We start from the raw sequence: 224,836 nt of genomic DNA, 5'->3' as shown, positions 1-224,836 counted from the left end.
ATGAAGATCGCCTTGGAGTTATGGATATCGTTGTAGCTGTTGGTCATGGCGCCGTAGCCCCATGTGTTTGCAACACCCGCAACGGTGGTGGAGTGACAGATCCGTGCCTGGTGATCGACGTTGTTCGTGCCCCAATAGGCGGCGAACTTGCGGAACAGGTAGGCCTGTTCGTTGTTGTGCTTGGCCGAGCCGAGCCAGTAGACGCTGTCAGGTCCGCTTTCTTCGCGGATCTGCATCATGCCGTCGCCGATCTCGTTGATGGCCTGATCCCAGCTGATGCGCTTCCACTCGCCGTTCTCTTTCTTCATCGGGTACTTGAGACGGCGTTCGCCATGGGCGTGCTCGCGCACCGATGCACCCTTGGCGCAATGGGCGCCGAGGTTGAACGGGCTGTCCCAGCCGGGTTCCTGCCCGACCCAGACACCGTTCTGAACTTCTGCCACGACGGTACAGCCGACCGAGCAGTGGGTGCAGACGGATTTTACGGTTTCAACAGCGCCCGCCGCAGCGGTGGCCGCATTGGCCTGGGTCACCGACCCGCCGGTGGCACTGATGGCAGCCAGGCCGCCGATGGCCAAGCCGGAGCCGCGCAGAAAGGCGCGGCGGTCGACGGATGTTTCCGCGACGTTGGACAGGATACTGGTCCGCTGGGGGCGTCTCGCAACCCCGTTGGTCTTTTTCCTAAGCATTTAGAACCTCCCTTGCTTGCTTCCTCCTCAGAAAGCGCGCTGGGTTAACGAAAAACCTCTGGCGGTCGGGCGTCACGCAACCAGTTGCCGTCGGTCATGGGATGCATTCGGCGCGTTAGAACCGGACGCTTTCGTAATAGGCGCGGGTATGCGCGGTATCCTGCATCGTCTCCTTTGCAAGATCGGGTGCAGCGGCCTCGGCCTCGCCCCCGGTCGTCGCAACCGCCACCGCTGCCAGCGGCGCCGTGGTTGCGGCGATCTTCAGAAAGTCGCGGCGGCTCGATGCTGCCTCTGCTTTCTTGGTCATGTGAGTCTCTCCTCCTTGGTGATCGCTCACGGTTGTGGAGCGGACATTGCCGCCCCGGCTCATGCGGATTTCTCCGCGCTCATCCGGAACCCTTCGGCCTCGATCTCCATGAACACCCGGCCGACAGCGCCGACCGAGGCATAGAGAACCGAGTTCTTTGCCTTCTCGAGATCCGAAAAGAAGTGACCGGCCCAGGGGCCGATATGGGTGTTGAAGAAGGTCTTCTGATCCGCCAGCGAGGCAGGTTCGCCAAAGCGGCCCGCGATCAGCGCCCCCATCATTTCCATCAGCGAGGCGATATTGTCCTCGGGTTCATAAACGTTCTGTGCCCGGGTCATGCCCCGCGCCGCCATGTCCCGGCGCAGCTGCGCCAGCGGTTTTTCATTCAGGAACCCGGTCAGGTAGTAGCTGGCATAGGGCAGCAGTTCACCCCGGCCGAGGCCGATGAACAGCTTGTTGAACTCTCGCTCCACCGCGGGCGGCTTCGACAGTTTGGCGATCTTGGCCAGCGCGTTGATCGCCACGCCCAGATCGGTGTCATCCCCCTGCAGACCAGCGGTCTGCCCCAGCAGGAACTCATCCGGCGGCGACGCCAGGATGAGACCCAGGAAATTATACAGATCCGCGCGCAGGCGGTCCTCTTCGCTTACCAACGGCGCTGCGGCATCAGCGGTGGCTGTCATGTCTTGCTCCTTGTTCATGCCGTGCCCCGGATTTGGCTCTGGCTTCCATCAAAGGAAAAGCGCATCCGGCGCGGCATCATGTTCCCGGGGGCAGTATCACCGGAATCCCCGCTCGGGTCAGCCTCGGTCTGCTGCTCTTGCCGGGTGGCGTTCCAGTCGTCGGCGGTCTGTGCAGGCCCGGCAGCGACGACCTCAGAGGTCTCTGCGGCGATGTCTGTGCCCTGCTCTTCGCTTTCTGCGCCCTCTTCGGGTGCGCCTTCGGCGGGTGCAGCGGCGACTGCCGCTTCGGCCTCGGCCTTTTCTGCTGCCTGACGGGCCAGTTCCTCGACGTGTTTGGTCATGCCCTTGCCCACCTGATAGGCGGTCTGCATGCCCTCCACGACCATGGCGCTGTCGGTGAAATCCTCACCGTAATCGACCAGCCCGTCGATATTGGCCAGCACCGGGTTCAGACGCCACAGGCGGCGCAGGGCGCGGGTGCGAATGCGGGCCGGAACCACGTCACGCAGGAAGACCTTGAAATCGTCGCCTTCCTCCAGCGTGTCGGGATCGGGCAATTCCAGCTCAGCCAGTATCTCGGCGTCGCTCTTTTCCTCCAGCGCCGCGTCGCGTTCTGCTGCCTCAACAGCAGCCTCTGCGCGGGCTTCGGCTGCGGCTTCGGCCTCTACGGCGGCCTTGCGGCGGGACCAGAAATCGCGGCTCATTGCAGGCGCCCCTTCTTGACCAGGGCGGGCGAGCGGTACACGTCGGTCAGCTGCGCGATGCGCGGATCGCCAATGCCATCCTCGGCCTCCCCCACGGTGCGCTTGTCACGGCGGCGTTTCTTGAATTCCTCTTCCTTGAAATGCGCCAGCGCGAATTCCCGCACCCAGGCCACAAGACCAGAGGGCATCGGCACCTTCTCCACAAGTTCCTCGCCGCTGTCGGCATAGTCCTGCGCCTCGTAAGGAGAGGCGGTGACCAGCGTCATTTCCAGCGGGCGGTCGGCATCATCGCTTTCACGCATCACAACGTAGACACAGGGCGGTTCGGCGGTCAGCCCGTGCATATAGGCTTCGGCATCGGCGCGGTGCAGTTCCAGCGGCAGTGTCGCGGCGTGGAATTCGCTGGCGCCGTCTTCCTCGCGCAGCAATTGCCAGTCTGCGGACCGGGCTGCGGGCAAGACGCCTGCCACCTTCCAAGACCATCGTGCCCAGCGGGTCACCCCCGGGGTCCGGCGAAGTACGATGCCAAGCGGCATCACGTCGGTCTTGTCCAAACTACGGCTCACTGGTTGCGCACCCTACATCTCCCTGCGTCGGACAAGTGTGCCGCAAGGTCACGCCTTCGTGAAAGCCTGCTCTGCGCCCCATCTGCAAATTTCCCGCAACCCGGACAAATTGGGGCAGACGCAGGGGGGCAGAGTTCCGCCTTGGTCGAATTGTCTATGTCGACAAAAATAATCGGAATACCGCTGTACACAAAACCACGCGAATCACCCCGGTATTTTGCGCCCCATCCGGGGCCTGCTGCGGGGTGCAAACCGGTTTACGTGGCTTCAGAATCATGCCTAATCTGTGGCCCGGATGGCGGTTATCCGCCCGTCACGCCAGCCCTGATGCAAGCGAGGAAAGAATGGCCAAGCAGTTGATTCTATGCGATTGTTCCGGATCCCAGGAGATCGATTCGGAGCGACTTTCCGACGTCACGGGATTGTCATGTTCAAAGATGCATTCGGCCCTTTGCACCAGCCAGACCGACAGCGCTGCCGCTGCAATCGGTGCCGGAGACGCGGTCATTTGCTGCACTCAGGAACAGCGCCTTTTCGAGGAGATCGCGGGCGAAATCGGTGCCCCCTCTCCGGCCTTCCTTGACCTCAGGGACAGGGCCGGATGGACCGCTGATGAGGGCGATTTGCTACCCAAAATGTCCGCCCTCGTGGCCGAGGCGGCGCTAGATACCTCGGCGGCTAAGACCGTCGATGTGGTGTCCGAGGGCCTGTGCCTGATCGTCGGTTCGGGCGATGTGGCGCTGGCCGCCGCCAAACGGTTGCAGGACAGTCTGGCCGTGACGGTGCTGCTGACAGGTGAAGACGAACCGCCGATGAGCCGCGACTTCGACGTGGTGCGGGGACAGCTGCGGCAGGCCTCTGGCGCGCTTGGCCAGTTTCAGGTCACCATCGACGCCTTGCAGCAGCTCGACACCACCGGCCGCAGCTGGAGCTGGACAGCCCCCCGCGATGGTGGTCACTCGGAATGCGATATCATTCTGGACCTGACCGGCGGCACGCCGCTGTTCCCGGCCCATGAAAAACGCGAAGGATACCTGCGCGCCGACCCCAAGGGCGTGCAGGCGGTGGCCGATGCGGTGCTGGAGGCCAGCCAACTGGTCGGCACCTTCGAAAAACCGCTCTACGTGCGCAGCGAACCGCTGCTCTGCGCCCATTCACGTGCCAGCCAGACCGGCTGCACCAATTGTCTTGATGTCTGCCCTACCGGCGCCATCAGCCCCAATGGCGATCACGTCAGCATCGACCCGATGATCTGCGCCGGCTGCGGCGCCTGTGCCTCGCTTTGTCCCTCTGGCTCGATCACCTATGACGCGCCGCCCACCGATACGCTGATGCGCCGCATTCAGGTGCTGGCAAAGGCCTATCTCGATGCCGGGGGCAGCGCCCCGCGCCTCTTGGTGGTGAACGAACACGGCGCCGAGATGATCCGCCTTGCGGCCCGGTTCGGTCGCGGGCTGCCTGCCGATGTGCTGCCGCTGGAGTTGGAAGCGATGAATACCTTTGGTCATGCCGAAATCCTCGCGGCACTGGCCGCCGGATTTGCCCATGTGTCGCTGCTGATGTCGCCCAAGGTGGACCGCGCAGTGCAGGAGCGTGAGCTGACCCTGGCCCAGGCCATCGCGGGCGACAAGGCCACGCTGCTGGACCTGAACGACCCTGACGCGCTGAGCGATGCGCTGTTTGGCGCCGAAGTGCCCGCGCCGATAAATGAGCCGTTGCGCCCCATGGGCACCCGCCGCCAGATCACCCGTCAGGCCGCTCGCGCGCTGGCGCCTGAGGCCGACATGCTGCCCCTGCCGGATGATGCGCCCTATGGCGCGGTGCTGGTCGATACCGACAGCTGCACCCTGTGCCTGTCCTGCGTCTCCCTTTGCCCCTCCGGCGCGCTGGGGGACAATCCCGACCTGCCACAGCTGCGGTTCCAAGAGGACGCCTGCCTGCAATGCGGCCTCTGCGCCAATGTCTGCCCTGAACAGGCGATCAGCTATGAACCGCGCCTGAACCTCCAGCCCGAAGCGCTAAGCCAGGTGGTGGTGCACGAAGAGGAACCTTTTGCCTGCGTCGAGTGCGGCACGCTGTTCGGGGTGAAATCCACCATCGAACGGATCACCGAAAAACTGGCCGGAAAACACGCGATGTTCGCCACCTCGGATGCGGCACGGATGATCCAGATGTGCGACGATTGCCGGGTCAACGCGCAGTTCCATCAGGAAAACAATCCCTTCGAAGGCAAGGAACGCCCGCGCGTGCGCACCACGGCGGATTACCTCAGCAAGCGACGCGATCACTGATGTTGCAAGGGAGCTCCCAGATCTGCCGGGGTGAGGCTGGACACATAGGCCAGGATCGCCTCCAGCTCGTCCAGCGTCATTGCCACGGGCACGATAGGAGACGGGCGGTCCGCGGGGAAGGGCTCGGTCACATCGGCGACCTGGGTGAAGGAGGGGTGCGGGTTCAGCGCATAAAAGGCCTGGAACCTGTAGTCCCAATCCGGCAGCGCCCGCAGCACGAAAAAGGACGGCGTCGATCCGATATCGGTCATGCGCATGTCCTCGGCCACCGCGTGGCAACGCCCGCATTTGCTGCGCGACAGGTTCTGTCCTTTCATCGCGTCGCCTTCGAAGACGATTTCTTCCTCCACCTCGGCGGTGATCTGCGGCAGGGTGAACATCTGCACCCCATCCGGCGCATAGGCGGTGATCGTGCGCGCGCCCACGTCCGAGCCGAGCCAGTCGACAAACCGCGCCGTGCCCGGATGGGCGCCATCCAGCACCTGCATGTGCCAGAGCGCGGCCGCATCCTGAAACACCGGCGTTCCCTTGGGCACGTCGGAAAACGCGGCCTCGGCAGCTGCGCCGGGCGTGACGAGTTCGATACGCACCTGCGTTTTCAGGGAAAACCGCGGCAGCAGATGTTTCAGAAATCCGGTTTCGACCAGCGCCTGCGGCACCGCCAGCCGGACCAACCGATCCTCGGCCTGAACGGGACTGCCGACCGTCAGCAGCCAGAGCACAAGCACCGGGATCAACGCAGCCCGGCCCGCCGCCGCAGTCCTGATCCAGTGCAGCAATGCAGGCACTCCTGCAAAACTGAGCGCTGCACGCACCCCGGTAAAATTGAGCGCTGCACGCTCTGGCCGGATCGGATAGAGAAAAGACAAACGGACCATTCGAAATGCTAGGGATCAACCTACATTTCAGTCAAGTGTTCCGTACACAGACGCAAACGAACCCACCAAAGGAGTAGACCGGCGTGTCCCTCACCCGTGAAACTGTCCTCGAGGCACTGAAGACCATCACCGACCCCGTCAGCGGCAGCGACATCGTCGCCGCCGGAATCGTGCGGGCTCTGAATATCGAAGACGGCGCCGTGCGTTTCGTGCTGGAAGTCGATCCGGCCCGCGCCGAGGCCTACGCCCCCGTGCGCGACGCGGCAGAGGCCAAGGTCACCGCCCTTGCCGGGGTCGAGAAGGTCTCGGCCCTGCTGACCGCCCATTCCACCAAGGCGCCGCCGCCGGATCTGAAACCGAAGAAAGCCGCCCAGCCGCAGGGACCGCAGAAGATCCCCGGCGTAGATCGCATCATCGCGGTCGCTTCGGGCAAGGGCGGCGTTGGCAAATCCACCGTCTCCGCGAACCTCGCCTGCGCGCTGGCTGCCGAAGGCCGCCGCGTGGGCTTGCTGGATGCGGATGTCTATGGCCCCTCGCAGCCGCGCATGCTGGGCGTGTCCGGCCGTCCCGCAAGCCCCGATGGCAAGACCATCCTGCCGATGCGCAACCACGGCGTCACCATGATGTCCATCGGCCTGATGACAAACGAGGATCAGGCCGTGGTCTGGCGCGGTCCGATGCTGATGGGCGCGCTGCAGCAGATGATGATGCAGGTGCAATGGGGCGCGCTGGATGTGCTGATCGTGGACCTGCCGCCGGGCACCGGCGATGTGCAGATGACTCTGGCGCAGAAGGCCCATGTGGATGGCGCCATCGTGGTCTCCACCCCGCAGGACGTTGCCCTGATCGACGCGCGCAAGGGCATCGACATGTTCAAACAGCTACACGTGCCGATCGTCGGGCTGATCGAAAACATGTCCACCCATATCTGCTCCAACTGCGGCCATGAGGAACATATTTTTGGCCATGGGGGCGTCGCCGCCGAAGCCAAGAAGCTGAACGTGCCGCTCTTGGCCGAAATCCCGCTGCATCTGGACGTGCGCCTTGCCGCTGATGGCGGCGCGCCGGTGGTGGTCAGCAAACCTGACAGCCCGCAGGCCAAGGCATTCCAGGAGGTGGCACTCGGTCTTATCCAACGGGGCGCCGCATGAGCGAGGCCGCCCCTGCCCTGTCCTTTCCACCGCTGATGTCCGGCGAGGCGGTGACCGGCCCTGAGGACCCGTTCGAGACCGCCTGCAAACGGGCGGTCCTGGGCTGTGATGCCGGTCTGGTGGTCTATAATCTGGCGCATGACACCCTGCGTGCAGCACTGGTCTTTGCCCCCGAGGTACCTCTGTCGCACGCGATGGCGATGCTGCCCACCTGCGGCGTCGGTTTTCAGAACGCCTTGGGCGCCCTTGCCCCGCCTGAGGTCGCGGTGCATCTGGACTGGGGCGGCGCGATCCGTATCAACGGCGCCCGCTGCGGTCGCTTGCGCGCCGCCGCCAGCACAGTCGTCCCCAACGATGAACCCGACTGGCTGGTGATCGGGCTGGAGCTGCCGCTCTGGCCCAAGGACGAGGACGGCGGCGCCGCGCCCGAGGACACCGCGCTTTATGCCGAAGGCTGCGCCGATGTGGAGGCGCCTGCGCTGGTCGAAAGCTGGGCCCGCCACTGCCTGCACTGGATCACCCGCTGGGAAGAGGACGGCAGCAAACCGCTGCACGAAGAATGGCGTGGCCTCGCCCATGGTATCGGCGAAGAAACCCGGCAGAATGACCTCAGCGGCACCTTCCTTGGCATTGACGAGGATTTCGGCATGCTGCTGCGCGACGGCGACACCACCCATCTGATCCCCCTGACAACGCTTCTGGAGACCCCGTGATGCAACTGGCCCGCGCCATCCATTTCGACGAGAGCGATCAAAACGTCTTTGCCAGCCCGGCCCGCACCGGCGAATGGTGCATCTCGGGCGGTTTCGAATTTTCCAACTGGGGCGAGGCGGATCTGACCGGCAAGCAGCGCCAGGCCTTTTCCAATGGCTGGATGGGGCTGGAAACCGGCGGGCGGGTGACCTTCGTCGCGGTGACCAAGATCGAAGAGGCTGAGCTGGAAACCCTGACCGATCTTCTGGCGCATCATTTCGTCAGCTACTACGGCGCGCCGGATGTGGCCGCCGCCCGCCCCGTCGCGGCCGAGGAGATCGCCCACATGGCCGACCTCTGCGCCGATCACGCGCCCAACACCCTGCTGACCGTGATGCGAGAGCTGACCGATGCGGGCGTGCGCGAAAGCTACCGGATGATCGAGGCGCAATCGGCGGGTCTGGAGCAATTCGCCATCCACGGCGACATCGAGGGCTGAGGCGGGGCACTCCCGCCCGTCGCCGGATCATGGGTATGATCCGCTCCCGTTGGGCCTGGCGCCGCTGACGCGGCGCGGGTGAACGCGTGTACCTACGTGATCGCAACCCAGAGCACATGGCACGCCATGTAAATGACGATTAGGGACCCGACGGTGTAAAATGTCGCCCGGACTTCATGGGATTGCTTCGTCGTATAGGCCCAGAAGTGCGCCAGCCGCGCCGCAACAAAACCATACATCAGGACATGCGCCAGCCAGACAGAAGGGCCGATTGCCACAAACAGAAGGCCTGCCGCCCAGAAGGCCGGTATGTTTTCCAGGTCATTCCGGTGCATCCGACGGGACCGGTCAACGTATTCATTGACGTCCAGTTGCGACGGATCGGGAGCTGTATTGAGGAGCCCTTATTGAAGGTCTTCGGGACTCGCCCAGCCCGCCCTGACTTTCATCATTCGGTGAACTGTCATCCAACCCTGGGCCATAACCTTGAGCACCAGGAGCGCAGCGGCAATCACATAGGTGACGAAGACCGGATTTTCCAAAGTGAGTGCGGTCATCTTTCGGCTCCCCGTGTGGCGCCTTTGGTTGGCAAAGGTTCTCACCCTTCCTTACCATTGGTAAACAAAGTATCTTACCATTGGTAAGCAGTCAAGGATCGTGTCGATGCCGCACAAGAATACAAGTGATCAGATTTTGGAAACCGCTCGCGACCTGTTGGCATCCGAAGGTCTGGCGGCGGTATCGTTCGATGCGATAGCCCGTCGTCTGGGGTGCACGAAACAAGCGGTGCTCTACTGGTATCCAAGCAAGCATGACCTGCTCGCCGCGATGTTTCTTCCGTGGCTTGAGGCTGAAGCGGAGACCGCAATACAGTCGGTGTCCGGGACCACGAAGCGCGATGAGGCCGTCGATGCATTCGTCAGAGCCATCGCCGGATTTCATTTTGAGGACCTCGACCGATTTCGGATGATGTACCTGTTGCCGCAGACCATCAAGCAAAGCGTCAAAGCCTCTCACGATGCTGCGCTGCTAGACAGGATTCACCCTGTGACCGACAGGATGTATGGCGCCCTTGCGGATAGGCTGGACAGCGATGCAAAAGGCGTGCGTCAGGAAGCCCTGGCGATACACTCGGCGGTACTGGGATTGCTGCTCATGTTCGGACTTGCCGACAGTGTGAAAGATCCTTTGAAACACAACGCATCCGAGATGGTCAGCGCGTTGATCGCGTCTCTTCGGTCCACATGAAAAGCGGTGCCGCATGCATCGTGATCTCCGCCGTGCTCAAACCCGCCCAACACACTTTGCAAACGTCTACAACGCCACCCTAATAGCCCCGGCGCCGCGCAAGCGGCGCCCGGCCCAACCGGGCCGGCCCTTCTCACAGAAGGGCCAGACACGGGCGGGAGCACCCCCGCGCATCTGAAATCAGGCGTATTTCTCAAGGAACTCTTCGGCCCGCAGTGCGCGGAAATCGGGCAAAGCGGCCCTCAGGGTGGTATTGTCCCAGTCCCACCAGGCAAGATCCATCATCGCTTCGGCCACTGGTTCAGGGTAGCGGCGGCGGATCAGGCGGGCAGTGTTACCGCCGACGATGGTGTAGGGCGCGACATCCTTGGTTACGACCGAACCTGACGCCACAACTGCGCCGTGGCCGATGGTGACCTCGGGCTTGATCATCGCGCCGTGGCCGATCCAGGTGTCGTGGCCGATATGGGCCATGCGGCTGGCGCGGAGGGTGAACCAGTCGGCATCCGCCTCTGCGTCGTCCCAATAGTCGGCTGACCGATACAGGAAGTGATGCAATGACGCCTTCTCCATCGGGTGATCCGTCGCCCCGATGCGGGTGAAGCTGGCGATATTGGCGAACTTCCCCACCTCCGCATTGGCGATATCGCAGGTGCGGTCACAATAGCTGTAATCGCCAAAGCGGCTGTTCGCGATGCGGCTGCCGGCGCCGATCTCTACATAGGCGCCAAAGGCACTGCCGGTGATCTGGCAATCGGGATGAATGAACGGCTGATCTGCCTGAAGGCGTGCCATGGTCTTTATTCCTGTTCCGGTTTCTTGCGCGTTCAGGGCAGCACGAAGGGCATGTTCTTCTTCTCGCCCTTCTTCGCCTTGCCCCGGCGCGGCTTGCCGGGATCGCCCTGGATCAGGCGGCGGCGCAACATGCCCGAGAACCAGTCCATCAGCATCACCATCACGATGATCAGCACGATGTAATAGGCCACCTCTTCCCAGTCCTTCTGGGTGATGATCGCCTGGGTCAGCAAAAGGCCGATACCGCCGCCAGTGATGGCGCCGATGATCGTGGCGCTGCGAGTGTTGGATTCAAGAAAGTAGAGCAGCTGCGACAGCAGAACCGGGGTTACCTGCGGGATTACCCCGAACCGATAGCGCTGCACCGGCTTGGCACCGGTCGAGGCCACGCCTTCGATCTGCTTTTCATCGACATTCTCCAGCGCCTCCGAGAAGATCTTGCCGAAGGTGCCGGTATCGGTCACCAGGATCGCCAGGGCACCTGTCAGGGGGCCGGGTCCGAATGCGCGCGCCAGCACAACCGTCCAGATCAGGCTGTCCACCCCGCGCACGAAATCGAACAGGCGGCGGGTGGCAAAGCGCAGGGTGCGGATCGGCATAAAGTTGCGGGTTGCAAGGAAGGCCAGTGGCAGCGCCACGATGCCCGCACCGATGGTGCCGAGGAAGGCCATAAGCAGCGTTTCCCCAATGGCCCAGGCCACATCCTGATGGCGCCACATCTTGTTGGTCCAGAAATCGTTGAAGATCGCGCCTGCCTCACCCGAGGCCGCCCGCCCCAACAGCGCAGAGGCGCTCATCCCGTGATAGGGGCTGTCGAGGGTGAAGAAGAACAGCTCCCAGCCGGTGAAATAGCGGAACACTTCGGAGCGGTTGCGGGTCACTGTCAGACGGCCTGCGTCGGTCTTGATCGCCAGACGGTTCTTCGAGGAGCTGATCCAGTCCGGTACATCGCCCGCGGGAAACTCGGCCTGCACCCCGGCGCTTCGGCTGGGGGTGGCGCGCACGGTGCCGTAGCCGGGAATGTCATATTCCACAGTTTCAGGTCCAAAGCGCACGGTATGGCCGTTTTCCAGATCGATTACCGTGGTTTCGCCAAGGCTCACCCAATCCGGCGCCTCGCCTGCTGGGTAGCTGCCCTTACGCTCACCTTCGATAGCGACCGAGACAGAGGCATCGCGGTTGTCGCGGGTCACATGTGTCTTGTAGCTGTAGCTGTCGCTGACAAGAGTGCGGGCGTTTTCAAGACTGGCACGCTCCCACAGGCCCGGCACGTCGAAGGCGAAAAAGACGTAGGCCATATAGACCAGCACCACCAGCGGCACGGCAAAGGCCATCAGTTTCTTGGTGCGGAACAGCCCCGCCATCTCCTGCTTCAGCGCGGCGGCATCGCGGCGCGCGCCTGCACCCGGGTTCACATCCAGAGTCGTCATTGTTTGGCTCCATTGATCAGCCGGTCACGCAGCTTGCCAGAGATCTGATCGACCACGACGATGGTGACGAACAGGAGGATAAAGATGGCTGCGGCCTCGTCGTAGCGGCCCTTGCCCCAGGACATGGCGTTCTTCAGCTCGTAGCCGATGCCGCCCGCGCCGACGAAGCCAAGGATCGCCGAGGCGCGAATGTTGATTTCAAACCGCAGCAGCGCATAGCTGACGTAATTCGGCCCCACCTGCGGGATGACGCCAAGCCACATGCGCTGCGCCCAGGTCGCCCCGACCGAGGACAGGCCTTCGACCGGCTTCAGCGAGGCGTTCTCGTTCACCTCGGAAAACAGCTTGCCCAATGCCCCCGCCGTGTGGATGGCAATGGCGATCATGGCAGGCACCGGGCCACCGCCCAAAAGGAAGATCAGCACCAGCGCGATGACGATTTCCGGGATCGCCCGGCAGATATCCATCACCCGACGAAAAACCGGGATCAGCGACGGCCAAAGCGCCATGCCCCGCGTCGCCAGGAGCGACAGAAGCGTGCCGAAGATGGCACCGATCAGGGTAGAGGCCGCCGCGATATTCAGCGTCTCCACCAGTGCCGGGAAAAAATGCACCACCTGGCCGGGCAGCTCTGTCACCTTCTCGGCAGCTTCGCTCAGCACCTCGGCCGGGTAGTCGAAAATTCGGGTAAACCCATCGGCAAATGACCCGGCATTGCGGTCATCTGCGGTGCGGAACCCGGCCACCATCATGGCAACAAAGACGATCAGGAGGATCGTCCCGTAAAGACGCTTGCGCCGGGTGAGGTCGACATATTCGGCGCGGATGGCCTCGGTCGAGGAGGCACCGGAAGGCGGGGCCGCTGTCAGATCTGCCATGGGGTTTCCTGGGGGTATATTGGTGTTCGGATGAGCCTCTGATCGCAGGGACGCCCCTGCAAGGGCGCGCGTCAGAGGAATACGGGGCCCGGCACAAAGACCGGACCCCGCCGCGTTGGTCCTAAAATCAGTTGGACTTCAATTTGCGTGCTTCGATGATCACTTCGTAGGCGTCGTGGGTGATCGGCATGAAGCCTTTGGCTTCACCTGCGGCCACACCATAGAAGCAATCTGCATCCATGGATTTGAGGCTTGCCATCAGGCCGGTCATCTTGACCTTGACGTTTTCAGGCAGGTCCTTGCGCAGAACAACGGGGCCTTCCGGGATCGGCTTGGACTGCCAGATTTTGACCAGGTCGTTCATGTCGACGAGACCGGCATCAACCGCCTTGCGCAGGGCGCCGGAGTTGTAGCCGTCTTCCCAGTTGCCCAGGCCGTCGGCCCAGGTCACACCGGCGTCGATATCGCCGTTGTTGACCGCAACGATGGTCTGCTCGTGACCGCCGGTAAACTTCACTTCACCAAAGTAGTCGCCCGAGGTCATGCTGGCGCCGGTGGCCTGCGGGATCTCGATCGAGGGGATCAGGAAGCCGGAGGTGGAGTTCGGGTCACCAAAGCCGAAGACCTTGCCCTTGACGTCTTCCAGAGCCGCGATGCCGCTGTCCTTGCGGGCAAAGCCAACCGAGTAGTAGCCGTAGCCGCCATCGGTGTTCACTTTCACCAGGATCGGCTCAACCGCTTCGGGGTCGGACAGGAAGGTCTTGGCATAGCCCGAGGCGCCCAGCCAGGCCATGTCGATGGTGCCGCCCAGCAGACCCTGGATCACGCCGTTGTAGTCGGCGGGGGCGAACAGCTTGGTTTCAACACCCAGCAGCTCTTCGGTCTTGGCACGCAGGCACTCGTTGTTGTTCATGCGATCCTGGGCGTTTTCACCGCCAAGGATGCCGATACGGAATTCCTGAATGTCCTCGGCCATGACCGGGGTGGTCAGGGCAGTTGTCATCAGGGCGGCAGCAATCAGTTTTTTCATCTCTAGGTCACTCCGGTTTGGTTTGGGCCCAAAGCCTCGTGACTTTGGGATGATGAAAGGGGTGGGTTTCAGAGCGCGGCGGCCTCGGCCTCGCGGATGGGGCCTTCGGTACGCGTCAGCGTTTCGATCTCGGTGGATGTGGCGGCTTCAGAAAAATCGGCGCCGGCGCCGTAGATCTCGCGGGCAACGCCGGTGGTCAGCTGCTCGGGTAGCCCGTCAAAGACGATGCGCCCGTCCCGCATCCCCACCACCCGGTCGCAATAGCGGCGCGCGGTATCCAGCGTGTGGAGGTTGGCGATGACGGTGCGCCCGTCTTCTTCGTGGATGCGGCGCAGCGCCTCCATCACGGTCTGGGCATTCATCGGATCGAGTGAGGCAATGGGCTCATCCGCCAGGATGATCTTCGGGTCCTGCATCAGGGCGCGGGCGATGGCGACGCGCTGCTGCTGCCCGCCCGACAAGGCCTCGGCCCGCTTGGCCGCGTGTTCGGCAATGCCCAGACGGTCCAGAATATCGATCGCCCGGTGGATGTCTTCCATCGGATAAAGGTTGAACATGGTCGCCAGCGCCGAGCGGCGGTTGAGCGTGCCATGCAGCACGTTCGACACCACATCCATGCGCGGCACCAGGTTGAACTGCTGAAAGATCATCGCGCAGTCCGACTGCCAGGCGCGCTTCTCGCGCCCTTTCAGCCGGGTCACATCGCGCCCTTCGAACAGGATCTGCCCTTCACTGGCATCGCCCAGACGGTTGATCATGCGCAGCAGGGTCGATTTTCCCGCACCGGAGCGGCCGATAATGCCGATCATGCAGGGCTTGTCGATGTCGAGAGTCGCGGTATCCACCGCGGTCTTGTCGCCAAAGCGTTTGGTGAGTTTTTCTATGCGCAGCACAATCGGCCCCCGTTCGTTTCCGGGACTGCCTAACGGTGCTCCTCAAATCATTTGTGTAATCGCGGTGAATTATTTGTAACGCGGACCGCCCCGCAGCGCCAAAACCGTCATGCCTGCGTCACAGAACGCACCGGGGGTCACGGGCCACAGGGCAACGGGGGGAAATAGCGGGCAAGGACAAACTGCCCCCTGTAAACCGCGCCCGCGCCGGTCTATATGCGCAGAAGACCCTCCACCAGCGCCCCAGTATGCAGGAACCCCTCCCATGTCCTTTGACCGCAGTGTTAAGATCGCCCCCTCCATCCTCTCCGCCGATTTCGCCAACTTCGGCCAGGAAATCCAGGCCATCGAGGCCGAAGGCGCCGACTGGGTCCATGTGGACGTGATGGACGGGCATTTCGTGCCGAACCTCACCTTTGGCCCCGCAGCGGTCAAAGCCTTCCGCCCGCATGTGAAAACGGTGATGGATGTGCATTTGATGATCGCGCCGGTGGATCCCTATATCGACGCCTATGCCGATGCGGGCGCCGATGTTCTGACCGCCCATGTCGAGGCAGGCCCGCATATTCACCGCACCCTGCAAGCCATTCGCGCGGCAGGCATGAAGGCAGGCGTTGCACTCAATCCCGCCACCCCGGCCGAGGCTGTGGCGCATCTTCTCGACCTCACCGACCTAATCTGCGTGATGACGGTAAATCCGGGCTTTGGGGGGCAGAAATTCATCGACATGACCGGCAAGATCGCAACCCTGCGCCAGATGATCGGCGACCGTCCTGTGCATATTGAAATCGACGGCGGTGTTGATCCCAGCACCGCACCGCTGGTGACCAAGGCCGGCGCCGATGTGCTGGTGGCCGGCTCTGCGGTCTTCCGCGGTGGCTCGGTCGATAACCCGGGCGTCTATGGCGAAAACATCCGCGCCATCCGCGCCGCCGCCGAAGGCACCTGGACCTGAGGGAACCTCCCCTCCTGCCGCCGTCTCCACCGGAGACGGCATCTGAGGGAGAGCGGCGGGTCAAGGGCTGCCTCTGCAGCCGCGCCACAGGCGCGGTTTACCCTTGAGGCGGCGCTCTCCCGGCCAACAATGTGCGTCGCGCTTTCAGGGCAGACCTGCCCCTGAAACGCCTCTCAGCAGACCTTTCCCTGCGCCGCGGAGCGGCGCCACGCCCAACCCCGCACAAGGCCTGCCCTGCAGGCCGCCCGTCCGGGGACGGGAGCACCCCACTCATGCTTTTTCCAGACGGTCCGCAAAAGTCTCCAGCAATTTGTGCTTCAGGATCTTGCCCGTCGGCGCCGCAGGCAATGCTTCGACCGGGACGATCAGCGCCGGACATTTGTATCCGGCCAGCTGACCGCGCACGAAAGCCATCAGCTCTGCCGGATCCGGCGCATCCCCCGGCACCACCTGCACAAAGGCCAGAACCTCTTCATCGCTGCTGACCCTGCGCCCGACAACGGCGGATTGCACCACCTGCGGATGGGCATTCAGCGCCGCCTCCACCTCGGGCGGGAAGACATTGAAACCACCGTGGATGATCAACTCCTTCGAGCGCCCCTCGATATGCAGGAACCCGCGGGCGTCCAGACGGCCCATGTCACCGGTGTGCATCCAGCCTTCTGCGTCCAGCACCTTAGCGGTTTCCTCGGGGTTGCGATAATAGCCCAGCATGATGTTCGGCCCACGCGCCAGAACCTCTCCCAGCCCATCGCCACCGCCCGGAACGCTCTCATCGATGCGCACCTCGACCCCGGGCATCGGCGGACCGGTGGAAATGTCGGGATCCCCCAGCTGGCTGTTCTTGGTGGCGCAGACCCCGGCAGTGGTCTCGGTCATGCCATAGCCATTCTGCAGGGCCACCCCGTAAAACCCTTCGGCCTTGCGCTTCCATTCAGGATCCAGCGGCGCCGCGCCGGAGGAAACGTATTGCAGGACCTCGCTGCCAAGCCGCTCCAGCCCCTGTTCCTTGGCGTATTGCATCACCAGCGCGTGCATCTGCGGCACCGCCGCCAGTCGGGTCACCCCCCGGCGCAGCGCCTCATAGAGTTTCGCCGCCGAGAAACGCGCCTCCAGCCAGACCTCGGCCCCGGACAGGATCGCCGCCGTCATCACTGAAGCTAGGCCAAAGACATGGGTCATCGGCAGAACGCCATAGATCACATCGCCCGGCCCCATATCGCGCAGCTCGGCCGAGGATTTGCCACCAAACAAAAGGTTCGCATGGGTCAGCATCACCCCCTTTGGCGCGCCCGTGGTGCCAGTGGTGTAAAGCAGAACCGCCACCTCTTCCGGTGCATCGGGATTTGAGGCATAGGGGCAGGCCAGATGCAGAGTGCCAAAGGCGCCACGGATCTCGCGCGCCTCAATCCGCGCGGCATGGGCTTCGGCCTCGGGGGAAATCGCGGAGGTGCACAGCACCGCCGCCGGGCGCGCGTGGGACAGGATCCGGTCCACTTCCGCCGCGCTCATCCTTGCATTGACCGGCACCGCGATGGCCCCGATCCGCGAGGCGCCCAGCATCGCCGCCACCGCCGCGCAGCAGTTTTCCGACAAGACCATGACCCGGTCACGGGGCTGCACGCCAACCCTGCGCAGATTGTCTGCCACCGCCTCTACGGCTGTCGAAAGCGCGGCATAGCTCCAGGCCGTGCCGCCGCTGTCGGAAAAGGCCGCAGCCTCAGGCCGCTCGGCCACCTGCGCGGCCAGTAAATCATGCCATCGTTCCATCGCCCTCTCCTCCCAAATCCGGCGCCGGTTATGTCGTGGGTAGAGGCCCTGTCCGGGCCGGACCCTAGCCGCTGAACTGCGGCGCGCGTTTTTCCAGGAAGGCCGCGATACCCTCGCCTGCCTCCTCGCCGCCAGCCGCACGGGCCATGGCGGCGCATTCCGCATCAAGCTGCGCGGTTTCCGCCGCCTCATAAGCGCTGGAGACCAGATGCCGGATGGTGCCCTGCGCCGCGCGCGGGCCCTGGGCCAGCGCATCGGCCAGACTGTGCGCCGCGCCGAGAACGCGCTGCGGCGCCACCACCTGATTGACCGCGCCGAGCGCAGCCATCTGCCCGGCTGTCACCGGCCGCCCCAAAAGGCACATTTCCATCGCCAGCGGACGCGGCAGCATCCGCGCCAGCGAGGCGGTCAGCCCGCCATCCGGCACCAGCCCCGCCTTGACGTAGGCGGCGGTGAATTTCGCCCCATAAGAAGCCACGATCAGATCTGCCGCCAGCGCCAGCGACAAACCCGCCCCGGCCGCGCCGCCCTCGACGGCGGCAATCACGGGCACCGGGCAATCGCGGATACCGCGGATCAGATCGTGCAGGTTGTTCACCTTGGCGCGGCGCTCATCCTCGCTGAGGCCGCGCCGTTCGATCAGCACGTTGAGATCGCCCCCGGCGCAGAAAAACCCGCCTTCCGAGGTCAGCAGCACGGCCCGGATGCGCGGCTCCTTAGCCAGTTCCAGCGCCGCCTGAATGGCATCGTAAAGATCCTGAGACAGGGCGCCCCGGCGCTCCGGGTTCATGTTCACGACAACCGCGCGGTCGCCAAGATCGTCCATCCGTGCACGTCGGGTCATTTCCGTATCCTCTTGAAAATTCCGTTTGCCGTGGCCAGCAGGCGGCCGGTGTCATCAAACAGCTCGCCATAGACATAGGCGATGCTTTTGCCGCCCCCCGTAGGCCGGGCGCGGGCCGTAATGGCCCCGGTCCGCGTCGCTGCCACATAGGAAAGGTTCAGCGAAACAGTGACCAGATCGGCATTCCCGTCCGGATCGAAGAACTGCAGCGCAGTATTGCCGCAGACCACATCCAGAAGCGTGGCCACCATGCCGCCATGGACAATGCCATGGCGGTTCATATGCCGGGGCTCCAGTTCCAGCGTCACGGTGCAGGAGCCATCCCGGGTATCGATCTCGGTTCGGTAGCCAACCATTTGCTGGCAACCGGGTTCCTCGATCAGGCGGATCTCGCCGGTATCACGCGGCGCTGAGGTCAAGAAAACGCTCCAGCTGCGTGTCCGCATCGCCAAAGCGGTGCTCCGCCATGACGATCCGTTTGGCGATATGGGCCAGTTCGTATTCCTGCGTCATGGCGATACCGCCGTGCAGCTGGATCGAATCCTCGGCCACCAGACGACCTGCACGGCCAATCAGGTTGCGCGCCGCCGCCACGTTGAGATCGCGCATCCGCGCGTCGCCTTCCAGATGGCCGGCCGCGTTGATCACGGCCGAGCGCGCCTGCTCGATCTCGATCAGCAGATCCGCCACCCGGTGCTGCAGCGCCTGGAAGGAGCCGATCGGGCGACCAAATTGGCTGCGGGTCAGCAGGTACTGACGGGTAAGCTCGGTCGCGGTTTCCATCGCGCCCAGGGTTTCGGCAGCCAGCGCCACCTCGGCGCGGGCAAAGACCCCGGCCATGGCAGACCATGCGGCGCCAGCATCGCCCAGACGGGCAGAGGCAGGCAGGCGCAGGTTATCCAGCTCGACCTCGGCAGCGCGACCGCCAGCCAGCAGCGCATAGCCTCGCAGCGACAGGCCCTCGGCATCGCGGGGCACCAGGAACAACGAGATCCCATCGGTCGCATCCGCTGCGCCGCTTTCGCGCGCAGAGATCACCAGGTGATCGGCAGCCTCGGCGTTGACGACAACAGCCTTGCGCCCGTTCAGAACGATCTGATCACCCTCGGCCTGAGCCGTGGTTTCCACGCGCGACAGCTCATAGCGGCTGTTCGGCTCGCCATGCGCAAAGGCCAGCTGCACGGCGCCGCCGATCACCTCTTCCACGAGGGCCTTCTGTTCGTCATTGCCCAGTGCCGCGATCAGACCACCACCCAGCAGCGCGGTGTCCAGCAGCGGCTCAACCACGCCGGCGCGGCCCAGTTCCTCGAACACGGTGGAGATATCGAAACCAGCGCCGCCAAACCCGCCGTCCTCCTCGGAAAACAGCGCACCGATAACACCCAGTTCGGCCAGCTGGCCCCAGATATCGGCGGAAAACCCGGTCTCGCTTTCTAGGATGTCGTTGCGCACGGATGTCGTGTAGCGGTCCGACAGGAAGCGACGCAGGCTGTCCTGCAGCATCTGCCGCTCTTCGGTCAGGTCGAAGTTCATGCCCGGCCTCCCATTTTCACTTTTGCGATGATGTTCTTCTGGATTTCGTTGGAACCGCCAAAGATCGACAGTTTGCGGTTGTTGAAATACTGCGCGGCAACGGCAGCCGTGCCTTCGGGGCCGACCGGCGGTTCATTGCCGCCTTCCACCGCTTCGGAGGCAAAGGGCATCGCGTAAACGCCCGCGGCCCGGCGCGCCATATCGTTGATTTCCTGACGGATTTCGGTGCCCTTCACCTTCAGCATCGAGCTTTCGACACCCGGCGCCTGCCCCGAGGCCGCAGCCGAGATGATGCGCAGGTTGGTGGTAGACATGGCCATCAGATCGATCTCCGCCTGCGCCATGCGGGCCGCGAAATAGGGGTTTTCGATCAGCGGGCGGCCCTTGTGCATCTGCACCCGCGCCAGACGTTTCACCGCATCCAGACCGGCCTGGCTGAAGCCGACACCGGCGATATTGGTACGTTCATGGGTCAGGAGGTACTTGGCGTAGGTCCAGCCCTTGTTTTCCTCGCCCACCAGGTTTTCCACCGGCACTTTCACATCAGTGAACCAGACTTCATTCACCTCGTGAGTGCCGTCCAGCAGGATGATCGGGCGCACTTCGATGCCCGGCGTCTCCATATCGATCAGAAGGAAGGAGATGCCTTCCTGCTGCTTGGCATCGGGGTCGGTACGCACCAGGCAGAAGATCCAGTTGGCGTGCTGGCCCAGCGTGGTCCAGGTCTTCTGGCCGTTGACGATATAGTGGTCGCCCTCGCGCACCGCCTTGGTTTTCAGGCTGGCAAGGTCAGAGCCCGCGCCCGGTTCGGAATAGCCCTGGCACCACCAGTGTTCGCCGCTCAGGATCTTGGGCAGGTAGTAATCCTGCTGTTCCTTGGATCCGAATTTCTGCAACACCGGCGCCAGCATGGTCAGGCCAAAGGGCACGATGCGCGGCGCATGGGCACGGCAGCATTCCTCTTCGAAGATATGCCGCTGCACGGCATTCCATTCGCAGCCGCCAAATTCGCGCGGCCAGTTCGGCGCCAGCCAGCCCTGTTCATTCAGGATGGCATGCCAGCGTTCGTGGCCTTCCTTGCCGAGGCTGCGTCCCTCGCGGACCGCATCCGACATTTCCTTGGGCAGTTTCTCGTCCAGAAAACGCTGCACCTCCTCGCGGAAGGCCTGTTCTTCGGGGGTGTAACTCAGATCCATTTCATTCTCCTCATGGCCCTTTGGCACGATCCAACCGGGCCGGGCGACATCCGGCGGGCGATGACTGCCCTCCGGGTGCCGCGTGGTCTTTGATTGCGGTTCAGTAGATTTCGAACAGGCCCGCTGCGCCCATGCCGCCGCCGACACACATGGTGACGACGCCCAGCTTGGCGCCCCGGCGCTTGCCTTCGCGCAGGATGTGGCCGGTCATACGGGCGCCGGTCATGCCAAAGGGATGGCCGATGGCGATCGAGCCGCCGTTGACGTTGCATTTCTCGTCATCGATGCCCAAACGGTCCCGGCAGTAGAGCGCCTGGCTCGCGAAGGCTTCGTTCAGCTCCCAAATATCGATGTCATCCACCGTCAGCCCGTGGCGCTCCAGCAGGCGCGGCACGGCAAAGACCGGGCCGATGCCCATCTCGTCCGGCTCGCAGCCTGCAACGCAGAAGCCTTTGAAGGCGCCCATAGCCTCAAGCCCACGCTTCTCGGCCTCCTTGGCTTCCATCAGCACCACGGCAGCGGCGCCATCGGACAATTGGCTGGCGTTGCCTGCGGTGATGAAGTTGCCGTCGCCGCGCACCGGCGCCAGTCCGGCCAAACCGTCGAGCGTGGTGGAAGGACGGTTGCATTCGTCGCGGTCCACGACAACGTCCTTCATCGAGATCTCGCCGGTTTCCTTGTCCTTCACCGCCATGGTGGTGGAGACGGGAATGATCTCATCCTTGAACAGGCCGGCTTCCTGCGCTGCAGCGATACGCTGCTGGCTGCGCAGACCATAGGCGTCCTGATCCTCACGGCTGATGCCATAGCGATCGGCAACGATATCGGCGGTTTCGATCATGGTCATATAGACGGCAGGCTTATGCTCTTTCAGCCAGGCTTCCTGCACGGGGCGCAGTTTCGGCTGCACCATCGAGATGCTTTCCACCCCGCCTGCCACCATCGGGCCTGCGCCTTCGCAGATGATCTGCTGCGCCGCCAGCGCGATGGTCTGCAGACCGGAGGAGCAGAAGCGGTTCACGGTCATGCCCGATGCGGTGACCGGCAGCCCGGCGCGCAGGGCGATCTGGCGGGCGATATTGGCGCCGGTTTCCCCTTCGGGAGCGCCGCAGCCCATGATGCAATCCTCGATCTCGGCGCCTTCGATCCCGGCGCGGGCCATCGCGGCCTCGACCGCGGCACCGCCCATGGTGGCGCCGTGGGTCATGTTGAAGGATCCCCTAAAGGATTTGGCCAGCCCGGTACGGGCGGCAGAGACGATAACGACTTCTTTCATATCAGCTGTTTTCCTTGTTCAGATCGTCGAATGTGCGCCCCTCGGCAACCAACTGCTCCAGCAGCGGCGCGGGCTGCCAGAAATAATCGTCTTCTTCGGCGTAGGATTTGATGTTCGCCAGAAGCGTATCCAGCCCCTGCATGTCGGCCCATTTCAGCGGCCCGCCACGATAACGCGGGAAGCCGTAGCCGAAGAGCAGCGTCATATCGACGTCCAGCGGACGGCGCGCGATACCTTCGCCCACCACCTTGGCGGCCTCATTGACCATGGCCGCCATGTAGCGGGTCACGATCTCCTCATCGGTGAACTCTTTCGGGGTGATGCCCTTCTCGGCACGCTCGGCCTCGATCAACTCGGTCACCTCGGGGTTCGGGGTGCCGCCGCGCTTGCCTGCCTCGTAGACGTAATAGCCCTTGCCGGTCTTCTGGCCAAAGTTGCCCGCCTCACAGATCTTGTCCATGTAGCTGCTGTCACGCTCGCGCGGGTCCATGCCCTCGGCGCGCTTGCGCTTGCGCACGGCCCAACCGATGTCGAGCCCCGCCAGATCCGCCACCGCGAAGGGTCCCATCGCGAAACCGAAATCGGTCAGCGCCTTGTCAATCTGGTACGGAGAGGCACCGTCCAGCACCATGTGATCGGCCGCCTTGCGATAGGTCGCCAGGATCCTGTTGCCGATGAAACCATCGCAGACACCTGCGCGGACCGAGATTTTCTTGAGCCGCTTGCCCAGTTCGAAACCCGTGGCAACCACATCCAGCGCCGTCTTGTCGGCAACGACGATCTCCAAGAGCTTCATCACATGCGCCGGAGAGAAGAAGTGCAGACCGATCACGTCCTCGGGACGCGAGGTGCTGGCGGCGATCTCGTTCACATCAAGGTAGGAGGTGTTGGAGGCCAGGATCGCGCCCTTCTTGCAGACGGCATCCAGCTTGCCAAAGACCTCTTTCTTGACGCCCATTTCTTCGAAGACGGCCTCGATCACCAGATCGACATCGCTCAGCGCGTCATAATCGGTGGCCAGCGTCAGCGCCTCACCGGTCAGGTGGTCGAATTTCTCCTGGCTGATCTTGCCGCGCTTCAGCGCGCCCTGAAGGTTGCCCGAAATGCGGCCTTTGGCGGCTTCGGCGGCCTCGGCGGTCATCTCCAGCATCACAACCGGCAGACCGGCCAGCAGCGCTGCCGTGGCGATGCCTGCCCCCATGGTGCCGCCGCCGATAACGCCGAGGCTGTTCAGCGCGCGCGGCTCAACGCCCTTCAGTTCCGGCAGCTTGCTGACTGCGCGTTCCGAGAAGAAGGCGTGGATCATGCCCTGCCGCTGATCGGTGCTCATTAGCTCCATGAAGAGTTCCCGCTCACGCTTCATGCCCTCATCAAAGGGCAGTTCGCAGCAGGCCTGAATGCCGCGGATCGCAACCGCAGGCGCCAGCAGGCCGCGGCCCTTTTTCAGCACGGAGTCATAAAGCGCATCGAAATCGACCGCCTCAGGCGCGGGCATTTCGCTGATGGCGCGGCGCGGGGCGCCTTGATCCAGCAGTTCCTGCGCATAGGCAAGGCCGATCTCGCGTGGCTCGCCCTCTTCGACGCGGTCCAGAATGCCGAGGCTCAAAGCTTCCTTGGCGCCGACCTGACGACCCGAAGTGATCACGTCAACCGAGGCGTCAATACCAATCAGACGCGGCAGACGCTGGGTGCCACCGGCGCCCGGCATCACGCCGATCAGCACTTCCGGCAGACCGATACGCGCGGAAGGCACGGCGATGCGATAGTGCGAGCCAAGCGCGATTTCCAGACCGCCGCCCAGTGCGGTGCCATGCAGCGCCGAAATCACCAAGAGCGGCGACGATTCGATGCGGGTGCAAACATCGGGCAGAAACGGCCCCTGCGGCGGCTTGCCGAATTCGCGGATATCGGCGCCGGCGAAATAGGTGCGGCCGTCACCGTAGATCAGCACCGCCTTGGCGCCTTCCGATTCGGCCCGCTCGATCCCGTCCACCAGGCCCTGGCGCACGTCCAGGCCCAGCGCATTTACCGGCGGGTTCTGCGCCTTGAGGACCGCAATATCCCCAACGCGTTCATATCCAATGGCATCCGTCATCCGTATTTTCCTCTCCTTGGCGGGGCTGCGGGCCTCTGGCCTTTTGCACACGCCCCCTGTTCCTGTCGGGATCTAGCCACGCCCTCCTCCGCGCGCCAAGGCCGGTCTTTGCCGCCCTTGCCAGAACCCGGCGTCATCTGCGGAGCCGCAGAATTCAGGCCAGCGGTCTGACTGTCAATCCCTATTCCACTATGTAGAACATTGTTCCACTAATTTGACAGCACCCTAGGCCGCGCCCCTTCGTCTGGCAAGTAATATCATTGCGCGCAGGGAGGATTTTCGGCAGCAAAACACCGTAAACCCATTCCATTCACCCAACACGCAACAAGGGCGCCCACTGTCGCGGGCGCCCTGTAACGCTTTCAAGATTTGGTGATCCGGCAGGCGCGCAGACGTCTATCCCTGCGGAATCAGTCCCTCAGCCACCCAGCCGTCGAAGATCTCAAGCGCCTTCTCAGCGAAGGCTGCGTCGTTGATATGGCAGTCCAGCGCGTGCAATGTCGCATTGCCCGGGCAGGCCGCGCGCATTTCATCGCAAAAGGCCGACAACCCCTCGGCATCGTGCAGATCGCCGCCGGGGCGGTCCCATTCGTTGCAGCCCTGCTCGGGCAGCAGCACCGCGACCGGGGCGGTGGCGCCTTGCAGCTTGTCACTGATGGTGCGGGCGACAAGGCGGCGCTCGTCGGCGTCCAGAACCGCCGAGGTCAGCAGCCGGTTGTGGGCATGGCTGGGTCGCCCCTGCAGCTGCGGCGGGGTCTCTTGCCAGCCGACAAAATCCACCAGATCATAACAGCCCGGCGCCACCAGCTGCGGGGTGCCCGAAGCGCCTGCATTGGTCATCCGGTCCGCTCCTGCCGACAGACCGCCGAACAGGTGGTTGGTCACCTCCTGCGGGGCGAAATCCATCACCGCGGCAAAGGCGCCTTCGCTGGCGAGGCTTTCAAACGCCCGCCCGCCCATGCCAGTGGCGTGGAAGACGGCCACCTCATAGCCGCGGTCCTCCAGCGCCGGTTTCAGCGTCACCATATAGCGCAGCACCGTCTTACCAAAAGAGGTCATGCCGATCAGTGGCCGCTCCCGCTTTGGCGGCTCCACCGCACGGGCCGCGCCCAGAACCGCGCCCGCTGCCTGGCTCAGCGAAGCTTTGCAAACCGAGTTCAGACCATAAAGCCCCCCGGCCCAGAGGATCATCTGGACATCGGCCGGGATACGCTCCGGCGGCATCAAGGGTGAAAAGGACACGGTGGAGACGATATATTTCGGCACCCCCAGCGGCAGCGCCGCACAGAGGTCCAGCGCCAGATCGGTGCCCATGGTGCCGCCCAGCACGATCACCCCGTCGATGGAACCGGCACGATAGAGCTCTAGCGCCCTGGCTGCCGATCCTTTCGCCATGATCTGCATGGCGGTGTTTTCATCGCCGCTGTCGATGGCGGCCTGGATTGAACTGCCGCCTGCCTCGGCCACCTGATGCTTGCTGATGTCGGTGGGCTGGCTCGGATCCCCCAAGACGCTGACATCCATGGTCAGGACGCCGCCGCCCTGCCCCCGGATCACATCCGCCAGGTAGGCCAGCTCGGCATCCTTGGTGTCATAGGTCCCGGCGATCAGAATGGTTTTATCGGGCATCTTGTCATTGCCTCCGGTTAAAGCTGGATCCAGGCGGTTTTCAGATCGACGTATTTGTCGAGTGCGTGCAGCGATTTGTCGTGGCCATTGCCGGACTGCCCGACCCCGCCCAGCGGCACCGTATTATCTGCGCCGCCATAGGTGTTCACATGGACCACCCCCGCGCGGATGCCCGCGACCATGCGATGGGCACGGGACAGGTTCGCGGTCCAAACCCCGGCGGCAAGGCCGAAATCGGTGCCATTCGCCAGCGCCAGCGCCTGTTCCTCGGTTTCGAACTTGGTCACCGACAGCACCGGTCCGAAGACCTCGCGCTGGAACAGGGCATGGTCCCGTGCAACGTGGGTCACGATGGTGGGCGCCATATAGGTGCCGCCGCTCTCCTGCAGGATCCGGTTGCCGCCGGTCACCACCTGACCACCTTCGGCGCGGGCCATATCCATGAAAGACAGGTTGCGCCGCAGCTGGTCCTCGGAATTGACCGCACCGATATGATTGCCCAGATCCAGCGGGTCGCCCACCCGCAGCGCCTCGGCCTCGTTGATCAGCATGGCGACGAATTCATCATGCACCGAGGCTTCGACCAGAAGGCGTGACCCAGCCACGCAGACCTGCCCTGAATTGCGGAAGATTCCCGCCGCCGAAACCTTGGCCGCGTGACGCAGATCGGGGGCATCGGCAAAGACGATATTGGGGGATTTGCCGCCCAACTCCAGATAGCAGCGTTTGAGGTTGGAGCGCGCCGAGGCCTCCAGCAGCTTGCGTCCGGTGCCGCCCGATCCGGTAAAGGCCAGCACATCGACGCCCATGGATTCGGCCAGCGCCGCGCCGGTCTCTGCGCCCGCGCCGGTGACCACGTTCAGCACCCCATCCGGCAGACCGCATTCGGCGCAGATCTCGGCCAAACGCAACAGCGACAGCGAGGCGGTCTCGGCGGGTTTCAAGACCACCGAATTGCCCATCGCCAGTGCAGGCGCCAGTTTCCAGGCGCCAATCATCAGCGGGAAATTCCACGGCACGATGGCGCCGACGACGCCCACCGGCGCGCGCTGCACCAGCCCCAGCACATCGGGGGCGGTGGGAGCGACCTCTCCCGCGACCTTGTCCAGCGCCTCCGCATAATAGCGGAAGGTGCCCGCCGCCGATCCCGGCTCGGCCTTCAGCGCCATGCCCATTTCGGTGCCATTGTCGCGCACGCCCAGAACGGCCAGCGACAGTGCCTCCGCCTCGATCCGATCGGCGATCTTATGCAGCACTTTTTTCCGCGCAGCGGGCGCAAGGCGCGACCAGCGGCCATCCTCAAACGCGGCGCGGGCAGCAGCCACCGCACGCTCCACATCCGCCGCTGACGCGCCTTCAAGCGTGGTCAGAACAGATCCGTCAATCGGCGAAGTAACTTCGCATGGCGTGCCCGAACCTGCTTGCCACGATCCTTCAAGAAAGAGTTTTTGCGGCGCCACATCAGCCCGCCGAAGTTCGTTGATGAGGTTTTGGTCTGCCATTCGGCCTCCTTCAGCTCCTTGCGGTCGCGCAAAATGCGCAGGGTATGCATCACAAGGACCAGTATGATGATGGAAAACAGGATGAACGCCACCGGGCGGTCGATGAAATCAAAGGGGGTTTTGACCCGCGCCATGGCCGCGCGCAGCTTCACCTCCATGATGCCGCCCAGGACCATGCCAAGGATGATCGGCACCGCAGGCAGCGACAGGCGTTTCAGCACATAGCCCACCAGACCAAATGCCGCCGCCATCACGCAGTCGGTGGCAGAGTTGCGCAGGGAATAGACCCCGACGAAGCTGAGCGTCAGGATGCAGACGCCAAGGAACCGGTTGGGGATCCTGACCACCTGAATAAGACTGCGCGTCGCAAACAACAGGAAGATCAGAACCAGCACGTTGAGGATCAAGAGCGCCAGATAGAGCGCCACCACAAAATCCATGTCGTTCTGGAACAGCCCCGGCCCCGGAACCACGTTATGGACGTAAAAGACGCTCAGCATCATCGCCGTCAGTGCCTCACCCGGAATACCCAGCGCCAAGAGCGGCACCATGGCGGCGGCGGGCACGGCGTTATTGGCGGTCTCGGCGGCGATCAGCCCTTCGGACGATCCGCGCCCGAAGTCCTGCGGCCGTTTGGAAGTCTTCTGCGCATAGGTGTAGGACATGAACTGCGCAGTGAATTCGCCGACGCCGGGGATCATCCCCATCAAGACGCCAAACCCGGCTGAGACTGACGCCACACGGGGATGGCGCGACAGCTCTCGCAACCCCTGGAACATGCCGCCGCGCAAGCGGGTGAGGCGGATCTTCTCGTCCTCATCCGTCAGCAGCACAAAAGCCTGAGAGATCGCAAACAGCCCAAGAACCACGACGATCAGGTTGATCCCACCGCCCAGGAAATCCTGCCCGAAGGTGTATCGCTGGGTGTATTTCACCGGCTCCATGCCGATGGTGTTGAGGAAAATGCCAAAGCAAGCGAACGCCCCTGCGATTAGCGCCTGCCCGCGATGGGCCACCACCACCAGCAAGAGGCCCAGCAGCGCGGCGAGGAAGATCTCGCGACTGCCGAACATGGGTGCCACCTTGGCCAGCACCGGCGCAAAAAGGATCAGACAGATGACCGAGAAAACGCCGCCAAAGAAACTGGCGGAATAGGCAAGGCTTAGGGCGCGGCGCGGCTCTCCCCGCGCGGTCATCGGGTAGCCGTCATAGGTGGTCAGCGCGTTGACCGCCGTGCCGGGTGTGTTGATCAGGATCGCCGGGATCGCGCCACCGTACATGGAGGAGCCGTAGATGCCGAGCAGCACGGTCAGCCCCACGATGGGATCCATCGAGAATGTCGCGGGCAGCAGGATGGCAATCGCAACCGCCGGACCGACGCCGGGGATGGCACCGATCAGCACGCCGCCCACCGACCCGGCCAGCAGCGCCAGCGCCACGTCCCAGCGCATCAGGATCTCGATTGCAGAAAGAATAAGGTCCATCGGGGATCCCGTTAAACTGAAGGCTTAGAGGTAGAGGATGGCAAAACTGCGCAGGGACCCCGGCAGATATTCATAGAGCAGCGCGCCGGGGATCTTCACCGATAGCAGCCCCTTGAACACCAGCACCACGGCAAGGGCGAAACCAGCGCTGGTCCACAGCATCAGGCGACTGCGATAGCCCATGCGCCAGGTCAGCAGCGGCACGAAGACCAGCGTCACCGGCAGATAGCCCACAAGCGGCACCAGCAGCACGTAGGCCATGAACCAGGCGACGTATTCCACCGCCTGCCCCCAGCGCCGGGCCTCGTTCAGGTCGAAACGCGTCGTGCGCCGCCAGGGCAGCCGGTAGAGATGCAAGCCCCCCATCAGAACCATGCCGCCCAGGGCCACGCCGGGCCAGAACCGGGGCTGGGCAAAGAGTTTGGTCTTTTTCACCCAAGCGGTCTGATCACCAATCAGCACCAGCAGCAGCACGGAGAGCCCAAGAAACCCAAGGGCAAAAACCAGCTGTCCGCGCCGGGGTCCGGGGAAACGGCGTTCGCGTTCTGTCGTCATGGAGGGGAACTTCTGTCGCGCAGGAAACAAGGGTCCGGGGCGCCCGCGAGGCGCCCCGATCCGGGAGGATGGGTTATTCGAGGATCGAACCGATCCGCGCCATTGTGTCGATGTCAGCGGCAACACGGGCAGCGCTGTCCTCGGCGTTCTGCCAGTAGATCAGCGCGCCGGTTTCCTTGGCCACGTTCTGGGCGCGTTCGCTCATCACGGTTTTCTCGGCCACCGCGATGATCTTGTCGCGCACGTCCTGCGGTGTGTCCTTGGTCACGAAGAGACCATTCCACAGCGCGATATTGAGGCTGTCGTCCAGCTCGCCGATCGCAGGCGCATCGGGCACCAGCGGAATGCGTTCATCGGTGATCGAGACCAGCACCTTCACATCATCAAGGCAGGGCAGGATCAGCTGCAGCGTGGTGTTGATCACATCCGCATCGCCCGAGGCCAGGGTGTTGCAATCCAGCGCGTCAAAGGCCGCGTCAGAGCCCCATTCGAAACCGGCGTTCTTGGCAAAGGCCTTGGTCACTTGGGTCGGGGTCAGCACGTCGCCGAAATGGCCCAGCGCCACGTCGTTTTCCTTGGCGTATGCTGCCAGTTCCTCCATCGAGGAATAGGGCGCATCACCCGAGGTCGCGATGACAAAGGGATAGGTCAGGAAGATGCCCAGCGGGTCGAACTTGGCCGGGGTCAGCGGCGGGATGTCGATCTGGTGGCCAACAACCGGCACGCCGATCACGAAGGAGCCGATGGTGTAACCATCAGCGGGCGCATTGGCGACCTCGATCGCACCGGGGAAGGGTCCACCACCGCCACCGGGCTTGTTCACCACCGCCGCCGCGACGCCGTATTCGTTCTGGAAATCCTCGGCAATCATCCGGGTCAGCACGTCTTCCAGATCGCCCGGAGGCCAAGGCACGATGAAGTTCACCGGCTTTTCCGGATACTCGGCCTGCGCCGCAACGGCGCTGAGGCCAAGGGCGGTGGCCGCCGCTGCGCCTTTGACGATGGTGGTCAGTTTCATTGCAAGTCTCCCGGTTGCTGTCAGTTGGACTCTGTTGGGTCATGTTGGTTCATTATTCGAACCGTTGGTTTGAATTTAGATTGACAGCCTCCCCGGTTATCTGTCAACAAATTTGAAAGGCAGAGGCGGAAATTCCTGGACTTTGCCTGATCACACAGCACTTACGGGATCGCCGAACCACATGGGTACAGTCTCCAAAGCCTTGTCATTGCTGACATATTTCAATCATGGCCGCACCGAGATCGGGCTCAGCGATCTCACGCGCCTGTCAGGCATGAACAAGGCGACTGTTTATCGGCTGATGGGTGAAATGCAGGAATCAGGCTTTGTCGAACAGGCCGATGGCGACCGGTCCTACCGGCTGGGTCCGCAGGTCCTGCGCCTCGCCGCCCTACGCGAAGCCGCGGTTCCGATCCTGTCCGTCTCGCGCCGGGTGCTGAAGGATCTGAGCGAGGAAACCGGGGAAACCACCCATCTGTCGCTGGTGCAGGGCACCCAGCTCAACTCACTTAGCCACGCCTATTCGCCGCGCCACGCCGCCCGGGTGATGATGGAGGATGCCGAGGTTCTGACCTATCACGGCACCGCCTCCGGCCTGGCCGTTCTGGCCTATGCCGATCCCGAGTTCGTCGATGCGGTTCTGTCCGGGCCGCTGCACAGCCACACCGCCGCCACCGTAACCGATCCGGAAGAGATTCGCCGCCAGCTGGAAGAGGTCCGTTGCAGCGGCATGGCGCAATCCATCGGCGGCTTCGAAGCCGAGGTGCATTCCCATGCGGTGCCGGTCTTTGGCGCCGACCGGCAGGTGATCGGCGCCCTTGCCGTGGCCGCGCCGGTGTCCCGCATGACGCCGGAACAATCCGTTCTGATCCCCGCCGCCCTGCACCGCGCCGGTCAGACCCTGACCCATCGTATCGGCGGCGCCGCCCCGGCCGACTACCCCCAAGAGGCCGCCGCATGATGCCGCATATGATCCCGTTTTTCCGCCTTTCCCCCACCGGCGCCGCCGGATGGCCCCGCAATCAGGAGCTCGTTCCATGAAAGATTCCAATTTCCTCAAAGAACATAACGCCAAATCGCTCTGGCATCCGATGGCGCATCCGGCCGACAGCCTTGCCAATCCGCCCACCATCGTGACCGGCGCCCGGGGCGTTTCGATCACCGATGTTGACGGGCACGAGGTCGTGGATGCGGTCGGGGGCCTCTGGAACGTGAACCTCGGGTTCTCCTGCCAGCCGGTGAAGGATGCCATCGCCGCGCAGCTGGATGTCCTGCCCTATTATTCCACCTTCCGGGGCACCACCAATGATCAGGTGATCCAGCTGGCCGGAGAGCTGAAGGATTTCTTTGCCCCCGACGGCCTAAGCCGCGCGTTCTTCACCTCGGGCGGCTCGGATTCGGTGGAAACCGCCCTGCGGCTGGCGCGCCAGTACCACAAGATCCGCGGTCAGGAGGGGCGCACCAAGTTCCTCAGCCTCAAGAAGGGTTATCACGGCACCCATATGGGCGGCGCCTCGGTCAACGGGAACGCCAATTTCCGTACCCAGTACGAGCCGCTTCTGCCCGGCTGCCACCATATTCCGGCGCCCTATACCTATCGCAACCCCTTCAATGAGAGTGATCCCGAGCGTCTGGCCCAGCTTTGTCTGCAGGCGCTAGAGGATGAGATCGCCTTTCAGGGCGCAGGTACAATCGCCGCCTTCATCATGGAGCCGATCCTCGGTGCAGGCGGTGTCATCCCGCCGCACGAAAGCTTCATGCCCGGCGTGCGCAAGATCTGCTCGAAACATGGTATCCTATTGATCGCGGATGAGGTGATCACCGCCTTCGGCCGCACGGGATCCTGGACCGGATCGCACCACTGGGGGGTGCAGCCCGACCTGATGTGCACCGCCAAGGCGATCACCAATGGCTATTTCCCCTTTGGCGCGGTGATGATCGCCGATGGGGTGGCCGAGGTCTTTGAGAGCGACGAAAGCGGCAAGGCGGCCATTGGCCACGGCTACACTTACTCCGGCCACCCGGTGGGGGCGGCCGCGGCGCTCGCCTGCCTTGCGGAAACCAAACGCCTCAACGTGCCGGAAAACGCCGCAGCGCGCGGCGCGGAACTGCACGAGGGCCTTCTGGCGCTGAAGGACAAATACGGCCTCATCGGTGATGTGCGTGGTGGCCACGGGCTGATGTGCGCGCTGGAACTGGTTGGCGATCATGTCAGCAAGACCCCGATCGACAAGAAGACCATCGGCATGGTGCAGGAGGTTGCCTATCAATCGGGCGCCATGGTGCGGGTCTCTGGTCCAAATATCATCCTGTCGCCGCCGCTGGTGCTGGAGGCCGCCGATGTCAGCACCATCCTTTCGGCCCTTGATGCGGGCCTTGCCGCCGCCAGCTGATCTGCGCTCTGCTCTGCATTCGTGCGCGGGCGCCTGTGCCGGGCCAATGGCCCGGCACAGGCCACCAGATACCATGGCGGGCCCGAAGCCTCCGCTTCGGGCCCGCGTCTCTCGGTGGCGCCGCTGACGCGGCGCGGCACCGGGGTACAGCCAGCGCACTTTATTTCGAGAGTTCAGGTGGTTTCCGCTACAGAGGCCCCATCGCCCTCGACCTTTGCCTCCATCCGCAGACAGGTCCAGACGATGCGGGTCGACTTCTCCGCGATGCGGGTAAATCCGGCATCCCGCAGTACGTTCTTGCATTCCCGCATGCCGCCGATGCCATAAGCCTCGGGGTGAAATTCCAGCACCACGCCCCGGAAACCCGACAGATCCATGTGGCGCAGCAGTTCCAGCTCGCCCCCCTCAATATCCATGATCAGAATATTGGGCTGCAGTTCGGCACAAACCTCGGCAAAGGACCGCGTCGGCACCCGGACCAGGTCCGACGGGCGTCCCTCCGGGTTCAGCAGGGAAGAGCCGAGGTAGCTGCTGCGCACATGGAATTCCATCGCCTCCGGCGCATCGGGCGCCGTCACCAGCACTTCGTTTCGCACCTCGATCCGTTCTTTCAGCCCGTTCATCGCATAAAGCGCGCGAGCCACCGGGATCAGCTGCGGGTTGGCCTCGAACGATAGAATACGCTCTGCCCCACTGTGGCGCGCCATCACGCCACCGACGACGCCGATCCCGGCGCCGATTTCCAGCACCCGGTCGCCCTCTTCGATCACATGCAGCGCACCGGCAATCTCCTGCCCCTCATAGCGGGCCGCGTTGATCCGGGCGATGCGCTTTTCATTGAGGAAGCCTGATTGCGGCACCAGAACGCCAAGGCAATTGGCCGCCACGACATCGGGTTGCAATTCCAAATCGTCTGCCCTCTGCCCTGTCTCCGCCACGCGCTTGCCCTCGTCCCGTTGTTGGTCTGGCGCAGACTGCGCAGCGCCCGGACCAAAGACAAGAGCAGCCGCGCCGGGCACCGCTGTTTCGCCGGGCGCGTTACTCTTCGGGCACGATCAGCACCAGCCCGTCCAGATCCGGGCTCGCCTCGATCTGGCAGCTGAGGCGGGAGCTGTCGCGCCGTTCCTCGGCCATATCCAGCATCGCGTCCTCGAAATCCTCGGGCGCACCGCATTTGTCGGACCAGGCCGGATCCACATAGACATGGCAGGTGGCGCAGCTGAGCGTGCCGCCGCATTCACCGATGATCCCCGGCACATCATGAGCCAGCGCGGCCTGCATCAGGTTCTGCCCGTTTTCCGCTGCGCCGGTGATCTCTGTGCCATCCGGCAGTTTCCAGGTCACTTTCACTGTCATCTCTCCCCCACTCGGTCCCGCCTGCCGCAGTCAGACAAAATGCACATAGAAATCGCGCATCCCGTCGCCTTCCAGATCGCGGGTCTTGCGCACTTCCTTACGTTTCATGAAGACGTGGTTTGCCACCAGTTCCTCCCCGACTGCCTTTGCCAGAACCGTGTCGCGCTCCAGATCCGTCACCGCGCCTTTCAGGTCGATCGCCGTACCTTCGCGCGCATCGGTGCGGTCAAAACCGTCGCCGGTTTCCATCGGCGGCAGGGAGTAACCCTTCTCGACCCCCAAGAGAGACGCCTGCAGCACCGCCGCCACCGCCGTGTAGGGATTGGCCGAGGCATCGGCCATCCGGTGTTCCAGCCGCGCCTTGGCGCCGCCTTCGGAGCTGATCCTTGTGGTGACGTTGCGGTGATCGCCGCCCCAGTTCTGCCAGTACCCCGACAAGCTGCCGGGCTGCAGCCGCATGTAACTGTTTGCGGTCGGTGCAATCAGACCGGCCAACCCCTTGTGGTGGTGCAGCACACCAGCAAGGCAGCCGCGCGCCAGATCGTTCATGTGCTCGGGCCCGCCACGCGGGCCTGAGGACAGCGCATTGCCGCCCGCCTCGTCCACGAAGGAATAATTGATATGCATGCCCGATCCGCCCGCCTCGGCGATGGGTTTGGGCATGAAGGTCAGCACGATGCCGTATTCCAGCGCGATCTCCCGCGCCATCAGGCGGAACAGCACGATATCGTCCACTGCCTTCACCGCATCATCAAAGGTCAGCGTGTATTCGAACTGGGGGCTGTCGAATTCAGCGGTGATCATATCAAGGCTAAAGCCCATCTCATCCGCCATCGCCCAGATCCGGTCGTTGAACCGCAAGGGGTCAGCAAAAGGGCCGGTGCCATAGACCACGCCACCCGGCGCATCGTATGGCATCAGGCGGCCGTTCTCATCGGCCTGCAGGGCAAAGGCTTCCAGCTCGATCCCCACCTTGGGCTGCAGCCCCTTGGCGGACCAGGCCGCCACTGCCCGTTTCAGCGCCCCACGCGGGCAAAGGGAGAGCGGCTCCCCCGCATCGTCGTAGAGGTCACCCAGCACCACCTTGGTCGAGGCATGCCAGCTGTCGCGGATATCATCGTGCAGCCATTTCAGCTCCATATCCGGCAGGCCCTGTTTGACCAGGGATCCCGGCGCGTCCAGCAGGTCCTTGTCGTAATGGGTGCCAAAGACCGAGCGGCAGAACCGCGTGGCATCGTCACCGATCTTGGAATTGGGGAGGTATTTTCCCCGCATGATGCTGAGGTGATCGCAGAACATCGCGCGCAGGCGGGTCTTCATAGCTCAAGGTCCTTCCTGTTGGACGGGCTGCGGCATCTTTTGCGTGCCGTTATGCCCATATCATTTCACCCAACCACCAGAGGACAGCGGCCGATCTCGGGTGGGTGCGTCAGCGCCCTCCCGTGCGGGAGGTCGGGCGCTGTCCGGGCCTTTGCCCCGGACCAAAGGTTTATCCCAGCCTATGCCGCCTTAACCCGCACCGGCAATTCCTTGATGCCGCCGACAAAGTTGGAGCGCAGGAATTTATGCGGCCCCGCCGCCTCGATATGCGAAATCCGCTTGGCCAGTTCCTGAAACAGCACCGTGACCTCCAGCCGGGCCAACCACATGCCAAGACAGACATGCGGGCCGAACTGCCCAAAGGACACATGCCGGTTGGGGCTGCGCATCAGGTCGACGCGGAAGGGATCACCGAAATAGCTTTCGTCCCGGTTGGCCGAGATGAACCAGTAGAGCACCTTGTCGCCTGCGCGGATCGTCTTGCCGTGCATCTCAACGTCGCGGGTCGCGGTGCGGCGGAAGTAGAGCGCGGGCGTGGCCCAGCGAATGATCTCATCCGCCGCCGTGTCCCACACCGCGCCGCCCGCCTGCATCTGCGCGAGCAGCTCGGGTTGATGGCACATGGCCTGAATGCCAGCCGCAATCGAATAGCGCGTGGTATCGTTGCCCGCTGCAACAAGCAGGCAGAAGAAATTGCGGAACTCGGTCTCGGTGATGGTGGATCCGTCCTTTGCCGGTTCCAGGATCAGGTTCAAAACGCCAGAGGTGTCGCCCTTCTTCGCCTTCGCCTCCATCAACTCCTTGGCATAGACATAAAGCTCTGCCCCGGCGGGGGAGTTGAAGGGCATCATGCGGAATTCATCCGTGTCCATCTTGTCGAGCACATGCGTGGTGAAATCCGGGTCCGTATTGGCAATCAGCGCATCGCCCTTTTCCACCAGCCAGGGCAGGTCCTCCTCCGGCAGGCCCACGACGCGCCCCAGCATCCGCATCGGCAATTGCCGGGCAATTTCCTTGGTGGCGTCAAATGTGCCCTTCGCCAGCGCCTGATCCAGGATCTCGGCACAGAGCGTGCGAATATCCTCTTCGTATTGCGCCATGGTGGTCTTGGAGAAGGCCTTGATCAGCTTCATGCGCACCTTGGAATGCTCCGGCGGATCAGTCTCCTGAAAGGTGCGGCGGGCGAGGTATTCCTCGTAGGACTGATCCTCCATCCGGATACCGCGCGCCGAGGAAAACACCTCGGTGTTCTTGTTCATCGCGGTGATGTCCTCATAGCGGGTGACGGACCAGTAGTTTTCACCGCCCGCGTATTCCGTCCAGTGCAGGGGATCGTGGCGGCGCAGCCGGGCAAAGGTGTTATGCGGCGCGCCATTGGCAAAGGTGTCGTGGCTGCTGAGATCGGCAAAGCCGTCGTCCTGCGGTGTCCAGATCGTCATGAGGGGCTTCCCGAATGGTTGCTTTATGTATATTATTAGACCTCATAAATATGTAAACGAAAATCTTGCGAGGCATATCATGCACTTGGCCATTCTGATGACCAACACGGACGAGAGCGACTTTGCCGCGCACCACCCCAAGGATGGAGAAAAGTTCGCGGACCTCATCCACATGGCCCGCCCCGGCTGGGACGTTTCGGTCTTTTCGGTAAAGGACGGTGTCTTCCCCAAGGACATCGCGGATTTTGACGGTGCTATGATCACCGGCAGCCCGGCCTCGGTCCGCGATGATCTGCCCTGGACCCCGCCGCTGATGGATCTGATCCGGGACATGAACACCCGCAAGCAGCCCCTCTTTGGTGCCTGTTTTGGCCATCAGGCCGTGGCACAGGCCCTTAGCGGCAGCCTTGGCGACAACCCCTGCGGCTGGGTGCAGGGGCTGACATTGAATGCCTTGCAGGACACGCCGCCCTGGGCGCGGGAGCTGCCCGATCCCTTGCGCCTTTATGGGTCTCACAAGGAATGCGTCTGCGCCCTGCCGCAGGGCGCGGTGCAGACAGCCACCAGCAACGGTATGATCGCGGGGTTTACCATCGGCCGCCACATCTGGACCACCCAGCATCACCCGGAAATGAGCCATGGCTTCATCACCGCCCTGACCGAGGAAATGAAGGGCATGTTGCCGAAAGATGTGCATGCGCAGGCTGTGGCAAGCCTTGCCGAGACCTCCGATCAGGCCCGCTTTGCCGAGGCGCTGGCGCGGTTCTTCGAGCAGGGCATCGGCTGAGGCAGCTCAGCCCAGCGCCGCCAAGAGATCCATCACCGTGACCTGATCGAACTGAACATGGGCGGCCATCTCCGCCTCCGCTGCTGCGCTGTCATGCGCCTCAATCAACCCGGCCAGCCTGCGGTGGTCCTTGGCCGATTGCGCGATGGAGCCGGGATAGCGATAGCGCGCCCGGTAATAGGCCATCAGTTTGCGCGCGTTCGTCTTGATCATCTCCACAAGGAAAGGATTGCCCGAGCCAAGCGCGATCACCTCGTGAAAGCGCAGGTTCAGCTGATAGTAGCCATCGGGATCGCCGTCGCCCTTCTCGGCCGCGTGCGCCTCGCAGGCAGAAACAATACACTCCAGTTCCGCGGCTTGAGCCTTGGTCATGCGGCGCGCGGCAAGGCCCGCGGCCTGTCCTTCCAGCTTGGCGTGCACTTCGAGGATGGCGAGGAATTCCTCCAGCGTTGGTTTGAACAACACCGCGCCCTTCCTCGGCAGACGGCGGATCAGCCCGGCGGTCTCCAGCTGGATCAGCACCTCCCGCACTGGCGTGCGCGAGACGTTGTGGCGGGCCACAAGTCCAGCTTCGTCCAGCACATCGCCCGGGCTCAGCCGCCCGGCGTCGATATCGCTGAGGATCGCATTGAGTAGCTGCTCGCTCTGCCCGGCCATGCCCGTTTCACTCTCCTGCCTCTTTGGCTTTTGCCGCAGGATAGGGTGCCCCCCGGCCAGAGGCAACGGCGCCCGACCCGGCAGGCTGACAAGATCAGGCCGGGCCCATCCGCCCTTCGCGCATCCAGAGATACAGCGGCAGCGCAAGGGATAGCCCGACGGTGCAGCCTGCAGGTAGCACCAACCACCAGCGACGCAGACCCAGATCGCGGGCATCTCGCCAGCTCCAGACCCAGAACACCAGCATCGACAAGAGAACATCGGCAGAGAACCCTGTCGCCGCGCCATTGGCAAACAGCCCCCGCAGAAAGGCCGGGATATCAACCCCGTTGAGGGCAAAGAAGGAGCCGAAGAACAGCCAGGGCACCAACGTGCCGATGATGGCTGAAACGGCATAGAATGTGCGCATGTGATTTCTCCTTACGAAGGGGGGAAGGCTCCCACGCCCGCAGGACCACCGGCGGGGCCGGGTCGTCCCTGGCGGCCTTGTGCATGGCACCGTGCTTTGCGCGGCGCCCGGCCCAACGGGCCTGCGTCCTTTTCAAAAGGACCCGGCCGGGCGGGAGCCTCCCCGCATTCTCTGCCCTACTCTGACGGAACAGCGCCCCGGTATTTCGCTGTCAGCTCGGGCGCCAGCTCATCCGGTTCATAGACGCCCAGCAGGATGCCCTTGCGCGGCGCCTTGCCACGGCGGGCGGCAATCTGTTCATCCGACAGGGTAATGCGCTGAGACATGCGCAGCCCCCAGGCCAGCAACCGGTCGTACATCAGGTCGATCACCTCGGCATGCTCGGCGCTGGCGCCCAGATCCACCAGCTCGTCCGGGTCGGTTTCCAGATCGAACAGCATCGGGCGCAGGCCGCCTTCTGCATGCATGAACTTCCAGCGCCGGTCCACCACCATGAACAGCCGCGCATCCTTTGGCGCCAGCCCCAGCGTTTCGCAGATCGGGTTGGTGGCGTAATCGAATTCCGCCACCGCGTGGTCGCGCCACTCGGTTTCCTCCCCGCGCAGCAGCGGCATGAGTGAGCGTCCCTCCAGGATATGCGGCGCCGGAGCGCCGCCTGCGACCTCAAGAAAGGTGGGCAACAGGTCGATCGCCTCCACCAGCTCATCACAGGTAGTGCCCCGGGTGGCGTCAGCCTCGGCGCGCGGATCGTAGATGATCAGCGGCACCTTGATCGACGGTTCGTGAAACAGGTTCTTCTCGCCCATCCAGTGATCACCCAGATAATCGCCGTGATCTGAGGTCACCACGATCATCGTGTCCTTCATCCGCCCGGTCTCTTCCAGCCAGGCGAACAGTCGGCCCATCTGGTCGTCGGCCTGCTTGATCAGCCCCATGTAGGCGGGGATCACCCGCTCGCGCACTTCATCACGCGAGAATGTCTTGCCGATACGGTTGTTCATCATGCCGCCAAAGACCGGATGCGGATCTTCCCGCTCCGCTTCCGAACGCACGGCGGGTAGCACGTGTTCGGGGCCGTACATGTCGTGATAGGGCGCCGGAACGATATAGGGCCAATGTGGCTTGATATAACTCAGATGCGCGCACCAGGGCTGATCGCCCTTCGCCTCAGCCTGCGTGATAAACTCCATCGCCTGGGTGGTCAGCCAGGGGGTTTCGCTGTCCTCCTCGGCGATATTGGCAGGCTTGTCGGCATTGACCATGAACCAGCCCGAGGCGACGTCATTACCCTCGACCCCGGCATTGGCAAAGTCGTTCCATGGGTTTTCGCCGGGATAGCCCTTGGATTTCAGGTATTCGTTATACGGGCTGCGCTTGGCATCGTAGAACCCGTCCGGCCCCTCGGCCCAAAGCCCGTCGTCGCGAATGAATGGATCAAAGCCGCATTCGCTTTGCCGTACCCCGATCACACTGTCGGGCGCCAGCCCCAGACGCTCCATCCCGTCGGCATCGGCCACCATATGGGTCTTGCCGATCAGATGGCAGCCCATCCCGGCGCGGCGCAGGTGATCGCCCATGGTCCATTCCCCAACCCGCAGGGGATAGCCGTTGAACTGCACCCCGTGGCTGGAAGGATAGCGCCCGGTATAGCTGGACATCCGCGACGAGCCGCAGGTCGGCGACTGCACATAGGCGCGGGTAAAGCGCACGCCCTTTGCTGCCAGCGCATCGATATGCGGCGTCTGCAGATGAGGGTGCCCCGCACAGCTGAGGTAATCGAACCTCAACTGGTCAAACATGATGTAGAGAATATTCATCGGCGCTCCCCTCCCGTTGCTCCGCGATTTGTCAGCAAACTATTAAACAGGTGAAGCAAGAAGGCCAGCCGCAAAAGCCTAAGATCAGAGCGCCCGGCCTGTTGCCGCCGCGCCGCAACCGCAGCGCGAAATGCAGGCGCGCCATTTCCACCGCTGCCGGGATGTGATCCCTGTTGCGGCGCAACGGATGCGCAGACAGAAAACGGAAAGCCCCCCATGTCCGCAAAGCCCCAAACCAAACACCTCCTACAGCTGCGCCCGGCAAAAACCACCGATTGCGCCGCGCTGGCGGCGCTGTCGATCGAAGTCTGGACCGGCACCTATCTGCGCGAGGGCGTCAATGACACCTTTGCCGCCTTTGTGCTGGAGGCCTTTACCCCCGCCCATTTCGCCGCGCTACTTCAGGACCCGGGTGAGACGCTGATCGTGTCGCAGAACCGGGTCGGGATCGATGGTTATATCCGGATCACCAAAGATCGCCCCTCACCAGTCGGCGGCACAAAAACCGAGATCACAACCCTTTACGTGCAGCCGCGCCACCACGGGCGGGGCATCGGACAGGCGCTGTTGCGGGCCGGGCTGGACCATTGCCGCGCCAAGGGATTGGGCGCGCCGTGGCTCTCCACGAACTCCGAAAACACTCCCGCCATCGGGTTTTATCACCGTCAGGGGTTTGCCTCGGTTGGCGAAACCGTCTTTGAGATCGACGGCACCGGCTATCCCAACACGGTGCTGCACTACACCGGCGACTGACCGCTCCGGCCCTTTGCCTCAGCCCTCCAGCGCCGCCTGAAGCCGCTCATAGCCACGCAGGAAATCCTCCTTGAAGGCCTGCACCACCGCGCCCGCCGACATGGCCTGCGTCATCAGACCAACGCCCTGCCCGACCCAATAGGTGGCCAGTTCCTGCGCGCCTGCATCGCCTGTCTGGCTCAGCTGGTCGATCCGCGCCAGCGCCGGTTCAGATACCAGCGTCTGCAAGGGCATCGGCAGCGGTTTGGGCGCGCCTTTCCCCTCCCAGGCCTCGGTCCAGCCACTGATGAGCTGGCGCGAGGGCTTGCCGGTGCGCGACCGCGCCCGCACCGTATCGGCGCTGCTGGCCGCCAGCATCTTTTCCTTCACCACCGGGTTGGTCTCCGCCTCGGCGGTCGTCAGCCAGACCGAGCCGCACCAGGCCCCTGCCGCCCCCATCACCATGGCGCCCGCCATCTGCGCGCCGCTGGCGATGCCGCCCGCCGCCAGCACGGGCACATCAGCGCCCATATCGGCGATGGACTGAACCACCTCGGGCACCAGCACCATGGTGGAAATCTCACCCGTGTGCCCGCCAGCCTCTCCGCCTGCGGCGACGATAATATCCACCCCGGCCGCGACCTGCGCGCGGGCGTGCTGCGCCGTGCCAACCAGCGCCGCCACGGCAACCCCATGCGCCTTGCCCATCTCCAGCATATCGGCAGGCGGCACGCCCAGCGCATTGGCAATCAGCGCGATGGGGTGGCGAAAGGCGACCTCCAGACTGCGCCGTGCCCCGTCCGCGCTGATATTGTCGCGAAAGACCAACAGCTCCTGCCGCCGCGCGTCCAGATCTCCGGGATCAAGGCCCTTGTCGCGCAGCACCGAGGCGGCGAATTCCTTATGCCCCTCGGGCACCATGGCAAGGATCTGTTCGTCAGGAATGTCCTGCCCCTTGGCTTCGAACTTATTGGGCACGATCAAATCGACGCCATAGGGCCGCCCGTCCACGTGATCGTCGATCCAGCTTAGTTCCTCTTCCAATTGCTCGGGGCTCATCATCGCGGCGCCAAAGACGCCCATACCGCCCGCATTGGTGACGGCAGCCACCACATCGCGGCAGTGGGAAAAGGCAAAGAGCGGAAATTCAATGCCAAGCTGCTTGCACAGATCCGATTTCATGCCGCGCCGCCTTCCACGTCGATGGAAACCAACAGATCGCCTGCCTTGACCTGTGTGCCTGCGGCGACCGGAACCTCGGCCACCACGCCTGCAGCAGCGGCAAGGATTTCATGCTGCATCTTCATCGCCTCCAGCACCGCGAGGCGGCTGCCCGGCGTGACACTGTCGCCCGCCGCGACGCAGACCTCCAAGAGCGCGCCATGCATCGGCGCGGTGATCTGGCCATCAGCCTCTCCTGCTGCCGCGCTGGCCCCGGCGCGGATGCGCGTGACCTCGAAAATGCGCGCGCCCGTCGCCAGGAAAAGACGGTCGCCCTCCATATGAGTGTGCCGCAGATCCGCGCGGGTGCCATCCACGCACAGCGCGCTGTCCAGCCCGGTCACTTGATGCGACCACTCCCCCCCTGCGACGGTCAAGACACCGCCCGTCTCACTCAGCCGCAGATCATGGACCGCCTCACCGGCAGCGATCTTCAGCCGCGCTTGCAAAGCACCCTGCGCCGACCAGCCAAGAAGCTCGGGCGCAACGCCGCTGGTCTTGGCCATCGCCGCCTGATCACTGCGATAGATCAGCCCCGCCACCAGAGCGACCTCTGCCGAACCAAGCGGTGCGGTCAGATCCCCCGACAGGTGATCGGCGATAAACCCGGTGGTGGCCTGCCCTGCGGCAAACTCGGGATGGGCCAGCACCCTCAGCAGGAAGTCGCGGTTGCTGGCCGGTCCAAACAGCGCCAGATCCTTCAGTGCGCCGATCAGCCGTTCCAACGCCTCGGCCCGGCTGGCCCCATGGGCGATCAGTTTCGCCAGCATCGGGTCGTAATAAGGAGAGACCTCCTGCCCGCTGGCAATCCCCGCATCGACGCGGATGCCCGTGCCAACCGGGGGCTGCCACTGGGCAATGCGCCCGGCCTGCGGCAGGAAATCCTGCGCGGGGTCTTCGGCATAAAGGCGCACCTCGATGGCATGGCCGGTCAGGGTCACATCCTCTTGCGCCACCCCAAGGGGCTGCCCCGCCGCCACGCGGATCTGCAGCGCCACCAGGTCCAGACCGGTGACCATTTCGGTGACCGGGTGCTCCACCTGCAGACGCGTGTTCATCTCAAGGAAGTAGAAGGCACCGCTGTCATCCAGCAGGAACTCCACCGTGCCGGCGCCGACATAGCCAATGGCGCGGGCTGCCTCCACGGCGGCAGCCCCCATGCGGGCGCGCAGATCCGCATCCAGCGCCGGGCTTGGCGCTTCCTCCACCACCTTTTGATGGCGGCGCTGCACGGAACAATCGCGTTCGCCCAGATGGATCGTGTTGCCATCCCTGTCGGCAAAGACCTGAATTTCCACATGGCGCGGGCGGATCACCGCTTTTTCCAGGATCACCTCGTCTGATCCGAAGGCGGACAAAGCCTCGCTTTGCGCCAGCCCCAATGCGCCTGTAAACTCCGCTGGCGCCTCCACCAGACGCATGCCGCGCCCGCCGCCCCCGGCTGCCGCCTTGATCATCACCGGATAGCCGATGCGCGCGGCCTCTGCCTCCAAGACATCCGCCGACTGATCTTCACCCTCGTATCCCGGCACACAAGGCACCCCCGCCGCGATCATGCGGCGCTTGGCGGCGGCCTTGTTGCCCATCAGGGCAATCGCCTCGGCGCCGGGGCCGATGAAAATCAGCCCCGCATCCATGCAGGCGCTTGCGAATTCGGCGCTTTCCGACAGGAAGCCATAGCCCGGATGCACCGCATCCACACCCGCCTCCCGCGCTGCCTCGATCAGTTTTTCCGCCGCAAGATAACTGTCGCCCACAGGCCCCGCTCCAATGCAGATGGCGCGGTCGGCAAAAGCCACATGCGGGCTGCCCGCGTCCGCTTCGGTGTGGACCGCGATGCAGGTGATGCCCATGGCGCGGGCGGTTGTCATGATGCGCAGGGCGATCTCGCCCCGGTTGGCAACAAGGAGTGAGGTAATCTGTGTCATGTCCGTCTCCCCCGTCATGCCCGCGCCACGCCAAAGGCGTTGGGCCGCAGATCGCGCGCCAGCCCTTCGGCGCAGGTGGCAAGGCAAAAGCCGATCACCCGGCGGCTGTCGCGCGGATCGATCATCCCCATGTCGAGCATGTGCCCCGAGGTGTAAAACGCATCCGATTGCCGGTCGAAATGCGCGGTGATCTTGGCCCGCTGGGCGGCAAGGCGCTCCTCATCCACCGGAAATCCCTTGCGCGCGGCGGTGCGGCGGGCGACCTGTTCCATGGTCAGGGCAGCCTGTTCCCCGCCCATCACGCCGGTCATGGCATTGGGCCATGTGAACAGGAAGTCGGCGCCAAAGGCATGGCCGCACATGCCATAGTTCCCGGCCCCGAAACTGGCCCCCACATAAAGTGAGATCTTCGGCACCCGCAGGTTCGTCACCGCCTGAATCATCTTGGAGCCGTGCTTGATCATGCCACCGCGCTCATACTCGGTGCCGACCATGTAGCCGGTGGTGTTGTTCAGAAAGACAACCGGCGTGCCCGCCTGATCCATCGCCTGCAGGAAATGCGTCGCCTTGGTGGCGCCGTCCGGGTCGATGGGTCCGTTGTTGGCGAGGATCCCAACGGGCTGCCCCATAATGCGCGCCTGCAGACACAGGGTTGCAGGCCCATAGCCCGGTTTGAAATCCAAAAGGCGCGAGCCATCGACGATCCGCGCCGCGACCTCGCGCATGTCGTAGGGTTTGCGGTAATCGACCGGCACAACGCCCGCCAGTTCATCGGGGTCGTATTGCGGCGCGTCATAGTCTGGAACCTGCGCAGCCCCCGAAGGCCAGCCCAGCCCCGCCACCACATCGCGGGCGATCTCGATCCCGTGGGCGTCATCCTCGGCGAGGTACTCCACCAGTCCGGTCACCTCGGCGTGCATCTCGGCACCGCCAAGGTCGGCGTCCTTGGCGACCTCTCCGGTGGCGGCCTGCACCAGCGCGGCACCCGCCAGCATAGCCATGCCGTTGCCCTTGACCCCGATCACATAGTCCGACAGTCCCGGCTGATACGCGCCCCCCGCGGTCGATGCGCCATGCAGCACCGTGATCACCGGAATGCCTGCCGCCGAGAGCCGCGCCAGCCCCGCGAACATGCCGCCGCCGTGCGCCCAGAGTTCCACCGTGTAGCGCATCAGATCGGCGCCCGCGCTTTCGACCAGATGGATAAAAGGCAGCTTCTGGCGATGCGCGATCTCCAGCGCGCCCAGCGCCTTGTCCACCGATTTGCCGGTCATCGCCCCCGCGTTGATCCCCGCGTCATCGGCAAAGATCATGCAGCGCACGCCCGAGACATAGCCAATCCCGGTGATGATCGAGGCACCGGGGATCGATGTCTCGGGATCCGGGTCATCCACCAGATAGGACGCCATGTTGTAAAGCTCGACAAAGGGCATGCCGGGATCCAAGAGCGCCGAGACCCGTTCGCGCGGAGAAAGCTGGCCGCGTTTGTCAAAGACCGGGCGGCGCTCATCGGATTTCGCTGCCGCGCGGGCTTCCAATGTGCGCATCCGATCCACCAGCGCCAGCATCTCTGCGCGGTTGGTCTGATAGGCATCGCTGGCCGGGCTGATCCGGCTTTGAAAGACTGTCATGTCACGGCTCCCTGTATCATCTTGCCTTGTCCCGCCCGGCCAACAGGCCGGGCAGCGCCCGTCCGCCCCCATGGGCGGGCGCTTCGCTTCCGCCCGCGGACGAGCTCTGCCCTTCTGGCTGACACCTCGTTATTCATCCCACCCCCTCACCAGATCCGCATCCACCGGCACCGGGGCGGCCAGCAGCAGCTGGGCGTATCCCTTGGCCTGCGGGTCATTGCGCAGGGAGGAGGTGCCGCCCCCGCCCAGCGCGCCATGCAGCAGGATGTTCATCGACGCACTCCCCGGCAGGTAGAACCGCTCAATCCGGCCTTTGGTGAAATGACCAAAGACGCGGGTCAGGTGGTCCGCGTCCAGCGCGGACCAGATCCAGGGCATGAAGGCTGGGCGACGGGCGAGAATGCCAATATTGGCGATGTCACCCTTGTCACCGCTGCGCCCGAAGGCCAGGCGCACGAGCGGCACCTCGACCCCCCTATTCGCTGCCGGAGCAACCGGCAGCGCAGAGCGCCTGGGCGGATCGACGGGCTGCGGCGCAGCGGCCGGGATCTCGATCTCTCCCGCCCCGTCGCGCAGGGTGACCGACACCTGATCCTTTGGCGTGAGGTAGGAAAACAGCGCCAGCACCGGGCTGGGCCGGGGCCGTGTGCCCGCAAAACCTGACAGGCCTGGCGGAGTGGCCAGCCCCAGGCCGGTTGCCTCTTTCATGAAAAGGCCAATGGCGCGGGCATCGATGTGGCGCACCGCGATCTTGGCAGCGACCTCGCGCGCCGGGGCGCTTTGGCGCATCGCGCCGAACTGGCTTTCGGCGCCGATCAGCTCCACGCTGACATCGGTGAAATCGGGCGCGTTCATGCGGGTCAAAGCCGCCCGAGTTCGCGCCAGCGCCGCATCGGCAAAGGCCTGGGCCTTCTCCTCGGCCTCCAGCCCGTAGAAGGTGAAAATATGCCCGCCGCGATAGCCATCGGCATGGGTGAGGCAGGTCTTGTAGTCGCCGGGGACGCCGCGCCCCTTGGCCCCCGCCACATGCACCCGGTTCGGAGCGGTCTCTGTCAGTGTCACATTCGAGAAGTCACAGATCACATCCGGCAGCACGTAGGATTGCGGATCGCCGATCTCATAGAGCATCTGCTCGCCCACCGTGCCGCGCGAGACCAGCCCGCCGGTGCCTTCGGGTTTGGTCACATCAAAGGAGCCATCGGGGCAGACTTCGGCGATGGGATAGCCAATGCGGTCCAGCCCCTGCACCACATCGCGCCAATCGGTGAAATTCCCACCCGTGGCCTGCGGTCCGCATTCCAGGATATGCCCTGCCAGTGACCCGCCTGCGAGCCGGTCCAGATCCTGCGGCGCCCAGCCGAAATGATGGATGCAGGCGCCAAGGGTGACGGCGCTGTCGACGCAACGACCTGTAATGACGATATCAGCGCCCCGGTCCAGCGCGGCGGCGATGGGAAAGGCGCCAAGATAAGCGTTGATGCTGGCGATCTTGTCCTTGGGCGGGAAAGGCGCGCCCGAGAACATCTCGACCGGGCCTGTTGCGGCGATCTCTTCAGCCTGCCCGGTCAGATCGTCGCCTTCGATGGTGGCCACTTTCAACGACAAGCCCTGCCGGGCGATTTCCTCGCGCAGGGCGGCGGCGCAGGCGCCGGGGTTCACCCCACCCGCGTTGGAGATGATCCGCACACCCTGCGCCGCGATCTGGGACAGGTTGGGCGCCATGGCGCCGCTGACGAAATCCGTGGCGTAGCCTGCGCCCGGATCCTTGGCGCGCGCGCGGGCCAGGATCGCCATGGTGATCTCGGCCAGGTAGTCATAGACGATGAAATCCAGCCCGCCCGCTGCCAGCAGCTGCGGTGTGGCCAGCGCAGCATCACCCCAGAAGCCGCTGGCGCCGCCGATGCGCAGAATATCCGCCATGTCCTCTCCCCCGTGACGCAATGCGCCTGTTTCAGGCCTAGCAAAGCTGTCGCGATGTCCTCCGCACCACAACAGACCGATCGTTCTGTTTCAGCCTGCCTGAAAGCGCAGGCAGGCCGCAACAGAAAATCCGCGCCGATGGAAAAGGACGTTAAGTCACTCAGATTTCGACAATGTGTTACAGATTTTCCAACTACATACTTTTTACGTTACATTTTGCTTGCCGCGAATCGCTGCTTTAATGTACACCGACTACACGGTCGGCTAATTTTTGAGCCAAACAGGAGACGCGAACCCCATGGATGCATTCATCTGCGATGCCACCCGGACCCCCATTGGCCGCTACGGCGGCGCCCTCAGCCAGGTCCGCACCGACGATCTGGCCGCTGCCCCGATTGCCGCGCTGGTCGCGCGCAACCCGGACGTGGACTGGGCCAGCATTGACGATGTGATCTTTGGCGATGCCAACCAGGCCGGGGAAAGCAACCGCAACGTGGCCCGCATGGCGGCCCTGCTGGCAGGTCTGCCGGTGGATGTGCCCGGCACCACCATCAACCGCCTATGCGCATCCGGCATGGACGCGGTGGGCATGGCCAGCCGTGGCATCCGCGCCGGAGACTATGACATGGCCATCGCAGGCGGCGTCGAAAGCATGAGCCGCGCGCCCTTCGTGATGCCCAAGGCAACCAGCGCCTTTACCCGTGCCAACGCGGTTTACGACACCACCATCGGCTGGCGCTTCGTGAACAAGAAGATGCACGAGATGTACGGCACCGACTCGATGCCGCAGACCGCTGATAACGTTGCAGAAGATTATGATATCTCCCGCGAGGATCAGGACGCATTTGCCGCCCGCAGCCAGGCCCGCTGGGCCAGCGCACATGAGGCAGGCGTCTTTGCCGAAGAGATCACCCCGGTCACCATTCCGCAGCGCAAGGGCGATGCCCTGGTCGTGGACACCGACGAACACCCCCGCCCTGGCACCGGCGCCGACAAGCTGGCGAAGCTGAAGGGCGTCAACGGCCCGGACAAGAGCGTGACCGCAGGCAATGCCTCGGGCGTCAACGACGGCGCCGCCGCCATCCTGATGGCGAATGAGGCAGCCGCGGCCAAGAACGGCCTGAAACCGATGGCCCGCATCGTCGGCATGGCCGCCGCCGGGGTCGAACCCCGCGTGATGGGCATCGGCCCGGTCCCCGCGACGCAAAAGGTTCTGGCCCGCACCGGCCTCACCATCGACCAGATGGACGTGATCGAACTCAACGAGGCCTTCGCCTCGCAGGGGCTTGCGACCCTTCGCGCCCTTGGCGTGGCGGACGATGCGCCCCATGTTAATCCCAATGGCGGCGCCATCGCCATCGGCCATCCGCTTGGCATGTCGGGCGCCCGGCTGGTGCTGACCGCCGCCTATCAACTGCAACGTACTGGCGGGCGCTACGCGCTGTGCACCATGTGCGTTGGTGTCGGACAGGGCACCGCCCTGATCCTTGAACGTGTGTAATCAGTAAGGGAGGAAACGCGCTATGTATGCTCAGATGGTGAAATCCGAGGCCACGCAAGACGACCCCGAAAAACTCGCCGCCTTTCAGGCGCGGATCGACCGGGGCGAAAAGATCGAGCCCAAGGACTGGATGCCCGAGGGCTATCGCAAGACGCTGATCCGCCAGATCGGCCAGCACGCCCACTCGGAAATCGTCGGTCAGCTGCCCGAAGGCAACTGGATCACCCGTGCCCCGACGCTGGAGCGCAAGGCGATCCTGCTGGCCAAGGTGCAGGACGAGGCGGGCCATGGTCTGTATCTTTACTGCGCGGCGGAAACGCTGGGTGTGTCCCGTGACGAGCTGACGGAAATGCTGCTGGATGGCCGCATGAAGTATTCCTCGATCTTCAACTACCCGACGCTGAACTGGGCCGATATCGGCGCAGTGGGCTGGCTGGTGGACGGCGCCGCGATCATGAACCAGGTGCCGCTGCAGCGGACCTCGTTCGGCCCTTACAGCCGCGCCATGATCCGGGTCTGCAAGGAAGAAAGCTTTCACCAGCGCCAGGGCTATGACGCCATCCGCAAGATGGCAGAAGGTACCCCTGAGCAGAAGAAGATGGCGCAGGACGCGCTGAACCGTCTGTGGTTCCCGTCGCTGATGATGTTCGGTCCCTCGGACAAGGATTCGGTGCACTCGGCGCAATCGATGGCCTGGAAGATCAAGATGAACACCAATGACGAACTGCGTCAGAAGTTCGTCGACCAGACCGTGCCGCAGATCGAATTCCTGGGTCTTGAGCTGCCCGATCCCGGCATCAAGTGGAACGAGGAACGCGGTCACTATGATTACACCGATCCCGACTGGTCGGAGTTCTTCGACGTGATCCAGGGCAACGGCCCCTGCAATACCGACCGTCTGGCCGCGCGCAATGACGCCTGGAAAGACGGCGAATGGGTCCGTGACGGCCTGCTGGCCCACGCCCAGAAGAAGGCCGCGCGCAAACACGCCGCCGAATAACCGACCCAAGCCTTATCTGCCCCCTGCCCAGTCCATCATAGACCTGCCGCAGGGTGGCCCCTCAGCCAGGAGGAACACCCCATGAAACATGAATGGCCCCTTTGGGAAGTCTTTATCCGCGGTCAGCATGGCATGAGCCACCGCCACGTCGGATCGCTGCACGCGCCGGACGCCGAAATGGCGATCAAGAACGCCCGCGACGTCTACACCCGCCGCAACGAAGGCGTGTCGATCTGGGTGGTCGAGGCGAACAATATCGCTGCCTCCTCGCCCGGCGACAAAGGCCCGCTGTACGAGCCGTCGGAATCCAAGGTCTACCGTCACCCGACCTTCTTTGACATCCCCGAAGAAGTGGGAGCGATGTGATGACCCGCGAGGAAGCCTTTACTCAGTTCCTTTTGCGGATGGGTGACAACACCCTGATTCTGGGCCATCGCGTCAGCGAATGGTGCGGCCACGCGCCGGTTCTGGAAGAGGATATCGCGCTGGCCAATACCGCGCTCGACCTCATCGGCCAGACCCAGATGTGGCTTGGCCTTGCGGGCGAAGTGCAGGGGGAAGGCAAGAGCGCCGATGACCTCGCCTTCCTGCGCGATGTCTGGGATTTCCGCAACGTGCTGCTGGTCGAAGTGCCGAACGGCGACTTTGGCCGCACCTTGATGCGCCAGTGCCTATTTGATGCCTGGCACTCGATCCAGCTGGGCCATCTGATGAAATCCAGCGACGAACGGGTTGCCGCGATTGCCGCCAAGGCCAGCAAGGAAGTCGCCTATCACCTGGAACGTTCGGCCGATACGGTCGTGGGGCTGGGTGATGGCACCGAAGAAAGCCACCGCCGCATGCAGGAGGCGCTGGATTATCTCTGGCCCTATGTGGGCGAGATGTTCCAGTCCGACGACGTGGACGCGGAGATGGTCAAGGCGGGTATCGCGCCCGATCCGGCCAGCCTGCGGGATGACTTTGATGCGCTGATCGGCCGGATCATGGGCGAGGCAACGCTGACCATCCCGGACAGTGCCTTTGGTCACAAGGGTGGGCGCACCGGTAAGATGCACACCGAGCATCTGGGCCACCTTCTGACCCATATGCAGTGGCTGCAGCGCGCCTATCCCGGCGCCAAGTGGTAACGACAACCGCATCACAGTAAGGGCACCCCCGACCTCGGGTGGGGGTGAAGCCCCCTCCCGTGGGGGAGGTCGGGGGCTGCCCGGCCTATCGACCGGGCAAAGCCAAAGTGGAGTGAGCCACATGAGCCAAACAGTAGACAAGCCAAGCGTGGAGCAGATCTGGGAATGGCTGGACGCCGTGCCCGATCCGGAAATCCCGGTGATCTCTCTGGTCGATCTCGGCATCATCCGCGGTGTCGCCTGGGATGGCGATACGCTGGAAGTGGCCGTCACCCCGACCTATTCGGGCTGCCCGGCGACGGCGGTGATCAACATGGATATCGAAACCGCCCTGCGCGATCACGGGGTCGAGGACATCCGCCTCAAAACCCAGATCGCCCCGCCCTGGACCACCGACTGGTTGTCGGAAAAGGGCCGCGCCAAGCTGGAAGAATACGGCATCGCTCCGCCCCAGGCCGCAGGCGGCCCGGAAAAATGCCCCCATTGCGGCAGCAAGAACGTCACCCGTGTGAGCCAGTTCGGCTCCACCCCGTGCAAGGCACACTGGCGCTGTCAGGACTGCCTCGAACCTTTTGATTATTTCAAGTGCATCTGAGGAGACCTCCATGGCGCGCTTTCACGATCTAGAAGTCACCGATGTCCGCAAGACGATCCGCGATGCGGTTGTTGTCTCCCTGAAGCCCGCCAATGGCGCGGCGGCGGAGTTCGATTTCACCCAAGGCCAGTACCTGACCTTCCGCCGCGATTTTGATGGCGAGGAGCTGCGCCGCAGCTACTCGATCTGCGCGGGCAAGGAGGACGGCATCCTGCAGGTCGGCATCAAACGCGTCGATGGCGGCGCCTTTTCGACTTGGGCCAATACCGACCTGAAACCCGGTGACACCCTACAGGCGATGGCGCCGATGGGCACCTTCTTCACGCCACTCGATGCTGGCGCCGAAAAATCCTACCTCGGCTTTGCCGGCGGATCGGGCATCACCCCGGTGCTGTCGATCCTGAAGACCACCCTGGCGGCCGAGCCAAATTCGACCTTCACGCTGGTTTACGCCAACAAGGGCGTCAACACGATCATGTTCCGCGAGGAGCTGGAGGACCTGAAGAACCTCTACATGGGGCGCTTCAACGTCATCCACATTCTGGAAAGCGATGCGCAGGAGATCGACCTCTTCACCGGTCTGGTGACCGAGGAGAAATGCGCCCAGCTGTTCGAGCACTGGATTGATATCGACAACGTCGACACCGCCTTTATCTGCGGGCCGGAACCGATGATGCTGGGCATCGCCGCAGCGCTGCGCACGGCAGGCCTGAAGGACGATCAGATCAAGTTCGAGCTCTTCGCCAGCGCCCAGCCCGGCCGGGCCAAGCGCAAGGCAAGCGCCGCCGATGCGGCCAGCAACGCGAACCAGACCTCTGCCGCGATCACCCTTGATGGCGCCACCCAGACCATCGAGATGGGCAAGGACACCACCATCCTGGATGCGGCGCTGGAGAACGCCATGGACGCGCCCTACGCCTGCAAGGCCGGGGTCTGCTCCACCTGCCGCTGCAAGGTGCTGGAGGGCGAGGTGGAAATGGTCACCAATCACGCGCTCGAAGATTACGAGGTCGAAAAGGGCTACGTCTTGTCCTGCCAGGCCTATCCTGTCACCGATAGGGTGGTCGTGGATTACGATCAGTAATGCATTTCATGGCGCGCCCTTCCGGGCGCGTCTGTGTTTAAGGGCCCGTTTCACAGGGCCGAATTCAGGGAGGATCAGATATGGCCGAGGACATGAGCCTCAGCAGCTATCTTGCGCAGGGCGGCAAGCTCACCAATCCATCCAACGTGCCGCCGCGCTATCGTGCGGAACTCTTGAAACTGATGGCGACCTTTGTCGACAGCGAGCTGGCCGGGGCGGCGGGCTTTGCCGATATCATCAACGAAGGTCCCGGCATCAAGGCCCGCATCGCCGCCGCCAAGATCGTGCTGGAGAAATCCGACAATGCCGACAAGGTGCTGCGCATCATGGGGGAATTCGGCGCCGATACCGAGGCCTACGCCGATCACCACCCCTGGACCGCGCGGCTGACCCGCGATGCCGACATCGGCCAGAGCCGCAGCAAGCACGACATGCGCCTTGCGGTGTTCAACTACCCGCTGGAAGGCTGGCTTGACGCGGTGGTGATGAACCTTCTGATGGGTCGCGCTGTCACGGTGCAACTTGGGGAGTTGTCGCAGGTCTCCTACCAGCCTCTGGCCGAGGCCTTCCGCAGCATCGCCCCGATCGAGCAGCGCCATGCGGAGTTGGCCGAAGAGGGGCTGACCCAGCTGGTAGAGAACGGCGAGACAGCGCAGGCGCAGGAAGCGGTGGACTACTGGTGGCCCCGCGTTGCCGCCTCTTTCGGCTCGCAAACCTCGGAGAAATTCGACGGGCTGCGCGCGATGGGCCTGCGCCATGACACCAATGCCGAGCTGCACGACCGCTGGGCCGCAGACGCGGGTGCGATCCTTGGGAAGCTGGGCCTGACACCGGGCAACTGAGCCGCTCCGGTCCCCCAATCCGGCGCAGGTCCCGACACAGGGTCCTGCGCGGTCTCCCAGAAAAGCGCCCATATAGTCAGGCGGGCATGCAGGCGGGGCACTCCCGCCCGGACGCTGCGCATCACAGATGCGCCTTGTCCCCTTGGGCCGGGCGCGTGCCGGGCGGCGCGCGCAAAGCGCCCGATCCTCGGTGTTTTCCCATTTGTTTCGCGTGCGAAACAGCTTGCCAGCTCCTTGTCCCGGCGCGCAGTGGCAACGCAACACCTCCACAGCCCCCACACACCCATGTGCAAAGAAGCGCCGACCGGGCACTGGACCTTGCCGGAAGAGCCTCCTAGTGTCCCGGGGACGCAAGACATTTTGAAAGGCCCCGATCATGGCAGCTGGCAGCACCATCCACACCTACTTCAACGGTCAGTGGCACGACGGGGACGTGCCAATCATGTCCGCCGCCGACCACGCGGCCTGGCTTGGCTCTTCGATCTTTGACGGGGCGCGGCTGTTTGACGGGGTGACGCCGGATCTGGACCTACACTGCGCCCGCGCCAATGCCTCGGCCTCGGCGCTGATGATGAAACCAACCGTCTCGGTCGAGGATATGGTGGAGATCACCCGCGAGGGGCTGAAACGCTTTGCCCCCGGCGCTGCGGTCTATATCCGCCCGATGTACTGGGCCACCGATGGCGATGCGACGATGATTGCGCCCGAGCCGGAGACCACCAAGTTCGCGCTCTGCCTGGAAGAGATCCCGATGGCCCCGGCGGATGCCAGCGCCACCCTGACCCGCACCCAATACCGCCGCCCGGTGCTGGAAAACGCCGTAGTCAACGCCAAGGCCGGCTGCCTCTACCCCAACAATGCCCGTATGCTGCGCGAAGCCCGCGCCAAGGGCTTTGCCAACGCGCTGGTGCAGGACGCCATGGGCAACGTGGCCGAAACCGCCACCGCAAATATCTTTATGGTGCGCGACGGAGAGGTCTTTACCCCCATTGCCAATGGCACCTTCCTGGCCGGGATCACTCGCGCCCGCCATATCAAGAACCTGAAGGCAGACGGTGTCCCCGTGCATGAAACCGTGCTGAGCTTTAAGGACTTTGAGGAGGCCGACGAAGTCTTCATGTCCGGCAACATGAGCAAGGTCACCCCGGTCACCGCTTTCGACGACCGTCAGTATCAGATCGGCCCCATGGCCCGCCGCGTGCGCGAGATGTATTGGGACTGGGCTGCCACACATGGGTGAGTGGCGGCAAAGCTTTCTGACCATCGCCGTCGGCGGGGTCGGAGCTTTGATCGCCTCCCTGATCCATATGCCGATGGCCCTGCTGGCCGGGCCTGCCATCGCCGTCAGCCTTGCCGGGCTCTGGGGCGCGCCCATGGATATCGCGCCCCGGCTTCGGGATGCGGCGTTTCTGGTGATGGGGCTCAGCATCGGCTCGATGGTCAGCCCCGAAAGTTTTGCCGCCATGATGCGCTGGCCAGTGGCCTTTGGACTGCTGGCGGCCCTGACCATTGTCACGCCTTTCGCCGGGCGCAGTCTGGTGCCCCGCATCCTGCCGTTTGAACGGCACGAATCCTTTCTCGCCGCCGCGCCCGGACATCTGGGGCTGGTGATCGCGCTGGCGGACAGCCTGTCTCTCTCCCTGACGCGGCCGATGGTGCTGGCCTCGATCCGGCTGATGTCGCTGACCCTGCTGGTGCCGCTGGGGGCCACCCTTGCGGGGATGGAGATCGGCTTTGGACTGCCGGGCAGCGCCGCCGTGACACCGCTGGGCTGGATCGCGATCCAGATCGCCATCGCCCTTGCCATCGCGCCGCTGCTGCGCCGGATCAAACTGCCCGCCCCGACGCTGATCGCCGGGATAACCGTCGCTGCGACGACCCATCTTGGCGGCTGGACTGCGGGCGGGTTGCCCGGCTGGGGGGCGCAGGGCGCGCTGATCCTGATGGGCAGCCTTATCGGGGGACGCTTTACCGGCATGAGCTGGCGCGAATTGCAGGGCAGCCTGCTGGCGGGCGGCGTGATCGTCCTTCTGACCTGCGGGCTGGCAGCGGTAGCAGCACTGCCAGCGGCCTATCTGTCGGGCCTGCCGCTGTTGGATGTGCTGCTGGGATTTTCCCCCGGCGGGCTGGAAACCATGATCATTCTCGGCGCCGCGCTTGGCGCCGATCCCACCTTTGTCGCGGCGGCGCATCTGTTCCGCCTGATGGTGCTGGCGGTGGTTCTGATGCTCTACGCAACCCGGGTTGCCAACAGCGCCGCACTGAAAAGCGATGGACAGGACGCGGCCCCTCGGGCAGATTGATCAGGATTGTGGAGGCTACAGATGCGCAAATTTCTGGTTGTGCTGGATGACAGCCGTGAATGCCTGAACGCCATGCGGTTCGCCGCGATGCGGGCGGCCCGCACCGGTGGCGGGGTGGCGATCCTGTCAGTGATCCCGCCCGATGAATTCAACCACTGGATCGGCGTGGGCGAAGTCATGCGCGAAGAGGCCCGCGAACGCATCCATGCCCATTTCGAGGTTTTCGCCAAATGGATGCGCGACCGTCAGGGGGTGGATCCGGAGCTGATCATCCGCGAAGGCGAGGCCGTGCCCGAGATCCTGGCCCAGATCGAAGCCGATCCCGACATCGGCGTTCTGGTGCTGGGCGCGGGCACCGACCGCAAGGGGCCGGGGCCGCTGGTAAACCAGCTAAGCAAGACCTCGGGCAGCCTGCCGGTGCCAATCACCATCGTGCCGGGCGATCTGTCCAAGGACCGGCTGGAAGCGATTACCTGAGCCCCCAATTGCTGCCGCTGTTCCCTGATGCACAGGTGGCTTTGGCAATTTAGAACCGTTCCAAACCTTGACTTGTGCGGCCACGGCGCGCATATCTCCTGCAGACCAACGGAGACCCGAAATGTTCATTCAGACCGAATCCACGCCCAACCCGGCGACGCTGAAATTCCTTCCGGGACAGACCGTTCTGGAGGCAGGCACCGCCGATTTCGCCAGCCCCGAAGCGGCAGAGAGCTCTCCTCTGGCCAGCCGCATCTTCGCCGTCAGCGGCGTCACCGGCGTGTTCTTCGGCAATGATTTCGTCACCGTCACCAAGGCCGACGACGTCGAATGGGATCACATCAAACCTGCCATCCTGGGCGCGGTGATGGAGCATTACCAATCCGGCCAGCCGGTGATCAGCGCAGGTGGTGAGCAGGCCTCGGGCCACGCCGAACACAGTGGCGAAGACGGCGAAGTTGTCAACCAGATCAAAGACCTCCTGGACAGCCGCGTGCGCCCGGCCGTGGCCCAGGATGGCGGTGACATCACTTTCCACGGCTTTGAACGCGGCGTCGTCTACCTGCACATGCAGGGCGCCTGCGCGGGCTGCCCTTCCTCGACGCTGACCTTGAAAATGGGTATCGAGAACCTGCTGCGCCACTACATCCCCGAAGTCACCGAGGTCCGCCCGGTCGCCGTCTGAGCGGCAGGACAGACCCGTCGCCGTGCTGGCGACCTGAAAGGACAGAGGATGACAACCGAACCACTGGTTCTGGGCTTTGACACATCGGCCGCGCATTGCGCGGCCGCTTTGTTGCGCGGTGACACCCTTGTTGCCGAGGCGCTGGAGCCGATGGCACGCGGGCAGGCCGAACGGCTGATGCCGCTGCTGGAAGAGGTGCTGGCGACAGGCGGCGCCACATGGGCGGATCTGGATGCCATCGGTGTTGGCGTCGGCCCCGGCAATTTCACCGGTATCCGCATTGCCGTTTCCGCCGCCCGAGGTCTGGCGCTGGGTCTTGGCGTTCCGGCCGTGGGCATCGACGGTTTTGACGCCCGCGCCGCCACAGGAACCCTGCCCGGCATTCCCGCCCCGCGTGATCAGGTCTATGCCGCCCTGCCGGATCAGGCACCGCGTCTGATGCCCCGCGAGGAAGCTGAAGAGGCCGCGCGCGGTGCCGGGCTGACCTTTGCGCCCGAGGCCTCTCCCGCAGGGCTGGCCGAGGCGATCGCGCGTCTGGCAGCCGCCCGGATGGATCAGGACACAGCCGCCCCCGCGCCCCTCTATCTGCGCGCTGCCGATGCCGCGCCCGCGCGCGATACTCCGCCTGCGCTGATCGATGGCTGACGCCGTGGCCTCTGCCCCAGCCACAGACGACATGGCTAGGACACACGCGGCGGCCTTTACCCAGTCGCGCCCATGGAGCGCTGCGGAATTCGCCGACCTCCTGGACAGCCCCCTGACCTTTGCAATCGGTGATGCCCGCTGTTTCGCCCTTGTCCGCGTCATCGCGGATGAAGCCGAGTTGCTGACCATCGCCACCCACCCCGCGCACCAGCGCCAGGGTCTGGCCCGGCAGGTGATGCAGGACTGGCAGGATCTCGCCCGCACACGCAGCGCCACCGAAGCCTTTCTGGAGGTGGCCGCCGACAATACCGCGGCGCAGGCGCTCTACCAGGCATGCGGATTCGCCACTTGCGGCACCCGGCCCGGTTATTATGCCCGCAAAGGCGCCGCCCCTGTGGACGCGGTGCTTATGCGGTGCAGCTTACGTTAGGCCACCCGTATGGAATTCCACCGTTTGGTCAAAAAGCGGTTGACCCTGCCGCGATGCTGCGGGCTAAATTGCCGCACCTCTATTCGTCCCGGTCACATAACGCACCGGGCAGCCCAACGGCGGCTGTGACAATCATAAAACACAACTGGGAGTATTCTAATGAGCCTGATGAAAACCCTGATGGGCGGCTCGGCCGCACTGGCCGTCACTGCGGGCGCGGCCCTGGCGGATCCGGCGCTGATCTTTGACCTTGGCGGCAAATTCGACAAATCCTTCAACGAAGCGGCGTTCATGGGCGCAAAACGCTGGGCAGACGAGACCGGCGGCAGCTTCCGCGAGATCGAACTGCAATCCGAGGCCCAGCGCGAGCAGGCCCTGCGCCGCTTTGCCGAAGCGGGCTCCAACCCGATCGTGATGGCAGGCTTTGCCTTTGCTGACGCTCTGGGCCAGGTGGCTGCCGACTACCCGGACACCAAATTCACCATCATCGACATGGTCGTGGACGCGCCCAACGTGCGCTCGGTTGTCTTTAATGAGCATGAAGGCTCCTACCTCGTCGGCATGATGGCAGCTGAGGCCTCCAAATCCGGCACCGTCGGCTTCATCGGTGGCATGGACATCCCGCTGATCCGCAAATTCGCCTGTGGCTATGCCCAGGGCGTGATGGCCGCCAACCCCGACGCCAAGGTGATCGCCAACATGACCGGCACCACCCCGGCGGCCTGGAACGACCCGGTAAAAGGCTCCGAGCTTACCAAGGCGCAGATCAGCCAGGGCGCTGACGTGGTCTATGCTGCGGCAGGCGGCACCGGCGTGGGCGTTCTGCAGACCGCTGCGGATGAGGACATCCTGTCCATCGGCGTGGACAGCAACCAGAACCACCTGCACCCGGGTAAGGTACTGACCTCGATGATGAAACGCGTGGACAACGCGGTTTACGAGGCCTTCAGCGATGGCGCTGACATGGAAACCGGTTTCTCGGTCATGGGGCTGGCCAATGGCGGCGTCGGCTACGCGCTGGACGACAACAACGCACCGCTGGTTTCGGACGAGATGAAAGCCATGGTGGACGCTGCAGCAGCCAAGATCGCCTCGGGCGAGCTGAAGGTGCATGACTACATGTCTGACGACAGCTGCCCGGCGCTGTCGTTCTGATCGGCAACCGCTCTGGCCCGGCCTGAAAAGGCATAGCCAGAGCCCACTTTGCCCGGAGGCTGCCGCAACGCCGCCTCCGGGTTTGGTTTTTCCATCCCATCCGAGGGACGCACCGCCGCACCGGTATCCGCCCCCTGCGCATCACACCGGCATCCCCCCGGTCCGCGCCCCCGCATGTTGAGGAGCCAGAATGACGGCACCAGCGATTGAACTGAAAGGCATCTCCAAGGCCTTTGGCCCCGTCCAGGCCAACAAGGACATCTCCATCAGCGTCGCCCCCGGCACGATCCACGGGATCATCGGCGAAAACGGCGCCGGCAAATCCACCCTGATGAGCATCCTTTACGGCTTCTACAAGGCCGACAGCGGCGAGGTCTGGATCAACGGCAAGAAGACCGAGATTCCCGACAGCCAGGCCGCCATCGCGGCCGGGATCGGCATGGTGTTCCAGCATTTCAAGCTGGTCGAGAATTTCACGGTGCTGGAAAACATCGTGCTGGGCGCCGAGGACAGCGGGCTGTTGATGCCCTCGCTGACCCGCGCCCGCAAGGAACTGAAGGCGCTGGAAGAGGAATACGAACTCTTCGTGGACCCGGACAAGCGCATCGACGAGATCGGCGTCGGCATGCAGCAGCGTGTGGAGATCCTGAAGGCGCTGTACCGCAAGGCCGAGATCCTGATCCTGGACGAACCCACCGGCGTTCTGACCCCGGCAGAGGCCGACCAGCTGTTCCGCATCCTCGACCGCCTGCGGGCCGAGGGCAAGACGATCATCCTGATTACCCACAAGCTGCGCGAGATCATGGAGGCGACCGACACGGTCAGCGTCATGCGCCGCGGCGAAATGACCGCAACGGTAAAAACCGCCGAGACCAGCCCCGAACATCTGGCCGAGCTGATGGTGGGCCGCAAGGTGCTGCTGCGCGTGGACAAGGTCCCCGCCAAGCCCGGCAAGCCGATCCTGGAAGTCGAGAACCTGCGCGTCGTGGACGAGGCAGGCGTCGAGCGCGTCAAGGGCATCGACCTCAATGTGCGCGCCGGAGAGATCCTCGGCATCGCCGGTGTGGCGGGCAATGGCCAGTCAGAGCTGCTGGAGGTGCTGGGCGGCATGCGCCCCGGCACCGGTACGATCCGCCTCAATGGCACGCCGCTGCCGCTGTCTGGCGCCGGATCGGACGGGCGGGCACGCCGCGCCGCCCATGTGGCCCACGTCCCCGAAGACCGCCAGCGCGAAGGGCTGATCATGGATTTCCACGCCTGGGAAAACGTCGCCTTTGGCTATCACCACGCGCCGGAATACCAGCGGGGCCTTCTGATGGACAACGCCGCCCTGCGCGCCGACACCGCTGCGAAGATGGAGAAATTCGACGTGCGCCCGCCGGATCCCTGGCTGGCCGCCAAAAGTTTTTCCGGCGGCAACCAGCAGAAGATCGTCGTCGCCCGTGAAATCGAGCGCAATCCCGACCTCTTGCTGATCGGCCAGCCCACCCGCGGCGTCGACATCGGCGCCATCGAATTCATTCACAAGCAGATCGTCGCCCTGCGCGATGAGGGCAAGGCGATCCTTCTGGTCTCGGTCGAGTTGGAAGAGATCCTGTCCCTGTCTGATAGGGTGGCGGTGATGTTTGACGGTATGATCATGGGCGAACGCGCCGCCGATCAGACCGATGAAAAGGAACTGGGCCTTCTGATGGCCGGTGTCGCGGGGGAGGCCGCGTAAATGGAAAAAATGCCGAAATGGGCCGATGTGGTCCTGATCCCGCTGATCAGCCTGATACTGGCGGCCCTCCTCTCTGCCCTCGTGATCCTGGCCATCGGCGAGGATCCGATTGCTGCGGTCAAGATGATGGTAACCGGCGCGCTCGGCTCCACCTATGGCTGGGGCTACACGCTTTATTATGCGACCAATTTCCTGTTTACCGGCCTTGCCGTCGCCGTCGCCTTCCACGCCCGCATGTTCAACATCGGCGGCGAAGGTCAGGCGATGCTGGGGGGGCTTGGCGTTGCGCTTGTCTGCCTTTACATCCCCTGGCCGCACTGGTCGCTGGCGCTGATCTTTGCCGCCCTCGGGGCCGCCCTGTTCGGGGCCGCCTGGGCTGCCATCCCGGCCTACCTTCAGGCCAAGCGTGGCAGCCATATCGTGATCACCACCATCATGTTCAACTTCATCGCCGCGGCGGTATTGAACTACATGCTGGTCAACGTGCTGAAGCCCGCAGGCGCCATGGACCCGGCCACCGCGCGCTTTGCCGAAGCCGTGCACCTGCCAAGCCTGCACGAGTTGCTGGTGCCCTTTGGGATCAATTTCTCGAAATCCGCCCCGGCAAACGTCAGCCTGCTGGTGGCCGTCGCCGCCTGTTTTGCCGTCTGGCTGTTGATCTGGCGCACCCGGCTGGGGTACGAGATTCGCGCCTATGGTCACTCCGAACCCGGCGCGCTTTATGCCGGGATCTCCCCGGTAAAGATCACCATGATCGCCATGCTGATCTCGGGCGGGCTTGCCGGCATGATGGCGATCAACAACGTCATGGGCGAGGCCGAGCGTCTGGTTTTGAACTCTACCGAGGGCGCCGGTTTCATCGGCATCGCCGTGGCGCTGATGGGGCGCAACCATCCCTTTGGCGTTTTCCTGGCTGCCATCCTCTTTGGCTTCCTCTATCAGGGCGGCGCGGAACTGGCGCTCTGGACCTCGATCCCGCGCGAATTGATCGTCGTCATTCAGGCGCTGGTCATCCTCTTTACCGGCGCGCTGGACAATATGGTGCGGATACCGCTTGAAAAAATCTTCCTTGCATTGCGGAAGGAGAAAGCCTGATGGAATTCCTGACCATCATTCAGGTGCTGGACAGCACCGTCCGTCTGGCGACGCCGCTGCTTCTGGCCTGCCTGGCCGGCCTGTTCTCAGAGCGCGCGGGCATCTTTGACATCGGCCTTGAAGGCAAGATGCTGATGGCCGCCTTTCTGTCCGCTGCCGTCGCCGCAATCACCGGCAATGTCTGGCTGGGGCTGCTCGCGGGCATCGCCTCCTCGCTGGTGCTGGCCGGGCTGCACGGGGTGGCCTCGATCACCTTTCGGGGAAACCAGCTGATTTCCGGCGTTGCCATCAACTTCCTTGCCGCCGGCATGACCGTGCTGATCGCGCAGGACTGGTTCCAGCAGGGCGGACGCACGCCTTCGCTGCTGACCGAGGGCCGCTTTGGCGGGATCGAGCTGCCCTTTGCCATCGGCCCCAGCGATGCCGAGGCCACGGGCCGCCCCCTGTCCAAGCTGATCGCCGAGGCAGGCCCGCTGCATCAGGTCTATTCCGAGCTGCTCTCCGGGCACTCCATCCTCGTCTATGCCGCCTTCCTCGCGGTGCCGCTCACCTGGTGGGTGCTGTTCCGCACCCGCTTTGGCCTGCGTCTGCGCGCGGTCGGGGAAAACCCGGCAGCGGTGGACACGGCCGGTGTTTCGGTGGTGGGGCTGCGGTTCGCCGCGGTTGCGATCTGCGGCCTTCTGTGTGGCATCGCGGGCGCCTATCTGGCCACGGCCCTGCAGGCTGGTTTCGTGAAAGACATGACCGCCGGGCGCGGCTTCATCGCGCTGGCCGCGCTGATCTTTGCCAAATGGCGGCCGTGGCACGCGATGGGCGCCTGCCTGCTGTTCGGCCTGTTGCAGGCCGTCGCGCTGCGGTTCCAGAATATCGAACTGGGCAGCGTTACCATCCCGGTGCAGGTGATGGACGCCCTGCCCTATATCCTGACCGTGGTGATCCTGGCCGGTTTCGTCGGCAAGGCCATTCCGCCCCGCGCCGGCGGCGCGCCTTATGTGAAGGAGCGCTGAACAGGGTTCAAGACACCCATTCCGTCTGCTGAAGCCGCCCGGCCCCCGCGCCGGGCGGTTTTGCATTTTGGCCGCGCTCTTCCCCCCATCCGGGGTGATAAGTCCAGATTGGTCCCGATTATCGGTCCTGAATGCTGCGGGGCGGCATCGCCAGTTGATTTTGCACCGGCAAAGGGGTCTAAATTGAGTATGCAGATCTACCTTCCCATCGCCGAGGTTTCGGTCAATGCCTTCCTTCTTCTGGGGCTGGGTGGGCTGGTGGGTATCCTTTCGGGGATGTTCGGCGTCGGCGGTGGTTTTCTGATGACACCGCTGCTGTTCTTCATCGGCATTCCGCCTGCTGTGGCGGTTGCGACCGAGGCCAACCAGATCGTCGCCTCCTCCTTTTCCGGCGTCCTTGCCCATTTCCGAAGGCGCACCGTTGATATCAAGATGGGCCTTGTGCTGCAGGCCGGTGGTCTGCTTGGCGCCGCGCTCGGCGTGGTGGTTTTCAACCATCTGAAACAGATGGGTCAGGTCGATCTGCTGGTGAAACTCTGCTACGTCGTCTTCCTTGGCGTCGTTGGCGGGCTGATGTTCATCGAAAGCCTCAGCGCCCTGCGCAAATCCCGCAAATCGGGCGGCGCGCCCGCTGCGCGGCGGCAGCGCAGCTGGGTGCATGCCCTGCCCTTCAAGATGCGGTTCCGCACCTCCGGGCTTTATATCTCGGTGATCCCGCCGGTTCTGGTCGGCGTCGCTGTCGGCATCCTGGCCGCGATCATGGGCGTGGGCGGCGGTTTTATCATGGTGCCCGCGATGATCTATATCCTCGGCATGCCGACCAAGGTGGTGGTCGGAACCTCGCTGTTCCAGATCATCCTCGTCACCGCCTTTACCACCATGCTGCACGCCACCACCAACTTTACCGTGGACATCGTGCTGGCCGTGCTCCTATTGGTTGGCGGCGTCGTCGGGGCACAGATCGGCACCCGCATCGGCACCTATCTCAAGGCCGAACAGCTGCGGATCCTGCTGGCACTGATGGTGCTGCTGGTCTGCGGTAAACTGGGGCTTGAGCTTCTTATTCAGCCGGACGAGCTGTTCTCGCTCGGCGTGGCAGGAGGTCACTGATGACGCCGCTCTTCCGCCTGTTGCTAATTGCCCTGCTCAGCCTTCCTGCGGTTCTCGCTTCCCCGGGTCGCGCTAACGAGCGCGAAGCGGTTGTGCTTGGCCTCAGCCAGAACCGCGTCGCCATTACCGCCGATTTTGACGGCTCTGAAATCCTGGTTTTCGGCGCGGTGAAACGCGACACTCCGATCCCGGCGGATGCGCCGCCGCTCGAAGTGATCGTCACCGTGTCCGGCCCCTCCGCCCCGGTCACCGTGCGTCGCAAGGAAAAGAAGCTTGGCATCTGGGTCAATGTCGACAGCGTGCTGGTCGATTCCGCGCCCAGCTTTTACGCGGTGGCCACCAGCGCCCCCTTCGGCGCGGTGCTGACGGATATCGAAGACCTGCGCCACAAGGTGTCGGTCGAGCGGGCCATCCGTTCGGTCGGGGCCGCGATGAACATCCGCGGCGCCCAGGATTTTGCCGAGGCCGTGGTGCGCATCCGCCGCGAGGAAGGGCTTTACTCCCTGCGGCCCAGCACCGTCACCGTGGACCAGCAAACCCTGTTCCGCACCGCGATCGACATGCCCGCGAACCTGACCGAGGGCGCCTATACCACCCGCGTCCTGCTGACCCGCGGCGGCGAGGTGGTCTCCAGCTATGAAACCGCAATCGACGTGCGCAAGGTCGGGCTGGAACGGTTCCTCTACGCCCTCTCGCGCGAACGGCCCTTCATTTACGGGATCATGTCACTGGTCATTGCCGTCCTTGCCGGCTGGGGCGCCTCGGCAGCCTTCCAGCTGCTGCGCGACCGGTAGGAGCGTCAATTCATGCCGTTTCGCAGTCTAAACAGCCAGTCGGATTGCCACCTTGGCAATCAGATGTATCGCGCAATGGGACAGCAAGCATGATCGCCTATGTCACCGTCGGAGCTGACGATATCACGCGTGCCAAACAGTTCTATTCTGCCTTCCTACCGGCCCTTGGCTATGGGCTATCGGAGGGGCCTGAAGGTCTAAGCTACGCCCTGCCAGTGGAGCCGGGCCAGTCTCCCGCTCTGCCTGATTTCTACGTCAAACCGCCCTTCGATGGAGAGGCGGCCTCGGCTGGCAATGGCGCCATGGTGGCCTTTGAGGCGCGCAGCCAGGAACAGGTGCGCGCCCTCCATGCCGCCGCGCTGGCCGCAGGAGGCACTGATGAGGGACAACCGGGTTTTCGCGCCGCCTATGGCCCCCGGTTCTTTGTCGGCTACTTGCGCGATCCACAAGGCAACAAGATCGCATTGTTTTCCAGTAACCCGAACGAGCCGGGACGAGACGGTTAGCCCAGGTCTTCAAGGGTGACAGGATCACGACCACTCGCAACAGGCACCGCGCCACGCGCGGTGCCGGGCCCAACGGGATGAGAGCTGCGTCCGCAGACCGAAGACGGGCGGGAGCGCTCCCCCGCCATGTCCCCTGCCCTGCCTTGATCAGCCGCGGCCGATATAGGGCATCTTGGTGGCCATCACCGTCATGAACTGCACATTGGCCTCCAGCGGCAATTCAGCCATATGCAGCACCGACCGCGCCGCATCCGCCACATCAAAGGTGTCCATCGGCGCCGCCTCGGGATTGGCCTCGGCATGGCGATGGGCCAGATCCTCTACCATTGGCGTACGTGCATTGCCGATGTCGATCTGCCCGCAGGCGATGTCAAAGGGCCGACCGTCCAGCGAGATGCTGCGGGTCAGCCCGGTGATCGCCGATTTGGTCGCCGCATAGGGGGCCGAGCCGGGACGCGGCACATGGGCGGCGATGGAGCCGTTGTTGATGATCCGTCCGCCCTGCGGTGCCTGATGGCGCATCTGCCGAAAGGCCGCCCGCGCCGCCAGGAACATGCCCGTGAGGTTCACATTGACCGAGGCATGCCAATCCTCCAGCGCGATCTCATCGATGGTGCCGGGCGGCGTGAAGATACCCGCGTTGTTGAACAGCACATCCAGCCGCCCGGCCTGCATGGCAAAGCTGTTGACCGCATGATCCACGGCGGTGGCATCGGTGACATCGGCAGGCAGCACATAGGCCCGGTCGTGCCCCAGCGCCACATCCGCCAGCTTGTCCGCGCGCCGGGCCAGCAGGCCCACGGTCCAGCCTTGGGTCAGGAACTGTTCGGCCACCGCCCGGCCAATGCCAGAGCTGGCGCCGGTGATCAGGATTGTCTTGTTGCTCATAACGCGGTTTCCTCCTCTGCCTCGAGTGTCAGCGCCGCCACCGGTGCGGCGCGCAGATCGTCCACCCGGAGCGGCCCGGTGGGTTTGGCCAGCCGGTTGCGCACCACCCAGATCAGCCGCTCCTGCGCCCGGGTGATCGCCACATAGGCGAGCCGTTTCCACAGCGGCTGACCGGCCTCGACCCGGCCCATTCGCGCGGCGGCGTAGATATCGGGGGCAAAGACCTGCGCGGTCTCCCATTGCGAGCCCTGCGCCTTGTGAATGGTCACCGCCGCGCCATGCAGAAAGGTCGCCCCCATGCGCGCGGCAAAGGGGATGAAGGGTTCTTCCTCGTCCGGTTTTTCGATCTTCACGATGGAAGCGGCCGAGACCTGCGGATCCTCGGCGCCCATCACGTGCAGGCGGGAAAACCCGGGCTTGCGGCCGGGGCCAAGGTAGATCACCTGCGCGCCCTTGATCAGCCCGCGCGCTTCAAGATCCAAACGTTTCTTGCGGTGTTTCAGCGGCAGTTCGATGCCATCGCAGATCAAAGGTTCGCCTTCGATCAGCGCATCCTCGGGGGCGCCATGGACGCTGCGGAAGGCGTTGATCAGGCGGATCCGGGTGTTGTTACGCCAGACCAGCACCGGGGAGCGCGCCATCAGGTCGACCTCGACCCGCTGCCCCCAAACCACGCGCTCGTCGCGGCGGGCGGTGTCTTCGACCATGCGTTCGAAATCTTCGAACCCAAGCTGCGGATCCGCCAGCGCATGGGCGAGGTCCAGAATGGGGTTATCGGCCTCCTGCCGGTGAATGCGGCTCAGCACCAGTTTGCGCGTCTCTGGCAGCCCGTCAAAGACCATGGCGCCGGATTGGTTCACCGGTGCCAGCTGCGCCGGGTCGCCAAACAGCAGCAGGGTCGGGAAAATCTCTTTGAGATCGCTGAACTGGCGGTCATCCAGCATCGAGGCTTCATCGACAAAGCCGATGTCCAGTGGGTCCTCGCGCCGTTTCCAGCCGGTGATAAAATCGGAGCCGCGCAGCCCTGCCGCCGCCAGCGCCCCGGGGATCGATTTGTTGCGCTCGTAAAAGGCCGCCGCGCGCGCCAGCGCCTCTTCGGTCAGACCTTCGATATCAGGCTCTTCGCCGTTTCCGGCCAACCATTCGGCGATGCGTTCGTATTCCGGATCGTAGACAGGCGTGTAGAGAATCCGGTGAATGGTGGTCGCCGGCACCCCACGCAGGCGCAGCACGCTGGCTGCCTTGTTGGTGGGGGCCAGAATCGCAAGGGTGCGCTTGCCGCTTTTCTTGCGACTTTCGTAATCGCCCGACACCACTTCGACGCCGGCATCTTCCAGCGCCTTGTAAAGCTCGGCCAGCAGCAGGGTCTTGCCCGATCCCGCCTTGCCGATCACCGCCATCACCCCGGCATCGCCGCGCGGCGGATGCAGCAGACCATCGTCCAGCTCCACCCCGGCCTGGTGCAAAAGCGCGGTCACGCTGTCAAAAGCGGCGGCCTGATCGTCGGAGAATTGAATAAGCGGCTTTGTCATGGCGCGACCCTACAGCTGCGGGGTCGGCTGCACCAGATGCAACCGGCCCCGTGGCATGTGGGGTCGCAAGACAGACCCGGGTCTTAGCCAGTCAGCGCCATCTGCTTCATCGGGTCGGCACCGCCAAAGGAGCGGTCGAACCACAGCCGCGACAGCTCGGGCGCGATGCCCGCGCGGCTGGCCACCATGTCATAACTGTCCGGAGTGAACTCCCACAGACCGACGTTGATCTGGTCACGGCCTTCTCCCTCGGTGCCCAGAACCTCGGGGCTGGAGCCGATGGCGCGATAGATCCGGATCATCCGACGATCAAAGACACCGACGAAATGGCGGATGCCGAAATTGCGCATGATCTCCCCCCCGCCCAACATCAGCGCACCTGCCACCTTGGACGGCGCATTGCGCGACAGGCAGAACCGGGTGCATTCCCAGATCAGCGGGCTGGTGATCGGGCTGCCGCCAGTGAGATGGCCAAAAATTTCATTCACCATCACGCGCCCGGTGGTCGGCAAAAACCGCATGGAGCCGCCATGGCTGCCATCCGGCATTTCCCAGATCACATAAAGCGGATCCAGCGCATCGTATTGATCGCGTTCCTGTCCGTTGGCATCGACGCTGACCTCCCAGCCCAGACGGGTGCGGAATTGGTCGGCGCGATCCTGAAACATGGAGCGGGCCAGTTCAGGATGTTTATGCAGGTCGTGTCCATAGATATAGCGAAGCATTTTTTCGTCCCCTTTTGCTTGAAATGCAGGGGGAGCTTACGCCCAGAAGGCGATGCGCCAAAGACATTAACGAATTCATAAGATTGGATTTGAGCAGATTTTCGCGCCCGGATCAGACAACGATAAAACCGCAGCTTAATGCGCGGGCAATTGCATGAGTCGTATTCAGCGCGCCGAGTTTAAATCGAGCACTTTCAATGTAAACGCGCAAGGTATGTTCCGAAATTGAAAGCGTTTGTGCGACCTGCGCACGGCTGTAACCAATTGCCAGCAGGGTCAGTGCATCAATTTCCCTTGGCGACAGGGTTTGGGCCTGTTCCGGGCCGCGATCAGGTTCGAATTCCAGCGCTTTGCGGTTGAAATAATGCGCCATCAGAATCAGTTCGCGGCTGTGGGCTTCGGTGAATTCTTCCCAGTCCTCATCTGAGCAATTGTGATTGACGGTAAAGAGCGCGAATTGCCCGTTGGGACCGCGAATCGGAATTGAATAACCCTGATTGCCGACCCCATGCGCCAGCGCGTCTTTCAGAAAAATACGCGCCGATTTGGTGGACCAGTCGAGCCGCTTCCAATCGACCGGATGAAACCGCTGATAACAACCAATAATGACCGGATCGGTCCGCAGATAGCCCTGCTCCAGATAGCGCTGGACCCAGACATCATCATAGGTGCCACAGCCGTATTGCTCGCCTGCGCTATCGACCCAGTGATAGACGATATGATCGATCTCAAAGGCATCCCGGACGCGCTCGGTGATCTTTTGCAGACCCTCAAGTGTCGTGGTGGCATCCAAGTCCTCCAGGATGCCGTCCAGATCTACCGTTTTCCCCATAGGATCGCGTACCGTTGTCATCAAGCTGAGGCGTGATCTCTGCATAAGCAATATCCAGCGCGATATCGAGCTGGTCACCTAGCCTCCCCAGACCTTTTGCAGCGGCAACCTCTCTGAGGTCAACGAGAACGTCCAGAATCCATTCATTTTTTGCCATATCGGCCCCCCCTTGAGCCTATGTCACCCAAGGACAGCCTAATTTTGCGAGAATTTTTCGTATATTCGCAGATTTTCCTTCCCCAGAAATGGTGAGGAAAGCCCAGAGTAACATTCTGAAATTGTTATATTTTAAGATTCAGAAAGCAAAAAAGAGCGAACCACTTGAAATGATTCGCTCTTCTGATTTTCAGCAATAGAAACCCGGCAGGGCGGGATTATTTGCCCGCTTCGAGAACGTCCTCAAGGGTGCGAAGACCAGTCTTGGGCGCCTGCACCAGAACCGACATATTGCCGGGCAGATGTTCGTTGCGCAGCATCTTCATGTGCGCCTCAGGCAGGTCGTTCCAGGTGAACACTTCGGACATGCAGGGATCAAGACGACGCTCCAGCATCAGCTTGTTCGCGGAAGACGCCTGTTTCAGGTGGGCAAAGTGGCTGCCCTGCAGGCGCTTCTGGTGCATCCACATGTAGCGCACATCGAGCGTCAGGTTATAGCCGGTGGTGCCTGCACAGATCACCACCATGCCGCCTTTTTTGCAGACAAAGGTGGAGACCGGGAAGGTCGCCTCACCGGGGTGTTCGAACACCATGTCGACGTTCACGCCCTTGCCGGTGATTTCCCAGATCGCGGCGCCGAACTTGCGCGCTTCCTTGAACCAGGCGGCATATTCCGGGGTGTTGACCGTCGGCATCTGGCCCCAGCAGTTGAAGTCCTTGCGGTTCAGAACGCCCTTGGCACCCAGGCCCATGACGAACTCCCGCTTGCTCTCGTCCGAGATCACGCCGATGGCGTTGGCGCCGGCGGTGTTGATCAGCTGGATCGCGTAGGAGCCAAGACCACCCGACGCGCCCCAGACCAGAACGTTCTGGCCCGGCTTCAGGTCGTGCGGCTCGTGGCCGAACAGCATCCGGTAGGCGGTGGCCAGCGTCAGCGTGTAGCAGGCGCTTTCTTCCCAGGTCAGGTGCTTGGGGCGCGGCATCAGCTGCTGGGCCTGCACATTGGTGAACTGAGCAAAGGAGCCATCGGGAGTTTCATAGCCCCAGATACGCTGGCTCGGCGAATACATCGGGTCGCCGCCGTTGCATTCCTCGTCGTCGCCGTCGTCCTGGTTGCAGTGCACCACGACCTCGTCGCCGACTTTCCAGCGCTTCACCTTGGAACCAACCGCCCAGACGATACCCGCGGCATCGGAGCCGGCGATGTGATAGGGCGCCTTGTGACCGTCAAAGGGCGAGATCGGCTTGCCCAGCGCGGCCCAGACACCATTGTAGTTGACGCCGGCGGCCATCACCAGGACCAGCACCTCGTGGCTGTCCAGCTCGGGCACATCCACCACTTCCTCGACCATGGCAGTGTTCGGCTCACCGTGGCGCTCCTTGCGGATGGTCCAGGCGTACATCTTCTTGGGGACGTAACCCATCGGAGGGATTTCGCCCATCTCATAGAGATCCTTCTCGGGCGCCTCGTAGGACAGAACGTCGGTCTGCGTGTCCAGAGCCATGATGGCCTCCTTCGTTAAAACGGTTTTGCCGCAATGCAGAATCGCGGGTCTACCTAGGGAATAAAAACGGCAAGGTAATAATGCAACCCCATTTGAGGTTGTTTTGTAATTTTATGACCTCGCAAACGCAGAAATTTCCTTGGCGTCTGCAGCATCCGTAGGCAGGGCCGCTGCAGGCAGGAGGTGACGAATGGAGTTGGCATAGTAGGTCAGCAGGTCCCGTTTGGCGGGCACCGGCACGTAACGCCCGTGTTCGGAGCGCAGGATGCCGCGCCGCACCAGGATCCGCAGCGCTGTTTCAACCGCATAGGACCGGCTGTCACGGGGCAGATGGATATGGGAGAGCGGCATCCGCTCCAGCAGCGCCGCAAGCCGCTGTTCCAGCGCGCTGCGCGTCATTGCGCCTTCGGACATCAGCAACCAGCAGACCGCGGGCACCGGCAGTACCGGTACGATATCACCGATCCGCTCCATCAGCTCCTGCGACAGGGGTTCGGGTAGATCTGACGCCGTGACCGGCCCAGAAGGATCGGCAGCCTGCTGCGCGGCAGTGAATTCCGCAAGGCTCAAAGGGCGGCCAAAGTTCACCGCAGCATAGCCGAACCGGTGATAGCGCCCGGTCATCCACAGCCACAGCTGCCGCAGCATCCGCGCCATCACCACGCCGATACGGGCGCGGAACCGGCGCTCTCCGGCGCGCCCGGCCGAGGTCAGGATCTTGTCCTCCAGCACCCAGTCATAATTCAGCCCCACCGGCACGAAGACCACATCCCGCCCCGCCCCGGCCGGGTCCCGCGCGTCGACAATGTATTTCAGCAGCCCAAGACGCGGCGGCGCCAGCGCGCCGTCCAGGCTGAGCCCCCCTTCGGGGAACATCGCCTGCGTAGCCCCGCCCTGCGTGGCAAGGCGCACGTAGGTCGCCAGTACACGGCGGTAAAGTTCATTGCGCGATTTGCGACGGATGAAATAGGCCCCCATGGCCCGGATCAACCGCGACAGCGGCCAGACCCGCGCCCATTCCCCCACCGCATAAGACAGGGCCGAGCGCCGAGCTGCCAGATAGGTGATCAGCACGTAATCCATATTGCTGCGATGGTTCATCACAAAAACCAGCGTTGCCTCCGGGTCGATGCGGCGCAGCGCCTCTTCGTCCTGATGCCCCAAGCGCACGCGGTAGATCGCATTGGACAGCCAGCGCGTCACCCGGATGGCAAAGCTGAAATAAGTGAAGGCGGAAAAGGACGGCACGATCTCGCGCGCATAGCGCCGCGCCTCTTCAAAGGCGACGTTGTCGGGAATGCCTTCCGCCGCCGCGTGATCCGCCACCGCCTGCGCCACCTGCGGGTCATAGATCAGCCGCTGGATCATGTCATAGCGCCGCGCCAGCCGGAATGGCTCGATCGGGCGCTCCAGCCGCTGGTTGAGCCGTGCCACCGCCCGTTCCAGCCGCCGCCGGAAGAACCAGCGCACGGATGGAAACAGGAAATGCGAGGCAAAGGTGACCGCAGCAAACAGCAGGATCAGCACAAACAGCCAAAGCGGAAGCTCTACGGTACTTGTCATGGCCCGACTGTGGCAGCAAAGCCCTGCCCGGGCAATTGTAACGCGGGATCAGCGCCTGACGCGGTGTTCGCCGCAACGCAGCGAATTGACATGGGTTTATTATTCCGCTTTACATCGCCACAGCGAAATAAAATTACCCACCACAGAATCGCGAGGCCCGCCCATGTCGCAGACGCAGAATGACCGCAAAGCCGATCGTCCCTGGCTGATCCGGACCTATGCCGGACACTCCACCGCCGAGGCCTCCAACGCGCTGTACCGCTCGAACCTGGCCAAGGGTCAGACTGGCCTGTCCGTCGCTTTCGACCTGCCGACCCAAACCGGATACGACAGCGATCACGTCCTGGCGCGCGGCGAGGTGGGCAAGGTCGGTGTGCCGGTCAGCCACCTGGGCGACATGCGCACCCTGTTTGACCAGATCCCGCTGGAGCAGATGAACACCTCGATGACGATCAACGCGACCGCGCCCTGGCTGCTCTCGCTTTATATCGCCGTGGCCGAGGAACAGGGCGCTGACATCAGCAAGCTGCAAGGCACGGTGCAGAACGATCTGATCAAGGAATACCTGTCGCGCGGCACCTATATCTGCCCGCCGAAACCCAGCCTCAAGATGATCGCGGATGTGGCTGAATACTGCTACACCAATGTGCCCAAGTGGAACCCGATGAACGTCTGCTCCTACCACCTGCAGGAGGCCGGCGCGACGCCCGAGCAGGAGCTGGCCTTTGCGCTTGCCACCGCGCAGGCGGTTCTGGATGAACTGCGTCCGCGAATCGCGCCCGAGGATTTCCCGGCACTGGTGGGGCGGATCTCTTTCTTCGTGAACGCAGGCATCCGGTTCGTGACGGAGATGTGCAAGATGCGCGCCTTTGTCGATCTCTGGGATGAGATCTGCGAAAAGCGCTATGGCGTCGACAACCCGAAATTCCGTCGCTTCCGCTATGGTGTGCAGGTGAACTCGCTGGGCCTGACCGAGCAGCAGCCGGAAAACAACGTTTACCGCATCCTGATTGAAATGTTGGCCGTGACGCTTTCGAAAAAGGCGCGCGCCCGCGCCGTGCAGCTGCCCGCCTGGAACGAGGCGCTGGGTCTGCCGCGCCCCTGGGACCAGCAGTGGTCGATGCGTATGCAGCAGATCCTGGCCTATGAGACCGACCTTCTGGAATACGAGGACCTGTTCGACGGCAACCCGGCGGTAGACCGCAAGGTCGAGGAACTGAAAGACGGCGCCCGCGCCGAGCTGGCCAATCTTGATTCCATGGGCGGCGCCGTTGCCTCGATTGAATACATGAAATCGCGTCTGGTGGATTCCAACGCCGAACGCCTGAACCGGATCGAGCGCAACGAGACCGTCGTGGTCGGCGTCAACCGCTGGACCGAGGGCGAGCCCTCGCCGCTGCAGACCGAAGATGGCGGCATCATGGTCGTCGACCCTGCCGTAGAGCAGCAGCAGATCGCCCGCCTCAACACCTGGCGCGCCGAACGTGACAATGCCGCCGTAGAGCAGGCGCTGGCCGCGCTGCGTCAGGCAGCCAAGGACGGCAGCAACATCATGGAACCCTCCATCGCGGCAGCCAAGGCAGGCGTCACCACCGGTGAATGGGCCGAGGAAATGCGCAAGGCCTATGGCACCTATCGCGGCCCGACCGGCGTCTCCGGCTCCCCCTCTAACAAGACTGAGGGTCTTGAGGACCTGCGCGATGCCGTCAACGCGGTCAGCGACCAGCTGGGACGGCGGCTCAAGTTCGTGGTCGGCAAACCCGGCCTTGATGGTCACTCCAACGGCGCCGAGCAGATCGCCTTCCGCGCCCGCGACTGCGGCATGGACATCACCTATGACGGTATCCGCATGACGCCGCAGGAACTGGTGGCTCAGGCTCAGAAGGACGACGCCCATGTGATCGGCCTGTCGATCCTGTCCGGCAGCCACCTGCCACTGGTCGAGGACATGATGCAGCTGCTGCGTGATGCCGGGCTGGATCACATTCCGGTGGTTGTCGGCGGTATTATTCCCGATGACGATGCCGAACGGTTGAAAAAAATGGGAGTGGCGCGGGTCTATACGCCAAAAGATTTCGAGCTAAATTCAATTATGAGCGACATTGTCGACCTCGCAAAACCACCCGCGATTGCATCTTAATGGGTTGATCACGATTTTTTTCCCAAAATGGGGAAAATTCCGCTAATATTTCCGGGTCAATATCGTCATATAGGGCCGCACGAAAAATCGGGTGTGGCCCTAACGATCCGGAGTATCACAATGAGCATTGATCTTTCTTCCATGTCGCGCAGCGAACTTGTTGAGCTGAAATCTCAAATTGATGCGGCAATTAAATCGGCAGAAATCCGCGAACGTCAGGAAGCCCTGAAAGCCGCCGAAGCCGCTGCTGCCAAATACGGTTTTGCTCTGGAAGAGATTACCGGTGGCAACCAGCGTGGCGGCGGTAAAAAACAAAAAGCGGCCGCAAAATACCGCAATCCGAACAATCCCGAAGAAACCTGGAGCGGCCGTGGCCGTAAACCGCACTGGGTGCATGCTGCCCTGACCGCCGGAATGGATATCTCGGATCTGGAAATCTGATCCTGACCGGACTGGAGAAACGCAGTGACAATCCATATTGGCGCCAAAAATGGCGAGATTGCCGAAACGGTTCTGATGCCCGGCGATCCTTATCGCGCGAAATGGGCGGCCGAAACCTTTTTACAGGACGCCCGTCTGGTAAATGACGTCCGGGGCATGCTGGGATTTACCGGCAGCTGGAACGGCAATCCGGTGACAATTCAGGGGAGCGGCATGGGAATGCCATCGCTTTCCATTTACGCAAATGAGCTGATCCGGGATTTTGGCGCCAAAACCCTGATCCGTATCGGCTCCTGCGGTGGCATGCAGAAAACGGTTGGACTGAGAGATGTCATCCTCGCGATGACGGCCACCACTGCCGGATCCCCCTCGGACACGATCTTCAAAGAGGTCAATTTCGCCCCTTGCGCTGACTGGTCGCTGCTGCAGGCCGCTGCGCGGGCCGCCGAGGCGCGTGATGTCACCACCCACGTGGGCGGGATTTATTCTTCGGATACCTTTTATGACGAACGGCCCGATCTCAATGAACAGATGGTGCGTCACGGCATTCTGGGCGTCGAGATGGAAGCCGCCGAGCTCTACACCCTCGCGGCGCGCTATGGCTGCCGGGCGCTGGCGGTGCTGACGGTGTCGGACCATCTGCAAACCGGCGAAGCGCTGCCCTCGGATCAGCGTGAGCGCAGCTTTGGCGATATGGTTGAAATCGCGCTGGAAGCCGCCTTCGCCTGAGACCGGCGTGGTCACGATCTCTAAGGAACATAAGAAAGGCAGCGGATCGCCTCCGCTGCCTTTTTTCATGCGCGTGCGTCAGGCGATGGCGCAGCGCGCGGCACGCGCGCTGCCGGGCCCAAGGCTTTTTCGGCCCCCGGCAGGGGGCTGCAAAGAGACGCGGGAGAGCCCGCTTTAGCGGCCGTGACTGCGGTCGTAGCCATTCACCGGCGGACTGCTCCATCCCTCCAACGCGCCCGCAGCGGGGGCAAAGACCTCTACCAGCAACGGATGGCACGCAGCGGTATCGCTGGAATGCTCGGAGGAGCAATCCCCGCCGGGGCAGGCGCTGAGCGCGCCCAGCAGATCGATCTCAGCAAAGAATTCCAGATAGTCGCCGGGGCGCACCGGGCTGGCCTTCATGAAATACTGCCCGGTATCGCGGGTGAAGCCGGTGCACATGAAAACGTTCAGCACGTCATGCACATGCGGTTCCGCCTCCACAAGGCTCACGCCGAGATGATCGGCCAGCGCCCGGGTCAGGTTGGAGTGGCAGCAATGGTGGTACTGGCTGCCCGCCAGCAGATTGCCCGTATAGGGATCACAGCGGGTGCCGATCACATCGTGCACCGATCCGCCGTATGCATCCATGCCGTACCACTCCAGCGTATCCTCGGTGATGGTGGCCATTGGGCGCAGATACGGGAAACTGGTCCACATGCGCTCCCCGCTGGTCAGGTGGGTGCCATGCAGGGCGCGGCTCTTGCCGGAATAGAAACGCTCGGACAGGTCATTGCGGTTCCACAGGTTGAGATCCCCCACCTGCGGCCCCTCGATTGAGGAGATGCGGAAGAAATGCCCGGCGGGCACTTCGAAACAAGCGGCATCGCGGGCCGGAACCAGCACCTCGCCGGTCTTCTCCGCGCCCTCGCGCGCCGCCCGGTAGAGCGGTAGATCCGGCACCGGCAGTGTTTCATTGGGATAGCAGATGACCGGTTTGACGGCCTTGCGGGCCTCGGCGTCTGCCGGGGCGGGATGATGGGTATGGGTCATGGTCGCAAGGGCTCCTCGTGTCTGGGCACCGTGTCTCCTCTTCCATTGCGCGCAGGACAGGCCTCGCCCGTGGTGGGGGCAAAGCCCCCGCCTTGGGGGCGGGCGGGGGCTGTCCGGCCTAAGGCCGAACAAGCGGTCGATCTGCGACGATGGGCGCGGTGTCCGGTTGTCGTTCTCTGCATTCAAAAAACCAAAGGCGTTCGGGTACAAGCCCCGAACGCCCTTGCGACCTTCAAATTTCCCTGATCATGGCCCGCGCCGGGGTCAGATCACCACCACATCCAGCGGCGGGAAGCCATTGAACCCGACCGAGGCATAGGTCGAGGTATAGGCGCCACAAGCATGGATCACCACGCGATCCCCTGCCTTGAGGCCAAGCGGCAGCTGGTAGGGCTGCTTTTCATAAAGCACATCCGCGCTGTCGCAGGAGGGCCCCGCCAGAACGCAAGGCCCAGTGCTCTCATGATCGCGGTCAGAGGTGATGCGATAGCGGATCGCCTCATCCATGGTTTCCGCCAGCCCCGAGAACTTGCCGATATCCAGATAGACCCAGCGGTGCAGATCTTTGTCGTGTTTTTTCGACACCAGCAGCACCTCGGCCACGATGGCGCCTGCCTCGGCCACCAGACCGCGGCCCGGCTCGGCCATCACCTCGGACGCATCGGGGAAACGTGCATCAACCTGCGCCATCACCGCGCGGGCATAGTCACTCGGCCCCATCACGGTATTGACGTAAGACGCCGGAAAACCGCCACCGATGTTCAGAAGGCGCATGGAATGGCCTGCATCTTTTGCAGCCTGCCAGACAACGTGGACTTGATCCAGCGTCGCCCCCCACATCATCGGGTCACGTGTCTGCGAGCCGACATGGAAGGACAGACCATCGGCCACGAGGCCCAGCGTGCGCGCACGATCCATCAGCGCCAGCGCCATATCCGGGGTGCAGCCGAACTTGCGGCTGAGCGGCCAGTCGGCACCGGTGGCATCGACCAGCAGACGCACACAGACGTGGGCGCCGGGGGCGTGTTCGGCCAGTTTCTCCAGCTCCTCCACCGCATCGACAGCGAAATGACGGATGCCAATGCCATGGGCAAAGGCGATGTCAGCCGGGCGTTTGATGGTGTTGCCAAAGGTGATCTGATGCGGCGCGGCACCGGCGGCCAGGCACATCTCGATCTCGGCGCGGCTGGCCGCATCGAAGTTGGAACCCGAGCGCACGAGGCGGCGCAGCAGGGCAGCTTCGGGGTTGGCCTTGACCGCATAGTGGATGCGGGCGCGGCCCAGACCATTTGCCAGCGCCTGATACTGGCGCGACACTGCGGCGCCGTCGATCACAAGGGTCGGACGTGCGAAAGCGGTGTTCGCGATATACTCGATGTGGCGTGCTGTAGGTACGACTTCACATTCGCGGGCGATTTGCCCGGTGACGTTTGCGTTCATGGTCATCTCCAAAAGACCCGGCCATCTATGACCGCTCACTTCAATCAGAGACGTTACCGTCGCTACGTAACCCTAGGGCTTTGAGCCCTTTCGACAGAGGCGCGTGCGTTGGCGTCTTAAGCGCGCATATCGGGCAAACCTTTGAGTCGTTCAAGTGGTTTTCTGCACGAGGCTGCGGATTTTTTCAGCGCCCCGATAGCTGCACTGAATCGGCAACGCCCAGCCCTACCCTAGCGGTGCAACCCTCGCGTCAGAAACACGCCATCTGCCGCGTGTCCCGCGCCGCGCATCGCGCGGCGCTACGCCCAAGGGCGAAAGGCAGCCTCTGGCTGCCGTGTCGTGCGCGGGAGATCCCCCGGCGCCCCGATCAGCGCCCTGCCCCACTCTGTCTTGCGGGGTTCAGGCATTGGCGCGGCGCCGCATCGCCCGGCTGCACCGCTCCGCAAAAGGTGCAGCGCCACTGGCCCTTGCTGCGCTCGGCGCGCCAGCGGCAGTTGCGGGTCAGCGAAGACGTGTTATGGCGCCAAATGAAATAGGCAAAGACACCGGCGAGAAGGATCAGCAGAAGAATGGGCATACGCGCTGTCTAGCGCCCTCCTACAAGCCTATCAATCCGGCCTCAGCCAAGGTGCCCGGGTCAGGCTGCCTCGTAGTAAGGCGCATAGGCGGCAACCGGCTGCTCTTCACGCGGCTGCGGCAGGGCAGCGGGGGTGAAATAGGCCCATGCCTGCTCCAGATCCTTGAGCGCTGCGGCGGCTTTGTCTTCGATGAGTTTGGCGGTCTGTGCGACGGTATTTTCCATGGAAACATGTCCTTGTGTTCAGGCTGCTTCCTCCCTTGGCCAGAACATATGCAAGGAACGCAGGCGTGAGCAGGCCGCTTTTGAGCAAAGTCGCCATGCAGAAATGACAAACCTTTGACCCAAGAAGACCTGGCGCAGCGGCAGCTCTGCCGCCCCACAAACGGGCCATCGCTGAACAGCCCGCACATCATCCGATCAGCAGATGCCCGGCCAGCCCAAGCGCGAAGCCTGCCACGGCCCCCAGCGACGGCGCCGAACTGCCCGCCTCATGCACTTTGGGAGCAATGTCCTGAAACAGCAGATACAGGATCCCGCCCGAGGCAAAGACCATGATCACGTCCAGGATATGCGACTGCTGTTCCAGCCAGATCAGCCCCACTGCGGCACAAAGCGGGCCAAGAGCTGCCAGGCCGACAAACAGCAGCAGAACGTGCCAGGCTGGACTGTCGCAACGCCAGATATCGCGGAATGCGGCAAAGCCTTCGGGCACGTTCTGCAAAAAGATCATCAGCGCCAGCAACAGCGCGGTGCCATCCTCCGCACTCAGCATGGCGCCAAGGGCCAGCGCCTCAGGCAGGAAATCCAGCAGCATGGCAAACAGCAGCGCCAGGCTACCCTGCCCCCGGGACATGCCCTTGTCGATCCAGTAGAACGCGAGCCCGCCTGCCCCCAGCCAGAACAGGGCCTCCATCGGCGTCAGCATTCTTGTTCCCTCGGGGATAAGCACCAGCGCTACCGCGCTCAGCAGGGCGCCACCGCCAAAGGAGGTAACCCAGGACAGCACCGCTTTGTGAAGCTCTGCATCGCGGATGTTCTCGATCCACGCCAGCACACCACCAATCGGCAGCGCCAAGCCGGCAAAACCAGCCAGAACAAGGGCAGAGATGAAAGGATCCATGCCGGTGACTTAGACAGGTTTGGCAAAGCGCGGCAAGGATGCGCGGCGCCCCCAGCCCAAAAGAAACCGCCGCGACGAGGGACTCGTCGCGGCGGATCAGATTTCAAAACCGTTATCGGGATCAGACGGCGCGTTCGACCATCATCTGCTTGATATGAGCAATCGCCTTGGCGGGGTTCAGGCCCTTCGGGCAGGTCTTGGCGCAGTTCATGATGCTGTGGCAGCGATAAAGCTTGAACGGATCTTCCAGCTGATCCAGACGCTCGCCAGTGGCTTCATCGCGGCTGTCGATGATCCAGCGGTAGGCGTGCAGCAGCGCGGCCGGGCCGAGATAGCGATCGCCGTTCCACCAGTAGGACGGGCAGGAGGTGGAGCAGGAGGCGCACATCACGCATTCATACAGACCGTCGAGCTTCTTGCGGTCCTCGATGGACTGTTTCCACTCTTTCGCGGGACGGTTGGTCTTGGTCTCCAGCCACGGCATGATCGAGGCATGCTGCGCGTAGAAATGCGTCAGGTCGGGGATCAGGTCCTTCACCACCGGCATATGCGGCAGCGGGTAGATCTTCACGTCGCCCTTCACCTCATCCAGGCCATAGATACAGGCCAGGGTGTTGATCCCGTCGATGTTCATCGCGCAGGAGCCACAGATGCCTTCGCGGCAGGAGCGGCGGAAGGTCAGCGTCGGATCGATCTCGTTCTTGATCTTGATCAGCGCGTCCAGAACCATGGGACCGCATTTGTCCATGTCCAGGAAATAGGTATCCACCTGCGGGTTCTTGCCGTCATCCGGGTTCCAGCGATAGATCTGGAACTTGCGGACATTGGTTGCGCCTTCAGGCTTGGGCCACGTCTTACCCGTGGTGATCTTGGAGTTTTTCGGAAGTGCGAATTCGACCATAGATCTGTCTCCTTGCTTAGCCGCCCATCGTCAGGGACCAAAGCGGTGCCTGCAGACAGGAGATCGGATGAACCGGCGCGGGGCGACCCTGCCGGAAAGCGAGTGTTGCGCCCAAAAGGGCGTCAGCGTTGTTATCTGCGGGGGCCATCATGCCAGCCCTCCGTTTGCCATTGGCGCCTTGGCCGCGATGCCGGACAACACGGCAGCATCTGCGGGGAACAGGCGCGACAGCCGGTCGGTGAGCGCGGTATCACGCGCCGCAAGGTGCAGCACCGCCTGATATTCCGCATCCCCGGCCATCTGGCGCCAGCGTTGATCGGTTTGCAGGTCTTCGGCGCTCTGCGCCTCTTTCTGGAAAGAGGAGCCACCGCCATAGCGCTGCACGGTGCCAAGGGTATTGTCGCGGGTCTCAAGACCCAACTCACCCAGCAACGCGGCGCGATAGGCCGCGTCACCGCACCAGCGATCATAAGAGATGCAGCTGATCGCCAAATCACGGGCCTGCTCGACCAGTCCCAGCAGCCGGGTATAGGTGTCCATGGCGCGCAGCAGGATCGCGTTGCGCCGCACCAGGCTGTAACCGGAATTGCCCTGCATCTTTTTCAAAAGCGAGGCGGACCAGTTGAGGAAACTGCGATAGATCACCACGTTGCGCGTCAAGAGCCCCTCGTCAAAGGGACCGGAGACCTGCCGCTCGCCGGTGAATTCCGCCGGAGAGGTATCCTCGTAGGACATCACCAGAAGCGCGCCATTGCCTGCTGTACCTGCAACCGAAGCCATATCACGCAGCGCCTTGTGCTGGGGCGCGTGGGCACCATCCACTTCGATCCCGCGAAAGGACCGGATCGGATCGTTGCCCGGCTTACAATTGTTAAGGAACACCGACCGTCCGCCCGGCGCATTGCGCTGCATCCACCCCACGATGGCGTGGTTGCCCGAGCGGCGCATGCCGAACAGGCGCAGGGCAACGCCGGGGATAATCCCCAATTGCTGCCAAGCAAAGTCCTGTTGGGATGCGACAGAGGCCATCAGATGCCCCTCCCGTCACAGGCAGGATCGCAGGCCCGCATAGCCCCGCATGCAGGCAGGCGCCCCCCCGGAAGGGGACGCGCTGCATGAAGCGAGGGATATGCGACCAGAGGCATTGGGTGCTCTGCCTCAGAAGGTCCGCGCTTTGGGCGCGATCCGCTTGAGGCTGATGCCGCCCTCGGCTTCGGTGCTGAGCGGATCCACGACCACGGGACGATAGCTGAGATCGACCGAGTTGCCCTCGACGCGGGCAACCGAGTGGACGCGCCAGTTTTCGTCGTCACGGGTGGTGAAATCCTCATGCGCGTGGGCGCCGCGGCTTTCCTTGCGGGCCTCTGCGCCGACGATGGTGGCCAGCGCGTTCGGCATCAGGTTGGTCAGCTCCAGCGTTTCCATCAGGTCAGAGTTCCAGACCAGCGAGCGGTCGGTAACCTTGAGGTCCCCGAGTTTCGCAGCGATGGCAGTCATCTTCTCGACGCCTTCGGCCATGGTTTCCGAGGTACGGAACACAGCTGCGTCGGATTGCATGGTGCGCTGCATTTCCAGACGCAGATCCGCGGTCGGGATGCCGCCATTTGCGTTGCGCAGCCCGTCGAACCGGTCGAAGGCCTTGTCGATCTGGGACTGGTTCAGCACCGGGTTCGGCGCGTCTGCGTCGACCACCTTGCCGGCGCGGATCGCAGCGGCGCGGCCGAACACGACGAGGTCGATCAGCGAGTTGGAGCCAAGACGGTTGGCACCATGCACCGAGGCACAGCCCGCTTCGCCCACGGCCATCAGACCCGGCACCACGGCGGTGGGATCTTCGGCGGTGGGGTTCAGCACTTCGCCCCAGTAGTTGGTCGGAATGCCGCCCATGTTGTAGTGCACCGTCGGCAGAACCGGGATCGGCTCCTTGGTGACATCGACACCGGCAAAGATCTTGGCGCTTTCCGAGATGCCCGGCAGACGTTCGGCCAGGGCCTCGGGCGGCAGGTGCGACAGGTTCAGGTGAATGTGGTCACCATGTTCGCCCACACCGCGGCCTTCGCGGATCTCCATGGTCATGGAGCGGGAGACATAGTCGCGCGGGGCAAGGTCCTTGTACTGGGGCGCGTAACGCTCCATGAACCGTTCGCCTTCGGAGTTGGTGAGATAGCCACCTTCGCCGCGCGCGCCTTCGGTGATCAGGCAGCCGGAGCCATAGATGCCGGTCGGGTGGAACTGCACGAATTCCATGTCCTGCAGCGGCAGACCCGCACGGGCCACCATGCCGCCACCGTCGCCGGTGCAGGTGTGGGCCGAGGTGGCGCTGAAATAGGCGCGGCCATAACCACCAGTGGCCAGAACGACCATCTTGGCGTTAAAGACATGCATTGTGCCGTCGTCGAGTTTCCAGCAAACAACGCCCTGGCACTGCCCGTCTTCGGACATGATCAGGTCGATGGCGAAATACTCGATGTAGAACTCAGCGTTGTTCTTGAGGCTCTGACCATAAAGCGTGTGCAGGATGGCGTGACCGGTCCGGTCAGCCGCGGCACAGGTCCGCTGCACGGCGGGGCCTTCGCCGAATTCGGTGGTGTGACCACCGAACGGACGCTGATAGATCTTGCCTTCTTCGGTACGCGAGAAGGGCACGCCATAGTGTTCCAGCTCGTAAACCGCCTTGGGCGCTTCGCGGGCAAGGTATTCCATCGCGTCGGTGTCACCCAGCCAGTCCGAGCCCTTGACGGTGTCATACATGTGCCACTGCCAGTGGTCCGGGCCCATGTTCGACAGGGAGGCGGCGATACCGCCCTGCGCCGCAACCGTGTGGGAGCGGGTCGGGAAAACCTTGGTTACACAGGCCGTGCGCAGCCCCTGTTCGGCCATGCCGAGAGTCGCGCGCAGACCGGCGCCGCCGGCACCCACCACGACCACGTCATAGTCATGTGTTTCGTATTCGTAAGCAGCCATTGGGAACCTCGGGGATTAAAGGGCCAGACGGACGAGGGCGTAAACCCCGGTCACGGCGACGGCGTAGGACAGGCAGGTCATCAGGATGATCGCCAGGCGGCCCTTGAAGCCGTGGACGTAATCCTCAAGCATGATCTGCGCACCCGATTTAAAGTGCATCATGCCAACCCAGATGGTCAGCGCGGCGATGATCGCCGGGAAGGGACGCGCGTAATAGGCGGTGATCTCTTCATAGGATCCGCCCAGCGCGCAGCCGAAGGTGAAGATGAACAGCGGCACCAGGATCAGCAGCGCGACCGAGCTGACCTGCATCGACCAGTGATGCTCGGTTCCGGATTTCGCGGCGCCCATGCCAATGGCGCGCTTGCGGTCTGTAAGATATCGCATAGCTTTCTCTCTCCCTTGGCGTCAGACGATGATCAGGGTGATGGCGGTCAGGACGACCGACCCGATGACGACAACCCAGCCCAGTTTCTGCGCGGGTTCCAGATCCATCATCTTGCCGTTGTCCCAGAGCAGGTGACGCACACCGGCCAGCAGGTGATACCACATGCCCAGGACCGACAGGCTGAGGACCAGATCGCCGAACCAGCTGGTCAGCACTCCGTTGGCGATTGCGAAATATTCAGCAGAGGTCGCCGCAGCGAGGAACCACCAGACAACCAGCAATGCGGTCACGATCAGGGCGTTGCCTGTGATCCGCGTGAGGATCGAGGTGACAGAGGTGATCTGCGGGCGGTAAATCGACAGATGCGGCGAAAGCGGGCGATTGCCCCGATTTACATCGGCCATGTTGGCTCCTTTCCGGTTAGCTGCTCACGTTTTAGCGGATTTTTGCGCGCTGTCACGCAAACGAGTGGTAAAAATCGGGTCATATTTGTACTGCATCGCAGAAAAGCCGGATTTTGTGATCACGCGGGTCAGATAAGTGATCACAAATCTTGGTTTCCCAAAAATTGCGCAGAATCACGGCTGCGGCGCTTCGGCTCCGCCTGGCCGACGATATATCCGTATTTCGATGTCAGAAGTGTAGTGCCCCCGCACCGTCCCGGGCAACAGCCGGGTCGCAAGCGGGGGCGTGCCTTTTGAGCTTACTTGGGCATCAGCGCCCAGTAGTCGAGATCCAGCAGGACCTCGGGCAGGTATTTGCCGTCTTCGCCCTTCAGCGCGAAGGGGGCGCCGCCGCTGGTGGCGACCAGGCGCAGGCGGATGGCACCGACGCCGGGGGCTTCGGTATCGGCCTTGTCCAGTACCTCGGACCAAGCGCGGATGGTGGTGCCGGACAGGCAGGGGTTCGCATGCGCACCGCCGTTGAGCCCGACGATCATCTGCGCATTGGCCAACCCGTTGAAGGACAGCGCCCGCGCCATGGAGATGACATGCCCGCCATAGATCAGCCGGGTACCATCGGGGCGCGCGGTGGCGTCGAAATGCACCTTGGCGGTGTTCTGCCACAGACGGGTGGCCAGCATATGCTCGGCCTCTTCAACCGTCACACCATCGACGTGGTCGATGGTCTCGCCCACCTCGTAGTCGCCCCAGCGATGTGCCTCCCCGGCGAGGGTGAAATCATAACCGCTGAAATCAAGGCCACCCGGGATCTTCAGATCCGAGGCCGGGATCACCTTGCTCAGCTCGGGGATCACGGTTTCGGGCGCGGGCGCATCAAGGTCCTTCTTACGCACCATCACCCAGCGCACGTATTCCATCACGACATCGTCGTTCTGGTTCAGCCCGCGGGTCCGCACGTAGACCACGCCCGATTTGCCGTTGGAGTTCTGCTTGACCCCGATCACCTCGGATTCCGAGCGCAGCGTGTCGCCCTCATAGACCGGCAAGAGCCAGCGGCCCTCGGCATAGCCCAGGTTCGCCACGGCATTGAGCGAGATATCCGGTACCGTCTTGCCGAATACGATGTGGAAGGCCGCCAGATCATCCAGCGGCGCTGCAGGCAGACCACAGCCGCGCGCAAATTCATCCGAGGAATAGAGCGCATGACGCGCCGGATAGAGCGCGTGATACAGCGCCCGTTCGCCCCCCGAAACGGTGCGCGGCACCGCGTGGGCGATCACATCCCCCACCTTGTAGTCTTCGAAAAAGCGCCCCGGATTGGTTTTCGCAGCTGTGGTCTTGGCCATCAGTGCTCTCCTAGTTTTGTGTCAGGTGTGTATGTGCCCTCCACCTCTTTCACCACGGATTGGCCGCAACGCATGATGCCCTTGACCGGGTCAAAGGTCTGGGTGGGGCTGCCATACAGCTCCCATCCCTTGTTCAGCGCATCGGTCACCTTGTGACAAAAGGCAGAAGTGTCGTCTTCGCTCAGAAAGCGGTAAAGTTTCATGGCTCAGTTATCCCGGAAATGGTGTGGGGCCGATCAGCCCATGAATATAGCCGATCACCGCCAGCAGCACGATCGAGGCGACAAAGAACATGCCATCCTTGGCGATGCTGCCCTTGGGGCCGGGCGTCCATTGCGGCTCGGCGCGGTTGATCAGCATCATCTGCACCGGCACATAAAGCAGCATACCGCCAAACAGCACGATCGAGGCGAGATCGCCATTGACCAGAAGGTGCGCAATCGCCCAAAGCGCGAAACCCGTCAGCATCGGATGCCGCATACCGGACAGCAGCGCGCCCTTTTTCGGGGCCGGAGACATCATATAGATGGCGATCAGCACCAGCAGGTTATTGATATGCACCATGAAGGACGGCGGCGCCCAGACGTAGATGAAATCTGTAGCGCGATAGCCGATGACCATCAGGACAATGCCCGCCACGATGGCCAATGCGGTGATCCCCTTGCCTTTGTCGCCAAGGGAGGCGCGCGCGTCGGGGGCGAGGCGTTTGAACATATGCCCGCCCCACCAAAGCAGGATGCCCAGGACCAGAAGTGCCATATCAGTCTCCGATTTAGGTGTTAAACTGATTCACACCTAGGCCGAAATGGCTGCGATTGCATCCGCTTTTGCAAGAATCTCCCGCGCCGTCGCGACGTGCAGGTTCTCGACGATCTTGCCATCAACCACGGCCACGCCCTGCCCCGAGGCTTCGACCTCTTCAAAGGCGGCAATCTGGCGGCGGGCCAGATCAATCTCGGCCTCAGACGGGGCAAAGGCGGTGTTGGTCACATCAACCTGCGCCGGGTGGATCAGCGTCTTGCCATCAAAGCCCATGTCGCGGCCCTGATCGCATTCAACTTTCAGCCCCTCATCATCCTTGAAGGCATTGTAGACGCCATCGACGATGATCTTGCCTTCGGCCTTGGCCGCCAGCAGGCACAGGCCCAGCCCGGCCATCATCGGCAGACGGTCGGCGCGGAACCGGGTCTGCAACTCCTTGGCCAGATCGTTGGTGCCCATCACCATGCCCTGCAATTTGGGATGCGCTGCGATCTCCGCCGCATTCAGCATGCCGCGCGGGGTTTCCATCATCGCCCAGAGCGGCTTGTCACCGGTGATTTCGGCCAGCGCGTCCAGATCAGCCGACGAGGAAACCTTGGGAAGCAGGATCGCATCGCAATCCATCTTTGCCGCCGCCTCGGCATCGGCGCGGCCCCACTGGGTGTCCAGCCCGTTGATCCGCACGATCCGCACCCGGGCGCCATACCCCCCTTCGGCCAGCGCGGCAGCCAGCGTGTCGCGGGCGTTTTCCTTTTCCTCGACCGAAACCGCGTCCTCGAGGTCAAAGATCACCGCATCAACCGGCAGGTTGCGGGCCTTGTCCAGCGCGCGCGGCTTTGAGCCGGGGATATACAGAACCGAACGATAAGGGCGGGTGCGCGGGTCCATCTGATCTCTCCAAGTTATTTTGTTGCGCAAACCGGTACAGATTCGGCCAGATACTTTCAAGAAAAATCCTGCCGCAGTGCAGAAAGCACAAAATCCGCGCAACAAAGTCCTTGAATTTCCAACCGAATCGTGGGCGCGCACAGGGTTAACCTGTTATCAGCACCTTCTTGGCACAGTTTACCTATCGCGCAGGTGATCACGGCCAGCCCATTTCAGTCCGACTGTGATCCGCCCGCACGGGGCCGGAATGGCCTGCATTGAACCTGCTGACCCGGCGGTCCGCAGCACTCCCCTGGGCCAAAGGCCCGCATAACGATTACGTCACTCACACACCGGCCCACACATGGGACTTCGGAAGAGCGCAGGTTGCTGTCTCTTTCCCTGTCAGGCCGTTCGGGAAAGGGTAAAACCCATGAAGAAGACGATGTTCAAAACAACCGCAGGTCTGGCCATCCTGGTGCTGACCGCAACGCAATCCTTCGCCCAGGGCCGCAACTGCGCCCCGCGCGAGGTCGTCGTCGGACGACTGGCCGAAAAATACGGCGAAAGCCGCCAAAGCATCGGCATTGGCGGTCAGGGGGTGGTGATGGAGACCTTTGCCTCGACCGAATCCGGCACCTGGACGATCACCGTGACGATGCCCAATGGCATGACCTGCCTGATGGCCTCGGGCCAATCCTACGAGGCGCTGGCCGAAGCCCTACCCAACGCAGACAATGACGCCTGATACGGCCTGCTGACACGGGCCGGGATGCGCAGGGCGTAGCTCTCAGGTCAGCCCGTCCCAGATCAGTTTGACGCCCGTCACCGTCAGCAGGACATAGGCCAAGGCAAAGAATACCCTTTCGGGAATGCTGTGGTGCAGCCGCACCCCCGCCCATGTCCCGAATAGGGCAAAGGGCGCCAGCATCAGATCCAGTTTCAGCGTCTCGGCGCTGAACAGGCCCAGCCCGGCATAGGGCACGGCCTTGGCGATGTTCAGCACCCAGAAGACCAGCACCGTGGTTGCCTGATATTCGGTTTTCGTAGGGCGGCGGCTCAGCAGATAGACCGCGGCGGGCGGCCCGCCCGCGTGGCTGACGAAGCTGGTGAAGCCCGCAATGCCCCCGGCCAGAACTCCGCTCCACCCCGGCAGATCGCGCTGCGCCCGCATGGCCAGCCCGATGCGGCCGCGCAATTGCCAGATCACAAAGGCAATCGACAGCCCCCCGATCAACAGCCGCATGGTATCGGCCTCGATTGCGGAGAACAGCCAGGCCCCCAGCGCCACCCCCGGCAACCCGCCCGCGATCAGCAACAGACCATCGCGCCCATTCCAGCGCCGCCAATAGGGTCTGAGAGAGGCCACATCGATCAGCATCAACAGCGGCAGCATCAGCGCAAGCGCCTGACCCGGCTCGACAATCAGCGCAAGAATCGAAGCTCCGGCAAAGGCCGCGCCCGAGCCGAAGCCGCCCTTGGACACCCCAGCAAAGACCACAGCAGGCACCGCAACGGCGAAAAACATCGGGCTGACATCCACCATCGGCACGCAGCAGAACTCCTTTATTTCAAAATCATTTAGCCCGCCTATCCACTGGCCCGCAAGCCGCGCAAACCCCACGCCGCAGCGCAGAAGGCTTGCGTGGCGGCGCGTTAGGGCTTAGGCATCGCTGCAAATTCAACCGGACCGGAGAGACATCCCCATGGCACGACCCAAAATCGCCCTTATCGGCGCAGGTCAGATCGGTGGCACCCTTGCCCATCTCGCAGCTCTGAAAGAACTCGGCGACGTCGTTCTTTTCGATATTGCCGAAGGCACCCCGGAAGGCAAAGCGCTGGATATCGCAGAATCCGGTCCCTCCGAAGGCTTTGACGCCTCGCTGAAGGGCACCCAGAGCTATGCCGATATCGCGGGCGCAGACGTCTGCATCGTCACCGCCGGCGTGCCGCGCAAGCCGGGCATGAGCCGCGATGACCTGCTGGGTATCAACCTGAAAGTCATGAAATCCGTTGGCGAAGGCATCCGCGACAACGCGCCCGACGCTTTCGTGATCTGCATCACCAACCCGCTGGACGCAATGGTCTGGGCACTGCGCGAATTCTCGGGCCTGCCCCACGAGAAAGTCTGCGGCATGGCCGGCGTTCTGGACTCTGCCCGCTTCCGCCACTTCCTGGCCGAAGAATTCAAGGTCTCCATGAAAGACGTCACCGCCTTCGTTCTGGGCGGCCACGGCGACACCATGGTTCCGCTGACCCGCTACTCCACCGTTGCCGGTATCCCGCTGCCCGACCTGGTGCAGATGGGCTGGACCACACAAGAGAAGATGGACGCCATCGTGCAGCGTACCCGTGATGGCGGCGCCGAAATCGTTGGCCTGCTGAAAACTGGCTCCGCCTTCTACGCACCGGCGACCTCGGCAATCGAAATGGCCGAAGCCTACCTGAAAGACCAGAAGCGCGTTCTGCCCTGCGCCGCCTATGTGGACGGTGCCCTGGGTCTCAACGGCATGTACGTGGGCGTGCCCACCGTAATCGGTGCCGGCGGCGTCGAGCGCGTCATCGACATCAAGATGACCAAAGACGAGCAAGCCATGTTCGACAACTCGGTCAACGCAGTCAAAGGTCTGGTCGACGCCTGCAAAGGCATCGACGCCTCGCTGGCCTAAGACCAGCACCAAGCGATTTGGAAAAGGGTCCGGTTTTCCGGGCCCTTTTTCGTTGCGGATCAGCGGCTCACTGCTTGACCAGCGCCAGGGTGATCACCCGCTGCATCTCGGCCAGGTAGCCCGCATCGGTCCAGCCGTTTTCCAGCACGCAATGCGCCCATCCATCCATGCTGAGCAGGGTGAAGTAGAGATCCGTCGCCTGTTCTTCGCTCAGATGCTCCAGCAGGTCGCCATCGGATTTCAGCGCCTTCACCGCCTCGGCGCAGCCTTCCTTCATGGCGCGGATCCTGTCCTGCCAAGCGGATTTCGCCTCTTCATCACTCGCGCCCATCCGCATCAACGACTGTTTCAGCGGGTAGATCTCCGGAAAGAACTCCAGCATCGCCCGAGTGTAGGCCTCCAGGCGGCTGCGCCCGTCCGGCGCCGTGCGGCTGGGCGCCAGCCGCGCCTCTATATCGAGCTGATCTCCGAAATGCAGGATCGCCGAGATCAGCATCTCCGAACGGTTAGAAAAATGGGCATAGACCGTTTGCCGGGTCACCCCGGCAGCCTTGGCCACATCCACCATCCGCAGGGGCGATCCCCCGGGAGCCAGCAGCAGCGACAGGACGGTTTCAAGGAGTAGATTGCGGGTTTGAACGCGCTTATTTGACACGATGTAAGATTTCCACTTGACGCGATGTAAGATTTTGCACCACAAGACCACAAAGCTTACATCGTGTCAAAAGGAGGCTCTCTCATGTCGAAATTCGTGAAACCCTATCTGTTTCTGTCCGCCGCAGTTCTGCTCTTCGTCGGGGTGATGCTCAGCTTTGCGCCCGAAGCGCTTTATGCCAGCTCTGCCCAGATCCTGCCGGACAGCACCATGATCCGATCGGACCTGCGCGCAGGTGGGGTGGTGGTACTGATTTCCGGCCTTTTCGTGCTGGGCGCGGCGCTGCGCGGACGGGATATGCAGCCTGCCCTGCTGCTGTCCCTGCTGATCTATGCAGGCTACGGGCTGGGCCGCATCGTCAGCATCGGATTTGACGGCACCCCGGATGCCGCACTGATCATCGTGACTGTGACCGAATGGGCGTTTGTCCTTGGCGCGCTGATCCTGCTGCGGCGCGGGCGATCTGTAGACACGGCCCAACCGATGGCGGCGCACTAACCCACCCACCTCCAGAACCGGGTCTTGCGGGTCTCATCCCATCATAATTCAAAGGTGGATGAGACCCGTTTTGCTGTCCGGGATCGCGCTGACGATCTGACCGATACGTTGTTCCGGAGGGGATCATGGCGACAGGCTTTGCCAGAGCTGCCCGTGCGAGGGTGACGACATTCGGTATTTTGAATAAATTTTCAGCGCCAGACGAATCAAGCGCCGCGTCGTCAAATTTGTGATCACAGCCCTCAAACGTGTGATCACAAATGCGAAAAAACTTCATCATTTCTCGGACTGCCGTCAGAAAACCCTTTAAACCTTTGCTCTATGACGGCGTTATAGTGACGACCAATTTAGCCAGACGGGACAGTTTTCTATGAACATCCACGAATATCAGGCCAAGGCCCTTCTCCGCAGCTACGGCGCTCCGGTGTCCGACGGGCGCGTGGTGCTGAAAGCCGATGAAGCAAAAACCGCAGCCGGCGAGCTGGACGGCCCGCTCTGGGTTGTCAAAGCGCAGATCCACGCAGGTGGCCGCGGCAAGGGTTCCTTCAAGGAAGCCGACGCCGGTGAAAAAGGCGGTGTGCGCCTGACCAAGTCGGTCGAAGAAGCCGCCGAAGAAGCCAAGAAGATGCTGGGACGCACCCTTGTGACCCACCAGACCGGCCCGGCGGGCAAGCAGGTCAACCGCATCTACATCGAAGCCGGCTCTGGCATCGAGACCGAACTGTACCTGGCGCTGCTGGTGGACCGCCAGACCTCGCGCATCTCCTTTGTCTGCTCCACCGAAGGCGGCATGGACATCGAGGAAGTCGCGGCAGAGACCCCGGAAAAAATCCTCTCCTTCTCCGTCGATCCGGCCACCGGTTACCAGCCGTTCCACGGCCGCCGCATCGCCTTCTCGCTCGGTCTCAAGGGCGCGCAGGTCAAGCAGTGCGTGCAGCTGATGGGTCAGCTCTACAAAGCCTTCGTCGAAAAAGACATGGAGATGCTGGAGATCAACCCGCTGATCGTGACCGATGGCGGCGATCTGAAGGTGCTTGACGCCAAGCTGGGCTTTGACGGCAACGCCGTTTACCGCCACCCCGATGTGGCCGCCCTGCGCGACGAGACCGAAGAAGACCCCAAAGAACTCGAAGCCTCCAAGTATGACCTGAACTACATCGCGCTGGACGGTGAGATCGGCTGCATGGTGAACGGCGCGGGTCTGGCGATGGCCACCATGGACATCATCAAACTCTACGGCGCTGAGCCTGCCAACTTCCTCGACGTGGGCGGCGGCGCCACCAAGGAGAAAGTGACCGAGGCGTTCAAGATCATCACCTCTGACCCCAACGTCAAAGGCATCCTGGTCAACATCTTCGGCGGCATCATGCGCTGCGACGTCATCGCCGAGGGCGTTGTCGCCGCGGTGAAGGAAGTCGGTCTCAAGGTTCCGCTGGTCGTGCGTCTGGAAGGCACCAACGTCGAAGCAGGCAAGGAGATCATCAACACCTCCGGCCTCGACGTGATCGCGGCAGACAACCTGTCCGACGGCGCCGAGAAGATCGTGAAAGCGGTTAAGGGCTGAACTTGATGCGCCTGGTCAGCTCCTTGCTGTGCACCTGCCTATTCGCGATGGCCGCTTGCACCAGTGACTATGCCTCTGGCAACAGTCAGCAATCTATTTTGTCGACAAGCCCAGCTGCATACAGTGCGCCCTTGCCAGGTGCTGAAGGCGGGAGATATGATCCCGCGACCGATACCTACATCCCAGCGGCCACATTGCACTCTGGTGCGATGTCGCCTGCGGATCTGCCTCAAGGTGGCCAGCGTTCAGGCGCCGGCGCAGGGCCTGCAGCGACAGCCTACGTTGCTCCGTCCCATGTTGATGGTGGAACTGACGCGTCTGTTGTCGACGCGACACCGGACCACTTGCTGGGCGCTTCCCGTGAAGCGAAGATCTTCGGGCAAGTCTGCGCAAACAATGCACCCGCTTTAGAAGCGTACGCCATTGAGCATGCTGCACGTGCCACCATCTACTCTGCAAAGAACTTCCGCGGAGCTGGTGTGGCATATGACGCTGGGGAATCCTGCAGAGTAAACTTTGGAGGAGCCCCTGCTCCAGCCGACGCGACAATCCAAAGCATCGCAGTGGATTTTGCCCGGAAGACTGGTGGCAGCCTGCGTGCTCGCAAGAGCGCGATCGGCGGCAGCAAATGGTACGAAGTGAAAATTGGCCGCACCAAGTTCGGCATTGAAGGCGGCGCTCGTGGCGGCGTCGCCTACTACACAATCGCAAAAAGATAGAACAGGAGACTCCTAAAAATGGCAGTCCTCATCGACGAAAACACCAAGGTCATCTGTCAGGGCTTCACCGGCTCGCAGGGCACCTTTCACTCTGAACAGGCCATCGCCTATGGCACCAAGATGGTCGGCGGCGTGACCCCCGGCAAGGGTGGTCAAACCCACCTTGACCTGCCGGTCTTCAACTCGGTCCACGAGGCCAAGCACGTGACCGAAGCCAATGCATCCGTCATCTACGTGCCGCCCCCCTTCGCGGCGGATTCCATCCTTGAAGCGATCGACGCCGAGATGGAACTGATCGTCTGCATCACCGAAGGCATCCCGGTTCTGGACATGATGAAGGTGCAGCGCGCGCTGGAAGGCTCCAAATCGCGCCTGATCGGCCCGAACTGCCCCGGTGTCATCACCCCCGACGCCTGCAAGATCGGCATCATGCCCGGCCACATTCACAAACGCGGGAGCGTGGGTGTTGTGAGCCGTTCCGGCACCCTAACTTACGAAGCCGTGAAACAGACTTCTGATATCGGCCTCGGCCAGTCCTCTGCGGTTGGCATCGGCGGTGACCCCATCAAGGGCACCGAGCATATCGACGTGCTGGACATGTTCCTCGATGACGACGAGACCCAGTCGATCATCATGATCGGTGAAATCGGCGGCTCCGCCGAAGAGGAAGCCGCAGCCTTCCTCGCCGAGCAGAAGAAAAAGGGCCGCTGGAAGCCGGTTGCTGGCTTCATCGCCGGCCGTACCGCCCCTCCGGGCCGCCGCATGGGCCACGCAGGCGCGATTGTCGCCGGCGGCAAGGGCGGCGCCGAAGACAAGATCGAAGCCATGAAATCGGCCGGTATCGTGGTCGCCGACAGCCCCGCGGGCCTGGGCGAAGCGGTGCTGAAAGCGATCGAGCTGGGCTGACGTGTCTGCGGCTGACCATATCAGCCACGGGCAGCGCCCGACCCTGGGGGGGTGCGAAAGCGCCCTCCCATGGAGTGGGTTGGGCGCTGCCCGGCGTTGCCGCCGGGCGGTGTCTTCAGTTTTGACAAATCACATTCACCCGGACCCTGTTGCTGAAGAGGCCATCCCGGCATCTTTTGCAGCAGCGTCCCGTTGCGGCTTCACCTTTCGGAAACCCGGGTCGGCCAGTCTGCTCCGAATGACCACAGGTCACGTCGCAAACGGTTCCACCCTGCAAGAGGCGCCCAAATGACTGAACACAACCCAGATGATGTCTTTCCTGCGTCCTCATTCCGCACGCGGCTGCACACCACTGCAGGCGCGCTGTGTCTTTCCGTGCTGACCGCAACCTCCGCTGCGGCCATCACCGCCCCGATGCAGGGTGTTCTGAATTTCGAACCCGGCACCCCCATCGAGGACATCAAAGCCCGCCTCGCAAACGAAATCTGCAAAGGCGCCAGTTCCATAACAATTACCTCCGGCCCGGAACCGGCGCTTGACCCGACCAAGGAACAAGTCACGTTCCAGTGCGAACCCTGATCTGACCCCACAACCGCATACCGACTCTTCGGGAGTTATAGATGACCGACCAAAGCCCAAATGACATTTTCCATGCGTCCTCGTTCATGCAAGGACACAATGCGGAATATCTGGAGCAGCTTTATGCCCAGTATGCCAATGACCCGAGTGCGGTAGATGCCGCCTGGGCCGAGTTCTTCCGCCAGATGGGCGATGCCGAGCTTGACGTGAAAGCCGAGGCCGCAGGCCCGTCCTGGGCCCGCAGCGACTGGCCGCCCGCGCCCAATGACGATCTGACCGGTGCGCTGACCGGCGAGTGGCCCGCTCCGGTGGAGGCCAAGGCCGCAGGCAAGAAGATCGCGGAAAAGGCCGCCAAGGCCGGGGTTGAAGTCTCGGACGAACAGATCCAACGCGCGGTGCTGGATTCGATCCGCGCCCTGATGCTGATCCGCGCCTACCGGATCCGGGGCCATCTGGCCGCCGATCTGGACCCGCTGGGCATGCGCGGCCAGACCCCGCACCCGGAGCTCGACCCCAAGACCTATGGCTTCACCGATGCGGACATGGACCGGCCGATCTTCATCGACAACGTGCTGGGGCTTCAGGTCGCCTCGATGCGGCAGATCATCGACATCGTGAAGCGCACCTATTGCGGCACCTTTGCGCTGCAATACATGCATATCTCCGATCCCGAGCAGTCCTCCTGGCTGAAAGAGCGGATCGAAGGTTTCGGCAAGGAAATCCAGTTCACCCGCGAGGGCCGCAAGGCGATCCTTAACAAGATGGTCGAGGCCGAAGGTTTCGAGAAGTTCCTGCACGTCAAATACATGGGCACCAAGCGCTTTGGCCTGGATGGCGGCGAGAGCCTGATCCCGGCGATGGAGCAGATCATCAAGCGTGGCGGCAACCTCGGCATCGAGGAAATCGTCATCGGCATGCCGCACCGTGGCCGCCTGTCGGTTCTGGCCAACGTGATGCAGAAGCCCTATCGCGCCATCTTCAACGAATTCCAGGGCGGCAGCTTCAAGCCCGAAGACGTGGATGGCTCGGGCGACGTGAAATATCACCTCGGCGCCTCCTCGGACCGCGAGTTCGACAACAACACCGTTCACCTGTCCCTGACCGCCAACCCCTCGCACCTTGAGGCGGTGAACCCGGTGGTTCTGGGCAAGGTCCGCGCCAAGCAGGACCAGAAGAGTGACGCCACCCGCACCAAGGTTCTGCCGATCCTGCTGCACGGCGATGCGGCCTTTGCCGGTCAAGGCGTTGTGGCGGAATGTTTTGCCCTGTCGGGCCTGCGCGGACACAAGACCGGCGGCACCATCCATATCGTGGTGAACAACCAGATCGGTTTCACCACCGCGCCGCATTTCTCGCGCTCCTCGCCCTACCCCACCGACAACGCGCTGGTGGTCGAGGCGCCGATCTTCCATGTCAACGGCGACGATCCCGAAGCCGTGGTGCACGCCGCCAAGGTCGCGACCGAGTTCCGTCAGAAGTTCGGCAAAGACGTGGTCATCGACATGTTCTGCTACCGCCGGTTCGGTCACAACGAGGGCGACGAGCCCATGTTCACCAACCCGCTGATGTACAAGAACATCAAGAGCCATAAGACCACGCTCAGCCTCTATACCGAGCGTCTGGTCAAGGACGGTCTGATCCCCGAGGGCGAAATCGAGGACATGAAGGCCGCCTTCCAAGCCAAGCTGAACGAGGAATTCGAAGCCGGTAAGGACTTCAAGCCCAACAAGGCCGACTGGCTGGATGGCCGCTGGTCGCATCTGGACAAGCAGAAGGACGACTATCAGCGCGGTCAGACCTCGATCAGCGAAGAGACCTTCAACGAGGTTGCCGGTGCCCTGACCCGCCTGCCCGACGGTTTCCCGGTGCACAAGACCATCGGTCGCTTCCTCGATGCACGCGCCAAGATGTTCGAAAACGGTGCTGGCATCGACTGGGCCACCGGCGAGGCACTGGCCTTTGGCTCGCTCCTGACCGAAGGCTACCCGGTACGTCTGGCCGGGCAGGACTCCACCCGTGGCACCTTCTCGCAGCGCCATTCCGGCATCGTGAACCAGGACACCGAAGAACGCTACTACCCGGTCAACAACATCCGGGCGGGCCAGTCGCAATACGAGGTGATCGATTCCGCCCTGTCGGAATACGCGGTTCTGGGCTTTGAGTACGGCTATTCGCTGGCCGAGCCCAACGCGCTGACCCTGTGGGAAGCCCAGTTCGGCGATTTCGCCAACGGCGCCCAGATCATGTTCGACCAGTTCATCTCCTCCGGTGAAAGCAAATGGCTGCGGATGTCCGGCCTTGTCTGCCTTCTGCCGCATGGTTTCGAAGGTCAGGGCCCCGAGCACTCCTCGGCGCGTCTGGAACGCTTCCTGCAGATGTGCGGACAGGACAACTGGATCGTCGCCAACTGCACCACACCGGCGAACTACTTCCACATCCTGCGCCGTCAGTTGCACCGCACCTTCCGCAAGCCGCTGGTGCTGATGACACCGAAGTCGCTGCTGCGCCATAAGCTGGCGGTCAGCAAGACCGAGGAATTCACCACCGGTTCCAGCTTCCACCGGGTGCTGTGGGATGACGCCCAGCACGGCAATTCGGAAACCAAACTGGCTGCCGACGACAAGATCAAGCGCGTCGTGCTGTGCTCGGGCAAGGTCTATTACGACCTTTTGGAAGAGCGCGACGCCCGCGGCATCGACGACATCTACCTGATGCGGATCGAACAGTATTACCCCTTCCCGGCGATCAGCTTGGTGAAGGAGCTGGAGCGGTTCAAGGATGCCGAAGTGGTCTGGTGCCAGGAAGAGCCCAAGAACCAGGGCGCCTGGACCTTTATCGAGCCCAACATCGAATGGGTGTTGACCCGCATCGGCTCCAAGCACACCCGGCCCCAATACGTCGGCCGCGCCACATCGGCTTCGCCCGCGACGGGCCTGGCCAGCCAACACAAAGCCCAACAAGCCGCGCTTGTGAATGAAGCGCTGAGCATCTGAGGAAAAGAGATATGACCACCGAAGTGCGCGTACCCACCCTGGGTGAATCCGTGACCGAGGCAACCGTGGCCACCTGGTTCAAGAAACCCGGTGATGCGGTTGCTGCCGATGAAATGCTCTGCGAGCTGGAGACCGACAAGGTCACCGTCGAAGTGCCCGCCCCCGCCGCTGGGGTGCTGGCCGAGATTGTTGCCGCCGAAGGCGACACAGTGGGCGTTGATGCGCTGCTGGCGAATATCTCCGAAGCAGGCAGCGCCGGCTCCGAAACGCCGCAGCCCAAGGCCGCAGCCCAGGCCGAAGCGGCCCCCGCAGGCGGGGATGACACCACCGCGGTCGGCGGTGCCTCCACCGACGTGATGGTGCCGACCCTTGGCGAATCCGTGACCGAGGCGACCGTCTCCACCTGGTTCAAGAAGGTCGGCGACACTGTCGCGCAGGATGAAATGCTCTGCGAGCTGGAAACCGACAAGGTCTCTGTCGAAGTGCCCGCGCCCGCCGCTGGCGTTCTGGCCGAAATCACCGCGCCCGAAGGAACCACGGTGGATGCCTCGGCGAAACTCGGCGTGATCTCCGGCTCCGGTGCAGCGGCAGCGGCGGCCCCGGCTGCTGCGCCCGCTGCAGCTGCGGCTCCTGCCGCCGCGGCCAAGGACGTCGCCAATGCGCCCTCGGCAGAAAAGGCCATGGCCGAAGCCGGGATCTCCGCCGCCAATGTCGAAGGCACCGGCCGCGATGGCCGCATCATGAAGGATGACGTTGCCCGCGCCGTGGCCGCCGCAGCCTCTGCCCCCGCGCCTGCTGCTGCCCCGGCCGCACCGCGCGCGCCGGTTGCTGCCGATGATGCAGCACGTGAAGAGCGGGTGAAGATGACCCGCCTGCGCCAGACCATCGCCAAGCGTCTGAAGGACAGCCAGAACACCGCCGCCATGCTGACCACCTATAATGAGGTGGACATGACCGAGGTGATGGCCCTGCGCAATCAGTACAAGGACCAGTTCGAGAAGAAGCACGGCGTGCGTCTCGGCTTCATGTCCTTCTTCACCAAGGCCTGCTGCCACGCGCTGAAGGAAGTTCCCGAGGTCAACGCCGAAATCGACGGCACCGACATCGTCTACAAGAACTTCGTGCACATGGGCGTTGCCGCCGGCACCCCCACCGGCCTCGTGGTTCCGGTCATTCGCGATGCGGACAGCATGTCCTTTGCCGAGATCGAAAAGGCGATCGCCGAGAAGGGCAAGCGCGCCCGTGACGGCAAGCTGTCGATGGCCGAAATGCAGGGCGGCACCTTCACCCTGTCCAACGGCGGTGTCTATGGCTCCTTGATGTCCTCGCCGATCCTGAACCCGCCGCAGTCGGGTATCCTTGGCATGCACAAGATCCAGGACCGCCCGATGGCCATCAATGGTGAGGTGGTGATCCGCCCGATGATGTATCTGGCGCTCAGCTATGACCACCGCATCGTCGACGGCAAAGGCGCCGTGACCTTCCTGGTGCGCGTCAAGGAAGCCCTGGAAGATCCCCGCCGCCTGCTGATGGATCTGTAAAGAACATAAGGCAGCGCCTGACCCTGGGTGGGTGCGAAAGCGCCCTCCCGTTGGGAGGGTCAGGCGCTGCCCGGCACTGCCGGGCAAACGAAGAGGCTAGGAATGACCGCTGAACTCACCGCCCTCACACTTGCCGCCCTGCTGCAGGTTCTGCAGTTCTTCGCCTATTCCATCACCGCCAACCGGCAGGTCGGCCCCAAGGTAGCAATGGGGCCGCGTGACACACCGGTGCAACTGACCGGCACGGCAGGCCGTCTGCAACGGGCGCTGAACAACCACTTCGAAGGGCTGATCCTCTTCACCATCGCCTGCGTGGTGGTGACCCTTGGCGGCCAGTCCACCCCCTTCACCGCCGCCTGCGGCTGGGTCTATCTGCTGAGCCGGGTGCTTTATGTGCCCGCCTATGCATTCGGCCTCACGCCCTGGCGCTCGGTCGTCTGGTCGGTAGGCTTCCTGGCCACCACCCTCATGCTGATCGCGGCGCTGATCTGATGCGCGGCGCTCCTCCCCATATTCCCGAATACGGGCCGCTGGCGGTGCATGACCATCGCCCCTGCCCTCTCCTTAGTTCCAACGAAAGGACCTCCCATGGCTTCCTATGACGTGATCATCATCGGCGCCGGCCCCGGCGGCTATGTCAGCGCCATCCGCTGCGCCCAGCTGGGTCTGAAGACCGCCATCGTCGAAGGGCGTGAAACCCTTGGCGGCACCTGCCTCAACGTGGGCTGTATCCCGTCCAAGGCGCTGCTGCATGCGACGCACTCCCTGCACGAGGCAGAGCACAACTTTGCCAAGATGGGTCTCAAGGGCAAATCGCCGTCCGTCGACTGGAACCAGATGAAGGCCTACAAGGACGATGTCATCGGCCAGAACACCGGCGGCGTCGAATTCCTGATGAAGAAGAACAAGATCGACTGGCTGAAAGGCTGGGCGTCGATCCCCGCTGCTGGTCAGGTCAAGGTCGGCGACGACGTGCACGAGGCCAAGAACATCGTGATCGCCTCAGGCTCGGTTCCCTCCTCCCTCCCCGGCGTCGAGGTCGACAACGATAAGGGCATCGTGGTGGACAGCACCGGCGCGCTGGAGCTTCCGAAGGTGCCGAAAAAGATGGTCGTCATCGGAGCGGGCGTCATCGGGCTGGAGCTTGGCTCGGTCTATGCCCGCCTTGGCGCTGAAGTCACGGTCGTCGAGTACATGGATGCGGTCTGCCCCGGCATGGACAAGGACGTGCAGCGTACCTTCAAGCGGATCCTAGAAAAACAGGGCCTCAACTTCATCATGGGCGCCGCCGTTCAGGGCGTCGAGACAACCAAGACCAAGGGCAAGGTGACCTACCAGCCCAAGAAAGGCGGCGATGCCGAGGTACTTGACGCCGATGTGGTGCTGGTCGCAACCGGCCGCAAACCCTATGCCGAGGGGCTGGGACTGGATGCGCTGGGTGTCAAGCTGACCGAACGCGGCCAGATCGCAACCGACGCGCACTGGGCCACCAACGTCAAAGGCATCTACGCCATCGGCGACGTGATCGAAGGCCCGATGCTGGCCCACAAGGCCGAGGACGAAGGCATGGCGGTGGCCGAGGTGATCGCGGGCAAGCATGGCCACGTGAACTATGGCGTCATCCCCGGCGTCGTCTACACCACGCCCGAGGTTGCCACCGTCGGCGCCACCGAGGACGCGCTCAAAGCCGAAGGCCGCAAGCTGAAGGTCGGCAAGTTCAACTTCATGGGCAATGGCCGCGCCAAGGCCGTGCACCAGGGCGAAGGCTTCGTCAAACTGATCGCGGACAAGGAAACCGACCGCATTCTGGGCGCAGCCATCATCGGCCCCGGCGCCGGTGATCTGATTCACGAGATCTGCGTTGCCATGGAATTCGGCGCCTCTGCCGAGGACCTGGCCCTGACCTGCCACGCGCACCCGACCTACTCCGAGGCCGTGCGCGAAGCTGCCCTGGCCTGCGGCGACGGTGCTATCCACGCCTGACATCAGGCATATGAGGGCAGCCTGCCCTTTGACCAAAAACAAACGCCCCCGCAACATGCTGCGGGGGCGTTTTCATTTAGCAGGCCGGTGCAGAATACGCAGGCCGCGCTGGCTCCTGCCCTCTCACCACATGGTCGCAGCCGCCCGTGCACCCCAGGCGTCGTCATAGGGTTTGCCGCCTTCCTCGCCATTCGTCTGCTCGGCGAGGATCTCTCCCAAGCTAGGCAGGCCCTCACTCTGGTCACCTGCGGTCCACGTCTTCGCCCGCATCAGGGCGCGGGCGCATTGGCTGTAGATCTCGTCGATGGCGATCACCAGCACGGTGGCGGGCTGTTTACCCTGCCGTTCGAACCGGGCGCGCAGGTCCGCATCTGCGGTGATCCGTGCCTGACCGTTCAGACGCACCACGTTGTTCGATCCCGGCACGAAGAACATCAGCGACACCCGCGGATCGCGCACGATATTGCGCAAGGAATCGATCCGGTTGTTGCCGCGCCAATCGGGCAGCGCAAGGGTGCCGGGGTCCAGCTCCAGCACGCAAGGGCCATCATCGCCGCGCGGGCTGGCATCGGTGCCTTCGGGACCGACGGTCGAGAGGACGCACAGGCGCGAGGCCATGATCCATTTGCGATAAAGCGGCGTCATCCGACGCGCCACTTTTCGTAAAGAAGGCGCTCCCGGTTCCCCGTAAAGCGCCTCCAGATCTTCAAGTGTTTCTATGTATTCCATCCGGTTCAAACCCCGCTTCGCGCATCAATGCATCGGATCGCTCTTCGACCCGTTCTTCCAATATCTTCATGAATTCCTGCCGCTCCAGCCCCGGTTCAATCGGGTCCAGAAACTCCACCACTGCAACGCCGGGGCGGCGCATAATACCCTTGCGCGGCCATAGCACGCCAACGTTGGTGGCCACCGGCACGCAGGTCTGCTGCAGCTGTTCGTAGAGCACGCCGGTGCCGACCTTATACTCGGCCTTCACGCCTGGGGCCACGCGGGTGCCTTGCGAGTAGATCACCAACTGGCCCGCCTCCTGCCGCCCGGCATGCACGTCGGCAACCATCTTCTGGATGGCGGCGCCGCGCTTGCCCCGATCCACCGCCACACAGTCCAACAGCTTGGCATACTGGCCGATCACAGGGGTGCGCAGGATTTCCTTTTTCATGATGAACTTGGCCGTCGGCAGCGCGGTAAAGATCATCATGATATCAAGGAACGACTGATGCTTGGCCGCGATCAGCGCTTCACCCGAGGGCGGGGTGCCGCGCACCTCGCAGCGGATACCGACCATCCAGCGGGCGCTCCAGAACACCCAGCGCGAATAGGTCTTGCAGCAGACGCGCGCACCGCGCTTGCTGAAGATCGCCCAGGGCGCAAAGGCAAGGCCAATCACCGGCATCATCAGATAGATCTGGCCCACGAACAGCAGCGAGCGCAGCCATTGAATTGCATCCTTCACGTCAATTCTCCCAGACGTTTGTTGGCCGCGCGGGTCGTCGCCACATAGGCCACCAGCGCCCCCAGCACCGGAATGACCAGCGGCAGCAGCCAGCCCCAGCCCTGAAAGCCAAGCCCGGTCAGAAAGCCGCCCTCGTCCGAGGCGGCAGGCATCAGCCAGACACCCAACATGCCAAATCCCATCCCCACAACCGCGCCGCTGAAGGCCCGCAGGGTAAAGCGGCGGATAAAGGCCTGCGCGATATAGCTGTCCTGCGCGCCGACAAGGCGCAGCACTTCGATCACCTGGGCATTGGCCGCAAGCGCCGCATTGGCCGCAAGCGAGATCATCGCCCCCATGGCGCCACCGATCAACAGGATCGACACCACCGCCAGACGCCGCAGCGATTGCGCCGCATCCACCAGCGGCGCCCGCCAGCGGGTGTGATCGTCCAGCACCGCACCGGGAACCTCGGCCTGCAGGCGCAGGCGCAGGCCGGTGGCATCATAGCCGGGATCATCCTCGATCACCTCGATCAGCTGCGGCACCGGTAGCGCATCAATCGGCACCGAGGCGCCGAACCAGGGCGCCAGCAGCGCCGCCTGTTCCTCGGGGGTAAAGGCGCGTGCCGAGGCCACGCCCGGCGTCTGCCGCAAAATGGTCAGGGCCGCCTCGGTCTGGGCGGCACGCTGTTCGGCGGGAGCATTGATGCGCAGGGTCGCGGCGCGGGCCAGTTCATCCGCCCAACGGTCCGCCAGCCGCCCCGAGGCCAGCGACAGCGCCAGCGCAAAGACCGCCAGAAACGCCATCGCGCCCGCGGCAAACAGGGTCAGCTGCGCCGTGAAGCCACTGGGGGGCACCACCCGGTCGGCCTGTGCATCGCCGCTGATCAGCGCCCGCAGGCGCCCGCCAAAGCCGTCCCTGCTCATAGATCCGCTCCCGCAAGATGCAGCTGTTTGTCGTAAATCCTCAGCACCCGGGCCTGAACCTGGTTTTTGGCTGCCCGGATCAGCGACAGATCATGGGTTGCCACAAGGATGGTCTTGCCCATGCGGTTCAGCTCGACCAGCAATTGCAGCAGCCGTTGCGACATTTCCCAATCGACATTGCCGGTGGGTTCATCCGCGATGATCACATCCGGCGACAGGATCACCGACCGCGCCAGCGCCGCGCGCTGGCGTTCGCCGCCGGACAGCTCTGGCGGCAGCGCATCCGAGCGCTCCGCAAGCCCGACCCAGTTCAGCAATTCGCGCAGGTTCGCCTGCTCCTGCCCCAGATCCCGCCCCGAGACGGTCAGCGGCAGAGCGATATTCTCGATCACCGGCAGGTGGTCCAGAAACCGGCAATCCTGATGCACCACGCCGACCCTGCGGCGCAGAAAGGCCATCTGGTCCCGGTCCAGCCCTTTGACATCCATGTTGAAGACGCGCACCCGGCCCGAGGTCGGGGTCAGCGCTCCATAGCAAAGCTTCAGCAGGGTTGTCTTGCCGGTGCCCGAAGGACCAGTCAGGAAATGGAAGGATCCCGGCGCCAGCTGCATCGACAGATTGCTCAGCAGCTCTCCGCCGCCATAATTGTAGCCTACGTTGTCCAGCTCGATCACGGCGTCCCCCTGGTGCTGCTTGCTCGTTTTGCCCCAGAGCACCGCCAGTTTCAATGGCCCGCAGCCGTGCGGGCGCCGCCGGTCACGCCCGCGTGCGCGGCGCCCCGCGCAATTGCCCCTTCCTTGATGGCCCCGAACTCCCTATGGTCATTTGAAAATACCGCTGAATTGCACCCGGAAGACTCCGGGTCCAAGGAGACCGAGAATGCGCCTGACATGTCCGAATTGCGCTGCCCAGTACGAAGTGCCGGATGACGTTATCCCGGAAGAAGGACGCGATGTTCAGTGCTCCAGCTGCGGCACCACCTGGTTCCAGCCCGCTGCAGGCGCCAGCGCAGAGCCCCCTGTGGCCGAGGACACAGCCCCAGAGCCTGAGGGCACACCAGAGGTATCCGAACAGGTCGCCAAAGAAGAAGCCATCACATCAGAGGCCGCAGCCGAGGAAACACCTTCCCCAGAACACGCTCCCCATGTTGAAGAAGAGCAGATACCCGAGGCGGCAGAGGATCTGACCACCTCCGAGGAGCTGCCAGCCGAGGAAGAGGACGAGCCGGAAGAGCCTGCCCCCGCCCCTGACATGGATGACGAAGCCGAACGCGCCGCGCGGCGGCAGCGGGGCCTGGACCCGGCGCTATCGGACATCCTGCGCGAAGAGGCAGAGCGCGAAGCCTCCCTCCGCGCGGCCTCTGCGCCTGCACAGGGGCTGGAGAGCCAGCCCAATCTGGGTCTGGATGATCTGCCCGAAAACGAACAGGCTCTGCGCGCCCGTCAGGCCAAGGACCGGATGGCCCGGATCAAGGGGCAGGACCCGCGTCAACTGGCAGCCGAAGCCAGCGGACAACGCCGGGGCGTGCTGCCGGATATCGAAGAGATCAACTCGACCCTGCGCGCCGGGGATGCCGCCGCCGTTCAGGCCGCTGCCGAGGACACGCCAGTGCCACGCAAAAGCGGCTTTGCACGCGGCTTTGCGCTGACCATCCTGCTCGCGCTGATCCTGATGATGATCTACACCAACGCCGCCAAGATCGCCGAGGCGGTACCGCAGGCCGATCCTTACCTCAGCAGCTATGTCACCTGGGTCGATCAGGCGCGGCTGTGGCTGGATGCGCAGGTCAAGGCGCTGCAAACACCGCAGCCCTGATCACCGCTGCCGGTCCGGCAGGCGCATTGATCGATTGCCTTAGGGACCGTCATTTCCTTAGGGACCGTCATTTCCTTAGGGAATGCCACGCATAGGGTCTCAATTCAGCCCTAGCCGCTTCAGAACCGGTCGAACAGCCGCTGCAGATAGTTGCGCTCTTCCTCGCTACGGCTGCGATCCTGCGACCGGCGACGGATTTCCTCCAACAGATCCCAGGCCCGGCCATGCGCTGAACCCCGGTCCGGAACCGCACCTCTGTCGCCATTGTCCATGCCGCTGGCGCGTCCCAGCGGATCCAGCCCCTCTGCCGAGCCATTGGGCTGGGCCTGTCCCTGCTGTCCTTGGTTCTGTCCCGGCTGCTGGCGCTGTGCCATAGCCTCGCCAAGCGAGCGCATGCCTTCGCGCAGGGCCTCCATCGCATCGGATTGCTGGTCGATGGCCTCGGCCAGATCGCCGTTCCGCAACGACTCTTCGGCACCCTCCATGGCGCGGCCTGCCCGATCCAGCGCATCGCGGGCATTGCGCCCTTCCTCGCCCCCAAAGGGCAGGCCGTCACGCTGACGTTCCAGTTCGTTCCGCAGGGCCTGCTGACGCTGAGCCAGATCCCCCGCGCTGGGATTGCCATCCGCGCCAGAGCCGCCCTGTCCCGGCTGGCTTTGCCCCGGATCGCCGCCGCCACCCTGCTGCTGGCCGGATTGTTCGCCACCCTCACCGGTACCGCCGGTTCCATCGTGGCTCTGTCCACGGCCCTGACCGCCGTTGCGGCCCTCGTTGCCCTGGCTTTGACCGCGCTGTGCATCGCTGTTGAACTGTTCCTGCAAATCGCGGAAGGCCTGATCGGAGAGGCCCTGCTGTTCGCGCAGGGTCTCGGCCAGACCTTCCATGGCCTGCCGTCCCTGATCACCACCCTGCTGGCCTTGCTGGCCGCGGGTCATGCGCATGTTTTCCATCATCTGCTGGAATTCGCGCAGGGCCTGCTCGGCCTCGGCCATGCGGCCCTGTTCCATCAGTTCCTGGATGCGGTCCATCATCGCCTGCAGGTCATCCTGGCTGAGCTGCATCATGTTCTCGGGCATCTCACCCGGTTCCATCATCTCGCCGTTCTGTTCGGCCTGCCGTTGCAGCTGTCGCAGGTAATCGTCGGTTGCTTCGCGCAGCTCCTGCATCAGCCGGGCGATCTCCTGATCGCTGGCGCCTTCGCGCATGGCCTGGCTCAGCCGTTCCTGAGCGCGTTTCATCCGCTCCAACGCGTCGCCCACATCCCCTTCCTCCAGCGCGATGGCCAGATCCCACAGCGCCGCTGCGATGTCTTCCTGCGCAGGGGGTGTCAGTGCGCCTGCCGCCAGATGGCTTTCCAGCCGCCGCAGAATGCCGCGCAGGCGCAGATAGCTGCCCGCATCGCGGAAAATCCCATCGGGGCGATGCGACACCGCCCGCAGGATCTGCGCCACCCGCGGCGCATTGGCCCGCGCCCAAAGGATATCACGGCGCTGCTCGGCTACCGAGGCGGCCAGCGGATCAAAAAAGCGCCGCGCTGTCAGCGGCGCGCCAAAGGGGGCTGCCGTTCCGCTTTGCCCCGCCGCGTCCTGCGCGGTGAAGATATAAGTGACCGGCAAATTGGCCCAGGGATGCTGCGAGAAGTCCTCGATCAGGCGTTCGGTGAAATCGCTGCGCCCGCCGGTGAGAGGCAGCGGCAGATCCAGCACGATATCCTCGCGCGGGTCCGGCTCGGTCTGCAGTCCGTGCCGACGGTCCAGCGCCGCAAGATCCAGCGAGATCCGCACGGTGCCGCCGACGACGCCGTAATCATCCTGCGCCGCGAATGGCAGGTTCAGCGCACCTTCGGGGCCTAGATCCGGCGCGCCCGCCACCGCAACTGCAGGCGGTGCATCCGGCGTCACCGTGACCAGCCAATCGCGCCCACCCTGCCCGGCGATAGCCAGCTGCCCTTCCTGACGGACCTCGAATTCCTGCTGCGGATCGGTCGCCGGGGGTAGTTCGCCAGTGCGGGCGGAAACGGTTTCATCCAGCGTCAATGCGCCGATCTCACCATAGAACCGCAGGGTGATTTGGCTGCCCTCGGGCAGGGTCAGCTCCCCGGCAGGCTGATCGTTGAGGTAAAGAACCGGCAGGCCCGTGTAACGCGGCGGTGCGATCCAGCCTTCCCAGGTCGGCCCGTTCATCGCTGAGGCCGCGCCCGGTGTCATGCCACTGAGGCTGCTGACCCGCCAGAACGAGCCGAAGACCAGCGCCACGACCAGCGCCAGCAGCGCCATATACCGCAGGGCAAAGGGATCTGCCGCTGCGATTTTCAGATTTGGAGAGGGCGCGCGGGCCTGCCGCGCCGCTGTCGCCATGCGCCGCTGATGCTCCTGCCATAGGGCCGCCGAGGCCGGGTCGGAAGCGCCAATCGCCTGACTATCCAGAAGCGCGCTGACTGGTCGCCCCGGCAGGGTTGCGTCCAGCCGCGCCAGCGCCGCCGCATGGCTTGGCCAGGAAAACCGTTTGATGCCCCAGATGAGCGCCAGCCCCAGCGCTAGCACGCTGAGCACGGCACCAGACCAGACCAGTTCGACCGGTAATTCATCGTGCAGCCCCAGCATCACCGCCGCCAGCGCCAGCATCAGCACCGATGCCGCAGGCCACAGGGCGCGCAGCAGCTGCTCCGCGATCATGCCCGCCCGCGTCAGGCGCAGGGGCCAGCGCAGCGGTTTCAGACGCGGGTCAGCCTTGGGGAATGCAGCGTCGGATGCGGCCATTTCGGCGATGCCTCTCTGCGCGGGTGCGGGCGCGGTTGCGGGGGTGCCCCGACCGCGAAAAGTCCGCAGCCGCGATCAGAGCCATTCCGGAATGGTATCGCGGTTTATCATTTCGTCAAAGGTCGGACGTCGGCGAATAACCGCGAATTGATCCCCATGCACCAGTACCTCGGGGATCAGGGGGCGCGAGTTGTATTCGCTCGACATCACCGCGCCATAGGCTCCGGCGCTGCGGAAGGCGATCAGATCCCCGGCAGCCAGCGGCGGCATATCGCGCTGCTTGGCAAAGGTATCGCCGGATTCGCAGACCGGCCCGACGATATCATAAGGCTGGCTTTCGACGCCCGGCTCCGGTTCGATCACTGGCACGATATCGTGATGCGCCTCGTACATGGCGGGGCGGATCAGATCGTTCATGGCCCCATCGATGATCAGGAAATCACGGCCCTCGCCGGATTTCACATAAATTACCTTGCTGACCATTAGCCCGGCATTGCCCGCGATCAGGCGACCCGGCTCGATCTCGATCTCGCAGCCGAGGTGGCCCAGCGTACGCTTGATCAGGGCGCCATACTCCATCGGCAGCGGCGGCGCCTCGTTCGAGCGGGTATAGGGAATGCCAAGCCCACCCCCCAGATCGAGGCGGCGGATGTCATGACCTTCGGCGCGCAGGGTCTCGGTCAGCTCCGCAACCTTCTGATAGGCGGCCTCGAACGGGGCCAGCTCGGTCAGCTGCGAGCCGATATGCACGTCGATCCCGATCACCTCCAACCCCGGCAGGCTGCCGGCATGGGCGTAGACCTCGCTGGCGCGGGAAATCGGGATGCCGAATTTGTTCTCGGATTTTCCGGTGGCGATCTTGGCGTGGGTCTTTGCATCGACATCCGGGTTGATGCGGATGGTGATCGGCGCCCGGGTGCCCAGTTCCAGAGCGACCGCGTTGATCACCTCCATCTCGGGCTCGGATTCCACGTTGAACTGGCGGATGCCACCGGACAGGGCGCAGCGGATTTCCTCGGCCGTTTTGCCAACGCCGGAAAAGACGATCTTGTCGCCCGGCACACCAGCCGCCTTGGCCCGCAGGTATTCGCCCTGACTGACCACATCCATGCCCGCGCCCGCCTGCGCCAGCGTCTGCAGGATGGCCTGGTTGCTGGCCGCCTTCATCGCAAAACAGACCAGATGCTCGGTGCCTTCCAGCGCCTCGTCGAACAGGCGGAAATGCCTGAGCAGCGTCGCGGTGGAATAGACATAGAACGGCGTGCCTACGGCGGCGGCGATTTCAGCCACCGGAACGTCCTCGGCGCAGAGCGCGCCATCGCGGTAAAGAAAATGATCCATGTCTTGGCGATTAGACCAAAAGAGGCCGCCGGATCAATGGAATTTGTCCTGCTACAGCGCTGTCCACTGCGCGTTTATCCCCGCAGCCCCGATGCGATCATGGTAAAGGCGGTCTCGCGCCGCAGGGTGGCGATCTTGGACCCCGCATCGAACAGGCTCAGATGCAGGAAAACCCCGTCCAGCATCGCGATCACCGCCCGCGCCAGCGCCATCGGATCGCAGTCAGCGCGGATTTCCTGCGCTTCGGCAAGATCTGCGAAATGTTCTGCCCAGTGCCGGGCCAGCCAATCGAAAAACCCGTCAATGATCTCTAATGCCCGAGGATCCTTGAACCCCGGTCCCAACACTTCAAAGATCAGCGATGTCATATCACGCTGCGCCAGGATCACCGTCTGGCGCAGGCCATCCAGATAAAGCTCAAGCGTCTGCGGGGCGGGCAGCAGGGTGATCTGGCCCCTCAGCCCGTCGAAATATTGCCCGATCAAGCTCAGGATGAGGTCATCCTTGCCGTCGCAATAAAGATAGAGCGTGCCCTTGGCCACGCCCGCGGCCCTGGCAATATCGGTCATTTTGGTGGCCTGATAGCCCGTGCGCGCAAAACACATCATCGCCGCCTCGAGGATCTCAGCCCTCATTTTATCCTTGTCGACGATCTTCGGCATTGCCGTTCCTTTTGGGCCTGATTGCACGGAATGCATAGCGGGGTTGACCTGTCCCGGCATATAAATGACTTGCGGGTCAGTCATGCGGCCCCTAGATAGCGCGCTATATCTGACCAATTGGTCAAAAATGGATTAGTGTCAATGAGTGAAAATCAGAAGATTGCATTTGTCGCCGGTGCAACTGGCCATCTGGGGCGCCATCTGGTGGCGCAACTGTCGGCCCGGGGCTACTCCGTGCGGGCACTGGTCCGGTCCGGCTCGGATACGTCCGGGTTTCCCCGAGGTGTTGAAATCGTCACCGCAGAGGCCACCGACCCGGCCAGCCTCAGCGGACTTATGGATGGGGTGGAACTCGTTGTCTCGGCCTTGGGGCTGACCCGGCAGACCGACCGTGTGACCTATCTGGATGTGGATTATCAGGCCAACCTCAACCTGCTGAAAGAGGCGGTGAACGCCGGGGTCCGTCAGTTTGCCTATGTGCATGTGCTGACACGGGGCACCTCCACCTCTGATCTGGTGGCGGCCAAATCGCGGTTCGTCGGCGTGCTGCAAACCGCCCCGCTGCAGGCGTGCGTCATCCGCCCCAACGGGTTCTTTGCCGATATGGAAGAGATCCTGTCGATGGCGAAAAAGGGCCGGGTCTGGCTGATCGGTGACGGATCGGTGCGGATCAACCCGATTCATGCCCGCGATCTGTCCTGTGCCATTCTTGATGCCATCGAAGCCGGGGAGGCGGATGTGGAGATCGGCGGCCCCGAAGTGCTGAGCCTCGATCAGATCGCAGAACTGGCCTTTGACGCCCTCGGTAAACCCGCCCGGATTACCCACCTGCCACTGTGGCTGGGCCATGCGGCCCTATCAGTGATGAAACGTTGCACCCCGCGTCACGTCTGGGGGCCGTTCGAGTTTTTCCTGGCCTCCTGCCAGCAGGACGCCATCGGACCGCAATATGGCAGCCGGTCGCTGGGCGATCACTATGCTGGGATTTGTTCAAATCGTGCCGGGACAAAGGTTTCGGCGTTCAGTTCCCGATAGAAACGCCAACCCGGGCGTACCCCGAAACTGTCACACCCGACCCGGGTGTCTGAGACGCAGAGCTACCGCTTGCGGTACCCGCAGTGCGTTCAGAGGCCGACGGCTCACATCCCGCCAAAGCGACCACGACCGGCAGCCAGAGGACGGCGCAGGCCGCGCGCGAAGGCATCAGAAGCCCAGAAGAAGGCTGAACGGTCCCTGCTGCACGCCAACGCTGCCCCCGGCATGGACACCGCTGGTAGAAACCCCAACCCCGGCATTGAGTGTGGGGCGCACCGGCTCTCCATCCACGCCACAGGCCGCGAGTGTTGTGGCAGCGACGAAAAGAACAACAAGAACGCGCATCGGAGAGAAGCCCTCAGCTCGGGTGGGTATTCATTCAATATGGGCGGGGCGCTGGCCAATCACAAGCGCCCCCGCCACAGGATCTCGGCGAATGGCTGCTTAGCCCGCCAGGATCTCTTTCCAGCGCTTCACCTGCGCGCGCACCTGCGCGGGCGCTGTGCCGCCATAGGACATGCGCGAGTTGACCGAGTTTTCGACTCCCAGAACGGTGAAGATATCCTCGGTGATGCCTTCGTGCACGCCCTGCATGTCCTCAAGACTGAGGTCAGGCAGATCGCAACCACGGCCCTCGGCCATCGCGACCAAGGCGCCGGTGACATGGTGGGCATCGCGGAAGGGCACCTTCAGAACCCGCACCATCCAGTCGGCCAGATCGGTGGCGGTGGAGAAACCCGAACCTGCGGCGGCAGCCAGCGACTCGCGGTTGCCAGTCATATCCTTGACCATGCCTTCCATCGCAGCCAGCGCCAGCATCCAGTTGTCGGCTGCATCAAAGACCTGTTCCTTGTCTTCCTGCATATCCTTGGAATAGGCCAGCGGCAGGCCCTTCATCACCATCATCAGCGCGGTATTGGCGCCGAAGATCCGGCCCACCTTGGCGCGGATCAGTTCGGCCGCATCCGGGTTCTTCTTCTGCGGCATGATCGAGGAGCCGGTGGAGAAGCGATCCGAAAGCGTCACGAAGCGGAACTGGGCCGAGGACCAGATCACCAGCTCTTCGGCAAAACGGCTGAGGTGCACGGCGCAGATCGATGCGGTGCTCAGGAACTCCAGCGCGAAATCGCGATCCGACACGGCATCGAGTGAGTTTGCCGCAGGACGGTCAAAGCCCAGCGCCGATGCGGTCATGTCACGGTCGATGGGGAAGGAGGTGCCAGCCAGCGCCGCCGCACCCAGGGGCGATTCGTTCATCCGGGCGCGGGCATCACGCACGCGGGACAGATCGCGGCCGAACATTTCCACATAGGCCATCATGTGATGGCCCCAGGTCACCGGCTGCGCGGTCTGCAGGTGGGTAAAGCCGGGCATCACCCAGTCGGCGCCAGCCTCGGCCTGATCGACCAGCGCCTTGATCAGCGCCAGCAGTCCCTTTTCGGCAGCGTCGAACTGATCGCGCACCCAGAGTTTGAAATCGGTCGCCACCTGATCGTTGCGCGACCGGCCGGTGTGCAGACGCCCGGCGGGCTCTCCGATCACCTCTTTCAGGCGCGCTTCGACGTTCATATGGATGTCTTCCAGCGCGGTAGAGAACTGGAAGCTGCCGCTTTCGATCTCTGACAAGACCGTGAGTAGCCCTTCCCGAATGGCCTCGGCGTCGTTATCCGTAATGACGCCTGTCGCGGCCAACATGGCGGCATGGGCTCTTGAGCCTGCGATGTCCTGGGCTGCCATACGCTTGTCAAACCCGATCGAGGCATTAATTGCCTCCATGATCGCGTCAGGGCCAGCGGCAAAGCGGCCGCCCCACATCTGGTTTGAGGATTGATCTGTCATGGCTGAACCCCGGAGATAACATGCGTCTGTTTCGTCACCTCACCCTTTATATGGCCCTTGCCTTGGGTGCAAATGCCGCCTTCGCCGCAGATGTCGCGACGCTGGAGGCGCTGCGCGCCGACAGTCTGAAACGGCTGGTCGTCCATTCCGAGCCGCGCCCCGTCTCTGACGCGGAGTTCTTTCTGGAAAACGATGGCGGCACCGCCACGCTGACCGATTATCAGGGCAAGATCGTTCTGCTGAACTTCTGGGCGACCTGGTGTGCCCCCTGCCGCAAGGAAATGCCGCAAATCGCCGAGTTGCAGGAAGAGTTCGGCGGCGAGGACTTCGAGGTTCTGACCATCGCCACCGGGCGCAATTCCCCTGCTGGTATCGTCAAGTTCTTCGAGGAAAACGGCATCACCGGCCTGCCCCGCCACACCGATCCGAAACAGGCGCTGGCCCGCAACATGGCAGTGATCGGCCTGCCCATTACCGTTCTGATCAACCGCGAAGGCGAAGAGGTTGCCCGCCTTCTGGGCGATGCAGAATGGAACAGCGACAGCGCCAAGGCGATCATCAAAGAGATGATTGCAACGCATTGATCTGCGCATCCCGCAACGGGTCCAGCCGCGCCCCGATCACGGCTTGACCTCACGCGACCTTTGACAGGCTCCTTCCCGGTCCGCCAATGTAGGGATCAGGGAGGAGCATATGCCACTAGAGATCCTGCTGATCATGGTTATCGGCGGCGTCAGCGCGGTCGCCGCGATCCTACACCTGTCGGGCCGCTCGGCGCAGACGGTGCTGTCGGTCGAGGACGCCCGCGCCGAGTGGCATCGCCATTTCCCCGATGATGTGATTCACCAGGTGCTGATCGCCGAAAACGGCCACGCCGCGCTGGTTCAGACCGAAGGCGGAACCGGCCTTCTCTGGGCCTTTGGCGCCGACACCGTGGCGCGCCATCTTATTGATTTTGATGTCTTTGAAACCGGAACCGGCCTCAGGCTGGAGTTCCACGATTTTGGCACGCCGGGCGTCTCGCTCTCTCTTGCGCCGCACGAACGCGCAGACTGGCAACAGATGATGATCCCGTCCTGAAGGAACCCCGCCGATGAGCGATCCAATCTCTTACCCCGATGTGACCCAATACGCGGTGCCGTTCTTCATCGCGGCGATCCTGGCCGAGTTCCTGTGGATCGCGATCAAAGGGCGCGGCGGGCGGTACGAAACCCGCGATGCGCTGACCTCGCTGATCATGGGGGCGGGCAGCGTCGCGGCAGGGATCCTGCTGGGTTTCATCGCCTGGGCGTTCTTCATGGTTCTGTGGCGGCTCACGCCGCTTGATATGGGGACGTCTATCTGGGCGGTGCTGGTCTGTTTCGTGCTGGATGATCTGCGGTACTACTGGGTGCACCGGTTCGGCCACCGGGTACGTTGGGTCTGGGCCAGCCATGTGAACCATCACTCCAGCCAGCATTACAACCTGACCACCGCGCTGCGGCAGACCTGGACCGGCACCTTTACCTTCATGATGGTGGTGCGCGCGCCGTTGGTGCTGCTGGGATTCCACCCGGCGCTGGTACTGTTCGTCGGTGGCCTCAATCTGATCTACCAGTTCTGGATCCACACCGAAGCGATTGGCAAGATGCCCCGCTGGTTCGAGGCAGTGATGAACACCCCTAGCCACCACCGCGCCCACCATGGCCGCAACCCGCGCTATCTGGACTGTAATTATGCCGGCGTCTTCATCATCTGGGACCGGATGTTCGGCACCTTTGTTCCCGAGCAGGAGAACGACCGCGTCGATTACGGCCTTGTCCACAACATCGGCACCTTCAATCCGCTACGGGTCGCCTTTCACGAATGGGTGGGGATTTTCCGTGACATGACCCAGCCCGGCCTGACCCTGAAACAACGGCTGCTTTATGCGCTGGCGCCGCCCGGCTACAGCCACGATGGTAGCCGCGACACCAGCGAAACCATCAAGGCGAAATACCTGGCCCGCAACCCGGAGGACCGCGGCACGCCGGGATTTGAACAACCAGCCGACCCGACCTGACAGACCGGGCCGCGACATCAGATGCGACTTTTCCTAAAGTTTTAACTTTAATCCATGGTTCACCCTTTTGTCCGAGAGTGCAAAGCAACGCATAGTTTCCATGCACATGATCAGGCACAGGTATAGCCAGGGGGCAAAACAGTGAAACACAGTCGCTGGAAAAAAGCGGACCTGCCAGAAGGCTCAGAAAACCCACTGAACGCAGCGGTAGTATCCCGCGACCGGTCCACATTGGATATGGTTGCCGAGGCGGTGAAGCATGACCAGACGATGCTGGCCTTCCAGCCGGTCATGCAGGCCATGCCCCCGCATCAGACCGCCTTTTATGAGGGTTACATCCGGGTTCTGGATGCCACCGGCCGGGTGATTCCTGCCCGTGACTTCATGCATGTGGTCGAGGAAAAGGAAATCGGCCGCGCACTGGACTGTCTGGCGCTGCAGCACGGGCTGCGGGCGCTGATGAAATCGCCCCAGATCCGCCTGTCCGTGAACATGTCGGCGCGCTCCATCGGCTACGGCCGCTGGATGGACGTGCTGAACCGCTTCCTGAAGAAAGATTCCACCATTGGCGAACGTTTGGTTCTGGAAATCACCGAAGCCTCGGCCATGGCCGCGCCAGAGCTGGTCATCGACTTCATGGAGCGGCTGCAGAAACACGGCATCGCCTTTGCGCTGGATAACTTCGGGGCCGGCACCACGGCCATCGCTCACTTTCGCGAATTCTTCTTCGACGCGGTCAAGATCGACGGTCAGTTCATCCGCGGCATCAGCGGCAATCCGGACAATCAGGCCGTGACCTGCGCCCTGGTCGGCATTGCCAAGCAGTTCGACATGCTGGTGGTTGCCGAGTCGGTGGAATCCGAAGCCGATGCGCAATACCTTGTTTCCATCGGCGTCGACTGCATGCAGGGCTTCCTGTTCGGCGCCCCGACGGTCAGCCCGCCCTGGCTGGAGGAACTGAAGGAACGCAGCCGCGCCTGATCCGCTGCACTGCAGCGTTCGGGAATAGCCTCCTTGTTTCAGGGTCTTCTGTGCATCTGACCGCATGACCCCCAAAAAAGAGCCACCGTCACCGGTGGTTTTTTGCGCTTATGTCGGTTGACTTCCCGTCAGCCGCTGGGACACCCTGTCGATTGCTGCAGGTGCAGCAATACGCTATGCCTGCCCCGGAGTACGGGAGGACGTGTTTGCCATCGCGGGGTTTTGATTTCACCACCGACCGCGCGGGTGCAACATCTCCGGAGTTAATTGATGGCAGAGGACCCATATCAATGACCAATGTTGTAATCGCATCCGCCGCACGGACCGCTGTCGGCAGTTTCGGCGGCTCGTTCGCCAATACGCCCGCCCATGATCTGGGTGCCGCTGTTCTGGAGGCCGTTGTTGCCCGCGCAGGCGTCGACAAAAGCGAGATCTCTGAAACCATTCTCGGTCAGGTTCTGACCGCCGCTCAGGGCCAGAACCCGGCCCGTCAGGCCCATATCAATGCCGGCCTGCCCATCGAAAGCGCCGCCTGGGGCATCAACCAGGTCTGCGGATCCGGTCTGCGCGCCGTCGCACTGGGCGCACAGCACATTCAGCTGGGCGATGCTTCCATCGTCTGCGCCGGTGGTCAGGAAAGCATGACCCTGTCGCCCCACGCCGCCCATCTGCGCGCCGGTCACAAGATGGGTGACATGAAGTATATCGACACCATGATCCGCGACGGTCTGTGGGACGCCTTCAACGGCTACCACATGGGCCAGACCGCCGAAAACGTCGCCGAAAAATGGCAGATCTCCCGCGATCAGCAGGATGAATTCGCCGTCAGCAGCCAGAACAAGGCCGAAGCCGCCCAGAAGGCGGGCAAGTTCGCCGATGAAATCACGCCCTTCACCGTGAAGACCCGCAAAGGCGAGACAGTGGTGGACAGCGACGAATACATCCGTCACGGCGCCACCATCGAAGCCATGCAGAAACTGCGCCCCGCCTTCACCAAGGACGGATCGGTCACCGCTGCCAACGCATCCGGCCTGAACGACGGTGCTGCGGCCACCCTGCTGATGAGCGCCGATGAAGCCGAGAAACGCGGTATCGAGCCGCTGGCCCGCATCGCCTCTTATGCCACCGCTGGCGTCGATCCCTCGATCATGGGCGTCGGCCCGATCCACGCCTCCCGCAAGGCGCTGGAGAAGGCAGGCTGGAGCGCCTCGGATCTGGATCTGGTTGAGGCCAACGAAGCCTTTGCCGCGCAGGCCTGCGCCGTGAACAAGGAAATGGGTTGGGATCCCAGCATCGTCAACGTCAACGGTGGCGCCATCGCCATCGGCCACCCCATCGGCGCCTCGGGCTGCCGGGTTCTGAACACGCTGCTGTTTGAAATGAAGCGGCGCGGTGCCAAGAAAGGCCTCGCCACGCTTTGCATCGGTGGCGGTATGGGCGTCGCCATGTGCGTGGAGCGCCCGTAACGTGGCCTCGTAACCGGACATATCTAAGGGCGCCATCTTGGCGCCCTTTTCTTTTAGGCTTCAAAGGTTTGTCAGGGGTGCGACAATTTATGCGGCGGCGCAGCAAAATCCGTTGCGCAATATTGTTGCTCAAACTAACCTCTGCATGTAGCAAGATTACCAAGTAAATGAATCACTGGAGGACAACTCAATGGCACGAACTGCACTCGTCACAGGCGGCTCCCGCGGCATCGGCGCAGCAATTTCCAAGGCTCTGAAGGCCGAAGGCTATGACGTCGCAGCCACCTATGCCGGCAATGACGAAGCCGCGGCCAAATTCACCGAGGAAACCGGCATCAAGACCTACAAGTGGAACGTGGGAGACTACGAGGAAAGCAAGGCCGGTATCGAAAAGGTCGAAGCCGATCTGGGTCCCATTGACGTCGTGGTGGCAAATGCTGGGATCACCCGCGATGCCCCCTTCCACAAGATGACGCCCGAGCAGTGGCACCAGGTGATCGACACCAACCTGACCGGCGTCTTCAACACCATTCACCCGATCTGGCCCGGCATGCGCGAGCGCAAGTTTGGCCGTATCATCGTGATCTCCTCGATCAACGGTCAGAAAGGTCAGTTCGCTCAGGTAAACTATGCTGCCACCAAGGCAGGCGATCTGGGCATCGTCAAATCCCTGGCGCAGGAAGGCGCCCGCGCAGGCATCACCGCCAACGCGATCTGCCCCGGCTATATCGCCACTGAAATGGTGATGGCCGTGCCGGAAAAGGTGCGTGATTCGATCATCGCACAGATCCCGACCGGCCGCCTGGGCGAGCCCGAGGAAATCGCCCGCTGCGTGACCTTCCTGGCCTCTGACGACGCAGGCTTCATCAACGGGTCGACCATTTCCGCCAACGGCGGTCAGTTCTTCGTCTGATCCGAGTGCGCAATGGTAACAACAACAAGGGCCGGTCCTGATGGACCGGCCCTTTTTCAATCCCGTAAGGACATGTGCACTATGCCCAGCGGGAAACCCTTGTGCTGACCAGCGAAGGCTTGCCACGGCGGAACAGGCGCGCCCAGAAGGATTTCAGCACCTGGCCGCGTTCTTCATGTGCACGCTGCATGGCCAGTTTGATATCGGCGTTGACTGTATATTCCATCTCGCAAACCTCCGTTTCGGATCAGCATCATTAACCTGACACCAATATGATTGCGGGTGAAAAAACTTACAAACGAGACTTTTCAGTCATTCAGTTAAGTATTACTGATGTGATTATGCCAGAACGCCTGCCCCCCCTGACCGCCCTGCGCGCCTTTGATGCCGCCGCCCGCCACATGTCCTTTGCCAAGGCGGCAGAGGAGCTGAACGTGACCCCGGCGGCGCTGTCCTTTCAAATCAAATCGCTTGAGGAGCACCTCGGCGCGCCGCTGTTCCGTCGGCTCAACCGTGCGGTGGAGCTGACCGAGGCCGGACGCACGCTGGCCCCAGGCGCCGCCGAGGGTTTCGAAATTCTTGGCGATGCCTGGCGCGCCACCCGGCGGCTGCAGGACAACAGCACACTGACGGTGACCGCTGGCCCAGGCTTTACCGCGAAATGGCTGGCGCCGCGTCTTTATGAATTCGCCCGCGCCCATCCCGAAATCGACCTGCGCTTTTCCGCGACACTCAGGCAGATGGATTTCCAGCGCGACGAAGTAGATGTGGCAATCCGGTTTGGCGTCGGCCCGGACGAGGGCCTTTGGTCCCTGCCCCTGCGCAAGGAATGGATGACACCGGTGATGACGCCGGAACTGGCAGAGAAATACAAAACCCCCGAAAGCCTGACCGAGGCGCCGCTTCTGTTCGACGAATCCCTGAACTTCCTGCAGCCGCCCTGCGACTGGCCAGCATGGTTCGCCGCTGTCGGAATCGATTTTGCCCCCACGCATGGCGCGCATTTCTCGCAAGCCGACCATGCGGTGGATGCCGCCCTGACCGGGGCGGGCGTCGTGCTCGGCCGCCGCGCCATGGTGGTGACCGATCTGCACGCCGGGCGTCTGGTGGCCCCTTTCGCGACTGCGATTGAAACCGAAGGACGGTTTCGCTTTGTCTGCGCCAAGGGCACCGAGGATCGCCCCCAGATCAAGGCGTTCCGCGACTGGTTCATGGGTGAGATCGACAAGACATCCTATGTGTCTGAGCGGTTCGATATCATCCCGGTCACCGATATCGCCCAGCCCTGAATGCAACATTCCTGACCACTCGCACGCGGTTCGCCCGGACAGCCCCTTTCAAAAGCAAAAGGGCCACCAGATCTGGCAGCCCAATTTCATCAGACATGTCGTGGGCGCGCCGCCCGTGCCGGTTTTGCTCCGGTTTGCGGCTGCGCCCGAGTTGCTCGCGCGTCAGTGCGCCAGTTCGCTTGCGGACAATCGCTCAATCTCTTCCTTGAGCTTCAGTTTCTGCTTTTTCATGGCAGCGACTTCCAGACCGTCGGTACTGGGCGCACGTTGGGCCTGTTCGACTTCCATGCTGAGGTGCTCGTGCTTCTTCTTCAGTTCCGTGAGATGCGAGCTGAGGCTCATGCCGTTCCTCCTTTTTGAGCAAAATACGCCCTGCGTCAGCAGGACACCTCAAGTGGAGCATAAGAAAATGCGTCTGTCACGCTGCAGGCGCACAGTTTTGTCATCAATTTGTTGCATCGGCTGAAGACTGCCAAAAACCGCCGCTCAGCCTTGCAATAAAGGCGCAAAGCCACGCTAAAACGACTATGTAACGCTTGAAAGACGCAAGGGTCCTACCCATATGGGCATCCCGGTCAGACAGGCCCCGGCGACGCTCAGATGGCAGTCCCCGATACCACGTCACCGCCTTGGCGACCGACTCGCCGCGATAGAGGACTGGCTGCTCAGGCGGGCCGCTTTTCCCCGGGCCAGGGCAGGGCCGCACCCTGCCGCAGAACATCGGCCACCTCTTCCTGATAGCTTTCGCCGTCCCGCTCGTGCCGCGCGCCTTTGTGCAGGATCAGCGGCGCGTGCAGCCGGAACTCCGCCCGCCCCTCCTTGCGCGCGCGCAGGATCACCAGCTCTGCCGCCCGCCCCTGTCGCGGCGCCAGCGGCAGCACCTCCAGCGACCCCAGCCTCCCGGCACAGGCCACCAGCATATCCGGCAACCGGTCCGCGCGCTGGATCATGTGCAGGTATCCACGCGGCGCCAGCCGTTTGGCGGCAACGGCGATCCAGTCCTGCAGCGGTGTCTCTTCTCCGAGGGCAACCCGCCGCCCGGCATCCTGCGCCGGGCTGTGCCCGCCCGCACGGTAGTAGGGCGGGTTGGCAATCACATGGGCAAACTGCATCTGGCGCAAAGACACCGGCAACTGCGCCAGATCCGCCTCGATCACATCGACATCCTGCCCGTTCAGCGCGCCATTGCGCCGCGCCAGGTCGGCATAGGCGGCCTGCAACTCCACGCCCGTAAGGCGCAGCCCCGGCACCCTTGCCGCAAGGCACAGCAGCGCCTGCCCCGCACCGCAGCCGAGCTCCAGCACATGATCCCCCGCCCGCGCCGGAACAGCGGCCGCCAACAACACAGGATCAACCCCGGCACGGTAGCCTTTGACGGGCTGATACAGCCGCACCCGGCCGCCCAGGAAATCGTTACAGGTCAGATCCGCGTCGGCAAAAATGCTCATTGGCCCAGCGGGATGTCATTGTCGCGCATCACCCGCAAAGCCGGGTCGTAATCATCCGGATGCACCATAAGGCGGCGCGGAAAAATTCCGATGCCGCCCTCGAGGATGCTCATATTTACGTCCAACTGAAAGCAGTCTATATCCTCTCCCTCAAGAAGGGCTGAGGCAAAGGCCAGGACGGTTGGATCGGTGCTGCGCAGAAGTTCCTTCATGGGGATGGATCTAAGAGCAAGGGCAATACCTTGTCGAGCCTGAAAGCCGGGAAAGCAATGGACCAAGTCATGACGCAAAAGCCGCATGAAATGCTGGCAGCCACCCTCAGCGACGAGATGGCGGCGGTAAACACGCTGATCCGCACACGGATGGCCTCCGAGCACGCGCCCCGGATCCCCGAGGTGACCGCCCATCTGGTCGAGGCCGGCGGCAAGCGCCTGCGCCCGATGCTGACCCTGGCGGCGGCGCGCATGTGTGGCTACGAGGGCGACAATCACGTCAAACTGGCGGCCACTGTGGAGTTCATCCACACCGCTACCCTGCTGCACGACGATGTGGTCGACGAAAGCGGCCAGCGCCGCGGCCGCCCCACCGCCAACCTCTTGTGGGACAACAAAAGTTCGGTTCTGGTCGGCGATTACCTCTTTGCCCGCAGCTTCCAGCTGATGGTGGAAACCGGCTCTTTGCGGGTGCTGGACATCCTCGCCAATGCCGCCGCCACCATCGCCGAGGGCGAGGTGCTGCAGATGACTGCGGCAACCGACCTAAAAACCGACGAAGCGATCTACCTGCAGGTGGTGCGCGGCAAAACGGCAGCGCTGTTCTCCGCCGCAACAGAGGTCGGTGGCGTCATCGCTGGCGTAGAGGAGGCGCAGATCAAGGCGCTGTTCGATTACGGTGATGCCCTAGGCATCGCTTTCCAGATCGCCGATGACCTTCTGGATTATCAGGGCGATAGCAAGGCAACTGGCAAGAACGTCGGCGACGATTTCCGCGAACGCAAGCTGACCCTGCCGGTGATCAAGGCAGTGGCGCAGGCTACCGATGAGGAACGCGCCTTCTGGACCCGCACCATCGAAAAGGGCCGCCAAGAAGAGGGTGATCTCGACCACGCTCTGGCGCTGATGGGCAAGTACAAGACGCTGGAGGCCACCCGCGACGACGCCATGGCCTGGGCCGAAAAGGCAAAGACCGCGCTGCAAAGCCTGCCGGAGCACCCGATCCGTCAGATGCTGCATGATCTCGCCGATTACGTGGTGGCTCGGCTGCACTAACCGCCGGAGCAACACGCCAAAGTCGACATATCAGCCCCTTTCTTCCAAAGTCCGGGTCAAGGGAGGCGTTAGCCTCCGCGCCGCGCGCGGCTTGCCCTTGAGGCGGATTTTGGAACTCCACACTCGATGTGGCGCCTGCAGCGCAGACCTGCGCTTCAGGCGCCTCTCAGCAGATCTGGAAAACAGCGCGCCGCAGGCGCACTGCCGGGCCCAAGGCTGTTTGCTGCATCTTTGATGCGGCGATACAGGCGCGGGAGCCCCCCGCACCTAGAGCAAGCGCCCCGAAGCCACCCACCAGTCAGGGTGTTTCGCACGAATATCCTCTGCCGTGCTTTGCGCCTGCTCCTCGTCAGGTTCGAACAGCGCAAAACAGGTGGCGCCAGAGCCGGACATGGCCGAAAACAGCGCCCCCGAGGCACGCAGCGCGTCCAGAACCTCTCCGATCACCGGCGCAGCGGCCACGGCTGGGGCCTGCAGATCGTTACGCTGCCGCGCCAGCCATGCCGACAGCTCCAGCGCATCGCCCCAGCCCGGCAGGTCCTGCGGCATGGCCGGATTCTCGCGCGAGGCCAACCCGCGGAACACCACCGGGGTCGAGACCGCCACACCAGGATTCACCAGCAGGATATCGCAGGACGGCAAGGGTGGCAGCGGCGTCAGGTCCTCGCCAATCCCGGCCATGCGCCAGGCTCCCGGCGCCATGCAGACGGGCACATCTGCGCCGAGGCTTAGCAAATCCGCTTCGCCGGGCAGCTTCACATCCCAAAGCTGCGCCAACGCCCGCAGCGTTGCCGCCGCATCCGAAGAGCCGCCACCAATACCAGCCGCTGCAGGCAGGTATTTTTCCAGCGTAATCTCGGCGCCCTGCCCGGCAGGTTTCAAAACCTCTGCCGCCCGCAACACAAGGTTGGAACCGTCCGTCGGCACGCCAGCCGCCCGTGGCCCGCTTACCTGCAGGGACAGATCCTCAGCCGGGCGAACCCGCACCTGATCCCCGACATCGCAAAACGCCACCAGCGAATCCAGCAGGTGATAACCATCGGCGCGCTGGCCGGTCACATGCAGGGTCAGGTTGATCTTGGCCGGGGCGAAAGCCTCAACCGCCATTGGCAACCTTCAGGGGATCCGCACCTTCTTCTTCCAGAACCACATCCAGACCGACCTCGATCTTACGGCGGATCCGTTCGGGGTCGGCTTCACCATCGCCTTCGCCAGAGTGGATGAAGGACAGCGCTCGTTTCCACTGGAATTCCGCCTCGCGTTGGCGGCCTACTGCCCAGAAAACATCGCCAAGATGGTCATTCACCACCGGATCCACCGGCATCAATTCCACCGCGCGCTCCATGTGGCCCACGGCCTCGCTATAGCGACCAAGACGATACAGCACCCAGCCCAGCGAATCGACGATATAGCCCGACTCGGGACGTGCTGCGACGGCGCGCTCAATCATGTCGAGCGCCTCATCCAGGTTCTTCTGCTTTTCCACCAGCGAGTAGCCAAGGTAGTTCAGCACCTGCGGGCGGTTCGGCTCCAGCGCCAGAGAGGCGCGGAAATCGGCCTCGGCCTCGGCCCAGTTATCCAGTCGTTCGTGGCAGATGCCGCGGGCATAATAAAGGAACCAGCGGCTCGGCGATTGCTCGGGCGTGTAGGTCAGCGCCTTGTCATAGGCGGCCACGGCGCCAGTGTAGTCTTCCTGCTGTCGCAGCAGGTCGCCCAGGCTGACCTGAACCTGCGGCAGTTCAGGATAGATCTCTGCCAGTTGCGCCAATACCTCGGCTGCGGCGTCCGGTTTGGCCGAGCGGCGCAGCGCCTCGGCGCGGCCCATTTCAGCGGCATAATAATCGGGATGGCTGCGCGGCACCTGTTTATAGGTGGCGATCGACAGCGGGAAGCGGCCCAGCTTGTCCAAGAGCTCCGCGCTTAGCAGAACCGCATCGACGTGATCCGGGTTCAGGACCGAGGCCATGCGGGCATACATCAGCACATAGTCATCCGCCTGCTGCCCATTCAGCGCCGATCCCATAGTGAAAAAGACTTCGGCGATCCCTTCGACCGGGCCGGGCGCCATGGTAAAGCCAAGCGCCTCGCCTGCCTCAAGTCGGCCCCTCAAATCCGCAAGAGCCGGATCAAAGCCGCTGCTGAAGGCCCCGCTCAGCACCTCAAGCGCCTTTTCGTTCTGCCCCAGCTGCGACAGGATCTGCATCCGCGCCAACACCGATTGGCGCGACAGGCGGGTCAGCTTGCCATCCTCGGCGGCGAACATCGCCTCTGCGCCCTCGTAGTCCCCAACCGAGGCCAGCGCCAGCGCCTGATGAAACTGCGCGTAGGGGCGCAGGTTCTGGTCTTCGGCAAGGGCTTCAAAACTCTGCATCGCGGCGGAGACAGCCCCTTCGCCCATATGCGCCCAGGCTGTCAGCAACCCATCCACCAGCGGGTGAATATCGCGGATCGCCAGATCCCGCGCCAGAATGTCGACAAAGGCGCCGCGGCGGGCGAAATCGCCAACCATGACCATATTCGTCGCCTGGCTGCGCAGCTCCATCTCCCACAGGCGCTGTGCCACCGGCAGTGCGCGATCCAGATCGCCCTGCGCCAGCTGGGCAAAGACCACATTTTCCATCAACACGGGGTTCTTCGGATCGCGGACCAGAGCGCGGGTGTAATATTCGGCAGCTGCCGAGAAATCACTCTCATAGGTGGCGGCCCGACCAGCGAGGTAAGCCCCCGCCAATCCGTTAGCTGCAACTGGCGCCGCAAGGCCCAGCGTGGATGTGACCGAAACAGACAGCGCAACCAGCGCCGCGGATGACAGGTTGCGAAGATTTTGAACCGGCACCGGGACCTCCCCCAAGGGTATGTATTCGTGATTGTGAAAAAGGGTAATCCGGGCGCTGACAACACGCAATGGGGCGCCTCGGAAGGCGCCCCACTTTTGCGTTATTTCCGGCAAAACCGGAGGAAATCCGCCCGGCTGCGGGCAAATCTGCCCAAACCGGATCACATATTGGGATAGTTCGGCCCGTCACCGCCCTGCGGCGTGGTCCAGGTGATGTTCTGGCTCGGGTCCTTGATGTCACAGGTCTTGCAGTGCACGCAGTTCTGGAAGTTCACCACGAACTCCGGCTTGCCGTCCTTTTCGACCACCTCGTAGACGCCGGCCGGGCAATAGCGCTGCGCCGGTTCGTCGTATTTCGGCAGGTTGACCGAGATCGGCGTATCCGCATTGCCAAGGTGCAGGTGGCAAGGCTGGCTTTCCTCGTGATTGGTCATCGCGAAGGAGACGTTGGTCAGCCGGTCAAAGGACAGGGTGCCATCGGGTTTCGGGTAATCAATCGGCTTGTGCTTGCTGGCCTCTTCGGTGGCTTCGGCGTCGTTCTTGCCGTGACCAAGGGTGCCAAAGAAGGACAGGCCAAGGATGTTGTTGGTCCACATATCCAGACCACCCAGCATCAGCGAGGCAGTGAGACCCCACTTCGACCACATCGGTTTGACGTTGCGGACCATCTTCAGGTCCTTGCCGATAGCGCCTTCGCGCACGTCTGTCTCATAGGCGGACAACTCGTCACCGGAACGCTCGGCCTTGATGGCGTCATATGCGGCTTCGGCTGCGGCCTTGCCCGACAGCATGGCGTTGTGGTTGCCCTTGATGCGCGGCACGTTGACCATGCCTGCGGCGCAGCCCAGCAGCGCCACACCGGGTGCCACAAGCTTCGGCATCGACTGCCAGCCGCCTTCGGTGATGGCGCGGGCGCCATAGGCGACGCGCTTGCCGCCTTCCAGCAGCTCGGCGACCATCGGGTGGTGCTTGAACCGCTGGAATTCCATGTAGGGGAACAGGTAGGGGTTCTTGTAGTTCAGGTGCACCACGAAGCCCACGTAAACCTGGTTGTTTTCCAGGTGATAGATGAAGGAACCACCGCCAGCGTTGGAATTCAGCGGCCAGCCCATGGTGTGGGTGACGGTGCCTTCCTTGTGCTTGGCCGGGTCGATCTCCCAGATCTCTTTCATGCCGACGCCGTATTTCTGCGGCTCCTTGCCATCGGACAGGCCGTATTTGGCGATCACTTCCTTGGACAGCGAGCCACGTACGCCTTCGCCGAGGAAGACATATTTGCCGTGCAGCTCCATGCCCGGCTCGGTGTTGGGACCGTAAGAGCCGTCGGCCTCCAGACCGAAGACACCTGCGACCACGCCTTTGACTTCGCCGTTGTCGCCGTAGATCAGCTCGGAGCAGGCCATGCCCGGGAAAATCTCGACGCCCAGTTCCTCGGCCTGTTCAGCCATCCAGCGGCAGACATTGCCCATGGAGACGATGTAGTTGCCGTGGTTGTTCATCAGCGGCGGCATCGGGAAGTTGGGGATCCGCACCTCGCCCGACTCGCCCATCATGTAGAAGTTGTCTTCCTTGACCGGCGTGTTGAGCGGCGCGCCCTTTTCCTTCCAGTCGGGGATCAGCGCATCAAGACCGCAGGGATCCAGAACCGCGCCCGACAGGATATGCGCGCCCACTTCGGAGCCTTTTTCCAGCACCACGACCTCAAGGTCGCTGTCCAACTGCTTCAGACGGATCGCCGCCGACAGACCCGCAGGGCCGGCCCCGACGATCACAACGTCATATTCCATCGCTTCGCGTTCAATCTCGGCCATAGATGATGTGCTCCTTGGCTATCGTTCGTTTCTGTCCCCATCGGACAGATGGTCCTGGGCGCAATTTTCTTTCGCGGTTGCTTAGCGTTTGGGGATTACAAAGGTCAATCCATACTCTGCGTTACGTTCCAGCAGAACGGGCTTTTCCGTATAAAACATACTCATTTCCGACGCTCATCCGTCATTTTCAACCTCTGGGCTGTCCCCCATCAGATAGCGCGGGCCGGTGCCCTTCTCTCCTGCCTTGTCCTGCGGATTATATAGCGCGCATCTCGGCAAGGACAGGCAGCCGCATCCGATACAGCCATCAAGGTTATCACGCAGCTTCATAAGCGTCTCGATTCGCTGATCCAGATGATCGCGGAAGTCCGAGGAAATCGCCGCCCAATCCTCTTGCGTCGGGGTGCGCCCGCCCGGCAGTTTTTTCAGGTACTCACGGATCTCCGGCAGGGAAAACCCGAACTGCTGCGCGATCATGATGAAGCTGAGCCGCCTGAGATCAGAGCGCAGGAACCGCCGCTGCCCGCCCGCATTGCGCCAGGGTTCTACCAGACCCTGCGCCTCGTAATACCGGATGGCAGAGACGGCCAGCCCGGTGCGCTCTGCCAGATAGCCAATCGAAACACCTGCGGATTTTGCCATGTCGGATCCCTTCCCTGACGTGATGAGAAATACCTTGATCTAAAGTTAGGTTTAGAAATTACACAGGATGCAGAGATTATCAAAGGAGATTCGAAATGACCGCCATTCTTGAACACGCGAACCTCTGCGTCAGCGATCCCCATGCCACCGCCGCCTGGATGGAAAAGGTCTTTGGCTGGCGCATCCGCTGGCAGGGTCCGGCAATTCACGGCGGCCTTTCGGTCCACGTCGGCAGCAAGGACAGCTATCTTGCGCTTTATACGCCACCGGAAGACCTGGGTGATCCGCTGCCCCGCTATGCCAACAAGGGAACGCTCAACCATCTGGCGCTGATCGTCGAGGATCTGGACCGCACCGAGGAGGCGGTTCGGGAGGTCGGCTTCACGCCGATGAACCACGCCGATTACGAACCCGGACGACGGTTCTATTTTCTGGATGGAGAGGGGGTGGAATATGAGCTTGTTCAATATGATTGAGCTGTTGGGGATCGACGCACACAGGCGGCCCCGGGGCAGGCACACCACGCGGTTCCACGGCGATCAGGCCGAGGCACAGTTCTGGCGCATCGAAGCGCATCTGCCGGTGCCGGACCCGCTGCCACCGCGACATATCAAGCGGCGATAAATCCCGCAGCAAGTCCCGGTCCCTGCAGCAAAACTCTGCCCGTGGCCGCAGGTCCCCCTTGCATTTGGCCCCGCGATTGGGTCAGGTAACTGCCAACACGAATAAATGCCCCGTCGCACCTGCGGCGGGGCTGTCACGTTCAAAAGACCCGTAGCACATGCACGGCACGACCAGACGAAAGCGGAGCAGACCATGGAAAAGATCCCGATGACGCCGACGGGCTTTCAGGCCCTCGAAGCGGAACTCAAAAACCTGAAATCCGTCGAGCGCCCGGCCATCATCCAGGCCATCGCCGAAGCCCGCGAGCTCGGCGATTTGTCGGAGAATGCCGAATACCATTCGGCGCGCGAAAAACAGTCCTTCATCGAAGGCCGCATCAAGGAACTTGAAGGCATTCTGAGCCTCGCCGATGTGATCGATCCGGCGAAACTGTCGGGGTCTGTGAAATTCGGCGCCAAGGTCACCGTGGTGGATGAAGACACCGACGAGGAAAAGACTTGGCAGATCGTCGGCGAACACGAGGCCAATATCGAAGCGGGCCTGCTGAACATCAAATCACCGATTGCCCGGGCCTTGATCGGCAAGGAAGAAGGCGACAGTGTGGAAGTACGCACCCCCGGCGGGGAGCGCGCCTATGAGATTTTGCAAATCGTTTATTCCTGACAAGACAGAACCCATCCGCCATGACCGCACCGGATCCCGCCTCAAAGACCGCCCATAACCAGCCGCTCGGCACGTTCGAGCGCCCCTCGGCCACGGGATTGGGCGGCGCCGAGATGGGGGCGATCGTGCTGGGCTGCATCTGGCTCCTGGCGGTTCTGGCGGCCTACCTTCTGGCTCCTGCTGAAACGGACGGCGCCGATGGCTGGACCGGCTGGGTGCAGACGGCGCTGGCCGTCTGCCTGCCGGTGATCCTGCTCTGGGGCGGCGCCATGGTGCTGCGGTCGATCCGGATCATGCGCGAGGAAACCCTGCGCCTGCAATCGGCCATCGACGGGCTGCGGCACAGCTACCTGACCCACGCCCAGCAGGCCACGGCGGTGGCGGAGCCTTCGGTCACCAAGAAGCTCGAGGAAATCGCCGAGGCGACGCGCAAGACCGAAAGCGCATTGGCTACTTTCCAGAGCAGCCGCCGCAACCCGCCCCGCCCGGCGATCCCCGCCGAAGCCGCCCAGATGGCCGCAGCGGATCAGGGTACGCTGGCCCTTGGCACCTCCTCGGAAGACATGTCGCCGCCGCTGCCGGTGGACCAGTTCATCCGCGCGCTCAATTTCCCGGAAACCGCCGAAGACGAAGAAGGCTTCTCGGCCCTGCGTGCCGCGCTCAAGGACCGCAAGGCCTCGCAGGTGATCCAGGCGGCGCAGGACGTTCTGACCCTGCTCAGCCAAGACGGCATCTATATGGACGATCTGCGCCCGGATATGGCACGCCCCGAAATCTGGCGCCAGTTCGCCCAGGGCGCCCGCGGTCGCGCCGTGGCGGCGCTTGGCGGGGTGCGGGACCGGACATCGCTGGCCCTGACAGCCGCACGGATGAAACAGGATCCGATCTTCCGCGATGCCGCGCATCACTTCTTGCGCCGGTTCGACCAGATGTTCACCGAATTTGAGACCGAAGCCAACGACAGCGAAATCTCCGCTCTTGGCGACACCCGCACCGCGCGCGCCTTCATGCTGGTGGGCCGCGTCGCGGGCACTTTCGACTGATCCTCAGCGGGCGGGCGCACAGCTCCCGTCTTTACAGCTTTCGGCAAGGGGACACCCGCGCGGGGTACGGCGCGGTTGCCACCATCCCGCGCCCTGCACCGCAGGGCGCCCGGCCCAACCGCGAAGGTCATTGCCTGCAATGATACTGAATGGGCGGGAGCTTCCCGCCCCACAGACACCTGCCTAAAGGGAAAAACTGCCATAGGGCAGGAAACGCACCGGGTCGCCGGGCCGGATATGCGCCGCATCCTCGCCAATCTCGACCAGACCCTCGGCCCAGCTGAGGCCACTGATCCGGCCAGAGCCTTCGGATTTGAACACTTCGACGCGCCCCTGCCGGATACGGGCCCGCAGGTATTCCCGCCGCCCCGGTTTCTTGCGCTTTTCAAACCCGGCAGGCACATCGAACCCCTGCGGTTCCTGCCACCCGGCCCCCGCCATCACCCCGATGGCAGGGCGCGCAAAGATCAGCGTACAGACCAGCGCCGCCACCGGATTGCCCGGCAGGCCAAAGACCGGCATTCCCTGCCACATCCCCAGCGCCAGCGGACGGCCGGGTTTCAGGGCAATGCGCCATTCCTGCATGGCGCCTGCCTCCCGCAAAAGGGCCGAGACATGATCTTCATCCCCCGCCGAGGCACCGCCGCTGGTCAGGATCACATCCGCCTGCGACGCCGCGCCGTCCAGCCGCGCCCGCAGCGCAGCGCGATCATCACCGACGCGTCCCAGATCCACGGCAATCACGCCCAACTGCCGCAGCAACGCCAGCAGCATCGGCCGGTTGGCATCATAGATCTGCCCCAGCCCGGCAGGCGCACCCGGATCGCGCAGTTCATCGCCGGTGGAAAGCACTCCAACGCGCAAGGGCTGCCGAAGTGGTAATGTGTCGTTTCCCGTCGCCGCGGCGAGCGCCAGATCGGCAGGTGTCACCACCCGCCCCGCACCCAGAATCACATCTCCAGCCGCCACATCCTCACCGGCGCGGCGGGTATTGGCCCCTTTCTTCAGCGGCCCGTGAAAGGCGATCTGACTGCCATCCGTTGTCACGTCCTCTTCCAGGATAACCGTATCGACGCCTTCGGGCAGAGCGGCCCCGGTCAGGATACGAATGGCCTGCCCCGCAGGCACCACGCCGTCAAAGGGCACCCCCGCCGCCGCACGCCCGGCGACCAGATCCATGACCTGTGCCCCTTCGGCTATGGGACCGGCAAAGCCATAGCCATCAACCGCGGTATTGGGCTGCGGCGGGTTCGATCGCTGCGCCACCACATCTGCGGCCAGCACCCGCCCCACCGCCTGATCCAGCGGCAGGCTCTCCACGCCTGTCACCGGCCCCAGCCGCTGCCGCAGCAGCGCCAGCGCATCCTCGACCGGGGTCCAGTTCACGCCCGCCGGCAAGGCAAAGCAATCATCGCGCAGGGGCGGCGGCTTCAGGGTCATCTCGGCTCCACTCCAAGGATCCAGCCCTCTTCGGGGGCGGTAATATCCAGCATCTTCTCCAATTCTGCCACAGGGCGGCGGGCAAGTTCCAGAGCCACCTGCTGCACCTGCCAGGCATCCTTGATCATGCCAGCAGGCGGCGTAGGAACGGTGAGAGAGGGCCAGATCTCGACCAGCGCCACCGGCCTGTCCAGCGCCTCAAACGGCCACGCGGCCACATGCGGCGCAAAGCGGCGGCGCAACCGGGACAACACCGGCAACCCCATCATCACCTGACCGCCCACGGATCCTGCCCCGGCCATCTGCCAGCAGGTGAAGGCGCCCGGCGCCAGATGTTCGACCGCGCGCCGATCCGGAAAAGGGTTCTGATAGCTACGCTTGGTGCGCGGCAGCCCGTCGATATTGCGCTTCAGCGCATTGGCCCAGAAAGGCCCCTGCCCGCCAAAGCGGCGGTTGATCTCGCCCGCCAGATCAAAACGGTTGTTTGCCCTGGGGCTGTCTTCGATGCGCGCCTCGAACCAATCCCAGAGCGCCAGAGGATCGCTCTGCCCGGTCAGCGCCGGGCCAAAGCCTGCGGGATAGCCAAAGGGAAAATCAAATCCGATGCAAAGTCGTTGATCCCGGCTCAGCGCCAATTCCACCTGATCGCAGAACCAGTCTTCGACCAGCTGGCGATTGCGGAAATAGAGCGGCTCCTCGGCGCCTTGCCAGTCCGCCTGGCAGGCCCAGATCGCATCGCGGCGTGGACGCGGTCCGGCATCGTTGCCGCCGGACCAATCCACCATCACGAAGGTGTCAAACGGCCTCACAAGCCCAGTTCACCCGCGATGAAATCGGCAATCGCCATGGTATCGTCCAGATTGAACACGGGCCGATCCAGATTGAGGGAAATATCGCTGGCCACGGCCCGGATCGATTGATCCCCCGGCGCGATCAGCGGATTGCCCGCATCGGTGCGATAGGCCTCGATCTTGGGATGCGGTTCGCGTTTGAAGCCCTCGACAAGAACCAGATCCACCGGATTGAGTCGCGACAGCAGATCAATAAAGGACGGCTCTTCCGCATCGCGCAATTCCTGCATGATCGCGACCCGGTTGGGCGAGGCCAGAAGAACCTCTGAGGCGCCCGCGCTGCGATGGCGGTGGCTGTCGGTGCCGGGTTGATCGACATCGGTGCTGTGATGGGCGTGTTTCAGGGTCGAAACGCTCAGGCCACGAGCACAAAATTCAGCCACCAGCCGCTCCATCAGGCCTGTCTTGCCGGCGTTTTTCCAGCCGGTTACTCCGTAAATTTTCATACCAGTAATCTCTCTGCACGCGCCAGATCCTCGGGCGTGTTGACGTTAAAAAATGGATCAAAGGGATCGGCCTCAAACAGCGCTTCACGCCCGCCGTGGGCGTCGGTCCACAGGACCACCTTGCGCAGGCCATCATTTAGGGCCGCGCGCAGATCATCGCGCAGGGCCACGGGCCAAAGGCCGAATGTGGGGTGGCGGTTCACCTTGCTGCGCCCGCCGGATTTCAGCTCTTCCCCGGTGCGCGGGGTTGTGGCGAGTACCAGGGGATGGGACTGCCCTTCGGAGGCCTCCATCAGCCGCGCCGCCAGATCGATAGGGAAGAAAGGCGTGTCGGCAGCCGCCGTCACGATTGCTTCGGCGCCTTGCTCGGCGGCCCAGTCCAGCCCCGCGAGCACGCCCGCCAGCGGCCCGGCAAAACCTTCGATACTGTCGGCGACTACCGGCAGGCCAAGGTCGGCAAAGCGCGCAGCATCCCCATTGGCGTTGAGCGCGAGACCCGCCACCTGCGGCGACAGCCGGTCGATCACACGAGACAGAAGGCTTTGCCCGCCGATGCTCAGCAGCCCCTTGTCGCCACCGCCCATGCGGGTGGCCAGACCGCCCGCCAAGATCACGCCCAGCGGTTTGGTCATGCCACACCCTCCCAGCGTCCGACCCGGCGGGGAGGGTGCGAAGCGCCCGCCCCGTGGGGGGCGGGTTGGGCGCTGCCCGGCTTTGCCGGGCAATGACGAGTAGCTGACATCATTCTGCGCTCTTCCTGCGATGTTTCTTGTCTTCCTGCGGCATCGATGCGGGGTCCACGTCCCGTTCCAGCCGGTCATCGCCGGAGAGACAGATGAACCGCTGGCCGCGCATCCGGCCAATCAGGGTCAGGCCAACCTCGCGGGCGATCTCTACCCCCCAGGCGGTGAAACCGGAGCGGGAGACCAGCACCGGAATGCCCATCATCGCCGTCTTGATCACCATTTCAGAGGTCAGCCGCCCGGTGGTGTAAAGGATCTTGTCCGCCGGATCACTGCCCGTGGACAGCATCCAGCCCGCGATCTTGTCCACCGCGTTGTGGCGACCGACATCCTCCATATAGACCAGCGGGCGGTCCCGGTGGCACAGCACCGTGCCGTGGATCGCACCAGCCTCAAGGTAAAGCGACGGCGTGCGGTTGATCTTATGCGCCAGCGCATAGAGCCAGGAGGTGCGTACCGGCGTTGCGGGCAGGCGCACATCCTCCAGCCCCTCCATCATGTCGCCAAAGACGGTGCCCACGGCGCATCCCGAGGTGCGGGTCTTTTTCTGCAGCTTTTCCTCGTAGGAAGTCTCGACCTCGGTGCGCACCACAGCGGTTTCCAGCTCTTCGTCGTAATCGACGCCGGTGATCACATCATCGTCGCGCAGCATGCCCTGATTGCGCAAAAAGCCAAGCGCCAGGTACTCGGGATAATCCCCGATGGTCATTGCGGTGACGATCTCCTGCCGGTTGAGATAGATGGTCAGCGGACGTTCCTCGACCACGGAAATCTCGCTTTGGGCGCCGGTGTGATCGACGCCCGTCACCGCGCGGGTCAGCCGCGCGTTCTGCGGCGCAGGCGCGATGATATACTCTGCGTGATCTTCGGCTTTTGCCAATTGCAAACCTCCCCAATCCCCCGTAGGCCATGACAGCAGCCCCGTGCTGCGTCTCAATTTAGGATGTGCAAATGGCGATCACCACACCCAAATCGGCCTTTTGGAAGGGCGTCCGCGATGGCGCACCATTTCTTCTGGTGTCAGGACCTTTTGGCCTGCTGTTTGGTGTTCTGGCCGCCGAGGCGGGACTTATTGTCCCCGAGGCACTGACCTTCTCGCTCGCGGTGTTTGCCGGGTCGGCGCAATTCACCGCTCTGCAACTGATGCAGGAGAACGCGCCGATTCTCATCGTGCTGATTTCGGCGCTTGCGGTGAACCTGCGGGTGGCGATGTATTCGGCCTCGCTGACGCCCTATCTGGGGGCGGCGCCGCTGTGGCAGCGGGCGATTGCCGCCTATTTCACCGTCGATCAATCCTATGCCCTGTCGATCGTGCAATTCGAAACCGAGCCGGAGATGACCGTGCCAGAACGCATGGCGTATTTCTTTGGCACCAACGGGTTGGTGGCGCCGGGCTGGATGATCGCGACCTTTACCGGTGCCATGATCGGCGCGCAGGTCCCAGACAGCTGGGGGCTCGATTTTGTGCTGCCGCTGGCCTTTCTGGCGATGATCGGACCGATGCTACGCACCCCCGCGCATGTAGTGGCCTGTTTCGTCGCCGTCGCGACCGCCCTGCCCGCGGCGGCGCTGCCCTATAACCTGGGTCTGATCGTGGCCGGGCTGGCCGGGATGATGGCCGGCGCCCAGACAGAGGTCTGGCTGGAAAACCGGCTGCGCCGCAGCCAAGAGGAGACCGCGCAATGACCAGCACTGCCCCTGCCCTGATCGACCCCGTGATCCTGTGGACGGCCATCATCGGACTGGCTGTTGGCAGCTTTGCCCTGCGTTTTGCCTTTATCGGGATTGTCGGCGGGCGCGCCATGCCGGACTGGCTGATGCGCCACCTGCGCTATACCGCTGTTGCCATCATCCCGGCGCTGGTGGCGCCGCTGGTGGCCTGGCCCGCTCCGACCGGCGGCACCCCAAGCCTGCCGCATGTCGCGGTGGCGGCGCTGACGCTGGCAGTCGGCTATCTGACCAAGAATGTACTCTTGGCCATGGGAACTGGCGCAGGGTCCTTCGTGCTGCTGCTCTACGTATCGGGCTAAGACGCAAGCGTCGGCCATCGATCCACCGCTGCGGCGCACTTTCTGAGGATGCGCCGCGTTATTCTCCGTTTAGGATCGCATTGTTGCGCGCGAGTCCTTCCTGAAGGTCGGCGCTGTCGTTCTCGTAATAACGGGTGGTTTTCACGCCGGGCCGCTGTTCAAACTGGTCGGCGAGTTTTACCGGATAAAAGGTAACCTTGATATCCTCGAAACCGGGAACCTGTTTCAACACCGAAGCGGTGGCATTGGCGCAATAGGCGCCGGGCACGCGGCCATTGCTAACAACCAGTTCATAGGCGCGTTGCGCCTGTTCCGGCGTCACTGCAACTTCCTGCACCATCACGTGATGGGTGCTGCGGGCGTGCGATCCGCGATAGGCCTTTTCCACGGCAGGCGTGATCCCGTAAAGCACGTCATCCCGTTCGGGTACACGGTCTGCATAAAACGACCCGGCGGGATCAAAGATGACCCGCTCCGAGGCATTGACCATCAGCGAGGTATGCCCGCCCTGTCCAGTCCGGTTGTTGACCATTGTATAAAGGGTCAGGGATGGGGCGCCCTCGGCGCGATACGCGACACGTTCCAGCGTTGCATCATCGGCATTGGGCTGCGGCTGCGACGCGCAGCCCGACAGCGCAAAGGCTCCCCCTGCAACCGACGCACAAAGCGTCAGGCGCAGCAGCAAACGGCCCACGGACATGGCCCGAAGATCAGGTCGCGAAGACGGCCAGGAAGACCGCGAAGAGCGCCAGAGCGATGCAGAAGCGCACCGTGAAGGTCACAAAACCCGCAAAGGTTTTTTCCTGAACCGAGATGTCCATGGTTCCGTGTTTATGCTCAGCCATGTCTAAATGTCCTATTCGCGTTCGATTTCCTGCTGATTACTGGATTTCCCGCGCCCTGTCACGACGTCAATGCAGCGCAGCAGGGCGAAAAACCCGAGGCCTGCGGCCTGTTTGCACAACCGTCTCGTCCCGACTTGCGGATCGTCACGCATCAGATCGCCGAATCGCGCGGTTGACCCTGCACCGGGCCTCTCAGGTATCCGGCTCTGCCTCTGCCACGATATCGGGATCCGCATCCGGGGCCGGATCAGGCTCCAGATCCTTCGCCAGGCGAAATCCGATCCGCATGGCCGGGGTTTCCGGCTGCGCCTTGGGCAGGGCCCGCAGCATCACGTTGAGCTGCGTCACATGCTGGACCAGCTGCGTGCGGGCACCGGAGTTATCCGACCCGTAAAAGGTCACGATGTCAGGGTCGAAATAGCCCATACCCTCGATCCGCATGACACCGGCGTCGCCACCGGCAAACCCCATCGCGACCTCATGAGCGCTGTCCAGCTGCTCCTCGAAGTTCTTGATGTAGAGAATCATCCGCTCATAGGCCCAGCGGGCCGGGCTTTTCTCTTCGGCCGGTTTCTGCATCGCCTTGGGCAGGGTTGGGCTGCTCTGGCCGGGTTTGGGGTCACAATGCACCTCGTGCACCTGCGGCAGGATCGCCGCCTCGGCGGCCTCGGCGCTGGTGTCGATACTGTCGTGAATGGCCGAAGCGCTCGGTTTGCGTTTCTTGTCACTCATCTGTGCCCGCCTTTCCCGGCGCAGCGCCCTGGCGCCGCCCCGTCAGTCTTTGCGTTGATACAGCCAGGCGCCGTCTTCGCGCTGCTCGCGCGTGACCCGCCCCAGATGGAAGAGGTGATTGACGTGGGCCACCGCCTCGACCAGGGCCAGCCCGTATTCACCCGGCCCGATGGCACGTTTGAACAGCGGCGAAAAACACTCGGCCGCGGTGCGCGGGCTGTCGAGATGATCCATCAGCCGGTCCAGTGCGCCGTGGTGGTTGTCGATCAACTGCCGCATCCGCAGCGGCAGACGCGAGAACGGCAGCTTGTGACCACCAAGGGCCAGATGATCATGCCGTGCCAGCGGCGCCAGACGTTCGCAGGCCTCCAGCCATTCGCCCAAGGGGTCCGCCATCGGTTCGGTGGCATAGACGCCGATATTGGGGCTGATCGACGAGAGAATCTGATCCCCGGTGATCACCAGATTGTCGTCACGACTCCAGAAGGTGGCATGTTCCGGCGCGTGGCCGTTGCCCATGTGCACATCCCAGTCGCGCCCGCCCATGCGGAACACATCGCCCTGCTGCACCCGGGTAAAGCCGAGCGGCATCGGATAGACGGTATCGGCAAAATTGAACGGCCGGTCCGCAACCCGCTGGTCATAGATTTCCTTGTCCATGCCCGCGCTGCGGTAATAGGCAAGCGTTTCCTCGGGCCAGGTTTCCTGTACATCCAGCGTCAGCATGCGGGCGAACAGCCAGGCGGTGCGGGTCGTGACCAGCTCGGCGCCGTATTCGGACTGGAACCAGCCCGCCAGACCGATGTGATCCGGGTGATGATGGGTGGCCACGACGCGGCTGATGGGTTTGCCCTTCAGCGGGCCTGCCATCAGGCTTTGCCACAGTTCGCGGCTCTTGCGGGTGTTGAACCCGGTGTCGATCACCGTCCAGCTATCACCCTCGTCAAGCGCGTAGACGTTGACGTGATCTAGCTTCATCGGCAGCGGCTGGCGCATCCACAGGACGCCTTCGGCGACCTCGATCACCTCGCCCAGCGCGGGCGGTTCTTCCCAGGGGGTACGCGGGCCGACTTCGGGAACGGAGGCCATCAGCTGGCCAGCTCGTCCAGTGTCAGCGCCATGGCACCCTCGATACCTTCCTGCGCGTGCTGCAGCAGGCCGACGTGCTCGGGCAGCATCCGCTTGATGTAGAACCGCGCCAGTTTTTCGCGTGGGCCGCCCTTGTCAGCCAAGGCCGCCATCAGGTGGAAATGCCCCCCCAGAACACGGGCAAAGGCCCGCAGATAGGGCACCGCCCCGGCAAAGCGGTTCTGCAGATCACCCTGCCCCACCAGCCAGTCGGTCGCTTCGCGCAGGCTTTCGCAGGCCTGCCAGACGGCTTCGGCCATATTGGGATGGGTCGGACGGGCGCGTTCGGCGAGCTCTTCAATTTCATCCATCAGACGGTTGGCCATCTCGCCGCCATCCATCATCTTGCGGGCAACAAGATCCATCGCCTGAATGCCGTTGGTGCCTTCGTAGATCGAGGTCACGCGCACATCGCGGCAGAATTGCGCGGCGCCGGTTTCCTCGATGAAGCCCATGCCACCATGCACCTGCAGGCCGATATCTGCGACACGAATGCCGGTGTCGGTGCCGAATGCCTTGGCAATCGGGGTCAGGAAAGCCGCGCGGGTCTTGCAATCCGCCTCTCCGGTGGCAGTGGACATGTCGATTGCCTGCGCGCAGGCCAGCAGGATCGCACGGGCGGCAAAGAGATCCGCCTTCATCTCCATCAGCATCCGGCGCACGTCCGCGTGGTCAACAATGCCGCCCGACGGCGTCTTGCCCTGCTTGCGCTCCAGCGCATAGGCCAGCGCCTTCTGATAGGCGGCTTCGGCAATGCCGACACCCTGACCGCCGACACCCAGACGCGCGTTGTTCATCATGGTGAACATGGCCGCCATACCGCCATGTTCGGCGCCCACCAGCCAGCCGGTGGCGCCATCATATTGCATCACGCAGGTCGGGCTGCCGTGCAGGCCCAGCTTGTGTTCGAGGCTGACCACCTTGAGGCTGTTGGCCTTGCCGGGGTTGCCATTGTCATCCGGCAGGAACTTGGGAACCAGGAACAGCGAGATCCCCTTGGTGCCCGGCACACCGTCGGGCAGCCGCGCCAGCACCAGATGGCAGACGTTGCCTGCGAAATCGTTGTCGCCCCAGGTGATATAGATCTTCTGCCCGGTGACGGCATAGGTGCCATCGCCATTCGGCACGGCCTTGGAGCTGAGCGCGCCCACGTCCGATCCGGCCTGCGGCTCGGTCAGGTTCATGGTGCCGGTCCATTCGCCCGAAATCAGCTTCGGCAGGTATAGCTCTTTCAGCGCGTCGCTGGCGTGGTGATCCAGCGCCTCGATCTGGCCCTGACTCATCAACGGGGCCAGCTGCAACGACAGGCAGGCGCCGGACATCATTTCATTGACCGCCGAGGTGATCGTCATCGGCAGCCCCATGCCACCGTGCTCCTGCGGTGCGCTCATCCCGAGCCAGCCGCCCTCGGCGATGGCACGCCAGCCATCGGCAAAGCCGGGCGAAGTACGCACAACGCCGTTTTCCAGATTGGCCGGGTTCAGATCTCCCGGACGCTCCAGCGGTGCCATCACCTCGTCGCACATCTTGCCCGCTTCGGTCAGAATCGCCGTCACCATGTCGTCCGAAGCCTCGGCAAACAGGTCGGTTGCGGCGACATCCTCAAAACCGACGATGTGCTTGAGCATGAACTCATACTCGGAAACGGGGGAACGGAAGGTCATTGGCGTCCTCTTGGCGTCCTGTGGGGCTCTCTCGTGTCTGGGCTAGTCTTTTACCCAGTCTTGGCATTGCTTACGAGGCCCTTTATATCTCGCGGCCTGTCCGATTACCTATCCTCTCGACCTTTTCAATCAACCAAAACGCCGCGTCACCCGCCATGTCCAGCCTGACCACCGAAATTCTGGGGACCTCGGATGCTGATCTGAGCCGCGCCGCCGATCTTCTGAAGGCGGGGCAGCTGGTGTCCTTTCCGACCGAGACGGTTTACGGCCTGGGCGCCGACGCCCGCAACGGCACGGCGGTGGCTTCGGTCTATGCAGCCAAGGGGCGGCCCAGCTTTAACCCCCTGATTGCCCATGTACATTCCGTCGCGGCGGCGCAGCAGCTGGTGCAGTGGAACGATTTGGCCGAACGGCTGGCAGCGGCCTTCTGGCCCGGGCCGCTGACCCTGGTCTTGCCACTGCGCGAGGACCACGGCGTTTCCGGACTGGTGACCGCGGGCCTTCAGACACTGGCAGTTCGGGTTCCGGCCCATCCCACCGCCCTGCGGCTGCTACGCCTCGTGGACGGACCGGTGGCAGCGCCCTCGGCCAACCCGTCGGGACGGATCAGCCCCACTACGGCCGCGCATGTACTGGCCGGGTTGAACGGCAGGATCGCTGCCGTCGTGGACGATGGTCCCTGCGGCGTAGGAGTGGAATCCACCATCGTTGGCCTCAGCGGACCAGACCCCATGCTGCTGCGCCCCGGCGGACTGGCAGCCGAGGACATTGAGGCAACCCTCGGTACGTCGCTGACCGACCGCGACGCAGCCGATCCCCTGTCGGCGCCGGGACAGCTGCTGTCCCACTACGCGCCCAATGCCCGCGTCCGCCTAAACGCAACAGAGGCCGGTGAGGGCGAGCTGCTGCTCGGCTTTGGCTCCATGGACTGTGATCTGAACCTGTCAGCGGTCGGCGATCTAGCCGAAGCCGCCGCCAATCTGTTCGAACACCTGCACCGGCTTGATGCAATCGGTCAGCCGATTGCTGTCGCGCCCATCCCGGAACACGGGCTTGGCAGCGCGATCAACGACCGTTTGCGCCGGGCCGCCGCGCCCCGGGACGACAGTTCCGCGCACTGACCCGGCCCGAACGGCCAGCCAGATCCGCCAAAACCCCATCAATTATTCATATATTCGCTAGTCTCTATGCATAAACAGGATACCCGGCTATCCTGACCTCCTACTAGGGAGGAACATAATGAAACATTTACTGACAGCGGCCGCTGTAGCCACAAGCCTGTGCGCAGGCTGGACCACCGCAGCCCTTGCCGAAGGCGCCACGCATCACATCGCCGTTCACGTCAATCAGAATGACCCCAAGGTCATGAACATGGCGCTCAACAACGTGCAGAACCTGACCCGCTATTACGAGGCGCAAGGGGACACGGCGGTTGTGGAAGTTGTCGCCTACGGCCCCGGCCTGCACATGCTGATTCCGGGGAAAAGCCCGGTCGCGGACCGCATTGCAACCATGAGCCTTGAGAACGACAAACTGTCCTTTTCGGCCTGCGGCAACACCCACCGCAAGATGAGCGAGAAGGCAGGCAAGGAAGTTGCCCTGCTCGAGGAAGCCTCGATCGTGCCTTCCGGTGTGGTCCGGCTGGTGGAACTGCAGGAACAAGGGTTCTCTTACGTCCGTCCATAATTGGCGCAGACCTGACAGACAATAACACGCAGGGGCGACCCGTCCCTGCGTATCTCGCCGCACTGACCGTGTGGGGTCAGGCGGTTCCGGCGCTTGAGGACAGCGACACCGGGTCCACGCCCAGCGTTTTCAACGCCGCGCCCCATTTTTCCAGATCGTCCATCTCGAACAAAAGCTCGGCGCTGGCCTCGGCCGTCAGCCAGCCATTGGCGACGATTTCGCTTTCCAGCTGCCCCGGCCCCCAGCCAGCATAGCCCAGCATCACGACCATCTTCTCTGGCCCGCTGCCTTCGGCAATGTCTTCCAGAATGTCCAACGTCGCGGTCATTGCAAAACCGCCCGGAACATCCAGAGAATTGACCCGCGAATGATAATCGTCCGAATGCAAAACGAAGCCGCGCTGGGTCTCGACAGGACCACCGAAACGGACAGGCAGAGATGCAACATCGGTGTTTGCCTCGATCTCCAGCTGTTCCAGCAGGCTGCCCAGCTGCACGCCCGGCGCTGTCTTGTTCACGATCAGCCCCATCGCCCCCTCATCACTGTGAGAGCACAGGAACACCACCGCATGTTCGAACCGCGGATCGCCGATTCCCGGCATGGCAATCAAGAGTTTACCTGTCAGATCCATATCGCCTGTCTTTCTGTCTGCTTGGTCCATCGGACCAGACCGCATGCGACCAGCATGCAGCCCCACGCCCAGAGGTGCAAGGGCTGGTCCCCTGCGACACTGAAGCAGCCAGTTCTGACGAAGTCTGACCGGAACGTGACTTGGCATTTGCAGCCGGAATGCGCATTTATTGGTGTATGAGACATAAACGACCCTCCTCTCGCCCTGTGTCCCGATCTGTGTCCCGATCTGTGTTCGGGCTGGCCCGTCTGAAATCCGCCGTGGCGGCTTGCGCCGTTCTTGCGCTGATGCCGGTCGCGACTGTGCAGGCGGGCGCATCGCCCGATCCGGTGCAGATCGAGATCCTCGATGGCGGGATGACGAAACGGGGCACCTATATGGGCGCGCTGCGGCTGACGCTCGACAGCGGCTGGAAAACCTACTGGCGGGCGCCCGGGGATGCCGGCATTCCGCCCAGATTTTCCTGGCGTGGATCGCGCAACATTGGCGACGTGTCGATGACATGGCCCGCCCCCGAAGTCTTCATGACCTCCGGCTACCGCACCATCGGCTATCACGATCAGTTGGTGCTGCCGATCGAGATCACCCCCGCGAATCCTGCCAAACCCGTCCGCATCAAGGGACGCATGGAACTGGGCGTTTGCAAGGACGTCTGCGTGCCATCCGAGCTGTCCTTTGATCACCGGCCAGACCCCGAGGCAGGCCGCAACCCGGCGATCGTCGCGGCGCTGGCCTCGCGCCCCTATTCGGCGCAGGAAGCAGGCGTTTCCTCGGCGATCTGCAGCCTGTCCCCCGGCAGTTACGGCATGCGCGTCGAAGCGCAGATCACCATGCCCAGCGCCGGCGGCGAGGAAGTCGCGGTGATCGAACCGGGCACACCGCATCTGATGGCCGGGGAAACCAGCACCGAACGGCGCGGCGGTATTCTGCTGGCACGGACCGAGTTCATGCCCGCAACCAGCAACAGCCCGACCTCCATTGACCGATCAAAACTGCGCATTACCGTGCTGGGGCGCAGCCATTCGGTGGATATCAAAGGCTGCGACGCCGGATGAGCCGCCCGGTTCTGGGCGCGCTGGCGGTGGTCTGCCAGACCGTGGCCGGACAGGACAGCGTGATCCTGATTCAACGCCGCAATCCGCCCAACGCAGGCTGGTGGGGCTTTCCCGGCGGTCATGTGGAATGGGGCGAAACCGCGCTTGAGGCTGCCGCACGCGAGCTTCACGAGGAAACCGGCGTTCACGCCCGTCCGCGGGGCTATCTGACCAATGTCGACGTGATCCTGCCCGGCCCGGACGAGGCGGTTTCGCACCACTACCTGCTGACCGCCGTGCTCTGCGATTATGTCAGCGGTGCACCAACCCCGGATGATGATGCGCTGCAGGCCAAATGGGTGGCGGTGGACGATCTGCCCCGCAGCGGGCTGGAGCTGATCGATCAGGTGGCCGAGGTCGCGCTCTTGGCCCGGTCGCGCTGGCGCGACCGCAGCCCGTGGGACAGCGCCCCGATCACATAGGTCAGCAGCCCGAACACCACGGCCCCCAGCAGGAACAGGATAAGCCCCGCCCGCACCGGCTCCATCGTGGCCAGCCCGGTGTCCGAGGCCAAAAGCCCCCCACGCAGGGCCGGATGCAGCGCGCCGGTGGCCATGGCCCAGCCCAGCGTCAGCACCAGCCAGCCGAGCTGTACCAAAGCCGATCCGGCGATCAGCCAGCGCAAAACCCGGGTATGAGCGCGCTGACCGGACCGCAGGGCCCGGCGCAGCGATGTGATGGGCCGCGCCGCGTCCCGCTGCACCGCGACCAGTGCGGGAACCACCAGAAGCACCAGGAACATGCCAAAACCCAATCCGTAGACCAGCGTGATCACCGTCGGTTTCAGGAACTGCGCCTGCTGCGAGCTTTCGTACATCAAGGGCGCCAGACCCAGCACGGTGGTCAGCGTCGTCAGCATTACCGGTCGCAAACGGTCCGCGGCCCCGTCGATGATCGAGGGCACCAAGCCGCGCTCAGCCGCGTATTCGTCGATGGTTGTGACCAGCACGATGGAATCGTTGATGATGATCCCGGTCATGCCCAGAAGCCCCACCACCGTGAACATGCTGAGCGGCACCTCCCAGATGTAATGCCCCCAAATCGTGCCCACGAGGCCGAAGGGAATGATCGCCATCACCACGATGGGCCGCGTCCAACTGGCAAAGATCCAGGCCAGCACCAGGTAGATTCCGGTCAGGCACAGGATCAGACCGGTGCCCGCCTCAGACAGGAAAGTGTCTTCCTGCTCGCTGAGGCCCGCAAGACGCCATTCCACCTGACGCTCGCTGGCGATTGTCGGCAAGATCTCCTCCTGCAGCGCGGTGATCACCGCCTCGGCGCGGGCGGGATCGTCCTCGGAGATATCGCCGGTAACGCTGATCACCCGGATGCCGTTTTCGCGCCGCACGGTGGAAAACCCGCTGCGTTGGCTGACCGAAACGATATCGGCCAGCGGCACATAGCTGCCGCCCGGCGCCCGCATCAGGGTACGCTCCAGGAAGTCCGCCGTCAGCTCTCCCTCGGGCAGTTCGACCCGGATGGTGGCGCTGCGCGGTCCGTCCGGATAGGTCGCCGCCTCGATCCCGTTGAGCCGCGCCCGCAGTGCCCGGCCCAGACTGTCGATGGTAAAGTTCAGCGCCTGCCCCTGCGGGGTCAGATCGAGAATGACCTCTTCCTTGTCATAGGCGAGATTGTCCTCAACCGCCGAAACCTCGGGGTAGCGCAGGACGGCGGTTTTCAGATCCTCCGACGCCGCCTTGAGCGTCTGCACATCGGCGCCGTAGAACTGCACATCCATCGCATCACCGCCCGGCCCCGAACGCCAGCTGCGGAAGGAAATCGTCTCTGCCAGCGGATGACGCACCACGCGTTGCTGGAGCTCCGCGACAAAGGCAAAGCTGGAGTAATCCCGCTTGTCCGCGTCGATCAGCTCGATCGAGATGCCGCCCAGCAGGTCAGCGTCCTTGGCCTCGACACCTGACAGACCGCGCCCGGCATTGCCGCCAATCTCGGCCATGACGAAATCCAGCGGGTTTTCGCCATAGCGTTCAGCGTATTCCGCCCCCAGCGTCTCGGTCGCGCGCTGCATCTCGCGCATCATCTCCAACGTGTCTTCGCGGGTCGCCCCCTCGGCCATGGCGAAATTGCCGGTGATCGAACCGCGCTCCGGCGCGTTGAAGAACCGCCATTTAACATCGCCGCCAATGAACAGCGCCAGCTGGCTGGCTAGAATGACCGCCGCGCCTGCCAGCACCACGTAGCGTGCGCGCACCACCAGCGCCATCAACGGGCGGAACAGGACGTCCCGGACCCAGCGAAAGCCCCGGTTCACCGCCCGGTTGGGCCAGTCGTACCAGTGCCGCTGCTGCGCGTGGGTCAGGGCATGGGCCATGTGGTTCGGCAGGATCAGGAAGCATTCCGCCAATGAGGCCGCCAGCACCATGATCACCGTAAAGGGAATATCCCGGATCAGATCGCCAAAGCGCCCGCCGATGATAACCAGACCGAAAAAGGCGATGATCGTAGTCAGGGTTGCAGCAAACACCGGCAGAGCCATACGCCGGGCCGCGTTCTCGGCCGCCTGCATCGGCGTCTCGCCCAGCCGCCGAACCCGGAAATCGGCATGTTCGCCCACCACGATGGCATCATCGACCACGATCCCCAGGGTGATGATCAGACCAAAAAGTGAGACCATGTTGATGGTCAGCCCCGCCGCGTACATCAGCGCCACGGCCGCAAACATCGCCGCCGGAATGCCCGCCGCGACCCAGAAGGCGATGCGCACGTTGAGGAACAGGAACAGCAGGATCAACACCAGCCCAAGCCCCATCAGCCCGTTGTCCACGAGGATGTTGAGTCGGTCCGAGATCGCCTCGGCCCGGGTGCGGATCAACCCGGCGGTGACGCCCTGCGGCAGGCTCAGCTGCAATTCGTCGACGACCTTTTCAACCTTGTGCTGGATGCCGATGGCATCGCCCTGATCCGAGCGGTCGACCCGCACCGACATCGCCGGATGCTCCCCCACGAAATAGGAGCGGCTGCGGTCGACGCCTTCGACCCGGATCGTTGCCACATCACCAATGGTCAGCGCCGATCCGTCCGCATTGGTGCGCAGGACAATTCCGGCCAGTTCGTCCGGCGTGCGTTTCTCGCTGCCGGTGCGCACGCGGGTATTGGCGCCGGTGACATCGCCCGCCGGATCGGCATCGACCTCGGCGGCGATGGCGGCAGCGATTTCCGCCATGCTGACATCATAAGTGATCAGCGCAGACGAGGGCACTTCAACGATGGTTTCCGGCGCAGCAACACCGCGGATAGTGGTGCGGGTGACCCCGACCTCGAACAGGCGCACGACCAGCTCATCCGCAAAGAGCCCCAATTGCTCGGGGCCGATATCGCCGGTGATCACCACGTCGGTCACCCGATCGCGCCAGGCACCGCGTTTGACAGTGGGCTCTTCCGCCTCTTCCGGCAGGGTGGTGACCAGGCTGACCGCTGTCTGCACATCGTCCGAGGCGCGTGACATATCCCAGCCCGGTTCGAACTCCAACGTGATGGTGCCCAGGCCCTCGCGGGAGATGGCGCTGGTTTCCTCCACCCCGTCCACCGCCAGAAGGGCCGGTTCCAGCGCCTGCACGATGGCGCTGTCCACGTCCTCGGGGCCGGCACCATCCCATTGCACCCGGACGGTGACGTTTTCCACGATCACATCGGGAAAGAACTGCGCCCGCATGTTGGGGATCGCCGCCGCGCCCAGCACCAGCAGGATCACCAACAGAAGGTTGGCCGCCGTCCGGTGACGGGTGAAGTAGCTTAGCAGGCCGCCAGCGGGCCGGGACAGATCGCGCATGGATCAGCCTCCCTTGCGGGCTTCGATACGGTTGACCAGTTGCGCAGGCACCGCCGTTTCCGATAGCTGCGCCAGCACCCGTTTGCGGGCCTCTTCCGGCATCCGCGCATTGCCTTCGACAAGGGCGACAAGACGGGCGCGGCGATCCTCGGTCAGCTCTATCAGCTCAGGCCCTGCGGCTTCGGGGGCAATCTCAGCCTTGGCGTCGATCCGCAGGGGCCGTACCCGGATACCCGCGCCCAGAAGGGGCGTGCGCCCAGTGACGATCTCGCGCCCTGCCAGGCCTTCGCCCCGGATCAGAACCGCATCGCCCTGCCTGCGCACCAGTTCCACAGGCAGCGCCTCCAGCCGGTCTTCGGCGCCCAGCACCAGCACCTGACCATCGCTGCCCAGCGCCGAGGCCGGCACCCGCACGACATTCTCCACCGGCGGTTCGGTCACCGAAACGGTCACGAAATCCCCCGGTTTGAAGCCCGGCGCCGCATCAAGGCGCGCATAGACCAGACGGCCCGTCTGCCCGTCCCCGGCGGCGCCGCTGACCCGCGACAGCTGCCCGGTGGCCGACAGGGCTGCGCCAGCGGCATCCAGCGTCACCCGCACCGGGGCCTCGATCAGGTGCCCGGCATCATCCAGCAGGCGGGCGTATTGCAGGGTCGAAACCCGGAAAGCCACCTCCAGCCGGTCCGCATCCACCAGTTCGGCGAGTTTTTCATTGGCCGAGACGAGGCGCCCTTCGACCAGGCTGACCGCTTGCAAGGTACCGCTGAAGGCGGCCGAAATCGTGGTATCTTCCAGATCGCGCTGTGCGGTTTCCAGCGCAATCTCGGCGCGGGCCACCCGCGTCTTGGCCTGATCCACCCGGGCCTCGGCCTGCGAAATCGCCTGCCTGCGGGAAATCACCGCCTGCCGTGCCTGCGCTGCCGCCAGCGCTGCGGTTTCCACCGTTGCCGTGGTACCGACACCTCGTTCCTCAAGATCCAGCTGCCGCTGATAGGCCTTGCCGCGCAATTCCGCCTGATCCTGCGCGGCTTCGAGTTCATCATTGGCCAGGATCAGGGCCCGTCCCGCATCACGCTCTTCGGCGCGGGCATCCATCATGTCGGCCTCGGCCCGGTCCAGTGCCGCCTGCGCATCGGCAGGATCGATCTGCACCAGCAACGCGCCTTCCTCGACGCGGCCCCCCTCTTCAAAATTCTCGGACAGGTGAATGACCCGACCGGCCAACGCGGTGCGCAACTCCAGCGTCCGGCGGCTGTCGATGCGGCCAAAGGCGATCAGCTCTGGCGCGATGGTCTGCACATCCGCCGAGACTACCCGCACCGCAAAAACGCGCTCGCGCGCAGGCGGCGTGCGCGGTTCGGCATTGAGCCGCGCCTGCACCGCGCCCATCACCAGCCAGCCCGCGTAGAGCAGCAGACCCAGCATCGCCGCCGTCAGAAACAGACCCGTCAAACTATGCCGCAAAAACCGCATTCATATTCCTTCCGGTGGCAGATGTTGCCGCTTCGATCCCGCAAAACACCCGGGCAGGCGCAATCGCCCACCTGAAAAGATAGCAACTGAACATACCCGTTACGAGGTTACACGCGGCCGCGGATCACTTCCGTCGCAGATGTTCGTCCAAACGGGGCATTATCTCGACGAAATTGCAGGGGCGGTGGCGGAAATCGAGCTGTTTGCCCAGGATTTCGTCCCAGCCGTCCTTGCAGGCGCCCGGGCTACCGGGCAAAGCGAACAGATACGTGCCCCCGGCAACACCGCCCGTGGCCCGTGACTGCACCGCCGAGGTGCCGATCTTCTGCATCGACACGATGGTGAAGACCGTACCAAAGGCGTCGATTTCCTTTTCATAGACATCGCGGTGCGCCTCGACCGTGACATCGCGGCCCGTAAGGCCGGTGCCGCCGGTGGAAATCACGACGTCCACCTCCGGGTTCGCCACCCAGGCGCGCAGCTGATCGGCGATCTCGCTGCGCTCATCCGGCAGGATCTTCCTGTCGGCCAGCACATGCCCTGCCTCGGTCAGCCGATCCACCAGGACCTGCCCGGAGCGGTCCTCCTCCAGCGAGCGGCTATCCGAGACGGTCAGGATGGCAATGCGGACGGGAATGAAGTCTTTGCTCTCATCGATACGCGACATGGTCTGCTACGCCTTATGCTTTTTCCAGAATGGCCAGCCTCAGCGCGAGACCGGCAAAAATACCGCCAGAGATCCGCCCCAGCCAGCGCCCCGCCACCGGGTTGGTGATCAGCCGCCGCCCGGCCTGCCCCGCAAAGATCCCGACCAACCCGTTGATCACGAAACCGCCCAGCGACAGGACCGCACCGAAGATCAGGAACTGCAGCAGCACGGGGCCCGCCTCGGGGACCACGAATTGCGGGATAAAGGCGAGGACGAACAGGATCACCTTGGGGTTGGTGAGATTCACCAGAAAACCGGAACGAAAGGCCCGCGCCGCGGGCACCGCAGGCGCATCGCCCGTCACAGGCCCGCTGCGGAAGGTGGTCCAAGCGAGATAGAGAAGATAGGCCACGCCGACCCAACGGATTACATCGAAAAGTCCCGGAACCGCAGCAACCGCCGCGCCAAGGCCGAGACCCGCCAGTGCCACATGCACGAAACACCCGGCCGTGATCCCGGCGCTGGCCGCGACCGCCGCGCGCCGCCCCGAGTGCAGCCCCTGCCCAAGGCAGAACATCATATCCGCCCCCGGCGTCAGGTTCAGCGCCAGCGCCGCGGGCACAAAGGCAAGAAGCGTCAGCGGATCAATCATTGCTCACCTCAAAAAAACTGGCCGTCGGGCCAAGGTTGGCACAGGCCGTCTGCCCGATCTTCCCGCGCGTGCCCCAGGCCTCGTGCACGTGACCGAACAGGGCCAGCTGCGGCTTTAGGCGCTCAATCGCGGCCCGGATCGCTGTGGAGCCGACCGACAGGCCGGTGGAGGTGAGATCGCCCAGCCCCTTGGGCGGCGAATGGGTCACCAGCACGTCTGCCTGCGTGCAGGGCGCGAGCAGGTCCTCGGCTGCGTCTTCGGACAGATCCCAGGACCAGGCGCCAAAAGGCGTTTCCGGCACACCGCCGCCCAGCCCCCAGAAGGTAATGCCATCGATTGTGACACCATTTCCATGGAGCACATGGGCATGCCCGGGCGCAGCAGCGCGCAGCTCTTCGGCACTTTCGGCATTGCCGGCGACCATGACCATCGGCGCGGTAATACCTGAAAGCAGCTCCATCGCCTGATCCAGCCCCTGCCGCCCGTTGCAAAAATCACCGGCACCCACCACCAGATCTGCATCGGCGCTGGCCGCGACCAGATCGGCAGCGCGGGCGCGGGCCAAATGCAGGTCGGAAAAGGCAAGAATATTCATGTGTAAAGCCTCGTCAAAGGGCGGTGAGCCGCGCCTTCAGCTCCAGAAGGTCGGCCCAGGCGGCGCGTTTCTGCGCAGGTTGGCGCAAGAGGTAGGCCGGGTGGAACATCGGGATCACCGGCTTGCCCCAGACCTGATCCCACTGACCGCGCAGCCGGGTGATGCCACGTTTGCCCAGGACCGCCTGACAGCTGATATTGCCCATCAGCACCAGCACCTCCGGCTCGGCCAGCTCCACGTGGCGTTTCAGGAAAGGCACCATCATCGCCATTTCCGCAGGCAGCGGATCGCGGTTCTGTGGCGGGCGCCAGGGCAGCACGTTGGTGATATAGACGTTCTTGTCGCGGTCCAGATCGATGGCGCCCAGCATCTTGTCCAGCAATTGCCCGGCACGGCCCACGAAAGGCCGCCCCTCGCGGTCCTCGTCGCGCCCCGGGGCCTCTCCGATGATCATCACGCGGGAACCGGCCTGACCGTCGCAGAACACCAGATTGCGGGCGCCGCGCTTCAGCTCGCAGTGATCGAAGGCGGCCATCGCCTCGCGAAGGGCAGGCAGGGAGGTCGCAGCGGCGGCGGCCTTTTGCGCGACTTCGACCGGGTCCACCTCCGGCAGGCGCTGGATCTGTCCGGGTTGCGGTGTATCAGGCTGGGCGCCGCGCGCGGGTTTCGGCGCCTGCTGCTCCAGCTCGTAGCGGTTCACGGGCGTCTCGCACAGGGCTTCGGTTGCGCCCAGTTCGATCTGCCACGCGAGCAAGGCGCGGGCGCTGTGATAATCCAATGCCGATTCCATGGCGCAAAGCTACTCTGCCTCAGCGCCAAGCGGAACCTAAGACTTGCGCATCGGGACAAGAGGTAACACCTTTGAGCCAAACCAGTCCGCAGCGGCAGAACGGTGCCTTGCCGGGCAGCGACCCCGCGCCTATAAGGGCGCGCAAACAGCGCGGAGCCTGCCTCATGTCTCATGTTTCCCCAACCCCCACCGGCCCCGGTTTTGCAGCCCGTCATCTGTTGGGGATCGAGCATCTGAAGCCCCATGAGATCACCGAGATCCTGGATCTGGCCGATACCTACGTGGATCTGAACCGCCGCCCGGAAAAACATTCCGACGTGCTGTCGGGGCTGACGCAGATCAACATGTTCTTTGAAAACTCCACCCGCACGCAGGCCAGCTTCGAACTGGCCGGCAAACGGCTGGGCGCGGATGTGATGAACATGGCGATGCAGGCGTCCAGCATCAAAAAGGGTGAGACGCTGATCGACACCGCGATGACGCTGAATGCGATGCATCCCGATCTGTTGGTGGTGCGCCATCCCCATTCCGGCGCCGTGGACCTTTTGGCGCAAAAGGTAAACTGTGCGGTGCTGAACGCGGGCGACGGGCGGCACGAACACCCGACGCAGGCGCTGCTGGATGCGCTGACCATCCGCCGCGCCAAGGGGAGGCTGCATCGCCTCAACATCGCGATCTGCGGCGACATCGCCCACAGCCGCGTGGCGCGTTCAAACCTGATCCTCTTGGGCAAGATGGAAAACCGCATCCGCCTGATCGGGCCGCCAACGCTGGTGCCCGGCCATTTCGCCGAATTCGGCGCCGAGATCTATGATGACATGCGCGAGGGGCTTGAGGGTGTTGATGTCGTCATGATGCTGCGTCTTCAAAAGGAACGCATGGACGGCGGTTTCATCCCGTCCGAACGCGAATACTACCACCGCTACGGGCTCGATGCCGAAAAGCTGGCACTGGCCAAACCCGACGCCATCGTCATGCACCCCGGCCCGATGAACCGCGGGGTCGAAATCGACGGCACCATCGCCGATGACATCAACCGCTCGGTCATTCAGGAGCAGGTGGAAATGGGCGTCGCCGTGCGCATGGCCGCAATGGATCTTCTGGCCCGCAACCTGCGCGCCGACCGCGTCGCAGAGGCGGGCTGATCCCGGTGGAGGGTGTCATTCATATCCCTGCGGGCGAACACGGCGTGATCCGCCTGTTCCAGCTCGACATGCGCCCCGAACAGGCCGTCTTTCTGCGCGAGCCCGGCGCACTGGCGCAGGTGCTGGGGATTGATGCGCTGGATATGGAACAGGTCGAGATCTTCCCGGTCAGCGACCTCGAAGAGCTTGGTCTGACAGGCTACCTGACCGAAGGCATGGGCGTTCCGGAAGAGCAGATCGCCCCGGACCGGGAGCGCCTTGCCGCGCTCGAAGGACATGTCATGGTGATCCGCTCGCGCGCCTCTGGCGGACGCGAGATGCGCCTGACGCCCGCCGAGCAGATCCAGCCCGTCGCCACCTACGGCACGCCCGGCACCAGCTGGAGTGGCGCCCCGATTGAGACCGAAAGCGCCAAACCCTATTCAGCGCCGAAGCTGGCCCCGCGCAAAGCGCGCGCCGAGGCCCGCCGCATTGGCGCCACGCTTTTTGCGGTGGTGATGGGGTTGGTCGGGCTCGTACTTTATCTGCTGGTGCGCTGACATGGAGCAGGGCACCGGCGACATCAGCTTCACCCCCGACCGCAGCGCCTATATCCGCGCCCACGCCTGGATGGCGGCCTTTGCCATGGCGGCGGGCATGGGGCTCCTCTGGGCAGCAGGCAATCCGCATATCTGGACCGGCGCCATCGGCGGGCTTGCTGCCATCGCCCTGCGCGGCTGGTATCTGGCGAGCGAGGAAATGGCCGTCGTCTGGCGCGTCGCCAATGGCGTTCTGACCGGCCCCGGCGAACGCCGCGTGCCGCTGGGTGAGATCGAGACCGCCCGGTCGATGGGCAGCTATGTCCAGATCATCACCAGGGGCGGTGACAAGCACCTTATCAAGTATCAGGCCGATCCGGCCGCCACCCTCTCAGCCATCGAAAGAGCCCGCGCATGACCACTCTGTTCATCAATGCCCGACTGATCGACCCCGAGGCCGGAACGGATGCGCCGGGGGCTGTGCTTGTCGCGGACGGTCAGATTACCGAAATCCTGCCCGAGGGTACGCAGGCAGAGCACCTGTTTCGCGCGCGAAACATTGACCCGGCAGAGGCCGAAGTGGTCGATTGCGGTGGTAAATGCCTCGCCCCCGGTATCGTCGATATTGGCGTGAAGGTCTGCGAGCCGGGTGAGCGGCACAAGGAAAGCTACAAGACCGCCGGCCTTGCGGCGGCGGCGGGGGGTGTCACCACCATGATCACCCGCCCGGACACCAATCCCGCAATCGACAGTCCCGAAACGCTGGAGTTCGTCACCCGCCGCGCCCAGGCCGACACGCCGGTCAACGTGCTGCCCATGGCCGCCCTCACCAAGGGGCGCGAAGGGCGCGAAATGACCGAGATCGGTTTTCTGCTGGATGCGGGCGCCGTCGCCTTTTCCGACTGCGATCACGTGGTGGCCAATACCAAGGTGTTTTCCCGCGCGCTGGCCTATGCCAAGAGCTGCGGCGCGCTGGTGATCGCCCACCCGCAGGAACCGGTGCTGAGCTCGGGCGCCGCCGCCAGCAGCAGCAAATTCGCCACCCTCCGCGGCTTGCCTGCGGTCTCCCCGATGGCGGAGCGCATGGGGCTGGACCGGGATATCGCACTCTTGGAGATGACCGGCGCGCGCTATCACGCCGACCAGATCACCACCGCCCGCGCCCTGCCCGCATTGGAGCGAGCCAAGGCAAACGGGCTGGACATCACGGCGGGCACCTCGATCCACCACCTGACACTGAATGAGCTCGACGTGGCCGACTACCGCACCTTCTTCAAGGTGAAACCGCCGCTGCGCGCGGAAGAGGACCGGCTGGCGGTGATCGAAGCGGTGCGCAGCGGGCTGATCGACACGATTTCCTCGATGCACACGCCGCAAGATGAGGAAAGCAAACGCCTGCCGTTTGAAGAAGCCGCTGCCGGCGCCGTGGCATTGGAGACTCTGCTGCCCGCAGCCCTGCGCCTGTATCATGCCGAGCAACTGGATCTGCCGACCCTGTTCCGGGCGATGTCCCTGAACCCGGCAAAACGGCTGGGTCTGGCTTGCGGACGCCTCACTGCCGGGGCACCTGCGGACTTGATCCTGTTCGATGCGGATGTGCCTTTTGTGCTGGACCGCTTTACGCTGAAATCGAAATCGCAGAATACCCCCTTTGACGGCCAGCGGATGCAGGGCAGAGTGCTGGCAACCTATGTGGCCGGCGCGCCCGTTTTCCGGAGAGACTGATGCCTGCATTCGACACCCCGTTCCTGATGATGCTGCTCTGGGCCCTTGTGGGTTACGGGCTGGGGTCAATTCCCTTTGGTCTGGTGCTGACACGGCTGATGGGCCTTGGCAACCTGCGGGACATCGGATCGGGCAATATCGGCACCACCAATGTGCTGCGCACCGGATCAAAACTGGCGGCCTTGCTGACGCTGCTCCTGGATGGCGGCAAGGGCGCGGTCGCAGTCATTCTGGCGCGGATGCTGGCTGGAGAGGACGCGGCGCAACTGGCCGGTCTTGCGGCCTTCCTCGGCCATTGTTTCCCGGTCTGGCTGGGCTTCAAGGGTGGCAAGGGCGTTGCGACTTTCCTAGGCCTGATGCTGGCCCTGGCCTGGCCGGTGGGCGTTGCTGCCTGCCTGACGTGGCTGGCAGGCGCTGCGATCACCCGCATGTCATCGGCTTCGGCGCTCCTATCAGCGCTGGCCGCCCCGGTTTGGGCGCTGCTGCTGGGTGTGCCGCAGATCGTGACGCTGACCATTGCCCTGACCGTGATCGTTTTCTGGCGCCATTCGGAAAACATCGCCCGCCTGCGCGCCGGAACCGAACCGAAAATCGGCCAGAAATAACTCCGGCGCACCCGGCGCACCCGGCCTATGTGGCCAGCGGCAGCGGCGCCCCAACGCGATTGCGACCTTGACGCTTGGCCAGATAAAGCGCCTCATCTGCGCGCCGCAGCACCTCCTCCACCGGGTTGCGGCCATCGGCATAGCCAAGCCCGATGGAAATCGTGCAGTTCAGCTCTTTGTCCAGCACCTTGACGGTCTGCCGCTCAACCGCCTGCCGGATGTCCTCGGCGCGCTGCATGGCATCATCAAGATCCTTTTGCGGCAGGCAGACCACGAATTCCTCGCCGCCATAGCGCGCCGCCAGCCCGTCCTGCTTCACGTGTTCTTCAATCACCGCGGCGACGCGACGGATCACCTCATCCCCCACAAGGTGGCCATAGGTATCGTTCACCTGCTTGAACAGGTCGATATCCAGCATCAGGAAACTGCCCCGTAAATCCCCCTGCATCTCATGCATCTGCCGCATAAAATGACTGCGGCTAAGCAGGTTGGTCATCTGGTCATGGGCCAGAAGATGCTCCAGCTGTTTGTTAAGCTGGTGGATCTCAAGCGAGCGGTTGGCCGACATCAGGCAGGCAGGCGGTGCGATCAGCAGCGGCCCCAGAATCGAAGCCCGAAGCATATCGGTCGACAGCCCATCCCCCAGCAACAGCCATGTCAACAGAACCGAAAGGCAAACGGCCATGCCGGTAATGCCCACGACATATTTCCATTTGTCGGCCTCGGAGCGAATTTTAAACATGATGACTCTTGATCGGATGTGCGGTCCGGTTCCTAGCATGCAATGGTTAAAGCTCCCTGCCGCGCAAAAGCAGTTTTAACCATTCTTTTGCGTCAGCCCCTGTTCATCCGGTCAGGCTCCCTGTCCTTTGTTCGCAATGCGCTGGTGCGGCGCAACATTCGACACTGCAACCGCAGGCGCCGTCCCCCCATCACAGAAAACACGCAGCCTTGTGATGTGCAGTTCTGAACACCCAAAAGTGCCACCAAGCGCAGTCACTATGAGTTGTTTTGAACGTGAGCGCCTCTGCCTCCACATGGGTGCTGTGACAGCCGCAAAGGGTTGCACGCAGACTATCGACCCAAGGGCCGACACATGGTGCATTTCGCCATCGGCCCGCATTCCAAAGGATGGAACCATGAACAAATTCAAGACTATTGTGAGCGGTGTCGCGCTGTCCGTTGCACTGGCGACTTCGGCGATGGCAGCAGGCGTGGAACTGAACGCGTCCTCGACCGGCCTGGCCCTGCAAGGCTACGACCCGGTTGCATATTTCACCGTTGGTGAGCCGACCCCCGGCAACTGGAAAATCACCGCGCTGCACAACGACGCTCTGTATCGCTTTGCTTCCGAAGAAAACAAAGTTGCATTTGAAAAGAACCCTGAAGCCTACCTGCCCGAGTACGGCGGATACTGCGCATTCGGCGCGGCCATGGGCTTCAAATTCGACGGCGACCCGACCCTGTGGAAAATCGTTGACGACAAACTGTACCTGAACCTGGCAACCGACATCCAGGAGCGCTGGGAAGGTGACGTCGCAGGCTTCATCGAAAAAGCCGACGCTAACTGGGGCGACATCGAGCACAAAGATCCGGTTGAGCTGCAGAACCAGTAAGGTTCCCACACCTTAGCAAAAGCGACCTCACTCACGGACGCTTTACCCGGCGGCAGGATTCTCCTGCCGCCGGTTTTTTCTTGACTCGACTCGCAATCCAGTTATTTCTGCAATTACAGAAATTCCAGGACCACTCGAATGAACCTCACCCCGGCCATGCAGAACTTCATCCTCCACTGGGGGGAAATGGGCTCCAAATGGGGCGTGAACCGGTCTGTTGCGCAGATCCACGCGCTCTTGCATATCTCGCCCGATGCGCTGACCGCCGAGGAAATTTGCGACACGCTGAACCTTGCCCGTTCCAACGTGTCCAACGGGCTAAAGGAACTACAGTCACAAGGGCTGGTCAAATCCTCCCGCCAGCTGGGCGACCGACGCGATCATTTCACCTCGATCCGCGACATGTTCGATCTGGTGGATGCCGTGATCGCCGCCCGCCGTGAACGCGAGTTCGCCCCTACCTTACGCGCCCTTGAAGAGGTCATGGCCGAGGCCGAAGAGGACAACACCCCCAAGGTCATCAAGGCGCGCATGGGCGAGACCCTGCGCGTGATGCAGATGTTTGATGACTGGTACATGGACTTTTCCCGCCTGCCCCGCGCGGTGCATCTGGCGGTGCTGAAGATGGGATCGAAACTGGTGCGCTTCCTGCCCGGCGGTAAATCCGACTAGACCTGCCCAAAAAATTTTACCTGGAGATTTCACAAATGACAGAAATAACTGATAGGATAAAAAATACTGAGCCCGAAGTCGTGGCAAAGCGCCACCTGGTGGACCCCGTTGCCTTCGCCCTCGCCGTCGTCGGCGGGCCGCTGCTGGTTGGATTGATAGGAGCACCGACTCTGATCAGCCCCTTCGCCACCCTTATCGGCGGACCAGTTTATGTTCTGGCCGGAACACCAATAATGCTGGCCTACCTGGCCATGCGCGACTCCACTCCGGAAGCATGGGCAGGGCTGGCATTTCTTACCAACCTCATTCTGTTTGGGATCATTCTACAACTGCCTGACATGTCCCGTTCCACACAAAGCTGGGATGGCATGCGCTTGGTTTGGGGAAGTCTCTTTGCCCCTATCTGGGGCTGGATTAGCGGCTGCATTTACGCCTCTCTCAAACGTGATTTCTACAAACAACCCCTTTGAATCGAAAGGACACCACCATGCTGTTTCAAATCGCAACCTACCTCGCCCTCGCCCTTCTCATGGTCACCGCGATGACCCTGATGATCCTCAAAATTTCCAGCATCTTAGGCGACTGCCCGCAATCGGGCCGTGCCGCGCAGGCGGCAGGCGTCACCATCGCAACCGGCTATGCCATGATCGCCCTCGGGGGCATCGGGCTGATCGGCGCCGCGATGCCGGTGCTTGACCTAGGTGTCTGGGGCCTGTTGCCCGCGCTCGGCTTTGCAGCGATCTGCCTTGGTCTCGGCTTCGCCCACGCCGTCGCCACCCTGCGCGCCGTGGTCCGCGAGGCGGTTAACCCACCTGCTACAGTGCCCACAGGCAAACCGGTCACCAGCGCCGCCTGAGCGCAGGTCCCAGAAAGCGGGGCGTCTCAGCGGCGCCCCCTTCCCCAACCGGTCCCCTTCCCCAAACGCCCCCTGCCCCCAACCGCCCCCAGGCACCGCCAAATCGAGGTTTCTCATGATCCCCGACCACAAAGACACCTCCCCCCGCCCCAAGGCGCTGGTCCTTGGTGGATACGGGCTGATCGGTTCCGCAACCATGCGCGCGCTTTCGCAAGCGGGGTTTCACACCATCGGCCTTGGGCGGTCGCGCACTGCCGCGCAGGCATCGGACAGGCAGGCCGACTGGATCATCCGCGACATCCCTGCCATTTCTGTCAGCGAGTGGAAAACGATCCTGGCGGACGTTGATGTTGTGGTGAACGCTGCGGGCGCCCTCCAGGATGGCGGCCGCGACGATCTTAAAGCCATTCATGTCACGGCGATAACTACCCTTCTCGCGGCCCTTGAAGGCGCGGATATCCGCTTGATCCAGATCTCTGCCACAGGCGCCCACCCCGAGGCCAGCACCCGGTTCTTCCGCACCAAGGCGCGGGGCGATGCGCTGATCGCGGCACGCTATCACAACTGGGTCATCCTGCGCCCTACGCTTGTCTTGGCACCCGAGGCCTATGGCGGCACCGCGCTGCTGCGCGCAGCGGCGGCGCTGCCCGCCGTGACCCCCCGTCTCTTCCCCAAGACCCAGATCCAGACGGTCCATATCGACGATCTGACCCAAGCCATCTGCATGGCCGCCCGTTCCGAGGTGCCCGCTGGCACCCTTGCGGATCTCACCGAAGAGGAGAGCCGCAGCTTCCCCGAACTGCTGCAAGCCATGCGGAGCTGGCTGGGATACCCGCCCGCGCGCTGGTCCTTGCCCCTTGATCAACGCATTCTCAAACCCATTGGCGCCGTTGCGGATCTTCTGGGGCACCTCGGCTGGCGCGCGCCGCTGCGCAGTACCGCCCTTAGCGCCTTGCAAGACGGAATAGCTGGCGATCCACAGAACTGGACAGCCGCCGGAGGTTCCCCCTGCCGATCCCTCACAGCAACGCTGCGCAGTATCCCGGCCACGCGGCAGGACAGGATTTTTGCCCGCGCGTATCTCGCTCTGCCGCTGGCCATTGCGGTGCTTGCGCTGTTCTGGACCCTGTCCGGCCTGATCGCACTGGCTGACCTCGCTGGCACTGCGGCAGTGCTGAGTGGTCGCGCCATACCGCATGGCTTGGCGGTGCCAATCGTCGTGGGCGGCGCTGCGGTGGACATCTGTTTGGGCCTTGCCATCCTCTGGCGGCGCTGGACCAGACCCGCCGCCCTGTCCATGATTTCCCTCTCTGCCCTTTACCTCTTGGGCAGCGCCCTCGTCGCCCCAGATCTGTGGGGCGATCCATTGGGGCCGATGGTCAAGGTCCTGCCAAGCATGGCGCTGGCCGTCATGGTCTGGCTGCTGATGGAGGAAAGATGACCTACGATCTTCTTCTTATCCTGCATGTGATCGGTGCAACCGTCCTTCTTGGCACCGGCGCTGGCATTGCCTTCTTCATGCTGATCTCGAACCGCAGCCGTGATCCGGCGCTGATCGCCCATGTCTCGGGCATCGTGGTGCTGGCCGATGGGATCTTCACCGCAACCGCCGCAATCCTGCAACCCATCACTGGATACTTGCTGACGCAACAGGCCGGGTGGCCCCTGACCGAGGGTTGGGTCGTCCTGTCGCTCGGCCTTTATGTGCTGGTCGGCTGTTTTTGGCTGCCGGTGGTCTGGATCCAGATCCGGCTGCGCGATCTGGCCCGCGCCGCCTATGTTGTAGGCAGGCCCTTGCCCGCACGCTACCACCAGCTTTTTCGCTGGTGGTACGCTTGTGGCTGGCCCGCCTTTGCAGCGGTTTTGGGAATTCTCTGGCTTATGCTCACCAAACCGGTGCTATGACCGGATGCAACGCTGCAGGATCAGTAGCTGTATTCGGCGTAGATCCGGGTCAGATCGCCGTTCCAGTCGCCGTGGTAATGCTCCAGCAGCTCATCTGCCGGGACCTTGCCGCTGTCGATGCTTTCCTTCAGAGCGTTGAGGAAATGCGTCTCGTCAGGGACCATGCCACCAGCGCCGGGACGGGCGCGCGCCTTGAGGCCTGCCTCGGAAATCTCCAGCACCTGACGCGCCAGATCGTGCATCTTGATGTCTCCGACCTCGGCCTGCAGCGCCTGTTCCGCCGCGCCAACACGCAGGGCCTCGCGGGTTTCCGCATCCCAGCCCTTGACCAGATCCCAGGCCGCATCGAGGCTGTTTTGGTCATACATCAGCCCCACCCAGAAGGCCGGCAGCGCACAGAGCCTGCGCCAGGGGCCGCCATCGGCGCCGCGCATCTCCATGTATTTCTTGATCCGCGCCTCGGGGAAGGCGGTGGTCAGGTGGTCAGCCCAATCGCTGAGCGTCGGGGTTTCACCGGGCAGCGCGGGCAGTTTGCCATTGAGGAAGTCGCGGAAGGACTGGCCCAGCGCGTTGATATATTCACCATCGCGGTAGACGAAATACATCGGCACATCGAGCGCATACTCCACGTAGCGTTCAAATCCCATGCCCTCTTCAAAGACGAAGGGCAGCATGCCGGTGCGCGCATCGTCGAGATGGCGCCAGATCTTGCTGCGCCAGGACTTGTGGCCGTTGGGTTTACCTTCGAAGAAAGGCGAATTGGCAAACAGCGCAGTGGCCACCGGCTGCAACGCCAGGGCGACGCGCAGTTTCTGCACCATGTCGGCCTCAGAGGCGAAATCAAGGTTCACCTGCACCGTGGTGGTGCGGCGCATCATGTCCCGGCCCATGGTGCCGACCTTGGCCATGTAATCGTTCATCAGCCGGTAGCGCCCCTTGGGCATCAGCGGCATCTCGTCATGCGTCCAGATCGGAGCAGCGCCAAGGCCGATGAAGCCGACGCCAATCTTGTCGGCGATTTCCTTCACCTCGCGCAGGTGGACGTTTACCTCGTCGCAGGTCTCGTGAATGGTTTCCAGAGGCGCGCCCGAAAGCTCCAGCGCCCCGCCGGGTTCAAGGCTGACGTTGGCGCCATCCTTGGTCAGGCCAATGAGGTTGCCGCCTTCGGTGACGGGCGACCAGCCATAGCGGTCGCGCAGCCCTTCCAGCACCGCTTGGATCGAGCGTTGACCAGCATAATGCAGCGGTTTCAGCGTATCCTTGCAATAGCCGAACTTCTCGTGCTCGGTGCCGATGCGCCAATCGGCGCTCGGTTTACAGCCGGAGGCCAGGTATTCGGCCATCTGTTCGTGGCGTTCGATCGGTCCGCCGCCGGACTGGGGAATGGACATGCCGGGCACTCCGTCCTGTTGTTTCGCTGTTTTCGGCGGTCAGAAGTGGGGCCAAACGACGCCGGTGTCAATGCAGCCTTTGGTGGGTGGGTCGGCTTGGGATGCGCTCCCAGATCACGACCTGGTGAGCACCGGCCTTGCGCAGCTCGGCCAGCATCCTTTCCGTGCGCAGCCCCGGAAGGCTGGCAAAGACGTCAAACAGTGCCTCGTGACCTTCGGCGTTGACCGGGATCGCCAGCGGCGGCTGCCCCGGCTGCTCCAGCACCCAATGGGGCGGTTTCGCTGTATGATCCAGCCGCAGCCGTTCGATTTCAGAGGCCGCAACGGCGCCACCTGTGAGAGGGCCGAAATAGGCGATCTGCCCTTCGTCCACCTGGACCACACCCGGCCCGCCTGCGCCCAGCCGGAAGCGCAACCGCTGCGCGCCTACCACGGCCAGAACCAGCCCGACCGCGATCAGCGCCCAGCCGGTCATGGCGGTAAATCCATAGGAGGTGAAAGCCCATTTCAGCCCCACCAGCAGCATCAGCGCCGCGACGATCAGCTCGCGCCAGCGCCACAGGCTGGCCTGTGCTTCGGGTCGGATGAAACTCATGGCACCTCCTGTTCCGGGGCAAAAAGCACCAGAGAAAATGATCCAGCGGGCCGGAACCCGATTGCCTCATAGGCGCGCTCTGCTGCCGGGCTGGCGGCGAACAACACGGCCCGCTGCGCCCCGGCCTTGCGGGCCTCGTCCAGATGCAGGGCGACGGCAAGGCGGGCCAACCCCCTGCCCCGCAAACCCGGCGGCGTATAGACGCCACCGATCTGCACCACCTCCGGTATCTGGGCATTGAACCCTGTCATGGCAACCGGCTGGCCTGCAATAACAAGAACCCGGTGACTGTCATGATCGAGGTAACCGGCGATATCCTGCGCCGCCTGTTCTTCACTGACATCCGCCCCAGTTGCCAAGACTTCGCGATGATAGGCCGCCCGCCAGTCCAGCACCAGATCGCGCGGCGCCGCGGCCAGCGGAATCAGCGCCGCCTGTTCGGCCTTCGGTATTTCCAGCTGGTCAAGGTCAAGGGAGAACCCCGACTCGTCTTCATCCAGCCGGGTCGGGCGGGAGACAAGATCGCTGGCGGCGAGAAAGGCGCGCAGCTGTGCGGTGTTTCCGGCGCAGCCCACGATGCTGCGTCCCGCCAACAGCACCGATGCAGCCTGCCAGTCTTCGGCGCGCGCGTGGGGCGCCTGCATCAGCACCATACCCGCCTCTGTCAGACCAAAGACGCCCGAGTGGTCATCCTGCACCCAAAGATCCGTCGCCTGTCCATTGCCGGGATCCTGCAGGTTGCCCAGAAGGAACATCGAGCTTTGCAGATGCTGGCGCAGCAGGCGCTCTACCGGCGGAATGTCAGCCGCGCGGGCGGCGCGCCAGACCATGTTACCAATCCCCGAGACTTTGCTGCCACAGGGTCATTGCCGCCACCGCTGCGGTGTCGGCGCGCAGGATCCGCGGGCCAAGACTGACCACATGGGCCTGCTGCATCCCGTGCAGACGCTTACGCTCAGCCTCAGAGAAACCGCCTTCGGGACCGATGAGGATGGCCCAAGACCCTGGCTGAGAGACTTCGCCCGGACGATAGGCCGGGCAGCGTCCGCCCGCCCCCGGACGGCCGCCACCCTCGACGCGATCCAGAAACAGCCTCTGCCCCACCTCGGCCTCGTCGCAGAACATCAACTGACGCTCCTGCGGCCAGTGATCCAGCAGGCGCGAGAGTTTCTGCAGATCCGTCACCTCGGGAACGAAGGTACCACCGCATTGCTCGGCAGCCTCCACCGCGTGGGCCTGCAGCCGGTCCTGACGGATGCGCTCAGAATTGGTGAATTCGGTCTGCACCGGCATGATCCGCGCCGCGCCCATCTCGGCGGCTTTTTCGACGATAAAATCGGTGCGCGCCTTTTTGATCGGGGCAAAAATCAGCCACAGGTCTGGCGGCATCTGCAAGGGGCGCGTCTGCTCAAGACAGCTCAAAACCCCGCCGCGTTTGCCCGCTTCGGCCACCTCGGCCAGCCATTCTCCATCGCGCCCGTTGAACAGGGCCACCTTGGCGCCGACAGCCTGCCGCATCACCCCAAAGAGGTAATGCGCCTGATCCCGGTCCAAAGGAATGGTTTGCCCTGCCCCCAAGGGGTGCTCTACATACAGTCTGATCTTCGCACTCATGAGGTCCTACATATGCAAGGGCAATCGCCAACACCAGATGGTCAGGTCGCAGATGCGGTCAAGGGGAATTGGGTGGACACCCACGCGCCCGCCTGGTCGCGCCCCTATCTGCGGCTGAGCCGCGCAGACCGCCCGATCGGCACATGGCTGTTGCTGATCCCCTGCTGGTGGGGTCTGGCGCTGGCCATCCTCTGGGATGACACCCCGGTCTGGCAGGACGCCTGGATCTTTGTCGCCTGTGGGCTTGGGGCCTGGCTGATGCGCGGCGCGGGCTGCACCTGGAACGACATCACCGACCGCAACTTTGACGGCGCGGTCGAGCGCACCCGGTCGCGCCCGATCCCCTCGGGTCAAGTCTCGGTGCGGGGCGCGGTGACTTGGATGTGCGCGCAGGCGCTTGTGGCCTTTGGCATCCTGATGACCTTCAACTGGGCTGCCATCGGCATGGGCGTGCTGGCGCTGCTGCCGGTTGCCGTCTACCCCTTTGCCAAACGCTTCACCTGGTGGCCGCAGATTTTCCTTGGGCTGGCCTTCAACTGGGGCGCCATGCTGGCCTGGGTGGCGCATACCGGATCGCTGGCCTGGCCGCCGGTCATCCTCTATCTGGCGGGGATTGCCTGGACGCTGTTTTATGACACCATCTATGCGCATCAGGACACCGAGGACGACGCGCTGATCGGCGTCAAATCCACCGCCCGCCTGTTTGGCGACAACAGCCCCAGCTGGCTGCGCCGCTTCATCGTGGCAACGGTGGGCCTGATGGCCCTTGCCGTGGTGCTGGCCGCACATGTCGATGCCAACCTGCTGACCCTGCTGATTGCGCTTGCCGGTCCCTGGGCTATGGGCTGGCACATGACATGGCAATTGCGCGTATTTGATCCCGACAACAACCCACGCCTGTTGAAGCTGTTCCGGCTCAACCGCGATACCGGCTTGATTCCGCTGATCTTCTTTGCCGTGGCCACTTTCGTGTGATTGAACAGGCCGCCGCTGGCCTGTATGACAGAGCCCAACCGTATCTGGGAATGCTGTTGCAATGCGCCTGTCTTCGTTTCTGATCCCGACTTTGTCCTTCGCCGCGGCGGCAGGGCTGAGCCTGATCGCAGCGGGGTTTGCCGTCACAGCCGTCGAGCGTGGCAGCGAGCGCGAAGTACGCCGGTCTCTGGATGTTGCGGGCCTGCACTGGGCCGAGGTCACCGCCGACGGGCTGCGGGTCACCCTGCAGGGCACCGCCCCGGACGAAGCCACCCGGTTTGCAGCGATTTCTCTGGCAGGCAGCATTGTCGATGCGGCGCGGGTGATCGACGATATCACGGTGCCGCCCTCGGACGGATTGGCGCCGCCGCGGTTTTCGGCGGAAATCCTGCGCAATGATCGGGGGATTTCAATCAGCGGGTTGATCCCGCTGTCCGCCTCGCGCGAGACGCTGGTCGGTCAGCTGGACCGGATCGCCGAAGACAACAACAAGAAGGTCGCCGACCTTCTGGAAACCGCCGATTACCCAACCCCAGATGGCTGGGACCCGGCGTTGAAATTTGCCGTCGCGGCGCTGGAGCTGCTGCCGCGCTCCAAGATCTCGGTCGAGGCAGGCGCGGTTTCGGTAACCGCAATCGCCGACAGCGCCGAAGAACGCGACAGTTTTGAACGCCAGCTGAGCAAGATGGCACCGCCGCAAATCCGTCTCAGCCTTGATATTGCCGCGCCGCGCCCGGTGATCACGCCCTTTACCCTGCGGTTCCTGATTTCCGAAAGCGGTGCCCGGTTCGATGCCTGCTCAGCCGAGGACGAGGAAAGCCGCGCCCGCATCCTGTCCGCCGCTCGCGCTGCCGGGCTGGAGGGAGAGGCCGACTGCGTGATTGGCATGGGGGTTCCCTCGCCCACATGGGCCGATGCCGCCGAACTCAGCATTCAGAGCCTTGCGGAATTGGGTCAGGGCTCGGTCACCATCGCCAACGCCGATATCACCCTTGTCGCCGCCGAAGGCACGCCGGAAGCCCAATTCGACACGGTGGTGGGAGAGCTGGAAACCGCGCTGCCGCAGGTTTTTGCTCTGCATGCGGTGCTGCCCATACCGGAAACCGATGCCGCTGCCGGACCGCCCGAATTCACCGCCACGCTCAGCCCTGAAGGCCAGGTGCAGCTGCGCGGGCGCATCACCGATGCCGCCACCCGAACCATCGCCGACAGCTATGCCAAGGCGCGGTTTGGCTCCGACAGCGTCTATACCGCGGCGCGGGTGGCCGAAGGCCTGCCTGCCGACTGGCCGGTGCGGGTGCTGGCCGGGCTTGAGGCGCTTTCCTATCTGGAGCGCGGTGCAGTCAGCGTCACGCCGGAGGATCTGACCCTGCGCGGCATGAGCTACCGCAAGGATGCCTCCTCCGAGATTGCCAAGTTCCTGTCCGCCAAACTGGGCGAGGCCGAAGACTATGAGCTCGACATCACCTATGAAGAGCCCCCCGCGCCCAAGGATCAACCGATGGCGCCAGAGCTGTGTCAGGCGGCGCTGACCAGCGTGCAACTGGAGAACGGCAAGATCACCTTTGAACCCGGCTCGGCCACGGTGGAGGCCGGCAGTAATGTGATCATCGACAAGATCGCCGCGATCCTTGAGAAATGCGGCCCGGTACGGCTGGAAATTCAGGGCCACACCGACAGTCAGGGCCGCGAGGAGATGAACCAGAACCTCAGCCAGGCGCGGGCGCAATCGGTTCTCAACGAACTACGGGCGCGGCGGATCCTGACCTCGACCTATATCGCGCGCGGATTTGGCGAAAGCAGCCCGATCGCCTCGAATGACACCGAGGAAGGCCGCGAAGCCAACCGCCGCATCGATTTCCGCCTGCTGCTGCCTACAACTGGCGAGAGCGAGGAAAGCACCCTCGACAGCGCCGCGGCGCCCGTGGAGGAGACGGCAGCAGAGGCCGAAAGCGCTGAGGCTGACAGCGACGCTGAGGCCGATACGGAAACCCAGGCTGTCGATACGCAAGGTGACGACGCACAGGCGGCTGACACTGAGACCGGCGACACAGAACAGGAGACATCGGGTCAATGAACAGGACAGAGTTCATCCTCACCACCGCAATCATCCTGTTTGCCGCCTTCGCGATGGGCTGGTTTGCCAATTGGCTGGTGCACCGTTTCACCCGCGTCCGGCAAAGCGACGTCGCCGATCTGGACCGGATGAGCCAGGAATTGCACGAGGCCGAAGAGACCCGCGATCAGGCGATCACCTACCTGCAACAGCGCGAAGCGGAGCTGACCAACCAGCTGACCCAGACCGAAGCCGAGCTGAGCGCGGCCATGGAAGGTCTGCGCGATGCCCGCCGCGAGGCAGAAGAGCTGCGCGCGCAGCTGAACCACTGATCCAAAATAGACCACCCCGACCATCCTGCCCGGGAAGAGGATCGGGTGGAACGGCCGGGGCGGCGGTTTCTGCGGCCCATGTTCCAATGCACATGGGCCGATTGACGGCTTACCAGGAATTATAGCCGAGGTATTTGCCGGACATCTCGATCTTCACCCGGTCGCCCTTTTCATGGGGCACGCGGATCACCTGCATGTCGAAATCGATGGCTGACATGATGCCGGTGCCGAATTTCTCTTCGATCAGCGCCTTGATGGTCGGGCCGTAGACGCCGACGATTTCGTACAGTCGATAGATGCAGGGATCGGTGGGGATGGCTTGTTCCCAGACCTTGGTCGGCGGCTCTTCCAGAACCGAGACCGCCTCTTGCGGCAGGGCAAGGGCCGTCACCAGCGCTTCGGCCTTGTCCTTGGGAAAGCCATTCATGCCCATGCAGGCCGAATGGGTCCAGACCGGCGACATGCCGATCTTTTCAGCGATGCCTTCCCAGGTCATCCCGGCCTGTTTCTTGGCCGAGAGGATCATCATCGTCACGTCTTCTTTGCTCATCATCGTGGGCACCTCAAAAGTATCTTTCATCTGTTGTCCTCCTGATTTGTCTTCAGCCGACCGCGCCGACCTGTCAGTCGTTGACCGCCTGCAGGTGGCGGGCCGGTTCCGGTTCTGGTGCGGCTTCGGTGGCGGGTTCTGCCGCAGTTTTGTCGATCCGAACGGTTTCGGGCCGCTGATCGGGATCGTCGCTTTTCTGTCCGGCCAGTTCTTTCGACCTCTGGCCAAGGAACTGCACCAAGTGGTTGCGGATGGCGTAGTAGTTGGGATGTTCGACGATCTCGGTACGGCTGCGCGGACGCGGGATGGTGATCTCCACCGACTCCGCCACACGGGCAAAAGGACCGTTAGTCATGAGCAGGATGCGGTCAGCCAGCAGGATCGCCTCGTCGATGTCATGGGTGATCATGAATACCGTCTGCTCGGTCCCGCCCCAGATCTTCAGGAGTTCGTCCTGAATGGTGCCCCGGGTCAGCGCATCCAGCGCGCCAAAGGGTTCATCCAGCAGCAACAGCTTGGGATGGTTGGCAAAGGCCCGCGCGATGGAGACCCGCTGACGCATGCCGCCCGAAAGCTGGCTCGGCTTGCGCTGAACCACATCGCCTTCAAGCCCGACCATGGCCAGATATTCCCGGGCGTGTTCTTCGACCTTGGCCTTGGACCAGTCGGGATAGCGCGCCTTCACACCAAAGGTGACGTTCTTCAGGGTCGAAAGCCAGGGCAGCAGCGAGTAGTTCTGGAACACCACCCCGCGGTCCAGCGACGGGCCGGAGACCTCGGTGCCATCCATCTTGACCACGCCCGAAGTCGGCTCGGCCAGCCCGGCAAGGATGTTCATGATCGTCGACTTGCCGCAGCCAGAGTGGCCAAGGATGCAGACGAACTCTCCCTTTTCGATGCCAAAGGTGGCGTTTTCGAAAACGGTCAGGGTGCCCCCCTGACCGTCGGGGAATTTCTGCGTCAGACGCTCGATACTGAGAAAGGGTTTAGGCATTGGAATGCTCCTATTCGGCGTAGGCGACGGCGCGCTGCAGGACACCAAAGGCGGCATCCAGCATCATGCCAACAACGCCAATCATGAGGATCGAGAAGATGACGGAGGTCAGGTCGAGGTTGTTCCACTCGTTCCAGACGTAGTAGCCAATGCCGGTCCCCCCCACGAGCATCTCTGCCGCAACGATCACCAGCCAGGCGATGCCGATGGAGATCCGCATACCGGTGATGATGGTCGGCGCCGCCGCAGGCAGGATCACTGTAAAGGCGGTGCGCAAAGCGCCGAGTTCATGCGTGCGGGCCACGTTGACCCAGTCCTCGCGCACCCCGGCAACGCCAAAGGCGGTGTTGAGCAGCATCGGCCAGATCGAACAGATGAAGATCACGAAGATCGCCGAGGCCTCGCTGTCCTGAATGATGAACAGCGCAAGCGGCATCCAGGCCAGCGGCGAAATCGGGCGCAGCACCTGAATGAAGGGGTTGAAGGCCTTATAGGCGACCTGGCTCATCCCGATGAGGAAACCCAGCGGGATCGCGATCAGCGCCGCCATCAGATAGCCGGTCAGCACCCGGTAGATGGAATAGCCGATCTGGATGCCGATACCCTTGTCGTTGGGGCCTGCATCATAAAAGGGGTTCGATAGCTGTTCCCAGGCCTTGGCGATCACCTGGCTTGGCGGGGGCACCCCCGCCTTGGGGGCACCGCCGCCGGTCAGGCGCTCGTATTCCGTCAGCTCGGACGCGGCCTTCTGGGCGGGAATGGCGGCCTCCCAGATCAGGAGGCCCACCACCAGCATCACCACGGACAGGATCACCGCGCGCTGATTGACTGAAAGGTTATCCAGCATGGATCAACCCTTTCCGATCGCAAAGCTGGACACGTATTCTTCGGGCTTGGCCGGATCGAAGGTCTTGCCCATGATGGTGTGCGATTTGTAGGTGACATCGGGCGCCTCGTAGCCGAGATCGTTCATCACCTTCTTGGCGTCGGCGGCCAGATAGACCTGCTCGGCCACCGTTTTGTAATCGACGTCGCCTTCGATATAGCCCCAGCGTTTCATCTGGGTCAGGATCCAGACCCCCATGGAATGCCAGGGGAAGGGGTCGAAATCGATCCGGTCGGGCACTTTTTTCACCTCGCCCAGACCGTCGGCATAGGTGCCGGTCAGCACCTGTTCGATCACCGGAACCGGCTGGTTCAGGTAGTTGGTCGGTGCGATGGCCTCGGAGATTTCCTTGCGGTTTTCCGGGTTTGACGCGTATTGCGTGGCGTCGATGATCGATTTCAGCAGGGCGCCGTATGTGTTCGGCAATTCGGTCGCAAAGGACAACGGCGCGGCAAAGGCACAGCAGGGGTGACCTTCCCAGATGTCCTTGGTCAGCATGTGGATATAACCGATGCCTTCCCAGACGGCGCGCTGGTTGAACGGGTCTGGCGACAGGTAGCCATCAAGATTGCCGGCACGCAGGTTGGCGACCATCTCCGGCGGCGGCACCACGCGGATCTGGATATCCACATCCGGGTCCAGCCCGTGTTCGGCCACGTAATACCGCAGCAGGAAGTTGTGCATCGAATATTCAAACGGCACGCCGAAGGTGAAGCCTTTCCACTGTTTCGGGTCGCGCTTGTCCAGATGTTCGTTCGACAGGACGATAGCCTGGCCGTTGATATTCTCGACCGCGGGCATGATGTAGGGTTCGGCGATGGATCCGGCGCCCAGCGTCATTGCCAGCGGCATCGGTGTCAGCATGTGGCTGGCGTCATATTCCCCCGACAGCGACTTGTCGCGGGCCACGGCCCAGCCGGCCGTCTTGATGACCTGCGCATTGAGGCCATAGCGTTCGTAGAACCCCATCGGCTGCGCCATGATGATCGGGGTGGCGCAGGTGATCGGCACAAAGCCGATGTTGAGATCGGATTTCTCCGGCGGGCCCAACTCGTCAAGGATCGCCGCCTTGGCCTGTTCCATCGGAAAGACCGAGGCCAGCGCCGCAGCCACAGTGCTGCCGCCCAGCATGCCCATGAAAGAGCGGCGACCGATGTCATTGTGCCCAAAGACCGAGCGCACGATGGCGCTTTCGACGGCGCGTTCCATCATGTCGTCAGAGGACATATGCTGTGGCTCGGTGTGGCCCTTGTCATGGCCGTGTCCGGACAGGCATCCATCGCAACCGCAATCGGCGCCGTGTCGCAGATCGGTCTTATCCGAGAACGGATTTCCAAGGCTCTTTGTCGTCATGGGTGTCCCCTTTCAGTCAATGTTTCGTAAACTTTGACAGCCGCCACGGGACAAAAAAAGCAGCCGCCCAACATTTGTGCAGCAGACAAAAACACATTATTTCAGTGCGTTATGCTAATTTTCGGACACCCATATTTACGATATATCGTAAATTACGAAATTTCGTTTAAACCTGACGAGGACGAGGTTTAACCTTTTCCCATGTCACTCGATCTTCTCAACGCCGATTCCCTTTTGCAGTCGATTCCCGAGGCCATGCTTGTCCTCGACACCACGGAAGACCGGGTGGTTGACTGGAACCAATCCGCTGCCCGGCTCCTTGGAAACGGGCACGACGGCAGCGCGCCCCTGCCCTTCTCACACTATCTAGGCAAGGACATGCCCCGGTTTGTGGTGTTCCTCGAGGAGGTGGACCATCGCGGCGCAAGCTGGACCCGCGACGTTACTCTGCGGGCCGGGGACGGCAGCGCGCTGAACTGCGAACTCCGGGCGCAGCCGGTACCGGGACAGGACGGTTGGATCATCCTGGCGCTGACCGATCTGCGTGCCCTTGATCAGCGCGCCGAAACTGCTGCGCTGGCGGAAACCTTTCGTGCCGGCCTTGTGAACTGGAAACGCACCGAAGGTTTCTTTGCCGAGCTGGAACGCCAGAACCAGCTGATCCTCAACGCCGCTGGCGAAGGCATCTACGGGGTCAACGCCGAGGGCAAGACCACATTCGTCAACCGCGCGGCGCGCGAAATGCTGGGCTGGACCTCTGAGGATCTGCTGGGCAAGGACATCCATTCGATGATCCACCATCATCACCTCAACGGCGAACACTACCCGTCACAGCAATGCCCGATCTACCGCTCCTTCCGGTTCGAACAGGTCCACCGGATCGAGGACGAGGTTTTCTGGCGCAAGGATGGCAAGCCGATCCGGGTCGAATATGTCTCGACCCCGATCTACGATCAGAAGGTGCTGGTCGGGGCGGTGGTGATCTTCCGCGACATCACCGAACGCAAGGAAAGCGAACGCAAGCTGCGCGAGGCGATGGAGGAGGTCGCGGCCCTACGTGACCGGCTGGAACAGGAAAACGCCTATCTGCAGGAGGCAATCACATCAGAGCGCGCCCATCACGACATCATCGGATCCTCGCCCGCCATCCGGCAGATCGTGGCCCGCATCGATCTGGTGGCCAAGACGACAGCGACTGTCCTTATCAGCGGCGAAACCGGCACCGGGAAATCACTGGTCGCCACCGAAATTCACAAGACCAGCCCTCGCGCCCGGCGCCCGCTGATCCATTTCAAATGCAGCTCCGTCGCCCCCGAGGAGGTCGAGGCCGAACTTTTCGGCCAGATGCGCGGCGCCCCGAATGGCGCCATGCGCGACAAGCCCGGCAAACTGGAACTGGCCCACGGCGGCACCCTGTTCATCGACGATGTCGAGGAACTGCCGGTCGAAATTCAGGGCAAGCTGCTACACGCCCTGCAAAGCGGATCCGTCACCCGGCTGGGCGATACCCGGGAAAAGCCGCTCGATATCCGGGTGATCGCGGCGACCTCGCTGGCTGAGGAGACAGTGCGCCGCACCGGGCGCATCCGCGAGGATCTGTTTCTGTTCCTCAACGTCTTTCCCATCAACTGCCTGCCACTGCGCGACCGCCGCGAAGACATTCCGCTGCTGGCCGCACACCTGCTGAAGATCGCCTGCCGCAGGCTGAACCGGCCGGTGCCGGTGATCACCGAACGGGTGATGCAGCAGATGCAGGCCTATGACTGGCCCGGCAACGTACGCGAATTGCACAATGCGATGGAGCGCGCTGCCATCGTCTCGCAGGATCGCAAGCTGGTCATCGAACTCTCCGGCACGACCCAAGACGCCCCGGTGCCCGGCACCAGGTTCCATACCGAGGCCAGAATGCAGGAGATGATCCGGGACAATATCATCGCCGCCCTGCGCGAAGCGGGTGGGCGCGTCTCCGGCCCGACCGGCGCCGCCGCCCTCTTGCAGATGAAGCCGACCACGCTTTATTCGCGGATCAAGGCCTTTGACATCTCGCCACTGGACTGGGCCTGAAGTCAGACAGCAGTCACGGCCTTTGGAACCTTGGCGGTCTGGCCCGCCGCCGTTTGCGATTGCACTGTGGGCACCCCGCCCTCTGGCCAGGTGACCAGCAGGATCGCGCAGCCGGTGATGTGGCAGGCCGCGATGACATCCGCCAAAGAGCCCACCGTGGCAGCAAAATGCCGCTCCCCGGGTTTGGAGACCTCCACCGCGATATCAACGGGGCTGTCCGCAGGCAGGCCTTTCTGCATCAACTGATCCGCGAGCCGCCGCGCCTGACGAACCGACATGTAAAAGGCCGTCGTCGTGCCCGGTTCCGACAGGCGGGTGCAATCGGGAAAAGGATCGCTGGCACAGCCGGTGCCCGTAGTCAGCACCAGCGCATTGGCAACACCGCGACTGGTCAGGCTGCGCCCCAGCGCCGCCCCAGCGGCTGAGGCTGCAGTGATGCCAGGCACCAGCTCAACCGGGATGCCCGCCTCATCCGCCGCCTCCATCTCTTCGCTGGCGCGGCCAAAGATGCCGGGATCGCCGGATTTCAGCCGCACAACGCGGCGTCCTTTCAGAGCTTCGGTTACGATCACGCGGTTGATCTTCTCCTGCGGCCAGCTGTGCGCCCCGACATGTTTTCCGACAAAAACCATTTCAGTACCGGGCCGGGTAAGCTCCAGCACTTCGGGATCGACCAGCCGGTCGTAGAAAATCACGTCGGCCTGCTGCAGGCGTTTGACGGCGCGCAGGGTCAAAAGGTCCGCCGCCCCCGGCCCTGCCCCGACCAAGGCTATATGACCTTTTGCCTGCCGTTCCTTCGGCGTGGAAGGGGCGCTAAGCTGGGGTGTCATCCGGTCCAGCGTGCGGCCCACCCGCGCCAGGATGAGGGAGGCAGGCCCTGAAGCGAGAGCAAGTGTTTGCGCCGGGCCAAACAGGGGGATGTGAAACAGCCGTTGTAGCAATGTCATGGGATGTCCTTTCAGGCTGTCAGGGGAAGGGCCGTCGGCACAGGGCTGCCGTCGGGAAAATGCAAAGGGCTCTCCGCAGAGCCCATCGTGTCCATCGCCAGCCGCGCGGTGCCAAGGATGACTTCACTCTCAAATCGCGGCAGGGCGGCAGGGCTGAGCGCCACCTTCAGCGAATTGATATGGCCTGCGCTGTCCGCCAGGCGCCGGGTTTCCTGTAGGCGCGGTGCCTCGGTGTCCTGCCAAAGCGCGCCATCCCGCAATCCGAAGGTTTCAATCGCCTTGGCCGGGTGACGTTCGAATTCGCCGCCGCCCCCCTTGATCACGGTCAGGGACTGCCAGCCAAGGCGCTGGGCGGCATCGGCCTGCAACAATCGATAGGAGGGGTGAAAGACGCCTTGAACACTGGCAGCCGCACCAGCGGGGTTCAGCATCCGGCACACCGTGTTGACGCAAGAGCGCAGGCCAAGCACCGCACGCAGGGACAAGAGCTGCATCAGCGGCGGGCAAAGATCTTCCAGCGGCATGTAGACGATATTCCCCGCGGTCAGCGCGGCTTCGGCCTCGGTGGGGGTATGGGCAATCGGGATGGCAAGGGTTTCAAGACCGTTTCGCACGGTGGGATCGGATCCGTTCCAGCCATGCAGCATCACCCGCTTGCCGCTTTGGGCCACCATCAGCGCCGAGACAAGGAACCAGGGCAGCCCACGCGTGCGCCCTGCCGCATAGGACGGCCAGTCGAGGTCAACCTGCGGCAGCGCCGGGGCCTGTTCTTGTGCGGCAGCCGCGAAACCGGCGATCTCTTCCGCCGTTTCGCCCTTCATGCGCAAGAGCATCAACAGCGCGCCAATGGCCTCGGGCGCGGCGTCCTTGCCCAGCATCAGGGTCATGGCATCCCGCGCTTCGTCTTGGGTCAAAGAGCGGGAGCGTCCAGAGCCACGGCCCAGGGTGCGCACATGATCGGCCAGGCTCATTCCGCAGCCTCCCGCTGATGGGTGCTGGCCAGGATTGCGGCCAGTTCCGGGCGGCAGGAGCCGCAGTTGGTCCCCGCCTCCAGTGCGACACCGATCGCTTCCACCGTCATCAGGTGCTGGGTTTCGATGGCGCTGATGATGGTGTTGATCCCAATCCCGAAGCAGGAGCAGATCACCGGACCGGGATCCGGCACATCCGCCGGGGGGCGCCCGGTCAGAACCTCTATGCCTGCCGCATCCGGGAGCGTGGCAAGATAGTCCCGCACCACCGCCACCGGTTCCCGGTCCACAAACAGCGCCGCAAGCAGGCGGCCCTTGTCGAACAGGGCGATCCGGGCTGTTCCCCGTGCGGGGTCCAGAATGGTGGCCGCTTCGGCGTCGGGCAGGTCGAACAGGCGGCGGGCTTCCTCTTCCCAATCAGGCGCAGGCGCGTATCCGGCCATCTCGGCGCGATAGCCGCCACGCGTGGGGGCCAGCGCCCAATAGTCGGCGTTTGGCGCCATGGGCCGGGTCGAGACCGCGAAACCATACCAAGCGGCCTCCATCTTCTGGACGGCAACGACGCTGGCCTTGCTTTCGGGCTGACCCGACACAGGGTCGGTTTCGGCAGCGACCAGATCGTCGATCCTGCCAGAGGGTGCGGTTTCTCCGGTCCAGTGGATCGGGGCAAAGACCTGCCCGGGCTGCACCGCATCGCCGATCCGGGCACGCAGGATGGCGCTTCCATTGGGGCTGCGCACCTCCACAAGATCGGCGGGGGTGATACCCAATGTGGCGGCGTCATTGGGGTGCAGGTCGAGGAAGGGTTCGGGCATATGCGCGCCAAGGCGTGGCGACAGCCCCGTGCGCGTCATCGTGTGCCATTGGTCGCGAAGCCGCCCGGTGTTCAGCCGGAAGGGGTACTTTGGCCCCGTCCTGGCTGCGGGCGGGCGATAGCGCAGCGGCAGCAGCCGGGCCTTTTTGTCGCCATGGTAGAAATTGCCATCGGCAAAGAACCGGCCACCGCTGCGATCTGAAATGACGGGCCAGCGGGTGGGGGCAAGGGTGTCATAGGTCGATGCCTCCAACCCGGAGAGGCCGGAGATGTCGAAATCACGTCCGAACTGACCCGCGACCCCGGAGAGGGCGGCATATTCACGGAAGATCTCAACCGGGCTTTCATAGTCAAAGGCCGCGTGCCAGCCCATGCGTTTGCCCACTTCGCAGAGGATCTGCCAATCGGGGCGGGCCGCTGCGGGGGCGGGCAGGGCTGCGCGCTGGCGGCTGATGGTGCGGTCTGAATTGGTGACGGTCCCGTCCTTCTCCCCCCAGGCGCTGGCGGGCAGCAGTACCCGTGCCAGACGTGCGGTGTCACTGTGTTCGGTGATGTCGCTGACCACGGTGAAAGGGCAGGCCTTGATCGCCGCGCGCACGGCGGCGGAGTCGGGCATCGACACGGCGGGGTTGGTGTGAATGACCCACAGCGCCTTGATCCGCCCATCGGCAACGGCGCGGAACATGTCCACCGCTTTCAGCCCCGGTGCCTCGGGCATCTGCGGGGCCTGCCAGAAATCGCGCACCGCCTGACGGTGATCGGGGTTTTCCAGATCGAGATGACAGGCCAGCATATTCGCCAGCCCGCCGACCTCGCGCCCGCCCATGGCATTGGGCTGGCCGGTCACCGACAGGGGCCCCATGCCGGGCCTGCCGATACGCCCGGTGGCAAGGTGGCAGTTCAGAATGGCGTTGACCTTGTCGCTACCGCTGGTCGATTGGTTGACGCCCTGGCTGTAGATGGTGACGGTCTTTTCGGTGCCGATCCACATGTCGCAGAAGGCGCGGACCTCTTCCTCCGACAGGCCGGTCGGGGACAGGGTGTCTGCGCGGGCGGCCTCCAGTGCCGCCTCCAGCCCGCTGGTATGCTGCTGGTAGTCGGCGTCGATGGCACCGCGCGCGCTGATCTGGGTCAGAAGGTGATTGAACAGGGCCACGTCCGACCCCGGCTGCAAGGCCAGATGCAGATCGGCGCCGTCGCAGCTGGCCGTACGGCGCGGGTCGATGACAACGATCCTGGTGCCGCGTGATTTGCGGGCCGCAAGAAGGCGCTGGTAGAGCACCGGATGGCACCAGGCGAGGTTTGACCCCACCAGCACCACCAGATCGGCCTCGTCCAGATCCTCGTAGGTGCCGGGCACGGTATCACTGCCAAAGGCGCGCTTGTGCCCCGCCACGCTGGAGGCCATGCAGAGCCGCGAATTGGTGTCGATATTGGCCGAGCCGATGAAGCCTTTCATCAGCTTGTTGGCGACGTAGTAGTCTTCGGTCAGCAGCTGGCCCGAAACATAAAAGGCGACGCTGTCCGGCCCATGATCGCGGATCGTCTTGGAAAACAGATCCGCAACCAGATCGAGCGCCGTGTCCCAATCGCTATTCTGACCGTCTATCTTTGGAGCAAGCAAACGATGCTCCAGCCCTAGAGTTTCACCCAAGGCTGAGCCTTTTGAACAGAGCCGCCCGAAGTTGGCCGGGTGGTCGGGATCGCCGCGCACGGAAAGCGCGCCGTTCTTGTCCTTAGACAACAGAACCCCGCAGCCCACCCCGCAATAGGGGCAGGTGGAGCGGATCCCGCCGGGCGCGCTCATGCCGCGCTCCGCCGGGCAAGGGCACTGGCATCGATCAGAATGCGCGCCCCTTCTAGACGCAAGGGGTAGGTCTCGATCCGCCCGTCATCAGCACCCTGCGCCTCTCCGGTATTGAGATCAAAGACCCAGTTGTGCAACGGGCAGGTCACCGATTGCCCGTGCACGATGCCTTCGGACAGCGGGCCGCCCTTGTGCGGGCAGCTGTTGGAGGCGGCAAAAACCTCTGCCTCGGCGGTGCGAAAAACCGCGATACAGCCCATCGGGGTTTTCAAAAGCCGCGCCCCGCGCAGGGGCACCTCGTCAATATGTCCGATATCGATCCAGCTCATTCCGCGGCCTCCAGCGTGAGATCGGCAAGGGGGGCATAAGCGGCGGATTTCTCCTCCACTTCCTTGGCCCAAGGGTCCTTGCGGTAGATGGTTTGCGACAATTCAAACGCGTCGATCAGGCGCTGGCGTTCTTCCAGATCGTCCACGACGCGGGCCTTCACCCAATCAAGGCCGACCTTGGCGACCCATTTGTAGGGCCGGTCGAGGTATTTGGCGTTCTCGCGGTAAAGCTGCATGAAGGCGGTGGCGAGGTCGAGCGCCTCTTCCTCGGTTGCCACATCGGCCAGCCGTTCGGTTTCCTTCACATCCATGCCAGCCGCGCCTGCGACACCGATCTGGAAACCGCTGTCAACGCAGACAACGCCGATGTCCTTGCAGGTGGCCTCGGCGCAGTTGCGCGGACAGCCCGAGACGGCCAGCTTCACCTTGTGCGGAGACCATGAGCCCCACAGGCGTTTTTCCAGCTTGATGCCAAGGCCGGTGCTGTCCTGGGTGCCAAAGCGGCAATGATCCTTGCCGACGCAGGTCTTCACCGTGCGCAACCCCTTGGCATAGGCGTGCCCCGAGACCATGCCCGCCTTGTTGAGATCGGCCCAGATATGCGGCAGATCCTCACCCTTGACGCCAAGGAGGTCGATCCGCTGGCCGCCGGTCACATGCACGGTGGGCACGTTGTATTTCTCGGCTGCATCGGCGATGGCGCGCAGCTCGGCCGGGGTAGTCATCCCCCCCCACATGCGCGGCACCACGGAAAAGGTGCCGTCCTTCTGGATATTGGCGTGCTTGCGTTCGTTGACGAAACGGCTTTGCGGATCGTCCTGATATTCCACCGGCCAGTCGGCAAGAAGGTAGAAGTTCACCGCCGGGCGGCAGACATGGCAGCCATTGGGGGTTTTCCAGCCCAGCTCCTGCCAGACCGCAGCCTGAGATTTCAGCTCTTGTGATTTGATCAGGCGGCGCACGTCTTCGTGCGTCAGGTCACAGCAGCCGCAGATCGGCTGCGCCGTGGGCGCGGCATAGTCGTCCCCAAGGGTGACGGCCAGCACCTGTTCCACCAGTCCCGTGCAGGTCCCACAGGAGGCAGACGCCTTGGTGCAGGCGCGCAACGCGCCCAGATCGGTGGCTCCATCGTGGATCGCCGAGACGATATCGCCCTTGCATACGCCGTTGCAGCCGCAGATTTCCGCATCATCCGGCAAGGCTGCAACGGCTGACAAAGGGTCCGCAGAGGCGCCCCCCTGATAGGCTGGGCCAAAGATCAGCGTATCGCGCATCTCGGCGATATCGCTGCCGTCCTTGATCTGACTGTAGAACCAGGCGCCATCGGCGGTATCGCCGTACATCACAGCGCCGATCAGTCGATTGTCTTCCAGCACCAGCCGTTTATAGACGCCGCGCGCGGGATCGCGGAAAACGATATCTTCGCGCCCTTCGCCATCGGCAAAATCCCCGGCGCTGAACAGATCGCAGCCGGTCACTTTCAGCTTGGTCGAGACCTCCTTGTTCACGAAACGCGCCTCTTGTCCCAAAAGGGTCTGCGCCAGCACCTTGGCCTGATCGTATAGTGGCGCCACAAGACCAAAGAGCGCACCATCGTGTTCAACGCATTCACCAAGGGCAAGGATGTCGGGATCCGAGGTCACCATGTGGTCGTCCACCACGACGCCCCGGTTGCAGGAAAGGCCCGTTGCCTCTGCCAGCGCCATGTTTGGGCGGATGCCCACCGCCATCACCAACAGATCGCAGGGCAGTTCGGTGCCATCCTCCAGCCGTAGGGCTTTCACATGGCCGGTGCCGTCATCCAGGATTTCCTTGGAGTTCGCCTGGCAAAGGACCTTGATCCCTTTTTCAACCAGCGATTTCCGCAAGAGATACCCTGCTGCCTCATCCAGCTGACGCTCCATCAGGTGACCCATGATATGGACGACGGTGACATCGACGCCGCGCGCGGCCATGCCTGCTGCCGCCTCCAGCCCCAACAGGCCGCCACCGATCACGACGGCCTTTGTGCCAGGGGTGTCGCCAAGAGCCATCATCGCCTCGGTGTCTTCCAGATCGCGATAGGGGATCACGCCCGTCAGATCATGTCCCGGCAGGGGGATCATGAAGGGGTTCGACCCGGTGGCGATGACCAGCTTGTCGTAAGCGACATCGCCCTTTTCACCGCGCACGACTTTCTGCGCAGGATCGATGGCGAGGACCTTTTCACCAAACCGGCAGGTGATGCCATTCTCGGCGTACCAGTCTTCGTCATGGGTGACGATCTCGGCGTAGGTCTTTTCGCCTGACAGCACCGGCGACAGCATCAGCCGGTTGTAGTTGCCGCGCGGCTCCGCATTAAAGAGGGTGATCTCATAGGCCTCTGGGTCCGCGTTCAGCAGATGCTCCAGCATCCGTCCCGAGGCCATGCCTGCCCCAATTATCACGAGTTTCTGCTTCATGGTCCTCACTCCGCAGCTACGGCTTTGAGCGCCGGTTTTTTCGGTTTCGCGCCATGCTCGTATTCTTCCAGGAAATCGAGCACCTCTTGCCGGTAGGTGTAGTAATCCGGGTGTTCGAGCAGCGCCTTGCGGGTGCGTGGGCGCGGCAGGTCGACCTCGGTGATCTTGCCGATGGTGGCCTGCGGGCCGTTGGTCATCATCACCACGCGGTCAGCCAGAAGGATCGCCTCGTCCACATCGTGGGTGACGCAGATGGCAGTGACCTTGGTGCGGGACCAGACCTCCATCAACACCTCTTGCAGTTCCCAGCGGGTCAGGCTGTCGAGCATCCCGAAGGGCTCATCCAGCAGCAGCAATTTCGGCGACAGGGCAAAGGCGCGGGCGATGCCCACCCGTTGCTGCATCCCGTTGGACATGTCGCTAGCCGGGCGGTCCATCGCATCGGCAAGGCCGACACGCTCCAGATAGTATTCCACCACGTCCTGGCGTTCGGCGCGGCTGGCTTTGGGGTAGACCTTGTCCACCCCGATGGCGCAGTTTTCCCGCGCGGTCAGCCAGGGAAACAGGTTTGGCGACTGGAACACCACGGCCCGTTCGGGATCGGCGCCCTCCACGTGGCGGCGGTCCAGCTTGATCGCGCCCTTGGAAATCGGGTTCAGACCTGCTGCCATGGTCAGGACAGTAGACTTGCCACAGCCCGAATGGCCGATCAGCGAGATGAACTCGCCCTTGTTGATCTTGAGGTTGAAATCCTCGACCACGGTGAGCGGCCCCTTGGGCGTGGGGTAGATCTTGTGCAGTTGCGAGAAGTCGAGGAAGCGTTCCTCGGTCGCGCTTTCCTGCGCCTTGGCCACTGCGGACGGCAGGCCATGGATCGGGGTCACATCCGGCAACAGGCGGGTGCCTTCGACCTTGGATTCGATGCCAACCTCCATCAGGTAGGAGGTGACCTGGCTGCGCAGGGTCTTGAACCCCTCATGGTGGTTCATCTCGACCCGGTCGCGCGGGCGGGGGATGGTGACGCGGAATTCCTCGCCCAGGGTGCCATCGGGATTGAGCGCAATGATGCGGTCGGCCAGAAGGATCGCCTCATCCACGTCATTGGTGATCAGGACGCAGGTCTTCTTGTCCGCCTCCCAGATCGCCTCGATCTCATCCGCGAGGTTGGCGCGGGTCAGCGCATCAAGCGCGGAGAGCGGCTCATCCAGAAGCAAAACCTCGGGCGACATGGCCAGGGCGCGGGCAACGTTGACCCGCTGGCGCATGCCCCCCGACAGTTCCGCCGGGCGGCGGCTGGCGGCATGGGACAGGCCAACCATCTGGATGTAATGGGCGACCTTCGCGTCCTTTTCCGCCTTTGTCATCTTGGGGAACACGGTGTCGACGGCAAGGCGCACGTTGCCTGCCACGGTCAGCCAGGGCATCAGCGAATAGCTTTGAAAGATCACGCCGCGCTCCGGGCCGGGGCCGTCGATCTTCTGGCCGCGAAAGCTGACGGTGCCTTTGGTCGGGCTGTCGAGCCCCGCCATCAGGTTGATCAGCGTCGTCTTGCCAGTGCCGGAAAAGCCAAGCAGCACGAGGAATTCGCCCTCTTCGACCTCAAGGTTGATGTTCTTCAGCACATGGGTTTCGCTGGTGCCGGTGCCAAAGCTTTTGGAGACGTTGTCGAATGTCAAAATAGCCATGGCGATCACCGGTTGTTCGTGAAGGTGAACAGGGACTGCAGCGCAAACATCACCCGGTCCAAGAGGAAGCCGATGATGCCGATGGTGAAGACCGCAACCATGATCTTCGCGAGCGAGCTGGAGGAGCCGTTCTGGAATTCATCCCAGACGAATTTGCCAAGACCGGGGTTCTGCGCCAGCATTTCGGCGGCGATCAGCACCATCCAGCCCACGCCGAGGCTCAGGCGCAGCCCGGTAAAGATCAGCGGCAGCGCCGAGGGCAGAACCAGTCGCGTGATCTTGGTCCATGTGTTCATCTTGAGGACCTTGGAGACATTGACCAGATCCTTGTCGATCGAGGCGACGCCCAGCGCGGTGTTGATCAGCGTCGGCCAGAGCGAACACAGCGTCACGGTGATGGCCGAGATCAGGAAGCTCTTGGAGAACAGCCCATCATTGGTCGCATAGACCGCCGAGACGATCATGGTGACGATGGGCAGCCAGGCCAGCGGCGAGACCGGTTTGAAGATCTGCACCAGCGGGTTGATGGCGGCATTGGCTGTGGGCGACAGCCCCGCCGCGATGCCCAGCGGCACCGCAACGGCGGTGGCGATCAGAAAGCCAAAGAACACCGTGCGGATCGAGGTCCAGATCTGCTGGTAATAGCTCGGCGCGCCGGTATAGGCGACGGTCTTGACCTCATCGGCGCGGCCCGCGGCGATCAGTTTCTCGTTGCGCTTGGCCAGCATGGCCTCGAATTTTTCGCGTTTGGCGGCCTTGGCCTCTGCATCTTCATGCAGGTTCACCACCTCGGCCCAGACCTGTGCGGGGCCGGGCACCGCGCCAAGCGAGGTCTGCACCTTCGGCGCCAATGTGCCCCAAAGCAGCAGGAAGGCGGCGATGGCGATCAGCGGCACCGCAAGAAGGCGCCAGATTTCCTTGACCTGCGCCTGCGGGTTGTCGCCTGCAACGGCTTTCAGGATCGGTGTCATCCAGGCAAGGCCCAGAACCTGGAACCATTTGTCGGCGGTGTTGATCTTGGTGAACAGCCTTGCGCGCCGGGCTTCGCGCTCCTCGGCAGCGGCAAAATCGGGATCGGTCGTGGTCATCGGAAGAGCCTTTCGGAACCGGAGGTACAACGGAGAGAGGGGGGATGGAGCGCGCCGGTTCAGGCGCGCTCCGGGTCAGGATAGGTCAGCCTTCGACACCGGCGCCCACGACAACCTGCTCACCCTTCAGGCCGATCGGCAGGCTTTCGAGGTAGGCGTTGGGGGTGCGGCCATCAAAGGCGATGCCGTCGATGATATCCTCGGCCGGGGTCGGAGCCTTGTAGCCATCGCTGTCCCAGGGGAAGTCGGCGCTGTCGGCAAGGCCTTCGTCGACCAGCATCTTGGCCGCGTCCAGGTAGATGTCCGGGCGGTAGACCGATTTGGCGACCTCGTCATACCAGCTGTCGGATTTCGCCTCGGCGATCTGACCCCAGCGGCGCATCTGGGTCAGGTACCAGACCGCATCGGAATAGAAGGGGTAGGTGGCGTTGTAGCGGAAGAAGACGTTGAAATCCGGCACTTCGCGCTTGTCACCCTTTTCATACTCAAAGGTGCCGGTCATCGAGTTGGCAATGACGTCGTAGTCGGCGCCGACGTATTCCGGGCGGCTCAGGATCTCGACCGCTTCGGGACGGTTGGCGTTGTCGTTCTCATCCAGCCAGATGGCGGCGCGGATCAGGGCCTTGGTCACGGCGCGGGTGGTGTTGGGGTATTCTTCGGCAAACTCGGCGGTGATGCCAAAGACCTTTTCCGGGTTGTTCTTCCACAGCTCGTAATCGGTGACCACCGGAACGCCGATACCCTTGAACACAGCCTGCTGGTTCCAGGGTTCGCCCACGCAGTAGCCGTTGATGGTGCCCGCTTCCAGCGTGGCAGGCATCTGCGGCGGCGGGGTCACGGACAGGAAGACATCGGCGCCGATCTGGCCGGTCACGTTTTCCGGGCTGTAATAGCCGGGATGCAAACCGCCGGCGGCCAGCCAGTAACGCAGTTCGTAGTTATGCGTGGAGACCGGGAAGACCATGCCCATGTTGAAGGGCTTGCCTTCGGATTTATACTGTTCGACCACCGGCGCCAGCGCCTCGGCAGAAATGGGATGCTGCGGGCGACCGTCATCCATGGTGGGGATATTCGGCTTCATCATGTCCCAGACTTCGTTGGAGACGGTGATGCCGTTGCCGTTCAGATCCATCGAGAAGGGCGTGATGATATGTGCCTCGGTGCCAAAGCCGATGGTCGCGGCCAGCGGCTGTCCAGCCAACATATGTGCGCCGTCCAGCTGCCCGCCGATGACGCCATCCAAAAGAACCTTCCAGTTGGCCTGCGCTTCCAGCGTGACGAACAGGCCTTCGTCGAGGAAATAACCCTGTTCATAGGCCACGGCGAGGGGCGCCATGTCGGTCAACTTGATAAAGCCGAAGGTCAGCTCGTCTTTTTCAAGTTCCAGCGCTTCGGCAAAGGCCGGGCTGGCCAGAGCGGTGGAGGCCACGAGGCCAAGCATCAGTTTTCTCATCTTCTTCCCTTTCGGTATGGCCCGGTCGGAGGAGGATGGAACCGGGCAAACGCAAAACAGGCCGCTACGCTACGCGCCGATGGTTTCGGCGGTGCGAGAGCGGCCTTGCTCAGAATATCCCTGTCAGTGGGAGAATTTCGGATCGGTCCACCCCGTTGTGAACCGATGTCCTCATCTTGCGGCAGCGCAGCATGATCGCGAAGAAAAAACGAAAATCTGATCGGGATTTTCCCAACCCGAACGGCCTGGGCGGGATTTCTGCCCAATAAGTGATCAATCCAGGGCCTCTGGGTCAAAAATCCGACCATCAAAGAACGCATCTGGCATCAGGCACAATTCGCCCCGCGTCGAGGCCACCGCCGTTTTGTGTCGAATCGCACCTTCCAGTTTTTCGGAGGCCCCCGGCATATCCACTCCGGCTTCGCTCAGTAGGCTGCGGTGCAGATCCGCGCGGAAAACCCGGGCGACCTCATCAAGGGAGGGCGAAGCTGCGGCCTCATGGGATTGTTGCAGACGATGGGCGATCCATTTCGCCTGACTGCGCCACGGAAAGGTGGCCGCGCCGTGGTGGAATTCGACAAAACTGTCGACCCGGCGCTGCTCGCCCCGATCCGAAACGGTGAACTGCCCCGATAGGGCTCGGTCGATCAGTTCCGGCGACACGTCCAGATAGTTCTTGCGCGACAGGATCTCTCCGGCGGTGCTGCGACTTTCGGGTTTGGCCAGCCAGCGCCCAGCCTGCCACAACGCGCGCATCATCCGCCCCAGAAGAGCCGGTTCGCTCTCGGCCCATTCGGTTTTGACGGCGAGTACCTTTTCCGGCGCAAAACCCCAGATCGCCTTGCCGGGCAGCAGCAGCGCCCCTGAGCCCTGATCCACCGCAACCGATCCCCAGGGTTCACCGACACAGAAGGCATCCACATCGCCATTGGCCAGCGCAGTCGCCATCAGCGGCGGCGGCACCGTACGGATTTCAATCCCCCCAGCCCCGAGGGCAGTGCCTTCACACCAGTAGCGCAGCAATTCCACATGCATCGAGAATGGAAACGGCACGCCAAAAACAACCGGGCCGGAGCGCACCTCGGCCAGCGCTGCGGCGGCCTTCATCGGATCGGCGAAATCAAAACCATAGCCAATGTCACGCAACCGCTCTTCCAGCGCACGGCCAACACCGATGACGTTTCCATTGACCGACAGGACCGACACCGCCGAAAGGTCCGTTTTCACACCGCCAAGCCCCATGGCCATCGCCACCGGGACCGGTGACAGCATATGAGCGGCCTCGACCCGGCCAAAGGCCAGCATATCCCGTACAGACGACCACGAGGGCGCGGCGATCAGATCAAGCGCAATCCCTTCGGACTCGGCAAATCCCATCTCCTGCGCGATGATCAGCGGCGCAGCATCGACTAGGGGCATATAGGCGACAGGCAGGTGGCTTCGCTTCATCCCAGAAGCCCCGAAGCCGTGACCAGCGCCTCTGCCACATCCGGCACCCGTCGTCCCTGATCCATCGCCGTCTTGCGCAGCAGCGCATAGGCGGCGTCTTCATCAATGCCCTTTGCCTTCATGAGCAGCCCCTTGGCCCGGTCAATGACCTTGCGCTCTTCCAATGCCCGCCGGGTTTCGGCCAGTTCGTTGCGGATCTGGCGCACCATGCGAAAGCGAGCAATGGCGGTGTCCATAACGGGTTTGATCCGGTCCGGCGCCAGACCGTCCACCACATAGGCCGATACGCCCGCCTCGATCGCGGTCTGCGCCAACCCGCCGGCGGGGCCGGACACGAACATGGCCACCGGCCGCTCCAGAGGCCCGGAGGCCAGCGTCAGTTCCTCCAGCATGTCACGGGTCGGGTTGTCGATGTCGATCAGAACAATGTCGGGATCATGGGCCGCAATCTTGCGCGCCAGGGCACTGGAATTGCCGATCACGTAGACATCGCACTCGGCGGTATCCTTGATCGCATCGACAACGGCAATTGCACGATCACGATCTTCCTCGACAACAACAACTGTCAATCTGGCACTCATTATTCCCGCTAGGGCTAACCCTGCTGGCTCCGCAAGCAGCCGCAGCGCCGCAGGCCAGCGTCAGAGCCGCAGCCGGACGTTGGCCACGGGTGAGTGCTCATTTTATCGGCGTTAGCGTCAAAAATTCAGCAGACGACAAACCTGTGCGGGGCGCATATTACCCCCGGCTATCCAGCCCTATCAGGGACCTACTCCCATGCGCCGCGCGCCAGGGTTTCAGGCCGTTTCAGACAGCGGATGATAGCAGGCAGCCCAGACCCCGTCCGATTGCTGCTCAAGCGGCGGCGGCGCCTGCCTGCATTCAGCGCTGGCGTAAGGACAACGGGCGCTGAAGGCGCAGCCCGGCGGCGGGTTCAGCGGATCGGGCAGTTCGGTCTCGCGTCCCTCCGGCGCCACCAGCGCACGCCCGACAACCGGGGCGCTATCCGCCAAGAGCTTGGTATAGGGGTGTTTCGGCTGGGCAAAGATCTGCTCCGCCGGGCCGACCTCGACCACCGCGCCGAAATAGAGCACGGCAACGCGGTCGCTAACTGCCTCGACCACAGCCAGATCGTGACTGATGAACAGATAGGTCAGCCCGAACTTTTGCTTCAGATCAGCCAGCAGGTTCAAGACCTGCGCCTGCACCGAAACATCCAGCGCCGAGACCGGCTCATCCAGGATCAGGATCCGCGCATCCGCCGCCAGTGCGCGCGCGATACCGATCCGCTGCGCCTGCCCGCCAGAGAATTCATGCGGGTAGCGGTCAAGGAATTCCTCCCGCAGGTTCACCGCCGCAAAGATCTCCCGGATCCGCGCATCACGTTCCGCCGCAGACATGCCGTGCAGGTGCTTCAGCGGCGCTTCCATGATTTGCCGGATCGTCTTGCGCGGGTTCAGACTGCTGATTGGGTCCTGAAACACATACTGGATCTTGCGGCCAAACACCGCCGGATCGGCGGCGTCCAAGGGCGCACCGTTGATTTCGATCGTGCCGGTGGAGGGCGGCAGCAACCCCACCAGCATCCGCGCCAGGGTGGATTTCCCGCAGCCGGACTCACCGACGATCCCGAGTGTCTCGCCCTCTTCGACGGAGAGCGACAGGGGTTGCACCGCACGCACCAGCCCCTTTGCCGGGCCGAACAGACGCTTGCCCACAGGAAAGGTCTTGCTGAGGTCGGTCAGTTTCAGAGCCGTCGTCATGCGCGTGCCTCCTGCAGTGTGTCTTCGGGCGCGATGCAGCGCACCCGGTGGTCGGCGCCATGATCGGAAAGCAGGACATCCGCCGCGCGGCAGCCCTCTTGTGCCTTGTGGCATCGATCCGCGAAGGCGCAGCCCTGCGGCAGCCGATCAACCGCAGGCGGCAGCCCCGGGATCGCGGCCAGCTCGCGCCGCCCCTGCCCCAACTCGGGCACGCAGGCCATCAGCCGCGCCGTATAGGGATGCGCAGGAGCGTTGAGGATCGTTTCACTGGGACCTTCTTCGACGATCCGGCCCGCGTACATCACCGCGACCCGGTCGCAGATCTGCGCCACCACGCCGAAATCATGGGTGATAAAGATGATCGCCAGCCCGCGTTCGCGCCGCAGGTCATCGAGCAGAGACAGGATCTGCGCCTGCACCGTCACATCCAGCGCGGTGGTCGGCTCATCCGCGATGATCACCTCGGGATCGTTGGCCAGCGCCATGGCAATGCCAACCCGCTGCCGCATGCCACCCGACATCTCATGCGGGTAGCTGTCCACGCGCTGCTCGGCATTGGGAATGCGCACGGATTTCAGCAGCTCGATAGCATGGGCACGCGCCGCGGCCCGGTCCGTTGGGTGGTGCGCGCGAACCGCCTCGATCAGCTGATCGCCGACAGTGTAAAGGGGGTGCAGCGTCGCCAAAGGATCCTGAAAGATATAGGCGATGCGGCTGCCGCGCAGGCTGCGCAGGGTTTCATAGGGGGCTCCGATCAGATCCTCGCCCTTGTAGTGGACAGCGCCGCCAGTGATCACGCCGGGGGGCGAGGCCACCAGCCCCATCACGCTGAGCGCGGTAACCGATTTGCCCGAGCCGCTTTCGCCGATCACGCCCAGACATTCGCCGGGCTGAACCTTCAGATCCACGCCGCCCACGGCCTTGTAGACGCGGTCCTTGACCTGAAATTCGGTCTTGAGCCCGCGCAGCGCCAGCAGGGCATCGTCAGATGCCACCGGAACCGGGCCGCTTCGATCGACACGGGTGGTGGGCATCGGCCGCGACAGCGCGCCGGACTTCAACCTGGGATCCAGCGCATCACGCACCCCGTCGCCAAGGAGATTGATCGCCATGACGATCACCAGGATCATCGCCCCTGGCACAATCGAGGTATGCGGGTTCGAGATCAGCGCCGCACGCGCCTCGCCCAACATCGAGCCGAGGTCGGCCTGCGGCGGCTGTGAGCCAAGACCGAGGAAGCTGAGGCCGGCGGTTTCAAGGATCATCCAGCCGACCGTGGTGGACATGGCGATCACGATCACCGGGATCACGTTGGGCAGCACTTCGGTCAGGATGATCCGCCAGTCGGTCATGCCGGACAGGCGCGCCGCATCGACGAATTCCTTATGCGCGATGCCCACGGTGATGCCGCGGATGTTGCGCGCGAAAAAGGGGATATTGACAGCGGCGACGGCGATCAACGCATTCATCAGCCCCGGCCCCAGCGCCGCAACGATGGCCAGCGCCAGTAGGATATAGGGAAAGGCCATCAGCATATCGACGCCGCGCATGATGATATTGTCGGTGCGCCCGCCATAGAACCCCGCCACGATCCCGATCGCAGCGCCAAGGGTGGCGGCGATCACCGCGGCGGCAAATCCGACCGCCAGCGACAGGCGGGTGCCCCACATCAAACGGCTCAGAAGATCGCGGCCCAGATGATCGGTACCCAGCAAGGCGCCCTCGGACAGGGGCAGTTTGAACCGGTTTGCCGTATTGGTCACATCCGGATCAGCCAGCGGCAACAGCGGCGTCACCAGCGCCAGCAGCACAACGACGCCCATCACGATCAGCCCGCCAAGGGCAAGCCGGTTGCGGGCGAGAAGCGAAAGAAAGCTCTTCATGTCTTGATCCTTGGATCCAGCATGCTTTGGGCGACATCGACCGCGATGTTGAACAGCACGTAACAGGCTGCCACAAAGACCACGCCGCCCTGCACCAGCAGAATGTCGCGTTTCAGGATGGCATCGACCAGCATCCGCCCGACACCCGGCCACTGAAACACCATTTCGATATAGACCGCGCCCGACAGCACGAAGCCCGCCTGCACCCCCAGAACCGGGATGATGCCGACCATGGCCGCGCGCAGGGCGTGGCGCCAGATCACCGAGCGTTCATGCACGCCCTTGGCCCGCGCGGTGCGGATGAAATCCTGTCGCAGCACCTCCAGCATGGCCGAACGCGACAGCCGGGCAATCACCCCGGTCGCCACCACCGCCAGCGCCAGCGCGGGCAGGGTCAGATGGCTGATCAGCGCAGAGAGATCGCGGGCGCCGTAAATGGGCCACATGCCCGACACGGGAAACCAGCGCAGCTTCACGGCAAAGATCAGGATCATCATCATGCCCAGAAAAAACGACGGGATGGAAATCCCCAGAAGCACGGCAAAGGTAATCGCCTTGTCCGCCAGACCGTATTGGCGCGCCGCGGAAACAACGCCCGCAGCGATGCCAAGAATGGAACACAGCACAAAGGAGGTACCAGCCAGAACCAGAGTGGCGCCAAAGCGGTCCAGAACCTCGTCCAGCACGGCACGGTTCAGAGAGAAGCTGCGACCGAAATCACCCTGCAGCATATTGCCAAGCCAGATGAAATACCGCTGCACCATCGGCTGATCGAGACCCAGATCCCGGTTCAGTTTCTCAACATTCTCCGGCGTGGCATAGGAGCCCAGAATGGCCGTGGCCGGATCACCGGGGATCATCGCCATGATGACAAAGACGATGATGGAAATACCAAACAACACAGGTATCGCCGACATCAGCCGTTTCAGAATATAGCCCGCCATGGCGCGTCCCTCCTGAGTGGCGCCGCCGCAGGATCAGCTGCGGCGACGCCTTGTTTCTTATTTCTTGGCCACGTCATCCAGCAACAGGAAGAACGACGGCTGCAGGGCAAAACCTTCGACCCGATCAGAGGTCACCGCGTTCTGCTTCCAGTTCGCGACAAAGACCCACGGGGCGTCTTCCTGCACGATGGTCTGCATTTCGCGGTAGAGCTTGGCGCGCTCCTCCTGATCGGTGGCAGCGCGGGCGGCTTCCAGCAACTCATCCACCTTGGGGTTGGAGTAATAGCCGGAGTTAAAACCGCCTTCTTCGGGCCATGCACTGGTGCGCAGCGCCAGGAACGGCAGGGTGTCCGGATCGTTGGTCATCCAGGCCATCTCGGCCATGTCAGCCTTGCCTTCCAGACCGGGGTTCACCTGGCCAAGGAAGGTATTCCATTCGTAGGTTTCGATTTTGACGTCAAACCCGACAGCCTCAAGATCGGCCTGAATGGCGGTACCCATGGCCAGCGGATCCAGCATGCCCGAGCCACCTTCGGTGACGTAGAAGGTCAGTTCCGCCCCTTCGGCGCCCGCGTCAGAGATCAGCTCCTTGGCCTTGGCCGGATCATAGGGATAGGGTTCCAGTTCCTCGTTATAGGCCCAGGCAAAGGCCGGAGGCGTCGGACCGGCGGCGACTTCCGCGGTGCCTTCCAGAACGTCATTCACGATCGCGGATTTATTGATCGCATAGTTCGCCGCCTGACGTACGCGTTTGTCTGCAAAGGGGCCTTCCTTAGCGTTCAGGATCAGGAACCAGACGTGCGGACCCGCCTGTTCGTGCACGGTGTAGGCGTCGCTCTGGAATTCACCCAATGCTACCGGGGGCACCTCGACCATCAGGTCGATCCCGCCCGCCAGCATTTCCGCAGTGCGGGTGTTGGCATCGGTGATCGGGCGGAACACAACCGCGTCCAGTTCGGCCGCGCCATCCCAGTAATCGGCGTTCTTCTCGATGACCACCGCCTCGTTCGAGCGCCATTCGGCGAATTTGAACGGACCGGTGCCGGACGGGTTGCGACCAAAATCAGCGCCGTGTTCGGCCACGGCAGCGGGCGAAACGATCAGGCCGGTCGGATAGGCCAGGTTCGACAGGAACGGTGCATAAGGCGCGTTGAGCGTGAATTTCACCGTCAGCGGATCGACAACCTCGACCTCTTCCACGGCGGAAAAGAAGAAGGCCAGCGGGAAGGGACCGGTGTTGTGATAGGGGTGGTTTTCATCCAGCATCCGATCAAAGTTGAACTTGACCGCCTCGGCATCAAAGGCGCTGCCATCGTGAAAGGTCACGCCCTCGCGCAGGGTGAAGGTATAGGTCTTGCCATCCTCGCTAATGTCCCAGGCGGTGGCCAGCGCCGGTTCAACTTCCAGCGAGCCATCCTTGTAGCGCACCAGACCGTCATAAACATTCATCAGAATACGGAAGTCATTGACGGCGGTGACCGCAGCGGGGTCCAGCGCCTTCGGCTCGGCAATCTGGCCGACAATCAGGACACCCGGCGGCGTCTGAGCAGCCGCAGAAAGCGGGGAAAGGGCGAGTGCCGTTGCTGCGCCAGCAGCCAACATCGCCCTGCGGGTCAGTTTCAGCAGAGTCATGAGCGGGTCCTTCCCTGTTTATTTATCATAATGAATTGCATTCACGCAAATTATCATGATAAATACAAGGGAAATGTGATTGGACCCTGAAATGACCTTCTCGATTTTGACATACGACCGCAAAACAGGCGTTTTCGCTGCGGCGGCCGCCACTGGCAGCCTTTGCGTGGGCGGCTGGGTGCTGCGGGGGGATATCGAATCGGGTCTTGTGGCGTCTCAAGGCACGGCGCCCAGCAGCTTCTGGCGCGATGACGTGCTGCGGGCCATGTATCAGGGCGAGGACGCCGAAACCGCAGTCACCCGTGTCACCAGCGCCGATCCGGGGCGTGGGCACCGGCAGCTCACCGCGCTGGACCGGCAAGGGCGCACACAGGGCTTCACCGGCGATCAAAGCGTTCCCTATGCCAGCCATATCGCGGAGCTGGATCTTGTCATCGCCGGCAATATGCTGACCGGTCCCGAGGTTCTGGAAGCGATGAAGACAGCGGCGCAAGCAGAAGCCCCCTCGCCCGCCGAACGCATGCTACGGGTGCTGACCGCCGCAAAAGACGCAGGCGGCGACAGCCGCGGGCTAAAGTCCGCAGCCCTGCTGGTGCTGGAGCCGGAGCGCCCGCCACTGGATCTGCGCATCGACCAGCACGACAACGATCCGATCTCGGCGCTGGAGCAGCTTTGGCAGAAAACCTGCCAGTCCCCCTATTTCGACTGGTTGGCAGAGGTTCCCGTGCTGAACGACAAAAGCCGCGCGCCGCAATAGACCGCGCCACAATCGCTCCTGCAAAGGTTGAATCACGGGCTTCACGCTGACGTATTTACGCTGCGCGCAACACGTTTTCGCCACACTTCTGCCGCAATTGCTAATTGGTTAATGGCACTCTTGCCCATGCACGGCATGGTTTCAGGGACTTAGCCCCTTGTTGCATGTTTTCGCCGATCCCGGACGCAATGGCCCAACGCCACTTTGCCGCCACCTTTGGCGCGACATTGCCCGATAAACTTCTCCCCAACAGCAACCACAGAACATAGGCTAAAGCAAAAAGAGGACCCTGAGCATGGTCGCGAATACCCCGACTCCGGTTTTCACGAGAGAAGCCGACCGCATTTATTCCGGCGCGCAGGAAGACATCCTGAACATCCGCCATTCCGATGCCTATGAATCCCGCGCGGCGACGGTTTCGCTCAGTTTTTCTCTGGACCGGCTGCCGGGGGAAATGGCGCTGATCTCCAAGGATGGCAAAGGCGCCGGGAAAGGCGATTTCACCCTTTGGGTCAAGGATGGCACCCTGCTGCTCAGCCAGTCGGACGGGGCCGACACCGAATACCTGAAGGTGCCTGATCTCGTCCTGTCGGCGCAGACCAAATACCACATCTCCGTCAGCTTTGGCAGCGATGGGCTGATGATCTGGCTCAATGGCGCGCTGGTCGCGGCAGAACCGGAGTTCAAGCAGGGCCTGAAACTGAACGATCATTCGCTGGTGGTCGGCGGCAGCCGGGCCTGGCGCGAGGAGCAGGACGACGACGCCCATTCCCTGTTCAAGGGCACTATCGGCGATGTCATGATCTTTGACCGCCAGCTGGGTGCAGACAGCCATCTGGCGCTGGCCGAAGCCGCCGGAGCCGAGCTGGCCATGGGCGCGCAGATGCAGGCCGCGATGGCGGATCTGGCGCCGGTCTTTGGCCAGCTGCACGGCGCCAGCGACACCTTCCTCGATATTCTGGCGGATTACGGCGTGAGCGCCCATGGTCACATGGAGAGCCATCTCAACATGATCAGCCGCAATGGCGGCGACAACCGCGTCGTCGGCACCGGCGGCGCCGATGGCATCAACGGCGGTGGTGGCAACGACCGCGTCAAGGGCAAGGGCGGCGCCGATGTGCTGCAGGGCGGCTATGGCAATGACCGCCTTTTGGGCGGCGGCGGCCATGACGTGCTGGATGGCGGCCACGGCGAGGACACGCTGAAAGGCGGCGGAGGCAACGATCTGCTGATCAGCCGCGCTGACGGGCGCGAAGGCGCCATCTATTATGACCCCGACCGCGACGAAGGCGATCCGCTGAACGAGTTGACCGATGGCAAGCTCTATCCCGATCAGCCAATCCCGGCCGATGACCTGCTGATCGGCGGGCGCGGCGCCGACATCTTCTACTTCCAGACGCTGATCAACGCCAAGGAACGCTATATCGAAAAGCACACCCGCGAAGATGGCACAATCAACTGGCACGGCGTTGCGGGCGAAAACGACAAGCTGCACGACCATTGGGTCGATATCCTAGGCAACGACGTGGTGCAGGATTTCAGCCGCGCCGAGGGCGACAGGCTGGTGATCGAAGGCCATACCACCCAGATCGCCTCGATCACCTATGGCGATGCTGATGGCAACGGGGTGATGGATCATTCGGTGATCGCGCTCTACTCGGATCAGGGCAACAACGGCGGCGCCCATAATGACGACCGGCTGGGTACCATCACCGTCTACGGCGATCTGGTGAAACGCTCTGATATCGAGCACACAGCCGCTCCGGCCTATGGCATCGTCAAATCCATCGACGATCTGGAAGAGGCGCTGGCCCCGCTGGACCCCGGCACCGACAGCGGCCGGATCCGTGTCCCCGGGTCCCGACTGCCCGATGCCGCCGGGCTCCCCCTATCCGAAACCCGCATGCCAGTACTTTCCATGCCCGGGACCCATGTTTTGAGCGGTGAAGAGGGCGATTACCTCAACGCGGGCCATCTGGACAGCCTTTCCTTACGCGCGGCGACGGTTTCGCTCAGTTTTTCACTGGACCGGCTGCCAGGGGAAATGGCGCTGATCTCGAAGGATGGCAAAGGCGCCGGGAAAGGTGATTTCACCCTCTGGGTCAAGGATGGCACCCTGGTGCTCAGCCAGTCGGACGGGGCCGACACCGAATACCTGAAGGTGCCTGATCTCGTTCTGTCGGCTCAGACCAAATACCACATCTCCGTCAGCTTTGGCAGCGACGGGTTGATGATCTGGCTCAATGGCGCGCTGGTCGCGGCAGAACCGGAGTTCAAGCAGGGCCTGAAACTGAACGATCATTCGCTGGTGGTCGGCGGCAGCCGGGCCTGGCGCGAGGGGCAGGACGACGACGCCCATTCCCTGTTCAAGGGCACCATCGGCGATGTCATGATCTTTGACCGCCAGCTGGGTGCAGACAGCCAGTTGGCGCTGGCCGAAGCCGCCGGAGCCGAGCTGGCCATGGGCGCGCAGATGCAGGCCGCGATGGCGGATCTGGCGCCGGTCTTTGGCCAGCTGCACGGCGCCAGCGACACCTTCCTCGATATTCTGGCGGATTACGGCGTCAGCGCTCATGGTCACATGGAGAGCCATCTCAACATGATCAGCCGCAATGGCGGCGACAACCGCGTTGCAGGCACCGGCGGCGGCGATGGCATCAACGGCGGTGGTGGCAACGACCGGGTCAAGGGCAAGGGCGGCGCCGATGTGCTGCAGGGTGGCTATGGCAATGACCGCCTTTTGGGCAGCGGCGGGCATGACGTGCTGGATGGCGGCCACGGCGAGGACACGCTGAAAGGCGGCAAGGGAAACGATCTGCTGATCAGCCGCGCCGACGGGCGCGAAGGCGCCATCTATTATGACCCCGACCGCGACGAAGGCGACCCGTTGAACGAGCTGACCGATGGCAAGCTCTATCCCGACCAGCCAATCCCGGCCGATGACCTGCTGATCGGCGGGCGCGGCGCCGACATCTTCTACTTCCAGACGCTGATCAACGCCAAGGAACGCTATATCGAAAAGCACACCCGCGAAGATGGCACCATCAACTGGCACGGCGTTGCGGGCGAAAACGACAAGCTGCACGACCATTGGGTCGATATCCTAGGCAACGACGTGGTGCAGGATTTCAGCCGCGCCGAGGGCGACAGGCTGGTGATCGAAGGGCACACCACTCAGATCGCCTCGATCACCTATGGCGATGCTGATGGCAACGGGGTGATGGACCATTCGGTGATCGCGCTCTACTCGGATCAGGGTAACAACGGCGGCGCCCATAATGACGACCGGCTGGGCACCATCACCGTCTACGGTGATCTGGTGAAACGCTCTGATATCGAGCACACAGCCGCTCCGGCCTATGGCATTGTCAAATCCATCGACGATCTGGAAGAGGCGCTGGCCCCGCTGGACCCCGGCACCAACAGCGGCCCGATCCGCGCGCCCGGATCCCAACGGCCAGATGCCGCGGACCTTGGATATGAAACAGATGCATCAGCGGTATTCGCCGTGGCGGGCAGCCACGCGTTTTCCGCCGCGGACCGGTCGGCCTATGTATTCGACCACACGGACAGTCTCGCCTTGTCCCGCGGCACCATCGCCTTCCGGTTTTCCGCAAACAGCTTGTCGAGCTACCAGACACTGATCTCCAAGGATGCATCGGACTACGGTCAGGGCGGGCATCTCTCCGTCTATATAGACGGAACCGGCGAGTTGGTCGTGCGACTTCAGGACGAGACGGAATCGCATTACCTTATCGCCAGCAACGCAATCACCGTCGGTGAGGAATATGATTTCAACCTCAGCTTTGGCGCGGACGGTCTTGAAGTCTACCTGAACGGTGCACGCATCGCCTATGATCCAGAGATCCGCATAGACTGGAGCCAGAACACCGAAGCCCTGATTGCCGGAGCATCGGGCTGGAGCAACACAGCTGGCGAGACCGACAACCTCAACAGCTACTTTGACGGAACGATTGAAGATCTTGCGATCTATGACCAGGCCCTGACGGCGCAAGAACTGTTCGGTAACGCTCAGCGCGCGGACTACACTTATTTCGACGGCAACATCGACCGGTTTGACTTTGGCCGGGGCGAGTCCGGCAGCGTCGTGGTCAGCCGCGGCAGCACCGAGACAGAGCTGACCGGGGGAACCGGATTTGCCGCCTTTGATGGGCTGACGGTGCGTACGGCGGATATCCAGATCGGCTCGCGCAGCGATGATGAACTGCGCGGCGGTGACGGCGCCGATGTGCTGACTGGCAAAGGCGGCAACGACCGGTTGATCGGCATGGGCAACGACGATCTTCTTCTGGGCGGGCGCGGCGATGACACCCTGTACGGCGGCGATGGGCGCGACACACTTTTGGGTCAGGCGGGCGATGACAAGCTGCAGGGATCGGACGGTCAGGACGTGCTGCACGGCGGTGATGGCCATGACACCCTTTTTGGCGAAGAAGGCAATGACCGGCTGTACGGCGGCCTTGGCGATGACACCATTTATGGCAGTGTCTGGAATGACGCCGGTTCGGACAACAAGGACCGGGCGATGTTCGACGGCAACTTCTCCGACTTCAGTTTCGATAGCGGAACCTACTTTGATTCAAACCGGGGGCAGGACGTCACTTGGCTGGCGGTGACGGATGCCGCCAATGGCGGCCGGGATGGATATTACGAAGGACGTGATATGCTGATCGATATCGATCTTCTGGTCTTTGCAGACCAGACCGTCGCCTTCGACGATCTTCTGTAGACCGCGCTTGCAGCGAACGGCCGGTCCCGGAGTGCACTTGCCGGTATGCGCCTGACGGCGAACGGATCTGCGCACTCCGGCTTTGCATTGTCGGGGCTGATCATCCTATATGAGCACACAAGCGGCGTTGGCGCCGCTTGGATTTGCCTTTCCGGCCTTGCTTTCCGAAATGCATTTCTATCCGTACCCGTCTTAGAAGGCGCTGAAATATTGCTGAAAAACAATCGGTTCGCATGGTCCACGCCGCAGCGCCACGGTGACGCAACGGGTTTTTACACGGGGACCACCCGATGAGCCTGCAAAGCCGCGCCATTTTGCTGATGATCAGCGCGATCTTCTGTTTTTCGGTGATGGATGCCACAGTCAAGGCACTGGCGCCCAGCGTTGGCGTTCTTCCAGCGCTCTGGGCGCGCTATGCCGGGCAGATGCTGCTGGTGCTGGTGATCGTCATGCCCCGGCTGAAACAGGTGGTGCGCACCCGGTATCCAGCGCTGCAATTCCTGCGCTCTGTGCTGCTGATGAGCGCGACCGCCTTCTTTTTCACCGGCCTGAGCAAGATCCCCCTGACGGATGCTGCGGCGCTGATGTCCACCAATCCTGTGCTGATCACCCTTGGCGCGGCGCTGTTTCTGGGCGAGGCTTTGGGTGTGCGGCGCATCGCCGGGATCGCAGTGGCCATGATCGGCGCGATGATCGTCATTCGCCCCGGCAGCGATGTGTTCAGCCCTGCCGCGCTTTATCCGCTGGCGGCCGCGTGCTGCTATTCCGGCTATGCCCTGCTGACGCGCCGGGTCGGCGCCGATGAAGACGTCTGGACGTCGCTGTTTTACACCGGGCTGGTCGGCACCGTTCTGCTGAGCCTTGCGGTGCCCTTTCAATGGCAATCCCCGGATCTGTTCGGGATCGGCCTGATGATCATCATCTCGCTGGCCGGGACCATCGGGCAACTGGCCCTCATTCAGGCGTTTTCCAAAGGCGAAGCAGCAATGCTGGCGCCGTTTTCCTATTCCGGGCTGGCCTTTGCTGCGGTCTGGGGCTTTGTGTTCTTTTCCGAAGTCCCGGATTTCTGGACCATCTTCGGCAGTGTCATGATCGCCGGCGCCGGGCTTTATGTCTGGTATCGCGAGAATTACCGCAAACGCTAAGACACCCGGCGCCAGAGAGGAAGGCTATCTGCGCTCTGCGGCCGGGGGCCAGAGCAGTGACTGCACCGTGTAGACGAGGATCGCCGCACCAACGGCCCCGCCCGCAGCAACCCCCAGAAGCACGATCAGATCGACCGGCCCGCCGATATTGGCCAGTTCGGAATGAGTCATCACCAGCACGAACCACACCGCAAGCACCGCCCCCACCGGCATCGACAGCTGCGCCAGCAGGAATTTGTGCCAGCTGATCTTGCGATCCCGGATCAACACGTAAACGTATCCCAGCGTCACAACGGCCGCCAAGCCGACCATAGCCCAGAACAGGCCGCGACCAAAAATCTCTTCGAACACCGCAATCAGGGTTCCAACTGTCAGGTCTTTCATCGCCTCTTCCTCCTCAGGCCCGGCCACGCAGCATGGCGTTATAGGTGGCCTTCAACGCCACTTCCTTCATCAGCCAGCTGATCCACAGCTCCTCAAGCGGGGCGATGATCCCGGGGAAGGACGGCACAAGATTGTCGTTGTAATCAAACTCCACCAGCATGGCCCGGCCGATCTGGGTGATCATCGGGCAGGAAGTGTAGCCATTGTAGGTCTGGGTGGGGTCAGTGCCGGTGATGGCCGCGACAAGCCCATCCTCGACCACTGGCACCTGCCATTTCACGCTGGCGGCGGTCTTGCCCTTGGGAACGCCCGCCACATCACCCAGCGCCCAGATCTCGGGGTAGCGCAGATGGCGCAGGCTCGCCATGTCGCATTCGACCCAGCCCTGATCGGTCCATTTGTCAGCCCAACTGAGACCGGACTGGCGGATCACCTCAGGCGCGCGTTGCGGCGGGATGACATGGATATAGTCGTAGTCCAGTTCGACCGAGCCATCCGGGGTCGAAAAGCGTGCGCGGCGCCGGTCGGCGTCGATGGCCTGCAACTGGTGCTGCATATGGCTGGTGATGCCACGGTCCCCAAACAACATGCGCACCTTCTCGGCGACGATGGGCACCCCGAACAAAGAGCTCTGCGGCGCTGCGTATTGCACGTCGATCTTGCCGCCGTTGCCCGCCCGTTTGGCGATATCATCAATCAGGAAAGTATGCTTCAGCGGCGCGCCCGCGCATTTCATCTCGGTTTCGGGGCGGGTGAACAGGCCAACGCCGCCCTCCTCAGTAAACTTCGAGGCCGCCTGCCAGGTGCGTGCCGCGTAGTCCGGCCCGGCATAAAGCGCGCCAATGCCGTTTTGCCCGACCATATCGAGCGAGAAGCCTTCGATGGCGTCGTGATCCAGAACCAGCCCCGGGGCCACAACCAGGAAGTCATAGGCCAGCGACTGACCGTTCTCGGTGGCGACGGTCTTGGCCTCCGGGTCGATCGCGGCGGCTTTTTCCGGGATCAGGGTCACGCCGTCCGGCAGCCAGTCGCCGGTCTGACTAAGCACGTAATCCGCAGGCTTCAGACCAGCGGCAACCAGTGTCAGGCCGGGCTGGTAAAGGTGCGCTACGCGCGGATCCAGAAGGGTGATCTCGGCGCCCTCAAGGCGGCGCACCAGCCGGTTGGCGAGCGCCGTACCACCAGCGCCCGCGCCGATGATGACGATCCGTGCCTTCGTCGGCACCGGCGTGCTGGCGCTGGCCTGCGCCCCAAGCGCCGCAGCCACGCCCGCCGATGCCGCAAGACCAAAGAGTTGGCGGCGGGTGGGGTTCGTTATGGATTTCGTCATCATCTCTCCTCCGAAAGGGAACTGTGGGCCTGCGCGCCGGGTCCGCGCGCAGGCCGGGCGCGGGTCAATAACTGGCGATCCGCGCGCCCGGGGCGATCATGGCGCTGGCCATCGCCGGGGGTTTGGCAACACTCACGCCATCCAGCAGGACCGATGGGTCGGCGCCGCGTCCCGGCAGGTAGATCGCACAAACCTCGACCTTGGCGCCGGGCATCGCGGCGATTTTCTGCATCAGGCCCTGCGGGCTCATGCCTTTGGGCGGCTGCGGGGCGGTGGCCGCCTCCGGCGCGTCTTTCAGCGCAAGATCCCCGGCCGGGCCACAGAGCAGCACATGCTGCGCGACGCCCTGTTTGGCGGCCTGCATGGCCAGAACCATCGCCATCAGCTGGGTCTGCGGCTCGGGCGCGGTCAGGATCGTCACCAGCGTCTCGGGCTTGTCCTGCGCCACAGCAGGCGTGCAAAGGCCAAGGGCGCTGATTGCTGCAATTGCAAGTTTTTTCATGTCTGAAGTCCTTTCCGGGATCACTCAGGTTGACAGATTTCCCCGCGCAGAACGGCGCGGGCCGTGCGGTAGACCAATCCACCGACAATGAGACACAGAACGCCGAGACCGACGTTTCCGGCCAAGATGTGCAGCGGGCTGGAAATCAGCGCTCCGAACCGCAGCGTGGCGATGGTCAGCGCCGCAACCGGAAAGCTGAGCGCCCACCACGACAGGGCAAAGGGCAGGCCGCGCAGCTTGGCCACCTGGGTCGCGGCCAGCGCCGTAAAGACCAACGCCGCGCCATAAAGGATCCGCGCGAAGGCATCGATCACGTCGCCATTCAGTTGCAACCAGGCAAGGAAGCCAACCGCGGGCGGGGCGATCAGGATGGCCAGGGTCGGCACCATGCGTCCGGGCAGCGGATCGTGGAACACCAGCCGGTTCATCACCAGCACCAGCAGCACGATCCAGAACACCAGCCCCGCCGAGAAGAACACCCAGGAGGTTTCCGGAAATCCCAGCTGGACACCCGCCACCGGCGCGACCACGTTGCCCACTGCCGGGATGAACCAGGCAGGCGAGATATGGATGGTCTGAAAGGCCCGGTGCCCGATCCAGTTCGACAGCACCGCCAGCGTCAGCACCCCCTGCCCCAGCGCGCCGATCAGCCAGACCAGCCGCGCCAAATCCTGTGACACCGGCTGCAGGGCGGTGGCGATCAGCAACAGGGAAATTGAAACAGCGGGAAAGAATGCCAGTTTCACCGGATGCCGCCATTCGGCCAGTATCGCCTGCGGATAGCGCATAGCCTTCAGCGCGTAGACCGCTGCCAGCACGGCAAAGACCAGAACCGTCGCGACCAGTGCCGCGCGGCTGGCGGCTTGCATCCCTGCCGCATGCAGCGCAAGCGTCAGCCCCGACAGCCCCATGACGGCGGCGAAAAAGGGCACCGGAAAGTGCTGAAGCCTCGGCTCCGCAGCCGCAGGATCGGCTGGGGTTTCGGGTGTCTTGGGATCAGCGGTCATCACAGGTCTCCGCAGAAGGTTGGGATCAGGTCCGGAACCGGCACGGCCGGATCCAGCTTGCTTTGCGTGTCGATGCAGGCTCAGCGCTTATGCTCTCCCACCGGGCACTCCCCCTCTTCCGCGAGGCAAGCATCGGTGCGCAGCTCCAGCCACATGGCGTTCAGGACGGCAAAGAGAGCCGCGAGCGGCAGGCCAAGAAGCCAGGCAAAATACCACATGATATCAACTCCTTCAGTATAGCGTGTCGGCGTTTTCGGTGACGTCTGCCTCGGTGACCTTGCCCCAGAGCACTTTGTAGACCCACGCGGTGTAGGCTAGGATCAGCGGCATGAAGATCGCGGTGACCACCAGCATGATGAACAGGGTCTGATGCGAGCTTGAGGCATCCCAGACGGTCAGCGAGCTGTTCGGGTCCACGGTCGAAGGCAGGATGAACGGGAACATGGTCAGACCAACCGACGCGACAATCCCGGTGATCGCCATCTTTGACCACAGAAGCGTCGAGACCTCGTGCCCCGCCTTCAGCCCGCGTATCGCCATGGCGATCCCAGCAAAGCCCATCAGTGGCGCAACCACGATCCAGGGCCGCGCGACATAGGCCGCAAGCCAGCTGCCTTCCCGGGTTACCTGCGAATACAGCGGATTGGACGGGCCGTTCGGCACCACATCGTTCACCAGCGCAAACCCGTCGATGCCAACCGCCAGCCACAATCCGGCAAGCACATAGCCCCCTGCAGCCACCATTCCGGCCACGGTGCCGATGCGGCGGGCGCGTTCAGCGATCACGCCTTCGGTCTTGAGCGTCAGCCAGGCCGCGCCATGCATCAGCAGCATCGAAAACGACACCACACCGGCCAGCACCGCAAAGGGATGCAAGAGGCCCAGGAACTTGCCGTAGAAGCTGCCTTCGTACATCGGCATCAGGTCTGCGGTCAGGAAGAAGGGCACGCCAAGCAGCACATTGCCCACCGCCACGCCGAACAGCAGCGCCGGAACCGCACCTCCGGCAAACAGCGCCCAATCCCAGCGCGTACGCCATGCGGCACTGTCGCGTTTGGAGCGATACTTGAACGCAACCGGACGCACGATGAGGGCCGCGAGCACCACAAACATCGCGAGATAAAAGCCAGAGAAGGACACCGCATAAAGCGGCGGCCAAGCGGCAAAGATCGCGCCGCCGCCGAGGATGAACCACACCTGGTTCCCTTCCCAGACCGGCCCAACGGTGTTGATCACCACGCGGCGTTCCACATCCGTCTTGGCGACAAAGGGCAACAGTGCGCCAACGCCCATGTCGAACCCGTCGGTCAGGGCAAATCCGATCAGCAGCACGCCCAGAAGCGCCCACCAAATGATCCGCAGCGTGTCAAAATCGATCAGTTCATGAAGGATCATAAGTCTTACTCCGCAGGGGTTGCAGGGGCGGCAGCATCACGGCCCGCACCGCGCAGGCGCGCTTCGTGCTGGTCCTGCCAGGCTTCGGTCTCGGCAACGTCCTGAAACGGACCTTTGCGGATGTATTTCACCATCAAGCTGACTTCGATTACGAAGAGGATCGTGTAGAAGATGACGAAACCAGCGAGGGTGATCAGCAGATCCGCAACGCTCAGATGCGAGGCCGACAGGGCCGTCGGCAACACACCATCCACCGTCCAGGGCTGGCGCCCGAACTCGGCCACGAACCAGCCAAGCTCGGCCGCGATCCACGGGGTCGGAATGATGGCAACAGCGGCATAAAGCGACCAGCGCGGGAAGCGCATGTTGCAGAAAGACGCCCGGTAGAAGAAGAAAGCCATCACGCCGATAAAGCTGAAGCCCAGCGCGACCATCAGGCGGAAGGCCCAGAACAGCGGCCCGACGCCCGGAATGGTATCCTCGGCCGCCATGGCGATCTGCTCTTCAGTGGCGTCACGCGGATCGTCCACATAGCGTTTCAGCAGGTAGGCAAACCCCAGATTGTCTGAGTTCTGCTCAAAGATGAACCGCGCCTCGGCCGGGACATTGCCGCGGTTTTCGCGGATGGTCATCAGCGCGTCATAGGCGATGACACCATGGCGGATACGGTCTTCGGCCTCAGCCACCAGATCGTTGATGCCGGGGATTTCCTTGGTCAGGCTGCGGGTGCCAATCAGACCCATCGCCCAAGGGATATGCACCGCGTAATGGGTCTCGCGGGCTTCCTTGTCGGGCAGGCCGAACAGGGTAAAGGGCGCAGGCGCCGGTTCGGTTTCCCACATCGCCTCGATCGCGGCGAGTTTCATTTTCTGGGTGTGACTGGCGGAATAACCGGATTCATCACCCAGTACGACCACCGACAGTGCCGCCGCCAGACCAAAGGACGAGGCCACTGCGATCGACCGCCGCGCCAGATCCTTGTGCCGGTTCTGGATCAGATAGAGCGCCGAAACCCCCAGAACAAAGACTGCGGCGGTGACATAGCCCGCGCTGACGGTATGCACGAATTTGGCCTGCGCCACTTCGTTGAACACCACATCAAAGAAAGAGGTCATCTCCATCCGCATGGTGTCGGGGTTGAACTCTGCGCCGACCGGATTCTGCATCCAGCCATTGGCGATCAGGATCCACAGCGCCGAAAAATTCGACCCGATGGCGACCAGCCAGGCCACCACCATGTGCTGTACCTTCGACAGCTTGTCCCAGCCAAAGAAGAACAACCCGACAAAGGTCGCCTCCATGAAGAAGGCCATCAGCCCCTCAATCGCCAGCGGCGCACCGAAGATGTCACCCACGTAGTGGCTGTAGTAGCTCCAGTTCATACCGAACTGGAATTCCATGGTGATGCCGGTGGCGACGCCAAGGACAAAGTTGATGCCGAACAGGGTGCCCCAGAACTTGGTCATCTGTCGCCAGATGGGGCGGTTTGTCATGACATAGACAGTCTCCATGATCGCCACGAGGATCGACAGACCCAGCGTCAGCGGCACGAAGAGAAAGTGATACATGGCCGTCATCGCAAACTGCAGGCGCGACAGCTCGACCAGTCCGATCTCCATGATGCGAATCCTTTCCATAGGTTTTCCGCATCAAAGATACGGATTTTCAAACTTCATATTCTATATTTGCAATATAACTTTGACGCAGATCAAATTTCCAATCTTAGATGCAGATTTAATTGCGAAGAACCTCGACACAGCGGTCAGCGCCTTCCGTTTCTGCGCTGCGGTGCCCCGCGATCAGAAAAGCCGCATCGGGACAGGCGCGGCGCAGACCGGTCATCACGACGCGCGCGGTTGCGGCGTCCAGCCCTTCGGTCGGCTCATCCAGCAGCAGAAGGCGCGGCCTGCGCAGAATCGCCCGGGCCAGAACCAACCGCCGTGCCTCGCCGCCCGACAGACCCGCCCCGCGAAAGCCAAGCCGGGTGTCCAGCCCCTCGCGCTGCCGCAGGGTATGCGACAGCTGGGTCGCCTCCAGCGCCTGCCACAGCTCGGCGTCCGGGGCGTTCGGCGCAGCAAGCCGCAGGTTCTCGGCCACGCTGCCCGCGATCAAAGCATGGCGCTGCGGCACCAGGGCGATGCTTTGCGTGCGTGTTTCCAGCGGCAGCTGCGCCGGATCGAGGCCGCCGAACCGCACTGTTCCAGCCGAAGGTGTCAGCGCGCCTGCCGCCAGCAGCAAGGCGGTGCTTTTGCCGCTGCCGCTGGGGCCCTGCAGCACAACCGTTTCGCCGGGTGCAACCGTCAGGCTGAGCGGGGCAAAGATCATCCCGCCCTGCCCCCTTTTCAGCGCTACAGCGTCGAAGGTGAGAGAGCCGGATGGAGCCGGGATAGATGCCTGACTGGATGCGAACTCGGTTTCGACGGAGGGCAGGATACGCCGCGCGGCCTGCGTCATGCGGCCAATCTCGGCCAGCGCGCGCCGCACCGGCGCTACCGTTTCGCCAAGGGCCAGCGCCGCGAAGATGGCAATCGCCGCTTCGGCGGCCGTGATGCTGCCCTGCTGCACCAGCGCCATGCCCATCCCGAGGGCCAGCGCCGTCATTGCCGCAGCAGTCAGATCCAGAAACGCTCCGGCGCGCCGCTCGGTCCTATCAAGCCGCGCGCGTGCTGCACCATGCCGCGAAAAGGCAGAAAGGACCCCATCGGTGGCGACGCCGATCTGGCCATATACGATCAGATCATCGCGCCCGGCGATCAGGTCGATCAACCGGCTGCGGCATGCCTGCATCGCAGCCTCAGCCCGCCGCGCTGGTTTTGTCGCCAGTTTCTGCCCCAGCAGGAACACCCCCGTCGGCAGCAGCAAGTAGCCGCCCCCGATGGTCAGTGCCAGCGCCGGGTGCACCAGCACCCACAGCAGAACCGTGCTGAGCAGGATCACACTCCAACCTGCCAGCGCAGGCAGCATCAGCCGCAACAGCGCCCCATCCAGCGCATCCGTATCCGCCGTCACCCGGTTGAGCAAAGCATTGGCGCGCATTCGTTCCAGATGCCGGTGCGGGCTGTGCAGCAGCCCCGCCAGCAACCGAACCCGCAGCGCCGACAGCGCCCGAAGGGTCGCATCATGGGTCAGCACCCGCTCTCCGTAGCGGGCGGCGGTGCGTCCCAGCGCCAGAAAGCGCACCATCGCCGAGGGGGCAAAGACGTTGAACAATATGCCAATCCCAGCCATGCCCGCGGCCGCCGCTGCGGTGATGAACCAGCCAGACAAGCCCAGAAGCGCCACGCCCATGGCAAGCACCACCACAGACAGCAAAAGCCCCTGTAGCAGGCTGCGGCGTTCAGCGCGCAGGATGATCCGGAGCAGGTGTATCAGATCCCGCATGACAGATCCTCCGACTTACCAAGTGCGATCTGCCGGTCCATACGCCCGGCCAGCGCCGGATCATGCGTGGCTATGATCAGCGTGCCGCCCGTCTGCGCAAAGCGCATCAACCCATCGGTGATGGCCTTTGCGGTTGCGGCGTCCAGATCCGCGGTTGGTTCATCCGCGATGATCAGCCCCGGTGCGCCCTGCATGGCACGCGCCAGCGTCACCCGCCGCGCCTCTCCGCCCGACAGACCCGCACCGCGCTCTCCAAGTAAGGACAGATCGCCCTTTGGCAGCGCCTTCAGCACCTGCTCCAACTGCGCTGCCTCCAAAAGGTCCGGCTCCAGCGGCGCGCCAAAGGCGATGTTGTAGCGCAGGCTGCGATTGAGGAAATGCGGCGCCTGAGGCATCCAGCCGAGCGACGCCCGCCACGCCGCCGCGTTGCTGTCATCCAGCGGTTGCCCATCCAGAAGGACCGCGCCCTGATCCGGCTGCTCCAGCCCTGCCAGCAGTCGCAAAAGGGTGGACTTGCCGCAGCCACTGGAACCGGTGAGAGCGACAGTCTCCCCCGGGGCGATGGAAAGGTCGGGATAGGCAATGCCGCGATGCGCCACGCCCGACAGCCGCAGAACGGGCTGAGGGGTCAAAGCAGCGACATCACCGCCCTGTCCCACTCGAACCGGGCGGTCTTCGGCGCGCCATCCGGCGATTTCATCCTGCACCGCCTCGGCTGCGGCACGATCATGCCAGGCGGCCGCAAGATCCCGCAGAGGCTGGAAAAATTCGGGCGCCAGCAGCAGAAGGTAGATCCCCGCCGCCGGAGACAGTTCCGTGCCCCAGGCGCCCCAGCTGAGTTCCCCCAGCAGTGAAAAGCCGACCCAGATCGCAACCATCGCCACGCCCAGCGCCGAAAACAGCTCCAGCACCGTGGAGGACAGGAAGGCGATCCGCAGCACCGACATCGTCCGCTCCCGCAGGTCTTCCGAGGCGCGGGCGAAGCCATCGACCATCTGCGGCCCGGCCCCGATCAGGCGCAGATCCGACAGTGCCGCCAGCCGGTCCACCAGCAGATCGCTGAGCTGACCAATCTCCACCATCTGCCGTTCGCTGGCCGATTTGGCCGCCCAACCGACAAGCGCCATGAAGACCAGGATCAAAGGCCCGGCCAGCAGCAGGACCAGCGCCACCGCCCAGCTGTGCCAGACTGCGATGCCGAGGATCACCAGCGGCATCACCGCCGAACGCATCCGCGCCGGGCGATAGCGCATGAGATAGGGGCGCAGCGCCTCCAGTTTCTCCCCGGCCAGCGCAGCCAGCGCGCCCGGCCCGCCAAGGGCAGAGGGCTGTGTGCTTTGCGCCTCAACCGTCGCGATCTCCTGCCGCAGGACATCGATCCGCGCATCGGCAGCCTCGGCAAGGCAGCGATCCGACACGGCGGACAACGCAGCCCGCAGCGCGGCCAGCGCGAAGAAACTCGTCGCCATGAGAACGGGTGACAGCACCGCAGGATCGGTCAGCAAAGCCGCCAGCGACCAAGCGATTACCGCGGCAGCGGCCAGCCATGTCAGCGATGCGGCTAGGCTCAGCAGTGTGCCAAGGCCCTCACCCCGGATGGAAGAGGCAGTCTGCAATCTCACGGAGAACTCCGGATTAACCCGTATTTTGAATATGACTTTATCCAAGGTAACGGGATGGTGATTTGATCTGGCGCAAGACAAAATCCGAATGGCCGGTGTAACAAATATGCCAACCCAAGGGCCAAACACCGGGAGCGCCGATGAGACTGACAACCCGCACCAACCTGGCTGCGCGCATTCTGATGGCCTGTGCGACCAACGGGGACCGGCTGCTTCGAACCGCCGAGATCTCCGAACTGTGCAACTGTTCGACCAATCACGCCGCCCATGTGGTGCAGCGCCTGCATGCCGAGGGGTTCCTGACCACCCTACGCGGTCGCACCGGTGGCATTCGCCTGGCGCGCGCGGCCGACCAGATCTCCATCGGCACGATGTTCCGCCTGTTCGAGGCCGACATTCCCTTTGCCGAGTGTTTCGATGCCGAGCACAACAGCTGCCCGCTGACCGAGACCTGTCGCCTGCGCAGCTATCTGGAGCGCGCCCTGGGAGCGTTCTACCATGAACTCGACATGGTGACGCTGGAGGACCTGGTGCGCGGCAATTGCGGTCTTGCCAAGCTTCTGGCGCTGCACCCGGCCCCGCCCGCACAATGCGGCGCGGAACTGGGCCAGGGCGGCTGAACACCTTAGCGAGGTTCGAACTGATCCAGCGGCAGTTTCAGGTAGGAATGGCCATTCCCTTCGGGCGCGGGCAGGCGCCCGCCGCGAATGTTGACCTGCAGCGCCGCCAGCATCAGCCGTGGCAACGGCAATGTGGCATCACGCGCATCTCGCAGGCTGCGATACTCCGCTTCGCCGGGGGCGTCCTTCAGATGGATATTCGCCGCCTTATGTTCGGCCACCGTGGCAACGCATTGCGCGGCGCGCCCTTTGGGGGCGTAATCGTGGCCGACAAAGACCCGGGTGTCATCGGGCAGCGCAAGGATATCCTGAATGCTGTCGAACAGCGCCTTTGAACTGCCGCCGGGAAAATCCGCGCGGGAGGTTCCGCTATCGGGCATCATCAGCGTGTCATGCACAAATGCCGCGTCGCCTGCCACATAGGTGACCGAGGCCAGAGTGTGCCCCGGTGAGAACATAACCCGGACCGGCACCTCGCCGACATTAAAGGTCTCTCCATCAGTAAACAGGTGGTCCCACTGGCTGCCATCGGTCGGGAAATCGTCAGGCAGGTTGTAGACCTCCTTCCACAGTTTCTGCACCCCGACGACCTTTTCCCCAATCGCGGTGGGCGCGCCGGTCCGGGCCTTCAGCCACTGCGCGGCGGAAAAGTGGTCGGCATGGGGATGCGTATCGAGGATCCAAACCAGATCGATACCCGTCGCCTGCACGTAATCCAGCAGGCGCTGAGCATTGGCAGAGCTGGTAGCACCAGACAGCGGATCGAAGTCCAGCACCGGGTCGATAATGGCGCCCTTCATGGTCGCCGGATCGTGGAACACATACTGCCAGCTTCCGGTGGGCTGATCCCAGAAGGTTTTCACAACAGGGTTTTGCATGGGAGTGTCTCCTAAGTCTTGGGATTTTCGGCGCGGAAGGGTCAGCCCGGCGGCATGTTCTGGCCGCCGGGCTGGATTTCACGTTCGAAGCCGATCAAAGGCTACGGGTCGAGAAGTACCAATCGACCGTGTCATAGCCCTCTTCGATACGAGCCATGGCAGCATCGGGCGTCGCGGGCGTCGGCACGATCACCGGATCGCCGGGAGTCCAGTTCTCGGGCATGGCGCATTTATTCTCATCCGCGGTTTGCAGCGCCACCAACAGGCGGTAGATTTCGTCCACGGACCGGCCCGCGGTCATCGGGTAATAGACCATCGCCCGCAGCACGCCCTCGGGGTCGATCAGGAAGGTGGCACGTACCGCAGCGGTGTCCGAGGCCCCCGGCTGGATCATGCCATAGGCCTGTGCCACTGCCATGTTCAGATCGGCAATGATCGGGAAGCCGATCTCGACGCCGAACTTCTCCTTGATGTTCAGCATCCAGGCGATGTGGCTGTAGTGGCTGTCGATCGAAAGGCCCAGCAGTTCGGTGTTCAACGCGGCGAACTCATCCTGCTTCTTGGCAAAGGCAATGAATTCGGTGGTGCAGACCGGCGTGAAATCCGCCGGGTGCGAGAACAGGATCAGCCATTTCCCACGATAATCCTCCAGCGTTTTCTGACCATGGGTGGTCAGCGCATCAAACGCCGGGGCAGCTTCATTGAGGCGAGGGCCTGTGGGGGCAATCTGGTCGGTCATCTGTCATCTCCTGAGCAGGTCGTTTCGATGATCTGAAGATGGGGCCTTGCCATATATTTGTGAAATTGAATATTTATTCATCAGTTATAGAAAGGATCTATAAATGTTCACCCTGCGCCAGCTTCGCTTTCTGATCGCACTCGCGGACGAGCTGAACTTTTCCCGCGCGGCCGAGATCTGTTTCGTGACCCAACCCACGCTAAGCGCGGGGATACAGGAGCTTGAGGCGCAACTGGGTGTAACCCTGTTCGAACGCACCCGGCGCAGCGTGATGCTGACCGAGGTCGGATCACAGGTCGTCGCCCGCGCCCGCAGGCTGCTGGTGGATGCCGAGGACATCCGTGTGCTGGCGCAGGCGCACAGCAACCCGTTTGAAGGCGACCTGCGCCTTGGCGTCATTCCCACCATCGGCCCCTACCTGATCCCGCAGACCCTGCCAGTCATTCGCAGCACCTTTCCAAAACTGCGTCTGTTCCTGCGCGAAGAACTGACCGAAAGCCTGATCGACGGACTGCACAGCGGGCGGCTGGACCTGATCCTGATCGCCCTGCCCTTTGAAACCGGGTCGCTGAGCATCGAGCCGCTGTTCGAGGATGGCTATCAGCTGGCGACACCGCCGGGCAGCCCCGCAACGCCGGGCAAAGGGTCTGAAACCCTACTGACCTCCGGCCATCTGATGCTGCTGGAAAAGGGCCATTGTCTGCAACGCCACGCGCTGGAGGCCTATCCCGGGAAAATTTCGAACCAACAGGATGACTTTGCGGCGACCAGCCTGCCGACGCTGATCGCGATGGTGTCCGAAGGGCTGGGAATCACGCTATTGCCCAACCTCGCGGTGGAGGCCGGTGTGGTCGCCAAGGGTCAGGTGCAGCTCACCGATCTGCCCGATGCCTGTCCCCGGCAGATCGTTCTCGCCTGGCGGTCAGGGTCCGCCCGCGCCGAGGTGTTCCGGCGTCTGGGCGAGGTGCTGAGAGGGGAACGCCCCCGCCCGGAATAGGTTCCCCCGCTGATCACGCGCCAGTAGGCAAGGAGGTCAGAAAGGTCGAAACCGCCTCAATCGCGGCCGCCATGTCGGCGTCTGATGCAAATTCCTCCGGCTTGTGGCTGACGCCATCCTTGCAGCGGAGAAACAGCATCGAGATCGGACAAAGATCTGCCATGGCCGAAGCATCATGCGTCGCCCCCGACGGCAGCCGCGGCGCGGTCGGGCAGCCCTGTCGCACTGATGTTTCAAGCGCCGTCACCAAACCCGCGTCACATGGTACTGCGGGCTGGTCATAGGTGCGGTGCATCGCAAAGCCCGCATTGCGTTTCTGGGCAATCTTCTGTCCCAGCGCCTGCGCGAATGCGGCAAACTCTTCACGGGCTTCATCCTGCAAAGCCCGGATTTCCAACGTCAGCTCCACCTGGCGGGGGATTGCATTCACAACATTCGGAAGCAACGACAAGGATCCCACCGTGGCGCGCAGGTCCGCAATTTTATTGGCGGCATCAAAAACCTCGGTAATAAACTCCGAGGCCGCGACCAAGGCATCCCGGCGCCCTGCCATGGGCACCGTGCCCGCATGGCCGGTATCACCGGTAAAGATCACCGTGTTGCGCTCGATCCCGCAGATGCCGGTGACAATGCCCAGCGCCACATCCCCGTCTTCCAGCACCGGCCCCTGTTCGATGTGAAGCTCCAGATACCCCAAGGTTGCCGCCGGATCGCGCCGCAGCGCCGCCACCCCGTCCGGATCGCCACCAAAATCCGCCAGCGCCTGCCGCAGCGATACACCGCTGCGGTCGGTCATCTCCAGAACGGAAGGATCAAAGGTGCCCGCCAGAGCCCGTGGCCCCATCAGCGCCGTCGGAAACCGCACACCTTCCTCATCCGCAAAGGCCAGAACCTCAACCGCGAAGGGCAGATCAGTGCCCTCTGCTGTCAGCTTTTCAACCGCAAGACATCCCAGAGCGACACCCATGATACCGTCATAACGGCCACCGTTGCGTACCGAATCCTGATGCGAGCCGATCAGAAAGGTCGGCGCCCCGGCGGGCCCTTCCTTGCGTCCGATCAGGGTTCCTGCGGCATCCCAGCGCACCGCCATCCCCGCGGCCTCCATCCAGGCGCGGATGATCTTGGCCGCCTCACCATGTTCGGTGGTGAACGGAAACCGCGTAACGCCTTCGGAATCGACGCTGCACTGCGCAATCTCTGCCAAACGGTTCTGCGCGATCTGACCCCAGTCCATCCCGGCCTCCATATTTATAATGATAAATTAGGCACTACACATGGCGCCCTATGAAGTCTATATTTTTATAATGATAAAAACAGAGGTTCCGAATGGACGGCAGCAACACGCCCCCCACAAAACCCAAGAAATCCCGCCCCGTCAGGGTCGCGGAAGAGATCAAGCAGTGGGTGGTCGAGCGTGACCTGAAAAAGGGCGACAAGCTGCCCAACGAAAGCGCCATGATCGAGGAATTCGGCGTCTCCAAGGGCACCGTGCGGGAGGCGCTGCGCATCCTTGAGGCGCAGGGCCTGATCGTGACCAAGACCGGCCCCGGTGGCGGCAGCATGGTTGGCGAGGTTTCTGCCGAACGCGCCCGGTCTCTCTTGGCGAATTATTTCTACTTTCAGGACCTGTCGGTGGCGGACATCTATCAGATGCGCCGAGCGCTGGAGCCGGAACTTGCCGCCAGCCTGGCCGGAAAGCTGAGCGAGGCACAACTGGCAGAACTGCAGGAGCTTGCCGAACGCTATCCCGAGCCGGCCAAATCTTCGGAAGAAGAGAAAGAGCAGCATATCGCCTCTCTCATCTTCCATGCGCGGCTGTCCGATTTTGCCAACAACAGGCTTCTGGGCTTTGTCATCGGTTTCATGGCGCAGATCCTGACCGATCTGACCGTGTATCGCGGCCTTTACGATCCGCCGAATGTGGAGCTGTGGCGCAAAGGCCGCAAACACCAGCTGCAACTGGTCGAGGCGCTGCGCAACTGCGATGCAGACCGGGCACGCGAGATCATGGCCTCGCACATGCAGGTGGCCGAGGACCTGATGCGCGGCCAAGAAGCCCACCTTATGCGTCGCTTTATCGGGGAGTGAGGGGGCTCCCGGGACAGGAATCAGCTTCCCTGCCCCGGCCCCGTCTTGCCTATCTGTCGGTAACCAAACCGTTTTGATCGGGTTGTGGGAATCATGCGCAGAGGATCGCGACGGCCAGCCGGGAATCACCACCTGCACCGCAATCCGAATCACAGTCGGCACTGCAGGAATCCAAGAAACACAGCAAGATCCGGCCAGACCAAACGGCAAAGTCCTCAGGTCCGAATTATCGGTCCAGAGCAGGTAAATATTGCTGGGAAAGTTTACTGGTGCTGCTGGAGAGAATTGAACTCTCGACCTCTCCCTTACCAAGGGAGTGCTCTACCTCTGAGCTACAGCAGCGCCGGTGAGGGGGCTTTTAGGGATAAACGCAGAGCGGCGCAAGACCATTCTGGACGGTTTTTTCACACTAAGTTACACAAGGTTTATGGCAGATAAAAAATCACCAAAAACCAGTGCTCAGTCCACCACCCGCGAGGATCGCCTCAAGGCCGCCCTGAAGGCCAACATGGCCCGCCGCAAGGCGCAGGCTAAGGCGCGTGCCGGGAAACAGGACGAGCAAACAGGCGGTTCGGAAAGGTAGAGCGGATGGATTCGATTCTGGTAACGGGCAATGGCCCCCTTCAGGGGCAGATCCCCATCGCGGGGGCAAAGAATGCCTGCCTTACCCTGATGCCGGCAACGCTGCTCAGCGAAGAACCGCTGACCCTGACCAATGCACCGCGGCTGAGCGACATCAAGACGATGACCCAGCTGCTGCAATCCCTTGGCGCCGAGGTTTCCGCGCTTCAGGACGGTCAGGTGCAGGCCATGTCGAGCCACAACCTCGACAATCACGTGGCCGATTATGACATCGTGCGCAAAATGCGGGCGTCGAATCTGGTGCTGGGGCCGATGCTGGCCCGACTGGGTCAAGCGGTGGTGTCTCTGCCGGGGGGCTGCGCCATCGGTGCACGCCCAATGGATCTGCATATTCACGGGCTGGAGGCGCTTGGCGCCGAGATCGACCTGCGCGACGGCTATCTTCATGCCAAGGCGCCCGGCGGACTGAAAGGCGCGGTGATCGATCTCGACTTTGCCTCGGTCGGGGCCACTGAAAATATCCTGATGGCGGCGACCCTGGCCAAGGGCACCACCGTCATCAACAACGCCGCGCGGGAGCCGGAAATTTCGGATCTCGCCGATTGCCTGCGCAAGATGGGCGCCCAGATCGAAGGCGACGGCACTTCGCGAATCGAAGTGCAGGGCGTTGACCGCCTGCACGGCGCCACCCACCAGGTGGTAACCGACCGGATCGAGCTTGGCACCTATATGCTGGCACCGGTTATCTGTGGCGGCGAAGTCGAACTGCTGGGCGGCCGCATGGATCTGGTCGGCGCTTTTGCCGAAAAGCTGGACGAGGCAGGCGTCGCCATCGAGGAAACCGACGCGGGCCTGAAAGTGCGCCGCCGCGGCGACAGGGTGAAGGCGGTCAATGTGACCACAGAACCCTTCCCCGGTTTTCCGACCGATCTGCAGGCGCAGATGATGGCGCTGATGTGCACCGCCGATGGGGTCAGCGTTCTGGAAGAGAAGATTTTCGAGAATCGTTTCATGCACGCGCCGGAGCTGACTCGCATGGGCGCCCGCATCGACGTGCAGGGCGGCACCGCCACCGTAACCGGGGTTGAGCGGCTGAAAGGTGCCCCGGTGATGGCCACCGATCTGCGCGCTTCGGTCTCGTTGATTCTGGCAGGGCTTGCGGCCGAGGGTGAAACACTGGTGAACCGGGTCTACCATCTGGACCGCGGCTATGAACATGTTGTGGGCAAACTGTCCGGCGTTGGCGCAAAAATCGAACGGATCAAGGGGACCTGATGGCAGACGCAACCTTTGAAGAGGGGCGCGAGGCGCCGCTGAACCTTGGCGCGCAGGAAGAAGAGGACCTGAAAGTCGTTTCTGCGCTGGTGCAGGATTCGGTGTTCCCGGTTACCGAAATGCGCTGGCAGGCCTCCCGGCACCGCTTTGCGCTGCTGGTCAACCGGTTCCGCTGGGAGGATCGCGCCGCAGCCGAAAAGCGCGCCCGCGCTTACGAGCGGGTGCAATCGCTGCTGGTGGTCGACAATGTGCTGGGCGTCGCCTCGCAAGGGGTCGACCGCAGCGACAAGGATCTTGTGCTGTCGCTGTTGTCGCTGTCCTTTGAACCCGGCGAAGATGGTGCCGGCCACCTGGTGCTGACCCTGGCCGGCGATGGCGCCATCCGCCTCTCTGTCGAGGCCATCGACGTCTCGCTGCGCGATGTGACCCGTCCCTATACTGCGCCCTCGGGCAAGGCGCCGGATCACGGCGACGACTAACCCCGCCGCCAGCGGGACTGTCGCAGGGCAAACTGCTGCACCCGGCGGCAAAGGCTTGTCCCGGCGCGGTTCGCTCTATATGTCCCGGTCGCACCAGCCGGAGTGACCAGATGCCTGTATTCCTTGATACCTCTGATGCCAATTTCGAGGCTTCCTTTGCCGCGCTTCTGAGCGCCAAGCGCGAGGACAGCCCGGACGTGGACGCCACTGTCGCGGAGATCATTGCCGATGTACGCAGCCGCGGCGATGCGGCCCTGATCGACCTGACAGCGAAGTTCGACCGGCTGGAGCTGAGCGCCGACAAGTTGGCAATTTCCGAGGCCGAAGTGACCGCCGCGATCGCAGGCGTCCCTGCTGCGGAACGGGCGGCGCTGGAACTCGCAGCGGATCGCATCCGCGCCTATCACGAACGGCAGATGCCCGAAGATGCCCAATGGACCGATCCGGCGGGAGCCATCCTTGGCTGGCGCTGGTCTGCGGTTTCTGCTGCAGGCCTCTATGTACCGGGCGGGCTGGCCTCTTACCCCTCTTCGGTGCTGATGAATGCCATTCCGGCCAAGGTCGCCGGGGTCGAGCGTCTTGCCATCACCGTGCCCACGCCCGACGGGGTGCTGAACCCGCTGGTGCTGCTGGCGGCGCGGCTGGCCGGGGTGGATGAGATCTATCGCATCGGCGGCGCTCAGGCGATTGCGGCGCTGGCCTATGGCACAGAAAGCATCGCGCCGGTGGATAAAATCACCGGCCCCGGCAACGCCTTTGTCGCCGCCGCCAAGCGCCGCGTCTTCGGCAAGGTGGGCATCGACATGATCGCCGGGCCGTCGGAAATCCTGGTGATCGCCGACAAGGACAACAACCCCGACTGGATCGCGCTGGACCTGATGAGCCAGGCGGAACACGACGAAAGCGCCCAGTCGATCCTGATCACCGACGATGCCGCATTTGGCCGCGCGGTGGCCGAAGCCGTGGACAAGCGCCTTGAAACACTGGAGCGCCGCGCCATCGCCGGAGCCAGCTGGCGCGATTTCGGCGCGGTGATCACCGTGCGCGATCTCGATGAGGCCGCAAACTTGTCGAACCGTATCGCGCCCGAGCACCTGGAACTCTGCACCGGCGATCCCGAAGAACTGAGCCAGAAGACCATCCACGCCGGGGCGATCTTCCTGGGTCAATACACGCCCGAGGCCATCGGCGATTACGTCGGCGGCCCCAACCACGTGCTGCCCACGGCGCGCTCGGCGCGGTTCTCTTCGGGCCTATCGGTGATGGATTTCCTCAAACGCACCACCCTGGCCCGTATGACGCCCGAAGCGTTGCGCGCCATTGGCCCTGCGGCAGAAACCTTGGCGCAAAGCGAAAGCCTGGAGGCGCACGGCCTGTCCGTCACCCAGCGTCTGAACGCGCTGAACGACTGATCACGGCCGGACGCGGCGCAAGGCAGCCCTCAAAAGATTGCCGCGCCGCGCGCCATCGGCTAGTGAGGGTGCGATTCCCGGTTAAGAGATCGCACGCCATGAGCCGCATCAGTCATATCGAGCTGGACGACAGCAACCTGCCGCCCCCGACCCCCGAGATCGAGCAGGAGCGCAAGGTGGCGCTGTTTGACCTGATCGAGGAGAACTCCTTTACCCTGCCTGCCCGTGATGGGCGCGCTGTCCCCCCCGGCCCCTATCATCTGGGGCTGGCGATCCGGGATAAACGGCTGGTCTTTGATATCACCACCGAAGACGGGCAGAAGGCGGCGGAATTTCACCTGTCGCTGTCGCCCTTCCGTCAGGTGGTGAAGGATTACTACCAGATCTGCGAAAGCTATTTCACCGCCGTAAAGACCCTGCCCCCCAGCCAGATCGAGACCATCGACATGGCCCGGCGCGGCATTCACAACGAAGGCAGCCGCGTGCTTCAGGAACGTCTGGAGGGCAAGGCCGAGGTGGATACCGACACCGCCCGTCGCCTGTTCACCCTGATCTGCGTCCTGCATTTCGGAGGCTGACGGGTGGAGCAGTTACCGCAGTCCATCCTGTTCTGCTGTGACCACAATGCGGTCCGATCCCCCATGGCCGAGGGGATCATGAAGAAATTCTATGGCGCCGGGACCTACGTGCAGTCGGTCGGCGTCAAGAACGACATGGAAATCGACGGCTTCTGCATCGCTGTCTGCCAGGAAATCGGGGTGGAACTGTCGCGCCACCGGTCGCGCTCTTTCGACGAGATGGAGCAATGGGGCGATGATCTGTCGTCCTTTGATCTGGTGGTGGCCCTGTCGCCCGCCAGCCAACGCCGCGCGCTGGAGCTGACCCGCTATTTCCACCTCGAAGTCGAATACTGGCCGATCATGGACCCGACCGGCCTTGGTGAAACCCGCGAAGCCAAGCTGGACAGCTACCGGCAGACCCGCGACCAGATCATTCAACACCTGAAAGCCCGCTGGGGCGAACCGACGGAGCTGTTATGAGCGACACCATCACGCGCTATTTCGCGGCCTTCAACGCAGGCGACACCCAAGGCATGATCGATTGCCTGTCTGACGACGTGGCCCATCACGTCAACGAGGGCAACATCCGCGTTGGCAAGGAAAAATTCGCCGAGTTCTGCGACCACATGAGCCGCTGCTACCGTGAAGAGCTGACCGACATGGTGGTATTCTCCACCCCCGACAGCAGCCGCGCCGCCGCCGAATACATCGTCAACGGCACCTATCTGGAAACCGACGCGGGCCTGCCCGAGGCGCGCGGCCAGAGCTACCGTCTGCCTGCAGGCTCCTTCTTTGATCTGAAGGACGGCAAGATCTCCCGCGTCACCACCTATTACAACCTCTCTGACTGGATGGCGCAGGTCTCGGCCTGATGGCGGTTAAGGTCAAAGCCCTTTCGGGCGAGGCATTGGAGGCTGCCCTTCCGGATCTGGCACGGCTGCGCATCGAAGTGTTCCGCGCCTTTCCCTATCTTTATGATGGGGACGAAGCCTATGAGCAGCATTATCTGCGCAGCTACCGCGACACGCCCGATGCGGTGCTGGTGGCAGCCATATCCGAAGGACGTGTGATCGGCGCGGCCACGGGCATGCCGCTGAGCAGCCATGGCGATGCGGCGCAGATCTCAAAGGGCGAATTGCCTGTCGAGGATGTGTTCTACTGCGCCGAATCCGTGCTGCTGCCAGAGTTCAGAGGACAGGGGATCGGCCATGCGTTCTTTGACCACCGCGAAGCGCACGCGCGCACCCTGGGTTTCAGGCTTTCGGCCTTTTGCAGCGTGATCCGCCCGGAGGATCACCCGCTGCGCCCCGCAGATTACCGCAGCAATGATGTGTTCTGGCAAAAGCGCGGCTACCGCCCGATGCCGGGCGTCCTTGCCGAATTCACCTGGAAAGACATTGGCGACCGCGCCGAAAGCAAAAAGGCGCTGCAATTCTGGAGCCGGGAGCTGTAGGCTCACTTTGAAACGACCGGCGGGGTACCCGCCAGACAAAGGGGGTCTTGCCCATGAAAATCGCCACCGCCGCCTACCCGCTCGACTGGCTCGACAGCTGGGCACAATACGAGGACAAGCTGGCAAAATGGGTCGGCGATGCCGCCAAACAGGGCGGCGACCTGCTGGTCTTTCCCGAATATGGCGCGATGGAGCTGGCGACGCTGGATGGCGCTGACGCCGCCCTTGATCTGGAGCGGTCGCTGCATGCCGTATCGGATCGGATGGAGGATGCCGCCGCGCTGCACCTGAAACTGGCCGCCGAACACGGTGTTCATATCCTCGGCGCCTCGGCCCCGGTGAATGCCGGCTTCGAGCGCCCGGTGAACCGCGCCGAATTCTACGCGCCGACCGGACAGCGGGACCATCAGGACAAGCAGATCATGACCATGTTCGAGCGCGATCCCTGGAATGTCACCGGGGGCGGACCGCTCAAGATTTTTGACACCGCGCTTGGCAAGATCGGCGTGCTGATCTGCTATGACAGCGAATTCCCCCTGCTGGGCCGGGCGCTGGAAGAGGCAGATATCATCCTTGTTCCCTCCTGTACCGAAGCGCTGGCGGGATATTGGCGAGTGCGTATCGGCGCCATGTCGCGGGCGCTGGAAAACCAGTGCATCACCGCCATGGCCTCAATCGTGGGGCAGGCAGACTGGTCCGAATCGGTTGACGTGGGATGCGGCATGGGTGGCATCTTTGGTCCGCCGGATACCGGCTTCCCTGCGACCGGCGTCTTTGCCGAAGGCACCCTGGACCAGCCCGGCTGGACCCTGGCTGAAGTGGACATCGCACAGGTCGCCGAGGTCCGTCGCAATGGGGTCGTCCGCAACCGCAGCCACTGGGACGAACAGAACAGCAGGACAAAAACCTGCACAATTCGCCTCATGCCGTGATTGCGCCCTTGAAAAATTGGGAAAATAGGCTCATTTAAGCGCTCATCCCCGCAGATTGACGGGGTAACGCAATGATGGAGAGAACATGGCCAAGGAAGATACGCTCGAATTTCCCGGTGTCGTGAAGGAACTCCTGCCCAATGCGACGTTTCGGGTCGAGCTGGAAAACGGCCATGAGATCATCGCACATACGGCAGGCAAGATGCGCAAGAACCGCATCCGTGTTCTGGCTGGCGACCGGGTTCAGGTGGAAATGACCCCCTATGACCTGACCAAGGGCCGGATCAACTACCGCTTCAAATAAGCGACCGATCCGACTTGATGACCAAAGCCCGGCCCAGATGCCGGGCTTTTGTTTTTGGGGGTTTACTCCTAAAACAAGGGCCCACGGCAGCATTGGCACGGTATAGATAAAAGGGCCCCTCATGGCATTCATTCTGGGATCTGGCAGCCCGCGGCGGCTGGAACTGCTGGCACAGCTTGGCGTTACCCCGGACGCGGTCCGCCCGCCGGATATCGACGAGACCCCTCACAAGGGCGAGCTGCCGCGCGATTACTGCGCCCGCGTGACACGTGAAAAGGTGCAAGCCGTGCCAGCAGGGACCGATGACGTTGTGCTCTGTGCCGATACCACCGTCGCGATGGGGCGGCGAATCATGGGCAAACCTGCCGATGCCGGAGAGGCCGCCGAATTCCTGCTGGCCCTGTCTGGCCGCCGTCACCGGGTCATCACCTCGGTCGCGGTGCGCCGCGGCGAGAGGGTCTGGCAAAAGGACGTGGTCAGCCAGGTCAAGATGAAGCGCCTCAGCGATGAGGAACTGAACGCCTATCTCGCCAGTGATGACTGGCAGGGCAAGGCCGGTGGCTATGCCATTCAGGGACCAGCGGGGGCGCTCATCCCCTGGATCAACGGCTCCTTTACCGGGATCGTCGGCCTGCCGCTTTGCGAAACCGCCCATCTTCTGCAGGCCGCGGGCTGGCCACTATACAAGGAGGCCGCCGCATGAAGGGCCGCACGATCGTTCTAGACCACATCGAAGGCCACGAGGCCGCCGCGCTGATGGTCGATGGCAAGCTTGAGGATTTCCTGATCGATGGCGACGCCCCCGTGCCCGGCACCGTCTACCGCGCTCGCGCCGACCGGCCGGTCAAGGGCCAGGGCGGCATGTTCCTCAGCACGCCTGATGGCGCCGCCTTCCTGCGGCAGGTCAAGGGCATGGCCCCGGGCCAGCAGCTTCTGGTGCAGGTCACCGGTTATGCCGAGCCGGGCAAAGCGATCCCGGTCACCCAAAAACTGCTGTTCAAAAGCCGCTACGCCATCGTCACCCCCGAGGCGCCGGGGCTGAACATCTCCCGCTCGATCCGGGACGAGGATGAGCGTGACCGTCTTCTGGAGGTTGCCCATCTGGCCATGGAGGGCACCGATTACGGCCTGATCCTGCGCTCTGCCTGCGCGGGCGCGGATGCCGATGAGGTGGCCGAGGATATCACCGCCATGGCAGCCCTCGCCGATCAGGTCCTGAACGATCACGGAACCGAGGTGGAAACCCTCGCCGAAGGCGACGGCCCCCATATCCGCGCATGGCGCGACTGGGTGGAACCGGCCGAGGTCGAACGCACTCCGGGCGGCTTTGAGACCCACGGTGTGCTGGACGCGCTTGACCAGGCCCAGGGTATCCGCGAACCGCTGCCGGGCGGCGGGTTCCTTTATATCGAACCCACGCGCGCACTGGTGGCCGTCGATGTCAACACCGGCACCGATACCTCGCTCGCGGCCGGCCTCAAGGCCAACATGGCCTGCGCCAAAGACCTGCCCCGGGCGCTGCGTGTTCGGGGACTTGGCGGGCAGATCGTACTGGATCTGGCGCCGATGCCGAAAAAGGACCGGCGCGCCTTTGAAACCACTCTGCGGGCCGCGCTGCGCGCCGACAGCGAAGAAACGGTTCTGGTCGGCTGGACCAACCTGGGCCACTTCGAACTGCAACGCAAACGCGGCCGCCCGACCCTGCGGGAGATTCTGCGATGAGCTGCCCGATCTGTGGCGAGGAAACCGCCCGCTCCTACCGCCCCTTCTGCTCTCGGCGCTGCGCGGATCTTGATCTGGCGAAATGGCTGAACGGCGCTTATGCGGTCCCCAGCCGGGACCCGGAAGACATTGAAAAGGCGCTGGAAGAGACCGAAAGATCGCTGTCTTCCGGAGAAAAGCACTCACAGTTTCGGCATTGAAAAATTTCTTTCAAAAAGCCTCTGGACACCGCCCGCCCCACAGCATAGAAGGCCCACACCCAAGGCGAGACGCCTTCCCGTGCCCGGGTAGCTCAGGGGTAGAGCAGTGGATTGAAAATCCTCGTGTCGGTGGTTCGATTCCGCCCCCGGGCACCATTAAAACCCAATAAAAGCAAGACGTTAATCCTCATCGGCCTAGCCATAGTAGAAGCGCGTTTTGCTGTGGGTATCATTTGGGTAGCATTTTACTGGCTGGTAGCCCGCACGCCAGTGAAACGTGCGAACTACCTCGATAGGACCGTTTTGAGGCGTTGGAGCAATTATGCCCCTACTGTGCCGTGGCGACGAAAACCGGCTCAGGAGCTTCCTGTCCGACAAGCCTCTTTTCTCGATCCTTGTTACGGTTGACCTGCTCCCCTGAAAAGTCCGCGGTTTGAAGTTAGCCTGTTCTCCAAACGAGGAGACAAACGATGCGGAAGAGC

At 63.1% G+C, this 224,836-nt stretch carries 224 protein-coding genes and 2 tRNA genes (1 of these 226 cut by a window edge); 98 read left to right on the top strand and 128 right to left on the bottom strand.

Annotated features, from left to right (window positions below; genetic code table 11):
- The 5 genes from SM765_RS06740 to SM765_RS06720 all read right to left on the bottom strand — a co-directional run.
- Positions 1-689, bottom strand: the start of a protein-coding gene (locus SM765_RS06740) for a formate dehydrogenase subunit alpha (protein ID WP_065272592.1). The gene continues 2,206 nt to the left of window position 1, outside the view; 689 of the gene's 2,895 nt are visible here — the first part of the coding sequence; its start codon is at positions 687-689; the stop codon falls past the left edge of the window.
- A gap of 115 nt (positions 690-804) precedes the next feature.
- Positions 805-996, bottom strand: coding sequence for a twin-arginine translocation pathway signal protein (locus tag SM765_RS06735; protein WP_065273715.1), 192 nt, complete (start codon positions 994-996; stop codon positions 805-807).
- A gap of 59 nt (positions 997-1,055) precedes the next feature.
- Entirely contained in the window at positions 1,056-1,697 is a 642-nt protein-coding gene (locus SM765_RS06730) for a TorD/DmsD family molecular chaperone (RefSeq protein WP_065272591.1), read from the bottom strand.
- The gene (locus SM765_RS06725) at positions 1,694-2,383 is read right to left on the bottom strand and encodes a DUF3306 domain-containing protein (protein ID WP_274827657.1); all 690 of its coding nucleotides are present in this window, start codon (positions 2,381-2,383) and stop codon (positions 1,694-1,696) included. Before SM765_RS06725 ends, SM765_RS06730 begins: the two co-directional genes overlap by 4 nt.
- Entirely contained in the window at positions 2,380-2,919 is a 540-nt protein-coding gene (locus tag SM765_RS06720) for a DUF3305 domain-containing protein (protein WP_065273714.1), read from the bottom strand. Before SM765_RS06720 ends, SM765_RS06725 begins: the two co-directional genes overlap by 4 nt.
- Before the next feature lie 374 nt (positions 2,920-3,293).
- On the opposite strand from SM765_RS06720, the gene SM765_RS06715 reads away from it, so the two are divergent.
- Complete coding sequence (locus SM765_RS06715) at positions 3,294-5,240, top strand: 4Fe-4S binding protein (protein WP_274837586.1); 1,947 nt, start codon at positions 3,294-3,296, stop codon at positions 5,238-5,240.
- On the opposite strand, the gene SM765_RS06710 is transcribed toward SM765_RS06715, so the two are convergent.
- A complete protein-coding gene (locus SM765_RS06710; RefSeq protein ID WP_274834572.1) occupies positions 5,234-6,118 on the bottom strand; it encodes a hypothetical protein in 885 nt (294 codons plus the stop codon). The genes SM765_RS06715 and SM765_RS06710 overlap by 7 nt on opposite strands.
- Before the next feature lie 83 nt (positions 6,119-6,201).
- Between SM765_RS06710 and apbC the strand changes: the two genes are divergently transcribed.
- The 3 genes from apbC to SM765_RS06695 are packed head-to-tail and all read left to right on the top strand — an operon-like array spanning position 6,202 to position 8,461.
- Positions 6,202-7,269 (top strand): iron-sulfur cluster carrier protein ApbC, encoded by a 1,068-nt coding sequence (gene apbC, locus SM765_RS06705; protein ID WP_065272588.1) that lies wholly within the window; start codon positions 6,202-6,204, stop codon positions 7,267-7,269.
- Positions 7,266-7,982 (top strand): biotin/lipoate--protein ligase family protein, encoded by a 717-nt coding sequence (locus tag SM765_RS06700; RefSeq protein WP_274837585.1) that lies wholly within the window; start codon positions 7,266-7,268, stop codon positions 7,980-7,982. Before apbC ends, SM765_RS06700 begins: the two co-directional genes overlap by 4 nt.
- Positions 7,982-8,461, top strand: a complete 480-nt coding sequence (locus SM765_RS06695) for a DUF6505 family protein (protein ID WP_065272586.1) — start codon at positions 7,982-7,984, stop codon at positions 8,459-8,461. The genes SM765_RS06700 and SM765_RS06695 overlap by 1 nt, the downstream gene beginning before the upstream one ends.
- Positions 8,462-8,553: 92 nt before the next feature.
- Here SM765_RS06695 and SM765_RS06690 read toward each other — a convergent pair whose 3' ends face one another.
- Complete coding sequence (locus tag SM765_RS06690) at positions 8,554-8,832, bottom strand: MAPEG family protein (protein ID WP_274837697.1); 279 nt, start codon at positions 8,830-8,832, stop codon at positions 8,554-8,556.
- A 33-nt stretch (positions 8,833-8,865) separates the two neighbouring features.
- Positions 8,866-9,018: a hypothetical protein gene (locus SM765_RS06685; protein WP_274837584.1), complete on the bottom strand. Its 153-nt coding sequence runs from the start codon at positions 9,016-9,018 to the stop codon at positions 8,866-8,868.
- A 106-nt stretch (positions 9,019-9,124) separates the two neighbouring features.
- Between SM765_RS06685 and SM765_RS06680 the strand changes: the two genes are divergently transcribed.
- Positions 9,125-9,709, top strand: a complete 585-nt coding sequence (locus SM765_RS06680) for a TetR/AcrR family transcriptional regulator (RefSeq protein ID WP_274834575.1) — start codon at positions 9,125-9,127, stop codon at positions 9,707-9,709.
- Positions 9,710-9,889: 180 nt separating this feature from the next.
- On the opposite strand, the gene SM765_RS06675 is transcribed toward SM765_RS06680, so the two are convergent.
- The 5 genes from SM765_RS06675 to phnC form a co-directional block, all read right to left on the bottom strand.
- Entirely contained in the window at positions 9,890-10,504 is a 615-nt protein-coding gene (locus SM765_RS06675; protein ID WP_274834576.1) for an LbetaH domain-containing protein, read from the bottom strand.
- Between the two features lie 32 nt (positions 10,505-10,536).
- Complete coding sequence (gene phnE, locus SM765_RS06670; protein ID WP_274837583.1) at positions 10,537-11,934, bottom strand: phosphonate ABC transporter, permease protein PhnE; 1,398 nt, start codon at positions 11,932-11,934, stop codon at positions 10,537-10,539.
- Positions 11,931-12,812 carry a phosphonate ABC transporter, permease protein PhnE gene (phnE, locus tag SM765_RS06665; RefSeq protein WP_274827648.1) on the bottom strand — a complete coding sequence of 294 codons (882 nt, stop codon included), beginning with the start codon at positions 12,810-12,812 and terminating at the stop codon, positions 11,931-11,933. Before phnE (SM765_RS06665) ends, phnE (SM765_RS06670) begins: the two co-directional genes overlap by 4 nt.
- A gap of 127 nt (positions 12,813-12,939) precedes the next feature.
- Entirely contained in the window at positions 12,940-13,842 is a 903-nt protein-coding gene (gene phnD, locus SM765_RS06660; RefSeq protein ID WP_274837582.1) for a phosphonate ABC transporter substrate-binding protein, read from the bottom strand.
- A gap of 68 nt (positions 13,843-13,910) precedes the next feature.
- Positions 13,911-14,735 carry a phosphonate ABC transporter ATP-binding protein gene (gene phnC, locus SM765_RS06655; RefSeq protein ID WP_274827646.1) on the bottom strand — a complete coding sequence of 275 codons (825 nt, stop codon included), beginning with the start codon at positions 14,733-14,735 and terminating at the stop codon, positions 13,911-13,913.
- Positions 14,736-15,000: 265 nt separating this feature from the next.
- On the opposite strand from phnC, the gene rpe reads away from it, so the two are divergent.
- The gene (gene rpe, locus SM765_RS06650; RefSeq protein ID WP_274837581.1) at positions 15,001-15,690 is read left to right on the top strand and encodes a ribulose-phosphate 3-epimerase; all 690 of its coding nucleotides are present in this window, start codon (positions 15,001-15,003) and stop codon (positions 15,688-15,690) included.
- A gap of 270 nt (positions 15,691-15,960) precedes the next feature.
- Here the strand turns inward: rpe and SM765_RS06645 are convergent, their stop codons facing one another.
- The 12 genes from SM765_RS06645 to SM765_RS06590 all read right to left on the bottom strand — a co-directional run bounded on the left by SM765_RS06645 (position 15,961) and on the right by SM765_RS06590 (position 30,592).
- Entirely contained in the window at positions 15,961-17,460 is a 1,500-nt protein-coding gene (locus tag SM765_RS06645; RefSeq protein WP_274837580.1) for a class I adenylate-forming enzyme family protein, read from the bottom strand.
- 64 nt (positions 17,461-17,524) lie between these two features.
- Positions 17,525-18,304 carry an oxepin-CoA hydrolase, alternative type gene (locus SM765_RS06640; RefSeq protein ID WP_274837579.1) on the bottom strand — a complete coding sequence of 260 codons (780 nt, stop codon included), beginning with the start codon at positions 18,302-18,304 and terminating at the stop codon, positions 17,525-17,527.
- Positions 18,301-18,723, bottom strand: a complete 423-nt coding sequence (locus tag SM765_RS06635) for a PaaI family thioesterase (protein ID WP_342455882.1) — start codon at positions 18,721-18,723, stop codon at positions 18,301-18,303. The genes SM765_RS06640 and SM765_RS06635 overlap by 4 nt, the downstream gene beginning before the upstream one ends.
- On the bottom strand, positions 18,704-19,837 hold the full coding sequence (locus tag SM765_RS06630) for an acyl-CoA dehydrogenase family protein (protein WP_274837578.1): 1,134 nt from the start codon (positions 19,835-19,837) through the stop codon (positions 18,704-18,706). Before SM765_RS06630 ends, SM765_RS06635 begins: the two co-directional genes overlap by 20 nt.
- Positions 19,834-21,033 (bottom strand): acyl-CoA dehydrogenase family protein, encoded by a 1,200-nt coding sequence (locus SM765_RS06625; protein ID WP_274837577.1) that lies wholly within the window; start codon positions 21,031-21,033, stop codon positions 19,834-19,836. Before SM765_RS06625 ends, SM765_RS06630 begins: the two co-directional genes overlap by 4 nt.
- 100 nt (positions 21,034-21,133) lie before the next feature.
- Entirely contained in the window at positions 21,134-22,309 is a 1,176-nt protein-coding gene (locus tag SM765_RS06620) for an acetyl-CoA C-acyltransferase (RefSeq protein WP_274834584.1), read from the bottom strand.
- Between the two features lies 1 nt (position 22,310).
- A complete protein-coding gene (locus tag SM765_RS06615; RefSeq protein ID WP_274831387.1) occupies positions 22,311-24,404 on the bottom strand; it encodes a 3-hydroxyacyl-CoA dehydrogenase NAD-binding domain-containing protein in 2,094 nt (697 codons plus the stop codon).
- Between the two features lie 396 nt (positions 24,405-24,800).
- Entirely contained in the window at positions 24,801-26,033 is a 1,233-nt protein-coding gene (locus SM765_RS06610; RefSeq protein ID WP_274837576.1) for a Tm-1-like ATP-binding domain-containing protein, read from the bottom strand.
- A 17-nt stretch (positions 26,034-26,050) separates the two neighbouring features.
- Positions 26,051-27,493, bottom strand: coding sequence for an aldehyde dehydrogenase family protein (locus SM765_RS06605; RefSeq protein ID WP_082996089.1), 1,443 nt, complete (start codon positions 27,491-27,493; stop codon positions 26,051-26,053).
- Positions 27,400-29,019, bottom strand: coding sequence for a tripartite tricarboxylate transporter permease (locus SM765_RS06600; RefSeq protein ID WP_274837575.1), 1,620 nt, complete (start codon positions 29,017-29,019; stop codon positions 27,400-27,402). The genes SM765_RS06605 and SM765_RS06600 overlap by 94 nt, the downstream gene beginning before the upstream one ends.
- A gap of 24 nt (positions 29,020-29,043) precedes the next feature.
- Entirely contained in the window at positions 29,044-29,574 is a 531-nt protein-coding gene (locus SM765_RS06595) for a tripartite tricarboxylate transporter TctB family protein (protein WP_274831390.1), read from the bottom strand.
- A gap of 73 nt (positions 29,575-29,647) precedes the next feature.
- Positions 29,648-30,592, bottom strand: a complete 945-nt coding sequence (locus SM765_RS06590) for a tripartite tricarboxylate transporter substrate binding protein (RefSeq protein ID WP_065272570.1) — start codon at positions 30,590-30,592, stop codon at positions 29,648-29,650.
- A 181-nt stretch (positions 30,593-30,773) separates the two neighbouring features.
- Between SM765_RS06590 and SM765_RS06585 the strand changes: the two genes are divergently transcribed.
- Both SM765_RS06585 and SM765_RS06580 read left to right on the top strand, forming a co-directional pair.
- Positions 30,774-31,553, top strand: a complete 780-nt coding sequence (locus SM765_RS06585; protein WP_065272569.1) for an IclR family transcriptional regulator — start codon at positions 30,774-30,776, stop codon at positions 31,551-31,553.
- Between the two features lie 76 nt (positions 31,554-31,629).
- A complete protein-coding gene (locus SM765_RS06580) occupies positions 31,630-32,985 on the top strand; it encodes an aspartate aminotransferase family protein (protein WP_368981476.1) in 1,356 nt (451 codons plus the stop codon).
- 173 nt (positions 32,986-33,158) lie between these two features.
- Here SM765_RS06580 and SM765_RS06575 read toward each other — a convergent pair whose 3' ends face one another.
- The 4 genes from SM765_RS06575 to SM765_RS06560 all read right to left on the bottom strand — a co-directional run bounded on the left by SM765_RS06575 (position 33,159) and on the right by SM765_RS06560 (position 37,100).
- Positions 33,159-33,893, bottom strand: a complete 735-nt coding sequence (locus tag SM765_RS06575; RefSeq protein WP_274837573.1) for an FkbM family methyltransferase — start codon at positions 33,891-33,893, stop codon at positions 33,159-33,161.
- 130 nt (positions 33,894-34,023) lie between these two features.
- Entirely contained in the window at positions 34,024-34,341 is a 318-nt protein-coding gene (locus SM765_RS06570) for a 2Fe-2S iron-sulfur cluster-binding protein (RefSeq protein ID WP_065272566.1), read from the bottom strand.
- A 30-nt stretch (positions 34,342-34,371) separates the two neighbouring features.
- On the bottom strand, positions 34,372-35,661 hold the full coding sequence (locus tag SM765_RS06565) for a type I glutamate--ammonia ligase (RefSeq protein ID WP_065272565.1): 1,290 nt from the start codon (positions 35,659-35,661) through the stop codon (positions 34,372-34,374).
- A 179-nt stretch (positions 35,662-35,840) separates the two neighbouring features.
- On the bottom strand, positions 35,841-37,100 hold the full coding sequence (locus SM765_RS06560; RefSeq protein WP_274834592.1) for a cytochrome P450: 1,260 nt from the start codon (positions 37,098-37,100) through the stop codon (positions 35,841-35,843).
- Positions 37,101-37,179: 79 nt separating this feature from the next.
- On the opposite strand from SM765_RS06560, the gene SM765_RS06555 reads away from it, so the two are divergent.
- Positions 37,180-37,887: a type 1 glutamine amidotransferase gene (locus tag SM765_RS06555; RefSeq protein ID WP_274834593.1), complete on the top strand. Its 708-nt coding sequence runs from the start codon at positions 37,180-37,182 to the stop codon at positions 37,885-37,887.
- 6 nt (positions 37,888-37,893) lie between these two features.
- On the opposite strand, the gene SM765_RS06550 is transcribed toward SM765_RS06555, so the two are convergent.
- The 3 genes from SM765_RS06550 to SM765_RS06540 all read right to left on the bottom strand — a co-directional run bounded on the left by SM765_RS06550 (position 37,894) and on the right by SM765_RS06540 (position 40,770).
- Positions 37,894-38,544 carry a GntR family transcriptional regulator gene (locus tag SM765_RS06550; protein WP_274834594.1) on the bottom strand — a complete coding sequence of 217 codons (651 nt, stop codon included), beginning with the start codon at positions 38,542-38,544 and terminating at the stop codon, positions 37,894-37,896.
- Between the two features lie 94 nt (positions 38,545-38,638).
- Positions 38,639-38,953 (bottom strand): DUF2834 domain-containing protein, encoded by a 315-nt coding sequence (locus tag SM765_RS06545; RefSeq protein WP_274834595.1) that lies wholly within the window; start codon positions 38,951-38,953, stop codon positions 38,639-38,641.
- 176 nt (positions 38,954-39,129) lie between these two features.
- Positions 39,130-40,770 carry a sulfatase-like hydrolase/transferase gene (locus SM765_RS06540; protein WP_274827629.1) on the bottom strand — a complete coding sequence of 547 codons (1,641 nt, stop codon included), beginning with the start codon at positions 40,768-40,770 and terminating at the stop codon, positions 39,130-39,132.
- A 216-nt stretch (positions 40,771-40,986) separates the two neighbouring features.
- On the opposite strand from SM765_RS06540, the gene SM765_RS06535 reads away from it, so the two are divergent.
- The gene (locus SM765_RS06535; protein WP_274837572.1) at positions 40,987-41,523 is read left to right on the top strand and encodes a GNAT family N-acetyltransferase; all 537 of its coding nucleotides are present in this window, start codon (positions 40,987-40,989) and stop codon (positions 41,521-41,523) included.
- Positions 41,524-41,541: 18 nt separating this feature from the next.
- On the opposite strand, the gene SM765_RS06530 is transcribed toward SM765_RS06535, so the two are convergent.
- The 4 genes from SM765_RS06530 to SM765_RS06515 form a co-directional block, all read right to left on the bottom strand.
- The gene (locus tag SM765_RS06530; protein ID WP_274837571.1) at positions 41,542-42,684 is read right to left on the bottom strand and encodes a nitronate monooxygenase; all 1,143 of its coding nucleotides are present in this window, start codon (positions 42,682-42,684) and stop codon (positions 41,542-41,544) included.
- Entirely contained in the window at positions 42,681-44,651 is a 1,971-nt protein-coding gene (locus tag SM765_RS06525) for an acetyl-CoA carboxylase biotin carboxylase subunit (protein ID WP_274837570.1), read from the bottom strand. Before SM765_RS06525 ends, SM765_RS06530 begins: the two co-directional genes overlap by 4 nt.
- A gap of 14 nt (positions 44,652-44,665) precedes the next feature.
- Entirely contained in the window at positions 44,666-46,282 is a 1,617-nt protein-coding gene (locus SM765_RS06520) for an acyl-CoA carboxylase subunit beta (RefSeq protein WP_274837569.1), read from the bottom strand.
- A gap of 129 nt (positions 46,283-46,411) precedes the next feature.
- Positions 46,412-48,202 carry an acyclic terpene utilization AtuA family protein gene (locus SM765_RS06515; RefSeq protein WP_274837568.1) on the bottom strand — a complete coding sequence of 597 codons (1,791 nt, stop codon included), beginning with the start codon at positions 48,200-48,202 and terminating at the stop codon, positions 46,412-46,414.
- Between the two features lie 298 nt (positions 48,203-48,500).
- Here SM765_RS06515 and pcaF point away from each other — a divergent pair, with 298 nt between their 5' ends.
- From pcaF to SM765_RS06415, 20 genes are all read left to right on the top strand, one after another.
- Complete coding sequence (gene pcaF / locus SM765_RS06510) at positions 48,501-49,703, top strand: 3-oxoadipyl-CoA thiolase (RefSeq protein WP_065272555.1); 1,203 nt, start codon at positions 48,501-48,503, stop codon at positions 49,701-49,703.
- Positions 49,704-49,725: 22 nt separating this feature from the next.
- Complete coding sequence (gene paaA, locus SM765_RS06505) at positions 49,726-50,703, top strand: 1,2-phenylacetyl-CoA epoxidase subunit PaaA (protein ID WP_065272554.1); 978 nt, start codon at positions 49,726-49,728, stop codon at positions 50,701-50,703.
- Positions 50,704-50,784: 81 nt separating this feature from the next.
- Positions 50,785-51,069 carry a 1,2-phenylacetyl-CoA epoxidase subunit PaaB gene (gene paaB / locus SM765_RS06500; RefSeq protein WP_065272553.1) on the top strand — a complete coding sequence of 95 codons (285 nt, stop codon included), beginning with the start codon at positions 50,785-50,787 and terminating at the stop codon, positions 51,067-51,069.
- Positions 51,069-51,830 carry a 1,2-phenylacetyl-CoA epoxidase subunit PaaC gene (gene paaC / locus SM765_RS06495; protein WP_274837567.1) on the top strand — a complete coding sequence of 254 codons (762 nt, stop codon included), beginning with the start codon at positions 51,069-51,071 and terminating at the stop codon, positions 51,828-51,830. The genes paaB and paaC overlap by 1 nt, the downstream gene beginning before the upstream one ends.
- Positions 51,831-51,951: 121 nt before the next feature.
- Complete coding sequence (gene paaD, locus SM765_RS06490; protein ID WP_065273708.1) at positions 51,952-52,425, top strand: 1,2-phenylacetyl-CoA epoxidase subunit PaaD; 474 nt, start codon at positions 51,952-51,954, stop codon at positions 52,423-52,425.
- A 10-nt stretch (positions 52,426-52,435) separates the two neighbouring features.
- Complete coding sequence (gene paaE, locus SM765_RS06485) at positions 52,436-53,509, top strand: 1,2-phenylacetyl-CoA epoxidase subunit PaaE (RefSeq protein WP_065272551.1); 1,074 nt, start codon at positions 52,436-52,438, stop codon at positions 53,507-53,509.
- A gap of 80 nt (positions 53,510-53,589) precedes the next feature.
- On the top strand, positions 53,590-54,351 hold the full coding sequence (locus SM765_RS06480; RefSeq protein ID WP_274827623.1) for a Phenylacetic acid catabolic protein: 762 nt from the start codon (positions 53,590-53,592) through the stop codon (positions 54,349-54,351).
- Positions 54,352-54,727: 376 nt separating this feature from the next.
- The gene (locus SM765_RS06475; protein ID WP_274837566.1) at positions 54,728-55,591 is read left to right on the top strand and encodes a branched-chain amino acid aminotransferase; all 864 of its coding nucleotides are present in this window, start codon (positions 54,728-54,730) and stop codon (positions 55,589-55,591) included.
- A complete protein-coding gene (locus tag SM765_RS06470) occupies positions 55,584-56,654 on the top strand; it encodes an AbrB family transcriptional regulator (protein WP_274837565.1) in 1,071 nt (356 codons plus the stop codon). The genes SM765_RS06475 and SM765_RS06470 overlap by 8 nt, the downstream gene beginning before the upstream one ends.
- A gap of 21 nt (positions 56,655-56,675) precedes the next feature.
- The gene (locus SM765_RS06465) at positions 56,676-57,131 is read left to right on the top strand and encodes a universal stress protein (RefSeq protein ID WP_065272547.1); all 456 of its coding nucleotides are present in this window, start codon (positions 56,676-56,678) and stop codon (positions 57,129-57,131) included.
- 121 nt (positions 57,132-57,252) lie between these two features.
- The gene (locus SM765_RS06460) at positions 57,253-57,816 is read left to right on the top strand and encodes a NifU family protein (RefSeq protein WP_065272546.1); all 564 of its coding nucleotides are present in this window, start codon (positions 57,253-57,255) and stop codon (positions 57,814-57,816) included.
- Positions 57,817-57,864: 48 nt separating this feature from the next.
- A complete protein-coding gene (tsaB, locus tag SM765_RS06455; RefSeq protein WP_274837564.1) occupies positions 57,865-58,461 on the top strand; it encodes a tRNA (adenosine(37)-N6)-threonylcarbamoyltransferase complex dimerization subunit type 1 TsaB in 597 nt (198 codons plus the stop codon).
- A 31-nt stretch (positions 58,462-58,492) separates the two neighbouring features.
- The gene (locus SM765_RS06450) at positions 58,493-58,891 is read left to right on the top strand and encodes a GNAT family N-acetyltransferase (RefSeq protein ID WP_082996167.1); all 399 of its coding nucleotides are present in this window, start codon (positions 58,493-58,495) and stop codon (positions 58,889-58,891) included.
- A gap of 159 nt (positions 58,892-59,050) precedes the next feature.
- Positions 59,051-60,046, top strand: coding sequence for a BMP family lipoprotein (locus SM765_RS06445; RefSeq protein ID WP_065272543.1), 996 nt, complete (start codon positions 59,051-59,053; stop codon positions 60,044-60,046).
- A gap of 190 nt (positions 60,047-60,236) precedes the next feature.
- Positions 60,237-61,766: an ABC transporter ATP-binding protein gene (locus SM765_RS06440; protein WP_274837563.1), complete on the top strand. Its 1,530-nt coding sequence runs from the start codon at positions 60,237-60,239 to the stop codon at positions 61,764-61,766.
- Positions 61,767-62,861: an ABC transporter permease gene (locus SM765_RS06435; RefSeq protein ID WP_065272541.1), complete on the top strand. Its 1,095-nt coding sequence runs from the start codon at positions 61,767-61,769 to the stop codon at positions 62,859-62,861. It abuts the gene before it with no gap.
- The gene (locus SM765_RS06430) at positions 62,861-63,868 is read left to right on the top strand and encodes an ABC transporter permease (protein WP_274834608.1); all 1,008 of its coding nucleotides are present in this window, start codon (positions 62,861-62,863) and stop codon (positions 63,866-63,868) included. Before SM765_RS06435 ends, SM765_RS06430 begins: the two co-directional genes overlap by 1 nt.
- Positions 63,869-64,057: 189 nt before the next feature.
- Positions 64,058-64,978: a sulfite exporter TauE/SafE family protein gene (locus SM765_RS06425; RefSeq protein ID WP_274827617.1), complete on the top strand. Its 921-nt coding sequence runs from the start codon at positions 64,058-64,060 to the stop codon at positions 64,976-64,978.
- Positions 64,978-65,772 (top strand): TIGR02186 family protein, encoded by a 795-nt coding sequence (locus tag SM765_RS06420; RefSeq protein WP_065272538.1) that lies wholly within the window; start codon positions 64,978-64,980, stop codon positions 65,770-65,772. The genes SM765_RS06425 and SM765_RS06420 overlap by 1 nt, the downstream gene beginning before the upstream one ends.
- An 89-nt stretch (positions 65,773-65,861) precedes the next feature.
- Positions 65,862-66,278 carry a VOC family protein gene (locus SM765_RS06415; protein WP_274834609.1) on the top strand — a complete coding sequence of 139 codons (417 nt, stop codon included), beginning with the start codon at positions 65,862-65,864 and terminating at the stop codon, positions 66,276-66,278.
- A 147-nt stretch (positions 66,279-66,425) separates the two neighbouring features.
- On the opposite strand, the gene SM765_RS06410 is transcribed toward SM765_RS06415, so the two are convergent.
- The 6 genes from SM765_RS06410 to SM765_RS06385 form a co-directional block, all read right to left on the bottom strand.
- Positions 66,426-67,166 (bottom strand): SDR family oxidoreductase, encoded by a 741-nt coding sequence (locus SM765_RS06410; RefSeq protein WP_065272536.1) that lies wholly within the window; start codon positions 67,164-67,166, stop codon positions 66,426-66,428.
- Positions 67,163-68,698 carry an ATP-dependent DNA helicase gene (locus tag SM765_RS06405; protein WP_274837562.1) on the bottom strand — a complete coding sequence of 512 codons (1,536 nt, stop codon included), beginning with the start codon at positions 68,696-68,698 and terminating at the stop codon, positions 67,163-67,165. The genes SM765_RS06410 and SM765_RS06405 overlap by 4 nt, the downstream gene beginning before the upstream one ends.
- Positions 68,699-68,781: 83 nt before the next feature.
- Positions 68,782-69,423: an acyl-homoserine-lactone synthase gene (locus SM765_RS06400; RefSeq protein ID WP_065272534.1), complete on the bottom strand. Its 642-nt coding sequence runs from the start codon at positions 69,421-69,423 to the stop codon at positions 68,782-68,784.
- Positions 69,424-69,535: 112 nt separating this feature from the next.
- Complete coding sequence (locus tag SM765_RS06395; protein ID WP_065272533.1) at positions 69,536-70,255, bottom strand: helix-turn-helix transcriptional regulator; 720 nt, start codon at positions 70,253-70,255, stop codon at positions 69,536-69,538.
- 374 nt (positions 70,256-70,629) lie between these two features.
- The gene (gene ccrA / locus SM765_RS06390; RefSeq protein ID WP_065272532.1) at positions 70,630-71,916 is read right to left on the bottom strand and encodes a crotonyl-CoA carboxylase/reductase; all 1,287 of its coding nucleotides are present in this window, start codon (positions 71,914-71,916) and stop codon (positions 70,630-70,632) included.
- A gap of 111 nt (positions 71,917-72,027) precedes the next feature.
- Positions 72,028-73,479, bottom strand: coding sequence for a 1-acyl-sn-glycerol-3-phosphate acyltransferase (locus SM765_RS06385; RefSeq protein WP_274837561.1), 1,452 nt, complete (start codon positions 73,477-73,479; stop codon positions 72,028-72,030).
- 163 nt (positions 73,480-73,642) lie between these two features.
- On the opposite strand from SM765_RS06385, the gene SM765_RS06380 reads away from it, so the two are divergent.
- From SM765_RS06380 to deoD, 3 genes are all read left to right on the top strand, one after another.
- Entirely contained in the window at positions 73,643-75,619 is a 1,977-nt protein-coding gene (locus SM765_RS06380) for a protein meaA (protein ID WP_065272530.1), read from the top strand.
- A 120-nt stretch (positions 75,620-75,739) separates the two neighbouring features.
- Positions 75,740-76,060, top strand: coding sequence for an H-NS histone family protein (locus tag SM765_RS06375; protein WP_065272529.1), 321 nt, complete (start codon positions 75,740-75,742; stop codon positions 76,058-76,060).
- 24 nt (positions 76,061-76,084) lie between these two features.
- Complete coding sequence (gene deoD, locus SM765_RS06370) at positions 76,085-76,789, top strand: purine-nucleoside phosphorylase (protein ID WP_274827610.1); 705 nt, start codon at positions 76,085-76,087, stop codon at positions 76,787-76,789.
- Between the two features lie 174 nt (positions 76,790-76,963).
- On the opposite strand, the gene SM765_RS06365 is transcribed toward deoD, so the two are convergent.
- From SM765_RS06365 to SM765_RS06300, 14 genes are all read right to left on the bottom strand, one after another.
- Complete coding sequence (locus SM765_RS06365; protein WP_274837560.1) at positions 76,964-77,821, bottom strand: urea carboxylase-associated family protein; 858 nt, start codon at positions 77,819-77,821, stop codon at positions 76,964-76,966.
- Between the two features lie 264 nt (positions 77,822-78,085).
- Positions 78,086-79,267 carry a type III PLP-dependent enzyme gene (locus SM765_RS06360; protein ID WP_274837559.1) on the bottom strand — a complete coding sequence of 394 codons (1,182 nt, stop codon included), beginning with the start codon at positions 79,265-79,267 and terminating at the stop codon, positions 78,086-78,088.
- A 361-nt stretch (positions 79,268-79,628) separates the two neighbouring features.
- Positions 79,629-79,838: a hypothetical protein gene (locus SM765_RS06355; RefSeq protein ID WP_274831413.1), complete on the bottom strand. Its 210-nt coding sequence runs from the start codon at positions 79,836-79,838 to the stop codon at positions 79,629-79,631.
- A gap of 60 nt (positions 79,839-79,898) precedes the next feature.
- The gene (locus SM765_RS06350; RefSeq protein ID WP_156767923.1) at positions 79,899-80,063 is read right to left on the bottom strand and encodes a hypothetical protein; all 165 of its coding nucleotides are present in this window, start codon (positions 80,061-80,063) and stop codon (positions 79,899-79,901) included.
- A 187-nt stretch (positions 80,064-80,250) separates the two neighbouring features.
- A complete protein-coding gene (locus SM765_RS06345; RefSeq protein ID WP_065272524.1) occupies positions 80,251-80,961 on the bottom strand; it encodes a ZIP family metal transporter in 711 nt (236 codons plus the stop codon).
- A gap of 121 nt (positions 80,962-81,082) precedes the next feature.
- Positions 81,083-81,862, bottom strand: a complete 780-nt coding sequence (locus tag SM765_RS06340) for a succinate dehydrogenase iron-sulfur subunit (protein ID WP_065272523.1) — start codon at positions 81,860-81,862, stop codon at positions 81,083-81,085.
- A gap of 147 nt (positions 81,863-82,009) precedes the next feature.
- On the bottom strand, positions 82,010-82,891 hold the full coding sequence (locus tag SM765_RS06335; protein ID WP_274837558.1) for a hypothetical protein: 882 nt from the start codon (positions 82,889-82,891) through the stop codon (positions 82,010-82,012).
- A 129-nt stretch (positions 82,892-83,020) separates the two neighbouring features.
- Entirely contained in the window at positions 83,021-84,826 is a 1,806-nt protein-coding gene (gene sdhA / locus SM765_RS06330; protein WP_274827605.1) for a succinate dehydrogenase flavoprotein subunit, read from the bottom strand.
- Positions 84,827-84,841: 15 nt separating this feature from the next.
- Positions 84,842-85,213: a succinate dehydrogenase, hydrophobic membrane anchor protein gene (sdhD, locus tag SM765_RS06325; RefSeq protein ID WP_065272520.1), complete on the bottom strand. Its 372-nt coding sequence runs from the start codon at positions 85,211-85,213 to the stop codon at positions 84,842-84,844.
- Between the two features lie 21 nt (positions 85,214-85,234).
- On the bottom strand, positions 85,235-85,618 hold the full coding sequence (gene sdhC / locus SM765_RS06320) for a succinate dehydrogenase, cytochrome b556 subunit (RefSeq protein ID WP_065272519.1): 384 nt from the start codon (positions 85,616-85,618) through the stop codon (positions 85,235-85,237).
- A 299-nt stretch (positions 85,619-85,917) separates the two neighbouring features.
- Positions 85,918-86,964, bottom strand: coding sequence for a MaoC family dehydratase (locus SM765_RS06315; RefSeq protein WP_274834617.1), 1,047 nt, complete (start codon positions 86,962-86,964; stop codon positions 85,918-85,920).
- Positions 86,964-87,167, bottom strand: coding sequence for a DUF1737 domain-containing protein (locus SM765_RS06310; protein ID WP_065272517.1), 204 nt, complete (start codon positions 87,165-87,167; stop codon positions 86,964-86,966). The genes SM765_RS06315 and SM765_RS06310 overlap by 1 nt, the downstream gene beginning before the upstream one ends.
- A 7-nt stretch (positions 87,168-87,174) precedes the next feature.
- Positions 87,175-87,723 (bottom strand): NnrU family protein, encoded by a 549-nt coding sequence (locus SM765_RS06305; protein WP_065272516.1) that lies wholly within the window; start codon positions 87,721-87,723, stop codon positions 87,175-87,177.
- Positions 87,724-87,759: 36 nt separating this feature from the next.
- Positions 87,760-88,614: an HpcH/HpaI aldolase/citrate lyase family protein gene (locus SM765_RS06300; protein WP_065272515.1), complete on the bottom strand. Its 855-nt coding sequence runs from the start codon at positions 88,612-88,614 to the stop codon at positions 87,760-87,762.
- Positions 88,615-89,026: 412 nt separating this feature from the next.
- Here SM765_RS06300 and SM765_RS06295 point away from each other — a divergent pair, with 412 nt between their 5' ends.
- Positions 89,027-89,341: a hypothetical protein gene (locus SM765_RS06295; protein ID WP_065272514.1), complete on the top strand. Its 315-nt coding sequence runs from the start codon at positions 89,027-89,029 to the stop codon at positions 89,339-89,341.
- A 42-nt stretch (positions 89,342-89,383) separates the two neighbouring features.
- On the opposite strand, the gene SM765_RS06290 is transcribed toward SM765_RS06295, so the two are convergent.
- A complete protein-coding gene (locus SM765_RS06290; protein WP_065272513.1) occupies positions 89,384-90,139 on the bottom strand; it encodes a sulfite exporter TauE/SafE family protein in 756 nt (251 codons plus the stop codon).
- Positions 90,140-90,299: 160 nt separating this feature from the next.
- Between SM765_RS06290 and mdh the strand changes: the two genes are divergently transcribed.
- The gene (gene mdh / locus SM765_RS06285; protein ID WP_065272512.1) at positions 90,300-91,262 is read left to right on the top strand and encodes a malate dehydrogenase; all 963 of its coding nucleotides are present in this window, start codon (positions 90,300-90,302) and stop codon (positions 91,260-91,262) included.
- A 67-nt stretch (positions 91,263-91,329) separates the two neighbouring features.
- On the opposite strand, the gene SM765_RS06280 is transcribed toward mdh, so the two are convergent.
- On the bottom strand, positions 91,330-91,917 hold the full coding sequence (locus tag SM765_RS06280) for a TetR/AcrR family transcriptional regulator (protein ID WP_274837557.1): 588 nt from the start codon (positions 91,915-91,917) through the stop codon (positions 91,330-91,332).
- A gap of 84 nt (positions 91,918-92,001) precedes the next feature.
- Between SM765_RS06280 and SM765_RS06275 the strand changes: the two genes are divergently transcribed.
- The 9 genes from SM765_RS06275 (at position 92,002) to lpdA (ending at position 102,700) form a co-directional block, all read left to right on the top strand.
- Positions 92,002-92,415: a DUF4345 domain-containing protein gene (locus SM765_RS06275; protein ID WP_274837556.1), complete on the top strand. Its 414-nt coding sequence runs from the start codon at positions 92,002-92,004 to the stop codon at positions 92,413-92,415.
- A 370-nt stretch (positions 92,416-92,785) separates the two neighbouring features.
- Positions 92,786-93,979 carry an ADP-forming succinate--CoA ligase subunit beta gene (gene sucC, locus SM765_RS06270; protein WP_065272510.1) on the top strand — a complete coding sequence of 398 codons (1,194 nt, stop codon included), beginning with the start codon at positions 92,786-92,788 and terminating at the stop codon, positions 93,977-93,979.
- Positions 93,980-93,984: 5 nt separating this feature from the next.
- Entirely contained in the window at positions 93,985-94,698 is a 714-nt protein-coding gene (locus SM765_RS06265) for a hypothetical protein (protein ID WP_274838998.1), read from the top strand.
- Positions 94,699-94,716: 18 nt separating this feature from the next.
- Entirely contained in the window at positions 94,717-95,604 is an 888-nt protein-coding gene (gene sucD, locus SM765_RS06260; RefSeq protein WP_065272509.1) for a succinate--CoA ligase subunit alpha, read from the top strand.
- A 288-nt stretch (positions 95,605-95,892) separates the two neighbouring features.
- Complete coding sequence (locus SM765_RS06255) at positions 95,893-96,183, top strand: hypothetical protein (protein WP_065272508.1); 291 nt, start codon at positions 95,893-95,895, stop codon at positions 96,181-96,183.
- Between the two features lie 41 nt (positions 96,184-96,224).
- On the top strand, positions 96,225-99,176 hold the full coding sequence (locus SM765_RS06250) for a 2-oxoglutarate dehydrogenase E1 component (protein WP_065272507.1): 2,952 nt from the start codon (positions 96,225-96,227) through the stop codon (positions 99,174-99,176).
- 11 nt (positions 99,177-99,187) lie between these two features.
- Positions 99,188-100,717, top strand: a complete 1,530-nt coding sequence (odhB, locus tag SM765_RS06245; protein ID WP_274837554.1) for a 2-oxoglutarate dehydrogenase complex dihydrolipoyllysine-residue succinyltransferase — start codon at positions 99,188-99,190, stop codon at positions 100,715-100,717.
- Between the two features lie 102 nt (positions 100,718-100,819).
- Complete coding sequence (locus tag SM765_RS06240; protein ID WP_065272505.1) at positions 100,820-101,209, top strand: MAPEG family protein; 390 nt, start codon at positions 100,820-100,822, stop codon at positions 101,207-101,209.
- Positions 101,210-101,305: 96 nt separating this feature from the next.
- The gene (gene lpdA / locus SM765_RS06235; protein ID WP_274831421.1) at positions 101,306-102,700 is read left to right on the top strand and encodes a dihydrolipoyl dehydrogenase; all 1,395 of its coding nucleotides are present in this window, start codon (positions 101,306-101,308) and stop codon (positions 102,698-102,700) included.
- 123 nt (positions 102,701-102,823) lie between these two features.
- Here the strand turns inward: lpdA and SM765_RS06230 are convergent, their stop codons facing one another.
- Genes SM765_RS06230 through SM765_RS06215 form a run of 4 tightly spaced genes read right to left on the bottom strand, consistent with a single transcriptional unit; the run spans position 102,824 to position 105,738 of the window.
- Positions 102,824-103,429: a pyridoxamine 5'-phosphate oxidase family protein gene (locus tag SM765_RS06230; protein WP_274837553.1), complete on the bottom strand. Its 606-nt coding sequence runs from the start codon at positions 103,427-103,429 to the stop codon at positions 102,824-102,826.
- On the bottom strand, positions 103,407-104,156 hold the full coding sequence (locus SM765_RS06225) for a lysophospholipid acyltransferase family protein (protein WP_274837552.1): 750 nt from the start codon (positions 104,154-104,156) through the stop codon (positions 103,407-103,409). Before SM765_RS06225 ends, SM765_RS06230 begins: the two co-directional genes overlap by 23 nt.
- Positions 104,153-105,064: a cell division protein FtsX gene (locus tag SM765_RS06220; RefSeq protein ID WP_274831423.1), complete on the bottom strand. Its 912-nt coding sequence runs from the start codon at positions 105,062-105,064 to the stop codon at positions 104,153-104,155. The genes SM765_RS06225 and SM765_RS06220 overlap by 4 nt, the downstream gene beginning before the upstream one ends.
- Complete coding sequence (locus SM765_RS06215) at positions 105,061-105,738, bottom strand: cell division ATP-binding protein FtsE (RefSeq protein WP_065273706.1); 678 nt, start codon at positions 105,736-105,738, stop codon at positions 105,061-105,063. The genes SM765_RS06220 and SM765_RS06215 overlap by 4 nt, the downstream gene beginning before the upstream one ends.
- Before the next feature lie 205 nt (positions 105,739-105,943).
- On the opposite strand from SM765_RS06215, the gene SM765_RS06210 reads away from it, so the two are divergent.
- Positions 105,944-106,879 (top strand): zinc-ribbon domain-containing protein, encoded by a 936-nt coding sequence (locus SM765_RS06210; RefSeq protein ID WP_274837551.1) that lies wholly within the window; start codon positions 105,944-105,946, stop codon positions 106,877-106,879.
- A 119-nt stretch (positions 106,880-106,998) separates the two neighbouring features.
- Here SM765_RS06210 and SM765_RS06205 read toward each other — a convergent pair whose 3' ends face one another.
- The 3 genes from SM765_RS06205 to SM765_RS06195 form a co-directional block, all read right to left on the bottom strand.
- The gene (locus SM765_RS06205; RefSeq protein ID WP_274837550.1) at positions 106,999-109,638 is read right to left on the bottom strand and encodes a TIGR02302 family protein; all 2,640 of its coding nucleotides are present in this window, start codon (positions 109,636-109,638) and stop codon (positions 106,999-107,001) included.
- A gap of 75 nt (positions 109,639-109,713) precedes the next feature.
- A complete protein-coding gene (gene lysA / locus SM765_RS06200; RefSeq protein ID WP_274837549.1) occupies positions 109,714-110,979 on the bottom strand; it encodes a diaminopimelate decarboxylase in 1,266 nt (421 codons plus the stop codon).
- A 74-nt stretch (positions 110,980-111,053) separates the two neighbouring features.
- On the bottom strand, positions 111,054-111,641 hold the full coding sequence (locus SM765_RS06195) for a TetR/AcrR family transcriptional regulator (RefSeq protein ID WP_274837548.1): 588 nt from the start codon (positions 111,639-111,641) through the stop codon (positions 111,054-111,056).
- Positions 111,642-111,782: 141 nt separating this feature from the next.
- Between SM765_RS06195 and SM765_RS06190 the strand changes: the two genes are divergently transcribed.
- On the top strand, positions 111,783-112,676 hold the full coding sequence (locus SM765_RS06190; protein WP_274837547.1) for an SDR family oxidoreductase: 894 nt from the start codon (positions 111,783-111,785) through the stop codon (positions 112,674-112,676).
- Positions 112,677-112,844: 168 nt separating this feature from the next.
- Here SM765_RS06190 and SM765_RS06185 read toward each other — a convergent pair whose 3' ends face one another.
- Together SM765_RS06185 and argH are read right to left on the bottom strand one after the other, a co-directional pair.
- A complete protein-coding gene (locus tag SM765_RS06185) occupies positions 112,845-113,021 on the bottom strand; it encodes a hypothetical protein (RefSeq protein ID WP_274827590.1) in 177 nt (58 codons plus the stop codon).
- A 99-nt stretch (positions 113,022-113,120) separates the two neighbouring features.
- Entirely contained in the window at positions 113,121-114,515 is a 1,395-nt protein-coding gene (gene argH, locus SM765_RS06180; RefSeq protein WP_274827589.1) for an argininosuccinate lyase, read from the bottom strand.
- Positions 114,516-114,535: 20 nt separating this feature from the next.
- On the opposite strand from argH, the gene SM765_RS06175 reads away from it, so the two are divergent.
- The 6 genes from SM765_RS06175 to phbB all read left to right on the top strand — a co-directional run bounded on the left by SM765_RS06175 (position 114,536) and on the right by phbB (position 119,916).
- Positions 114,536-115,099 carry a TlpA disulfide reductase family protein gene (locus tag SM765_RS06175; protein ID WP_197492318.1) on the top strand — a complete coding sequence of 188 codons (564 nt, stop codon included), beginning with the start codon at positions 114,536-114,538 and terminating at the stop codon, positions 115,097-115,099.
- Positions 115,100-115,208: 109 nt separating this feature from the next.
- Positions 115,209-115,595 carry a hypothetical protein gene (locus SM765_RS06170; protein ID WP_065272492.1) on the top strand — a complete coding sequence of 129 codons (387 nt, stop codon included), beginning with the start codon at positions 115,209-115,211 and terminating at the stop codon, positions 115,593-115,595.
- A gap of 13 nt (positions 115,596-115,608) precedes the next feature.
- On the top strand, positions 115,609-116,556 hold the full coding sequence (locus SM765_RS06165) for a sterol desaturase family protein (protein ID WP_274831427.1): 948 nt from the start codon (positions 115,609-115,611) through the stop codon (positions 116,554-116,556).
- Between the two features lie 141 nt (positions 116,557-116,697).
- Positions 116,698-117,537, top strand: coding sequence for an EAL domain-containing protein (locus tag SM765_RS06160; RefSeq protein WP_065272490.1), 840 nt, complete (start codon positions 116,698-116,700; stop codon positions 117,535-117,537).
- Positions 117,538-117,827: 290 nt separating this feature from the next.
- A complete protein-coding gene (locus tag SM765_RS06155; RefSeq protein ID WP_274837546.1) occupies positions 117,828-119,003 on the top strand; it encodes an acetyl-CoA C-acetyltransferase in 1,176 nt (391 codons plus the stop codon).
- 190 nt (positions 119,004-119,193) lie between these two features.
- Positions 119,194-119,916 carry an acetoacetyl-CoA reductase gene (gene phbB / locus SM765_RS06150; protein WP_274827588.1) on the top strand — a complete coding sequence of 241 codons (723 nt, stop codon included), beginning with the start codon at positions 119,194-119,196 and terminating at the stop codon, positions 119,914-119,916.
- Between the two features lie 79 nt (positions 119,917-119,995).
- Here the strand turns inward: phbB and SM765_RS06145 are convergent, their stop codons facing one another.
- Positions 119,996-120,142, bottom strand: coding sequence for a hypothetical protein (locus SM765_RS06145; protein ID WP_156767922.1), 147 nt, complete (start codon positions 120,140-120,142; stop codon positions 119,996-119,998).
- 115 nt (positions 120,143-120,257) lie between these two features.
- Here SM765_RS06145 and SM765_RS06140 point away from each other — a divergent pair, with 115 nt between their 5' ends.
- On the top strand, positions 120,258-121,205 hold the full coding sequence (locus tag SM765_RS06140; protein WP_274827587.1) for a transcriptional regulator GcvA: 948 nt from the start codon (positions 120,258-120,260) through the stop codon (positions 121,203-121,205).
- Positions 121,206-121,367: 162 nt separating this feature from the next.
- On the opposite strand, the gene SM765_RS06135 is transcribed toward SM765_RS06140, so the two are convergent.
- The 3 genes from SM765_RS06135 to SM765_RS06125 form a co-directional block, all read right to left on the bottom strand.
- Complete coding sequence (locus SM765_RS06135; RefSeq protein WP_065272486.1) at positions 121,368-121,547, bottom strand: YdcH family protein; 180 nt, start codon at positions 121,545-121,547, stop codon at positions 121,368-121,370.
- A gap of 323 nt (positions 121,548-121,870) precedes the next feature.
- Positions 121,871-122,653: a tRNA1(Val) (adenine(37)-N6)-methyltransferase gene (locus tag SM765_RS06130; protein WP_274837545.1), complete on the bottom strand. Its 783-nt coding sequence runs from the start codon at positions 122,651-122,653 to the stop codon at positions 121,871-121,873.
- On the bottom strand, positions 122,650-122,865 hold the full coding sequence (locus SM765_RS06125; RefSeq protein ID WP_065272484.1) for a putative signal transducing protein: 216 nt from the start codon (positions 122,863-122,865) through the stop codon (positions 122,650-122,652). The genes SM765_RS06130 and SM765_RS06125 overlap by 4 nt, the downstream gene beginning before the upstream one ends.
- A gap of 57 nt (positions 122,866-122,922) precedes the next feature.
- Here SM765_RS06125 and SM765_RS06120 point away from each other — a divergent pair, with 57 nt between their 5' ends.
- Positions 122,923-123,921 carry a polyprenyl synthetase family protein gene (locus SM765_RS06120; RefSeq protein ID WP_274834634.1) on the top strand — a complete coding sequence of 333 codons (999 nt, stop codon included), beginning with the start codon at positions 122,923-122,925 and terminating at the stop codon, positions 123,919-123,921.
- 267 nt (positions 123,922-124,188) lie between these two features.
- Here the strand turns inward: SM765_RS06120 and SM765_RS06115 are convergent, their stop codons facing one another.
- From SM765_RS06115 to soxR, 4 genes are all read right to left on the bottom strand, one after another.
- The gene (locus tag SM765_RS06115; RefSeq protein WP_274837544.1) at positions 124,189-125,028 is read right to left on the bottom strand and encodes a 4-(cytidine 5'-diphospho)-2-C-methyl-D-erythritol kinase; all 840 of its coding nucleotides are present in this window, start codon (positions 125,026-125,028) and stop codon (positions 124,189-124,191) included.
- Positions 125,018-126,757 carry a tetratricopeptide repeat protein gene (locus tag SM765_RS06110; protein ID WP_274837543.1) on the bottom strand — a complete coding sequence of 580 codons (1,740 nt, stop codon included), beginning with the start codon at positions 126,755-126,757 and terminating at the stop codon, positions 125,018-125,020. The genes SM765_RS06115 and SM765_RS06110 overlap by 11 nt, the downstream gene beginning before the upstream one ends.
- 161 nt (positions 126,758-126,918) lie before the next feature.
- The gene (locus SM765_RS06105) at positions 126,919-128,568 is read right to left on the bottom strand and encodes an electron transfer flavoprotein-ubiquinone oxidoreductase (protein WP_274827582.1); all 1,650 of its coding nucleotides are present in this window, start codon (positions 128,566-128,568) and stop codon (positions 126,919-126,921) included.
- 174 nt (positions 128,569-128,742) lie between these two features.
- Entirely contained in the window at positions 128,743-129,210 is a 468-nt protein-coding gene (soxR, locus tag SM765_RS06100; protein WP_065272480.1) for a redox-sensitive transcriptional activator SoxR, read from the bottom strand.
- 95 nt (positions 129,211-129,305) lie between these two features.
- Between soxR and SM765_RS06095 the strand changes: the two genes are divergently transcribed.
- The 4 genes from SM765_RS06095 to SM765_RS06080 all read left to right on the top strand — a co-directional run bounded on the left by SM765_RS06095 (position 129,306) and on the right by SM765_RS06080 (position 131,540).
- Positions 129,306-129,686 (top strand): VOC family protein, encoded by a 381-nt coding sequence (locus SM765_RS06095; RefSeq protein WP_274837542.1) that lies wholly within the window; start codon positions 129,306-129,308, stop codon positions 129,684-129,686.
- Positions 129,664-129,834: a hypothetical protein gene (locus tag SM765_RS06090; protein WP_274837541.1), complete on the top strand. Its 171-nt coding sequence runs from the start codon at positions 129,664-129,666 to the stop codon at positions 129,832-129,834. The genes SM765_RS06095 and SM765_RS06090 overlap by 23 nt, the downstream gene beginning before the upstream one ends.
- A 192-nt stretch (positions 129,835-130,026) precedes the next feature.
- Complete coding sequence (gene greA / locus SM765_RS06085) at positions 130,027-130,497, top strand: transcription elongation factor GreA (protein ID WP_065272478.1); 471 nt, start codon at positions 130,027-130,029, stop codon at positions 130,495-130,497.
- A gap of 20 nt (positions 130,498-130,517) precedes the next feature.
- A complete protein-coding gene (locus SM765_RS06080; protein WP_274827580.1) occupies positions 130,518-131,540 on the top strand; it encodes a hypothetical protein in 1,023 nt (340 codons plus the stop codon).
- A 183-nt stretch (positions 131,541-131,723) separates the two neighbouring features.
- Here SM765_RS06080 and SM765_RS06075 read toward each other — a convergent pair whose 3' ends face one another.
- From SM765_RS06075 to SM765_RS06055, 5 genes are all read right to left on the bottom strand, one after another.
- Entirely contained in the window at positions 131,724-132,980 is a 1,257-nt protein-coding gene (locus SM765_RS06075; RefSeq protein WP_274837540.1) for a molybdopterin-binding protein, read from the bottom strand.
- Complete coding sequence (locus SM765_RS06070; protein ID WP_274838997.1) at positions 132,977-133,789, bottom strand: molybdopterin guanine dinucleotide synthesis; 813 nt, start codon at positions 133,787-133,789, stop codon at positions 132,977-132,979. Before SM765_RS06070 ends, SM765_RS06075 begins: the two co-directional genes overlap by 4 nt.
- The gene (gene mobB, locus SM765_RS06065) at positions 133,786-134,277 is read right to left on the bottom strand and encodes a molybdopterin-guanine dinucleotide biosynthesis protein B (RefSeq protein WP_274837538.1); all 492 of its coding nucleotides are present in this window, start codon (positions 134,275-134,277) and stop codon (positions 133,786-133,788) included. The genes SM765_RS06070 and mobB overlap by 4 nt, the downstream gene beginning before the upstream one ends.
- Positions 134,274-134,909, bottom strand: a complete 636-nt coding sequence (mobA, locus tag SM765_RS06060; protein WP_274834641.1) for a molybdenum cofactor guanylyltransferase MobA — start codon at positions 134,907-134,909, stop codon at positions 134,274-134,276. Before mobA ends, mobB begins: the two co-directional genes overlap by 4 nt.
- A gap of 109 nt (positions 134,910-135,018) precedes the next feature.
- Positions 135,019-135,906, bottom strand: a complete 888-nt coding sequence (locus SM765_RS06055; protein ID WP_116560314.1) for a formate dehydrogenase accessory sulfurtransferase FdhD — start codon at positions 135,904-135,906, stop codon at positions 135,019-135,021.
- A 65-nt stretch (positions 135,907-135,971) separates the two neighbouring features.
- Between SM765_RS06055 and SM765_RS06050 the strand changes: the two genes are divergently transcribed.
- Positions 135,972-136,706, top strand: coding sequence for an AzlC family ABC transporter permease (locus SM765_RS06050; protein ID WP_274834642.1), 735 nt, complete (start codon positions 135,972-135,974; stop codon positions 136,704-136,706).
- On the top strand, positions 136,703-137,050 hold the full coding sequence (locus tag SM765_RS06045) for an AzlD domain-containing protein (RefSeq protein WP_065272470.1): 348 nt from the start codon (positions 136,703-136,705) through the stop codon (positions 137,048-137,050). Before SM765_RS06050 ends, SM765_RS06045 begins: the two co-directional genes overlap by 4 nt.
- Before the next feature lie 58 nt (positions 137,051-137,108).
- Here SM765_RS06045 and SM765_RS06040 read toward each other — a convergent pair whose 3' ends face one another.
- The 5 genes from SM765_RS06040 to SM765_RS06020 all read right to left on the bottom strand — a co-directional run bounded on the left by SM765_RS06040 (position 137,109) and on the right by SM765_RS06020 (position 141,419).
- On the bottom strand, positions 137,109-137,750 hold the full coding sequence (locus SM765_RS06040; RefSeq protein ID WP_237028373.1) for a hypothetical protein: 642 nt from the start codon (positions 137,748-137,750) through the stop codon (positions 137,109-137,111).
- A 10-nt stretch (positions 137,751-137,760) separates the two neighbouring features.
- Positions 137,761-137,895 carry an aa3-type cytochrome c oxidase subunit IV gene (locus SM765_RS06035; protein WP_065272469.1) on the bottom strand — a complete coding sequence of 45 codons (135 nt, stop codon included), beginning with the start codon at positions 137,893-137,895 and terminating at the stop codon, positions 137,761-137,763.
- A 192-nt stretch (positions 137,896-138,087) separates the two neighbouring features.
- On the bottom strand, positions 138,088-138,627 hold the full coding sequence (locus tag SM765_RS06030) for a DUF6173 family protein (protein ID WP_425537300.1): 540 nt from the start codon (positions 138,625-138,627) through the stop codon (positions 138,088-138,090).
- Between the two features lie 42 nt (positions 138,628-138,669).
- Positions 138,670-139,716, bottom strand: a complete 1,047-nt coding sequence (locus SM765_RS06025) for an MBL fold metallo-hydrolase (protein ID WP_274834644.1) — start codon at positions 139,714-139,716, stop codon at positions 138,670-138,672.
- Positions 139,716-141,419, bottom strand: coding sequence for an acyl-CoA dehydrogenase family protein (locus tag SM765_RS06020; protein WP_274837537.1), 1,704 nt, complete (start codon positions 141,417-141,419; stop codon positions 139,716-139,718). Before SM765_RS06020 ends, SM765_RS06025 begins: the two co-directional genes overlap by 1 nt.
- A 155-nt stretch (positions 141,420-141,574) precedes the next feature.
- On the opposite strand from SM765_RS06020, the gene SM765_RS06015 reads away from it, so the two are divergent.
- Together SM765_RS06015 and SM765_RS06010 are read left to right on the top strand one after the other, a co-directional pair.
- Positions 141,575-142,540, top strand: coding sequence for an L-threonylcarbamoyladenylate synthase (locus SM765_RS06015; RefSeq protein WP_065272466.1), 966 nt, complete (start codon positions 141,575-141,577; stop codon positions 142,538-142,540).
- 118 nt (positions 142,541-142,658) lie between these two features.
- Positions 142,659-143,105, top strand: coding sequence for a DsrE family protein (locus SM765_RS06010; RefSeq protein WP_065272465.1), 447 nt, complete (start codon positions 142,659-142,661; stop codon positions 143,103-143,105).
- Between the two features lie 76 nt (positions 143,106-143,181).
- Here the strand turns inward: SM765_RS06010 and SM765_RS06005 are convergent, their stop codons facing one another.
- On the bottom strand, positions 143,182-143,736 hold the full coding sequence (locus SM765_RS06005; RefSeq protein WP_274831441.1) for a YqgE/AlgH family protein: 555 nt from the start codon (positions 143,734-143,736) through the stop codon (positions 143,182-143,184).
- Positions 143,737-144,023: 287 nt separating this feature from the next.
- On the opposite strand from SM765_RS06005, the gene SM765_RS06000 reads away from it, so the two are divergent.
- Positions 144,024-144,791 (top strand): protein-disulfide reductase DsbD domain-containing protein, encoded by a 768-nt coding sequence (locus SM765_RS06000; protein WP_274834704.1) that lies wholly within the window; start codon positions 144,024-144,026, stop codon positions 144,789-144,791.
- Positions 144,788-145,252, top strand: coding sequence for an NUDIX hydrolase (locus SM765_RS05995; protein ID WP_274837536.1), 465 nt, complete (start codon positions 144,788-144,790; stop codon positions 145,250-145,252). Before SM765_RS06000 ends, SM765_RS05995 begins: the two co-directional genes overlap by 4 nt.
- Here SM765_RS05995 and SM765_RS05990 read toward each other — a convergent pair.
- From SM765_RS05990 to SM765_RS05965, 6 genes are all read right to left on the bottom strand, one after another.
- Positions 145,174-148,620 carry an efflux RND transporter permease subunit gene (locus tag SM765_RS05990; RefSeq protein WP_274837535.1) on the bottom strand — a complete coding sequence of 1,149 codons (3,447 nt, stop codon included), beginning with the start codon at positions 148,618-148,620 and terminating at the stop codon, positions 145,174-145,176. The genes SM765_RS05995 and SM765_RS05990 overlap by 79 nt on opposite strands.
- A 3-nt stretch (positions 148,621-148,623) precedes the next feature.
- Entirely contained in the window at positions 148,624-150,093 is a 1,470-nt protein-coding gene (locus SM765_RS05985; protein ID WP_274834648.1) for an efflux RND transporter periplasmic adaptor subunit, read from the bottom strand.
- Between the two features lie 124 nt (positions 150,094-150,217).
- On the bottom strand, positions 150,218-150,760 hold the full coding sequence (gene moaB, locus SM765_RS05980; RefSeq protein ID WP_274834649.1) for a molybdenum cofactor biosynthesis protein B: 543 nt from the start codon (positions 150,758-150,760) through the stop codon (positions 150,218-150,220).
- 13 nt (positions 150,761-150,773) lie between these two features.
- Positions 150,774-151,394: a LysE family translocator gene (locus SM765_RS05975; RefSeq protein ID WP_274837534.1), complete on the bottom strand. Its 621-nt coding sequence runs from the start codon at positions 151,392-151,394 to the stop codon at positions 150,774-150,776.
- The gene (locus SM765_RS05970; RefSeq protein ID WP_065272459.1) at positions 151,387-151,989 is read right to left on the bottom strand and encodes a metallophosphoesterase family protein; all 603 of its coding nucleotides are present in this window, start codon (positions 151,987-151,989) and stop codon (positions 151,387-151,389) included. Before SM765_RS05970 ends, SM765_RS05975 begins: the two co-directional genes overlap by 8 nt.
- 13 nt (positions 151,990-152,002) lie before the next feature.
- Entirely contained in the window at positions 152,003-152,779 is a 777-nt protein-coding gene (locus SM765_RS05965) for a uracil-DNA glycosylase (protein WP_274834650.1), read from the bottom strand.
- A gap of 164 nt (positions 152,780-152,943) precedes the next feature.
- On the opposite strand from SM765_RS05965, the gene SM765_RS05960 reads away from it, so the two are divergent.
- Genes SM765_RS05960 through plsY form a run of 5 tightly spaced genes read left to right on the top strand, consistent with a single transcriptional unit; the run spans position 152,944 to position 156,772 of the window.
- Complete coding sequence (locus SM765_RS05960; protein WP_274834651.1) at positions 152,944-153,924, top strand: aspartate carbamoyltransferase catalytic subunit; 981 nt, start codon at positions 152,944-152,946, stop codon at positions 153,922-153,924.
- Positions 153,925-153,929: 5 nt separating this feature from the next.
- Positions 153,930-154,463 carry a hypothetical protein gene (locus SM765_RS05955; RefSeq protein ID WP_368981475.1) on the top strand — a complete coding sequence of 178 codons (534 nt, stop codon included), beginning with the start codon at positions 153,930-153,932 and terminating at the stop codon, positions 154,461-154,463.
- Position 154,464: 1 nt separating this feature from the next.
- Positions 154,465-154,860 (top strand): hypothetical protein, encoded by a 396-nt coding sequence (locus SM765_RS05950; RefSeq protein WP_274837532.1) that lies wholly within the window; start codon positions 154,465-154,467, stop codon positions 154,858-154,860.
- Positions 154,857-156,167, top strand: coding sequence for a dihydroorotase (gene pyrC, locus SM765_RS05945; RefSeq protein WP_274837531.1), 1,311 nt, complete (start codon positions 154,857-154,859; stop codon positions 156,165-156,167). Before SM765_RS05950 ends, pyrC begins: the two co-directional genes overlap by 4 nt.
- Complete coding sequence (gene plsY / locus SM765_RS05940; RefSeq protein WP_274837530.1) at positions 156,167-156,772, top strand: glycerol-3-phosphate 1-O-acyltransferase PlsY; 606 nt, start codon at positions 156,167-156,169, stop codon at positions 156,770-156,772. Before pyrC ends, plsY begins: the two co-directional genes overlap by 1 nt.
- Positions 156,773-156,797: 25 nt before the next feature.
- On the opposite strand, the gene SM765_RS05935 is transcribed toward plsY, so the two are convergent.
- Entirely contained in the window at positions 156,798-157,514 is a 717-nt protein-coding gene (locus SM765_RS05935) for a GGDEF domain-containing protein (RefSeq protein ID WP_274827559.1), read from the bottom strand.
- Positions 157,515-157,911: 397 nt separating this feature from the next.
- Here SM765_RS05935 and SM765_RS05930 point away from each other — a divergent pair, with 397 nt between their 5' ends.
- The 6 genes from SM765_RS05930 (at position 157,912) to SM765_RS05905 (ending at position 161,821) form a co-directional block, all read left to right on the top strand.
- Complete coding sequence (locus SM765_RS05930; RefSeq protein ID WP_065272451.1) at positions 157,912-158,388, top strand: YHS domain-containing (seleno)protein; 477 nt, start codon at positions 157,912-157,914, stop codon at positions 158,386-158,388.
- Between the two features lie 138 nt (positions 158,389-158,526).
- Positions 158,527-159,060, top strand: a complete 534-nt coding sequence (locus tag SM765_RS05925) for a GbsR/MarR family transcriptional regulator (protein WP_065272450.1) — start codon at positions 158,527-158,529, stop codon at positions 159,058-159,060.
- 35 nt (positions 159,061-159,095) lie between these two features.
- Positions 159,096-159,530 (top strand): hypothetical protein, encoded by a 435-nt coding sequence (locus SM765_RS05920; RefSeq protein ID WP_274837529.1) that lies wholly within the window; start codon positions 159,096-159,098, stop codon positions 159,528-159,530.
- Positions 159,531-159,547: 17 nt separating this feature from the next.
- Complete coding sequence (locus tag SM765_RS05915; protein WP_274837528.1) at positions 159,548-159,916, top strand: hypothetical protein; 369 nt, start codon at positions 159,548-159,550, stop codon at positions 159,914-159,916.
- A 115-nt stretch (positions 159,917-160,031) separates the two neighbouring features.
- Entirely contained in the window at positions 160,032-161,357 is a 1,326-nt protein-coding gene (locus tag SM765_RS05910; protein ID WP_274837527.1) for an SDR family oxidoreductase, read from the top strand.
- Complete coding sequence (locus SM765_RS05905) at positions 161,354-161,821, top strand: DUF2269 family protein (RefSeq protein WP_274831454.1); 468 nt, start codon at positions 161,354-161,356, stop codon at positions 161,819-161,821. The genes SM765_RS05910 and SM765_RS05905 overlap by 4 nt, the downstream gene beginning before the upstream one ends.
- A gap of 20 nt (positions 161,822-161,841) precedes the next feature.
- Here the strand turns inward: SM765_RS05905 and SM765_RS05900 are convergent, their stop codons facing one another.
- From SM765_RS05900 to SM765_RS05885, 4 genes are all read right to left on the bottom strand, one after another.
- Positions 161,842-163,212: a glutamate--cysteine ligase gene (locus SM765_RS05900; protein ID WP_274834658.1), complete on the bottom strand. Its 1,371-nt coding sequence runs from the start codon at positions 163,210-163,212 to the stop codon at positions 161,842-161,844.
- Positions 163,213-163,279: 67 nt separating this feature from the next.
- The gene (locus tag SM765_RS05895; RefSeq protein ID WP_065272447.1) at positions 163,280-163,807 is read right to left on the bottom strand and encodes a hypothetical protein; all 528 of its coding nucleotides are present in this window, start codon (positions 163,805-163,807) and stop codon (positions 163,280-163,282) included.
- Entirely contained in the window at positions 163,804-164,637 is an 834-nt protein-coding gene (locus SM765_RS05890; protein WP_274834659.1) for a GNAT family N-acetyltransferase, read from the bottom strand. The genes SM765_RS05895 and SM765_RS05890 overlap by 4 nt, the downstream gene beginning before the upstream one ends.
- 1 nt (position 164,638) lies before the next feature.
- A complete protein-coding gene (locus SM765_RS05885; RefSeq protein ID WP_274834660.1) occupies positions 164,639-165,421 on the bottom strand; it encodes a 16S rRNA (uracil(1498)-N(3))-methyltransferase in 783 nt (260 codons plus the stop codon).
- 12 nt (positions 165,422-165,433) lie between these two features.
- Here SM765_RS05885 and ubiA point away from each other — a divergent pair, with 12 nt between their 5' ends.
- From ubiA to SM765_RS05870, 3 genes are all read left to right on the top strand, one after another.
- Entirely contained in the window at positions 165,434-166,396 is a 963-nt protein-coding gene (ubiA, locus tag SM765_RS05880) for a 4-hydroxybenzoate octaprenyltransferase (RefSeq protein ID WP_274834661.1), read from the top strand.
- 61 nt (positions 166,397-166,457) lie between these two features.
- Positions 166,458-168,473 (top strand): OmpA family protein, encoded by a 2,016-nt coding sequence (locus tag SM765_RS05875; protein ID WP_274834662.1) that lies wholly within the window; start codon positions 166,458-166,460, stop codon positions 168,471-168,473.
- Positions 168,470-168,784 (top strand): hypothetical protein, encoded by a 315-nt coding sequence (locus tag SM765_RS05870; RefSeq protein ID WP_065272443.1) that lies wholly within the window; start codon positions 168,470-168,472, stop codon positions 168,782-168,784. The genes SM765_RS05875 and SM765_RS05870 overlap by 4 nt, the downstream gene beginning before the upstream one ends.
- Positions 168,785-168,893: 109 nt before the next feature.
- Here SM765_RS05870 and cynS read toward each other — a convergent pair whose 3' ends face one another.
- The 4 genes from cynS to SM765_RS05850 are packed head-to-tail and all read right to left on the bottom strand — an operon-like array spanning position 168,894 to position 172,567.
- Positions 168,894-169,364 (bottom strand): cyanase, encoded by a 471-nt coding sequence (gene cynS / locus SM765_RS05865; RefSeq protein ID WP_237028372.1) that lies wholly within the window; start codon positions 169,362-169,364, stop codon positions 168,894-168,896.
- Positions 169,365-169,407: 43 nt separating this feature from the next.
- Complete coding sequence (locus SM765_RS05860) at positions 169,408-170,328, bottom strand: ABC transporter ATP-binding protein (protein WP_274827549.1); 921 nt, start codon at positions 170,326-170,328, stop codon at positions 169,408-169,410.
- 10 nt (positions 170,329-170,338) lie between these two features.
- Positions 170,339-171,175 (bottom strand): nitrate ABC transporter permease, encoded by an 837-nt coding sequence (ntrB, locus tag SM765_RS05855; RefSeq protein ID WP_274827548.1) that lies wholly within the window; start codon positions 171,173-171,175, stop codon positions 170,339-170,341.
- A 3-nt stretch (positions 171,176-171,178) separates the two neighbouring features.
- Complete coding sequence (locus SM765_RS05850) at positions 171,179-172,567, bottom strand: CmpA/NrtA family ABC transporter substrate-binding protein (RefSeq protein WP_274827547.1); 1,389 nt, start codon at positions 172,565-172,567, stop codon at positions 171,179-171,181.
- Positions 172,568-172,768: 201 nt separating this feature from the next.
- Here SM765_RS05850 and SM765_RS05845 point away from each other — a divergent pair, with 201 nt between their 5' ends.
- Positions 172,769-174,631 carry a sigma 54-interacting transcriptional regulator gene (locus tag SM765_RS05845; RefSeq protein WP_274837526.1) on the top strand — a complete coding sequence of 621 codons (1,863 nt, stop codon included), beginning with the start codon at positions 172,769-172,771 and terminating at the stop codon, positions 174,629-174,631.
- 2 nt (positions 174,632-174,633) lie between these two features.
- On the opposite strand, the gene cobA is transcribed toward SM765_RS05845, so the two are convergent.
- From cobA to SM765_RS05775, 14 genes are all read right to left on the bottom strand, one after another.
- A complete protein-coding gene (gene cobA, locus SM765_RS05840; protein ID WP_274837525.1) occupies positions 174,634-175,578 on the bottom strand; it encodes a uroporphyrinogen-III C-methyltransferase in 945 nt (314 codons plus the stop codon).
- Between the two features lie 11 nt (positions 175,579-175,589).
- Positions 175,590-176,549, bottom strand: coding sequence for a glycosyl transferase family protein (locus SM765_RS05835; RefSeq protein WP_274837524.1), 960 nt, complete (start codon positions 176,547-176,549; stop codon positions 175,590-175,592).
- Positions 176,546-179,170: a nitrate reductase gene (locus tag SM765_RS05830; RefSeq protein ID WP_274837523.1), complete on the bottom strand. Its 2,625-nt coding sequence runs from the start codon at positions 179,168-179,170 to the stop codon at positions 176,546-176,548. Before SM765_RS05830 ends, SM765_RS05835 begins: the two co-directional genes overlap by 4 nt.
- Complete coding sequence (gene nirD, locus SM765_RS05825; RefSeq protein ID WP_065272436.1) at positions 179,167-179,499, bottom strand: nitrite reductase small subunit NirD; 333 nt, start codon at positions 179,497-179,499, stop codon at positions 179,167-179,169. Before nirD ends, SM765_RS05830 begins: the two co-directional genes overlap by 4 nt.
- Positions 179,496-181,940, bottom strand: coding sequence for a nitrite reductase large subunit NirB (nirB, locus tag SM765_RS05820; protein WP_274837522.1), 2,445 nt, complete (start codon positions 181,938-181,940; stop codon positions 179,496-179,498). Before nirB ends, nirD begins: the two co-directional genes overlap by 4 nt.
- Positions 181,941-181,945: 5 nt before the next feature.
- Positions 181,946-183,625, bottom strand: coding sequence for an ABC transporter ATP-binding protein (locus tag SM765_RS05815; protein ID WP_274837521.1), 1,680 nt, complete (start codon positions 183,623-183,625; stop codon positions 181,946-181,948).
- 5 nt (positions 183,626-183,630) lie between these two features.
- On the bottom strand, positions 183,631-184,713 hold the full coding sequence (locus SM765_RS05810; protein ID WP_274837520.1) for an ABC transporter permease: 1,083 nt from the start codon (positions 184,711-184,713) through the stop codon (positions 183,631-183,633).
- An 85-nt stretch (positions 184,714-184,798) separates the two neighbouring features.
- Positions 184,799-186,166: a CmpA/NrtA family ABC transporter substrate-binding protein gene (locus SM765_RS05805; RefSeq protein ID WP_274837519.1), complete on the bottom strand. Its 1,368-nt coding sequence runs from the start codon at positions 186,164-186,166 to the stop codon at positions 184,799-184,801.
- A gap of 273 nt (positions 186,167-186,439) precedes the next feature.
- Positions 186,440-187,615, bottom strand: a complete 1,176-nt coding sequence (locus tag SM765_RS05800; RefSeq protein WP_274837518.1) for a CmpA/NrtA family ABC transporter substrate-binding protein — start codon at positions 187,613-187,615, stop codon at positions 186,440-186,442.
- On the bottom strand, positions 187,612-188,196 hold the full coding sequence (locus SM765_RS05795) for an ANTAR domain-containing response regulator (protein ID WP_065272431.1): 585 nt from the start codon (positions 188,194-188,196) through the stop codon (positions 187,612-187,614). The genes SM765_RS05800 and SM765_RS05795 overlap by 4 nt, the downstream gene beginning before the upstream one ends.
- 216 nt (positions 188,197-188,412) lie before the next feature.
- Positions 188,413-189,378: an ABC transporter ATP-binding protein gene (locus SM765_RS05790; protein ID WP_274831468.1), complete on the bottom strand. Its 966-nt coding sequence runs from the start codon at positions 189,376-189,378 to the stop codon at positions 188,413-188,415.
- Positions 189,375-191,261, bottom strand: a complete 1,887-nt coding sequence (locus SM765_RS05785; protein ID WP_274837517.1) for a dipeptide/oligopeptide/nickel ABC transporter permease/ATP-binding protein — start codon at positions 191,259-191,261, stop codon at positions 189,375-189,377. Before SM765_RS05785 ends, SM765_RS05790 begins: the two co-directional genes overlap by 4 nt.
- Positions 191,258-192,205 carry an ABC transporter permease gene (locus tag SM765_RS05780; protein ID WP_065272428.1) on the bottom strand — a complete coding sequence of 316 codons (948 nt, stop codon included), beginning with the start codon at positions 192,203-192,205 and terminating at the stop codon, positions 191,258-191,260. The genes SM765_RS05785 and SM765_RS05780 overlap by 4 nt, the downstream gene beginning before the upstream one ends.
- Before the next feature lie 57 nt (positions 192,206-192,262).
- The gene (locus SM765_RS05775; RefSeq protein ID WP_065272427.1) at positions 192,263-193,837 is read right to left on the bottom strand and encodes an ABC transporter substrate-binding protein; all 1,575 of its coding nucleotides are present in this window, start codon (positions 193,835-193,837) and stop codon (positions 192,263-192,265) included.
- 91 nt (positions 193,838-193,928) lie between these two features.
- Here SM765_RS05775 and SM765_RS05770 point away from each other — a divergent pair, with 91 nt between their 5' ends.
- The 3 genes from SM765_RS05770 (at position 193,929) to SM765_RS05760 (ending at position 200,489) form a co-directional block, all read left to right on the top strand.
- Positions 193,929-194,594 (top strand): DUF1028 domain-containing protein, encoded by a 666-nt coding sequence (locus tag SM765_RS05770; RefSeq protein ID WP_274837516.1) that lies wholly within the window; start codon positions 193,929-193,931, stop codon positions 194,592-194,594.
- A gap of 295 nt (positions 194,595-194,889) precedes the next feature.
- Positions 194,890-199,344, top strand: coding sequence for a LamG-like jellyroll fold domain-containing protein (locus tag SM765_RS05765; RefSeq protein ID WP_274837515.1), 4,455 nt, complete (start codon positions 194,890-194,892; stop codon positions 199,342-199,344).
- Positions 199,345-199,634: 290 nt separating this feature from the next.
- The gene (locus SM765_RS05760; protein ID WP_274827530.1) at positions 199,635-200,489 is read left to right on the top strand and encodes a DMT family transporter; all 855 of its coding nucleotides are present in this window, start codon (positions 199,635-199,637) and stop codon (positions 200,487-200,489) included.
- A gap of 24 nt (positions 200,490-200,513) precedes the next feature.
- Here the strand turns inward: SM765_RS05760 and SM765_RS05755 are convergent, their stop codons facing one another.
- The 9 genes from SM765_RS05755 to SM765_RS05715 form a co-directional block, all read right to left on the bottom strand.
- On the bottom strand, positions 200,514-200,873 hold the full coding sequence (locus SM765_RS05755; RefSeq protein ID WP_274827529.1) for a DUF5368 domain-containing protein: 360 nt from the start codon (positions 200,871-200,873) through the stop codon (positions 200,514-200,516).
- A gap of 13 nt (positions 200,874-200,886) precedes the next feature.
- Positions 200,887-202,203 (bottom strand): NAD(P)/FAD-dependent oxidoreductase, encoded by a 1,317-nt coding sequence (locus tag SM765_RS05750; RefSeq protein ID WP_274834679.1) that lies wholly within the window; start codon positions 202,201-202,203, stop codon positions 200,887-200,889.
- A 64-nt stretch (positions 202,204-202,267) separates the two neighbouring features.
- Positions 202,268-202,705, bottom strand: a complete 438-nt coding sequence (locus tag SM765_RS05745; protein WP_274831473.1) for a DsrE family protein — start codon at positions 202,703-202,705, stop codon at positions 202,268-202,270.
- Between the two features lie 20 nt (positions 202,706-202,725).
- On the bottom strand, positions 202,726-203,712 hold the full coding sequence (locus tag SM765_RS05740) for an SLAC1 anion channel family protein (RefSeq protein ID WP_274834680.1): 987 nt from the start codon (positions 203,710-203,712) through the stop codon (positions 202,726-202,728).
- 80 nt (positions 203,713-203,792) lie between these two features.
- Positions 203,793-203,930, bottom strand: a complete 138-nt coding sequence (cydX, locus tag SM765_RS05735) for a cytochrome bd-I oxidase subunit CydX (protein WP_274827525.1) — start codon at positions 203,928-203,930, stop codon at positions 203,793-203,795.
- Positions 203,931-203,943: 13 nt separating this feature from the next.
- Positions 203,944-205,107: a cytochrome d ubiquinol oxidase subunit II gene (cydB, locus tag SM765_RS05730; protein ID WP_065272419.1), complete on the bottom strand. Its 1,164-nt coding sequence runs from the start codon at positions 205,105-205,107 to the stop codon at positions 203,944-203,946.
- Positions 205,108-205,112: 5 nt separating this feature from the next.
- A complete protein-coding gene (locus SM765_RS05725; protein ID WP_274834682.1) occupies positions 205,113-206,726 on the bottom strand; it encodes a cytochrome ubiquinol oxidase subunit I in 1,614 nt (537 codons plus the stop codon).
- A gap of 115 nt (positions 206,727-206,841) precedes the next feature.
- The gene (locus SM765_RS05720) at positions 206,842-208,488 is read right to left on the bottom strand and encodes an amino acid ABC transporter ATP-binding/permease protein (RefSeq protein WP_368981474.1); all 1,647 of its coding nucleotides are present in this window, start codon (positions 208,486-208,488) and stop codon (positions 206,842-206,844) included.
- Positions 208,476-210,110, bottom strand: coding sequence for an ABC transporter ATP-binding protein/permease (locus tag SM765_RS05715; protein WP_274837512.1), 1,635 nt, complete (start codon positions 210,108-210,110; stop codon positions 208,476-208,478). The genes SM765_RS05720 and SM765_RS05715 overlap by 13 nt, the downstream gene beginning before the upstream one ends.
- A gap of 140 nt (positions 210,111-210,250) precedes the next feature.
- On the opposite strand from SM765_RS05715, the gene SM765_RS05710 reads away from it, so the two are divergent.
- The gene (locus SM765_RS05710) at positions 210,251-210,730 is read left to right on the top strand and encodes an RrF2 family transcriptional regulator (protein WP_274837511.1); all 480 of its coding nucleotides are present in this window, start codon (positions 210,251-210,253) and stop codon (positions 210,728-210,730) included.
- A gap of 5 nt (positions 210,731-210,735) precedes the next feature.
- Here the strand turns inward: SM765_RS05710 and SM765_RS05705 are convergent, their stop codons facing one another.
- Together SM765_RS05705 and SM765_RS05700 are read right to left on the bottom strand one after the other, a co-directional pair.
- The gene (locus SM765_RS05705; protein WP_274837510.1) at positions 210,736-211,608 is read right to left on the bottom strand and encodes an MBL fold metallo-hydrolase; all 873 of its coding nucleotides are present in this window, start codon (positions 211,606-211,608) and stop codon (positions 210,736-210,738) included.
- A 94-nt stretch (positions 211,609-211,702) separates the two neighbouring features.
- Complete coding sequence (locus tag SM765_RS05700) at positions 211,703-212,347, bottom strand: peroxiredoxin (protein WP_274837509.1); 645 nt, start codon at positions 212,345-212,347, stop codon at positions 211,703-211,705.
- Between the two features lie 103 nt (positions 212,348-212,450).
- On the opposite strand from SM765_RS05700, the gene SM765_RS05695 reads away from it, so the two are divergent.
- Positions 212,451-213,344, top strand: a complete 894-nt coding sequence (locus SM765_RS05695; protein WP_274837508.1) for a hydrogen peroxide-inducible genes activator — start codon at positions 212,451-212,453, stop codon at positions 213,342-213,344.
- Positions 213,345-213,357: 13 nt separating this feature from the next.
- Here SM765_RS05695 and SM765_RS05690 read toward each other — a convergent pair whose 3' ends face one another.
- Positions 213,358-214,581 carry a M20 family metallo-hydrolase gene (locus SM765_RS05690; RefSeq protein WP_274837507.1) on the bottom strand — a complete coding sequence of 408 codons (1,224 nt, stop codon included), beginning with the start codon at positions 214,579-214,581 and terminating at the stop codon, positions 213,358-213,360.
- 92 nt (positions 214,582-214,673) lie between these two features.
- Here SM765_RS05690 and SM765_RS05685 point away from each other — a divergent pair, with 92 nt between their 5' ends.
- Positions 214,674-215,435 carry a FadR/GntR family transcriptional regulator gene (locus SM765_RS05685; protein WP_274831482.1) on the top strand — a complete coding sequence of 254 codons (762 nt, stop codon included), beginning with the start codon at positions 214,674-214,676 and terminating at the stop codon, positions 215,433-215,435.
- 267 nt (positions 215,436-215,702) lie between these two features.
- Here the strand turns inward: SM765_RS05685 and SM765_RS05680 are convergent.
- A tRNA-Thr gene (locus SM765_RS05680) sits at positions 215,703-215,777 on the bottom strand.
- Positions 215,778-216,023: 246 nt separating this feature from the next.
- Between SM765_RS05680 and murA the strand changes: the two genes are divergently transcribed.
- The 13 genes from murA (at position 216,024) to SM765_RS05615 (ending at position 224,510) form a co-directional block, all read left to right on the top strand.
- Positions 216,024-217,292 (top strand): UDP-N-acetylglucosamine 1-carboxyvinyltransferase, encoded by a 1,269-nt coding sequence (murA, locus tag SM765_RS05675; RefSeq protein WP_274837506.1) that lies wholly within the window; start codon positions 216,024-216,026, stop codon positions 217,290-217,292.
- A complete protein-coding gene (locus SM765_RS05670; RefSeq protein ID WP_274837505.1) occupies positions 217,292-217,771 on the top strand; it encodes a DUF2948 family protein in 480 nt (159 codons plus the stop codon). The genes murA and SM765_RS05670 overlap by 1 nt, the downstream gene beginning before the upstream one ends.
- A 110-nt stretch (positions 217,772-217,881) precedes the next feature.
- Entirely contained in the window at positions 217,882-219,183 is a 1,302-nt protein-coding gene (gene hisD, locus SM765_RS05665; protein ID WP_274837504.1) for a histidinol dehydrogenase, read from the top strand.
- Between the two features lie 98 nt (positions 219,184-219,281).
- Positions 219,282-219,761, top strand: a complete 480-nt coding sequence (locus SM765_RS05660; RefSeq protein ID WP_065272408.1) for a UPF0262 family protein — start codon at positions 219,282-219,284, stop codon at positions 219,759-219,761.
- A 3-nt stretch (positions 219,762-219,764) separates the two neighbouring features.
- The gene (locus tag SM765_RS05655; RefSeq protein WP_065272407.1) at positions 219,765-220,223 is read left to right on the top strand and encodes an arsenate-mycothiol transferase ArsC; all 459 of its coding nucleotides are present in this window, start codon (positions 219,765-219,767) and stop codon (positions 220,221-220,223) included.
- On the top strand, positions 220,220-220,615 hold the full coding sequence (locus tag SM765_RS05650; protein ID WP_274837503.1) for a ketosteroid isomerase-related protein: 396 nt from the start codon (positions 220,220-220,222) through the stop codon (positions 220,613-220,615). Before SM765_RS05655 ends, SM765_RS05650 begins: the two co-directional genes overlap by 4 nt.
- Positions 220,615-221,196, top strand: coding sequence for a GNAT family N-acetyltransferase (locus SM765_RS05645; protein ID WP_274837502.1), 582 nt, complete (start codon positions 220,615-220,617; stop codon positions 221,194-221,196). Before SM765_RS05650 ends, SM765_RS05645 begins: the two co-directional genes overlap by 1 nt.
- A gap of 53 nt (positions 221,197-221,249) precedes the next feature.
- Positions 221,250-222,128, top strand: coding sequence for a carbon-nitrogen hydrolase family protein (locus SM765_RS05640; protein WP_274837501.1), 879 nt, complete (start codon positions 221,250-221,252; stop codon positions 222,126-222,128).
- 85 nt (positions 222,129-222,213) lie between these two features.
- Complete coding sequence (gene infA / locus SM765_RS05635; protein ID WP_005620785.1) at positions 222,214-222,432, top strand: translation initiation factor IF-1; 219 nt, start codon at positions 222,214-222,216, stop codon at positions 222,430-222,432.
- A 121-nt stretch (positions 222,433-222,553) separates the two neighbouring features.
- The gene (locus tag SM765_RS05630; RefSeq protein WP_274837500.1) at positions 222,554-223,135 is read left to right on the top strand and encodes a Maf family protein; all 582 of its coding nucleotides are present in this window, start codon (positions 222,554-222,556) and stop codon (positions 223,133-223,135) included.
- On the top strand, positions 223,132-224,154 hold the full coding sequence (locus SM765_RS05625) for a ribonuclease E/G (protein ID WP_274837499.1): 1,023 nt from the start codon (positions 223,132-223,134) through the stop codon (positions 224,152-224,154). The genes SM765_RS05630 and SM765_RS05625 overlap by 4 nt, the downstream gene beginning before the upstream one ends.
- Positions 224,151-224,354, top strand: a complete 204-nt coding sequence (locus SM765_RS05620; RefSeq protein ID WP_274834693.1) for a DNA gyrase inhibitor YacG — start codon at positions 224,151-224,153, stop codon at positions 224,352-224,354. Before SM765_RS05625 ends, SM765_RS05620 begins: the two co-directional genes overlap by 4 nt.
- Positions 224,355-224,435: 81 nt before the next feature.
- A tRNA-Phe gene (locus SM765_RS05615) sits at positions 224,436-224,510 on the top strand.
- Positions 224,511-224,836 lie beyond the last annotated feature (326 nt).

The sequence above is a fragment of the Pseudophaeobacter sp. 1A09344 genome (genome assembly GCF_041008745.1).
Taxonomy (GTDB): Bacteria; Pseudomonadota; Alphaproteobacteria; order Rhodobacterales; family Rhodobacteraceae; genus Phycobacter; species Phycobacter gallaeciensis_A.
This window is presented reverse-complemented; position numbering and strand designations above follow the sequence as displayed.

What these genes read in the sequence shown, in the direction of transcription:
- SM765_RS06735 (WP_065273715.1), bottom strand. Translation starts at nt 996, where the DNA reads ATGACCAAGAAAGCAGAGGCAGCATCGAGCCGCCGCGACTTTCTGAAG.
- SM765_RS06730 (WP_065272591.1), bottom strand. Translation starts at nt 1,697, where the DNA reads ATGAACAAGGAGCAAGACATGACAGCCACCGCTGATGCCGCAGCGCCG.
- SM765_RS06725 (WP_274827657.1), bottom strand. Translation starts at nt 2,383, where the DNA reads ATGAGCCGCGATTTCTGGTCCCGCCGCAAGGCCGCCGTAGAGGCCGAA.
- SM765_RS06720 (WP_065273714.1), bottom strand. Translation starts at nt 2,919, where the DNA reads ATGCCGCTTGGCATCGTACTTCGCCGGACCCCGGGGGTGACCCGCTGG.
- SM765_RS06715 (WP_274837586.1), top strand. Translation starts at nt 3,294, where the DNA reads ATGGCCAAGCAGTTGATTCTATGCGATTGTTCCGGATCCCAGGAGATC.
- SM765_RS06710 (WP_274834572.1), bottom strand. Translation starts at nt 6,118, where the DNA reads ATGGTCCGTTTGTCTTTTCTCTATCCGATCCGGCCAGAGCGTGCAGCG.
- SM765_RS06700 (WP_274837585.1), top strand. Translation starts at nt 7,266, where the DNA reads ATGAGCGAGGCCGCCCCTGCCCTGTCCTTTCCACCGCTGATGTCCGGC.
- SM765_RS06695 (WP_065272586.1), top strand. Translation starts at nt 7,982, where the DNA reads ATGCAACTGGCCCGCGCCATCCATTTCGACGAGAGCGATCAAAACGTC.
- SM765_RS06685 (WP_274837584.1), bottom strand. Translation starts at nt 9,018, where the DNA reads ATGACCGCACTCACTTTGGAAAATCCGGTCTTCGTCACCTATGTGATT.
- SM765_RS06680 (WP_274834575.1), top strand. Translation starts at nt 9,125, where the DNA reads ATGCCGCACAAGAATACAAGTGATCAGATTTTGGAAACCGCTCGCGAC.
- SM765_RS06675 (WP_274834576.1), bottom strand. Translation starts at nt 10,504, where the DNA reads ATGGCACGCCTTCAGGCAGATCAGCCGTTCATTCATCCCGATTGCCAG.
- phnE (WP_274837583.1), bottom strand. Translation starts at nt 11,934, where the DNA reads ATGACGACTCTGGATGTGAACCCGGGTGCAGGCGCGCGCCGCGATGCC.
- phnE (WP_274827648.1), bottom strand. Translation starts at nt 12,812, where the DNA reads ATGGCAGATCTGACAGCGGCCCCGCCTTCCGGTGCCTCCTCGACCGAG.
- phnD (WP_274837582.1), bottom strand. Translation starts at nt 13,842, where the DNA reads ATGAAAAAACTGATTGCTGCCGCCCTGATGACAACTGCCCTGACCACC.
- rpe (WP_274837581.1), top strand. Translation starts at nt 15,001, where the DNA reads ATGTCCTTTGACCGCAGTGTTAAGATCGCCCCCTCCATCCTCTCCGCC.
- SM765_RS06645 (WP_274837580.1), bottom strand. Translation starts at nt 17,460, where the DNA reads ATGGAACGATGGCATGATTTACTGGCCGCGCAGGTGGCCGAGCGGCCT.
- SM765_RS06640 (WP_274837579.1), bottom strand. Translation starts at nt 18,304, where the DNA reads ATGACCCGACGTGCACGGATGGACGATCTTGGCGACCGCGCGGTTGTC.
- SM765_RS06630 (WP_274837578.1), bottom strand. Translation starts at nt 19,837, where the DNA reads ATGAACTTCGACCTGACCGAAGAGCGGCAGATGCTGCAGGACAGCCTG.
- SM765_RS06625 (WP_274837577.1), bottom strand. Translation starts at nt 21,033, where the DNA reads ATGGATCTGAGTTACACCCCCGAAGAACAGGCCTTCCGCGAGGAGGTG.
- SM765_RS06620 (WP_274834584.1), bottom strand. Translation starts at nt 22,309, where the DNA reads ATGAAAGAAGTCGTTATCGTCTCTGCCGCCCGTACCGGGCTGGCCAAA.
- SM765_RS06615 (WP_274831387.1), bottom strand. Translation starts at nt 24,404, where the DNA reads ATGACGGATGCCATTGGATATGAACGCGTTGGGGATATTGCGGTCCTC.
- SM765_RS06610 (WP_274837576.1), bottom strand. Translation starts at nt 26,033, where the DNA reads ATGCCCGATAAAACCATTCTGATCGCCGGGACCTATGACACCAAGGAT.
- SM765_RS06600 (WP_274837575.1), bottom strand. Translation starts at nt 29,019, where the DNA reads ATGGACCTTATTCTTTCTGCAATCGAGATCCTGATGCGCTGGGACGTG.
- SM765_RS06595 (WP_274831390.1), bottom strand. Translation starts at nt 29,574, where the DNA reads ATGACGACAGAACGCGAACGCCGTTTCCCCGGACCCCGGCGCGGACAG.
- SM765_RS06590 (WP_065272570.1), bottom strand. Translation starts at nt 30,592, where the DNA reads ATGAAACTGACCACCATCGTCAAAGGCGCAGCGGCGGCCACCGCCCTT.
- SM765_RS06585 (WP_065272569.1), top strand. Translation starts at nt 30,774, where the DNA reads ATGGGTACAGTCTCCAAAGCCTTGTCATTGCTGACATATTTCAATCAT.
- SM765_RS06580 (WP_368981476.1), top strand. Translation starts at nt 31,630, where the DNA reads ATGAAAGATTCCAATTTCCTCAAAGAACATAACGCCAAATCGCTCTGG.
- SM765_RS06570 (WP_065272566.1), bottom strand. Translation starts at nt 34,341, where the DNA reads ATGACAGTGAAAGTGACCTGGAAACTGCCGGATGGCACAGAGATCACC.
- SM765_RS06565 (WP_065272565.1), bottom strand. Translation starts at nt 35,661, where the DNA reads ATGAAGACCCGCCTGCGCGCGATGTTCTGCGATCACCTCAGCATCATG.
- SM765_RS06560 (WP_274834592.1), bottom strand. Translation starts at nt 37,100, where the DNA reads ATGACGATCTGGACACCGCAGGACGACGGCTTTGCCGATCTCAGCAGC.
- SM765_RS06555 (WP_274834593.1), top strand. Translation starts at nt 37,180, where the DNA reads ATGCACTTGGCCATTCTGATGACCAACACGGACGAGAGCGACTTTGCC.
- SM765_RS06550 (WP_274834594.1), bottom strand. Translation starts at nt 38,544, where the DNA reads ATGGCCGGGCAGAGCGAGCAGCTACTCAATGCGATCCTCAGCGATATC.
- SM765_RS06545 (WP_274834595.1), bottom strand. Translation starts at nt 38,953, where the DNA reads ATGCGCACATTCTATGCCGTTTCAGCCATCATCGGCACGTTGGTGCCC.
- SM765_RS06540 (WP_274827629.1), bottom strand. Translation starts at nt 40,770, where the DNA reads ATGAATATTCTCTACATCATGTTTGACCAGTTGAGGTTCGATTACCTC.
- SM765_RS06535 (WP_274837572.1), top strand. Translation starts at nt 40,987, where the DNA reads ATGTCCGCAAAGCCCCAAACCAAACACCTCCTACAGCTGCGCCCGGCA.
- SM765_RS06530 (WP_274837571.1), bottom strand. Translation starts at nt 42,684, where the DNA reads ATGAAATCGGATCTGTGCAAGCAGCTTGGCATTGAATTTCCGCTCTTT.
- SM765_RS06525 (WP_274837570.1), bottom strand. Translation starts at nt 44,651, where the DNA reads ATGACACAGATTACCTCACTCCTTGTTGCCAACCGGGGCGAGATCGCC.
- SM765_RS06520 (WP_274837569.1), bottom strand. Translation starts at nt 46,282, where the DNA reads ATGACAGTCTTTCAAAGCCGGATCAGCCCGGCCAGCGATGCCTATCAG.
- SM765_RS06515 (WP_274837568.1), bottom strand. Translation starts at nt 48,202, where the DNA reads ATGGCGGATATTCTGCGCATCGGCGGCGCCAGCGGCTTCTGGGGTGAT.
- pcaF (WP_065272555.1), top strand. Translation starts at nt 48,501, where the DNA reads ATGGATGCATTCATCTGCGATGCCACCCGGACCCCCATTGGCCGCTAC.
- paaA (WP_065272554.1), top strand. Translation starts at nt 49,726, where the DNA reads ATGTATGCTCAGATGGTGAAATCCGAGGCCACGCAAGACGACCCCGAA.
- paaB (WP_065272553.1), top strand. Translation starts at nt 50,785, where the DNA reads ATGAAACATGAATGGCCCCTTTGGGAAGTCTTTATCCGCGGTCAGCAT.
- paaC (WP_274837567.1), top strand. Translation starts at nt 51,069, where the DNA reads ATGACCCGCGAGGAAGCCTTTACTCAGTTCCTTTTGCGGATGGGTGAC.
- paaD (WP_065273708.1), top strand. Translation starts at nt 51,952, where the DNA reads ATGAGCCAAACAGTAGACAAGCCAAGCGTGGAGCAGATCTGGGAATGG.
- paaE (WP_065272551.1), top strand. Translation starts at nt 52,436, where the DNA reads ATGGCGCGCTTTCACGATCTAGAAGTCACCGATGTCCGCAAGACGATC.
- SM765_RS06480 (WP_274827623.1), top strand. Translation starts at nt 53,590, where the DNA reads ATGGCCGAGGACATGAGCCTCAGCAGCTATCTTGCGCAGGGCGGCAAG.
- SM765_RS06475 (WP_274837566.1), top strand. Translation starts at nt 54,728, where the DNA reads ATGGCAGCTGGCAGCACCATCCACACCTACTTCAACGGTCAGTGGCAC.
- SM765_RS06470 (WP_274837565.1), top strand. Translation starts at nt 55,584, where the DNA reads ATGGGTGAGTGGCGGCAAAGCTTTCTGACCATCGCCGTCGGCGGGGTC.
- SM765_RS06465 (WP_065272547.1), top strand. Translation starts at nt 56,676, where the DNA reads ATGCGCAAATTTCTGGTTGTGCTGGATGACAGCCGTGAATGCCTGAAC.
- SM765_RS06460 (WP_065272546.1), top strand. Translation starts at nt 57,253, where the DNA reads ATGTTCATTCAGACCGAATCCACGCCCAACCCGGCGACGCTGAAATTC.
- tsaB (WP_274837564.1), top strand. Translation starts at nt 57,865, where the DNA reads ATGACAACCGAACCACTGGTTCTGGGCTTTGACACATCGGCCGCGCAT.
- SM765_RS06450 (WP_082996167.1), top strand. Translation starts at nt 58,493, where the DNA reads ATGGCTAGGACACACGCGGCGGCCTTTACCCAGTCGCGCCCATGGAGC.
- SM765_RS06445 (WP_065272543.1), top strand. Translation starts at nt 59,051, where the DNA reads ATGAGCCTGATGAAAACCCTGATGGGCGGCTCGGCCGCACTGGCCGTC.
- SM765_RS06440 (WP_274837563.1), top strand. Translation starts at nt 60,237, where the DNA reads ATGACGGCACCAGCGATTGAACTGAAAGGCATCTCCAAGGCCTTTGGC.
- SM765_RS06435 (WP_065272541.1), top strand. Translation starts at nt 61,767, where the DNA reads ATGGAAAAAATGCCGAAATGGGCCGATGTGGTCCTGATCCCGCTGATC.
- SM765_RS06430 (WP_274834608.1), top strand. Translation starts at nt 62,861, where the DNA reads ATGGAATTCCTGACCATCATTCAGGTGCTGGACAGCACCGTCCGTCTG.
- SM765_RS06425 (WP_274827617.1), top strand. Translation starts at nt 64,058, where the DNA reads ATGCAGATCTACCTTCCCATCGCCGAGGTTTCGGTCAATGCCTTCCTT.
- SM765_RS06420 (WP_065272538.1), top strand. Translation starts at nt 64,978, where the DNA reads ATGACGCCGCTCTTCCGCCTGTTGCTAATTGCCCTGCTCAGCCTTCCT.
- SM765_RS06415 (WP_274834609.1), top strand. Translation starts at nt 65,862, where the DNA reads ATGATCGCCTATGTCACCGTCGGAGCTGACGATATCACGCGTGCCAAA.
- SM765_RS06410 (WP_065272536.1), bottom strand. Translation starts at nt 67,166, where the DNA reads ATGAGCAACAAGACAATCCTGATCACCGGCGCCAGCTCTGGCATTGGC.
- SM765_RS06405 (WP_274837562.1), bottom strand. Translation starts at nt 68,698, where the DNA reads ATGACAAAGCCGCTTATTCAATTCTCCGACGATCAGGCCGCCGCTTTT.
- SM765_RS06400 (WP_065272534.1), bottom strand. Translation starts at nt 69,423, where the DNA reads ATGCTTCGCTATATCTATGGACACGACCTGCATAAACATCCTGAACTG.
- SM765_RS06395 (WP_065272533.1), bottom strand. Translation starts at nt 70,255, where the DNA reads ATGGGGAAAACGGTAGATCTGGACGGCATCCTGGAGGACTTGGATGCC.
- ccrA (WP_065272532.1), bottom strand. Translation starts at nt 71,916, where the DNA reads ATGGCTCTGGACACGCAGACCGACGTTCTGTCCTACGAGGCGCCCGAG.
- SM765_RS06385 (WP_274837561.1), bottom strand. Translation starts at nt 73,479, where the DNA reads ATGACAAGTACCGTAGAGCTTCCGCTTTGGCTGTTTGTGCTGATCCTG.
- SM765_RS06380 (WP_065272530.1), top strand. Translation starts at nt 73,643, where the DNA reads ATGTCGCAGACGCAGAATGACCGCAAAGCCGATCGTCCCTGGCTGATC.
- SM765_RS06375 (WP_065272529.1), top strand. Translation starts at nt 75,740, where the DNA reads ATGAGCATTGATCTTTCTTCCATGTCGCGCAGCGAACTTGTTGAGCTG.
- SM765_RS06365 (WP_274837560.1), bottom strand. Translation starts at nt 77,821, where the DNA reads ATGACCCATACCCATCATCCCGCCCCGGCAGACGCCGAGGCCCGCAAG.
- SM765_RS06360 (WP_274837559.1), bottom strand. Translation starts at nt 79,267, where the DNA reads ATGACCATGAACGCAAACGTCACCGGGCAAATCGCCCGCGAATGTGAA.
- SM765_RS06355 (WP_274831413.1), bottom strand. Translation starts at nt 79,838, where the DNA reads ATGCCCATTCTTCTGCTGATCCTTCTCGCCGGTGTCTTTGCCTATTTC.
- SM765_RS06350 (WP_156767923.1), bottom strand. Translation starts at nt 80,063, where the DNA reads ATGGAAAATACCGTCGCACAGACCGCCAAACTCATCGAAGACAAAGCC.
- SM765_RS06345 (WP_065272524.1), bottom strand. Translation starts at nt 80,961, where the DNA reads ATGGATCCTTTCATCTCTGCCCTTGTTCTGGCTGGTTTTGCCGGCTTG.
- SM765_RS06340 (WP_065272523.1), bottom strand. Translation starts at nt 81,862, where the DNA reads ATGGTCGAATTCGCACTTCCGAAAAACTCCAAGATCACCACGGGTAAG.
- SM765_RS06335 (WP_274837558.1), bottom strand. Translation starts at nt 82,891, where the DNA reads ATGGCCTCTGTCGCATCCCAACAGGACTTTGCTTGGCAGCAATTGGGG.
- sdhA (WP_274827605.1), bottom strand. Translation starts at nt 84,826, where the DNA reads ATGGCTGCTTACGAATACGAAACACATGACTATGACGTGGTCGTGGTG.
- sdhD (WP_065272520.1), bottom strand. Translation starts at nt 85,213, where the DNA reads ATGCGATATCTTACAGACCGCAAGCGCGCCATTGGCATGGGCGCCGCG.
- sdhC (WP_065272519.1), bottom strand. Translation starts at nt 85,618, where the DNA reads ATGGCCGATGTAAATCGGGGCAATCGCCCGCTTTCGCCGCATCTGTCG.
- SM765_RS06315 (WP_274834617.1), bottom strand. Translation starts at nt 86,964, where the DNA reads ATGGCCAAGACCACAGCTGCGAAAACCAATCCGGGGCGCTTTTTCGAA.
- SM765_RS06310 (WP_065272517.1), bottom strand. Translation starts at nt 87,167, where the DNA reads ATGAAACTTTACCGCTTTCTGAGCGAAGACGACACTTCTGCCTTTTGT.
- SM765_RS06305 (WP_065272516.1), bottom strand. Translation starts at nt 87,723, where the DNA reads ATGGCACTTCTGGTCCTGGGCATCCTGCTTTGGTGGGGCGGGCATATG.
- SM765_RS06300 (WP_065272515.1), bottom strand. Translation starts at nt 88,614, where the DNA reads ATGGACCCGCGCACCCGCCCTTATCGTTCGGTTCTGTATATCCCCGGC.
- SM765_RS06295 (WP_065272514.1), top strand. Translation starts at nt 89,027, where the DNA reads ATGAAGAAGACGATGTTCAAAACAACCGCAGGTCTGGCCATCCTGGTG.
- SM765_RS06290 (WP_065272513.1), bottom strand. Translation starts at nt 90,139, where the DNA reads ATGGTGGATGTCAGCCCGATGTTTTTCGCCGTTGCGGTGCCTGCTGTG.
- mdh (WP_065272512.1), top strand. Translation starts at nt 90,300, where the DNA reads ATGGCACGACCCAAAATCGCCCTTATCGGCGCAGGTCAGATCGGTGGC.
- SM765_RS06275 (WP_274837556.1), top strand. Translation starts at nt 92,002, where the DNA reads ATGTCGAAATTCGTGAAACCCTATCTGTTTCTGTCCGCCGCAGTTCTG.
- sucC (WP_065272510.1), top strand. Translation starts at nt 92,786, where the DNA reads ATGAACATCCACGAATATCAGGCCAAGGCCCTTCTCCGCAGCTACGGC.
- SM765_RS06265 (WP_274838998.1), top strand. Translation starts at nt 93,985, where the DNA reads ATGCGCCTGGTCAGCTCCTTGCTGTGCACCTGCCTATTCGCGATGGCC.
- sucD (WP_065272509.1), top strand. Translation starts at nt 94,717, where the DNA reads ATGGCAGTCCTCATCGACGAAAACACCAAGGTCATCTGTCAGGGCTTC.
- SM765_RS06255 (WP_065272508.1), top strand. Translation starts at nt 95,893, where the DNA reads ATGACTGAACACAACCCAGATGATGTCTTTCCTGCGTCCTCATTCCGC.
- SM765_RS06250 (WP_065272507.1), top strand. Translation starts at nt 96,225, where the DNA reads ATGACCGACCAAAGCCCAAATGACATTTTCCATGCGTCCTCGTTCATG.
- odhB (WP_274837554.1), top strand. Translation starts at nt 99,188, where the DNA reads ATGACCACCGAAGTGCGCGTACCCACCCTGGGTGAATCCGTGACCGAG.
- SM765_RS06240 (WP_065272505.1), top strand. Translation starts at nt 100,820, where the DNA reads ATGACCGCTGAACTCACCGCCCTCACACTTGCCGCCCTGCTGCAGGTT.
- lpdA (WP_274831421.1), top strand. Translation starts at nt 101,306, where the DNA reads ATGGCTTCCTATGACGTGATCATCATCGGCGCCGGCCCCGGCGGCTAT.
- SM765_RS06230 (WP_274837553.1), bottom strand. Translation starts at nt 103,429, where the DNA reads ATGGAATACATAGAAACACTTGAAGATCTGGAGGCGCTTTACGGGGAA.
- SM765_RS06220 (WP_274831423.1), bottom strand. Translation starts at nt 105,064, where the DNA reads ATGAGCAGGGACGGCTTTGGCGGGCGCCTGCGGGCGCTGATCAGCGGC.
- SM765_RS06210 (WP_274837551.1), top strand. Translation starts at nt 105,944, where the DNA reads ATGCGCCTGACATGTCCGAATTGCGCTGCCCAGTACGAAGTGCCGGAT.
- SM765_RS06205 (WP_274837550.1), bottom strand. Translation starts at nt 109,638, where the DNA reads ATGGCCGCATCCGACGCTGCATTCCCCAAGGCTGACCCGCGTCTGAAA.
- lysA (WP_274837549.1), bottom strand. Translation starts at nt 110,979, where the DNA reads ATGGATCATTTTCTTTACCGCGATGGCGCGCTCTGCGCCGAGGACGTT.
- SM765_RS06195 (WP_274837548.1), bottom strand. Translation starts at nt 111,641, where the DNA reads ATGCCGAAGATCGTCGACAAGGATAAAATGAGGGCTGAGATCCTCGAG.
- SM765_RS06190 (WP_274837547.1), top strand. Translation starts at nt 111,783, where the DNA reads ATGAGTGAAAATCAGAAGATTGCATTTGTCGCCGGTGCAACTGGCCAT.
- SM765_RS06185 (WP_274827590.1), bottom strand. Translation starts at nt 113,021, where the DNA reads ATGCGCGTTCTTGTTGTTCTTTTCGTCGCTGCCACAACACTCGCGGCC.
- argH (WP_274827589.1), bottom strand. Translation starts at nt 114,515, where the DNA reads ATGACAGATCAATCCTCAAACCAGATGTGGGGCGGCCGCTTTGCCGCT.
- SM765_RS06175 (WP_197492318.1), top strand. Translation starts at nt 114,536, where the DNA reads ATGCGTCTGTTTCGTCACCTCACCCTTTATATGGCCCTTGCCTTGGGT.
- SM765_RS06170 (WP_065272492.1), top strand. Translation starts at nt 115,209, where the DNA reads ATGCCACTAGAGATCCTGCTGATCATGGTTATCGGCGGCGTCAGCGCG.
- SM765_RS06165 (WP_274831427.1), top strand. Translation starts at nt 115,609, where the DNA reads ATGAGCGATCCAATCTCTTACCCCGATGTGACCCAATACGCGGTGCCG.
- SM765_RS06155 (WP_274837546.1), top strand. Translation starts at nt 117,828, where the DNA reads ATGACCAATGTTGTAATCGCATCCGCCGCACGGACCGCTGTCGGCAGT.
- phbB (WP_274827588.1), top strand. Translation starts at nt 119,194, where the DNA reads ATGGCACGAACTGCACTCGTCACAGGCGGCTCCCGCGGCATCGGCGCA.
- SM765_RS06145 (WP_156767922.1), bottom strand. Translation starts at nt 120,142, where the DNA reads ATGGAATATACAGTCAACGCCGATATCAAACTGGCCATGCAGCGTGCA.
- SM765_RS06140 (WP_274827587.1), top strand. Translation starts at nt 120,258, where the DNA reads ATGCCAGAACGCCTGCCCCCCCTGACCGCCCTGCGCGCCTTTGATGCC.
- SM765_RS06135 (WP_065272486.1), bottom strand. Translation starts at nt 121,547, where the DNA reads ATGAGCCTCAGCTCGCATCTCACGGAACTGAAGAAGAAGCACGAGCAC.
- SM765_RS06130 (WP_274837545.1), bottom strand. Translation starts at nt 122,653, where the DNA reads ATGAGCATTTTTGCCGACGCGGATCTGACCTGTAACGATTTCCTGGGC.
- SM765_RS06125 (WP_065272484.1), bottom strand. Translation starts at nt 122,865, where the DNA reads ATGAAGGAACTTCTGCGCAGCACCGATCCAACCGTCCTGGCCTTTGCC.
- SM765_RS06120 (WP_274834634.1), top strand. Translation starts at nt 122,923, where the DNA reads ATGGACCAAGTCATGACGCAAAAGCCGCATGAAATGCTGGCAGCCACC.
- SM765_RS06115 (WP_274837544.1), bottom strand. Translation starts at nt 125,028, where the DNA reads ATGGCGGTTGAGGCTTTCGCCCCGGCCAAGATCAACCTGACCCTGCAT.
- SM765_RS06105 (WP_274827582.1), bottom strand. Translation starts at nt 128,568, where the DNA reads ATGGCCGAGATTGAACGCGAAGCGATGGAATATGACGTTGTGATCGTC.
- soxR (WP_065272480.1), bottom strand. Translation starts at nt 129,210, where the DNA reads ATGGCAAAATCCGCAGGTGTTTCGATTGGCTATCTGGCAGAGCGCACC.
- SM765_RS06095 (WP_274837542.1), top strand. Translation starts at nt 129,306, where the DNA reads ATGACCGCCATTCTTGAACACGCGAACCTCTGCGTCAGCGATCCCCAT.
- SM765_RS06090 (WP_274837541.1), top strand. Translation starts at nt 129,664, where the DNA reads ATGAGCTTGTTCAATATGATTGAGCTGTTGGGGATCGACGCACACAGG.
- greA (WP_065272478.1), top strand. Translation starts at nt 130,027, where the DNA reads ATGGAAAAGATCCCGATGACGCCGACGGGCTTTCAGGCCCTCGAAGCG.
- SM765_RS06080 (WP_274827580.1), top strand. Translation starts at nt 130,518, where the DNA reads ATGACCGCACCGGATCCCGCCTCAAAGACCGCCCATAACCAGCCGCTC.
- SM765_RS06075 (WP_274837540.1), bottom strand. Translation starts at nt 132,980, where the DNA reads ATGACCCTGAAGCCGCCGCCCCTGCGCGATGATTGCTTTGCCTTGCCG.
- mobB (WP_274837538.1), bottom strand. Translation starts at nt 134,277, where the DNA reads ATGAAAATTTACGGAGTAACCGGCTGGAAAAACGCCGGCAAGACAGGC.
- mobA (WP_274834641.1), bottom strand. Translation starts at nt 134,909, where the DNA reads ATGACCAAACCGCTGGGCGTGATCTTGGCGGGCGGTCTGGCCACCCGC.
- SM765_RS06050 (WP_274834642.1), top strand. Translation starts at nt 135,972, where the DNA reads ATGGCGATCACCACACCCAAATCGGCCTTTTGGAAGGGCGTCCGCGAT.
- SM765_RS06045 (WP_065272470.1), top strand. Translation starts at nt 136,703, where the DNA reads ATGACCAGCACTGCCCCTGCCCTGATCGACCCCGTGATCCTGTGGACG.
- SM765_RS06040 (WP_237028373.1), bottom strand. Translation starts at nt 137,750, where the DNA reads ATGTCCGTGGGCCGTTTGCTGCTGCGCCTGACGCTTTGTGCGTCGGTT.
- SM765_RS06035 (WP_065272469.1), bottom strand. Translation starts at nt 137,895, where the DNA reads ATGGCTGAGCATAAACACGGAACCATGGACATCTCGGTTCAGGAAAAA.
- SM765_RS06030 (WP_425537300.1), bottom strand. Translation starts at nt 138,627, where the DNA reads ATGAGTGACAAGAAACGCAAACCGAGCGCTTCGGCCATTCACGACAGT.
- SM765_RS06025 (WP_274834644.1), bottom strand. Translation starts at nt 139,716, where the DNA reads ATGGCCTCCGTTCCCGAAGTCGGCCCGCGTACCCCCTGGGAAGAACCG.
- SM765_RS06020 (WP_274837537.1), bottom strand. Translation starts at nt 141,419, where the DNA reads ATGACCTTCCGTTCCCCCGTTTCCGAGTATGAGTTCATGCTCAAGCAC.
- SM765_RS06015 (WP_065272466.1), top strand. Translation starts at nt 141,575, where the DNA reads ATGTCCAGCCTGACCACCGAAATTCTGGGGACCTCGGATGCTGATCTG.
- SM765_RS06010 (WP_065272465.1), top strand. Translation starts at nt 142,659, where the DNA reads ATGAAACATTTACTGACAGCGGCCGCTGTAGCCACAAGCCTGTGCGCA.
- SM765_RS06005 (WP_274831441.1), bottom strand. Translation starts at nt 143,736, where the DNA reads ATGGATCTGACAGGTAAACTCTTGATTGCCATGCCGGGAATCGGCGAT.
- SM765_RS06000 (WP_274834704.1), top strand. Translation starts at nt 144,024, where the DNA reads ATGCCGGTCGCGACTGTGCAGGCGGGCGCATCGCCCGATCCGGTGCAG.
- SM765_RS05995 (WP_274837536.1), top strand. Translation starts at nt 144,788, where the DNA reads ATGAGCCGCCCGGTTCTGGGCGCGCTGGCGGTGGTCTGCCAGACCGTG.
- SM765_RS05990 (WP_274837535.1), bottom strand. Translation starts at nt 148,620, where the DNA reads ATGCGCGATCTGTCCCGGCCCGCTGGCGGCCTGCTAAGCTACTTCACC.
- SM765_RS05985 (WP_274834648.1), bottom strand. Translation starts at nt 150,093, where the DNA reads ATGCGGTTTTTGCGGCATAGTTTGACGGGTCTGTTTCTGACGGCGGCG.
- moaB (WP_274834649.1), bottom strand. Translation starts at nt 150,760, where the DNA reads ATGTCGCGTATCGATGAGAGCAAAGACTTCATTCCCGTCCGCATTGCC.
- SM765_RS05975 (WP_274837534.1), bottom strand. Translation starts at nt 151,394, where the DNA reads ATGATTGATCCGCTGACGCTTCTTGCCTTTGTGCCCGCGGCGCTGGCG.
- SM765_RS05970 (WP_065272459.1), bottom strand. Translation starts at nt 151,989, where the DNA reads ATGAATATTCTTGCCTTTTCCGACCTGCATTTGGCCCGCGCCCGCGCT.
- SM765_RS05965 (WP_274834650.1), bottom strand. Translation starts at nt 152,779, where the DNA reads ATGGAATCGGCATTGGATTATCACAGCGCCCGCGCCTTGCTCGCGTGG.
- SM765_RS05960 (WP_274834651.1), top strand. Translation starts at nt 152,944, where the DNA reads ATGTCTCATGTTTCCCCAACCCCCACCGGCCCCGGTTTTGCAGCCCGT.
- SM765_RS05950 (WP_274837532.1), top strand. Translation starts at nt 154,465, where the DNA reads ATGGAGCAGGGCACCGGCGACATCAGCTTCACCCCCGACCGCAGCGCC.
- pyrC (WP_274837531.1), top strand. Translation starts at nt 154,857, where the DNA reads ATGACCACTCTGTTCATCAATGCCCGACTGATCGACCCCGAGGCCGGA.
- plsY (WP_274837530.1), top strand. Translation starts at nt 156,167, where the DNA reads ATGCCTGCATTCGACACCCCGTTCCTGATGATGCTGCTCTGGGCCCTT.
- SM765_RS05935 (WP_274827559.1), bottom strand. Translation starts at nt 157,514, where the DNA reads ATGTTTAAAATTCGCTCCGAGGCCGACAAATGGAAATATGTCGTGGGC.
- SM765_RS05930 (WP_065272451.1), top strand. Translation starts at nt 157,912, where the DNA reads ATGAACAAATTCAAGACTATTGTGAGCGGTGTCGCGCTGTCCGTTGCA.
- SM765_RS05925 (WP_065272450.1), top strand. Translation starts at nt 158,527, where the DNA reads ATGAACCTCACCCCGGCCATGCAGAACTTCATCCTCCACTGGGGGGAA.
- SM765_RS05920 (WP_274837529.1), top strand. Translation starts at nt 159,096, where the DNA reads ATGACAGAAATAACTGATAGGATAAAAAATACTGAGCCCGAAGTCGTG.
- SM765_RS05915 (WP_274837528.1), top strand. Translation starts at nt 159,548, where the DNA reads ATGCTGTTTCAAATCGCAACCTACCTCGCCCTCGCCCTTCTCATGGTC.
- SM765_RS05910 (WP_274837527.1), top strand. Translation starts at nt 160,032, where the DNA reads ATGATCCCCGACCACAAAGACACCTCCCCCCGCCCCAAGGCGCTGGTC.
- SM765_RS05905 (WP_274831454.1), top strand. Translation starts at nt 161,354, where the DNA reads ATGACCTACGATCTTCTTCTTATCCTGCATGTGATCGGTGCAACCGTC.
- SM765_RS05900 (WP_274834658.1), bottom strand. Translation starts at nt 163,212, where the DNA reads ATGTCCATTCCCCAGTCCGGCGGCGGACCGATCGAACGCCACGAACAG.
- SM765_RS05895 (WP_065272447.1), bottom strand. Translation starts at nt 163,807, where the DNA reads ATGAGTTTCATCCGACCCGAAGCACAGGCCAGCCTGTGGCGCTGGCGC.
- SM765_RS05890 (WP_274834659.1), bottom strand. Translation starts at nt 164,637, where the DNA reads ATGGTCTGGCGCGCCGCCCGCGCGGCTGACATTCCGCCGGTAGAGCGC.
- SM765_RS05885 (WP_274834660.1), bottom strand. Translation starts at nt 165,421, where the DNA reads ATGAGTGCGAAGATCAGACTGTATGTAGAGCACCCCTTGGGGGCAGGG.
- ubiA (WP_274834661.1), top strand. Translation starts at nt 165,434, where the DNA reads ATGCAAGGGCAATCGCCAACACCAGATGGTCAGGTCGCAGATGCGGTC.
- SM765_RS05875 (WP_274834662.1), top strand. Translation starts at nt 166,458, where the DNA reads ATGCGCCTGTCTTCGTTTCTGATCCCGACTTTGTCCTTCGCCGCGGCG.
- SM765_RS05870 (WP_065272443.1), top strand. Translation starts at nt 168,470, where the DNA reads ATGAACAGGACAGAGTTCATCCTCACCACCGCAATCATCCTGTTTGCC.
- cynS (WP_237028372.1), bottom strand. Translation starts at nt 169,364, where the DNA reads ATGAAAGATACTTTTGAGGTGCCCACGATGATGAGCAAAGAAGACGTG.
- SM765_RS05860 (WP_274827549.1), bottom strand. Translation starts at nt 170,328, where the DNA reads ATGCCTAAACCCTTTCTCAGTATCGAGCGTCTGACGCAGAAATTCCCC.
- ntrB (WP_274827548.1), bottom strand. Translation starts at nt 171,175, where the DNA reads ATGCTGGATAACCTTTCAGTCAATCAGCGCGCGGTGATCCTGTCCGTG.
- SM765_RS05850 (WP_274827547.1), bottom strand. Translation starts at nt 172,567, where the DNA reads ATGACGACAAAGAGCCTTGGAAATCCGTTCTCGGATAAGACCGATCTG.
- SM765_RS05845 (WP_274837526.1), top strand. Translation starts at nt 172,769, where the DNA reads ATGTCACTCGATCTTCTCAACGCCGATTCCCTTTTGCAGTCGATTCCC.
- cobA (WP_274837525.1), bottom strand. Translation starts at nt 175,578, where the DNA reads ATGACATTGCTACAACGGCTGTTTCACATCCCCCTGTTTGGCCCGGCG.
- SM765_RS05835 (WP_274837524.1), bottom strand. Translation starts at nt 176,549, where the DNA reads ATGAGCCTGGCCGATCATGTGCGCACCCTGGGCCGTGGCTCTGGACGC.
- SM765_RS05830 (WP_274837523.1), bottom strand. Translation starts at nt 179,170, where the DNA reads ATGAGCGCGCCCGGCGGGATCCGCTCCACCTGCCCCTATTGCGGGGTG.
- nirD (WP_065272436.1), bottom strand. Translation starts at nt 179,499, where the DNA reads ATGAGCTGGATCGATATCGGACATATTGACGAGGTGCCCCTGCGCGGG.
- nirB (WP_274837522.1), bottom strand. Translation starts at nt 181,940, where the DNA reads ATGAAGCAGAAACTCGTGATAATTGGGGCAGGCATGGCCTCGGGACGG.
- SM765_RS05815 (WP_274837521.1), bottom strand. Translation starts at nt 183,625, where the DNA reads ATGGCTATTTTGACATTCGACAACGTCTCCAAAAGCTTTGGCACCGGC.
- SM765_RS05810 (WP_274837520.1), bottom strand. Translation starts at nt 184,713, where the DNA reads ATGACCACGACCGATCCCGATTTTGCCGCTGCCGAGGAGCGCGAAGCC.
- SM765_RS05805 (WP_274837519.1), bottom strand. Translation starts at nt 186,166, where the DNA reads ATGAGAAAACTGATGCTTGGCCTCGTGGCCTCCACCGCTCTGGCCAGC.
- SM765_RS05800 (WP_274837518.1), bottom strand. Translation starts at nt 187,615, where the DNA reads ATGAAGCGAAGCCACCTGCCTGTCGCCTATATGCCCCTAGTCGATGCT.
- SM765_RS05795 (WP_065272431.1), bottom strand. Translation starts at nt 188,196, where the DNA reads ATGAGTGCCAGATTGACAGTTGTTGTTGTCGAGGAAGATCGTGATCGT.
- SM765_RS05790 (WP_274831468.1), bottom strand. Translation starts at nt 189,378, where the DNA reads ATGACGACGGCTCTGAAACTGACCGACCTCAGCAAGACCTTTCCTGTG.
- SM765_RS05785 (WP_274837517.1), bottom strand. Translation starts at nt 191,261, where the DNA reads ATGAAGAGCTTTCTTTCGCTTCTCGCCCGCAACCGGCTTGCCCTTGGC.
- SM765_RS05780 (WP_065272428.1), bottom strand. Translation starts at nt 192,205, where the DNA reads ATGGCGGGCTATATTCTGAAACGGCTGATGTCGGCGATACCTGTGTTG.
- SM765_RS05775 (WP_065272427.1), bottom strand. Translation starts at nt 193,837, where the DNA reads ATGACTCTGCTGAAACTGACCCGCAGGGCGATGTTGGCTGCTGGCGCA.
- SM765_RS05770 (WP_274837516.1), top strand. Translation starts at nt 193,929, where the DNA reads ATGACCTTCTCGATTTTGACATACGACCGCAAAACAGGCGTTTTCGCT.
- SM765_RS05765 (WP_274837515.1), top strand. Translation starts at nt 194,890, where the DNA reads ATGGTCGCGAATACCCCGACTCCGGTTTTCACGAGAGAAGCCGACCGC.
- SM765_RS05760 (WP_274827530.1), top strand. Translation starts at nt 199,635, where the DNA reads ATGAGCCTGCAAAGCCGCGCCATTTTGCTGATGATCAGCGCGATCTTC.
- SM765_RS05755 (WP_274827529.1), bottom strand. Translation starts at nt 200,873, where the DNA reads ATGAAAGACCTGACAGTTGGAACCCTGATTGCGGTGTTCGAAGAGATT.
- SM765_RS05750 (WP_274834679.1), bottom strand. Translation starts at nt 202,203, where the DNA reads ATGACGAAATCCATAACGAACCCCACCCGCCGCCAACTCTTTGGTCTT.
- SM765_RS05745 (WP_274831473.1), bottom strand. Translation starts at nt 202,705, where the DNA reads ATGAAAAAACTTGCAATTGCAGCAATCAGCGCCCTTGGCCTTTGCACG.
- SM765_RS05740 (WP_274834680.1), bottom strand. Translation starts at nt 203,712, where the DNA reads ATGACCGCTGATCCCAAGACACCCGAAACCCCAGCCGATCCTGCGGCT.
- cydX (WP_274827525.1), bottom strand. Translation starts at nt 203,930, where the DNA reads ATGTGGTATTTTGCCTGGCTTCTTGGCCTGCCGCTCGCGGCTCTCTTT.
- cydB (WP_065272419.1), bottom strand. Translation starts at nt 205,107, where the DNA reads ATGATCCTTCATGAACTGATCGATTTTGACACGCTGCGGATCATTTGG.
- SM765_RS05725 (WP_274834682.1), bottom strand. Translation starts at nt 206,726, where the DNA reads ATGGAGATCGGACTGGTCGAGCTGTCGCGCCTGCAGTTTGCGATGACG.
- SM765_RS05720 (WP_368981474.1), bottom strand. Translation starts at nt 208,488, where the DNA reads ATGCGGGATCTGATACACCTGCTCCGGATCATCCTGCGCGCTGAACGC.
- SM765_RS05710 (WP_274837511.1), top strand. Translation starts at nt 210,251, where the DNA reads ATGAGACTGACAACCCGCACCAACCTGGCTGCGCGCATTCTGATGGCC.
- SM765_RS05705 (WP_274837510.1), bottom strand. Translation starts at nt 211,608, where the DNA reads ATGCAAAACCCTGTTGTGAAAACCTTCTGGGATCAGCCCACCGGAAGC.
- SM765_RS05700 (WP_274837509.1), bottom strand. Translation starts at nt 212,347, where the DNA reads ATGACCGACCAGATTGCCCCCACAGGCCCTCGCCTCAATGAAGCTGCC.
- SM765_RS05695 (WP_274837508.1), top strand. Translation starts at nt 212,451, where the DNA reads ATGTTCACCCTGCGCCAGCTTCGCTTTCTGATCGCACTCGCGGACGAG.
- SM765_RS05690 (WP_274837507.1), bottom strand. Translation starts at nt 214,581, where the DNA reads ATGGACTGGGGTCAGATCGCGCAGAACCGTTTGGCAGAGATTGCGCAG.
- SM765_RS05685 (WP_274831482.1), top strand. Translation starts at nt 214,674, where the DNA reads ATGGACGGCAGCAACACGCCCCCCACAAAACCCAAGAAATCCCGCCCC.
- murA (WP_274837506.1), top strand. Translation starts at nt 216,024, where the DNA reads ATGGATTCGATTCTGGTAACGGGCAATGGCCCCCTTCAGGGGCAGATC.
- SM765_RS05670 (WP_274837505.1), top strand. Translation starts at nt 217,292, where the DNA reads ATGGCAGACGCAACCTTTGAAGAGGGGCGCGAGGCGCCGCTGAACCTT.
- hisD (WP_274837504.1), top strand. Translation starts at nt 217,882, where the DNA reads ATGCCTGTATTCCTTGATACCTCTGATGCCAATTTCGAGGCTTCCTTT.
- SM765_RS05660 (WP_065272408.1), top strand. Translation starts at nt 219,282, where the DNA reads ATGAGCCGCATCAGTCATATCGAGCTGGACGACAGCAACCTGCCGCCC.
- SM765_RS05650 (WP_274837503.1), top strand. Translation starts at nt 220,220, where the DNA reads ATGAGCGACACCATCACGCGCTATTTCGCGGCCTTCAACGCAGGCGAC.
- SM765_RS05645 (WP_274837502.1), top strand. Translation starts at nt 220,615, where the DNA reads ATGGCGGTTAAGGTCAAAGCCCTTTCGGGCGAGGCATTGGAGGCTGCC.
- SM765_RS05640 (WP_274837501.1), top strand. Translation starts at nt 221,250, where the DNA reads ATGAAAATCGCCACCGCCGCCTACCCGCTCGACTGGCTCGACAGCTGG.
- infA (WP_005620785.1), top strand. Translation starts at nt 222,214, where the DNA reads ATGGCCAAGGAAGATACGCTCGAATTTCCCGGTGTCGTGAAGGAACTC.
- SM765_RS05630 (WP_274837500.1), top strand. Translation starts at nt 222,554, where the DNA reads ATGGCATTCATTCTGGGATCTGGCAGCCCGCGGCGGCTGGAACTGCTG.
- SM765_RS05625 (WP_274837499.1), top strand. Translation starts at nt 223,132, where the DNA reads ATGAAGGGCCGCACGATCGTTCTAGACCACATCGAAGGCCACGAGGCC.
- SM765_RS05620 (WP_274834693.1), top strand. Translation starts at nt 224,151, where the DNA reads ATGAGCTGCCCGATCTGTGGCGAGGAAACCGCCCGCTCCTACCGCCCC.